The sequence below is a fragment of the Desertihabitans brevis genome, from assembly GCF_003327535.1.
GTDB classification, from domain to species: Bacteria; Actinomycetota; Actinomycetes; order Propionibacteriales; family Propionibacteriaceae; genus Desertihabitans; species Desertihabitans brevis.
This window is the reverse complement of record NZ_QOUI01000001.1, coordinates 170349-401034: the sequence shown is the minus strand read 5'-3', so window position 1 is coordinate 401034 and position 230686 is coordinate 170349. Positions and strand designations below refer to the sequence as shown.

Here is a 230686-nt window from a genome sequence, read left to right as displayed (position 1 = left end):
CTGCTCGGCTCGAAGCGCAACGAGCGTCTGCCCGACCTGCGCGGCGACGTCGACGGCGACCGCGTTGCCGATCACGCCCATGACGCGGCTCCGGACCCCCGGGAACTCGTAGTCCTGGGGGAACCCCTGCACCAGGGCCGCCTCCCGGATGCTGAGGTATCGGACGGTGCCGTCGAGTTCGCGCAGCATCGCCTCGCCGCCGGCCACCCCGTGCACTCCGGCTTTGATCGTCTTGCTCGGCATGTCGAGCGGGCTGCCGTTGTGCTTCGCGTACGTCCTCGCGCCCGGGATGGCGATGTGATTCGGCCAGTCCTCTGGCGCGTTCTCGGCGGCGGGCTCGGGAACGTCGGCGAGCAGGTCCCTGAGCGTCTTCCACGGCAGCCGGTCGTCGGGCACGCCGGTCTTCTTGATCCGCTCGATCTGCGCGTTGAGCCGTTCCGGCACGGCCTGGGGCTTGTCGAGCCCGTGGCGGTTCCAATACGTCCCGGTGATCCACTGCTGGTGCAGCAGGACGTCCCTGCTATGGGTGCGCGTGATGCCCGGCCAGGAGCCGGCGTTCTTCAGATCGGCGCGGACTGCGACGAGGAAGATGCGCTTACGGCTCTGTGCGACGCCGACGTCGGCGGCGTCGATCTCTTCCTGGTAGACGCGGTAGAGCTCCTTCAGCCTGCTGGCGCGAATCCGTGCATGGTGCTCGTTCCAAAGCTCCCCGTCCTTCGGGGTGATCGTGGGGCGCCTCAGCTGGTCTTTCACGTAGTCCAGATAGGGCGCGAACGACGGACGTGTCAGACCGGGGACGTTCTCGAAGACGACATAGTCGGGCATGAGCTGTCTGACGATGTCGAGCGCGGCGGGGAACATGTTCCTGTCATCCGAGTGACCGGCACCGGTGCCGGCGAGAGAGAACGGCTGACACGGCGGCCCGCCGGCGACGAGGTTGATCGGGCCGAGTTCGGCGAGTTCCTCGGTCGTCTCGCGGACGTCCTTCTCGAAGACGTGCTCCTTCGTCCAGAGCGTTGAGTCTCGTTCCGCGTTGTGGCGGAGCACCTTCGCCGCGGGCGCCCACCATTCGACGAGCGCTTCGTGCGTGAAGCCTGCCTGCCGCATGCCGAGCGCCATCCCGCCGCCGCCTGCGAAGATCTCGACGGAGTTCAGCGCCTGGTTGCTCATCGGGCACTTCCGAGCTGTTCGCGGACATAGTGGAGGGCGAGCCCGCAACGCTTCGTGATCGCGGCATGTGCCTCTGCGGCGTCTCGCGTAGTCGCTGTTCCGGGCGGCTCCGTGACGATGACGTGACCTGCGACGCCGAGATCGACGCTCGCACGGAGCGCCGCCCAGACGAGGTTCTTGAAGTTCCGCGCTTCGTCCCACGCGAGATATGCCAAAGCACCGTCGTCGTGGCTCACCGCCTGCGCGTGGAACGGCTTGATGCCGTCGGTTCCTTCGACGAGCGCCCACCCTTCGCCGAGAGCCGCGCGGATGATGTCCTGGGCCGTCGTCCCACCGGAGTTGCCGAACCTGGCGTATCGTCCCATGCCGCGGAGCGCACGGGCGTACTCCTTCATGGGGCCGTCTTTGATCCAGGCGCGGGCGGCTTCCGGGCTCATGTACTTGGTGAGGATGGCGCCGACGCGTGGGTCTTCGACCCACGCGCTGTACGCCTGGCTGCGGTCGCGAGGCGGCAGGTGGCTCCAGTTCCTGGCGTTCGCGTCCTCGTAAAGAGCGGTCACGACGTCGGCGAGCTGGGCTTCCGGTACCAGGGTGTCCCGTGTCATGCCGGCAGGACGTCCGGGTCGAGGAACTGGAGACGCGCCTCGTCGTTGGCGGTCTCCAGGTCGGCGGCGTCGAGGATCCACTGCTCCAGCAGGCTCTCGGCTCGGAGGTCGTTGAACTGGATGCTTGGCTGCGGGACGGACGGGAGAACCTCGACGTCGGTGGCTTCGAGCTGGCGGCGCATGTTGAGCAACGCTGCGACGCGGCGGATGTCGGAGACGAAGTCGAGCGCGAGGACGCGTTCCTTGCCCTCCCGCAGGCGGAGGCCGCGGCCGAGCTGCTGGACGAAGATGCGCCTGCTGTGGGTCACCCGGGCGAACGCGAGGATGTTCACGTCGGGGACGTCGACGCCTTCGTTCAGAATGTCGACCGCAGCGAGGATCGGCACTCGTCCCGCACGGAAGTCGAGAAGCCGTTGCTGACGCTCGCGCTTGTGCATGCCCGCATGGAGCGCTGCCGCGCCAGCCCATTCCGGGAGCTTGCGGAGTAGCTGCTCCATCCGTTCGGCGTGTTCGATCGTCTGGCAGAACACGATCGCGCGCGGCGCCACGTTGGCGTTCCACGCCTCCTTGAGCGCGTCAACGACCGCCTCATCGCGCTGGGTGAGGAAGAGCCGCGAGTTGAGCTCCTTGATCGAGTAGTTGTTGAGGCTGGCTTCGCGCACGACGTCCCAGTCGATGTTGTCGACGAAGAGGCGATAGTCCACGGTGGCGAGATAGCCGCGGCGCATGCCGTCCTCGATGCCGAGTTTGAAGCTGGCGGCGCCGAACCTGCTTTCGATGTCGTACTTGTCGCCTCGCCAAGGCGTCGCGGTGACGCCGAATTGGAGGCTGTGCTTCAACTCGTCGAGCAGACGGTCGTACTGGCCGTCCGCGCCGACGTGGTGGGTCTCGTCGATCATGACGAGGCCGGGCTTCCACCCGCGCAGGACGGCGCCGAGCGCGCTGGAGGTCGTCGCGCAGGTGACGCCGGAGAGCGACGTGGGCCGCTCGTCGCCGGTGAGGACCTGCGTCGGTACGCGCTTGGGCAGATGACGCCATAGCGCGCGTTCGAGCTGGTTGACGAGTTCCTTCGTGTGGGCGACGACGAGGACGTCCTGGTCGGGATTCTCGCGCAGGTAGCGGCCGACGATCTCTCCTCCGACGACGGTCTTGCCGAGGCCGGTGGCGAGGATCAGCAGAGCGCGTCGACGGGACTGCAGATCGGACCAGAGCGCGGAGACTGCCGCGTCTTGGTAGTCGCGCAGGACGATCGGCGTGTTCTCCGTCGCGGCATCGAAGAGGCCCTGGAGATCCTGCCCGTTCCAGAAATCGACGGTTCGTCCGAGTCGGAGGAGTTCGGTGGCGCGCTGCTCCGCGTCCGACGACGGCTTGGTGTTCGTCACGACGACGGCTTTGCTGGCGCCGTAGTGCTCGAAAGCGGCGGAGACCTCATCGACTCCGGAGCGATCGACCGCGCCCTTGTTCTTCCACTTGGTCTGCACAACCCAGAGCTGGCCGTTGAAAGTTCCGAGTAGGTCGCCTCCGTGGTCTCCGGGGCCGTCGATGTTCACCACGTCACGGAATCCGAGCAGACTCATGAGCCGCTCGACCTGGCGGGTGAATCGGTTCGGCCCACCATCCAGCAAACGCCTGGGTGCGAGGAAGGAGGTCACGCCACGTCCTCCTCTACGGCCTCCACGATCTCCTGGGAGAGGAGGAGACAGGCGAGCCGGCCGCGCTGGAGTTCTTCGGGGCTGCGCCGTGCGGGGACATCGGCGAGCGTAGCGACGTCACCGAGGAGGTCGACGACGCGGTCTGCGGACGCGCGCTTGGCCGATGCTGTGCCGAGCGGCTGGTAGGAGCTGCGGAACACGCGGCCGTCGAGGAACGCCTCGGGGCGCTGCTCGACCAGATGTACTAGCGCGGCGCCGGGGACGTAGCCGACCCACTCGCCGGACGCGGTCACGTCCTCCCAGCTCGCGGATCCCCCTTCGACGGCGAACAGCCTCTCGGCGGCACCTTGATCGTCTGCGGAGAGCAGGCTCCAGTAGCCGGCGGCGTTGCCTGCGACGACCGGCTGCATGGCCTCGCGGATGCGATTGAGAGTGCGTGCCGCGAGGTCAGTGAGGAAGGGGCCGGCGATTCGGTGATCGGGCAGGCACTTGTCCTTGAGATCGGCGAAGATCGCGGAGATTGCGCGGCTGGAGTTGTCGCGCACACGCAGGAAGTCCGCCAGCTCAATCACGACGAGGTCGCGGGTGTCGACGGCGAAGTCGACGAAGATCGGGTGCTCGGCGTCGATGAAGACGTCGACCTGCGCGCCCTTGCCGGATGCGACGTACACGGGTACGGGTCCGGTCTCGTTCGGGCGCGTGATGCGGTGGCCGCGCACCAGCCATGACCGCACCTGGAGCGGAGCACCGTGGCCGGGCAGACCAAAGCTCGCGTCGAGATCCGGGAGCGGCGTAGCGCTGGAGCGCCACTTCGCACGCCGATCGTCCTCGCTCTCGACGGGCGTCGGCGGCGAGGGTGGCGTCGGCGGCGTCGCCGGCGCGTTCGGCAGCAGGCCCTTGGTCGCAAGTATGTCGCCGCCGGAGTCCGCGCCGGTCGCCGGCGGCTCCTTGGCAGCTTCTTTGAGTTCCAGGTGCTGCTCGGCCGCCTGATGCCACTTCTCGTCGGTCTGGTACTCGGGGTCGCCCTTGCGGAACTTGTCCGCCCACTCGCGGGCGAGTTCGTGCAACGGAGCGGTGCCGTTGCCAGGGATCAGATCCTTGAGTCCCGGTTCGTTGGTGCGGTAGCCGGTGAAGAGCTGTGCGAGCGGCGAGGAGTTGGGGCCGTATCCGAGGCGCTGACCGATCTTGGGGCGCAGGGGGCCGTCGCCACGGAGGACGCGGACGACCCGCTTCCACTCCGGCGTGTCGTACTCGAACGCGTTCTTCTGGTAGTTCACGCGGACGTGGTCGATGTGGATCTCTCCGACGATCCGGCCGAGGCCTCGGGGGAACTCGATGGGGTACTCGATTTCACTGCTGCCGGTCGGATCGTCGGGGTCATCCCAGTTGAACAGGCTCCGGTTGCGGACGAGGATCTTGCGGCCGTTGCGGATGAAGTCGATGCCGAAGTCCGAGGAATGGATGTATCGCTGGATGCCGACCCATCCCCAGATGCGCCGTTCGCGCGTCTCGACGCGTCCGCTGCCGCAGTATTCGCAGGTCGAGTCGCCGACTTCCTGCCACTCGCCGCAATCCATGCAAACGCGACGCTCCGGCAGCCGCTCGTCGATGTCGAAGATGGCCGGGATGCGCTCGTTGTTGCGGACGACGAACCGGCTCTTGTCCCACACGCAAGGCAGCCTCGGCTTGACGAGTTCGCCGTCGACGATGAGGCGGAAGCCCCGGGTCGACAGGAGGTAGCTGTAGATGTCGCCGAGGATCTGCTTGATCTTCGACTGCCCCCTGCTGACGGTCTGGTGGTGCTCCTGCTTGAGATTGCGGATGACGATCTCGGTGCCATGCTCACCGCCCGTGCTCTTGGGCTCGGTGACCACGGGCAACGCGAAGTCGGTGCCTGCGGCGAGCGCCTTGAGGTCGATGGTGACGACGGTCCAGTGAGGGTCTTCGGCACGGGCTGTGCGGACGACCGCGACCTGCCCCAGGCGCGCGGTGGCGATGTTGAAGCCGACACCGAAGAGCCCGAGCTGCCCGAAGCGGTCGTTGCTCGTCCATCCGGCGCGTAGCGCGTTGTTGAGCTGATCGAGGGTCATTCCAGGACCGTTGTCTTTGACCCACACCTCGCCGTCCTTCGGGGTGCTGTTGCGTGCCGGAAGCGTCACCCAGACGGTCGGCGCGTCATCCTCCGGAGGATTGCGGAGGAACTCGTCGAAAGAGTTGTCGACCAGCTCGGCGATGCACTGCCAGGGCGCGAATTCGATGTCGCCGAGGACGCTGAGCAGTCGCGGGTGCGGTTGCACGTTGATGGTGTCCGGAACCACGTCGGTCACGCTCCATCACCTCTCTCATCCGTGGCGCGCTCGTCCACGACGAGTGAGGCTGGCGATGGGCCGGCTCAAGGCCGAACGACGACCCCGCTGACCCAAGGTTACCGAGGGCTGCGGACATCGCCGCTTCGCCGATAGGTCCGACGGGCCTACTCTCCGAGCGGGCGCGTCTCGATGAAGGCGGAGAGGTCTCGGGGGTCGCGGTGACGGTCGTATTGCCGGAGCAGTGCGATGTAGCGGCGCTTGTCGAGCTGCCACTCGTACAGCTCGGGCGTGTCGACATCCTGCGCCGCGACGAAGACGAGATCTGCGAGCAGTCTGGTCGCCCGTCCGTTGCCGTCGGTGAACGGGTGGATCCTCACGGCTTCCGCGTGACAGACGACGCCGAGCTCGCGGGGAGTCCAGTCGTGGGTGTGCTGCCAGCGGTATCGGATTGTGTCGATCGAGCCGCGGAGCTCGACCGCGATCTGCTCGGGCGCGATGCCGATATTCAGCTCGCGTCTGCGATACGTCCCCGCCCACGTCCAGATGTCGCCGTAGAGCCGCGAGTGCAGATCGCGCAGGAAGACGTCTGAGAGCAGGTCGTCGAGCGCGACGTCGCCGGAGAGCACGGCGGTCAGCGTCGCCTCTGCGACGTCTTCCTGCACGGCCTGCTCCAGGTCGTAGACCGCCGCTTTGGTGATCGGCGGGTCGAGCAGTTCGCGGGCGACCGGCAGGAGCGCGTCCAGTTCGTCGTCAGGAACCGGCGTTTCGCCGTAGCCTGGCGTGAGGGGCATCAGCCGCGCTGGCGGCGCTCGGCAAGAAACCGCTCGACGCGCTCGGAGCGCACGAAGCCCGCAGGGACTGTACGGCGTTCGAGTTGTGCGGATGCCTTGGTCGACCGTACGACAGACCGCTTGACGGCCTCCTTGCTCACGATACGTCGCTCCATGACTCGCACCTCCTCTGACTCACGCTTGTTCATGCTCGTCAATGGTACCGCCCGAGCTTTCGCGGGGTCAGTACGACGTCGGGCTGCCCGACGAGCGCTGCTTCCGTGTGAGCTCTTTACAGACGAGAGAGGGCTTCGTGAATGCGGAAGCGAAGAAGCAGAACGAGGCTGACCGGTCCCATCACGAGGAACTTGAGCGCGTTCCAGATGAAAAGGACCACGAGGAGGTTGAGCCAGCCGGGGCCGCCGTCGGCGATCACGTTGCTGCAGACGCTCGCCGCGAGCAGGTATGGGGCGGCGATGAGCATCGCAGGGACGCCCCACTTCAGGCCGCGGCGAGTGCGGATCAGGTCGAGCAGGATGTTGGTCGGCATGTAGCGGCGCAGGAAGTTGCGGGTGCGGACGCTCAGCGCCAAGAGCAGGTGGAGCATGGCCTTGGTCTCTCATCAGACGTGTCTCTCCGTCGAGGAGGCAGATCATGATGAGTGGCCCCGAAGGGACTGTCCCGAAGGACCTGCAATAGTGAGGGAACGCTGCCTCGGATTCAGGTTACGCCCTCGCCGGCGACACGCGTAAGAGCTGCGGACCTGTCGCGGGGAACCCGTGAACTCGGGGTGAGCTCTCTGTTCCAGTGCGACTCTGGCCGAAGCTGCAGACTCGGCGGACAGCCTGTCGCCGTCTCGGTTCACCGATCGGCTCACGCCGGGGCGTCGCCCAAGGACAGGAAGGTCCCGTCCCACTGTGGTGCGAACGGGTGAGTGAGGAAGGGCGAGGCTTCCTGTGACGAACCGATCATGGACCAGAGCACGCCTCGCAGCCGCCACGTTGTCCGGATGAGGTCGAAAGTCAGCGCGACCATCTCTTCCGCGGACACCGGCTCGGGATCCGGCATAGGCCTTCCAGCCTCACGCTTTGGCCGTGAAAGCCTGAAGCGTTCCCACCGCTGCTCTGAGACGAGGTTGTTTCGGAGGGCGTCGTGTACGAAGCGGTTGCGTAGCTTGTAGAGCCTGTCGGCCTCGTTGATCGCGTCCAGCGCGAGAGGCTGGACGCGCTTGTGAAGCCGCTCGCAGCGCGGGGCAAGCTCAGCGCACTCGTCAATCAGAGACTGAAACTGCTGAGGAGTGTCGAGTGCGCTGTCGAGGTCAGAACCTCCCATCAGCCTCACATGGAGATATCGTGCGACCGCCTCCATGCTCAGGGCCTCGTCGAGGATCCGTCCACGCAGGAACGTCATCTGATCCGCCATCGGCAGCGCGTTCACGGTTTCGAGATCCACATCGTCATGATGGCAGGCCACGCGCACAGTCGGACCCGTCTCGATGCGAGCGCAATCACTCCCCATCTACAACGCCAGCCCGACTCGTTCCGGGCCGTTGCGGCTGGGGCGCTCGTTCTCGCCGCGTTCCGTCTCCGTGACGGCGCGTGCGCGGGCCAGAGCGGCGGTGGCTCGGGCGGCGTCGACCTTCTGCGCGTCGCCCTCGGGCGGCAGCCCGAGCGGAGCCGGGCCGGTGATGCCATAGCGATCGCGGTACGCGGCGACGATGCGAGCGGCCCGCCGCCATGCGGCCGCCTCCCGCTCGTGCTTCGGCGCGACGCCGAGTGCTGCCGCCCAGCCGTGGTGTTCGCTTATCGCAGCGTCGAGGATCGCGTCGGCGCGGGCCTCGATGAGGTCGCGCCGCTCGGTGAGCGCCTGCCGGAACTCGGCGCTCATCGTGCCAGTGGCCTCTGGGATGAGCCCGGCGATCAGGCGCGGGGTCTTGCGGGTGCGGCCGGAGCCGGCGGGGCGGGCGGTGACTCTGGCGACGCGGTAGTGCAGGACGGCGGCGATGTCGTCTGCGTCGCCGAAGGGTCGCGCCCGGACGAGGCGCGGCAGCAGCGCCTCGACGTCGTGCTGGTTGGCCTCGGCCCGGCGGAGCCCGGCGGTCAGCGCCCCGAACGCGGGCGAGGCGATCGCGTCGTCTGCTTCGTCGTCGGTGAGGCCGGAGGCTCGGATGAGGAGTTCCCAGCGGTCGTGCTGGGCTGCGGCGGCCAGCGTCTCGTACTCGGCGGCGAGCTGGGCGATCGACCCCCAGGCGTCCTGCTCGGTGGCGATCGTCTCGTGGGCGGAGAGCTCGGCGCCGACGTGCTGGAGAATCCCGGTCATGACGCTTTGCCCGGTGGCGTCGCTGCGCGGGCCGTCATGGGCCGCGTCAGGGCGGTCGGTGGCCAGGTAGGCACGGTTGGTATCGGAGCCGCGGGTCATGGCGACGTAGAAGTTCTCTCGCGTCGTGCCCGCGTCCGCCAGGACGTGCGAGGCGTCGACCGTGATGCCCTGCGCCCGGTGCGACGTGACGGCGTAGCCGAGCTCCAGATGCTCGGCCGCATAGTCGGCCGGGGTCACGACGGAGCCACCCCACTTCCGGCCAGCACGGCGGAGGGTGAGCGAGCCGTCGTTGCCGACTTCGGTGACCGTCCACCTGTTGCCGTTGCGGACCCAGGAGCGTCCGGCGCGCAGGCGTCGGTCGTTGCGGCGAGTGATGACGGTGTCCCCGGTGGCAGCGCGGGTGCCGTCGTGCAGTTCGACCTCGCGGAGGGCGTTCACGGTGCCGTCGAGGATCAGCTCGGCGCGGGCTCGCTGGTTGAGGGCGAGCACGGCTTCGTTGGAGTCGGCCACGAGCACCGCCGCTCGCCCGGCCAGCGTGTCGGCGCGCCACGCCTGGTAGGCGGCTTCGACCATCGCCTTGCTGTCGCCCTCGGCGATGCGACCGTGGTCCGCGTAGGCGTCGATGACGCTGGTGTCGCCGTGACGCAGGCCGAGGGAGGCCGTCTTCTCCCAAGCGTGGGTGAGCCGATGTACGGCGGTGAGTTCGGGAGCGTCGTCGCGGTCGTGGACGAGCATCGCGTAGGCGCCGGCCGCGGTCGGTGACTGGAGCTGAGCGTAGTCCCCGACGAGCAGCGTCTTCGCCCCGGCCTCGATGGCGAGGGCGGTGATGCGGTTGAGGGTGAGGGTGCCGGCCATCGACGCCTCATCGACGATGACGAGCTGGCCCCGACGGAACGTGGGCTCCGGTGCGGTCGTGGGTGTCCAGCCACTTCGCCGTGTTCTCGGTGGCGACCCCGAGGTCGTCGGCGAGGACCTGCGCCGCGACCGCGGACGGAGCGAGGCCGACGACGGACCCCCTGCCGTGCTCGTGTTCCCATGCCCGCCGCAGAGCGTGCATCGCGGTCGTCTTCCCGGCCCCGGCCGGCCCCACGAGCACGTCGATCGTCCGGCCCGAGAGCGCGATCTTCGCCAGCGCATCCGCCTGATCCGGGCCGAGCGTGCGGCCCTCCCGGTCGGGTCGGGCGGTGATCCGTTCGACGGTCGCCAGCGGCACGGTCGGGCCGGTGGTGGTGTGGGCGCGCTCGAGGAGGCGGTCCTCGGCGGCAAGCAGCACCTCGGAGGAGAACACCGTCGAGTGCTTCGGCCGAAACACGCTGGTTCCGTCCGGGCGGCGGAACGCGGCCGGGCTCGACGCCAGCTCCGGCGGGGTCAGCCGCAGCGACGCGGCCTCGGCGGCGTCGACCACCAGGCCGACGACCGCCTCCCGATCCTCGGTGGAGGCGAACCTGTAGCCGGTGGTCTGCCGGGCGGCCTCGGCCATCAGGTTCCACCGCCGCCACGTCGACCGCTTCTCCCCGACCGCCTCGACCACGCTCCCGCCCAGCGACGCGATCACGTCCAACGGGATGTCATCAGCGCGGAGCAGCAGCGGTTCATCGTTCGCCGTCACAGCCCGCGCCCACGCCGTCGCGTCCGCACCGAGCACCTGACCGGCGCGATGCCGCCACTCGCTGGTGAGGTCGGCGAGCGAGCGGACCTCCTTCTCTGGCCGCGTGGAGAGGGTGGCCTGGGCGCGGAGCTTCATGATCGTCGCCGGCGACGGCCGCCGCCCACGCTCGGAGACGTAGCGGTCGATGAGGCGATCCGTCTCGGCGTCGATGTGCCGGGCGCGAGTGGAGAACTCCTTGACCAGCTCCTCCGGCACCCCGGCGACCGCCCACGCCGGGTTCCGATCCCGACCCATGTCACGGGCCTCCCACTCGACGCCGAACGACCGGGTGAGGTGGTCGGCAAAGACGGCCTCGTGCAGCTCGGAGAGAGCGACGGTCGCGGCGTGCATGGGGCGGCCGTCGAGGGAGCGCCACTTGCCGTCGAGGACGGTCTGCACCTTGTTGCTGATGACGACATGCGTGTGCAGGTGGGGGTCGCCCGCCCTGCTGTCGTAGTGATCGAACGCCGTAGCGATGAGCCCGGCGACATCGACCTGCGCAACCGCGCCGTCGCGGGCAGTTGCACCGGTGCGGGTAGCTGCAACTTCCCGTTCCATGAACGCAACCACCTCCGCAATCGCCGCGTGGTGCGCGTCCGCGATGAGCGCCTGCGTCCCCGCGTCCGCAATCGCCCACAACACGCTCGCGGACTTCGGGATGGAGAAGGTGTAGTCGTAGCCCGCGACTGCGCGCCGGGTTCCGCGGGCCTGCTCCTCGGCCTCGATGGCGGCGACGGCCTCGGCCCGTCCCGCCGGGCCGAGGTCGGGATCGAGTGCGGCGGTGCGTTCCTCGATCCGCTCGGCCACGGACCTGTAGGCCGGATATGCCAGCCCCAACGGAGCACCCGTGACGGGATGCCGGCCGAGGCCGAGGAGGAGTTCGAGCTGGGCTTCGGAGACCTGATCGCCCTCCGCGATCATCCCGCCCAGCGCCCTGACGCCTGAGCCGAGCCAGCGACCCGGCGGTGTGCCCTCCTCGGCGTAGTAGCGGGTCAGCGGCGTCGAGAGCGAACGGTCGCCGTCGCCCGCGACGACGGTGCGCAGGAGGTACTTGTAGCCATCGCCCGCGCTCATCACGCGCACCGAGACCGTCATGCCGCCCGCCTTTCTCCGCTCGCTCACGAGGTGAGCGACAGCCCGCCGGAGGCGGGCTCAACCTCGACCTGCAAGAGGCGTGGTGGCTCTGAGGCGAGGCCTGAGACGAGGGCTTCGCCGGCCAGGCGGCTCGGACGAGGCCGGACGCGGGAGGAGGCGCGAGCACCTGGCAGGTGACCAGCCCGGTCAAGGAGTCGCAGGACGACGGCCGGGGCTCAGCAGGACTGCGGCGCGTACCCGCCGAGCGCGCCCCTCGCCCCCGAGACTATCTGCGCCTCAGACGCGATCGTGGAGGGTGATCTGGTAGCCGTCGGGGTCTGCGAAGGTGAAGGTCCGTCCGAACGGGCCATCGATCGGCTCGGCCACGATCGTGTGACCGTCGGCGACCAAGGCATCGTGGATCTCCTGCACGCCGGAGGCATGCAGCCAGATCGCCGCGCCGATCCCCGGTTGCGCGGCCGCGTCGAGGTCGGTGCCGGGAACGAGGTCACGCAGCGCGAAGGCGATCGGCGTCGTCTCGAACACGACCGCGTGCGGTGGACCGGCCGGCGAACGGACCAGGCCGAGGTACTTCTCGTAGAACGCCCGGGAGGCGTTGAGGTCGCGCGTCTGCAGAGAGACGAAGTCGGGACCGGTGACGGGCATGATGTGCTCCTTCAATAATGTCAATTATCTGACATCGACGACTGTATGTCATACTTTTGACATGGGTCAAGGCGGCATCGGCATTGAGTTGGAGACCTCGGTGGGCTACGCACTGAAGGAAGCTTCCAGCGCTCTCCGGACGGCGATGGAGGATGTCCTCCGACCACTCGGAATGACCGTGACGCACTACTCCTGCCTGGAGCTCCTCGCCCAACGGCCCGGGCTGTCCAACTCAGACCTGGCCCGAGGCACGTTCGTCACACGGCAAGCGATGAACGTGCTCCTCCAGGCACTGGAACGAGACGGCCATGTCACCAGACCCGATGCCGCACCCGTCGGCAGAGCCCTTCCCGCTCGCCTCACACCCCGCGGGCGCCGGAGGCTCGAGGAGGCATCCACCGCAGTCCGCGCCGTGGAGGACCGAATGCTCGCGAGCCTCGACGACGCCGAGCAGACGGTCATCCTGCGCGCGCTTCGGCGTATGACGCAATCCCTCCACGACACCACCGGCACCGAAGCCCCTCAGCAGGCCGCGACGCGCAAACGCGCGACCAGGAGCGGCCTCGTTGAGGGTCAAGCGTCGGGCCTCGGAACCGCGTCGGCGAGAGCGACAGCCAGCTTGAAGGGGTTGTCCTGGTGATGTCAAGACCCTCGTTCCAGCCAGAGACAGCGCGGCCCCAGGGCGGACCTGAACTAAGTCCGGCTCCCGGGGCCGGAGCGGTGCTCGCAGTAGGTCACTACCGTCGGCAGTGCCGCACCATGCGCACGGCGCGCTCAGCTGGGTGCGCCGCCGCTGACGAGCAGTTGCTGTCCGCTGATCCAGCGGGCGAGGTCTCCGGCGAAGAACTCGACGGCGTCAGCGACGTCCTCGACTGATCCCATGCGCGAGCCGAGAGGGCTGGCGTTCTGGACGAACTGGCGGAGCGGGTCGTCGGCGTCGTTCTCGGTGAAGTAACCGGCACCATCCGTCGCGGTGGGGATCACCGTGTTGACCGTGACGCCGCGTTCGCCGATCTCCTGCGCGAGTACGCTGACCAGGAAGTTCGCGGGGAGCTTGCTGGCGGAGTACAGGGCGAAGCCCGGGGTGGGGCGGAGCGTGGAGCTGGAGCCGATGTAGATGATCGAGCCGCCATCGTCGACCTTCTGCGCTGCCTTCTGCAGCGTGAAGAACGCGCCCTTCGCGTTGACGTTGACGATGCGGTCATAGTCGGCCTCGGTGATGTCCACGACCGCGCCGAGCCCCTCGTCGAGACCCGCGTTTGCCACGACGATGTCGAGACCGCCGTACGTGCTGCGCGCCGTGTCGAGGAGCGCCTCGATGTCGTCGGGCTTCGACACGTCGGCCTGGACGGCGACGGCGGATGAGCCCGCCGCCTCGATCGCGGCGACCGTCTCGGCCGCACTGCCAGCATCTCGCGAATAGTTGACGACGACCTTCGCGCCGAGGCTGCCCAGCCGGATCGCCACCCCGCGGCCGATGCCGCGGCTGGCTCCGGTGACGACCGCCACCTTTCCTGTCAGATTCGTCATGTCTGATTCCTGTTCTCTTGTCAGGCCCCGGCGCCGCCGTCGACGGGGAGGATCGCGCCGGTGACCATCGATGCACGGTCGCTGAGCAGCCAGGCCGCAGCTTCCGCGACCTCGCGCGGCTCAGCCATCCGCCCCAGCGGCGTAGCAGCGTTGTTGGCGGCGATGATGCCGGGGCTGGCGGCCTCCCACTCCCGGATCATCTCTGTGAGCGTGCCGCCAGGCGTGAGTCCGTTGACACGGATGCCGTCGGGCGCCCACGTCACGGCCGCGGTCTCGGTGATGCTGTTCAGCGCGCGCTTCATGGCCCCGTAGGCAGGCAGGCCGGGGTTCGCGCGACGACTGCCGATGCTGGAGGTGTTGACGATCGCGCCGCCGCCGTTGCGGCGCATCAGCGCGGCCTCGGCGTTCATCGCCGTCCAGTGCGCGAGGAAGTTGACGGCGAACTGCTCGTCGATGTTCTCGTCGGTCGTCGTGTCCAGCGGGCCGACCTGCTTCTGAGCGACTCCAGCGTTGTTGAAAGCGCCGTCCAGCCGCCCATGCAACTGGTCCACGCGATCGATGGCCGCGCGAACACTGCCCCGGTCGGACAGGTCGACGGCGACAGCGTCGGCCGTGCCGCCGTCTGCTCGGATCTCGGCCACGATCGTGTCGAGAGCTGCAGTGTTGCGCGCGGCGAGCACGACAGAGGCGCCCTCTGCCGCAAACAAGTGGGCGGCGGCCGCGCCGATGCCGCGGCTGGCGCCGGTGATGAAGATGACCTTGTCGGTGAGGAGGCCGACCGGCGCAGCGCCGGTGGCGTCAGTGGTGTTCGTTGTCATGTCTCCAGCGTCGCCTCGTCGCTCGCGGGAGGCAGGCACAGGAAGTACCAGGATCTGTCGGCTCTCGAGGCGCAGACTCGAGCTATGGACAGGCACGAGCTCGGGGCATTCCTTCGGAGCCGCCGAGAGCGGCTGCGGCCGGAGGACGTCGGCCTTCCATCAGGGCCGCGACGACGCACACCCGGTCTGCGCCGGGAGGAGGCCGCCGTCCTCGCGCACATCTCGACCGAGTATTACGTCCGGCTGGAACAGGGCAGGGCGCCGAAGCCGTCGGGCGAGGTCCTCGCGGGAATCGCCGACGCGCTGCGACTGACCGACACCGAATCCGATCACCTCCATCTGCTCGCAGGCACCGCGTCGACTCGTGCGCGCACACACCGCCGCGATGTCCGCCCGAGCATCCTCGCGCTCCTCGAGCGACTGCCACAGACCGCCGCCTTCGTGATGTCGGCGTCGTTCGAGGTACTCGCCTGGAACAACCTCGCCGTCGCACTCATGGGGGACTTCGCTCAGCTCTCCAGCGAAGACCGCAACCTGGCACGTCAAGCGTTCCTCGAGTCGGGCGCGACGGTGTCCACGCCCGTCGATGCCGCGGACGCCGCGGAGTTCCGACACCACGTGGTCATGGGGCTCCGAGCAGCCTTAGCCCGCTACCCGTCGGACACCTCCATGACGAACCTCGTCGACGAGCTCCACCGTGGAAGCCCCGACTTCGCGCGGCTCTGGAAACGGCATGACGTGCAGCCCGCCGCCATGCTCACGAAGACCTTCCACCATCCCGCCATCGGCGACGTCACTGTCGACTGCGACACGCTCACGCTCACAGATCGCGACCAGCACCTCGTGCTCTACAGCGCGCCCCAGGGGTCGCCCGGCGCCGAGGCCCTCGCCCTGCTGAATGTGCTCGGGAGCGACGCCGGGGTCATGTGAATCCTGCGCACGCCCGAGACGTCGCGGATCTGCTGTCGAGAATGCTCGACGGACGACGCCTCGGCGCCCGGAGGCCGGCTGTCGCTGCTCGGGGGATGACGGGCGAGCGGAGACGCTCGCCGGCGAGACGTCCTGTTCGCGGAGGGAACGCGTACGGTCGAACACCATCATCAGCGAGGCGCATCCGCCCGGCGGATCCGCTCCAGGGGGCAGAGCACGAAAAGAGGGCACTATCCGCGAGGGAGCTCCGCGCGCCGGCTCTCGGCGATCGTGCGAATGACCTCGGCGAGCCGGAGGGTGCCCGAGAGGCCACGTTCGGTCGCCCTGCGGGCGGCATCCTCGTCCGCGTTCGCCTCGCGCATCGCCTGGGCGAAGATGTCCATGTCGAGCGCCTGGACCTGCGAGAGGTGGTCGACGGTCTCGGCCGTGATCATGGTGTTCATCAGGCCCAGAGCAGTGCTGGAGGCGCTGCCGAGCTTCAGCGCCTCCGCGAGAGCGGCCGGAGCGAGTCCGGCCTGAGCGGCGAGTTCGAGGATGTCGGCGATCCCCGCCTGGTTCATCATCAGCAGCGCGTTGTTGAACAGCTTTGCCATCTGTCCGGCGCCGGCATCGCCCAGGTGGACGACGTGTCGGGCGAACGCCCGGAGCACCGGTTCGGCGACAGCAAGCGCATCCGCCGGGCCACCGACCAGGGCGGTGAGGCGCCTCTCCTCCGCCGCCGGGCGTCCGCCCGAGACCGGGGCGTCGAGGACCCCGACGCCCCGGTCCGCGAGCAGGTCCGCGACGCGCACGGCGTTTCGAGGCGTCCCCGTGCCGTGGTTGACGAAGACCGTGCCCGGCCGCAGCGCTGGTGCCATCTGCCCGGCGAGGGCGAGCACGTCGTCGTCGGTGCCGACGCACACCGCGACGATGTCGCTTGCCGCCGCGAGGTCGACGGGGGCAGCCACTGCGGTGAACGGGAGGTCGCCGAGCGCGTCCAGCGATGCGGGTCGGCGGGCCCACACGCGGAGGGCGAATCCGCCCTCCGCGATGGCCCGCGCCATGGGCAGCCCTTGGTCGCCCAGGCCGATGAAGCCGACGACGGGGCGTTCCGACTGCACGGTCTCCTCGCTCATGCGACGATGCGGTCCAGCTCGGCGAGGGCATCCGCGGGCAGCTCGAGCTGCGCGGCGGCGAGGTTCTCACGCAGGTGCGCGACCTTCGACGTGCCGGGGATGACGACGATGTTCGGCGCGCGGTGCAGCAGCCACGCGATCGCCACCGCCTTCGGCGTCGTATCCAGGCGCGCCGCGACCGCGTCGAGCGTGCCGGACTGCAGGGGGTTGAAGCCGCCCAGCGGCCAGAACGCGGTGTAGGCGACGCCCTGCTCGTTCAGCGAGGCGATGAGCTCCTCGTCGCCCCGGTGGGCGACGTTGTACCAGTTCTGCACCGTCACGATCGGCGCGATCGCCTGCGCCTCGGCGACCTGATCGGCGTCCACCACGGACAGCCCGAGGTGCCTGATCTTGCCCTGCTCACGCAGCTCGGCGAGGGCGCCGAAGGGCTCGGCGAGAGACCCGGCCACCGGCGAATGGCCATCCGCGCCGCCGCCGATGCGGAGGTTCACCACGTCGAGCGCCTCGACGCCGAGGGTCCTCAGGTTCGACTCGACCTGCTCGCGCAGCTGTTGGGGCGAACGGGCGTGGGGCCATCCGCCGTTCGCGTCGCGCACCGACCCGACCTTCGTCACGATGCTCACCCCGTCGTAGGGGCTGAGCGCCTCGCGGACGATCTCGTTGGTGACGTGCGGGCCGTAGAAGTCCGCGGTGTCGATGTGGTTCACTCCGGCCTCGACGGCCGCGCGCAGTACGCGGATCGCCTCGTCTCGGTCGGCCGGAGGCCCCCAGACCCGCGGGCCCGCGAGCTGCATCGCGCCGTATCCCATGCGGGTGAAGCCGATGCCGTGGGAGGTGGTGAAGGTCCCGCCGAGCGTGTTCTCGTCTGCCATGGTCTGCCCGTCCTTTCAGATGCCCCTCTGTGAGGCCCGAGTCCAGGTTCGTCCGGTCGCGGCGGAACGCCCAGAGCCCCCGTGTTCCTGGGGATGCCAGGGCCACCCTCCCCCGCCGGGTCCGGACGTAGGGTGAGACGCATGTCGGGATCCGTGAACCTGCTGGGCGACTACCTGCGCGCGCGGCGCGAACTCGTCACCCCGGAGAAGGTCGGCCTGCCGCAGATCGGGATCCGCCGCGTGCCCGGCCTCAGGCGGGAGGAGGTCGCCATGCTCGCCGGAATCAGCGCCGACTACTACCTGCGGCTCGAACAGGGGCGCGACCGCGCCCCGTCCCGCCAGGTGCTCGAGTCCCTCGCCAGGGTCCTGCAGCTCGACGACGATGGCGCCGAGTACCTCCTCTCCCTCGCCCAGCCCCGGTCGCCCGCGACGCGACGGCGACCGCGCAAGGAGACCGTGCCGCCCGGCATCGGCGTGCTCGTCGACACGATCGGCTTCCCCGCGTTCGTCGAGGGACGCTACTTCGACGTCCTCGCCGCGAATCCCGCCGCCGCAGCGCTCTCGCCCCGTCTCGTCGTCGGCAGCAACCGGCTGCGCGACGTCTTCCTGGATCCTGCCGAGCGGGCCCTCTACCCGGCGTGGGACGAGGTCACCGCCCATCTCGTCGCCGGGTTCCGCAGCTCCGTCGGGACCGACGTCGACGACCAGCGCTTCGTCGACCTCGTCGGCAGCCTCTCCATCGCCAGCCCCCGCTTCCGCGAGCTCTGGGGGCGCCAGGACGTCGCCCGCCGCGAAGGCGCGACCATATCGATCGACCATCCCGCGGTGGGCGAGCTCACCCTGTTCCGGGAGAAGCTGCCCGTCACCGGCACCGACGGGCAGATGCTCGTCGTCTACCACCCCGAACCCGGCAGTGCCGACGCCGACGCACTCACCCTGCTCATCGCATCCGAGCTGCCCGCCTCCGGCCCGCGTCCCGTCCTGGATGCTCGCTCCTGACGCGAGAACCGCACACCTCGCCGCCCCGCGGGCCCATCGTGCGCGCCGATGTGCGCGCCCGCGTGCCTGCTGAGAGACCGGGCCGCCCGGTCCCTCAGCAGGAGCCGGGCGACGCGGCCGCTCCTGTCGGTCAGGCCATGTGGCGCGCCAGGAACGCGAGCTTGGGCTCGGGGTTGCGCTGGAAGTCCAGGTAGCCGTCCCAGCGGGCCGAGGTTCCGTCGATCCAGTGGAGTTCCTTGTCCGCGGATGGGATGTTGTCGTACATGGCCTGGACGTCCTCGGGGGAGGTCATCAGGTCATCCCGAACCTGGTAGAGGTAGGTCGGGATGGTGACGCTCTTCGCCCACGGGATGGGTGTCATCTGGTCGAAGCGGTAGCTGACCGCCAGCCGCATCTCGCGCTCGAGGTCGGCGATGCGCTCCGGGATCCCCAGCAGCTCCAGCGTGCGCGCCATCGTCGCCCCCACCGACAGCGGCTGCGGCGCGAGCATCGCGCGCACGTCGGCGAACTCCTCCGGGTGCTCCTGCATCGCGAACATGGTCGCGTTGGCGCCCTGGCAGCGGCTGAAGAGCCCGATGGTCATGCCCGCGGTGCGCCTGTCGGTGCGGGCGAAGCGGAGCGAGCCGATGACGTCGCGTGCCTCGAACCGCCCTCCGCTGCCGCGGCCCCCGTTCGCGCTGCCGCTCTGTCCCAGGTTGCGCATGTCGTAGGTGAGGACGTTGTACCCGGCGTCGTGGAGGATCCGGTAGTCGGGCAGGAAGTTCACCTCGAAGTCGTTGCCTCCGGCGGCGCCGAGGGACCGCCACGGTTCGAGGTGCGCGGGAAGGCCGTAGCGGTTGAACCACAGCGGGTGGTTGGCGATGATCAGCTTGTCGGAGCCCTCGCGGGGGATCCACCACGCCTCCAAGGGCGTGCCGTCCGTCGCCGGGAAGCTGATCTCCTCATACGTCATCCCGTGCTCGCCGGGGTCGTCGAGCAGCGGGGCGCGCAACAGGTTGCCGTACCCCTCCGCGATCGCCTTGATCACCGCGGTGGACTGCTCCTCGGTCATGGTCGTCTGGTCTGTCATCGTGTCTCTCCTTCGTGGGCGAGCGTTCTCGCCGCGATTGAGATCCTGAGCGCAAGAGGGTGCATCTCCCAGGTCTCCCTTGACGGAGGGACTGCGGATACCACCATCGATCGCCCGTCGTGGGAGAGAATCGTCCGATGTCGGAGTTCGCAACTGTCCTGCGTGCGTGGCGCGATCGCGTCTCGCCGGCCAGCGTCGGCCTGCCCGCGGGCGCGGGCCGGCGGGCGCCGGGCCTGCGCCGCGAGGAGCTCGCCGCCCTGGCCGGGGTGAGCGTGGACTACATCGTGCGCCTCGAACAGGGTCGGGCGGCCAATCCCTCCCCTCAGCTGCTGGGCGCGCTTGCCGTGGCGTTGCGTCTGGATGAGGCAGAGCGCGACCACCTGTTCCGCGTCGCGGGGGCGGCGCCGCCCCGAAGAGGCGCTGTGCCGCGGCACATCACCCCCGGCGTGCAGCGCGTCATCGACCGGCTCGGAGACGTGCCACTGGCGGTGTTCACCGCGACGCACGAGATCGTGCGATGGAACCGGCTGTGGGCGGCTCTGCTGGGCGACCCGTCCGAGTATGTCGGCCTCGATCGCAACTTCGTCTGGCGTCACTTCGTGTACGGAGCGCCCGATGTCGAGTACGACGACGAACACGCCGAGGAGTTCGCCGCCGACCTCGTCGCCGATCTCCGCGCGGCGCTCGGGCGATATCCGCACGACGCGGCCTTGACGCAGCTGATCTCCCGGCTGCGCGCCGAATCCCCCGAGTTCGAGAGCCGTTGGGCGACAGCGCGGATCGCGGAGCACCGCGCCAGCAAGAAGGTCATCCGCACCGTGGTCGGTCCCATCGCCGTCGACTGCGACGTGCTGGCGGTGCCCGGGAGCGACCTGCGTCTGGTCGTCTACACCACCGCTCCCGGGACCGAAGACGCCGACAGGCTCGACCTGCTTCGCGTCACCGGGCTGGAGAGCTTCACCGCCTCCTGAACACGCCGCATCGCTCGACCGACTGTGCCCCCGGCCGCCCGTGGGAAGCAGGGGCACGCGATCAGCGGCTCTCCGGTTCCTCGAAGGCCCGGATGGCGAGGGCGGCGAAGCGGCGCGAGGCGTTCACGCGCACCGACATGGCCGTGGCGTGGATCCCGTTGTTGGCGGCGAGGACGAGCACGATGTCGTCGACCGTGACGTCGGGGCGCAGGCGGCCGGTGTCGCCGGCACGCCGGACGAGATCGCCCAGCAGCCGCATCGCCCGCGTGCGGTCGGCGGCGAGATCGACCGCCCGCGGGAACGTCGAGGAGAACGCCGCGGTGAGGCCACGGTTGCGAGCGTGGAGCTCGCAGAGCCTCTCGACCACCGAGCAGAACCCGTGCCACGCGTCCGGATCGGCCAGCCCCTCCTCGATGATCGCGTGGCACGCCCTCATCTCATCGCCGAAAACCTCCGCAGCCAGTTCCTCCTTGGTGGCGAAGCGCCGGTAGAGCGTGGCGGGGCCGACGCCCGCGCGCCTGGCGATCTCGCGCATCGGCACATCGAAACCCCTGGCGGCGAACAGCTCCCTGGCGGCGTCGAGAACGTGCTCCCGATTGTCGCGCGCATCGGATCGCAGCATCTGACTCATCCGCTCGGCCATGCTCTCACTCTATCTAAGCGGACGGCAGCGTCCGTTAACGTCGCGAAGGCGGCCGCGCTCAGAGGCCGCTCGCGGAGGTCAGAAGGAGGAACACCGGTGAAAGCCATCGTGATCGAAGAGTTCGGGGCGCCCGAGGGGCTCGCCCTCGTCGACATACCGGAACCGTCCCCGTCCCGGGGCGAGGTCGTGATCGCCCCCGCGGCGATCGGCGTCGGCGGGGTCGATGTGATGATCCGACGCGGCATGCTCGGCGCCGGGGCCTTTCCACAGGGCCATATCCCGGGCAGCGAGGTCGCGGGTACCGTCGCCTCGGTCGGCGACGGCGTGGATCCGTCTCTGAAGGGCCGACGCGTCTGGGCGTTCACCGGCACCGGAGGCGCGTACGCCGAGCGGGCGATCGCGTCCGTCGACGACGTCACCCCGCTCCCCGACGGTCTCCCGCCAGCGGCCGCCGTCACGCTGGGCGGCTCGGGACTCGTCGCGCACTTCGGCCTCGCCCACGCCCGCCTCGTCGCCCAGGAGAGCGTCCTCGTGCGCGGCGCCGCCGGCAGCATCGGCATCGCGGCGGTGCAGTTCGCCGCACGCACAGGCGCACGCGCCGTCGCCGTCACCACCTCCTCGCCGCAGCGCGGCCGCCGCCTGCGGGCGCTCGGCGCGACGCACGTCCTGGACCGGGCCGGGGACGGAGGACCGGACTCCCCGGATGGCTACGACGTCATCATCGACGTTGTCGCCGGGGAGCATCTGCCGGACTTCATCGACCGGCTCAATCCCGGCGGACGGTACGTGGCTGTGGGCGCGGTCGCCGGCATGCCCCCGGCGACCTTCGGCTCGAAGCTCACGGACGCCTTCCAGAAGTCGATGTCGTTCGCGACGTTCAGCACCGCCGTGATCCCGCACGATGCCCGCCAGGCGGTGCGGGCGGAACAGTTCGACGCGGTCCGAGACGGCCGTCTCGAAGCCGTCGTCCACGAGGCGCTGCCCCTCGGCGACGCCGTGCTCGCACACCGGAAGATGGACGCCGGAGAGGTCTTCGGCCGGATTGTCCTCGAGCCATAGACGAGCCGTCGCGCGTGTCGCACTCAGGACTGGGCGCGCTGGTCGTAGGCACGCTGGCTCGCCTGGATCTCAGAGGCGTTGGCAACCGTCCAGTCGTACAGGCGCCCGAACGGTTCCCGTAGGGACTCGCCCAGTGGGGTCAACGAGTACTCGACACCGACCTGTGGGTTCCGCGTGACGATGGCATTTTCCGGGATGAAATGGCACCGAGATGGCACATGTGCCATTTGGTGCGGAAACCGTCGCACGTTCCGGCTGGGGGAGATCGCGTCATGGGGAGTGTGGCGCGCGGGAGTGCTGCAGTGACCGTTCACGTGCCGAGAGCCAGGGCCCAGCGTGGTGACGCGCTCGCCCGATCGCTAGCAGAGCGTCATAGCGGCACGGCCGCTCAGCTGGTGACGTTCTCCAACGACCTCGGTGATGCGCTGCGGAACGCCGTCTCAACGGTGTGCAGTGGACACTGGCGCAGATCCTGCCGCTGTCGTTGTCCGCCATCCCCGACCGGGACGCCGTCGGCGTCGTCGATGAGGTCGGCGCAGGTGTGAGCGATGTGCGACTGGGCGACGTCGTCTTCGGCCTCGGCGGGGTGAGCGTCACCACAGCAGAATTCGCGGTGTTGACTGCGTGGAGCACCGTCCCCGAGCAGTGGTCCACGGTGCAGCCGAGGCTGCGGGGCTCGCCTCAGCCACCGACTCGTCGGCATCAGATACTCGACCGTTGCCAAGCAGCCGTTTGCCAAGACGTTGCGAAGAGCAAGCGTCTACACCGCGAGCGGCTCCCTCAGGGGCGATTGACTTCGATCCTCAGGATGCGGTCGTCGCCCGGCCGCGGATCGGTGCCGCCCCACGTGGCGAGGTCGGTGTTGGACGTGATGACCCAGAGAGAGCCGTCGGGCGCGACCTCGACGGTCCGGATCCGACCGTACTCGCCGACGTGATGCGCGATGGGCTCTTCCGTGGCCGCACCGCCATCGACCGGAAGCTGCCACAGTCGCTGACCCCCGAGTGCCCCGATCCAGAGAGATCCCTCCGCGTACGCGACCCCGGAGGGGCTCGCTTCATCGGGGTGGAGGGTGACCAAGGGGCGTTCGCCCGCGTCACCGGCCACGCCTTCACTTGCGGGCCATCCGTAGTCGGCTCCGGGCCGTAGGACGTTGATCTCGTCCCAGGTGCGGTGGCCGAGCTCCGTGGCATACGCGGTGCCGTCCGGGCCGAAGGCGATGCCCTGGACGTTCCGGTGCCCGCTGGAGTAGATCACGGAGCCCGTCGGATTGTCATCGGGAACGGAGCCGTCGACCGCGATGCGGAGGATCTTTCCGTTGAGCGAGTCGGCGGTCGCGGCGTTCTCCGGCTGGAAAGCGTCACCGGTTCCGACCCACAGGTGTCCATCCGGGCCGATGACGATGCGGCCGCCGTGGTGCCGGTCGGCCGTCTCGATGCCGTCCAGCAGCACCCGTTCGACGGCGAGCGATTCGAAGTCGTCGGCGGCCGTGATCGCGACCACGCGGTTCTCGTCGACGCCGGACAGGTAGGCGTAGACGGTGCGGTCCAGGTCGAAATCGGGGGAGGCGACGATGCCGAGCAGCCCTCCTTCGGACGAGACGTCGACGTCCGGCACGACGCCCACGGGCTGCGCGTCCCCGCCCTGCGCGGGAACGCGCAAGATCTCGCCCGTCAGACGTTCGGAGACGAGCGCCGAACCGTCGGGCAGGAAGGTCAGACCCCAGGGCGATTCGAGGCCCGTGGTCAGCTCCGAGGGCTCGGCGAGCGTGGCGATCGTCGCGCCTTCCCCGGGTGGTGTCTCCGGATCGGACGGCGTGGCGCGGCGCTCAGGCTCCTCGGTGGCGGAGGTGCATCCGCTCATGAGGATGCCGAGCGCGAATGCGGCCGCGACGGCGCGGAGCGCTGGCCGTCGGGCGACCGTGCGGTTCACGGCTTCAGCTCCAGGGTCTCCGCGAATCCGAGCCGGCGCACGAATGCCTCCCGTGTGAGGTCGGCGAACGCGACGACGTGGTCCACGCCGGCATGGGACGCGTCAACCACGCTGCGGAACGGCTTCTCACCGCGAGGCAGAGACAGGACGCGGGAAATCTCTGCGGCAACCTCCTGCGGGTCCGCGGTGGCGCCTGGCTTGAAGAGTCCGTCATGCGCCGCGTGCGTCCGTGCCACCAGCGGGTCGAGCAGCGCATACTCCGCTGACACCGCTGTGTCGCTGGCCGGGGACGCACCGCCGAAGTGGTTGGTGCCCTGGGGAATGGCCCCGGGCATGACGATCGTCGTCTCGATCCCGAACTGAGAGACCTCATACGAGGTCATGACAGCCAAGGAGTCGAAAGCGGCCTTCGATGCAACGTAGGGCCCCAGGAAGGGCGGCGTGGTGACGGGGATGGTGCTGCCCACCCACACGAGCACGCCCGAGCGCTGCGTGCGGAGGAATGGGAGTGCCGCCCGCGGGCTGAGCACGACCTTCGTACCGAGACCTCCACCGCGGCCAGATCCCGGAGGCACGAGGTGCCATGGGAGTTCAGAGCTCAGCCGTCGTCAGCGCATCCGGCGCCGTCTCTGGCGATGTGAGGTGGACACGATGACCGACGATAACCTCGCGCCGGAGCCAGGCGTCACGGAGGACCCCGCCGAAGAGCTCGACGGTCCGCTGATCCCCGAGCCGCCGCACCCGGTCAACTGGAACCTGCTCACCGCGGACGAGGCGGAGGCGGAATGGCTCGAACTCAACCGCTGGGTCGACTGGCTGCGCCGCACCTACGGGCTCCCGGCCTACGTGATCCCGCCGTTCTGGCACCGCCATCCGGAGCTGCTCTGGGAGCTGAGCGCGCTGCATCTGCACTGGCTGTCCGCCTACGACCCCGAGCAGAACGGCTCCGCGCCGCTGGGCTGGCATCGGGATTTCGCCGACGCCCGCCAGCGGCTGCGCGACTGGGTCGCGGCGTGCGGCACCCGCTTGGACCGCGATCGCCCCACGCGGCAGACCGCATGGCCCGGCGAAGAGCCGGCCGGACAGGTCGAGGATGTCGTCATCGCCCACCGCGATCAGGACTTCGTGCAGTTCGTCCTCGACGACGTCGCCGCCCGCCGCCAGGCAGAGGACGACTTCTACGCGAACCTCCACCCTGGCACCGGAGAGCTGCCATGAGCGACCCCGGCGGCACGATCACGGTGTCACCGCTGATGGACAGCCGGGAGATCGCCGCCTACCTCAAGGTGTCGGAGTCGACGCTGTCCCGGTGGCGGTCCGCCGGCCAGGGGCCGCCGTTCCTGCGGCTGGGCGGCATCGCCCGCTACCGGGTCGAGACGGTCGACGCCTGGCTGGCCGGCTTGGAGCACGGCCATGCCCAGGAAGGCTGAGCCGCTCCCGCAGGCGCAGCCCAAGCCCATCCCGCCAGTCGGGGTGAAGATCTCCACCGACCTCGAACGCCGCTCCTACGGCATCCGGGCTCGCGCCCGCTGGACCGACCCGATCAGCAAGCGCCGGATGATCCGCTCGGAGATCGTCGCTGACGAGGCTGCCGCGCACTCGTTCTTCGAGTCGCTGCGCCAGTCGTCGGCGAAGGGCATGGACGTGTCCATGACGCTCACCGAGTTCGTCACCGCTATCGGCGACCGCTGGGCGCGGGGGCTGGACCCGACCTCCACCGCGGAGACCTACGGGTACGGGCTCAAGCTCCGCGTGCTGCCCGCGCTCGGGCACCTGCCGGTCACGCAGATCACCGCCGGGGTCATCGACCGCACGATCGACGCCTGGGAGAAGCGGCACGGGGCCTCGACGATCAAGAACTCCATCGCCCCGCTCGTGCGCGTCCTCGACGAGGCAGTCCGCGACGGGCTCATCCCCATCAACCCCGCGAAGAACCGCGCCAAGCGCAGCCTGAACCGCAACGCCTTCCGAACCCAGCCCGCTGAGCAAGCCTCGCCCCGCGCGCACGCCATCCCCGACATGGGCACCCTGACCAAGCTCGCGGACGCCTGCGGACGGCTCGACCAGTCCTACTCGGACTTCGTGATGCTCGCCGCGCTCCTTGCCGCCCGATCCTCGGAGGTCTCCGGGCTCCAGGCCGGCGACGTCCGCTTCGACAAGAACCTCGTCGTCATCGCCCGCCAGACCTATCCCGGCAAGGGCGGCCTCGTCACGAAGCAGACCAAGGGCCGCAAGGAGCGGCGCGTCCCGATCCTCGACCCGCTGCGGCCGATCCTCGAACGGCTCACCGAGGGCAAGGAGCCGGAGGAGCGTCTGCTCGTCGGCCCGAAAGGCGGCGCGCTCACCACAGCCACCGTGCGAGACGCCACGAACTGGGACCAGATCGTCAAGGATCTCGGGCTGCCCGATCTCACCCGCCACGGGCTCCGGCACACCGGCGCGACCTGGATGGCCGACGCAGGCATCCCGCTCCATGTCCTGCAGGACATCCTCGGCCACGCCTCCGTCGAGACCACGCGCGGATACCTGCACCCCGATGACCGGCACCTGGCCTCCGCCGCGGAGCAGGCCAACGCCTTCCTCGCCCGATCCGACAAGGCCAGCAGGCCGACCCGGCGCGACGCATCGAGGTCCCTGTGACCGGGAGCCCGGAGTCAGGATCGGGCGCTCTGGTCCCCTTTTGGTCCCCTTGTCCACAGGCGACGAGCTCCAGAGAGCCAGATGCGCCCTCCGGCACCTCGGAGCCAGCATCAGCACCTCGGCGAGGGGACCAGAGGGGGACCGACGAAAACCCGTCGCCAGACATGACGAAGCCCTGATGAAAATGACTTCTCATCAGGGCTTTTCCGTCGGGATGACAGGATTTGAACCTGCGACCCCCTGACCCCCAGTCAGGTGCGCTACCAAGCTGCGCCACATCCCGTGATGTGAATATTTAGTTGTTGGAGCGGCTTAGCCCCCTTGACCCCCAGTCAAGTGCGCTACCAAGCTGCGCCACAGCCCGCTCACCCGCGCCGGTCGCCCGGCGGAGCGTCGTGAACACTACCGCAGAGCGGCCGGTGGCCACCAATCCGTACCGCACCTGGAAGCCCTCCGGCAGACTCCGGGCGCTGAGCGGCTCAGGTGCGGTTCTTGCGCTTCTCCCGGGCCCTGACCTCCAGGTGCACCGGGGTGCCCTGGAAGTCGAAGTCCTCGCGCAGCCGGCGCTCGACGAAGCGGACGTACTGCGGGTCGAGGGTGCCGGAGGTGAAGAGCACGAAGGTGGGCGGGCCGGCCTGGGCCTGGGTGCCGAAGAGGATCCGCGGCTGCTTGCCGCCCCGCACCGGGTGCGGGTGCGCCGCGACGACCCGTCCCAGGAAGGAGTTGAGCTTGCCGGTCGACACCCGGGTCTCCCAGGCGGCCAGCGCTCCCTCGATGGCGGTGCCGACCCGGTCGACGTGGCGGCCGGTGAGTGCCGACATGTTGACGTGGCCGGCCCAGGTGAACTGCACCATGTCGCGCTCGATCTCGCGGTCGAGGTAGCGGCGGCGCTCCTCGTCGGTGAGGTCCCACTTGTTGAAGGCGACCACGAGCGCCCGGCCGGCCTCCTCCACCATGCTGAGGATCCGCAGGTCCTGCTCGGTGATGGGCTCGGAGGCATCGATCACCACGATGCACACCTCGGCCCGCTCGATCGCGCCCTGGGTGCGCAGGCTGGCGTAGTACTCGTGGCCCGAGGCCTCCTTGACCCGCCGCCGGATGCCGGCGGTGTCGATCAGCTGGTAGGTCACCCCGCCGATGTCGACCAGCTCGTCCACCGGGTCGACCGTGGTGCCCGAGGCGTTGTCCACCACCGCGCGCTTCTGCCCCGCGAGCTTGTTGAGCAGGCTGGACTTGCCGACGTTCGGCTTGCCGACGATGGCCACCCGGCGCGGACCGCGGGGGGCGTCGAAGACCTCGGTGGGTGCCTCCGGCAGCGCGGCCAGGACGGCGTCCAGCAGGTCGCCCGAGCCGCGTCCGTGCAGTGCGGAGACCGGGAACGGCTCCCCCAGCCCCAGGTTCCACATCGCGGCCGCCTCGGCCTCGGTGCGCTGGTCGTCGACCTTGTTGGCCGCCAGCACCACCGGCTTGTTGCTGCGCCGCAGCACCCGCACCACGGCCTCGTCCACGTCCTGGATGCCGACGGTGGCGTCGACCACCAGCAGCACCGCGTCGGCCGCGGCGATGGCGAGCTCGGCCTGCTCGGCGATCTGGGCGGCCATGCCCTGCGCGTCGGGGGCCCAGCCGCCGGTGTCGACCACCACGAGCTCCCGGCCGTTCCAGCGCGCGTCGTAGGACACCCGGTCACGGGTGACGCCCGGGACGTCCTGGACGACGGCGGCGCGGCGACCGATGATCCGGTTCACCAGGGTCGACTTGCCGACGTTGGGACGTCCGACCACGGCGACCACCGGCTTCACCACGGCGCCGGCGTCGACCGCGTCGGTGCCCACCTCGTCGGTGCCGGGCTCCTCGCTGCTGCTCATGCGTGCACCTTCCCCGCGAGCGCCACCACGGCGTCCACGACCTGCTCCAGGGTCAGCTCGGTGGAGTCGACCACCACCACTCCGTCGGCGGCCTCGGTGAAGGCGGCCACGGTCGAGTCGTCCCGGTCACGGCGGATCACCTGGTCGCTCACCGCGGCCACGTCGACCACCTCCCCCAGCTCGGCGTGCCGGCGGGCCACCCGGGCGTCGGGGTCGGCCACCAGGAGCACCCGGACGTCGGCCTCCGGCGTCACCACCGTGGTGGTGTCGCGCCCCTCGAGCACGATCCCCCGGCCGCCGGCCAGGGTGTCGGCGACGATCTCACGCTGGCGGCGGACCAGCTCCCCCCGCACCTCCGGCACCACCGCCACCTTGCTGACCTCGGCCGAGATCTGCGGGAGCCGGATCGCCTCGGTGACGTCGGTGCCGTTCATCCGCACCCGGGCGTCGTCAGGATCGGTGCCCACCTGCAGGTCGGCCGCCCGCGCCAGGGCGACCAGGTCGGCGGCATCGCTGACGCCGTCCTCGGCGGCCTGCCAGGCGCACGCCCGGTACATCGACCCGGTGTCGAGGAACGCCAGCCCGAGGCGGCGGGCCACGCCCTTGGCGGTGCTCGACTTGCCGGACCCGCTCGGCCCGTCGATGGCGATCACCAGGGTGCTGGGCTGCTGCTCACTCACAGCGGAGCAGCCTATCCGCTGCCACCCACACACCGGCCCGGTCGCGGGCGCCGACCGCCGCCGCGGCTCAGTCCGCGGTCTCGACCGTCCAGCCCGCCTCCGTGAGCAGCGCGACCACGGTGGGACGCACCTCGGCCTCGACGTCGAGGGACAGGTAGCCCACCCGTCGGGTCGGGTCGTGCTCGATGGTGATGTCCTCGACGTTGAGCCCGGCGTCGCCGATGTCGGTGAACAACCGGCCCAGCGCGTTCGGTGCGTCGGGGATCTCGACCACCAGCCGGGCCCACTCCACGTGCGCACCGCCGTGCTTGCCCGGGATCCGGCGCGTGCCGGCGCGGCCCTCCTCCAGCCACGCCGCCAGCGACCCGGCCTCACCGTCACCGGCCTCGTCCAGGGCGGTGCGCAACCGGTCGAAGCGGTGCTGCAGCGCGGCCAGCTCACCGGCCAGCACGTCGGCGTTCATGGTGATGATCTGCTCCCACAACCGCGGGTCGCCGCCGGCGATGCGGGTGACGTCGCGCACCCCCTGCCCGGCCAGCGCCAGCTGCTCCAGCGGCACCTCGGTCAGGCTGCCGGCCACCAGCCCGGCCACCAGGTGCGGGAGGTGGGAGACCCGCGCCACCGCGGCGTCGTGCTCGTGGGGATCCATCCGCACCAGCCGGGCCCGGCAGGCCCGCACCAGCGCCTCCACCGCGCGCACCGTCTCGGGGGCCGCGTCGGGGTGCTCGCACAGCACCCAGGTGCGGTCGAGGAAGAGGAACGGGTCGGCGGCCACCGGTCCGGCGCGGTGCGAGCCCGCCATCGGGTGCGAGCCGACGTAGCGGGCGAGGTCGACGCCGGCGGCCTGCAGCTCCTGCAGCGGTCGCGACTTCACCGAGCCGACGTCGGTCACCCGGGCCGTCGGGAAGCGCCGCAGGGCCGCGGCCACCACCCCCGCCAGCGGTCGGGGCGGGACGGCCACCACCACGAGTCCGACCGTGGCCGGGTCGACCGGCTCCGCGCTGCCGGCCCCCAGCGAGGCCGCCACCCGGGCGTGGGCGGGTGCGGCGTCCTCGAGGTGGACGGTGAACCCGGCCTCGGTCAGCGCGCACCCCACCGAGGCGCCGACCATGCCCGCGCCGATCACGAGCACCGGCTCGGGGACGGCCGCGCTGCGCGCCAGCGCCCGGCTCACCCCGCGGTCGGGGCGTCGTCGAGCAGCTGCTGCAGCGCCGCCCCGGTGATCCGGCGGAACTTGCGGGACTGGCTGCGCGAGCGGTCGAGCACGGCCACCTCCAGCGAGTCCGGCCCGAGCTCGCGGACCGGCTTGTCCGGCCCGGCGTCCGAACCGAGCGAGCGCACCGCCAGCCGGACCGCCTCGGCCAGCGGGAGGTCGTCACGGTAGCCGGCGTCGAGGACCTCGGTGATCACCTCGGCCGACCCGCCCATCACGGCCAGGTGCTCCTCGTCGGCGACCGAGCCGTCGTAGGTGAGCCGGTAGATCTGGTCGGTGCCGGGGGCGGGACCGAGCTCGGCCACCACCAGCTCCACCTCGTACGGCTTCTCCCCGCCGCTGGAGAAGATGGTGCCGAGCAGCTGGGCGTAGGCGTTGGCCAGCCCGCGCCCGGTGACGTCGGAGCGGTCGTAGGCGTAGCCGCGCATGTCGGCGTGCCGGATGCCGGCGATCCGCAGGTTCTCGAACTCGTTGTAGCGCCCGACCGCGGCGAAGCCGATCCGGTCGTGGATCTCACTCACCTTGTGCAGGGCCTGCGAGCGGTTCTCAGCGACGAAGAGGATGCCCTCGGCGTAGCGCAGCACCGCCACCGAGCGGCCCCGGGCGATGCCCTTGCGGGCGAAGTCGGCCCGGTCCTTCATCTGCTGCTCGGGCGCGACGTAGAACGGAGAGCTCATGTCCACCTCCGGGGAACGGGTCCGGCGCTGCTTCTCATCAGATCACCCCTGCTGCCGGGCCGTCCGGACGTTCCATCCGGGCGGCGACCACCTCACCGGCGATCTCGCTGGTCTCGGCGTCGCTGAGCCGGCTCACCCCGTCGGGGGTCGCCTGCATGACGACCGGGAAGATCCGCCGGGCCAGGTCGGGCCCGCCGGTGGCCGAGTCGTCGTCGGCGGCGTCGTAGAGGGCCTGGATCACCGCCATCGCGCAGGCGCGGGCGTCCAGCTGCTGGGAGTACACCTTCTTCAGCGAGCCGCGGGCGAACACCGAGCCCGAGCCGACGGCGTGGAAGGCGGTCTCCTCGTAGCGTCCGCCGGTGGCGTCGTAGGAGAAGATCCGGCCCTGCTCCGCGGCGGTGTCCCAGCCGGCGAACAGCGGCAGCACCGCCAGGCCCTGCATGGCCAGGCCCAGGTTCTGCCGGATCATCGCGGCCAGCCGGTTCGCCTTGCCGTCCAGGCTGAGCGGTGCGCCCTCGAGCTTCTCGTAGTGCTCCAGCTCGGTCTGGAACAGCCGCACCATCTCGACCGCGATGCCGGCCGCCCCGGCGATCCCCACCAGGGAGAACTCGTCGGAGGCGAAGACCTTCTGGATGTCGCGCTGGGCGATGAGGTTGCCCATCGTGGCCCGCCGGTCACCGGCCATCATCACCCCGCCGGGGAAGGTGCAGGCGACGATGGTGGTGCCGTGCGGGCTGAGCTCGGTGGCGTCGCTCAGGGTGGCGCGGCTGCTCGGCAGCAGGTCGGGGGCGACCTGGGTGAGGAACTCGGCGAAGGAGGAGGAGCCGGCGCGCAGGAAGGCGGGCGGCAGCCCGGCCCCGAACGCGTTCGACCCGTGCGTCTGCGCGGTCACTGGCCACCCTTCTGGACGAACGAGCGGACGAACTCCTCGGCGTTGGACTCCAGCACCGAGTCGATCTCGTCCAGCAGCTCGTCGAAGTCGTCCGACGCGGTCTGGGACTTCTCTGCGGGTGCGTCCGGCGGCGGGACGTCCTCGCCCTCGTCGCGGCGGCGACCGTGGGTCTGCTCCGACATCGTGACCTCCTCTGACGTGTCGCGGTCAGCCTAGTGCTGCCGACCGACAGCCCGGTGCTCTGCCCGCGGGCCCCGCGCCGCCGGGAGCCGGGACCGCTCAGGAGCCGAGCAGGTCGAGCAGCTCGCCGGCGTCGCCGGCCCGGTCGAGCAGCTCGCCGACCGAGGCGCGGGTGCCGCGCAGCGGGTCGGCCATCGGCAGCCGGACCCAGGAGCGGTGCCGGTCGAGCTGGAAGATCACCGAGTCCCAGGAGGCGGCCACCACCTGGTCGGCGAAGCGGCTCATGCAGCGTCCCCGGAAGTAGGCCCGGGTGTCGGTGGGCGGCTCGGTGCGGGCGCGCTCCACCTCCGCGTCGTCGAGCAGCGTGCGGACCCGTCCGGCCCGCCGCAACGCGTGGTAGAGGCTGCGCTCGGGGTCGATGTCGGCGTACTGCAGGTCGAGCAGGGCGAGCTTGGGGGCGTCCCAGCCGAGGCCGTCGCGCTCGCGGTAGCGCTCGACCAGCTGCTGCTTGGCCACCCAGTCCAGCCGGTCGGCGCAGCGGGCGGGGTCGACGGCGAGGTCGTCCAGCACCTGCTGCCAGGCCGCCACCACCTCCTCGTCCTCGGCCCCCGCGCCGTGGCGGGCCAGGTGCTCGCGGACCGCCGAGAGCACCACGTGCTGCAGGTCGAGCGCGGTCAGCTCCCGGCCGTCCTCCAGGGCCACCGTGGCCCGCAGGGACGGGTCGTGGCTGAGCACGTGCATGGCGCGGACCGGGTCGACCAGCGCGGGCACGTCACGCCAGCCCCCGGACTCCACCAGCCGCAGCACCAGCGAGGCGGTGCCCACCTTCAGCCAGGTGGCGTACTCGGACTGGTTGGCGTCACCGGTGATGACGTGCAGGCGGCGGTGCCGGGCGGCGTCGGCGTGCGGTTCGTCGCGGGTGTTGACGATCGGGCGGTTCACCGTCGTCTCCAGCCCCACCTCGGCCTCGAAGAAGTCCGCGCGCTGGGTGATCTGGAAGCCGGGTTGCTCACTGCTCTGGCCGCGTCCGACCCGGCCCGCGCCGACCAGTACCCCGCGCGAGACGAGGAACGGGGTGAGCTGGACGACCACCCGGTGGAACGGGGTGCTGCGGCTGAGCAGGTAGTTCTCGTGGGTGCCGTAGGAGGCGCCCTTGCCGTCGGTGTTGTTCTTGTACAGCCGCACCTGGCGGCCGAGCAGCCTCGACGCGGCGCGGGCGCCCTGCAGCATCACCAGGTCCCCGGCGCGGTCCCACAGCACGGCGTCGCGCGCCCCGGTGACCTCCGGGGTGGCGTACTCGGGGTGGGCGTGGTCGACGTAGAGGCGGGCGCCGTTGGTCAGCACGAGGTTCGCCAGACCGTTCTCGACGTCGGTCAGCTGGTCGGCCAGCGCCTTGCCCCGCGGCACCTCGAACCCGCGCTGGTCGTTGAGCGGCGACTCGGTCTGGTAGTCCCAGCCGGTGCTGTGCTGGCGGACCAGCTCGCCGTAGGTGCGGATCACCGCGTTCGACAGGTGCATCGGGTGCAGGGCGTCCAGGCCGTCCTGCACCGGGGAGGCGCCGGCCTGGTCGGCCAGCAGGATGCCGTACTCGGTCTCCAGACCGAGCACGGTCGGGGTCACCTGCTCGGGTTCCGGCATGCGGCACAGGCTACGCAGTCGGCGGCGGGGGCTACGGTGACCCGGTGCGACCCCTGCTGGTGATGCTGACCGACGTCGTCGCCGTGCTGCTGTTCGTGCTGGTCGGACGGGCCAACCACGCCGAGGGGCTGGCCCCGCTCGGGGTGCTGCAGACTGCGGCCCCCTTCCTGCTCGCGCTGGTGGCTGCCTGGGCGCTCACCCGACCCTGGCGGGTCCCGCCGCGCCTCCCGGCCACCTCGCTGCGGCCGGCGCTGCTGGTGTGGGCGGTGACCGCCCTCGGCGGGCTGCTGCTGCGCGGTCTGCTCGAGCGCGCGGTGCCGCCGTTCTCGTTCGCGCTGGTCACCGTGCTCACCCTCGGGGTGCTGCTGGTCGGCTGGCGCCTGGTCGCGGGTGCCCTGCGCGGGCGACGAGCCCGACAGACCTGAAGGGCGGACCCCGATGCACGACGCCGAGCTCTCGCTGATCCTGCTCGCCCTGACGGTGATCGTCGTCGCGTCGGTGTCCCGACGCCTGGGCTGGCCCTCACCGCTCGTGCTGACGGTGCTGGGGCTGGTGGCCTCCTTCCTGCCCTTCACCCCCGACGAACCCCTCGACCCCGAGATCGTGCTGGTGGGCCTGCTGCCGCCGCTGCTGTTCGCCGCCGCGATCCAGGTCTCGCTCATCGACTTCAAGCGCGAGCGCCGCGCCATCGTCGCCCTCTCGGTCGGGCTGGTCGTGGTCACCATGGTCACCGTCGGGCTGACCACCTGGTGGCTGCTGCCCGTCCCGCTGGCGGCCGCGCTGGCCCTCGGCGCCGTGGTCGGTCCCCCGGACACCGTCGCCGCCACCGCGGTGGGCCGCCGGATCGGCCTGCCCCGCCGGGTGGTCACCGTGCTGGAGGGGGAGTCGCTGGTCAACGACGCGACCGCGATCGTGCTCCTCGGCACCACCTCGGCCGCCATCCTCGGCGCGGTCACCCCGGCCGAGGTGGGGATCGACTTCGTGCTGTCCATCGTGGTCGGCGGCGGGGTCGGGGTGCTCGCCGCGGTGGTGCTGGGCTGGCTGCACCGCCGGCTGGGCGACCCCCGCGCCAGCACCGCGCTCTCGCTCGCCACACCGTGGGTGGTCTTCGTCCCCGCCGAACAGCTGCACGGCTCGGGCGTGCTGGCGGTGGTCGCCTGCGGGCTGCTGCTGGCCCACCGCGCCCCGGTGCAGCAGACCGCGCTGGCCCGGCTGAGCACCCGGATCAACTGGGCCACCGTGCAGTTCTTCGCCGAGAACGCGGTCTTCCTGCTGGTGGGGCTGCAGCTGGCGCCCACCCTGGTCGACCTGCGACGGTCCTCGCTGCCGCTGGGCCAGCTGGTGCTGGTCTGCGTGGCCGTGCTGGTCGTGGCGGTGCTGACCCGACCGCTGTGGGTGGTGCTGGTCCAGCGCTTCGTCAACGTGCCCGGGGTGCGCGGTGAGCGGATGGGACGCGGCGAGCTGGCCGTGGTGTCGTGGGCCGGGATGCGCGGCGTGGTCACCCTGGCCGCCGCGCTCACCCTGCCCGAGCAGACCCCGCACCGCGAGGTGCTGCTGTTCGCCGCCCTGGTGGTGGTGGCCGGCACGCTGATCGGGCAGGGCGCCACCCTGCCGTGGTTCGCGCGCCGGATGCGGGTGCAGGGTCCCAACGCCCGGGCGGACTCGCTGCAGGCGGCGGAGGTGGTCACCCGGGCGGCGCGCGCGGGCGTCCGGGCCGTGGAGGAGCTGGTGGCCGAGCGGCCCGAGCTGGGCGAGACCTTCGACCGGCTGCGGGAGCGCTCGGAGGAGCGGGCCAACATGCTGTGGGAGGCCATCCGCGCCGGGGTGGACGAGCGCGGCACCCCCGGTGAGGGCTGGCGGACGCTGCGCGGGCGGATGATCGCGGCCGAGCGCGCCGAGGTGGTGCGGATCCGCGACGCCGGGCTGGTGGAGTCGGCGGTGCTGCAGGAGGTGCTCGACGCCCTCGACCTGGAGGAGGCGAACCTGCAGGTGGTGGCCACCCGCTTCGAGCGGGCTACCGAGGCCGCTGCGCTGGGGGCTTCGGAGCGCGGGGACGTCACCGACCCGTCGACCGGGCCGGCCTGCGACCACCTCGCCGGCACCGGACCCGATCCCGAGCCCCGTACCCGGGGGTGCGCCCGCTGCGAGGCGGAGGGACTGGACTGGGTGCACCTGCGGCTGTGCCTCACCTGCGGCCAGGTCGGCTGCTGCGACTCCTCCACCGGTCGGCACGCCACCAGCCACTTCCAGCAGACCGGCCACCCGGTGATGCGCTCCTTCGAGCCGGGCGAGCAGTGGCGCTGGTGCTACCTCGACGAGCAGCTCGGCTGAGCCGGCAGCCGGTCGGCCGCGGGCGTCCTCAGAGGTACTGGCCGGTGTTGGTCACCGTGTCGATGGAGCGGGTCTGGCCGGGCTCCTTGCGGTTGATCAGGGTGCGGATGTAGACGATCCGCTCCCCCTTCTTGCCCGAGATCCGGGCCCAGTCGTCGGGGTTGGTCGTGTTGGGCAGGTCCTCGTTCTCGGCGAACTCGTCGGTGCAGGCCTGCAGCAGGTGCCCGATCCTGATGCCGCCCACGCCGGTGGCCAGCTGCTCCTTGATCGCCATCTTCTTGGCGCGGCCGACGATGTTCTGCACCATCGCCCCGGAGGTGAAGTCCTTGAAGTAGAGGACCTCCTTGTCACCGCCGGCGTAGGTGACCTCGAGGAACTGGTTCTCCTCGGAGTCGGTGTAGATGTGCTCCACCGTCCGCTCGATCATCGCCTCGCGGCAGCGGGCGGCGTCGCCGCCGAACTCCTCGAGGTCGGCCGGGTGCAGCGGCAGCGCGGCGGTCAGGTACTTGGCGAAGATCTCCCGGGCCGCCTCGGCGTCGGGCCGCTCCACCTTGATCTTCACGTCCAGCCGGCCCGGGCGCAGGATCGCCGGGTCGATCATGTCCTCGCGGTTGGAGGCCCCGATGACGATGACGTTGGCCAGCTGCTCGACGCCGTCGATCTCGCTCAGCAGCTGCGGCACGATGGTGTTCTCCACGTCGGAGGAGACGCCGGTGCCGCGGGTGCGGAACAGCGACTCCATCTCGTCGAAGAAGATCACCACCGGCATCCCGTCCGAGGCCTTCTCCCGGGCGCGGGCGAAGATCAGCCGGATGTGGCGCTCGGTCTCACCGACGTACTTGTTGAGCAGCTCCGGGCCCTTGACGTTGAGGAAGAACGAGTGCTTCCGGCTCGGCGCCTCACCACGCTGCTCGGCCGACTCCTGCACCTTGACCGCCAGCGAGTGCGCCACCGCCTTGGCGATCATCGTCTTGCCGCAGCCCGGCGGGCCGTAGAGCAGGATGCCCTTGGGCGGTTCGAGGTCGTAGTCGGCGAACAGCTCGCGGTGCAGGAACGGCAGCTCGACGGCGTCGCGGATCTGCTCGATCTGGCGGCCGAGCCCGCCGATGCTGCTGTAGTCGATGTCGGGCACCTCCTCCAGCACCAGCTCCTCCACGTCGAGCTTGGGCACCACCTCCCAGGCCAGCCCGGCCCGGCGGTCGACCAGCAGCGAGTCACCCGGGGAGGGCGGCGCGGCGCGCAGCCGCTCCGACAGCAGCACCACGTCCTCCTCGTCCCCGCGGGCCACCACCACCGCCCGCAGGCCGTCGGGCAGGACGTCCTTGAGCCGGACCACCTCGCCGGGCTCGGTGCCCTCCGGCAGCACCCCCACCGCGACCAGGCCCTCGTTCAGCAGCACCGTCCGGCCCGGCTCCAGCTGCTCGACGTCGAGGTCGGGGCTGGTGGCCACCCGCATCCGCCGCCCGCCCTGGGAGACGTCGAGCAGGGTGTGCTCCTCGCCATCCACCCGGTCGAGCACCAGCGCGAAGGACGCCGGCGGCTCGGCCAGCGCGTCCAGCTCGGTCTTCATCTCGACCAGGCGCTGGCGGGCGTCACGCAGCGCGTTGGTCAGCTTCTCGTTCTGCTCCGACTGCGCGGCGGCGTCCCGGCGGGCCTGGGCGACCCGCCGTTCGGCCAGCTCGAGGTCACGGGGGTGGCGGGAGACCTGCTGGCGCAGCGAGGTCAGCTCATCGTTCAGGCGGTACACCTGGGCCGCCAGCTCGTGGGCCGCACGCTGCCCGGCGTCCGGCTCGGCACGAACATCCTCGGCACGAACGTCCTCGGTACCGCGGGGCGGTTGCTCCTCGACCATGCCGGCCACGGTACTCCGCGGCACCGACAGCACCCGGCTGCCGGCCCGCGGCGGGCGGGGTCTAGGCCCCGGGTTCGGCGTCGGCCGGGTGCGGCGGCAGGTTGCGCGGCCGGGGTCCGGTGTAGTCGGGGCCGTAGGCGCCGGGGGCGGGACGGCGCTTGCGCTGCGGGGCCTGGACGCCGGGGGCCAGCCTCCGCGTGGTGACGAGGAAGCCGGTGTGCCCGGTGCTGGAGTGGGCCGGGCGGATCGCCAGACCCTCGGCGTGCCAGCCCCGCACCGTGGTCTCGGTCGCCTCGGGCTCGGTGAACGAGCCGTGGGCCCGGAAGGTGTCGACCACCCGTCCGAGCTGGGTGGTGGTGGCGACGTAGCAGCACACCACCCCGCCCGGCACCAGCACCCGCGCCACCGCCTCCACGCAGTCCCAGGGCGCGAGCATGTCGAGCACCACCCGGTCGACCGGCTCCGCACCGATCGTCTGCACCAGGTCGCCGACCCGCACCTGCCAGGCCGGGTGCTCCGCACCGAGGAAGGAGGTGACGTTGCGCCGCGCCACCGCGGCGAAGTCCTCGCGCCGCTCGTAGGAGTAGAGCGTGCCGGCGGGCCCGATCGCCCGCAGCAGGTACAGCGACAGCGCGCCCGAGCCGACCCCGGCCTCGAGCACGCGGGCGCCGGGGAAGATGTCGGCGGCGACGAGGATCTGCGCGGCGTCCTTGGGGTAGACGACGGCCGCCCCCCGCGGCATGGTCACGCTGAACTCGTTGAGCAGCGGGCGCAGCGCCAGGAACTGCATGCCGCCGACCGAGCGCACCACGACCCCCTCCGGACCGCCGATCAGCTCGTCGTGGCTGATCCCGCCCTTGGTGGTGTGGAACGTCCTGCCGACCTCGAGCACCACCGAGTGCCGCCGGCCCTTGGGGTCGGTGAGGGTGATCCGCTCCCCCGCCTGCAGCGGTCCGGTGCGCACGCCGGACAACGCGTCCGCAGGGACGGCGGTCGGCGGGTCGGCCGGCTGCGCGGCGGCGGGCGGCAGGACGGGGTCCTGCCCGGGGTCGGGCTGCGGGTCGGTGGTCACACGGTCCTCTCGTGCCCGTCGACGGCGCGCGGCGTCCGCCCGGGCGGTTCTGGTGCTGCTCGGGCGGCTGGGCGCGGCCCAGCCGACCAGTCTGGCAGACGGTCAGCCCCGGCCCAGCCCCGACAGCGTGAGCTGGTGTCCCGGGCCGAAGGAGGCCGGTACCCAGGTGACCCCCTGGGCCAGCCAGATCTGCTCGGGCGCCTGGGCGATCGGCACCAGCACGGCGTCCGCCGCGGCCTGCTGCTGCAGCTCGGAGAGCAGCCCCTCCGACTCCTCGGGGACGGTGCTGGCCCGGTAGCGGTCCATCAGCTCACCGACCCGGGTGGTGCTGCCGGGGGCGGGGTGCTCGAGGTAGCGCTGCAGCCAGGCGCTCGGGGTGGAGGTCCAGGCCTTCTCGTCGAGCAGGAAGAGGTCGGCCTCGGCCAGGTCGGGGGTGATCTGCACCGACAGGTCGCCGCCGTCCTCCAGCCGGGAGCGGACCACGTTGGCCAGGTCCTCCCCGTCCGGCACCGTCGAGTCGTAGCTGAGCACCAGCCGGGTGCGGCGCGGACGTGGCTCGGTGGTCGGTTCCCCGCCCACCTCGAACGCCGGGGCGTAACCCCAGACGGTGGGCGGCACGATGCTGTCGAGGATCCGCTCCCCCTGCAGGGAGTCGCGGACGGCGACCCGCACCGCGGCGTTCTCGCGGGCCGGGGAGGTCGGTGACCACCACAGCCGGTGCACCCGGGCGCCGGGGATCTCGGTCGGGGCGAAGCCGCTGTCGCTGCGCCCATCGGTCGAGCTCTCCACCTGGGTGGTGAGCCGGGTCCGGGCGGCCGAGCCGAGGCCGCGCCAGACGGCGTCCACCTGCCGGTCGGTCATCGCCTGCTCGAGGTTGCCCGAGTCGGCGAAGCTGCGCACGAGCAGGGTCTGCTCGCGCCCGCCGGCGGGGCCGACGTAGCGGGCGAAACGGTCGAAGCGCACCTCGTCGGTGCCGAGCTCCGACACCCGGTACGGGCCCGAGCCGACGACGGTCTGCTCGATCGGGCGCAGCTCGTCGGGGTCGTACACCTCCTCGTCGACGATCGAGGCCGCCGGGGTGGCCAGCGCGAAGCCGAACTGGTTGTCGGGCCGGTTGAGCACGAAGCGCACCGTCAGCTCGTCCGGGGTCTCGATCCGGCGCAGGGTCGACAGCAGCGGGACGGCGGTGCCGTCGACGTCGAGCCGCAGCGCCCGCTCGATGCTGAACTTCACGTCGCTGGAGGTGAGCTCGTGGCCGTTGTGGAAGGTCATCCCCTCGTTCAGGGTGCACTCGTAGGTCGTGGGCGAGCTGACGACGCACTCCCGGGCCGCCTCGGGCTTGAGCACCGGCACCTCGTCGGGCCCGACAGCCGGCACCGTCATCAGCCGCTGGAAGACCGTGTAGGCCAGACCCGAGGACGCCTGGGTGGTCACCCCGGCCGGGTCGGGCTGGGTGAACCGGTCGGTGGTGCCGACGGTGAGGTAGGGCCGCGGCGTGGGCGTCGGGGAGCCGGGCGGTGGCGCCGGCGGGGGTGGTGCCGGCTCGGTGCAGCCGGCCAGCAGCAGCACCGAGACGGCCAGCCAGCCCAGGACGCGGGCGCGGGCGCGGCGGGAGGTCACACCCCACCCCGGAACGCGCCGTCGGGCACCGGGCCCCGGCGGGCGGAGCGGAAGTGCGCCGAGAGCTCCTCGACGCCGACCCCGGCCAGGGTGTCGATCACCACCCGCCGGGGCGCGGGAGTGAGCTCGACCATGTTGGTGATCCCGACCACGACCGCCCCCGACGCGGTGCCGGAGGCGCACCCGGGGATCGAGTCCTCGAGCACGACGGTGTCCTCCGGGGCCACGCCGAGACGCCGGCAGGCGGTCAGGTAGGGCTCGGGGTCGGGCTTGCCGCGGGTCACCTCGTCCCCGGCGACCACGACGTCGAAGGTGCCCTCGGGCAGCCGCTCCAGCACGGCCTCGAGGATCACCCGGTAGGAGGCCGAGACCAGCGCGCACGGGATGCCGGCGACGCGCAGCCCGTCCAGCAGCTCCTCCGCGCCCGGGCGCCAGTCGATCGGCAGCGAGCGCAGGTCGACCACCACCCGCTCCACCAGCGACTCGACCACGAAGGACGGGGTGAGGTCGGTGCGTCCGCCCGGCGTGGCGGCGACCGCCTCGGCGATGATCCGGCCCGACTCCTCCAGCGCGTTGCCGACCAGGGTGTGGGCCTGGGCGTCGCTCCAGGTGCCGCCCCACTGCGGGATCAGCGCGTGCTGGGCCCGCATCCACAGCGGCTCGGAGTCGACGAGGGTGCCGTCGAAGTCCCACAGCACGGCGGCGGGACGGTCGAGCGGGGCGGCGGGCGGCTGGCTGGCGGCGTCAGTAGTCATGGCCCGGCCATTGTGGCAGCCGGGCACCAGCCGGACGGCCGGTTCTCGGCCCTTCGACAGGCTCAGGGCGCAGGGTGCGGGTCAGGCGCTGGGAGCGGGTCAGGCGCTGGGTGCGGGTCAGGCGCTGGGTGCGGGTCAGGCGCTGGGTGCGGGTCAGGCGCTGGGAGCGGGTCAGGCGCTGGGTGCGGGTCAGCCGCTGGGTGCGGGTCAGGCGGTCGGGTGCACCGGGCGGACGGCTGGTCAGTCGTCGGGGTCGTAGCCGAGGTTGGCCGACAGCCAGCGCTCGGCGGTCGCCAGGTCCCAGCCCTTGCGCTCGGCGTAGTCGGCCACCTGGTCGCGGCCGAGCCGGCCCACCACGAAGTACTGCGCCTGGGGGTGGGAGAAGTACCAGCCCGACACCGAGGCGCCGGGCCACATCGCCATCGACTCGGTCAGCGTGATCCCGGTGCTGGCCTCCACGTCCAGCAGCCGCCACAGCGTCTGCTTCTCGGTGTGCTCGGGGCAGGCCGGGTAGCCCGGGGCGGGCCGGATGCCGGTGTAGCGCTCGGCGATCAGGTCCTCGTTGCTCAGCTTCTCGGCCGCGGCGTGGCCCCAGAACTCGGTGCGCACCCGCTCGTGCAGCCGCTCGGCGAAGGCCTCGGCCAGCCGGTCGGCCAGCGCCTCGGCGAGGATCGCGGAGTAGTCGTCCAGCGCCTCCTTGAACGCCTGCACCCGCTCGGGCAGGCCGAGACCGGCGGTCACCGCGAAGGCGCCGACGTGGTCGGCCAGCCCGGTCTCGCGGGGGGCCACGTAGTCGGCCAGCGACCGGTGCGGGACGCCCTCGCGGTGGTCGCCCTGCTGGCGCAGGTGGTGCAGGGTGGCCAGCACCTCGGTGCGGTCGGCGCCGGTGTAGAGCTCGGTGTCGTCGCCGACCCGGTTGGCGGGGAACAGCCCGTACACCCCGCGCGCGGTGATCCAGCGCTCCTCGACCATCTGCTGCAGCATCGCCCGGGCGTCGCCGTAGAGCCGGCGGGCGGCCTCCCCCGAGGCCGGGGCGTGCAGGATGTCGGGGAAGCGTCCCTTCATCTCCCAGGCGTTGAAGAACGGCTGCCAGTCGATGTACTCGACAAGCTCGGCCAGCGGGTAGTCGTCGAGGACGTGCACGCCCAGCTGGTTCGGCTGCGGCGGCTCGTAGCCGGTCCAGTCGACCGGGGTCGCCCGGCGGCGGGCCTCGACCAGCGGGATGAGCTTGCGGTCCTGCTTGCCGGCGTGGCGGGTGCGCAGCGCGTCGTAGTCGCGCTGCACGTCGGCCAGCAGGGCGGGACGCCGCTCCTCGTGCAGCAGCGCGGCCGCGGTCGGCACCGAGCGTGAGGCGTCCTTGACCCACACCACCGGCCCGTCGTAGCGGGGGTCGACCTTGACCGCGGTGTGCGCGCGGGAGGTGGTGGCCCCGCCGATCAGCAGCGGGATGGTCATCTGCTGGGCCTGCATCTCGGCGGCGAAGGCCGACATCTCGTCCAGGCTCGGGGTGATCAGCCCGGACAGCCCGATGATGTCGGCGTCGTGCTCCTTGGCCGCGGCGATGATCTTCTGCGCCGGCACCATCACCCCGAGGTCGACCACCTCGTAGTTGTTGCACTGCAGCACGACCCCGACGATGTTCTTGCCGATGTCGTGCACGTCGCCCTTCACCGTCGCCATGACGATGGTGCCGTTGGTCTCCTTGCGACCAGGCGCGGCCCCGGCGCCGTCGGCGTCCGGCTGCGGGGCGGCGGCCTTCTCGGCCTCGATGAAGGGGATCAGGTAGGCGACCGCCTTCTTCATCACCCGGGCCGACTTCACGACCTGCGGCAGGAACATCCGGCCGGCCCCGAACAGGTCGCCGACGACGTTCATGCCGTCCATCAGCGGACCCTCGATCACCTCGATCGGACGCCCGCCGCGGTCGGCGATCTGCTGGCGCAGCTCCTCGGTGTCGGCCTCGACGAAGGTGTCGATGCCCTTGACCAGGGCGTGGGTGATCCGCTCCTCGACCGGCTTCGTCCGCCACTCGTCGGTCGCCTTCTCCGCCGTCTCGCCGCTGCCGCGGAACCGCTCGGCCACCTCCAGCAGGCGCTCGGTGGCGTCGGGGCGCCGGTTGAGGATGACGTCCTCGATCCGCTCCCGCAGCTCGGGGTCGACCTCGTCCAGCACCACCAGGGCGCCGGCGTTGACGATGCCCATGTCGAGGCCGGCCTCGATGGCGTGGAACAGGAAGACGGCGTGGATCGCCTCGCGCACCGGGTTGTTGCCGCGGAAGGAGAACGAGACGTTGGAGATGCCGCCGGAGACCCGTGCCCCGGGCAGGTTCTGCTTGATCCAGCGCACCGCGTCGATGAAGTCCAGCCCGTAGCGGGCGTGCTCCTCGATGCCGGTCGCGACCGCGAACACGTTGGGGTCGAAGATGATGTCCTCGGGCGGGAAGTCGAGCTCCTCGACGAGGATCCGGTAGGCCCGGGCGCAGATCTCCTGGCGCCGCTGCAGGGTGTCGGCCTGGCCCTGCTCGTCGAAGGCCATCACCACGGCCGCCGCGCCGTGCCGGCGCACGACCTCGGCCTGCTCGCGGAAGGGTCCCTCCCCCTCCTTCAGCGAGATCGAGTTGACGATGGCTTTGCCCTGCAGGCACTTGAGGCCGGCCTCGATGACGGGGAACTTCGAGCTGTCGACCATCACCGGCACCCGGCTGATGTCGGGCTCGGAGGCGACCAGCTTGAGGAAGCGGTCCATCGCGGCGACGCCGTCGAGCATGCCCTCGTCCATGTTGACGTCGATCACCTGGGCGCCGTTCTCGACCTGCTGGGCCGCCACCGACAGCGCGGTGTCGTAGTCGCCGTCCTTGATCAGGGTGCGGAAGCGGGCCGAACCGGTGACGTTGGTGCGCTCGCCGATGTTGACGAACAGGCTGTCGGCGTCGACGGTGAGCGGCTCCAGCCCCGACAGCCGCAGCGCGGGCCGGACGGTCGCGGGCTCGCGCGGGGGGCGTCCCTGCACCGCCGCCGCGATGGCGCGGATGTGGTCCGGTGTGGTGCCGCAGCAACCACCGACCATGTTGACCAGCCCCGCCTCGGCGAACTCGGCGACGATGGCCGCGGTCTCGGAGGCCACCTCGTCGTACTCGCCGAAGGCGTTGGGCAGCCCGGCGTTGGGGTAGCAGGAGACGAAGGCCTCGGCGACCCGCGACAGCTCGGCCAGGTAGGGCCGCATCTCCCGGGCGCCCAGCGCGCAGTTCAGCCCGACCAGCAGCGGGCGGGCGTGGCGCACCGAGTGCCAGAACGCCTCGGTGGTCTGGCCGGACAGGGTGCGTCCGGAGGCGTCGGTGATGGTGCCGGAGATGATCAGCGGCCAGCGCCGGCCGTGCTCCTCGAACACCTCCTCGATGGCGTAGATCGCGGCCTTGGCGTTCAGGGTGTCGAAGATCGTCTCGACCACCAGCAGGTCCGCACCGCCGTCGAGCAGGCCGCGGGTGGCGGTCGCGTAGGCCTCGACCAGCTCGTCGAAGGTGACGTTGCGCGCGCCGGGGTCGTTGACGTCGGGGCTGATCGAGGCGGTCCGGTTGGTGGGGCCGAGCGCGCCGGCGACGAACCGCGGACGTCCCGGGTCGGCGGCGGTGACGGCGTCGGCCTCGGCGCGGGCCAGCCGGGCGGAGACGAGGTTGAGCTCGTAGGCCAGTTCCGACATCCGGTAGTCGGCCAGCGCGATCGCGGTGGCGCTGAAGGTGTTGGTCTCGATCACGTCGGCACCGGCGTGGAGGTACTCGCGGTGGATACCGGCGATGATCTGCGGCTGGGTGAGGCTGAGCAGGTCGTTGTTGCCCTGCAGGTCGACCGGCCAGTCGGCGAACCGCTCGCCGCGGTAGCCGTCCTCCGAGGGCCGGTCGCGCTGGATCGCGGTGCCCATGGCCCCGTCGATCACCATCACCCGGCGACGCAGCAGCTCGGTCAGCTGCTCGGTGCAGTCAGGACGCAGCGCGGCCCCGACCGTCTCCGGGACGGTCGCGGGTGCGGGTGCCTGGGTGGCGGTCATGGACGGCTCCTGGCGGGACGACGTGGCCGGCCCGGGTCCCGGGCCGTCTCCCCAGCCTAGGAAGCGGCGCCAGCCCGCCCGGGGCTGACCGGATCCTGACACCGGTGCCGCGACGTCCCCGACCCGGTTGGTGCGCCCGTCGGAGCCGCACGGAGGGAGCCGCGACATAGAGTGTCGGCATGTCCGAGCAGCACCTCATCCCGCTCCGCGAGCTGCGCCGCCCGCTCGTGGTGATGGCCTTCACCGGCTGGAACGACGCCGGCAACGCCGCCAGCCAGGCCGTGGAGCACCTGGGCGACCAGTTCGACGCCGAGCTCGCCTTCGAGCTGGACCCGGACGACTACTACGACTTCCAGGTCAACCGCCCGCAGGTGTCGCGGCCCGAGCCGACCGAGACCGAGATCAGCTGGCCGACCACCTCGGTGGAGGTGGCCCGGCTGGACGACCGCGACCTCGTGCTGGTGAGCGGGCCGGAGCCGAACATGCGCTGGCGCCAGTACGCCCGGACGCTGGTGTCGATGATGCGCAGCTGGGACGACCCGCAGGTGATCGTGCTCGGGGCGCTGCTGGCCGACACCCCGCACACCCGGCCGATCCCGGTCAGCGGGTCGACCACCACCGTGACGCAGGCCGAGGAGCTCGGGCTGGAGCTGTCCACCTACGAGGGGCCGACCGGGATCACCGGGGTGATCACCGCCGCCTGCGCCGAGGCCGGGATCAAGGTCGTCTCGCTGTGGGCGGCCGTGCCGCACTACGTGTCCCACGCCCCCAGCCCGAAGGCCACCCTGGCGCTGCTCAACCGGGTCGAGGACTTCCTCGGCCAGTCCCTGCAGCTGGGCGACCTGCCCGAGCTGAGCCGGGCCTGGGAGCGCGGGGTGGACGAGCTGGCCAGCGAGGACTCCGAGGTCGCCGAGTACATCGCCACCCTGGAGCGCCAGCAGGACGAGACCGAGCTGCCCGACGCCACCGGCGACGCGATCGCCGCGGAGTTCCAGCGCTACCTGCGCCGCCGCGGGCAGTGAACGACCAGCACCGCTACGCGGTCGACGTCCGCTGGACCGGCGCCCGGGGCACCGGCACCGCGGGCTACCGCAGCTACGGCCGTGACCACGTCGTCAGCACCGAGGGACGCCCCGACCTGCTCGGCTCGGCCGACCCGACCTTCCGCGGGGACACCGACCGCTGGAACCCCGAGCAGCTGCTGCTGGCCGCGCTGGCCCAGTGCCACCTGCTGTCGTTCCTGCACGTGTGCGTCCGCGAGGGCGTGGTGGTGACCGGCTACCGCGACGCCGCCGAGGCGACCATGCGCGTCCACCCCGACGGCAGCGGCGAGTTCGTCGAGGCGGTGCTGCGTCCCCGCGTGACGGTGGCCGCCGGCTCCCGCACCGACCTGGACGAGCTGCACCACACCGCGAACGGCCTCTGCTTCATCGCCCGCAGCGTCAGCTTCCCCGTCCGCCACGAGCCGCTCCCCGTCACCACGGCCTGACCGCCCCTCCCCCGCCGCGGGCGGGCCCGGCCGAACCCCCTGAACCCGTGTATGTCATCGCGGTCACGCGCGGCGTGTCGCGGCGTGTCCCGCTCCCCGGCGCCCGCGGCGGACACGTTCCCAGGGGACAACCCGGCCGACCGCGCACCGGGCGCCGCTGGACACACGCGCCCCGGGCCGTGGTGCTCGCGCCGGTGTGGCCGCTCTCGCTCCCTGGGATCGTGTGCGCAGAAGAGCCCACGCCCCCCGACACGCCGCGACACGCCGTCCGTGACCGCGATGACATACACGCGGGCGGGGTTCAGGCGGGGGTGGCGGCCTCGGCGAGGGTGCGGAGGTGGCGGACCATGGCGTCGGGGTCGTCGGCGCCGAAGACCGCGGAGCCGGCGACGAAGGTGTCGGCGCCGGCCTCGACGCACCGTTCGATGGTCGACTCGGAGATGCCGCCGTCGACCTGCACCCACACGTCCTTGCCCAGCGGGGCGAGCAGCTCGCGGGTGCGGCGGATCTTGGGCAGGCAGAGGTCGAGGAACTTCTGTCCGCCGAAGCCGGGCTCGACGGTCATGATGAGCACCATGTCGAGCTCGCCGAGCAGGTCGGCGTAGGGCTCGACCGGGGTGGCGGGCTTGAGCGCCATCGACGCCCGCGCACCGAGGCTGCGCAGCTCGCGGGCCAGCCGCACCGGGGCGCGCGCCGCCTCCACGTGGAAGGTGACGCTCTCCGCGCCCGCCTCGGCGTAGGCCGGAGCCCAGCGGTCGGCGTCCTCGATCATCAGGTGGATGTCGAGCAGCTGGTCGGTGCGCGCCCGCAGCGCCTCCACCACCGGCAGACCGAGGGTGAGGTTGGGCACGAAGTGGTTGTCCATCACGTCGACGTGGACGCCGTCGGCGCTGGCGATCCGGTCGACCTCCTCACCCAGCCGGGTGAAGTCGGCGCTCAGGATGGACGGCGTGATGCGGATCCCCACGGCCCGAACCCTAGCCGGGTCAGCCGGCGAAACGTGGTGCGGTGGCCACGGCGGCCTCGATCGGCTCGGGCCCGCTGACCAGCTCGAACTGCGCGCCCACCGAGCGGTCGTCGGCCAGGCAGGCCGCCACCACCGCGGCCACGTCGGCCCGCGGCACCGCACCGCGCTCGACGTGCTCGCGCAGGTCCACCCGCCCGGTCGGCTCGTCGTCGGTGAGCTGGCCGGGCCGGACGACCGTCCAGTCCAGCGAGCTCGCGCGCAGGACGGCGTCGGCGTCCCGCTTGGCCTCGACGTAGGCCCGCCAGACGTCGGAGACGTCCTCGCCCAGCGGCTGGTCCACCCCCATCGCCGAGACCTGCACGAAGCGGCGGATGCCGGCCTGCTCGGCGGCGGCGACGGACTTGGTCGAACCCTCGAGGTCGACGGTGCGCTTGCGCTCGACCTTGCCGTCCGCGCCAGCCCCGGCGGCGAACACCACGGCGTCGCACCCGGCGAAGGCCGCCGCGAAGGCGTCCACGTCGCTGCTCTCGATGTCGAGCAGGCCCACCTCGGCGCCGAGCGCCTCGAGCTCGGCGAGGTGGTCGCGGTTGCGGACCAGGGCGAGCGGGGTGTGCCCGGCCGCGACGAGCAGGGGGTGCAGGTGACGGGCCACGGACCCGTGGCCTCCGACGACGGCGATACGACTCATGCCCCGTGTCTACCCGCGCGGGCAAGCCCTGCACCCTTCCCGTCGACGGGGGCGTAATGTCAGGCCATGGACCGGGTCGCCCCGTTGAGCGCGTCCATCCCGCCCGACCGGCTGGCGCAGCTGCTGGAGGCGCAGCGGGCGCTGGTGCAGGACCTGTCGCTCGCCGACGTGCTCGCCCGGGTGGTCAGGGTCGCCCGGAAGGTGTCGGGGGCGCGCTACGCGGCGCTGGGGATCCTCGCCGCGGACGGGACGCTGGACGAGTTCGTGCACGTCGGAGTCGACGAGGAGCAGGTGACCGCCATCGGGCAGCACCCCCGGGGACGCGGTCTGCTCGGCGCGCTGGTGGACGACCCCCGGCCCGTGCGGCTCGAGCGGCTGTCGGAGCACCCGCTGTCCAGCGGGTTCCCTCCCGGCCACCCGCCGATGACCAGCTTCCTCGGTGTCCCGGTCCGGGCCCGCTCCGGGGTGGTCGGGAACCTCTACCTGGCCGACCGCGCAGGCGGACCGTTCACCACCGACGACGAGGCGGTCGTCACCGCGCTGGCCGAGACCGCCGGCAACGCCGTGGACAACGCCCGCCTCTACGACCGGGCGCAGCGCCAGCAGGACTGGCTGCGGGCCTCGGCCGACATCAACCGCCTGCTGGTCACCCTGGCCGAGGACGAGCTGACGGTGCTGCAGCGGCTCTCCGACACCGTGCTGCAGCTGGCCGGGGCCGACGTGGTGAGCGTCGTGCGACCGCTCGACGCCGAGCAGCTGGAGGTGGTCGTGGCCACCGGGGCCGAGGCGCACCGCGTCCGGGGGCTGCGCTACCCGCGCGCCGGTGCCGTCGCCCAGCACGTCATGACGGAGGGCCGGGGGATGCTGCTGCGCCACCTGGACACCGCACCGAACCCGCCCTGGCTGCACCTGAGGGCCGCGCTGTCCGAGGTGACCAGCGCGATGGTCGTCCCGCTGCAGGGCGGCGGGTCGCGGGGCGCGATCGTGGCCGCCCGGATGGCCGACCGGCCACCCTTCGACCAGGACCTGATGGAGATGGCGGAGAACTTCGCCGACCAGGCGGCGCTCACGCTCGAGCTGGCCGCCGCGCGGGCGGCCCGGTACCGGCTGGAGGTGCTCGACGAGCGGGACCGGATCGCCCGCGACCTGCACGACCACACCATCCAGCGGCTCTTCGCCGCCGGTCTACGGCTGCAGAGCGTGGTGGCCTCGAGCGAGGACCGGGCCGCGGCCGGGCGGGTCGCCGGGGTGGTCAAGGACCTGGACGACACCATCGAGCAGATCCGCTCGACCATCGTCGCCCTGGGCGAGGTGATCCCGGCCGGCACCGTCGCCGACCTCGTCCGGCGCACCGTCGCCAGCGCGGCGGCGGGTCTGCCGGTGCCGCCCGAGACCACCACCGGCGGCCCGCTCGAGACGCTCGACCGCCGGCTGCTGGGCGACCTCACCGCGGTGCTGCGGGAGGCGGTCAGCAACTGCGTCCGGCACGCCGGCGCCACCTGCGTCCGGGTCCGGGTGGACGCCGACGCCGGCCGGCTGACGGTCACGGTGAGCGACGACGGCCGCGGTTTCGGTGCCTCCGACCGCCGCAGCGGTCTGGCGAACCTGGAACACCGCGCCATCCGGCACGGCGGCACCCTCACCCTGTCGACGGGCCCCGGAGGAGGTGCCAGCCTGCGATGGAGCATCCCGCAGCGTCCCGACGGCCCGGGGTGACCGGCGTCTTCGTGCTCGACGACCACGAGCTGGTCCGGCGCGGGCTGATCGACCTCATCAGCGCCACCGAGGACCTCGTCGTGGTGGGCGAGGCCGCCACCGCCGAGGAGGCGCGCCGCCGGATCCCCGCCTGCGCCCCGACGGTGGCCGTCCTGGACGCCCGGCTGCCCGACGGCAGCGGGATCGACGTGTGCCGCGACGTCCGGGCGGCCCACCCGGAGGTCCGCTGCCTCATCCTCACCTCCTACGACGACGAGGAGACCCGGTCCGCCGCCGCGCGCGCCGGCGCCGCGGGCTACCTGCTCAAGGCCATCCGCGGCAACTCCCTGGTCGAGGCGATCCGCTCCGTGGCCGCCGGCCGCTCGCTGCTCGGCCCGGCACCCGACCCCGGCCCGTCGCCCGAGCGGCCGCCGGCCGAGGTCCGGCTGAGCGAGCGTGAGCGGCAGGTGCTCGAGCTGATCGCCGACGGGCTGACCAACCGGGAGATCGCCGAACGGCTGTTCCTGGCCGAGAAGACGGTGAAGAACAACGTCTCCAGCCTGCTGGCCAAGCTCGGGCTGCAACGCCGCACCCAGGCCGCCGTCTACGGCGACCGGCGCCGCGCCGGCGGGCCGGCGCCCGACTGAGCCGTCCCGTGTCGCAGGGTCGGGACCTTCGGCCCTGTCGGACGGCCTGCCGGCTGACCCATGCTGGGCATGCACCGCCGCCGCCCCGGTCCGAGGGAATCGCTCGGATCAGGCGCCGGGATCGGGGGACCTCAGGTCGCCGAGGAGGCGGCGGCGGTGCGACCTCCTCCTCGCCACGGCTCAGCCCGTGCGGCGCAGCAGCGCCAGGAACATCGCGTCGGTGCCGTGCCGGTGCGGCCACAGCTGGACGAAGTCGCCGAGGGCGGCGTCGGACACCTCGGGCAGCAGCGGCGCGGCCGGCACCACCTCGACGTCGTCGCGTCCGGCCAGCACCTCCTGCACCACCTCGACCGTCTCGGTGCGGTGCGGGGAGCAGGTCACGTAGGCCGTCACCCCGCCCGGGCGGGTCGAGTCGAGGGCGGCGGTGAGCAGCCGCAGCTGCAGCGGGTGCAGCTCGGGGACGTCCTCGGGCCGGCGCCGCCACCGGGCCTCCGGGCGGCGTCGCAGCGCACCCAGCCCGGTGCAGGGCACGTCGGCCAGCACCTTCGCGAACGAGCCCGCACGCCACGGCGGGCGGGTGCCGTCGGCGGTCACCACCAGCGGCGGCTCGGACCGGGCCCGGACGGCCTGACGCACCAGCTGCGCGCGGTGCGGCTGCCGCTCCGCGGCGACCACCCGGGTGCCCGGGCCGGCCAGCGCGGCCAGCAGCGCGGTCTTGCCCCCCGGTCCCGCGCACAGGTCGAGCCAGGGCCCCTCGGGGGCCTCGGCCCGGGCCAGCGCCAGCGCGACCAGCTGCGAACCCTCGTCCTGGACCCCGGCCCGGCCCTCGCGCACCGCGGCGAGGTCGCCGGGGTTGCCGCTGACCCGCCAGCCGAACGGGGACAGCCCGGTCGGCTCGGCGCCGGCGGCCCGCAGCTCGTCGGGCTCCACCAGTCCCGGTCGCCGCACCAGGGTGGTCATCGGTGTCACGTTGTCGGCGGCGAGGGCGTCGGCGGCCTCGTCCCCGAGCAGGTCGGTGAAGGCGTCCACCACCCAGCGCGGGTGCGCGGTGGCCAGCGCCAGTCGCTCCGGCGCGGGCAGCGCGGCGCCCAGGTGGTCCACCCACTGCTCCCAGCTGCGCTCCCCCACCCGGCGCAGCACCGCGTTGACCAGCCCGGCCACCCGCTCGCCGACGGCGCTGCGGGCGAGGTCGACCGAGGTGGCGACCGCCGCGTGGTCGGGGACGTCCATCCGCAGCAGCTGGTGGGTGCCGAGGCGCAGCACGTCGAGCACCGCCGGCTGGAGGTCGGTGACGGCGCGGCCGGAGGCGGCGGCCACGACCCGGTCGTAGCTGCCCTCGCCGCGGCAGGTGCCGTGCAGCAGCTCGGTGGCGAAGGCGGCGTCGCGTCCGGTGAGCCGGCGCTGGGCCAGCAGGTCCGACAGCACGAGGTTGGCGTAGGCGTCGGAGGCGTGCACGGCCCGCAGCGCGTCGTAGGCGACCCGCCGGGCCTGGTCCACCCGGGGACGTCGCCGCGTGCGGCCTCGGGCCGGGCTCACCCCAGCGACTCCTCGGGGTCGAGCTGGACGCCCCGGGCCCAGTCGGCGGCGGCCATCGGCTTCTTGCCCGGCGGCTGCACCTGCCCGAGCTCGAGGGCGACCGTGCCGGTGCCGACCCGCATCGCGCGCTTGGTGACGGCGATCCGCCCAGGCGGCAGCTGCTCGTCGGTGAGGGTGGCCGAACCGATCTTGAACCGCTCGCCGCGGAAGGTGGTCCACGCACCCGGCGCCGGGGAGCAGCCGCGGATGGTTCGGTCGAGCACCTCCGCGGGCCGGCTCCAGTCCAGCTCGGCGTCGGCGACGGTGATCTTCGGCGCCAGCGAGACCCCCTCGGTCGGCTGCTCGACCGGGGTGGCGGTGCCGGCCTCGATCTCGTCCAGGGTGCGCACCAGCAGGTCGGCGCCGGAGCGGGCCAGCCGGGCCAGCAGGTCGCCGGAGGTGTCGGTCGGGCCGATCCGGTCGCGCACCTCGCCGAAGACCGGTCCGGCGTCCATCTCGCGGACCAGCCGGAAGGTCGTCGCCCCGGTCTCGGTGTCGCCGTTGAGGACGGCGTGCTGCACCGGGGCGGCCCCACGCCAGGCCGGCAGCAGCGAGAAGTGCAGGTTGACCCAGCCGTGGGTCGGGATGTCGAGCACCCGCTGCGGCACCAGTGCGCCGTAGGCCACCACCGGGCAGCAGTCGGGCCGCAGCGCGGTCAGCGCGTCGACGAACTCCTCCTCACGGGGGTGCGCCGGCTTGAGCACCGGCAGACCGGCCGCCTCGGCCCGCAGCGCGACCGGGCTCGGGGTGAGCCGTTTGCCGCGGCCGCTGGGCGCGTCGGGACGGGTGACGACCGCCACCACCTCGTGGGAGGAGGCGAGCAGGGCGTCGAGGGAGGGCACCGCCACCTCGGGCGTGCCGGCGAAGACCAGGCGCACCTGCCGCAGTGTAGGCCCGACCGCCGACGGTCCCGGCCCACGACCAGGCGGGGACGTCCGCTCAGCCGAAGACCACCGGGTCGACCCGGACCCGCAGGGCCCCCTCGCTCTTGCGCGCGCTGCGCACCGACTGGGCCTGGCGCACCTGACGGACCAGCTCGGACCCGCCGGCCGGCGGGCAGCGCAGCACCAGCCGGTGCCGCTCCCCGTCGGCGGTGGCGTCCAGCTCGACCGGGCCGAGCACCTCCACCCCGACCGCCTCGAGCCGGTCGGCCTCGAGCAGCGAGTGCAGCTGCCGGACGGCCTCCGCGCCGCCCTCGACGGTGACGGTGCGCCACGCCGGCCCCAGGTGCGCCTCGGCCCGCTCGGCCAGCTCCCGGGCCGCGAAGCCGCCGGGGTCGAGCCGCACCAGCGCCTGCAGGGCCCGGGCGCCGCTGGGCCCGACCGCGATCACGGTGCCGTCCTGGTCGCCCGGGCGGACCAGGGCGACCACGTTGAGCCAGCGTCGCAGCGCCTCCTCCGCGGCCCGCAGGTCGGGCCGCCCGAGGAGCAGCGGGGTGTCGAGCAGGACGGCCGCGGCGTAGCCGTCCTCGGCCCGCGGCTCCGCGCCGGGGGTGGCGACCACCAGCACGTGCTCGCCCCGCACCGGGTCGCGGGCCTCGCCGGCGGTGGCCGAGACCACCCGGGTGTTCGGGAAGGCACGGCCGAGCTCGTGGGCGGTGCGGGAGGCCCCCACCACCGGGGCGCGCCAGCGGGGGCTGCCGCACTCCTCGCAGCGCCAGTCCGTCTGCAGCCGGCCGCACCAGCGGCAGCTCGGCAACCCCCGGTCGGCTCCCCGGCCCGCCGGTGCGGAGCCGGGGAGGCGGGCCGGCGTCGTCTCCAGCCGCCCCGAGCAGTGGCCGCAGCGGGCCGGGGTGCGGCAGTCGGCGCACAGCAGGGCGAGCAGGTGGCCCGCCCGTGGCACCTGCACCAGCACCGGCCCGCGGCTGAGCCCGGCCCGGATGACCTGGAACACCTCGTGCGGCAGCCGGGCCACCTCGGCGTGCGGGTCGCGCTCCAGGGCGCGGTCGCTGTCGGCGGCGACCCGGACGCCCGCGCTGGCGCGCCGCAGCTCCCGCGGCGCCAGCTGCACCGGACGCAGCCAGCCGTCCTCGAGCCAGCGCTGCACCTCCGCCGAGCGGGCGTGGGAGGCGACCAGCACCGCCGCCCGGGACTGCGCGGCGCGGATGGCGAGCACGTCACGGGCGTGCGGGTAGGGGGCGCGCGGCTCGGCGTGCAGGTCGTCCCCGTCGTCCCACAGCGCCACCAGCCCGAGCCGCTGCACCGGGGCGAACGCGGCCGCCCGGGTGCCGACCACCACCGGCACGTCGCCGCGGCGGGCGGCCAGGAAGGCCCGGTAGCGGGTGGAGGGGCCGGCGTCGGCGGTCAGCCGGACCACCGCGTCGGGGCCGAGCCGCTCCCGGCAGGCCCGCTCCAGCAGGTCGAGGTCGTGGGTGTCGGGCACCACGGCCAGCGCGCCGCGGCCCGAGCGCACCGTGGCCGCGGCGGCGTCGGCGAACCCCTCGGCCCAGCGGCCGGCCACCCCGGCGGTCGGCGCCACCTGCCAGAACGCCCGCGGCGACTCCCCGCGGGCGACCGCCTCCAGCCACTGCACGCCCCAGGGGTAGCCGGCCAGCACCGAGGCCGTGGCGGTCCAGCCGTCCAGCGTGGGAGCGGCGCGCTCGCGCCGGGGGGCCTTCTCGGTGGCGGCGTGCCGCGGCGGTACGGCGAGCCGGACGACGTCGGCGAAGGTCCCGGCCCAGTGGTCGGCGACCGCCCGCACCAGCCGCGCCACCTCCGGGCTGAGCACCGGCTCGGCCGAGACCACCTTGTGCAACGGCTGCAGGCTGCGCTCGGTGGTGCTGACCCCGGCCCGCTCCAGCACGAACCCGTCACGCAGCCGACCGGCGAAGCGCACCCGCACCCGGACGCCGGGGACCGCGTCCTCGCCCATCGACTCCGGGACGGTGTAGTCGAAGACCCGGTCCAGGTGCGCCAGCCCGACGTCGACCGCCACCCGCGCCACGTCCACCGCGGGGGCGGGCAGCAGCGGGGCGGGATCGGTCACGGCCCCGATGGTAGGGGCGGCACCCGACAGCGCCGGCCGGGCTCAGCGCCCGGGTCGACGCGGACCCGGAGGGCGCACCACGAGCACGGCGCAGGGTGCGGAGTGCTGCACGCGGGCGGCGGTGCTGCCGAGCAGGACCGTCTCGCTCAGCCCGCGGCCGCCGCTGGCCAGCACCACCAGGTCGGCCGACAGCTCCTCGGCGGCGCGGACGATCTCGGCGGCGGCCGACCCGCTGCGCACCTGCCGCCGCACCGGCGGACCCCACCGGGCCAGCTGCTCGGCCACCACGGCGACCGCGTCCTCGGCCTCCTGGCGGAAGCTGAGCCCGCCCGGGCCGGGAGGGGCGGGGTCGCGCGGGCGTCCGAGGTCGTTGGCGAACGGGACCGCGGCCAGCGGGCTGACCACGGCGACCACGGTGACCTCGTCGATCCGGTCGGGGTCGGCCAGGCGCTGCAGCTCGCGCGCAGCGGTCAGCGACTCCCGCGAGCCGTCGGTGGCGACCAGGACGTGCATCTCAGCCCTCCTTCGCGTCGTGGCCGGCGTAGCCGGCGAGCGGGTCGCGTCCGCGGCGGGACGCGCGTGCGGCCAGGTACAGCGCGAGCCCGACGAGCAGCAGACCGCCTACCCACAGCAGCGAGCTGGGGTCGTCGACCACGACGTAGACCAGCAGCACCACGTTGCCGACCAGGCCGACCACCAGCGCCGGGGTCGGCGCCCGGTAGGCGTCGTCGGCCTCGTCGGTGCCGCGGAGCTTGAAGGCCGAGACGATCACCAACGCGTAGATGAAGAGCAGGAACACCACGGTGACCGTGGCCAGCCGCCCGACGAGATCGAGCTCGGGGTCGACGAGCTGGACCAGCGCACCGACCACCAGCAGCAGACCGACCACCAGCCCCGAGAACAGCAGCCCGACCCAGGGGCTGCGCCGGGCGTGGTGCAGCCGGGAGAAGACCCACGGCACGACACCCTCGCGCGCCATCCCGTAGAGCACGCGGGACTGGGTGACGATCGAGACCAGCGCGGTGTTGCTGATGGCGACCATGGCGATCAGGGCGAAGACGATGATCATCGCGCCCACCGGTACGGGCAGCACGCCGGCGCGGACCACCTCCAGCAGCGCGGCCTCCGACCCGCCGAGCACGTCCACCGGCACGACCAGGGCCGCCGTCATGGCGACCAGCACGTAGATGACCCCGGCGGTCGCCATCCCGCCGATCAACGCCCGCGGGAAGGTGATCGCGGGTCGCCGGGTCTCCTCCGCGACGTTGGCAGCGTTCTCGAAGCCGGTCATGGCGAAGAACGCCAGGGCCACCCCGGCCACCACCGCGAACACCGGGTTGCCCTCCGCGCGGAACTCGGTGAGGACACCCCAGGACGCATCACCGCGGGCCACCTGCACCACCCCGGCCGCCAGGATGATCAGCAGCCCGGCGACCTCCACCACGGTCATCACCATGTTGGCCACCACCGACTCGGTGATCCCGATGAAGTTGATCAGGCACAGCGCCAGCACGAAGAGCAGCGACACCAGCAGCACCGGAGCCTGCTGGACGAGCTGGGTGAAGTACCCGGCGAACCCGGAGGCCAGCGAACCCGCGGCGGCGAAGGCGGCGGAGAGGAAGCAGACGGTGACGAAGAAGGTCAGTGCCGGGCGCCGGAAGGCGTGGTGGACGTACAACGAGGCTCCGGCGGCGCGGGGGTACTTGCTGACCAGCTCCGCGTAGGCCATCCCGGTCAGCGTGGCCACCGCCACGCCGGCGGCGAAGGCCAGCCAGAACGCGCCGCCGACGGCGGCGGCCACCGCGCCGATGAGGACGTACACCCCCGAGCCCAGCACGTCGCCCAGGACGTAGCCGTAGAGCAGCCGTCCGGTGATGGTGCGCTTGAGCCCGCCCTCGGACTCCTCGGTGCGATCAGGCTGCGTCGTCGTCATACCCCTTCCCTCCCGACGTCCGGGTGTCAGGGTGGGGTTCGCCCACCCCTCCGGCGTCGGGCCTGGACTACCCGGCCGACAACGGCTCACGCAGGAGCGCGCACGCGCCAGGACGGGGGGAGCAGGAGCGGGCGGACGGACCGTGCGGTCCGCCCGCCCGGGTGCGGGTCAGTAGGTCCGGGCCGCCACGATGAACGGGCTCGCGGCCTGCAGCACCGTGCTCCGGTCGGCCGGGGTCTCCACCGCGCCCTGGTAGACGCCGCCCTCGGCCGCCTTCTCCTGCAGGTTGGCGATGATCGCCGCGTGCCGGGCCTCGACCCCGAAGATGCTCGCGGCCGCCGACAGCAGCTCCTTCTGCTGGAACAGGGCCGGAGCCGCTCCGAGGTAGGCCTGCACCCCGAGGTTCTCGAAGGTGTAGGCGGTCTCGAGGTAGCTCTCCAGCGAGCCGAAGGCCTGGCCGAAGTCGACCTGCGGGGCGGGGACGGCCGTGCCGCCGAGCTGGGCGATGGTGTCCTGGAGGGCCATCACGTGGGCCTCCTCGTCGGTCTGGATGGTGCTGAGGTAGTCCGCGGCGCGGCCCTCGGCCAGACCGGCCTCGTTGCCCTGGCGGTAGAACTCCGCCTCCAGGTACTCCAGGGTCAGCGCGTAGTTGAGCACGTCGACGGGGCCGTCGAAGTCGTCAACGCCCTCGGCGAAGGCCCACTTGGCCGACAGCATGCTGAGCGCCACGGAGCCGGGGATGGCCACGGCGGCACCACGGATCAGGTCCCTGCGGTTCATGATGATCTCCTCTCGTCCTGCGTGGTCACTGCTCGATGAACGTGCTGGCCTGCTCGAGCACCTGCTCCATCGTCATCGTCTTCTCGAACGGCGACGGGAACGGGTTCTCCCCCAGCAGGTCGGCGACGATGGCCGCGTGCCGGGACTCGACGCCGGCGATGGCGGCTGCGGCGGCGAGGATGTCGGCGTCGTCGATCCGCGGCACCTGGCCGTGGTAGGCGGTGACACCGAGCTCCTCGAAGGCCGAGGCGTTGGTGAGGAACATGTCCTTGTCGTCGAAGGTGCCGTCGGGGAACATGAACGACGGCTTGTCCACCGGCTCGCCGCCGAGGTCGGTGATGGTCTGGGTGACCGCCTCGACGTGCGCCTGCTCGTGGTCGCGGATCGGCTCGACGAGCTCGAGGTCGCGGCCGCCGAGGACACCGCTGTCGAGGCCCTGGGTGTAGAACTCCGCCTCCAGGTGCTCCAGGGTGAGCGCGTAGTTGAGGATGTCCAGGTCGTTGGCGGTGGCGTCGGCGACGGCCCGCGGGTCGCCGCGCATCGCGGCGGCGGCCGCGACCAGGCTCGAGCCGGCGCCGACCACGAGGGCGGTCTGCAGGAACCGCCGTCGGCTGTGGTCGTCACGGAACTGGATCACCGGACGTCCGCCGAACGGCTGCGGGCGGACGAACTGCTGTGGTTGGGTCATGTCGGTTCCTCGCTGCTGGGTGGTGTCGGGTCTGTCGGGTCCGTCGGATGGGTCAGTCGGTCACCACCTCCTCGGCTCGCGTGCTGCGGGCGCCGGTGGTCATCGGGCCTCGGCCCGGACGACGATGCGGTAGACCGGGTTGCCCTCGGGATGGCAGGCGAAGAGGGTCACCTCGCGGGTGCCGGGCCCGGGCTGGGCCAGGACGGCGTCCTTGTACTCCTCCTCGGGCACGATCGTCGTCCCGGTCACCTCATAGGTGGTGGAGCCGCCGGCGGTGCTGACGACCACCGCGTCCCCCGGCTCGAGCTCGTCCAGCTCCTTGAACGGCTGGGTGTGGGTGTTGCGGTGCCCGGAGATCACGGCGTTGCCCTCCTGGCCGGGCATCGGGGTGCCGGGCCAGTGTCCGGGGCCCTCCGCGAGCACGCTCTCGTGGACGCCCTCGCCGTAGGCGGCGTCCAGGTCGAGGGCCGGGATCTGCACCCGGCCGAGCTCCTGGTACTCCCCCGGCGTGGTGCTCAGCGCGGCCAGCTCCTCCGGCGAGACGGGCAGGTGGTAGCCGGTCGCGGCCGCCACCACCTCGCCGAGCTCGCGGACGTCGTCGACGTCGGGCCGCGGCTGCGCCGGGGATCGCGGGCTCGACGCCCCGGGCCCGGGCAGCACCCGTGCGGGCGCGGTCTCCTCGGCCGAGGTGCCGGACAGCTGCTCCCAGGGCACCAGCCACGGCGCCACGGCGACCACGGCCAGCACCAGCGCGCCGGCGATCCGCCGTGCCCAGCGGCCGCGGGCCGGTCCGTCTGCACTGCGTCGAGCGGTGGCCATCGTCGCCCCCTCCGGTCGGTTGAGGAGGATTCGGAGCAGCGACGGGTGCGGATGGGTCCGGCGGTGGACCGTGGGGCGGGGCCGTCAGCGGGAGGCCGACGGACCGCGGCCCGGACCGGCGCGCCGGAGGCTCCGGAGACGGTCGACGGCCAACCCGGCGGCCGTCCCGAGCGCCAGCCCGAGCAGGTCGGCGAGCAGGTCGAGCGGGTCGCCGGTGCGGCCGAGCCCCATGCCCTGCTGCAGCAGCTCCGAGGCCAGCGCCCAGCCCGCCAGGCCGGCCAGCACCGCGACCCGGGGCCAGCCGCTCCAGTGGCCCAGCAGCGCGAGCAGGGCGAAGAGGGCGCCGTGCAGCACCGTGTCGTCGACCGGCAGCGGTTCTCCCCCGCCGGCGGGGCGCAGCAGCAGCCAGGCGCTCAGCGCGAGCACCGCCGCCAGCAGCACCCGCGGCAGCCGCCGCGTGCGCACCCTCGGCTCAGCCCCGGACGGCGGCGGCCAGCGCGTCGGCGCGGTCGGTGCGCTCCCAGGTCATGGTGTCGAGCTCGCGCCCGAAATGGCCGTAGGCGGCGGTGCGGGTGTAGATCGGGCGCAGCAGGTCCAGCGCGTCGATGATCGCCGCCGGACGCAGGTCGAAGGTCTGCTTGACGGCGTCCTCGATCTGCTCCACCGGCACCTTCTCGGTGCCGAAGCAGTCGAGGTAGAAGCCGACCGGGTGCGCGCGGCCGATGGCGTAGGCCACCTGCACCTCGCACTGGTCGGCCAGCCCCGCGGCGACGACGTTCTTGGCCACCCAGCGGGTGGCGTAGGCCCCGGAGCGGTCCACCTTGGACGGATCCTTGCCGGAGAAGGCACCGCCGCCGTGGCGGGCCGCGCCGCCGTAGGTGTCGACGATGACCTTGCGCCCGGTCAGACCCGCGTCGCCCATCGGCCCGCCGATGATGAACTGCCCGGTCGGGTTGACGAAGAGCCGCGGGTCGTGGTGGTCGAGGTCGTAGACCTCCAGCACCGGGTCGACCACGTGGCGGCGGACGTCGGGGGTGAGGAGGCGGTCCAGGTCGATGTCGGCGGCGTGCTGGGCCGACAGCACCACGGTGTCGAGCCGGGCCGGCCGGCCGTCGACGTACTCCACCGTGACCTGGGTCTTCCCGTCGGGCCGCAGGTAGGGCATCGTGCCGTCCTTGCGGACCGCGGTGAGCCGCTCCGACAGCCGGTGCGCCAGGTCGATCGGCAGCGGCATCAGCGAGGGCGTCTCGGTGCAGGCGTAGCCGAACATGATCCCCTGGTCGCCGGCGCCCTGCAGGTCGTAGCGCTCCTCCGACGAGTCGCGCCAGTGCTCGTAGGAGCTGTCCACGCCGCGGGCGATGTCGGGCGACTGCGAGCCCAGCGAGATGCTGACCCCGCAGGAGGCGCCGTCGAAGCCCTTGGCCGAGGAGTCGTAGCCGATGCCGAGGATGGTGTCGCGGACCAGGGTGCGGATGTCGGCGTAGGCCTCGGTGGTGACCTCACCGGCGACCACCACCAAACCGGTGGTGACCAGGGTCTCCACCGCCACCCGGCTGGTCGGGTCCTCGGCCAGCAGCTCGTCGAGGATGCGGTCGCTGATCTGGTCGGCGATCTTGTCGGGGTGGCCCTCGGTGACCGACTCCGAGGTGAACAGCCGGTTCCGACGGGCGCTCTGGGCCGACATCGCATCCGCTCCTGACGTGGTTCTGCGACCTGTCGGCCGCGGCGGGTGTGGACGGGGTGCGAGCTCCGTGCGGGTCGCGCGTGCCGGGATCGCCGACCGCCCGAGACTAGCCCGCGCCCCTCAGCCGCCGGACGGCGTCCAGGATGTGATGGGCGACGGCCTCCTTGGCGCCGGTGTGGTCGACGGCGCTGCCGTCGGCGCCGAGCACGGTGACCGCGGTGTCGGCCGAGCCGAACACCGCTCCCCCGCTGACGTCGTTGACCACCAGCAGGTCACAGCCCTTGCGGCGCAGCTTCGCCGCGCCCACCTCGGCCCGCTCGACCGGGTCGGCGATGGTCTCGGCGGCGAAGCCGACCACCACCTGACCCGGACGCGCCCGGGTGGCCGACAGCCCGGCCAGCACGTCCGTGGTCTGGCGGAGCCGGACGGTCAGCTCGTCCTCCCCGCTCTTCTTGATCTTGCTGCCGCTGCGCTCGACCGGGGTCCAGTCGGCCACCGCGGCCGCCATCACCACGACGTCGGCGCTGGCGGCCTCGACCCGCATCGCCTCGGCCAGCTGCTCGGTGCTGCCGACCCCGACCACCCGCACCGAGGACGGCGGGGGCACGTCGAGGTGGGCCCCGACCAGCGTCACCCGGGCCCCGCGCAGCGCGGCGGCGCGGGCCAGCGCGACGCCCATCCGGCCGGAGGAGGCGTTGCCGAGGAAGCGGACCGGGTCCAGCGCCTCGCGGGTGCCGCCGGCGCTGACCACCACCCGCTGGCCCTCCAGGTCGCGGACCGCGGCCGAGGGCGCGCCGAGCAGGGCCTGGCACTGGGCGTAGAGCTCGTCGGGCTCGGGCAGCCGGCCCGGCCCGGTGTCGACGCCGGTGAGCCGCCCGGAGTCGGGGTCGACCACCACGGTCCCGCGCCTCCGCAGCAGCGCGACGTTGTCGCGGGTGGCGGGGTGCTGCCACATCTCGGTGTGCATGGCCGGGGCCATCAGCACCGGGGCGGTGGTGGTGAGCAGGACGTTGGTCAGCAGGTCGTCGGCGCGACCGGCGGCCGCGCGGGCCAGCAGGTCGGCGGTGGCCGGCGCCACCACCACCAGGTCGGCGGCCCGGCCGAGGCGGACGTGCGGGACCACGTCGGATCCGGTCCAGACGTCGGTGCTCACCGGACGTCCTGACAGCGCCTGCCAGGTGTCGACGCCGACGAAGCGCAGCGCGTTCTCGGTGGGGACGACGGTGACGCCGTGGCCGGCCTCGCTGAGGCGGCGCAGCAGCGTGCAGGCCTTGTAGGCCGCGATGCCACCGGCGACCCCGAGCACGATCTCGGCCACGGGCGTCAGCGGGTCGGGTCGGTCGTCAGGGGTCGGCTCAGGCGACGCCGGGGCCGTCGTCGTCGAAGCCGCCGAAGTCGGCCTCGCCGCTCTCGGCCTCGACCGGGGCGTCGGGGTCGATGTGGGTCATCTGCAGGACGTCGGCGTTGACCTCGCGCAGCGCGATCGACAGCGGCTTCTCCTGCACCCCGGTCTCGACCAGGGGGCCGACGCTCTCCAGCAGCCCGTCACCGAGCTGGGAGTAGTAGGCGTTGATCTGCCGCGCGCGCTTGGCCGCGAAGAGGACCAGCTGGTACTTGGAGTCCACCTTGGTGAGCAGCTCGTCGATCGGCGGGTTGGTGATGCCCTCAGGGGTGTTGACGCTCAAGATCTGCCTTCTCTGGTGGTGGTCACAGGCTGGGTCAGGCTACCAGCCAAGACGACGGCTACCAAGTGCGCTCGGGTGTCCCGAGCCCGATCAGCTCGACCAGCTCGGCCACCGTCGCGTCCACCTCGGTGTTGACCACGACGTGGTCGAACTCCTCGGCGGCGGCCAGCTCGGCCCGGGCGGTCTGCAGCCGGCGCTCCCGCTCGGCCTCGCTCTCGGTGCCCCGGCCCACCAGCCGGCGGACCAGCTCCTCCCAGCTGGGCGGGGCGAGGAAGACGAACCGGGCCCCCGGCCAGCTGCGGCGGACCTGGCGGGCGCCCTGCAGGTCGATCTCCAGCACCACCTGCCGGCCCGCGGCCACGGCGGCCCGGACCGGGGCCCGGGGCGTGCCGTAGCGGTGCGTGCCGTGCACCACCGCCCACTCCAGCAGCCCGTCGGAGGCCACCAGCTGGTCGAACTCCTCGGCGCCGACGAAGTGGTAGTGCACCCCCTCCACCTCACCGGGGCGCGGCGGACGGGTGGTGGCCGAGACCGACACCATCAGCTCGGGGTGCTCCGCGCGCAGCCGCGCCACCACGGTGCCCTTGCCGACCGCGGTGGGGCCGGAGACCACGGTCAGGCTGCCGGTGCTCACCGCAGCTCCTCCAGCAGGCTCTCCCGCTGCAGGTGGCCCAGCCCGCGCAGCCGCCGGGTGGGGGCGATGTCGAGCCGCTCCATCAGCTCCGCGGCCCGCTTGGGCCCGAAGCGGGGCAGGCAGCGCAGGGCGTCGACGACCTTGATGTGGGCCAGCACGTCGTCCCCGCGGGCCTGCTCGACCAGGGTCGCGAAGGACCAGTCACCGCGTCGCAGCCGCTCCTTGGCCTCGGCCCGACGCGTCCGCGCCGCCACCGCGGCCGTCCGGGCCCGGGCGCGCTGCTCCTCGCTCAGCCGCGGTACGGTCACCGGCCGATCACCTCCTCCTGGTCCCCGCCAACCTAGCCGAGTCGCCGGCGTCCCGCTCCGCACCGGCACGTGGCGGCGGGGGTGCCCCGGGACGGGTGCCTGCCGGGGTGCCGGCGTCGTTACAGTGACCCGCAGCGGCCCCGCCCCGGGGGCGCGCACGCCGCGGTGCGCCGCCGCGGCCGACCCGTCCCGACCCGTGGAGGTTCCCCGATGACTGCCGCCGCCGACGCCGGTGCCGACCGCTTCGCCCGCTACCCCAGCCTGGCCGGCCGGGTGGCCTTCGTCAGCGGGGGCGCCACCGGGCTGGGGGCGGAGTTCGTCACCCAGCTGGCCGCCCAGGGGGTGGAGGTGGCCTTCACCGACATCGACACCGAGCACGGCGAGGCGCTGGTCCGCGAGGTGGCGGCCGCCGGGCTGCCCGAGCCCTGGTTCGCCCCCTGCGACGTCCGTGACGTGCCCGCGCTGCAGCGGGTGATCGGCGAGGCCGCCGCGGCCCGGGGCCCGATCACGGTGCTGGTCAACAACGCCGCCAACGACACCCGGCACCCCTACACCGAGCTGGACGCCGAGGCCTTCGACGACCGGATCGCGGTGAACCTGCGCCACCACCTGTTCGCCATCCAGGCGGTGGCGCCGATGATGCGCGAGCAGGGCGGCGGGTCGATCATCAACCTCGGCTCGATCAGCGCCCACGCCGACTTCATCGGCATGGTCGGCTACATCACCGCCAAGGCCGGCATCGAGGGGCTGACCCGGACCATGGCCCGCGAGCTCGGCCCCGACCGGATCCGGGTCAACTGCCTGATCCCGGGCTGGGTGCTGACCGAGCGCCAGCTCCGCGAGCACATCACCCCGGCCGACCTGGAGACGATCCGCCAGAAGCAGTGCCTGGCCGAGCCGGTGGTGCCCGCCGACCTGGCGCGGATGCTGCTCTGGCTGGCCAGCGACGACTCCGCGGCCTGCACCGGCCAGCAGTGGGTGGTCGACGGCGGTTGGCTCTGACCCGACGCTCCTAGCCGAGGACGGCGGTCTCGGCCACCAGTGCGGTGACGGCCTGGCGCAGCCCGGAGGGGTCCGGGCCGGCGGCGAGCACCCCGCGCGAGCTGCTGGGCAGCAGCAGGCGGGGCACCGAGAACCGCTCGGCCAGGTCGGCGACGGTCGCGCCCTGGGCGCCCACACCGGGCACCAGCACCGAGCCGTCGAAGGCCGACAGGTCGAGCTCGGCCTGGCCGTGGGTGCCGCCGACCACCACCCCGAAGGGTCCGGCCGCGCCCGACTCCACCCCGGAGCCCGGGTCCGGTCGGAGCGCGTCGTTGCGGGCCTGCACCTCGTCGACGACGGTCTGGGCGACGGTGCGGCCGTCGCGGGTGGCGAGCTGCAGCTGGGCGCTGTCGGGGTTGCTGGTGCGGGCCAGCACGTACAGCCCGCGACCGCTGGCCGCAGCCGCGGTGAAGGCCGGCTCCAGCGCCTCCAGCCCCAGGTAGGGGTTGACGGTCAGGGCGTCGGCGGCCAGCGGGCCGCCGTCGTCGAGGTAGGCCCGCGCGTAGCCGGCCATGGTGGAGCCGATGTCGCCGCGTTTGGCGTCCAGCACCGACAGCGCGCCGGCGGCGGCGACGTCGGCCAGCACCCGCTCCAGCACCGCGATGCCGGCCGAGCCGAACCGCTCGAACAGCGCGGACTGCGGTTTGAAGACCGCCACCAGGTCGCCGACGGCCGAGACCACCCCGCGGGCGAAGACCTCCAGCCCGGACGCGTCGTCGGCGAGCCCCCAGGTGCTGAGCAGCCCGGGGTGCGGGTCGATGCCGACGCAGAGCCGCCCGCGCCGACCGGTCACCGCGGCCAGCCGCTCGCCGTAGGACGGCCGTCCGGTGCCCGGGCGCGGGTCGGTGCTGGTCATCGGGGCTCCTCGGCTCGGTCGGCGTGACGGGCGGTGATGTCGGCCACCAGGGCCGGGCCGGCGTAGATGAACCCGGTGTAGAGCTGCACCAGCCGGGCGCCGGCGTCGAACATCGCCTCGGCGTCGCCGGCGGTCATGATGCCGCCGACGCCCACCACCGGCAGGTCGGCCCGCGAGCTGAGGTGGCGCACCACCCGCAGCGCGCGCTCGCGCAGCGGTGCCCCCGACAGGCCTCCGGCCTCGGCGGCCAGCCAGGCGTCCGGGGCGGCCAGCCCGTCACGGGCGAGGGTGGTGTTGGTGGCGACCAGCCCCTGCACCCCGGTGCTGGTGCAGACCTCGAGCACCTCGTCCAGCGCCTGCTCGTCCAGGTCGGGGGCCACCTTGACCAGCACCGGCACGGGGTTGGCGCTGCGCCGCGACTCCGCGACCAGGGCGCCGGTGAGCTCGCGCAGGGCGGCGCCGTCCTGGAGGCTGCGCAGGCCGGGGGTGTTGGGGCTGGAGACGTTGACCGCGACGTAGTCGGCGTGCGGGGCGAGGACGCGGAAGGAGGCGAGGTAGTCCGGCACCGCGTCCTCCACCGGGGTCGCCTTGGTCTTGCCCAGCGAGAGCCCGACCGGGATGCCGGCGGCCCGGTTGCCGCGCCGGACACCGGCGGCCTCGAGCCGGGCGGCCACCGCGGTGGCGCCGTCGTTGTTGAAGCCCATCCGGTTGACCAGGCCGCCCGAGGCGGGGGCGCGGAACATCCGCGGCCGGGGGTTGCCCGGCTGGGCGTGGGCGGTGACGGTGCCCAGCTCGACGTGGGAGAAGCCCATCGCCTGCCAGGCGGTGACCGCGCGGGCGCCCTTGTCCAGCCCGGCCGCCAGCCCGACCGGACCGGGGAAGCGGATCCCGAACGCCTCCACCGGACGCGACGGCACCGACGTCAGCCGGCCGAGCGCACGGACCAGCGCCGGCACCCGGCCGAGCTGGGCGAGCCGGGCCAGGGTGGCGTCGTGCACCTCCTCGGGGTCGCCGCCGTGGCTGGCGAACAGCGCCGGGCGGAGCACCCGGCGGTACCCGGCCCCGAGCAGCGCCCGCCTCGTCCGCGACGTCCGGGCGTCGCGGACGAGGGCACTGCTCACGCTCATGCCCGTGCGGCGTCCCGGACGGTGCCCGCCGCCGTGGGCGGGCGGATGTCCTCGCTCCAGGACTGCAGCGAGCGGACCCGCGGCCCGGTGCTGGAGCCGGACTCGATGCCCTGCACCGCGGCCGCCAGACCCTGCACGGTGGTGATGCAGGGCACGTTGAGCCGGACCGCGGCGGTGCGGATCTCCCACCCGTCGTTGCGGGGCCGGCCGTCGGTGCTGATCCCGTGCGGGGTGTTGAAGATCAGGTCGACCTCGCCGTCGAGGATGGCCTGGACGATCGTCTTCTCCCCGTTCGGGCCGGGACCCTGGCTGTGCTTGCGCACCTCGGTCACCTCCACCCCGTGCCGGCGCAGCACCGAGGCGGTGCCGGCGGTGGCCAGCACCTCGAAGCCCAGCTCGGCCAGCCGCTTGACCGGGAAGATCACGTGCCGCTTGTCCCGGTTGGCCACGGAGATGAAGACCCGTCCGCGCTGCGGGAGCGGGCCGTTGGCGGCGGTCTGGCTCTTGGCGAAGGCCGTCCCGAAGTCGTGGTCCAGCCCGATCACCTCACCGGTGGAGCGCATCTCGGGGCCGAGCACGGAGTCGACGAAGGTGCCGTCGACGGTGCGGAACCGGTTCCACGGCATCACGGCCTCCTTGACCGCGATCGGCGCGCTGGGGGCCGTCCAGGCGCCGTCGGTGCCGGTGCGCAGCAGCCCGGCCGCCCGCAGGTCGGCGATGGACTCCCCCAACATGATCCGGGCCGCCGCCTTCGCGAGCGGGGTGGCGGTGGCCTTGGAGACGAACGGGACGGTCCGCGAGGCGCGCGGGTTGGCCTCCAGCACGTAGAGGACGTCCCCGGCCAGCGCGAACTGGATGTTGATCAGTCCGCGCACGCCCACCCCGGCCGCGATCGCCTCGGTGGAGGTGCGGATCCGGTTGATGACCTCCTCGCCGAGGGTGACCGGCGGGAGCGAGCAGGCCGAGTCGCCGGAGTGGATGCCGGCCTCCTCGATGTGCTCCATCACCCCGCCGAGGTAGAGCTCGGTGCCGTCGTAGAGCGCATCGACGTCGATCTCGACCGCGTCGTCGAGGAAGCGGTCGACCAGCACCGGGTGGGCCGGGCTGACCTCGGTGGCGCGGTCGATGTAGCCGGCCAGGCTGACCTCGTCGTAGACGATCTCCATACCGCGTCCGCCCAGCACGTAGGAGGGGCGGACCAGCACCGGGTAGCCGATCTCGGCCGCGATCGCCGACGCCTCGGCGAAGGACCGGGCCAGCCCGTGCTTGGGCGCGGGCAGCCCGGCCTCGGCGAGCACCTGCCCGAAGGCGCCGCGCTCCTCGGCCAGGTCGATGGCCTCGGGGCTGGTGCCCACGATCGGCACCCCGGCGGCCTTGAGCGCCGAGGCCAGCCCGAGCGGGGTCTGCCCGCCGAGCTGGACCACCACGCCGACCACCGGGCCGGCGGCGCGCTCGGCCTCGACCACCTCCAGCACGTCCTCCAGGGTGAGCGGCTCGAAGTACAGCCGGTCGGAGGTGTCGTAGTCGGTGGAGACGGTCTCGGGGTTGCAGTTGACCATCACCGTCTCGTAGCCGACCTCTGAGAGCGCCAGCGAGGCGTGCACGCAGGAGTAGTCGAACTCGATCCCCTGCCCGATCCGGTTGGGGCCGCTGCCGAGGATGATCACCGCCGGCTTCTCCCGCGGCACGACCTCGGTCTCGGAGTCGTAGCTGGAGTAGTGGTAGGGCGTGGTGGCGGCGAACTCGGCCGCGCAGGTGTCGACGGTCTTGTAGACCGGCCGGACGCCGAGGGCCCACCGGACCCCGCGGACGACGTCCTCGGGCAGGTTGCGGAGCTGGCCGATCTGGCGGTCGGAGAAGCCGTGCCGCTTGGCGGTGCGCAGCAGCTCGGCGTCCAGGGTGGCGGCGTCGGCCACCTCGCGGGCCACCTCCAGCTGCAGCACCAGCTGGTCGACGAACCAGGGGTCGATCGAGGTCGCCGCGGCCACCTGCTCGGCGGTGGCGCCGGCGACCAGGGCCTGCAGGGCGAGCACCAGCCGCCCGTCGTGCGGGCGGCTGGCCCGCTCGAGCAGCGTCTCCACCGGCTCGGTCACCGGGGCCGACCAGTCGAAGCGGGCCTTCGGGTCCTCCAGGCTGCGCAGCGCCTTGCCGAGCGCCTCGGTGAAGTTGCGTCCGATCGCCATCGCCTCGCCCACGCTCTTCATGTGGGTGGTCAGGGTGGAGTCGGCGGCGGGGAACTTCTCGAAGGCGAACCGGGGCACCTTGACCACGACGTAGTCCAGCGTCGGCTCGAAGGAGGCCGGCGTCCTGACGGCGGAGCCGTCGCTCGATGGACGCGTGGTGATGTCGTTGTCGATCTCGTCCAGGGTGTAGCCGATGGCGACCTTGGCCGCGATCTTGGCGATCGGGAAGCCGGTGGCCTTGGAGGCCAGCGCGCTGGAGCGCGACACCCGGGGGTTCATCTCGATGACGACCAGGCGGCCGTCGACGGGGTTGACCGCGAACTGGATGTTGCAGCCGCCGGTGTCGACGCCGACCTCCCGGATGACGCCGATGGCGACGTCGCGCATCCGCTGGTACTCCCGGTCGGTCAGCGTCATCACCGGGGCGACGGTGATCGAGTCGCCGGTGTGCACGCCCATGGGGTCGAAGTTCTCGATCGAGCAGACGATGACCACGTTGTCGGCGCGGTCGCGCATCACCTCGAGCTCGTACTCCTTCCAGCCCAGGATCGACTCCTCGATCAGCACCTCGGTGGTGGGGCTGGCGGCCAGGCCCGCGCCGGCGATCCGGCGCAGGTCGTCGGGGGTGTGGGCGAACCCGGAGCCCAGACCGCCCATGGTGAAGGAGGGCCGCACGACCACCGGGTAGCCGAGCTCGTCGGCGGCGGCGAGCACCTCGTCCATGGTGTGGCAGATCCGGCTGCGGGCCACCTCGGCGGCCGGCTGGCCCTCGGTGACGCCGGCGATACCGGTCAGCCCGAGCACGATCTCCTTGAACTGGTCGCGGTCCTCACCGCGCTGGATCGCCTCGATGGAGGCACCGATCAGCTCGACGCCGTAGCGCTCCAGCACGCCGTTCTCGGCCAGCGCCACCGCGGCGTTGAGGGCGGTCTGCCCGCCCAGGGTGGCGAGCAGGGCGTCGGGGCGCTCGGTGGCGATCACCTGCTCCACGTACTCCGGCGTGATCGGCTCGGTGTAGGTGGCGTGGGCGAACTCGGGGTCGGTCATGATCGTCGCCGGGTTGGAGTTGACCAGGATGACCCGGAACCCCTCCTCCATCAGCACCCGGCAGGCCTGGGTGCCGGAGTAGTCGAACTCGCACGCCTGACCGATGACGATCGGGCCGGAGCCGATCACCAGGATGGACTCGATGTCGGTGCGACGGGGCATCAGCGGCTCCCCTCCTGAGCTGCGGTGAGCACGTCGACGAAGCGGTCGAACAGGTAGGCGGCGTCGTGCGGACCGGCCGCGGCCTCGGGGTGGTACTGCACGGAGAACCCGCGCAGCCCGCCCTCCCCGTCGCGCAGCTCCAGCCCTTCGACGACCCCGTCGTTGAGGCAGTGGTGGCTGACCGAGACGGTGCCCCACCGGGTCTCGGCGGCGTCGCCCTCCGGCGCCTCGACGGCGAAGCCGTGGTTGTGGGCGGTGACCTCCACCTTGCCGGTGGAGCGGTCGATCACCGGCTGGTTGATGCCGCGGTGGCCGTACTTGAGCTTGGTGGTGCCCAGGCCCAGCGCGCGGCCGAAGATCTGGTTGCCGAAGCAGATGCCGAAGTAGGGCAGCCGGGCGTCGAGGACCTCGGTGAGCAGGGACACCGGGCCGGTGGCGGCGGCCGGGTCGCCGGGGCCGTTGGAGAAGAAGACGCCGTCGGCACCGCGCTCGCGGATCTCCTCCAGCGTGGTGGTCGCGGGGAGCACGTGCACCTCGATGCCGCGCTCGGCCAGCCGCACCGGGGTCATCGTCTTGATGCCGAGGTCGACCGCGGCCACGGTGAACCGCTTCTCCCCGCGGGCGGGGACCACGTAGGGCTCGGCGGTGGTGACGTCGGCGACCAGGTCGGCGCCGGCCATCTGGGCCTGGGTGAGCACCCGCTCGCGGAGCGCCTCGGGGTCCAGCGTCTCGGTGGAGACGCCGACCCGCATGCTGCCGCGCTCACGCAGGTGCCGGGTCAGCGCGCGGGTGTCGACGTCGCTGATCCCGACCACCCCCTGCTGGGCCAGCGCCTCGGACAGGGTGCGCCGGCTGCGCCAGCTGCTCGGCACGCGGGCGAGGTCGCGGACGACGTAGCCCGCCACCCACACGCGCTGGGACTCGTCGTCCTCGTCGTTCCAGCCGGTGTTGCCGATGTGCGGCGCGGTGGCCACCACCACCTGGCGGTGGTAGCTGGGATCGGTGAGCGTCTCCTGGTAGCCCGACATGCCGGTGGAGAAGACGGCTTCCCCGAACACCTCCCCCCGGGCTCCGAAGGAGGTTCCGGTGAAGGTCCGGCCGTCCTCCAGGACGAGGACTGCGGGGGTGGGCCCGGATGAGGGCGCGAGAGACTGCATGGACCGTCCTTTCCTGCCTCGACGGACAGGTCTTAAAGGTTGGTGTGTCTGGCGCAGGCTACCAGCCGGATCCACCCCTCGGACGCGCTCGGACGGCGCTCAGCCGACCGGCTCCTCCAGGTAGACGAGCCCGTTGCCGTCGGGGTCGGCGAAGGCGAACATCGGCGGCACGCCCTCCCAGCGCAGCACCTCCGGGTTGTGCAGGGTCGCGCCGGCCTCGCGCAACCGGGCGTGGGCGGCGTCGGCGTCGGTGGTGCCGAGCCGGACCGCCACCGGGATCTCGCTGTCGGGCGGCAGCAGGAACAGGGAGACCGCCGACCCGGGCGGCACCACCTCGACCAGCCGGGCGCCGGGCCACAGCTCGGTGTCGGTGCGCAGCTCGCAGCCCAGCACCTCGGTGTAGAACCTCAGCGCGGCGTCCTGGTCAGCCACCGGCACGGACACGCTGAGCACCCTCGTCGTCATCGTCATGCCGGGCAGACCCGGTGGGGCGCCAGGAGTCATCGACCCGGCGGGTGCAGACGGTTCAGTCCCCGGTCGCGGGGCGGCGCTCCTCGTCGGGCCCGGACGGGTCGGGCACCGGGCGGTCGGCCGCGATGGCCGACAGCACGCCGTTGAGGAAGGCCGGGGAGTCGTCGGTGGACAGGTCCTGCACCAGCGCGACCGCCTCCGAGACGGCGACGCTGGTCGCCATGTCGGTCCAGTCCAGCTCGTAGACCGCGATCCGGGCGACGTTGCGGTCGACCCGCGGCATCCGCTCCAGCGTCCAGCCCGGACGCAGCACGGAACGGATCCGGCCGTCGATCTCGCGCTGGTAGCTGACCACGCCGCGCACGAGCTCGCGGGTGAACTCGCGCACCGGCGGGTCGGCGGCCTGCGTGCGCTCCTCCAGCGTGGCCAGCGGGTCACCGCCCCGCAGCTCGGCCTCGAACAGGATGTCGACGGCACGCTTGCGGGCCTTGCTGCGGGTGCTGAGCCGGGTGCGTGGCCCCGACGGGCGGGGACGGGGTGCGGTCACGCGCGTCAGCTGCCGACGCGGCCGAGGTAGTCCCCGGTGCGGGTGTCGACCTTGACCTTCTCACCGGTGGTGAGGAACAGCGGCACCTGGATGGTCTTGCCGGTCTGCACCGTGGCGGGCTTGGTCCCGCCGGTGGAGCGGTCACCCTGCAGACCGGGCTCGGTGTAGGTGATCTCCAGCTCGACCGAGGCCGGCAGGTCGATGTAGAGCGGGTTGCCCTCGTGCAGCGCGACGGTGGCGGTCTGCTCCTCGAGCAGGTAGTCCTTGGCCTCGCCGACCACGGTCTCCGACAGCGTCATCTGGTCGTAGGTCTCGGTGTCCATGAACACGTAGCCCTCGCCGTCGTGGTACAGGTACTGCATCTCGCGGCGGTCCACGGTGGCGGTGTCGACCTTGGTGTCGGAGTTGAAGGTGCGGTCGACGATCTTGCCCGAGAGCACGTGCTTGAGCTTGGTGCGCACCACCGTGTTGCCCTTGCCCGGCTTGTGGTGCTGGAACCACTGCACCTGCCAGAGCTGACCGTCCAGGTCGAGCACCATGCCGTTCTTCAGGTCGTTGGTGGATGCCACGCTCCGTGCCTCTCGTCTCGCTGGGGACCCGGCCCTGCGGGGTCCGAACCCGGGCAGTCTAGTCGAACCGGCACCGGTGCCGCGCCGCGCGGCAGGGCGTCCCGAGCAGGAGCAGCGCCCGGACCGGAGGCGATGGGGCTCGTGCCGACAGATGCGAGCAGCCGGCCGCGCCGGTCTGCGGTGGGTGGGAGCTGTGACGCCTTCCTCTCAGTTGCCGACGGCGTCGAGGTACCAGCGGTAGCGCAACCGCAGCGCCCGTTCGGTGCTACCCAGCGCGGCGGCGAGACCGAGGGCGACGTTGGCCCACAGCGGCAGCCGGACCGGGGACTCGAAGGTGCCGACGAGGGCCGTCACCGGCGGGATCTGCGAGACCGGCTCGGCCAGCTGCAGCAGGTTGAGCCCGACCCCGACCAGCACGGCCAGCACCGACACCACGCCGATCCAGCGGCTGAGGACGGGGTGGCGACGGTCGAGCCGGGCGCGGCGGCCCTCGGCCGAGCGCGGGTCGGGCACCAGCTGGTGCTCGGTGCCGTCGTCGGCGACGAAGTGGGCCCGGCGCAACCCGAAGGTCGAGGTCGCGACCTCCAGCCGGCCACCCGGGACCGGGAAGACGGCGGGGACGGTGGCGCGGGCGTACCGGCGGCCGTCGCGGTACAGGTCGGCCCACACCCGGCCCTCGGAGTCACCGCCGCGGCGGACGTCCACCGCGTACCCGGGGCCCGTGCGCCCGGGCAGGTGCAGGTGCAGCAGCGAGCGGCTCAGCAGCTGCCAGAACCGGAAGCGGGGCAACGGACGCCCGTCGCCGGGCTTGATCTTGCGCACCGCCCACTCGCGGCGCCAGGTCTCCAGCACGGTCTGCTCCTGCTCGTCAGGGGATGGGTGGGTGGGACTCGATCACGGTGTGCTCCTCCGGTGGGGGTCCGGGTGCCGACGGGCCCGCCCGATCGGCCCGAGGTGGGTGGAGCCGAAGTCGTGCAGCTTGAGCCCGTAGCCCAGCGCCCGGTCGACGGCGACGTGGAAGGCCCAGCAGGCGGCGAGGAGGGCCAGCCAGGTGGCCTCGTGGCCGGCCCAGCGCGCTCCCAGGTAGGCGGTGAGCACGAGTGCGGGGCCGGTGTGGTTGTGCACCGCGTTGTAGGCCAGCGCCCCGACCCGCGGGCCCCGCAGGTAGCCGAGTGCTGAGAGGTCGAAGAGCAGGAACGCGGCCAGCAGCAGCCACCAGGGCTGACCGGAGACCAGCACCGCGACGACGACCGCCAGCGCGACCGCACCGTTCTCGACCCGTTGCGTCGTCGCCGCCGGCGTCCGGTGCCGCCGTCCCTCCCCGTCCTCGACCATCCCGACCCCTCCCCCGCACCTCGCGGACGTCCCGATCCCAGCGCACACCCTGTCCCAGGGACCGGGTCAAGCCGGTCCTCGCGGTCCCTCAGCCGGTGCGCAGCGAGGCGAGCACCTCGTCGGTGCGCGCCACGTCCGCGCGGCCGACGGCGCTGACGCTGGCCAGCACCTCCGACGCCCCGGTGCGCTCGACCAGCTCCTCGAGCCGGGCGCGCACCTGCTCCGGGGTGCCCGCGACGGCGGTGCGCATCCAGCCCTGCACCGCCTCCACCTTCTTCGGCCGCGCCCCGGCGAGCAGCCGGCGCACCTCCTCGACCGGGCGCAGCGGCCGGAACTCCCCGACGTCGCGGGAGTCGGCGAAGGCCCACGCCTCGGGCAGCAGCAGCTCCCGGGCCCGCTCGGTGGTGTCGGCGACCACCACCTCGACGCTCACCACCAGGGTGGGCGAGGCGTCGGCGCGGACCGGGCGGAAGTCGCGGGCGTAGGCCGCCAGCGCGGCGGCGTCGTCCAGCAGCGGGCCGCCGGCGACCGCGGGCAGGCCCCGTTCGGCGGCCAGCCGCAGCCCGTCGGCGATGGCGAGCAGGTAGACCGGTGGGGCGGGCACCCGGGGCCGGACGGTGAGCTCGGCGCGCCCGTCCAGGTAGGCCAGCACGGAGTCGAGGTCGGCGGCGTACCCGCCCTCGCCCAGCTCGGTGCGTCCCAGCGCGCGTCGGATCGGCGGGGTGAAGCCGAGGGAGCCGCCGAGGCCGAGGTCGACCCGGCCCGGGTACAGCGCCTCCAGCAGCAGCGCCTGCTCCGCCACCACCAGGGGCCGGTGGTTGGGCAGCATGATGCCGCCGGTGCCGATCCGGATCCGGCGGGTGCGGGCGCCGATCGCGGCGAGCAGCACCGCCGGCGCCGCGCTGGCCACCCCGGGCACGGCGTGGTGCTCGGCGGTCCAGAAGCGGTGGAAGCCGAGCCGGTCGGCCCGGACGGCCCGCTCGACGGTGGTGGCCACGGCCGCGGCATCGGACTCACCGGCCCGCGTCCGGGAACGGTCCAGCAGGGAGATCAGCATCACCGGCGGCAACGTCCCGCGCGGGTCACCCGATTCCCCCGGCCGGGCGCGGCCCCGCCGTAGGCTGCGGGGGTGCCTGCCGCCCCGAAGCCCGTGGCCCCGCCACGGCTGGACGACCTGACCACCGCACCCCAGGACTGGGCCGTCCCCGCCGACGACCTGGTCGCCGACACCCTGCTCGGTGCGCTTGACCTGTCGGAGCGCGAGCTGGAGCTGGTGGACGTCCAGGGCTGCCGGCTGGCCGGCACCCGGGTGGCCGGCTCGCACTGGTACCGCACCGGCTGGCGCGACGTCGAGGTCGACCAGGCCGACCTGTCCAACGCCCGCTTCACCGACTCCGGCTGGACGCGGGTCCGCGCCCGCGGCAGCCGGCTCACCGGGCTCTCCCTCGCCGGGGCGGCGGTGGAGGACCTGGAGGTGACCGACTCGGCGATGGGTTTCGCCAACCTGCGGCAGGCGCGCATCCGGCGAGCCCGGTTCACCGACACCGCGCTGGCCGAGGCCGACCTCGACGCCGCCTCCCTGGAGGACGTGGTCTTCGACGGCTGCGACCTCACCTCGGCCCGCTTCACCTCGGTCCGGGTGCGCCGGGTGGTGTTCCGGCACTGCCGGCTGGACGGCCTGCAGGGACTGGAGAACCTGCGCGGGGCGACCATCGAGCCGCTCGACCTCACCGGGCTGACGCACCAGCTGGCCTCGGCGCTCGGCATCACCCTCGCCTGACGGGACCGGTGGTCAGGCCCGGGCGCGCACCCGCCGGTCTGCCTCCCGCAGCAGCTCCTCAGACGGCCCGGCGAGGATGGTCGGCGCCGCGACGTCGGTGAGCGCCACGAACCGCAGCGTGCTGCCCCGGGTCTTCTTGTCCAGCCGCATCCCGCCCAGCAGCTCCTCGAACGGCGCGCCGGCGTAGCGGGTCGGCAGCCCCAGCGAGTCGAGCACCGCGCGGTGCCGGTCGCGCACCGCACCGTCCAGCAGCCCGGCGGCCTCGGCCAGCTCGGCGACGTAGACCATCCCGACGCTGACGGCGTCGCCGTGGCGCCAGCGGTAGCGCTCGGCCCGCTCCACCGCGTGGCCGTAGGTGTGGCCGTAGTTCACCAGCTCGCGCCCGATCCGGGAGCCGGTGGAGGTGGACTCGCGCAGGTCGGCCGAGACCACCGCGGCCTTCACCGCGATCCCCCGCCGCACCAGCTCGACCAGCCGGTCGGCGGTGACGTCGACCGACTCCTCCGGGCTCTCCTCCACCAGCCGCAGGATCTCGGGGTCGGCCACGAACCCGCACTTGACCACCTCGGCCAGCCCGGCGCGGACGTCGGCGGACGGCAGCCCGGCGAGCAGCTCGGGGTCGCAGAGCACCCCGAGCGGTTCGTGGAAGGCGCCGACGAGGTTCTTGCCGGCGTCGAGGTTGATGCCGGTCTTGCCGCCGACCGCGGCGTCGACCATGCCGAGCACGGTGGTGGGCACGGTGACGAAGCCGATCCCGCGCAGCATCGTGGCCGCGACGAACCCGGCCAGGTCGGTGGTGGCCCCGCCACCGAGCCCGACCACCACGTCGGAGCGGGTGAACCCGGCGTCGGCCAGCGTGCTCCAGCAGTGCGCGAGGACGCCGATCGTCTTGGCCTGCTCGGCCTCGGGCAGCGCCAGGTAGCTGACCTCGGCGTCGAGCCGCCCGCCGAGCCGGTGCGCCTCGTCGGCCAGCACCTCCGGGTGCAGCACCGCCACCCGGGACGCCTCCCCCACCAGCGCGCCCAGCTCGTGGCGCACCCCGGCCCCGACCCGCACGCGGTAGGGGCGTTCGGCGCGCACCTCGACGGTCCGCGCCCCGTGCGCGCTCACCGGACCACCACCGCGGCCGCCACCTGGTCGGCCACCTGGGCGGGGTCCAGCCCGTCGGTGTCGACGGTGTGGGTGGCCAGCGAGCGGTAGACCGGGGTGCGCTGCTCCAGCAGCTTCATCAGCCGGCCGCGCACGTTGCCCAGCAGCAGCGGGCGGGCCACGTTGAGCCCGACCCGGCCGGCCGCCACCGGCACCGAGACCTGCAGCCAGACGACGACCTCACCGGCCAGCGCCTGCTGGGTGGCCGGGGCCAGCGGGGCGCCGCCGCCCAGGGAGACGACCCCGGTCCGGCCGAGGGTGGCCGCGGTGGTCTCGACCTCGACCCGGCGGAACCACTCCTCGCCGTGGGTGGCGAAGACCTCGGCGATGGTGGTGCCGACCTCGGCCTCGATCAGGGCGTCCACGTCGTGGTGGGGCACCCCCCACCGCTCGGCCAGCAGCGCACCGACCGCGCTCTTGCCCGAACCGGGCGCACCGATCAGCACCACCCGCTCCGGCACTCCCTCCGGTGCCGCGCCGTCGTCCGGCTGCGCGGCCGCCTCCGGCGTCACGACCCCAGACCCAGCCCGCGGGCGGCGACGTCGTCCAGGTAGGCCCGGGCGTTGCGTCCCACCTCGGCCACCGAGTCGCCGCCGAACTTCTCCAGCGCCGCCTCGGCCAGCACCAGCGCCACCATCGCCTCCGCGACCACCCCGGCCGCCGGCACCGCGCAGACGTCGGAGCGCTGGTGGTGGGCCACCGCGGGCTCGCCGGTGGCGGTGTCCAGGGTGCGCAGCGCCCGGGGCACGGTGGCGATCGGCTTCATCGCGGCCCGCACCCGCAGCACCTCACCGGTGCTCATCCCGCCCTCGGTGCCGCCCGAGCGCCCGCTGGTGCGTCGGATGCCGTCCTCGCCGGGGGTGATCTCGTCGTGGGCGAGGCTGCCCCGCGTGCGGGCCAGCTCGAAACCGTCGCCCAGCTCGACGCCCTTGATCGCCTGGATGCCCATCAGCGCGCCGGCGAGCCGGGCGTCCAGCCGGCGGTCGCCGTGCACGTGCGAGCCGAGACCCGGCGGGAGGCCCCAGGCGATGACCTCGACGACACCGCCGAGGGTGTCGCCGGCCTTCTGGCAGGCCTCCACCTCTGCGACCATGGCCGCGCTGCCCTCGGCGGAGAAGCAGCGCACCGGGTCGGCGTCGATGGCGGGCAGGTCGTCGATGGTGGGCAGCGGGCCGGCCGGGGCGCGCACCGGGCCGAGCTCGGTGACGTGGCTGAGCAGGGTGATGCCCAGCGCCTGCTCCAGGAAGGCCTTGGCCACCGCTCCGATCGCGACCCGGGCGGCGGTCTCGCGTGCGGAGGCGCGTTCCAGCACCGGGCGGGCCTCGTCGAAGTCGTACTTCTGCATGCCGACCAGGTCGGCGTGGCCCGGACGCGGCCGGGTGAGGGCGGCGTTGCGGGCCAGGCCCTCCAGCACCGACGGGTCGACCGGGTCGGCCGACATCACCTGCTCCCACTTGGGCCACTCGGTGTTGCCGATCTGGATCGCCACCGGCGACCCGAGGGTCTCGCCGTGCCGGACGCCGCCGAGGATCGTCACCTGGTCGGCCTCGAACTTCATCCGGGCGCCACGGCCGAAGCCGAGCCGGCGCCGGGCCAGCGCGGCGGCGATGTCGTCGCTGGTGATCCGCACGTGGGCGGGCAGGCCGTCGATGGTGGCCACCAGGGCCGGGCCGTGGGACTCGCCTGCGGTCAGGTAGCGGAGCATGGGCGGCAGTCTGTCACCCCGGCGAAGGCCGGCCGACGGCTTCCCGGCCCGCAGACAGCAGCAGCCCGGGGTCGACGGTGCGTCCGGTCATCAGCTCGACCTGCAGCACCGCCTGGTGCACCAGCAGGTCCAGCCCGTCGACCACGGTGGCGCCGGTACGGGCCGCGGTCTCGGCCAGGACGGTCGGCCACGGGTCGTAGATGACGTCGAAGACCACCGGCGCGGCGCCGGCGACCAGCGGGGCCAGCGCGTCGGCGGCCCCGGCCACCACCGTGGAGACGGCGACGTCGACCGGGTCGAGCGACCCGGCCGCGACCGCCTCGGCCCAGGGCCGCACCTCCACCTCACCGGCTGACCCGGCGGCCATCGCCACCAGGGGCTCGGCCCGCTCCGGACGCCGGGCGAGCACGGTGATCCGCGCCGCCCCCATCCCGAGCAGCGCGGCCACCGCCGAGCGGGCGGTGGCGCCGGTGCCGAGCACCAGCGCGGTCCCGACCGTCTCGACCCCGGCAGAGCCCAGCGCGCGCCGCAGCCCGCCGACGTCGGTGTTGCGGACCCGGCGGGGCTCGTCCAGCAGCAGGGTGTTCGCCGCCCCGACGGCCAGCACGGTCTCGTCCGGCTCGCCGAGGGCCAGCGCGGCCTCCTTGAGCGGCATGGTCAGCGACAGCCCCCGCCAGCGCCCGTCCAGCCCGGCGACGAAGGCCGGCAGCCCGGCGGCGTCCACCCGGTGGCGCTGGTACTCCCAGCCCAGCCCGAGGGACCGGTAGGCGGTCTGGTGCAGCAGTGGCGACAGCGAGTGCTCGATCGGGTCGCCGAGCACCGCGCAGACGCGCACCGTCCGGTCGGCGTCCATGGGGTCAGCAGCCCGCCGGGTTGCCGTTGCTGACGCACCACTGGTTGAACGCCTCGACGTTGCGCTGGTGCTCGGCCTCGCTGTCGGTGAACCGGGTCTCACCGGTCTGCAGGTTGACCGTGACGAAGTACAGCCAGTCGCCCTCGGCGGGGTCGATCGCGGCCTCCAGCGCGGCGCGACCGGGTGCCGAGATCGGGCCGGCGGGCAGCCCGTCCACCTTGTAGGTGTTGTACGGGCTCTCCGGCGGGCCGGTGGGGGCGAAGGCCTCACCGGGGATGGCGTCGGGCGGGTAGGTGCCGAGCGCGTAGTAGACGGTGGAGTCGAACTGCAGGCGCTGGCCCGCCTCCAGCCGGTTGTAGATCACCCGGGCCACCTTGGGACGGTCCTCGGGGATGAAGACCTCCTTCTCGATGATGCTGGCCACGATGGCGATGTCGCGCTCGGACACCCCCAGGTCGTCGGCGGCACCGGCGATGTCGAGGTCCTCGGCCACCGTGCCGTAGCGCTCACCCATCTGGCGGAGCAGGTCGGTGGCGGTGTCGTCGTCGGAGTAGTCGTAGGTGTCGGGGAAGAGGAAGCCGGCGGGCTCGCCCTCGGCGAAGTCGACCAGGCCGAGCTCCTCGGGCCTCTCCAGCGCCCGCTCGAACTCCTCGGCGGGGATCCCGGTCGCGGTCAGCGCCTCGACCTGCTGCTCCAGCCGCAGGCCCTCGGCCACGGTCACCCGCTGCACCACCCGGCGGGACGGGTCGAGCAGCCACTGCAGCGCGGTGGCGGCGGGGATCTGGGTACGCAGCCGGTAGGTGCCGGTCTGGATCGAGCTGGCCTCGGGGTTGGCCGAGACGGCCGCCTGCCAGGCCTCGGTGGAGGCCACCACGTCGAGGTCGACCAGGGTCTCCCCGATGTCGGTCGCGGTCTGGCCCTCCTCGACCACCACCTCGACGTCCTTGACGCCGCTGCCCTGGTAGTCCGCGGCCACGATCGAGCTGAAGACGCCGCGGACGTTGGTGTTGACGAAGTCGAAGGCGAGGTAGCCACCGGTGCCGAGCACCGCCAGCGAGACCAGCACCGCGAGGTAGCCCTTGACGCGGTGCCAGATCTCTCGACGCCGGCTGCGCTCGGTGTCCAACATGCTCACGGGTGGGTGTCCTCCTGGGTGTCGCCCGCCGCTCGGTCGGCTGCAGCCTACCCGTCGGAGCACCGCGGCCCCGTGATCAGCGCGGGTGCAGCCGACCCGGCGGCCGTCCGCTGCGCCGCTCGGCGTCCAGGGCGCGTTCCAGGATCTCCACCGCCGCCGCCTGGTCGATCACGGAGCGCTGCCGACGGGTGTCCTTGCCGCTGGCGTGCAGGCCGCGGGACGCGCTGACGGTGCTCAGCCGCTCGTCCACCAACCGCAGGTCGACCGGCAGCAGGCGCACCAGCCGGTCGGCGTGGCGGCGCACCTCGGTCGCGGCCGGGCCCTCGGTGCCGTCGAGAGCGAGCGGGAGGCCGAGGACGACCTCGAGCGCCTCGTGCTCGGCCACCAGGTCGGCGACCGCGCGGTAGGCGTCGGGCCCGGAGCGCAGCGTGGTGAGCGGGAAGGCCAGGGTGGCCGCCCCGTCGCAGCGGGCCACCCCGATCCGTGCCCGCCCCCAGTCCAGCGCGAGCCGGACGCCGGTCCTCACGAGCCGGCGGCCTCCGCCCGCACCGCGCGCTCGATGGCACCCAGCGCGTCGGGGGCCGCGTCCACGTCGGTGCCGCCGCCCTGGGCGATGTCGGCTTTGCCGCCGCCGCGGCCGCCCACCACCGGGGCGCCGACCCCGACCAGCGTGCCGGCCTGCAGGCCGCGCTCGCGTGCGGCGGCGGTGGTGGCGACCACCAGCGACACCTTGCCGTCGGCCACGCCGGCCAGGGCGACCACGCCGGGGCGCTCCCCCAGCCGTCCGCGGACGTCGGTGGCCAGGGTGCGCAGGTCGGCCCCGCCCACCCCCTCCAGGGTGCGACCGACGAAGGCGGTGCCGGCCACGTCGGTGGCCGCGCCGGCGATCTCGGCACCCCGGGCCAGCAGCTGCTGCCCGCGGACCGCCGCCAGCTCCTTCTCGACGGTGCGCAGCTGGCCGACCAGCCGCTCGACCCGGTCGGTCAGCTGGTCGGGCTGGACCTTCAGCAGGTCGGACAGGTGGGCGACCAGGGCGCGCTCGCGGGCCAGGTGGTCGAAGGCGTCCGCGCCGACGAAGGCCTCGACCCGGCGCACCCCGGAGCCGATCGAGGACTCCGCGGTCAGCGTCAGCAGCCCGATCTGGGCGCTGCTCTCCACGTGGGTGCCGCCGCACAGCTCGCGCGACCAGGGCCCGCCGAGCTCGACCATCCGCACGACGTCGCCGTACTTCTCCCCGAACATCGCCATCGCACCGAGGTCCTTGGCCCGCTGCAGCGGCATCTCGGTGGCGGTCACCTCCAGGTCGGAGCGGATCGCCTCGTTGGAGACGCCCTCGATCTCCTCCCGCAGCCCGGGGGTGAGGGCCTGGGTGGCGTTGAAGTCGAAGCGCAGGTAACCCGGGCGGTTGTACGAGCCGGCCTGCACCGCGGTCGGGCCGAGCAGCTGGCGCAGCGCGGCGTGCACCACGTGGGTGGCCGAGTGGGCGCGGCAGCTGTCCATCCGCGCGGTGGTGTCGACCTGGGCCCGCACGGTGTCGCCGACGGCGACCTCGCCGAAGGTGATCCGGACCCGGTGGGTGATCAGCCCGGGCACCGGGCGCTGCACGTCGACCACCTCCGCGCGCAGGCCGTCGGCGATGATCTCGCCGCCGTCGGCGTCCTGGCCGCCGGACTCGGGGTAGAACGGGGTGCGGTCCAGCACCAGCTCGACCGTCTCGCCCTCCCCCGCACTGGGCCGGCTGACGCCGTCGGCCACGACCGCCCGCACGGTGGTCTCGGTGAGCAGCTCGGTGTAGCCGAGGAACGGCGTCTCCCCGTCCGCGCGGACCGCGCTGTAGGCCTCGAGGTTCTGCCCCGCGCCCTTCTTCGCGCGGGCGTCGGCCTTGGCGCGGTCGCGCTGCTCGCGCATCAGCGCGGCGAACCCCTCGCGGTCGACCTGGAGCCCCTGCTCGGCGGCCATCTCGAGGGTGAGGTCGTAGGGGAAGCCGTAGGTGTCGTGCAGCTGGAACACCTGCTCCCCGGCCAGGGTGTCGCGCTGCTCGGTGCGGGCGGTGCGGACCGCGCCCTCGAACAGCTGGGTGCCGGCGACCAGGGTGCGGCGGAAGGCGTCCTCCTCGGCGTAGGCGGCCTGACTGATCCGCTCCCAGGACTGCAGCACCTCCGGGTAGGACAACCCCATCAGGTCGCGGCTGACCGGCAGCAGCTCCGGCAGCACCCGGTCGGTGACGCCGAGCAGCCGCATCGCGCGGACGCTGCGGCGCAGCAGCCGGCGCAGCACGTAGCCTCGGGCCTCGTTGCCGGGGGTGACGCCGTCGGCCATCAGCATCAGCGCCGATCGCACGTGGTCGGCTACCACCCGCAGCCGCACGTCGTCGTCGTGGTCGGTCCCGTACTGCCGCCCCGACAGCTCGACCGCGCGGCCGATCACCGGATAGATCTCGTCGATCTCGTAGAGGTTGTCCACACCCTGCAGCAGGTAGGCGATCCGCTCCAGCCCGGCACCGGTGTCGATCTGCGGCTTGGGCAGCGGGCGCATCACGTCGAAGTCGTCCTTGGCCCGCACGGCCGACAGCTCGTACTGCATGAACACGAGGTTCCAGATCTCGAGGAAGCGGTCCTCGTCGACCACCGGGCCGCCGTCGGGGCCGTAGGCCGGGCCGCGGTCGACGTAGATCTCGGAGTTCGGCCCGCCGGGGCCGGGGACACCCATGTGCCAGTAGTTGTCGAGCAGCCCGCGCGCCTGGATGCGCTCGGCGGGCAGGCCGGCGATCTCGCGCCACAGGCCCGCCGCCTCGTCGTCGCCCTCGAGCACGGTGACCCAGATGGTGTCGGGGTCGAAGCCGAGGCCGCCGGCGTCCTGGGCGGTGGTGATGAGGTCCCACGCGTGCTGGATCGCCCCGGACTTGAAGTACTCGCCGAAGGAGAAGTTGCCGCACATCTGGAAGAACGTGCCGTGCCGGGTGGTCTTGCCGACCTCCTCGATGTCGAGGGTGCGCACGCACTTCTGGACCGACGCCAGGGTGCGGGCCGGCGGCTGCTCCTCGCCGAGGAAGTACGGCTTCATCGGCACCATGCCGGCGTTGACGAAGAGCAGGGTGGGGTCGTTGTAGAGCAGCGAGGAGGAGGGCTGCACGAGGTGGCCGCGCTCGGCGAAGAAGTCGAGGAAGCGCTGGCGGATCTCAGAGGTCTTCATGGGTGGGTCCTGACGGGTGGCGGTGCGGACGGGACGGGCGGGGCGAGCGCTGGCCGGACGGGCCGGCTCAGCGCTCGGCAGCTCGCCGGGCCCGGCTCAGCTCGTCGGCGGCGCGCTCGCCGACCGGCTGGTCGCGGACGGTCTCGTCCACGTGGCCGGCCTCGGCGGCGGCGTCGCTGTCCTCCATGCCGAGCGCGTCGCGCAGCTCGGCCTCCCGCTCGTCGCGGGCCCGGGTGAACTCGCGGGTGAAGTCCGCCACCCGCTGGCCCAGGTCGGCCTGCGCCTCGCCGACCCGCTCCCCGATCCGCTCCTGGACGGCCTCGGGGGTGGCCCGGCGGAGCAGGTCGCGGGCCTTGAGCAGCACGAAGACGCCGAGCACGGCGCCCAGCACGAAGGCGAAGAGACGTCCGATCATCGCTTGGCCCGCCGTCCGCGCTGACCCTTGAGCGCCTGCCGGACGCCGTAGCTGATCGCGGCGGTGCGCACCAGCGGACCGCCGAGGGTGGCGCTGAACAGGGTGGCGAGCTGGGCGGCGTTCTCGGTGACCACGGTGGCGTGACCGGTGACGCGGGCGGCGTCCTCGGTGACGACACCGACCTTCTCCAGCTCGGAGTTCACGCCGCGGACGGTGCCCTGCAGCTCGGTGAGGATCGGCACCGAGCTGTGCCCCAGGTCGCGCACGGCCAGCCGTGTCTCCTCCAGCACGCGGCCCAGCTTGAACAGCGGCACGGCCAGGATGGCGACCAGGGCCACGAAGGCGATCGCAGCGACCATCCCCGCGATGCTGCCCAGCGTGATGTCCATCGTGTTCCTTCCCTCCGGGGCCGGCGCGCGGTGGTCGGCCGGCGCGAGCCGAGCCTAGTGCAGAGCGCCGACGGTGCCGAACGAGATGACCATGCCGCTGCCGGGCGGGGTCCCGGTCAGCGCGGTGGCCGTCCGAGCAGCTCGTCGATCCGTTGCAGCCGGTCGGCCAGGTGGGCCTCGGCGCCGTGCCGGGTCGGGTGGTAGTAGCGGGCGGTGACCAGCTCGTCGGGCAGGTACTGCTGGGCGGCGACACCGTGCGGCTCGACGTCGTGGGCGTAGACGTAGCCCTTGCCGTGACCCAGCGCCCGCGCGCCCGGGTAGTGGGCGTCGCGCAGGTGGGCCGGCACCTGGCCGATCCGGCCGGCGCGGACGTCGGCCTCGGCGGCCCCGTAGGCGGCGTAGGCGGCGTTCGACTTGGGCGCCATCGCGCAGGCGACGACGGCGTGGGCGAGGTTGATCCGGGCCTCCGGCATCCCGATCAGCTGGACGGCCTGGGCGGCGGCCACGCACAGCGGCAGCACCGTCGGGTCGGCCATGCCGATGTCCTCGCTGGCCAGCACCATCAGCCGGCGGGCGACGAACCGGGGGTCCTCGCCGGCCTCCAGCATCCGGGCCAGGTAGTGCAGGGCGGCGTCGACGTCGGAGCCGCGCAGCGACTTGATGAAGGCGCTGATGACGTCGTAGTGCTGGTCGCCGGCACGGTCGTAGCGGACCGCGGCCCGGTCCACCGCCTGGCCGAGCACGTCGGCGTCGATGGTGGCACTCCCCCGGGCGGTGGCGCCGGCGGCCGCCTCCTCCAGGTAGGTCAGCGCGCGCCGGGCGTCCCCGCCGGCCAGCCGCAGCAGGTCCGCGCGGGCGTCCTCGGTGAGGGTGTAGAGACCGTCGTCGGCGGTGCGCAAGCCACGCTCGTCGACCAGCGCCCGGGTGATGAGGGTGCCGATGTCGTCGTCGGTCAGCGGGCGCAGCGTCAGCAGCAGCGAGCGCGACAGCAGCGGCGAGATCACCGAGAACGACGGGTTCTCGGTGGTGGCGGCGACGAGAGTGACGATGCGGTTCTCCACCGCCGGAAGCAGGACGTCCTGCTGGGACTTGGAGAAGCGGTGCACCTCGTCGACGAAGAGCACCGTGCTGGTGCCGCGGGCCAACCGGCTGCGGGCGGTGTCGAGGACGGCCCGGACGTCCTTGACCCCGGCGGTGACGGCGGACACCTCGACGAACTCCGAGCGGGTGGAGTGGCTGACCACCGAGGCGATGGTGGTCTTGCCGGTGCCCGGCGGGCCCCAGAGGAACACCGACATCGCGGCCTCGCCGGCGGCCAGCCGGCGCAGCGGCGAGCCGGGCCCGAGCAGGTGCTGCTGGCCGACGATCTCGTCGACGGTCCGCGGACGCATCCGCACCGCCAGCGGGAGCTGTCCGGAGGTGGCGTCGCTCAGGCTGCCGCCCAGACCCGGTCGCGGGTCGGGAGCGGCAGCCGAGCTGGAGCCGAAGAGGTCCTCAGCCACGACCGGGCGGGTGGTGTCGGCTCACGCCGGGCAGGTGATCGGGGTGCCGTCCAGGTCGTGGGTGCCCGGGCCGAGCTGGGAGCAGACCTGGTCCATGCCGGCGTTGAAGAGCAGCACGCTGCCGACGATGGCGATGATGATGCCGATGGTGAACAGCGCGCCGACCACGATGCCGGCGACGGCCAGGCCGTTGCCCATGCCGGCGCGGCGCGACTGCACCAGCGCCACGATGCTGAGGATCAGCCCGATCGGCGCGGCGACGATGGCCAGGACCAGGCCGACGACGCCGAGGGTCTTGCCCGGGTTCTCCGCGGTGGGTGGGGGGCTGCCGTAGGCGTGGCCCGGTGCGCCGTAGGGGTTGCTCATCGTCGGTGCTCCTCTGGTCGGTCGAGCGTGGTGGGGAGCATCGTGGCACACCCGGCCGACATCGGCGCACACCGTCGCGCTCAGGAGAGCCAGAGCACCAGCAGCGGGGCCGGCAGCGCGACCAGCAGGGTGAGCACCGCGTGCACGACGGGGTGCTCGGCGAGCACCGCCACGTACTCCCGCAGCACCGCCGAGGGCCAGAAGTAGCGTGCGGTCGGGGCGCCGACCGCCTGCGCGGGCAGGCCCAGCCGGCGGGCCAGCATGGCGGCCCGCAGCACGTGGTAGCTGCTGGTGACCACCAGCCCGGGCGGCAGGGCCGCCGGGACGTCCGCGGGCCCGGTGGCCGGCTCCCCGGCCGACTCCCGCGGGGCGACCGTCGGCGCCGGGTCGACCGGTGCCGGCCCGTCACCCGGCAGGGCCGGACCGGCGCGCAGCTCGGGCGCCTCGCGCAGCAGGGCGGCGGTGTGGCGCAGGTTCTGCTCGGTCGAGGCCGACTGCTCCTCCAGCAGCAGCCGCGGCACGCCGTCGCCCTCGACCAGCCCGCCCTCGGTGCGGGCCCACTCCGCCATCGCGTCGGCCTCCGACCGCTGCTCGTCCGAACCCCGGCCACCCGACAGCACCAGCACCGGCACCTGCCGGGCCCGGGCCTCGGCGATCCCGGCGCGGACCCGGCCGGCCAGCAGCGGGGGCACCCGCTCCCCGCCGGCCAGACCCGAGCCGAGCACCACCACCCAGGACGCCGGCCAGCCGCGCACCAGCCGCGGGTACAGCCAGCCGTAGCCGAGGAAGGCCAGCAGCACGAACCCGAGGTAGGCCGCGGCGAGGTCGACGAAGAGGACGACCGCGAGCACGACCGGGCGCAGCCCGGTACCCAGCACCAGCAGCGGGGTCAGCGCCAGGCCGAGCAGGGCCAGCCCGCCCAGCAGGGAGAGCAGGTTGCCCAGCGAGCGGCCCTCCCGGCGCACCATCACCACCCCGTTGGCCAGCAGCAGCACGACCAGCGCCAGCACCAGCAGCGGGGAGAACAGCAGCAGCCCTCCTCCGGCCAGCACCAGCAGCCCGCCACCGGGCAGACCGAGCGCGACCAGCGCGTTCAGCGCCAGCAGCAGCGCCGCGAGCAGCCAGAACGCGTTGCCCAGCCGACGCGGCTCGGCCCGGGTGCGGCCGACAGCCACCCAGCCGAGGAGCAGGGCGGCCAGCAGCCAGAGGAGCCCGGTCATGCGTCCGATCGCGCCGACGGCTGACCGCCGGGAGCGACCGGACGGGCGTCCACACCGGCCTCCTTGCGCTGCTGGGGGGTGATCGGTGCCGGGGCCGCGGTGAGCGGGTCGTAGCCACCGCCGGACTTGGGGAAGGCGATCACCTCGCGGATGGAGTCCGCACCGGCCAGCAGTGCGACGATCCGGTCCCAGCCGAAGGCGATGCCGCCGTGCGGCGGGGCTCCGTAGGCGAAGGCGTCGAGCAGGAAGCCGAACTTCTCCTGCGCCTCCTCCTGGCTGAGCCCCATCACCGCGAACACCCGCTCCTGGATGTCGCGGCGGTGGATACGGATCGACCCGCCGCCGATCTCGTTGCCGTTGCAGACGAGGTCGTAGGCGTAGGCCAGCGCCTCCCCGGGCTCGGTGTCGAAGGTGTCGAGGTACTCCGGGCGCGGGGAGGTGAAGGCGTGGTGCACCGCCGTCCACGACCCGGCCCCGACGGCGACGTCACCGGCGGCGCGGGCGTCGGCGGCCGGCTCGAACAGCGGCGCGTCGACCACCCACAGCAGCGACCAGGCGTCCTCGTCGATGAGCCCGCAGCGGCGTCCGACCTCGAGCCGGGCCGCCCCGAGCAGCGCCCGGGCCTGCTTGGCCTCCCCGGCGCCGAAGAAGATGCAGTCCCCCGGCTGGGCGCCGGTGTGGGCGGCCAGCCCGGCGGCCTCGGTCTCGCTGATGTTCTTGGCGACCGGACCGCCCAGGGTGCCGTCCTCGGCGACCGTGACGTAGGCCAGCCCCCTGGCGCCGCGCTGCTTGGCCCACTCCTGCCAGGCGTCGAAGGTGCGCCGCGGCTGGGACGCCCCGCCGGGCATCACCACCGCGCCCACGTAGGGCGCCTGGAAGACCCGGAACGGGGTGCCGGCGAAGTACTCGGTGCAGTCGATCAGCTCCAGCCCGAAGCGCAGATCGGGCTTGTCGGTGCCGTAGCGGGCCATCGCCTCGCGGTAGCTCATCCGCGGGAACGGGGCCTCCAGCTCGACGCCGATGAGCCGCCACAGCGCCGTGGCGATCGCCTCGCCGAGCTCGATGACGTCGTCCTGGTCGACGAAGCTCATCTCGATGTCGAGCTGGGTGAACTCGGGCTGCCGGTCGGCGCGGAAGTCCTCGTCGCGGTAGCAGCGGGCGATCTGGTAGTAGCGCTCCAGCCCGGCCACCATCAGCAGCTGCTTGAACAGCTGCGGGCTCTGCGGCAGCGCGTACCAGGAGCCGGGGGCGAGGCGGGCAGGCACCAGGAAGTCCCGCGCGCCCTCCGGGGTGGAGCGGGTGAGGGTCGGCGTCTCCACCTCGACGAAGTCGCGCTCGGCGAGGACGGCGCGGGCGGCCTGGTTGACCTTCGAGCGCAGCCGGATCGCCGCGGCGGGGCCGGGCCGGCGCAGGTCGAGGTAGCGGTGCTTGAGCCGGGCCTCCTCGCCGACGTCGGTGCGCTCGTCGATCTGGAACGGCAGCGGGGCCGAGGGGTTGAGCACCTCCAGCTCGGTGATCACCACCTCGATCTCGCCCGTGGGCAGGTCGGGGTTGGCGTTGCCCTCGGGCCGGGTCTCGACGGCGCCGGTGACGCGGACGCAGTACTCGTTGCGCAGGTCGTGGGCGCCGGAGGCCTCCAGCACCTCGTCGCGCACCACGACCTGGACCAGGCCGCTGGCGTCGCGCAGGTCGAGGAAGGCCACCCCGCCGTGGTCGCGGCGGCGGGCCACCCAGCCCGCGAGGGTGACGGTCTGGCCGGCGTGCTCGGAGCGCAGGGTGCCGGCGCGGTGGGTGCGGATCATGATCGTCCTTCCGGGTCGGGTCCCGGGAGGGTGGGACCGCCCCGGGACGGGCAGCCCTGGAGGTGTGGGCGGGGGCCAGTTCGCGGTGCCACCACACCTTCGCCGGGGATCCCGGCCTCTCGTCGGTCTCGCCGGACGCGCGGGTGCCGGGTCGCCCGGGCCGCGAGGGCCCCGGCGGGCGGGTCGTCACGCCGCCCCCGGCTCCGGGCTCCACTCTAGCCAGCCACCGCGGTCGGGGCACGTCGATACCGGCTGCCTCCTGCGCCTCCCGACGCCCCTCACACACCTTCGCGGCACGCCACCCACGCTGCAGCAGGTGTGGCGGTCGACGACGGTGTGTGCCGGGGACGGGGACGGCCGCTGTTCGGGCGCCGCGCCGACGTCCGCCACACACCTTCGCGGCACGGCGCCCACGCTGCAGCAGGTGTGCCGGTCGGCGACGGTGGGTGCGGCCGGTGTGGGAGGGGCCGCATCCGGCCGGTTCGGGTCGGCGTCCGAGACGATTTCCCCGGCCCTGGCCGCCGGGAGCAGGATGACCGGGTGACCGACACCCCTCCCGCCCGCGACGAGCAGACCCGGGGACTGCTGTTCACCACGGCCGCCTTCGGGCTGTGGGGCGCCATGCCGCTGTACTTCGCGCTGCTGCTCCCGGCCACCCCGGTGGAGATCGTCGCGCACCGGGTGCTGTGGAGCCTGGTCGTCTGCGTGGCGCTCGGCGCCGTGCTCGGCTGGCTGCGACGCCGCCGCGGCGGGCGGGGCGCGCTGGCGACCTACCGCTCGCTGGACCGCCGGGGCGTCCTGCTGCTCGGCGCGGCCGGCGTGCTGATCGCGATCAACTGGGTGGTCTACGTGCTGGCGGTGAACTCCGGGCACGTGGTGGAGGCAGCGCTCGGCTACTTCATCAACCCCATCGTCAGCGTGGTGCTCGGGGTCGTGGTGCTGCGGGAGAAGCTCACGCCTGCCCGCTGGGTGGCCGTCGGCGTCTCGGTGCTGGCGGTGCTGGTGCTGGCAGTCGGCTACGGCCAGCCGCCGTGGCTCTCGCTCGCGCTCGCCGGCTCCTTCGGGCTGTACGGGCTGGTGAAGAAGACGGTGACCACCGACGCCGTCACGTCGCTGACGGTGGAGACGGCCTGGCTGACGCCGGTGGCGGCGGTGACGCTGGTCGTGCTGGGCAGCCAGAACACCTTCCTGGGCCACGGCGCCGCGCACACCTGGCTGCTGGTCTCGGCCGGACTGGTCACCACCGTCCCGCTGGTCTGCTTCGGTGCGGGCGCCCGCCGGATCCCGCTCTCGCTGGTCGGGCTGGTGCAGAACCTGGCCCCGGTGCTGCAGTTCGTGGTCGGGGTGTGGGTGTTCGGCGAGGCGATGCCGCTGGTGCGCTGGGTGGGTTTCGTGCTGGTCTGGATCGCGCTGGTGGTGCTGATGGTCGACCTGGTCGGCCGCGGCCGCCGGTCCCGGCGCACCCGCCGGGCCGCGGTCACCACCCCGGTCTGAGCGGGCTGGGCGGCTCAGTCGACCAGGTGGCGGTGCCGCTCGGTCCAGCTGATCCGCTCGCGCAGCACCTCAGGGAACCCCTCGGCCACCTGCGCGACCTGGCGCGGCTGCCCCCGGGCCGCCAGCTCGAGGACGCGGTCGACCGCGAGCCGCTGGACCGCCAGCACCTCCTCGACCAGCCCCTCGGTCGAGGTCAGCCCGTAGGCCGCGGCGAACAGCTCGAGCCGGCGGCGCCGGTCGGGCGGGGCGGGGTAGCGCAGCCAGCGCAGGCACTCCGCGTCGTCGCGGAACGGGACCACGTACTCCAGCGCGTAGGCCACGTCGAGCAGCGGACTGCCCACGTGCGCGTACTCCCAGTCGAGCAGGCCGACCGACCGGACGCCGTCCCAGACGAGGTTCCAGGGCCCGTAGTCGCCGTGGCAGACCAGCTCACCCGGCCCGCCGGTGCCGGCGGGACCCGTGGCCCACACCGGTGGCTCGGCCGGCTGCCAGCCGCGGACGGCCTCGTGGTGGTCCCGCAGCAGCCGGGCCGCGCCCCGCAGCCCGTTCTCGTCGACCACCCGCGCCCAGCCCTCCGGCCCGGAGGCCCCCGGTAGGTAGCTGAGCACCTCGGTGTCCCCGTCGACGCCGAGCACACGAGGTGCCGCAGCGAACCCGACGTCGGCCAGGTGGCGCAGCAGCGCATGTACGGCCGGCGTCCACGGCTGCACCGGGCGACGCACCGTCGGTCCCGAGCGCACCACCCGCCGGTCGGCCCGGTCCTGCAGGACCTCGTCGTCCACGGCCGCCCGTCCTGCAGGGGAGGTCAGCCGCGGACCACGCGGGGGCGCCGGTCGTCCTCCGGCGGCTGCCAGGAGCCGGCCTCGGCGGCCACCTGCTCGCCGCTGCGGATGTCCTTGACCTCCCCCGACAGCCCACCGAACCAGACGAAGGGGATGCCGCGGCGCTCGGCGTAGCGGATCTGCTTGCCGAAGCGGTCGGCCTTCGGGGCCACCTCGCAGCTCGTCCCGCCGGCGCGCAGCGCGGCCGCCACCTGCTCGGCGGTGCCCCGGGTGCCCTCGTCGTCGACCGCGACGAGCACCGCGCTGGGCACCGTCCGGGTGGCGGTCAGCTCGCCGCGGGCGAACATCGGCGCCAGCAGCCGGGTCACCCCGAAGGAGAACCCGACACCGGGGTAGGTGGTCCGCCCGTCGCTGGCGAGCGAGTCGTAGCGCCCGCCCGAGCCCACCGAACCGCGCGACTCGAAGCCGACCAGCTCGGTCTCGTAGACCGTCCCGGTGTAGTAGTCCAGGCCGCGGGCGATGCTCAGGTCGGCCTGCAGCCGTCCCGGCACCCGCTCGGCCGCGGCCGTCACCAGTGCAGAGAGCAGCGACAGCCCCTCCTCCAGCAGCGGGTGCTCCACCCCGAGGGCGCGCACCTGCTCGACGAAGCCGGCGTCCTGGCCGCGGATGGTCGACAGCGCCAGGCAGGCGTCGGCCTGCTCGGGGCCCAGCGGCGTCTCGGCGACCAGCAGCTCGCGCACCTTGGCCGGGCCGATCTTGTCCAGCTTGTCGACCCGCTGCAGCACGGCGGCGGTGTCCTCCACGCCCAGCCCGCGGTAGAAGCCCTCCGACAGCTTGCGGTTGTTCACCCGCATCCGCACCGGCGGCAGGTCGAGCTCGCGGTGCAGGCGCTCGAAGGCCTCCAGCGCCACCAGCGGGATCTCCAGGTCGTGGTGGTCAGCCAGCGCGCCGGAGCCGACCACGTCGATGTCGGCCTGGGTGAACTCGCGGTAGCGACCCTCCTGCGGACGCTCGCCGCGCCACACCTTCTGCACCTGGTAGCGCCGGAACGGGAAGCTGAGCCGTCCGCCGAACTCCTGCACGTAGCGGGCGAAGGGCACGGTCAGGTCGTAGTGCAGGCCGAGGAGATCGGGTGACCCTCCCGGGCCGGGCTGGTCAGCGGGCTCGGCGGACTCGTCGTCGGTGGCGTGCAGCCGGCGGACGACGTAGATCTCCTTGTCGATCTCGCCCTTGCGCGCCAGCTGGCTCATCGGCTCGACCGCGCGGGTCTCGATCGGGGCGAAGCCGTGCAGCTCGAAGGTCTCGCGCAGCACGGCGAGCACCTGCTGCTCCACCATCCGCTGCGCGGGCAGGAACTCCGGGTAGCCCGACATGGCCGAGACGCGGCTCATCGGACGACCTCCGCAGCGGTGGCCGACCCGGCGAGGGAGTCGGGACGGCGCAGGAACGGGTTGCCGGCACGCTCGCGGGCGATGCTGGTCTGCTCCCCGTGACCGGGCAGCACCGCCAGCCCGTCGTCCAGCCCGAGCACGACCTCGCCGAGCGTGCGCTGCATCGCCGCGGGGTCGGAGCCGGGGAGGTCGACCCGTCCCACCGACCCGGCGAAGAGCACGTCACCGGAGAAGAGCACCCCGCTGACCGACTCGTCGGGGTGGTCGGCGCCGAGCAGCACGCAGCCCGCGGTGTGCCCGGGGGCCTCGCGCAGCCACAGCTCCAGCCCGCCCAGCTCCAGCCGGTCACCGGTGAGGTCCACCACCTCCGGCGGCTCGACCATCGGCTCTCCCCCGGTCAGGCTCTGCAGCAGCGGCGCCGCGGCGGCACCGATCCCGGCCAGCGGGTCGGTGAGCAGGTGCCGGTCCGCGGGGTGGATCCAGCAGGGTGCGCCGGTCTCGCGGCACAGCGCGGCCGCGTCGAGGACGTGGTCGAGGTGCCCGTGGGTGGCGACCACGCCGGCCACCGTCAGCTGCTGCTCCGAGACGACCCGCCGCACCAGGTCGAGGGCGCCCGGGCCGGGGTCGAGCACGAGGCAGGGCCCGCCGGGCTCGGGGGCGACCACGTAGCAGTTGCTCTGCCACGGGCCGACGGCGAAGGAGGCGATCAGCACAGGTGCACCCTACCGAGAGCGCCGTCGGCGGCGTGCCGTTCCGACCGCGGCCAGCCGTCCTCCGCGATGCCGAGCGCGGGGTGGGCCGCCCGGCATGGTGCAAGATGGTCCCCATGACGCAGTCAGCAGGTCCGGAGTCCTTCGGCCGGGTGGCCGAGGACATGACGGTCTACGTCCGTACGCCCGAGGGTGAGCGCGCGGTCGGGCAGATGCCCGGCGTGACACCCGAGGAGGCGCTCGCCTTCTACGTCCGGCGCTTCCAGGCCCTCGAGCTGGAGGTCAACCTCCTGGTCGCGCGGGTCCGGCAGCAGAACCTCTCCCCCGAGGAGGCCCGCAAGTCCATCGCGACCGTGCGGGAGACGCTGAAGGACGCCTCCGCGGTCGGCGACCTGGCCGCGCTGGAGGCGCAGCTGGACAGCCTCGGCCCCGTGCTCGCCCAGCAGTCCGAGCAGCGCAAGCAGGCCCGCGCCGAGCAGTCGGCCAGCACCCGCGCCGCCAAGGAGGAGATGGTCGCCGAGGCCGAGCGGATCGCCGCCGGCAACGACTGGCGCGGCGGGGTCAACCGGTTCCGCGACCTGCTGGAGCAGTGGAAGTCGCTGCCCCGGATCGACCGCCCCACCGACGAGGCGCTGTGGCACCGCTTCTCCACCGCCCGCACCTCCTACACCAAGCGCCGCAAGGCCCAGTTCGCCGAGCAGGCCCAGCGCCGCGACGCCGCGAGGGTGACCAAGGAGAAGATCATCGCCGAGGCCGAGACGCTGGCCGACTCCACCGACTGGGGTCCGACCAGTGCCGCCTTCCGCGAGCTGATGCAGCGGTGGAAGGCAGCCGGTCCGGCCCCGCGCGAGGTCGACGACCAGCTGTGGGCCCGCTTCCGCGGCCTGCAGGACCGCTTCTTCGGCGCCCGCCAGGCCCAGCAGGAGACCGAGAACGCCGAGTTCGCCGAGAACCAGCGGGCCAAGGAGGCGCTGCTGGCCGAGTTCGAGCCGCAGGTCGTCCCCGTGCAGGACCTCGAGGCCTCCCGCGCCGCCTACCGCACCCTGCTGGAGCGGTGGAGCGAGATCGGCAAGGTGCCCCGCGACGCGATGCGGCCCCTCGACGGGCGGCTGCGGGCCCTGGAGAACGCCGTCCGGGAGGCCGAGGAGGAGAACTGGCGCCGCACCGACCCCGAGGCCCGCGCCCGGGCGGAGGAGACCGCGGCCAAGCTGCGCGCCCAGATCGCCACCCTGGAGGAGCGGGCGGAGAAGGCGGAGGCCCGCGGCAACACCAAGGCCGCGCAGGAGGCCCGCGCGGGTGCGGAGACGTACCGGACGTGGCTGGAGCAGGCCGAGCGGGCGGTGCAGGACTTCAGCGGCTGATCGCTGCTCGTCGTCCGCTGTCGCCACGACGGTCTCCGGGCCGCCCCGCCGGTGTCCCTGTCGCGGGCCCGGACGTCGTGAGGGGCGAGTGTGGCCGAACCGTCGCCGAACCGGGTCGCGGAGCGACGGGATGGGCACACTCGCGGCTGGTCGGAGGGTGTCCCGGGGCCGCGCTCCTCCGCCTGCTACTGGGTGACCCGGAAGACGTCGTAGACGCCGGGCACGCGGCGGATGCCGTTGACCAGGTGGTCCAGGTGCTTGGGGTCGGCGGTCTCGAAGGTCAACCGGATCTTGCACAGCCGGTCCTTGGTGGTGACCACGTTGGCGGCCTGGATGCTGACGTGCTGGTCGGAGATCGAGCGGGTGATGTCGGACAGCAACCCGTTGCGGTCGATCGCCTCGACCTGGATGCCCACCAGGAACGAGCTGGAGGAATTCGGCGCCCAGCTGACCTCGATCAGGCGCTCGGGGTGGCGGCGCAGGTTCTCGGCGTTGGTGCAGTGCACGGTGTGCACCGAGACCCCCGACCCGCGGGTGATGAAGCCCATGATCTGGTCGCCGGGCACCGGGGTGCAGCACTTGGCCAGCTTGACCCACATGTCGGTGTCGCCGTGCACCGCGATACCGGTGTCACCGCTGCCCGAGGCCCGCCGCCGGGGCCGGATCGGACGGTCCTCGTGGGTCTCGTCCAGGGCGGGCTCCTGTCCGCCCTCGGTGCCGATCAGCCGGTTGACCACGGCCTGCGCGGCCACGTGGCCCTCCCCCACCGCGGCGTAGAGACCCGTCACGTCGGGCACCCGGAAGTCGGCGGCGACCGCGGTCAGCCGGTCGAGGGTGAGCAGACGCTGCAGCGGCAGGCCGGAGCGGCGCATCTGGCGGGCCAGCTGCTCCTTGCCCTCCTCGATCGCCTCCTCGCGGCGCTCCTTGGTGAACCAGTGCCGGATCTTGTTGCGCGCCCGGGGGCTCTTGACGAACTCCAACCAGTCGCGGCTGGGGCCGGCGTTCTCGGCCTTGGACGTCTGGATGTCGACCACGTCGCCGTTGGCCAGCACCGACTCCAGGGGCACCAGCCGGCCGTTGACCTTGGCGCCCACGCAGCGGTGCCCCACCTCGGTGTGCACGGTGTAGGCGAAGTCGACCGGGGTGGAGCCCTGCGGCAGCGCCAGCGCGTCGCCCTTGGGGGTGAAGACGTACACCTCGCCGGTGTTGATCTGGAACCGCAGCGACTCCAGGAACTCGCCGGGGTCGGCGGTCTCGCGCTGCCACTCGCTGAGGTTGGCCACCCAGCGCAGGTCGTCGGGGACGCCGGTGCGCCCGGACCCGACCGCCTTGTACTTCCAGTGCGCCGCCACGCCGTACTCGGCCTTGCGGTGCATGTCCCAGGTGCGGATCTGCAGCTCGACCGGAGCCCCCCGTGAACCGATCACCGTGGTGTGCAGCGACTGGTAGAGGTTGAACTTCGGCATCGAGATGTAGTCCTTGAACCGCCCCGGCAGCGGCCGCCAGCGGGCGTGCAGGATGCCCATCACGGCATAGCACTGCTGCGGGTCGTCGACCAGGATGCGCAGCGCGACCAGGTCGTAGATGTCGGAGAAGTCCCGACCGCGGACCACCATCTTCTGGTAGATCGAGTAGTAGTGCTTCGGCCGTCCGGTCACGGTGGCCTTGATCCGGGCCGTCTTGAGGTCGGCCTGGATCACCTCGGTGATCTCGCGCAGCACCTTCTCCCGCTGCGGGGCGCGCTCGGCCACCAGGTGCACGATCTCGTCGTAGATCTTGGGATGCAGCACCGAGAACGCGAGGTCCTCCAGCTCCCACTTGATGGCGTTCATGCCGAGGCGGTGGGCCAGCGGGGCGAAGATCTCCAGCGTCTCCCGGGCGATCCGGGTCTGCTTGTCGTGGCGCAGGTAGTGCAGGGTGCGCATGTTGTGCAGCCGGTCGGCGAGCTTGATGACGAGCACCCGGATGTCGCGGCTCATCGCCACGATCATCTTGCGGATGGTCTCGGCCTGCGCCGACTCGCCGTACTTCACCTTGTCCAGCTTGGTGACGCCGTCGACCAGCTGGGCCACCTCGCCGCCGAAGTCGCGGGTCAGCTGCTGCAGCGTGTACGGGGTGTCCTCCACCGTGTCGTGCAGCAGCGCGGCGACCAGGGTCGGCTCGGTCATGCCCAGCTCGGCGAGGATGGTGGTGACCGCCAGCGGGTGGGTGATGTAGGCGTCCCCGGACTTGCGGGTCTGGCCGCGGTGGTAGTGCTCCGCGGTGCGGTAGGCACGCTCGATCAGGGCGACGTCGGCCTTGGGGTGCGCGGTGCGCATCACCTTGATCAGCGGGTCGAGGACGGCGGCCTGCGGCTGGCGGGCCGCCCCCAGCCGGGCCAGCCGGTGGCGCATGCTCAGGCGGGGCTGCTCGGGGCCGCTGGTCAGCCGGTCGGGGACGCGCGGCGGTGCCGGCTGGGCGGGCCGGTCACCGTCCCGGGGGCGCGCCGGGGCCTGCGTCTCACGCTGCCCGACCGTCTCGCTCACCTGTCACCGACCCCTCTCGTGCTCGGAGCAGATCTGCTGTGGTCTGCCATTCTAGGTGGACCGTTTCAGCCCCGGCACCGGGTCGCCGCTCACCAGCCGGCGTCGTCGCTGGAGGGCTTGGTGCGCTCCTTGGGCAGGCTGTCGGTGACGATGTCGGAGGAGCTGCGGCGCACCACCACCAGCCGGTCGCCGGTCTCCAGCTGGGCCACCGACGGGTCGTAGTAGCGGCGCAACGTCTGGTTGCGCACCACCGCCAGCACCCGCACGTCGGTCACCTCCGCCGGTGCCCGTCCGACCTCCTCGGCGGTGACCTGGCGCTCGGCGATCTCCAGGCCCTCACCGGAGGACAGCAGGTCCTCGATCACGGTGCCGACCGACGGGTTGACCGCAGACAGCCCCAGCAGCCGGCCGACCGCGTCGGAGGAGGTGACCACGGAGTCGGCGCCGGACTGGCGCAGCAGGGAGACGTTCTCGTGCTCGCGGACGGCCACCACGACGTGCGCGCTGGGGTTGAGCTGGCGGACGGTGAGCGTGGCCAGGATGGCGGAGTCGTCGCGGTCGAGGGTGATGATGATCTCGCGGGCCCGGCTGATCTCGGCCCGGCGCAGGATGTCGCGGCGGGTGCCGTCGCCCTTGATCGAGGCCAGGCCGTCGTTGTTGGCGTCCTGCAGCGCGGTGGCGTTGCCGTCGATGACGACCACCTTCTCCATCGCGATGCCGTTGCGCCGCATCGTCGCCGCGGCGGCCCGGCCCTTGGTGCCGTAGCCGACGAGGACCACGTGGTTGCGCATGCGCTTCCTCCAGCGAGCGTCGATGAAGATGCGGCGGCCCTCGGTGGCGAGCACCTCGATGGCGGTGCCGACCAGCAGGACCAGGAACAGCACGCGCAGCGGGGTGACCACCAGCGCGTTGATGATGCGGGCGTGCGGCAGCAGCGGGGCGATGTCGCCGTAGCCGGTGGTCGACATCGTCACCGTCGAGTAGTACAGCGCGTCGATCAGGTCGACGCCGTCACCGCCGGTCTGGTCGATGTAGGCGTCGCGGTCGAAGTAGACCAGCAGGGTGGAGAAGACGAGCAGCAGCGCGGCCAGGCCGGCGCGGATGAGCAGGGCCCGCGCCGGGGAGGTGCCCCGTTCGGGCATCTGCACCAGGGGCTCGACGTAGCGCGCCCCGAAGCGGCTGCTCTCCGGCACCGGTCAGTCCGCCGTGACCAGCGCGTCCACCCGGACACCCTCGCCGGCCAGCCGTTCTCGCCCGCCGAGCGAGGCGAGCTCGAGCACCACCGAGGTGCCGAGCACCGTGGCGCCCATCGAGGCGAGCAGCTGGCAGGTGGCCAGCAGCGTGCCGCCGGTGGCCAGCACGTCGTCGACCACCAGCACCCGGGCCCCGGAGACGACGGCGTCGGTGTGCACCGAGAGGGTCGCCTCCCCGTACTCGAGGCGGTAGCTCTGGTCGCGGGTGGTGCGCGGCAGCTTGCCCGGCTTGCGGACCGGGACGAACCCGGCGCCGAGGGCGAGCGCCACCGGCGCGCCGAAGACGAACCCGCGGGCCTCGGCCCCCACCACCACGTCCACCTCCCGGGGGGCGTTCTCGACCAGCTCGCTCACCGCGGCGGAGAACCCGCCCGGGGAGGCCAGCAGCGGGGTGATGTCCTTGAACGTCACGCCCGGGACCGGCCAGTCGGGGACGTCGGTGATGAGCCCGGCCACCAGCTCGCGGCGGGCGCTGCTCGTCATCGTCGCGGGGCTCACGGACGCCGCCTCTCGCTGCGGGGTACCCGCCTCGGCTGGGGACGCCCGCTGGCTCCGGCGCCGGTGGCCCGGACGGTGCCGGTCCGCGGCTCGGTGGTCGGGGTCGTCCCAGCCCCGTCCTCGGTGTCCGTGCCGGTGTCGGCGTCCTCGTCGCGGTCGAGCACGGCGACCGACGAACCGGACCCACCGGTGCGCCGCTCGGCCTTGCGCTCCTCCTTGCGCAGCCGGTGCGCCAGCCGCTCGCGGTGCTCGACCATCGCCGGGTCGCGCTCCTTGAGCAGGGCCAGCACGGGGGTGGCGAGGAAGATCGAGGAGTAGGCACCGGCCACCATGCCGACGAAGAGCGCCAGCGACAGGTCCTGCAGCGGGCCCTGGCCCAGCACGAACGCCCCGGCGATGAGCAGGGCGACGACCGGCAGGACGCCGATGATGGTGGTGTTGAGCGAGCGCACCAGCACCGCGTTGAGGGCGGAGTTGGCGGCCTCGCTGTAGGTGCGGCGCCCCTCGCGCAGGGAGGCCACGTTCTCCCGCACCCGGTCGAAGACCACCACCGTGTCGTAGAGGGAGTAGCCCAGGATCGTCAGCACGGCGATCACCGACGCCGGGGTGACGGTGAAGCCGACCAGCGCGTAGACGCCGACGGTCACCACCAGGTCGTGCAGCAGCGCCACGATGGCCGCCACCGACATCCGCCAGTCGCGGAAGTAGATCCAGATGACCCCGGCCACGAGCACGAGGAAGACCCCGAGCGCGATCAGCGCGCGCTCGGTGATCTGGTCGCCCCAGGAGGCCCCGATCAGCGAGTAGGCGACCTCTTCGGAGGAGACGCCCACCTCCTCGGCGATCGCGCTGCGGACCTGGGCCACCTCGTCCACGGTGAGCGTGCGGGTCTGCACCCGCACGGTGCCGTCGCCGATGGTGGTGACGGTGGTGCTGTCCAGCTCGGGCAGCCCGGTCGCGTGGACGGCGTCACCGAGGTCGTCGGTGGTGGACTCGGTCACCTGGACCGGGGCCTGGAAGTCCGCACCGCCGCGGAACTCGATGCCGAGGTTGAGCGGGCGCACCACCAGCGCGCCGAGGGAGACCACGACGATGACGGCGCTGATGATGAACCAGCGGCGCCAGCGCGGGACGAACCCGTAGCTGAGCTCGCCGGTGTTCAGGCGTCGGATGAACTCACGCATCAGGCCTCTCCTGCCTGTCGGGCCGTCCGTGGGCCGGCGATCCCCTGCCGCGCCCGCGGCGAGGAGGCGATCGACTGGGCCAGGGCCTTGGCCGGGGTCAGCGGACGCCGCCGCACGGGCCGGGCCCCGGTGTGCTCGGGCTCCAGCCCGGACCAGCGGGCGCCGCTGCTGAAGAACCGCGTGCGCGCCAGCAGCGTCATCAGCGGCTTGGTGAACCAGAACACCACGACGATGTCGATCAGCGTGGTCAGCCCGAGGGTGAACGCGAAGCCGCGGACCGAGCCGACCGCCAGCGCGAACAGCACGACCGCCGAGAGCAGCTGGACGGCGTCGGCGATGAGGATCGTCCGCTTGGAGTCGTGCCAGCCCACCTCGACCGCCGAGCGCAGGCTGCGGCCGCTGCGCAGCTCGTCACGGATCCGTTCGAAGTAGATGACGAAGCTGTCCGCGGTCATGCCGATGGCGACGATCGCACCGGCGATGCCCGGCAGGTTGAGCGCCATGCCGACGGCCTCGCCGAGCAGGGCCAGCGCGGCCCAGGTGAGGGCGGCGGCCACCACCAGCGAGCTGACGACGACGATGCCGAGACCCCGGTAGGCCGCGACGCAGAACGCGACCACGAGGACCATGCCGATGATGCCGGCGATGATGCCGGCCTCCAGCTGCTCACCGCCCAGGGTGGCCGAGACGTTGTCGACCGAGGACACCTCGAAGGCCAGCGGCAGGGCGCCGTAGCGCAGCACGTTGGCCAGCTCGGTGGCGGTCTGCTGGGTGAACCCGCCGCTGATCTCGGCCTGCCCGCCGGGGATGGCGGTGTCGACCGACGGCGCGGAGATCGACACCCCGTCGATGACGATGGCGAAGCGGTTCTGCGGGTCGGCCTGGGTGGCCAGCTGACCGGTGACCTCCTCGAACCGGGTGGCGCCCTCGTTATCGAACTCGAGGTTGACCACCCACTCGAAGCGGTTCTGCGGGACGCCGGCGGAGGCGTCGGAGAGCTGGTCGCCGTTGATCAGGGCCGGGCCGAGCAGCAGCTTCTGGGTGCCGGACTGGTCGCAGGCGATCAGCGGCTGGGCCTCCTCCTCGGGGAAGTCCTGCCCGCAGGTGAAGCCGGCGAACTCGCTCTGGATCTCGGGGGTGGGCTGCCAGTCCATCCGCTGCTCGACCGGCACCGGCTCACCGAGCTGGGGCGGGGCGGGCGGGGCGGTCGGCAGACCCGACGGCTGCTCGGCCTGCGCCGGCTGCACGTCGTAGACCTTGCGGAACGACAGCACCGCGGTGCGCCCGACCAGCCGGACCAGCTCGTCCTGCTGGACGTTGGGCACCGAGACGATGATCTGGTTGCCCCCGGCGGTGGTCACCTCGCCCTCACCGACACCGAGCCCGTTGACGCGCTGCTCGATGATGTTGCGGGCCTGCTCCAGGCTGTTCTCGTCGACCGAGCCCTGCCCGGTGGTGTTGGAGGCGGTCAGGGTGATGGTGGTGCCGCCGCGCAGGTCGAGCCCCAGCTTGGGGGTCCAGATCTGGAAGGCGGCCATCATGCCGTACAGCCCCGCGATCACCACGGCGAGCACGATCAGCGTGCGCGCCGGGCGTGGGTGTCTACTGGCCACGTCGTCGTCCTCGGGTTGTCGCCCCCGGTGGGGCGGGGGTGGTCAGGAGTCGGTGCGCCGCGGGTCGTCGGCCGGGTCGGCCCGGGTGCCGGGCGTGGCGCCCGGGGCGCTCGCCTCGTCGGAGGGCCGGCCGGCGTCGTCGCGGACCACGCGGTGGGTCGGGGGCTCGGTGTCGGCCGGGTCGGCGACGTCAGGGGCGCCGACGAGCGGCGACTCGTCCTCGGTCTCGAGCGGGGTCGCGGTCTCCTCGGTCTCCTCGGTCAGGGTCCGGCCGTAGGCCTGCTTCACCACGGTGGCCACGACGCCGGGAGCCAGCTCCACGTCCAGGGTGGTGTCGGCCACGCTGACGACGGTGGCGACGAAGCCGTTGGAGAGCATCACCCGGGTGCCGGGCGCGAGGGAGGAGACGGCCTCCCGCTGCTGCTTCATCCGCTTGGACTGACGGTAGGTCTGGTAGCCGAGCATCGCCACCAGGGCGAGCAGCAAGACGGGCAGTAGAAGATCCATGACTCCTGCGATCAAGGCTCGTGGTCGTCCTCCCCTGCGGCGGGCACCCCCTGCCACCACGGGGGGCAGGGTGCGTCCGAGCTGTCGCCGCAGGGCGCTGACCGCCGGAGTCTAGCCCGGTCGGCGCGGATTCGGCGACTGCGCCGGGCCGGGCGAGCCGCCTCAGGAGAACAGGTCGTCGCCCGAGCCCGGGGCCCCCACCGGGGCGGTGAGCCCGAGATGGCGCCAGGCCGCCGGGGTGGCCACCCGTCCGCGTGGGGTGCGCATGAGGAAGCCCTGCCGGACCAGGAAGGGTTCGGCCACCTCCTCGACGGTGTCGGTCTCCTCCCCCACCGAGATGGCGAGGGTGGACAGCCCCACCGGGCCGCCGCCGAAGCGCGCGCAGACCGCCTCCAGCACCCCGCGGTCGAGCCGGTCCAGGCCGCGGTCGTCGACCTCGAACAGGTCGAGGGCGTCGCGGGCCAGAGCGAGGGAGACGGTGCCGTCGGCCTTGACCTGGGCGTAGTCACGGACGCGGCGCAGCAGCCGGTTGGTGATCCGCGGGGTGCCGCGGGATCGGCGGGCGATCTCGGCGGCCGCCTCGGTGCTGAGCCGGACGCCGAGCTGGGTGGCTGAGCGCATGAGGATCCGGCGCAGCGCGGTGTCGTCGTAGAAGTCGAGCTGGGCGGTGAAGCCGAACCGGTCGCGCAGCGGTCCGGGCAGCAGTCCCGCCCGGGTGGTCGCCCCCACCAGGGTGAAGTGCGGGATGTCGATCGGGATGGCGGTCGCGCCCGGACCCTTGCCGACGACCACGTCGACCCGGAAGTCCTCCATCGCCAGGTAGAGCATCTCCTCGGCCGGGCGCGACATCCGGTGGATCTCGTCGAGGAAGAGCACCTCACCCTCGCCCAGCCCGGACAGGATCGCGGCCAGGTCACCGGCGTGCTGGATGGCCGGTCCGCTGGAGATCCGCAGCGGCGCCGACATCTCCGCGGCGATGATCATGGCCAGCGTGGTCTTGCCCAGCCCCGGCGGGCCGGAGAGCAGCACGTGGTCGGCCACCGCGCCCCGGTTGCGGGCGGCGGCCAGCACCAGCCCGAGCTGCTCCGACACCCGCGGCTGGCCCTGGAACTCGCCCAGCGTGGACGGCCGCAGCGCGGACTCGGCGGCCCGCTCGGCGTCGTCGGCCTGGGGGTCCACCGGTCGGGACCGTTCCTCGCTCACGTCGTCCCGCTCACGTCTTGGCCAGGCTGCGCAGGGCCGCGCGCATCAGCTCCGACACCGACGGCTGGGGGGTGGTCCCGGCGAGGTCGGCGACCCGGTCGCAGGCCGCCTCGGCGTCCCGGGCCGACCAGCCGAGCCCCTGCAGGCCCTGCGAGACCTGCTCGCGCCAGGCCGACGAGACGGCCGGCGCGGAGGAGGCGGCCGGGGGCTGGGTGGTCAGCGCCAGGGTGTTGACCTTGTCCCGCAGCTCGATGCAGATCCGCTCCGCACCCTTCTTGCCGATGCCGGGGACCTTGGTCAGCGTGACCAGGTCCTCACCCGCGATGGCCGCGCGCAGCTCGGACGGGCTGAGCACGGCGCACGCGGCCTGGGCGATCCGCGGGCCCACCCCGGAGGCGGTGAGCAGCAGCTCGAAGCAGTCCCGCTCGTCGGTGTCGGCGAAGCCGTACAGGGTGAGCGAGTCCTCGCGGACGACCAGGCTGGTCTGGAGCGTGGCCGGCTGCTCCAGCCGCAGACCGCTGATGGTCCGCGGGCTGCAGTGCACCAGGGCCCCGAAGCCGTTGACGTCGACCACCACGGAGGTGGCGCCGAGCGCGGTCACGGTGCCGCTCAGCGAGGCGATCACGAGGCCCTCCTCGAGGTCGGGGTGCGGGGCCGCGACGTGCGGTGGGCGGCCACCGCCTCGGCGTAGCGGTTGATCGCGGCGCCGCGCCAGACGTGCGCGATCGCCAGCGCGACCGCGTCGGCGGCGTCAGCGGGCTTCGGCGGCTCGTCCAGCCGCAGGATCCGGGCCACCATCAGCCCGACCTGGCTCTTGTCGGCCCGTCCCGAGCCGGTGACCGCGGCCTTGACCTCGCTCGGCGTGTGCAGCACGACGGGGATCCCGTGCCGGGCGGCCACGAGCATCGCCACCCCGGCGGCCTGCGCGGTGCCCATCACGGTGTGCACGTTGTGCTGGGCGAAGACCCGCTCGACCGCGACCACCTCGGGCCGGTGCCGCTGCACCCACTCCTCCACCGCGGTCTCGAGCTGGACCAGCCGCCGGGCGGTGTCGAGCTCGGACGGCGTCCGGGCGACCCCCACGTCGACCAGCGCGGGCGGACGTCCCGGAGCGCCCTCGACCACACCGAGCCCGCACCGCGTCAGACCCGGGTCGATCCCCAGCACCCGCACACGCACTCCCTCACCGTTCGAACAGACGTTCGGAGCCTAGCGTCGATCCGCGCGCGGGCCCGGACGTCGACCGTGGTGTGTCGGACGGTGCCGGCAGCCGCTCAGGCCAGCGTCGCGAGGACGTCCTCGGAGGCGTCGGCGTTGGTGTAGACGTTCTGGACGTCGTCGGAGTCCTCCAGCGCGTCGACGATCCGGCCGAGCTTCTCGGCCACCTCGGCGTCCATCTCCTGGGTGTAGTCCGGCACGAAGGAGACCTCGGCGGACTCGTAGTCCAGGCCGGCGTCCTGCACCGCGGTGCGGACGGCCACCAGGTCGGTCGGCTCGGAGACGATCTCGAACACCTCGCCGAGGTCGGTGACGTCCTCGGGGCCGGCCTCCAGGGTGGCTTCGAGCAGGTCGTCCTCGGTCAGCGTGCGGTCGCCCTGCTCCTTGCTCACCACGACGACGCCCTTGCGCTGGAACATCCGCGCGGTGGAGCCGACGTCGGCCATGGTGCCGCCGTTGCGGGTGACCGCGACCCGCACCTCGGAGGCGGAGCGGTTGCGGTTGTCGGTCAGGCACTCGATCAGCAGCGCGATGCCGGCCGGGCCGTAGGCCTCGTAGAACAGCGTCTCGTAGTCGGCCCCGCCGCCCTCGGCACCGGAGCCGCGCTTGACGGCGCGGTCGATGTTGTCGTTGGGGACCGAGCTCTTCTTCGCCTTCTGGATCGCGTCGTACAGCGTGGGGTTGCCCGCGGGGTCACCGCCGCCGAGCCGTGCCGCCACCTCGACGTTCTTGATCAGCTTGGCGAACAGCTTGCCGCGCTTGGCGTCGATGACGGCCTTCTTGTGCTTGGTCGTCGCCCACTTGGAATGCCCGCTCATGGCAGCCAAGGTTACAGGGGTCCGGCGGACCCGGCGTTCAGGCGGCGGGACCGGCCTCGTGGCGGATCACGCTGTCGGCCACCGTGTAGCCCAGCTGGTGGTAGAGGCAGAGCGGCCCCTCGATGCGGTCGGTGTCGACGCCGAGGCCGGCCGCCTGCAGACCCGCCGCGGCGAAGGAGCGCATCGACTGCAGCAGCAGGGCCCGGGCGATGCCCCGGCCGCGGTACCGCGGTCGGACGCCGAGCCGGCCGGTCCAGCCCTGGCTGAAGCCCTGGGCCTCCCACTCCTCGATGTTGGCCGAGCTGATCGCGTAGCCGACCACCTCGCCGGTCGCGGTGTCCACCGCCGTCCAGGACCACTCCGGACGCAGGGCGGCGCGGGTCATCGAGGCCGCCCACTCCTCCGCGGAGACGGGCCGGGCCCGCGAGATGTCGGAGAAGGCGTCGTTGTGGGCCACCCGGACGTCCTCCGACCGCTCCGGGTGCAGGGGCTCCAGCTCGACTCCCGGAGGCAGCTGCGGCTCGGGGACGTCGTCGCTGAGGGGGCGGTACAGGTCGACGTGGCGGCGCACCGGCCGCAGCCCCACCCGCTGGAACAGGTCGCGGCGGGTGGTGGCCTTCTCGTCGCAGTGGGCCACCACCACCGCGCGGTCGCCGTCCAGGCGCAGGCGCTGGCGGGCCTGGGCGAGCTGCCAGCACAGCAGGTGCCGGCCGATGCCGAGCTGGCGCCAGCTGGGATGGACCCCGCCGGAGAGGAAGACCTGGCGCCGCTCCTCGTCGGTGCTCACGAGGTTCCAGCCGAGCGCGACCACCGTGCCCCGGTCGGTCCCGATGACCGTGTCGGCCTCGGCGCCGTGCGCGGCGTGGTCCATGTTCTCGCGCAGCTCGACCAGGCTGTGCCGCTCGGCCGGGTCGTCGTGGCGCTCGATCGCGGTGAACAGCTCGTCCACCGCGGCGAGGTCGTCCCCCTCGACCGGACGCCAGCGCAGCGGTGTCACCTCATCCAGGGCGTGCCCCACGATGTCGACTCCTTCGTCGTCGTCCGGCCCGACATCCGTCGTCCGGAACGCGTGCTCCCAGCTGCTCGAGAGCATCCCGATTCTAATGCCTCGCCCCGGGCGGCGCCGCCGGGCGCTAGCGCCAGATGCGGCGCCGCCGTCCCGATCCGCCCTCCTCGGCCGGCGCCGTGGCGCTCCAGACCCGCCGCCAGGTGGGCACCTCGGCATCGGCCGGGGCCGGGCTGCGCAGCTGGTCCCACCAGGTGCGCACGTCCTCGTCGAGCAGCCGCTGGACGGCCTCCCGCACCGCCTGCGCCGCGGTCTCGTCCGGGCTGTCGACGGGGAGGAGCGGGTCGCCGAACCGCACCGCCACCCGGCGCACGTCCCCGGCGAGCACGCCGGGGAAGGACTCGCCGCGGCCGGGCAGCGCGAAGCTGCCCCGGATGCCGACCGGCACGACAGCCGCCCCGGTCCGGCGCGCGAGCCGCACCACCCGCGGGTCGAAGGGCCCGACCCGGCCGTCGGGGCTGGGCGCGCCCTCGGGGAAGACCGCCCACACCTGGCGCCGGTCGGCGGCCACGCCCTGCAGCCCGGGCACCGTGGCCACCCGGTTCCACGCGGCCACCTGCCGCAGGCCGAGCACCCGGCAGCGCGCCGCCAGGTCGGCCGGCAGGGCGGCCATCAGCAGCTCGGCGTCGCGGGCGTGCTGGTGGTTGGCCACGAGCAGCAGCGGACCGGTCAGCCCGTCCAGCCCCGACGCCCCGGCCACGTCCAGGGCGGCGCCGACGCTGACCACGGGGCGGGTGAGGTTGCGGTGCGCCCACTCCGCGAGCGGCCGCTGCGATGGGCGACGGCGTGGGGCCACCTCGGTCGGCGGGCTCGACCAGCGGCTGCGGCCCAGCAGGCCGAGGTCGCGGCGGGCAGCGCGCCACCCGCCGCGGCGGCCACCGCCGACGGCCCAGGCGGCGGGCTGACGGGTGCCCTCGTCCACCTCAGGCCTCCTGCACGTCGGCCACGAGGTGCGGCGGGGTGTGCAGGTAGCGGATCCGGGGGCTCCGGCCCACCGAGTCCGAGGCGATCTCCAGCGCGTCGGCCAGGGTGGAGGCGGCGCGGAAGCCCATCCGCTCGGCGGAGGCGCGGTCCGCACCCACCCAGATGACGTCGCCCACCTGCTCCGCACCCGCGCGCACGTCGGCCCACAGCTGGAACGGCAGCACCCCGGCCCAGGCGTGCTGGCGGCGGTAGAGGCTGGTGTACCACTCGTCGGCGGCGAACCGGGCCTCCTGCTCGGTCATCTGCTCCGGGTCGGTGGTGGTGGACAGCACGTCGACGAAGAAGTCCGCCGACGACGGGTGCACCCGCGCGGAGAAGGTCGGCGCCAGCGGGTGGAAGGCGATCACCGCACCACCGGGCCGCACCACCGGCGCTCCGGTGGTGGCCCCGAGCGTGCGCCCGAGCACCGACCAGGCGGCGACCAGCGGGTCGACCGCGGTGCCGGGGTTGATGGGGGTGCGGTGGGGCACCCCGCAGACGAGCACGTCGGCCTGGCCCTTCACCTCGACCCGCTCGGCCCCGGCGGCCCGTCCGGCCGACCAGGCCGAGACGGCGGCGGGCGAGCCGGCGGCGACGGCGAGCACACCCTGGTCGGGCGCGGCCTGCAGCACGCTCCGGCGGGCACGGTCGGGTGCCACCTCGAGCAGCCGGCGCAGTCCGAACCAGGTGGCCCGCTCGCGGATCCGCCACTCCCACTCCCGGCGGCCGAGGAACTCCAGCGACGGCGGGTGCACCACCTGGTCGAGGACGGCGCGCACGCTGACCAGCGGGAGCGCCTCGACCGCGCTGCGCACCATCGCCGCGCCCTCGCCCTCGACCTCCGCGCCGGCGGTGGGGACGACCCGGTCCAGCCGGAGCGCCCGGTGCAGCCGGCGCTGGGTGTCCAGCGAGCTGAGGGAGCCGACGAGGTCGGCGCCGACGTCGCTGCCACCGGTGCCGCAGGAGACGTCGACCACCAGGTCGGAGTCGGCCAGGCGGGCGTCCAGCTCCACCCCGGGGGCGACCTCGGTCAGCTGCTCGCGGTCCAGCGCGTCGTGGGTGCGCAGCCGCCCGTCGGCGCTGAAGGAGCGGACCACCCGCTCCCCGAGCACCTCCAGCAGCTGCTCCTCGGTGGGTCGGGGGCCGATGCCGTTGGCGGCGAGCACCACCACGTCGTCCACCCCGGCCGTCGCCGCCAGCTGCAGCACCTGCTCCACCACGTGCTGGCGCACGTCCACCCCGCGCGCGGCGGGCTGCTCGAGCGCGCCCACCGTCACGGTGAGCCGGATCCCGGGCCGCAACCGGTCGGCCAGCGGCGCGCCGTCCAGGCCCTCGGCGAGGGACGCGGCGACGGCCGCGGCGGCGTCGACGCGGCGGCCGGCGGTGTCGGGCGGGTAGACCACCTCCGCACCCTTGGGGAAGGGCTGCAGCCGGACGCCGTCACCCTCGCTCACCAGCAGCGGCGGGGTGCGGTCGTCGACGGTCAGGACGAAGCCCGGGCGAGCCATTCCGGCCTCACTTTCGCATCGGGGACGAGGGGTCGGGTCGGGGAGGGCGGGGCGCTCACCGGCGGGCCGGCAGGCTGAGACGGGGCAGCTGGGCGGCGGCCCGCCACTCCACCACCGACCACTGGCGCTGGCTCGCCGCGCGCATCAGCCCGACGTCGGGGCTGACCGCCACCGGGTTGCCCACCGCCGAGAGCATCGGCAGGTCGACGTGGGAGTCGGCGTAGGCGTGGCTGGCCTGCAGGTCGATGCCGTGGGAGGCGGCGTAGTGGCGCAGCCACGCCGAGCGGGACTCCCCCACCATCGGCGGGCCGGTGAGGAAGCCGGTGCAGCGCCCGGCCGCGTCGGTGGCCAGGTCGGCGGCCACCACCACGTCGAACAGCGGCTCCAGCGGACGGGTCAGCGGCCGTACCACCCCGGTGAGCAGCACGCAGGTGTGCCCGGCGTCGCGGTGCTCGCGGATGCGGCGGACGGCGTCGGGTGAGACCCGTTCCAGGATGGACGGTGCCATCGCGGTGTCGACGAACTCCTCCAGCGCGGCCAGGTCGGCGCCAGCGTAACGGCGGTAGACCGAGCGCAGGAAGGTGCCGCGGTCGCGCCGCTCGGCACTCAGCCAGCCGGGCAGGCGACGGGCGATGTCGCCCACCTCCCGCGCCCGCGACAGCGGGCCCAGCTCGGGCAGCCGGGCCCACAGGTAGGTCTCGACCACGTTGGTGGTCATCACGGTGCCGTCGAGGTCGAAGGCGGCGAGCACCCCCTTGCCCCCACCGGCGGCGCCGTCGCGGGACAGGTCGCGGTAGGTGGTCGGGCGCTGGCCGCGGCGCCGGCGCAGCGTCTCCATCCGGCGGACCGGGGCGGTGATCGAGGGGCAGTGCACGTCCTGCAGGTAGGTCCGCCAGTCGTAGGCGGCGGAGTCGAAGGCGAAGGCGTCCACGTCGTCGGGGTGCAGGCTCTGGTGCAGGGCGAGGGTGTTGTCGTCGACGAAGTGCAGCTCGGACTGGCCGTACTCGTTGTAGAGGGAGAGGTAGCGGCGCAGGAAGCTCAGCTCCTTGGTGGTGCGGTCCAACTCCTGGGCCATCTTCCGGGTGAGCTTGGAACGCGGCACCAGCGAGACGGCGCGGTCGGCCAGCGAGGCGGCCCGCTCGGAGGTGAACAGCAGCCGCTCCACCGACGCCGCGCCGGGGAAGTTCCACTCCGGCAGCGCCGCCGCGCCGCGGGCCCCGCCCTCGAAGGGGTGGGCCAGGAAGTACTCGCGGACGTGGGCGTACAGGTCGCGGAAGGTCAGCGGGTTCCGCGCCCCGGAGTTGGAGTGGTAGTAGACCGGGGTGCCGACCTCGGGCTCGGTGGCGCAGACGGCGAGGATGGCGTTGACGACGTAGTCGCAGGGGACGATGTCGACCACCGAGTCCGGCGAGGCGGGGAACTCGGGCAGCTGGCCCTTGCCGTAGGCCAGGATCAGCGGCTCGGCCATCTTGAAGCCCTCGATCCACCCCGGGTAGGGGTGCTTCCAGGACGACTCGACGATGGCGGGGCGGACGATGGAGACCCGGATGTCCTTGCCGACCTCGGCGACCACCTTCTCCCCCAGCGCCTTGGTGAAGGTGTAGACGTCGGTCCAGCCCAGTGAGCGGGCCCGCTCGGTGCCGGCCTCGACCAGCTTGCGCTGCACCCACTCCTTGCGGCGGCGCTCGGTGTCGGCGGCGGTGGTGAGGTACCCGGCCTGGCGGTGCTCCCGCTCGGCCTCCTTGCGCAGCTTCGTCAGCTGCTCGGCGGTGCGCGACTGCGACTCCACCAGCTCCAGCAGCGCCATCCCGCGCTCGGTCTCGGCCTGCGGGTCGATGTCGTGCTCGTGGGCGGCCTCGCGGATCGCGCCGCGGCGGCGTCCGGCGGTGTAGGCGGTGGAGATGTGCACGTAGTGCGGGATCTTCGTGCGCTGCCCGTCGGCGTCGGTGACGGCGGCGAGCATCTGCTCCATCAGGGCCCGGGTGCCGATGGTGTTGGTCCGGAACGCCTGGTCGATCGGCGGGTCGAAGGAGACGTCGCCGGCGCAGTGCAGCACCACGTCCAGGTCGCCCGGCAGCGCCGGCACCCGCGGCAGGTCGCCCTCGATGACGCGGATCCGGGCCTCCAGCAGCTGCTCGGCCCCGCCGGCGGCCTCGCGCACCTCGGTGAAGATCTTCTTCTTCAGCAGCGTGACCACCCGGTCGCGGGCGGAGGTGGAGCCCTTGGGCCGGACCAGCAGGGCCGGGGTGGTGTCGGGCAGCTCGGTGAGCATCTTCCACAGGATCTGCTCGCCGATGAAGCCGGTGACGCCGGTGAGCACGACGACCTTGCCGGCCAGCAGGTCCTTCAGCCGCCCGTCCAGCAGCGGGACCGCGGGCGCCGGCGCGCTCACCGGGCGGCCCCGACCTCGTCGGGACGGGCGCCCGCGGCGACCTGCAGCGCCTCGGGCAGGGTGAGGCTGCCCACGTAGAGGGCGGTGCCGATGATGGCGCCCTCCACACCCTCGGGCACCAGCGCGGCGAGCCGGGCGATGTCGTCGAGGGTGGTGACGCCCCCGGAGGCGACCACCGGCTTGTCGGTGCGGGCGCAGACGGTGCGCAGCAGCTCCAGGTTCGGGCCCGACAGCATGCCGTCGGAGTTGACGTCGGTGACCACGTAGCGGGCGCAGCCGGCGGCGTCCAGGCGCTCCAGCGTCTCGGCCAGCTCCCCGCCCTCGCGGGTCCAGCCGCGGGCGGCCAGCCGGGTGCCCTTGACGTCGAGGCCGACCGCGATCCGGTCGCCGTGCTCGGCGATCACCTCGGCCACCCACTCCGGCTGCTCCAGCGCGGCGGTGCCGATGTTGACACGGCGGCACCCGGTGGCCAGCGCGCGCTCCAGGCTGGCGGTGTCGCGGATCCCGCCGGAGAGCTCCACCTGCAGGTCGACGCGCTCGACCACCTCGGCCAGCACCTCGGCGTTGCTGCCGCGGCCGAAGGCGGCGTCCAGGTCGACCAGGTGCAGCCACTGCGCACCCTCGCGCTGCCAGCGCAGCGCGGCCTCGAGCGGGTCCCCGAAGGTCTTCTCGGTGCCGGCCACCCCCTGGACCAGCTGGACGGCCGAGCCGTCGATCACGTCGACGGCCGGGAGGAGCTGCAGCGCGGCGGAAGGCGTTTCGAGCACCCGCCGACCCTACAGCAGCCGGGCGGTGCCGACGGCGTCGTCGGCGGGGCTGCGAGGGCGCGCTGGGGGCGGTCAGGCGCGGTGGTCGCGGACCCGTTGCAGGAAGTCGCTGGCGCCGTGCTGGCGGGCGTCGTCGGTCAGCCAGGCCTCCTCGACGTCGAGGGCCTGCACGTCCACCCCGGCGCCGGCCAGCACCAGCGGCAGCGTGTAGAGCACGGTGGAGGGGAAGCTGAGCACCCGCTGCTCCACCGGGCCGCGGCCGAGCTCGATCTCCAGCGGCAGCAGGGGCCGCTCCACGCTGACGCCGAGCGCGGAGATCGTGGCCAGCTTCTGCTCGTCCTCGCGGCGGTGCGCCAGGTAGCGGGTCAGCCCGCCGCCGGCCACCAGATCGGCCACCGCCTGCAGGTAGGCGTCGGGGCGCACCACCTTGGTCTCCACCAGCGACGTCCCGATCAGCGCCGCCCCGGGACGCAGCTGCGGGCGTGGCCAACGCGAGCGCAGCCAGTCGTAGCGGTTGTGCCGGACCCACAGCCGGGTCGAGTCGACCGGCATCGCGGTGAACAGCTCCAGCGGGCGGGAGGTGAGCAGCCGGGTGGCCGTCTGGCCGCGGGCCCGTTGCACCGGCCCGCGGCGCACCTGGTGCCAGCGCAGCAGGGGCTCACCCAGCTCCAGCCGGTCCACCGCCTCCAGGGTGGCGGTGCCGTCGTCGACCACCACCAGCGAGCTGCCGCCGAAGAACGGCAGCACCGACTGCATCAGCCCCGAGAACGGGTCACCGAGCACCAGGCGGCCCGCGGCCCGCACGCTCGGCACCACCCGGCCGGCGATCCGCAGCGGGCCGCGGACACCCTGACGGGCCTCGCACCAGATGATCCGGGTCTCCGGCGTGTGCAGCAGCGCCGCCGTGGCGCGCAGCTGGCGCCGCGTCTCGTTGCGACGCGGCGCCAGCACCACGATGTCGACCTGGCTGTCCGGCGTGGCCGCCGCCCACTCGGCGGCGTTGAGCAGCTGGGCCGGGCTCTCCACCAGGGCGAGGGCGTCCCCGCCCGGGATCCGGTCGCCGAGCTCGGCGATCGGGTCGGGGTGTGCGCTCAGGCCGTGGCTCCGACCCGGCGCAGCTTCTTCATGGCCGCCAGCTCGCCCTCGTAGATCTTCTTGACGCCGTCGCCGAGCGCCTTCTCGATCACGCGGATGTCGCGGACCAGCCGCTCCAGGCCCTGCGGCTCGACCGAGGCGGCCTGGTCCGAACCCCACATCGCCCGGTCCAGGGTGATGTGGCGCTCGACGAAGCAGGCGCCCAGGGCGACCGCGGCGAGGGTGGTCTGCAGACCGGTCTCGTGGCCGGAGTAGCCGATCGGCACGTTCGGGAACTCGGCGCGCAGGGTGTTGATCATGCGCAGGTTGAGCTCCTCGGCCTTGGCCGGGTAGGTGCTGGTGGCGTGCAGCAGGACGATGTTGCTGCTGCCGAGCACCTCGACGGCGTGACGGATCTGCTCGGGGGTGGACATGCCGGTGGAGAGCACGACCGTCTTGCCGGTGGCGCGCATCTTGGCCAGCAGCTCGTCGTCGGTCAGCGAGGCCGAGGCCACCTTGTAGGTGGGCACGTCGAACTCGGCGAGGAAGTCCACCGCCTCGGTGTCCCACGGGGAGGCGAACCAGTGGATGCCCTTCTCCTTGCAGTACGCGTCGATCTGGGCGTACTCCTCGCGGCCGAACTCCACGCGGTGGCGGTAGTCGATGTAGGTCATCCGGCCCCAGGGGGTGTCCCGCTCGATGTCCCACTGGTCCCGCGGGGTGGCGATCTCGGGGGTGCGCTTCTGGAACTTCACCGCGTCGCAGCCGGCCGCCACCGCGGCGTCGATCAGCTTGATCGCGTTGTCCAGCTCGCCGTTGTGGTTGATCCCGATCTCGGCGCACACATAGACCGGGTTGTCACCGCCGAGCACGCGGTCGCCGATCGTGCGGGTGGGGACGCTCTGGGTCATGGGTTTCCTCTCACTGTCGTGGTGACCTGTCCAGGAGAACACTGCGCGGCCCCGGCGGCTGGGAGCAAGCCGGGCGCGTCGCACGGGTTCGGCCGTCGTTCACCAGGGCGCCACCCTACCTCAGACCTGAGAGCCGCCTGAGGGCAACGCGGCCACCCAGCTGGACAGCAACCGGGCGCCCGCGGCGCCGGACTTCTCGGGGTGGAACTGCACCGCCGAGACCGCTCCGTCCTCGACACCGGCGACGAAGACGTCGTCCTCGTGCTGCACCGTGGTGACCCGGGCCCCGCGCTCACGCAGGGCCTCCACCGCGTGCACCCCGTAGGAGTGCACGAAGTAGAACCGGGAGCCGTCCAGGCCCTCGAAGAGCACCGAACCGGGGTCGGGACGGACCTCGTTCCAGCCCATGTGCGGCAGCCGGCGGGTGCGCAGCTGCTCGACCTCGCCCGGCCACAGCCCGACCCCGTCGGTGCGCTCGCCGTGCTCGACACCGGAGGCGAAGAGCACCTGGGCGCCGACGCAGATGCCCAGCGTGGGACGTCCGGACGTGGCCCGCTCGCGGACCACCGCGTCCCCGCTGACGGCGCGCAGCCCCGCCATGCAGGCGGCGAAGGCGCCCACCCCGGGCACCACCAGCCCGGCCGCGGTGCGGGCCCGCTCGGGATCGGCGCTCAGCTCGACCCGGGCCCCGGTGGCCTCCAGCGCGCGGACGGCCGAGCGCAGGTTGCCCGAGCCGTAGTCGAGCACCACGACGTCAGCGCCGTCGGCATCGTCCGCCCGGCCCACCGGGCCGGTCCCGACGCTCACAGGGCCCCCTTGGTGCTGGGCACGCCCTCGACCCGGGGGTCGGGCTCGACCGCGGTCCGCAACGCCCGGGCCAGCGCCTTGAACTGCGCCTCGGCGATGTGGTGCGGGTCGCGGCCGGCGAGCAGGGTGAGGTGCACGCAGATGCCGGCGTGGAAGGTCAGGCTCTCCAGCGCGTGCGCCGTCATCGAGCCCGGGTAGGGCACCGACCCGCGGCCGCCGCCGATCAGCGCGTACTGCTGGCCCTCCGGTTCGCCGCGGTGGACGAAGTAGGGCCGGCCGGAGACGTCGACCACGCACTGGGCCAGCGCCTCGTCCAGCGGCACCATGGCGTCGCCGAAGCGGCGGATGCCGCGCTTGTCCCCCAGCGCGGTGCGCAGCGCGTCGCCGATCACGATGGCGGTGTCCTCGACGCTGTGGTGGGCGTCGATCTCGACATCGCCCTCGGTCCGCACGGTCAGGTCGAGCAGGGCGTGCTTGCCGAGCGCGGTGAGCATGTGGTCGTAGAAGGGCACCCCGGTGTCGATGTCGGTGCGTCCGGTGCCGTCGAGGTCGAGCCGGACCGCGACGCTGGACTCGCTGGTGCGCCGCTCCAGGCGGACCGCCCGTCCGGTCCTGACGCCGATACCGCTGCTCATGCTCGTGCTCCTTCCTGCTCGGGCACCCAGCCCGGCAGCGCCATCTCCTCGGCCACCTGCACCAGTGCGGTGCGGAAGGCGGCCATCTCGGTCGGGGTGCCGGCGCTCACCCGCAGCCAGCCGTCGGGGCCGGTCTCGCGGATCAGCACCCCGCGCTCCAGCAGCCCCCGCCACACCGCCGAGCGGTCAGCGAAGCGCCCGAAGAGCACGAAGTTGGCGTCGGTGTCGGCCACCGCCAGCCCACGGTCCCGCAGCCAGTCCACCAGCAGGTCGCGCTCGCGGCGCAGGGCGTCCACCTGCGACAGCAGCTCCGGGGCGTGCGCCAGCGCCACGCGGGCGACGGCCTGGGTGACCGCGCTCAGGTGGTACGGCAGCCGGACGATCCGGCAGGCGTCCACCACCGCCGGGGCGGCCGCCAGGTAGCCCAGCCGGCCGCCGGCGAAGGCGAAGGCCTTGCTCATGGTGCGGGTGACCACCAGCCGCGGGTGCTCGGCCAGCAGGCTGAGCGCCGACGGGGTGCCGCTGCGGGCGAACTCCTGGTAGGCCTCGTCCACCACCACCATCCCCGGCGCCACCTCGCAGGCGAGGCGGACCACGTCCAGCGAGACGCTGGTGCCGGTGGGGTTGTTCGGGCTGGTCAGCAGCAGCACGTCGGGGTGGTGCTCGGCCACCGCCGCCCGGACCAGGTCGGCGTCCACGGTGAAGTCCGGACGTCGCGGCGCGGTGAGGTAGCGGGTGTAGGTGTTGCGGGCGTACTCGGGATACATCGAGTAGGACGGGGCGAAGGTGAGCACGGTGCGGCCGGGCCCGCCGAAGGCCTGCAGCAGGTGGGTCATCACCTCGTTGCTGCCGTTGGCCGCCCACACGTTCTCCGGGCCCAGCCCGTGGCCGAGGTAGGCCGCCAGGTCGGTGCGCAGGGCGGTGGCCTCCCGGTCGGGGTAGCGGTTGAGCCCGGGGTCGGCGGCGGCCCGTCCGATCGCGGCCAGCAGGCCCGGGCTCGGCGGGTAGGGGTTCTCGTTGACGTTGAGCCGGTGCGGCACGTCGAGCTGGGGGGCGCCGTAGGGCTCCTGCCCGGCCAGCTCGGGGCGCAGCGGCAGGTCGGCCAGCCCGACCTCGCGTGGCGCGCTCACCGGGGGAACCTCGCGGTCACCGCGGCACCGTGGGCGGGCAGGTCCTCGGCGTCGGCGAAGACCTCCACCTGGCGGGCGACCTGCTGCAGCGCGTCGCGGTCGTAGTGCACGACGTTGACCGAGCGCAGGAACGAGCCCACGTGCAGCCCCGAGGAGTGGCAGGCGCAGCCGGCGGTGGGCAGCACGTGGGTGGAGCCGGCGCAGTAGTCGCCGAGGGAGACCGGCGACCAGGCGCCGACGAAGACCGCACCGGCGTTGCGCACGCGGGCGGCCACGGCGGTGGCGTCGCGGGTCTGCACCTCCAGGTGCTCCGCGGCGTAGGCGTCCACCACGGCCAGCCCCTGCTCGAGGTCGCGCACCAGCACGGTGGCGGACTGGCGTCCGGTGAGCGCGGTGCGGACCCGCTCGGCGTGCTTGGTCGCCGCGACCTGGGTCTCCAGCTCGCCGGCCACCTGCTCGGCCAGCGCCGGGGCGTCGGTGACGAGCACCGAGCCCGAGGTGGGGCCGTGCTCGGCCTGGGAGACCAGGTCGGCGGCCACCAGCCGGGGGTCGGCGGAGTCGTCGGCCAGCACCGCGATCTCAGTCGGGCCGGCCTCGGCGTCGATGCCGACCTGCCCGCGGAGCAGCCGCTTGGCCGCGGTGACGTAGACGTTGCCCGGTCCGGTGACCATGTCGACCCGCGGGCACAGCCCGTCCACCCCGAGGGCGAACATGGCGATGGCCTGGGCGCCGCCGACGGCGTAGACCTCCTCCACCCCGAGCAGCGCGCAGACCGCCAGCACGCTGGGGTGCGGCAGCCCGCCGAACTCGCGCTGCGGCGGGGAGGAGACGGCGATGGAACCGACACCGGCCACCGCGGCGGGGATGACGTTGTGGATCACCGAGGACGACAGCGGGGCCAGCCCGCCGGGGACGTACAGCCCGACCCGGTCGACCGGGACCCGGCGCTGGGAGACCACCGCGCCCGGCGCCAGCTCGACGTCGGTGAGCAGGGGGCCGCGCTCGGCCTCGCTCACCCGGGTGCGGCGGTCGATCGCCACCTCGAAGGCCTCCCGCAGCTCCGGCGCCAGCTCGGCCAGGGCGGCCTGCAGGGTCTCGGCCGGGACGCGCAGGGACGGCGGGCGCACGTGGTCGAAGCGCTCCGAGAGCTCCAGCAGGGCATCGGCGCCGCGGGCGGCGACGTCGGCGCAGATCGGGCGGACGACTTCCACCGCAGCCTCCACGTCCAGCTCAGCGCGGGGCAGCACGGTGCGGTAGTCGGCGGGGTCGGAGTCCCTCAGGTCGATGGTGCGCAGCACGACAGGTGAGTCTAGGCGTCCGGCCCTCGCCCGCGCCCGGGCAGCCGGTCGGTGGGCAGCACCGGCGCCCAGGTGCGCAAGTCAGCGGAAGTCGCGGGAGACGTGGCGGCGCGGCAGCATCGCCGCGGTCTCGGGGAAGGCGTTGACCAGCGGCTCCAGCCGGTCGGCGACCAGGTTGGTGACGCCGTCGCGGTGCTCGATGGTGCCGCGCACCAGCTGGGCGTTGGTGCCGCGGGCCACCCGTCGGAACCGCTGCCACAGCCCCGGGGAGCAGACCACGTTGAGCATCCCGGTCTCGTCCTCGAGGTTCAGGAAGGTGACCCCGGCGGCGGTGCCGGGACGCTGCCGGTGGGTGACCAGCCCGGCGACGTGCACCCGGCGGCCGTGGACCTCGGGCCCGAGCCGGCTGACCGGCAGGATGCCGTGGTCGTCGAAGGCCGGCCGCAGGTGCTGCAGCGGGTGGTCGTCGGGGGAGATCCGGGTCGCCCACAGGTCGGCCAGGGTGGTCTCGATCGAGCTCATCCCCGGCAGCTCCGGCGGCGGGGCGTCGATCGCGGTGCCCTCCAGCAGGTCGGGGTTGTCGGTGTACCCGGCACTCCACAGCGCCTGGCGCCGGGTGAGGCCGAAGCAGTCGAAGGCGCCGGCGGTGGCCAGCGCCTCGGCCTGCGCGGTGGTCAGCCCGGTGCGGCGGACCACGTCGGTGACCGAGGTGAACGGGGCGCGCCGGCGCTCGGCCACCACCCGCCGGGCCAGCTCGGGACCGATCCCCTGCACCGACGTCAGCCCCAGCCGGACGGCGCAGGCCCCGTCGCGCCGGTGGGCCGGGGTCGGGTCGGGGGTGCCGCGGACGAAGGGCGGCACCGGCGGCTGGTCGCGCTCCAGGCAGGCGTCCCTCCCGGTGGGGACGGCCCGCCCGGCCGGGGTGGCGGGGTCGGCGTCGTCCTCCAGCAGCTCCAGCCCGGCCTCGGCCCCGGAGCGGGAGATGTCGGGACGGCGGACCACCACCCCGTGCCGGCGCGCGTCGGCGGTCAGCGACTGCGGGGAGTAGAAGCCCATCGGCTGGGCCCGCAGCAGCCCGGCCAGGTAGGCGGCCGGGTAGTGCAGCTTCAGCCAGGCCGAGGCGTAGACCAGCAGGGCGAAGCTGCAGGCGTGGCTCTCGGCGAAGCCGAAGTTGGCGAAGGCCTGGATCTGGTCGTAGATGTCGTCGGCCAGGTCACCGGTGATGCCGTGCTCGGCCATCCCCTCGAACAACCGGGCCCGCAGCCGCTCGATCTTCTCCACCCCGCGCTTGGAGCCCATCGCCCGGCGCAGCAGGTCGGCGTCGTCACCGGTGCAGCCGCCGACCGCCATCGCGATCTGCATCAGCTGCTCCTGGAACAGCGGGACGCCGAGCGTGCGCTCCAGCACCGGCTCCAGGGCGGGGTGCGGGTAGCTCACCGGCTCCCGGCCGGTGCTGCGCCGGATGTAGGGGTGCACCGCCCCGCCCTGGATCGGTCCGGGCCGGATCAGCGCCACCTCGATCACCAGGTCGTAGAACCGGCGCGGCAGCAGCCGGGGCAGTGTGCCGATCTGGGCCCGGCTCTCCACCTGGAACAGCCCGACCGAGTCGGCCCGGCAGACCATGTCGTAGACGCCGGCCTCCTCCTTGGGCAGCGTCTCCAGCCCCCACCGCTCCCCCAGCCACTGCTCGGCCAGGTCGAAGGTCTGCTGGATCGCGTTGAGGATGCCCAGGCCGAGGAAGTCGAACTTCACCAGCCCCATCCAGGCGCAGCTGTCCTTGTCCCACTGCAGCACGGTCCGGTCGTCCATCCGGCCCCGCTCGATCGGGCAGATCTCGCCGACCGGCTGCTCGGTCAGCACCATCCCGCCGGAGTGGATGCCCAGGTGGCGGGGTGCCTTGAGCAGCTGGTCGGCCAGCGCCACCACCTCGGCGGGGATGTCGTGCTCCTGGCCCTCCACCGCGACGGCGCCCCAGCTGTCGATCTGCTTGGACCAGGCGTCCTGCTGGCCGGTGGAGTAGCCGAGCGCCTTGGCCATGTCGCGGACGGCCGACTTCGGCCGGTAGGCGATGACGTTGGCGACCTGCGCGGCGTTGCGCCGGCCGTAGCGGCGGTAGACCTCCTGGATCACCTCCTCGCGGCGCTCGGAGTCGAAGTCGACGTCGATGTCGGGCTCCTCGTCGCGGGTGGTGGCGAGGAACCGCTCGAAGGGCAGGTCGAACTTGATCGGGTCCACCGCGGTGATGCCGAGGGTGTAGCAGACCACCGAGTTGGCCGCCGACCCGCGGCCCTGGCAGAGGATGCCGCGCTCCTTGGCGAAGGCGACCATGTCGCGCACGATGAGGAAGTAGCCGGGGAAGTCCTTGGCCCCGATCACGGCCAGCTCCTTGTCCAGCCGCGCCTGCGCCCCGGCGCGGGCACTGCCCGGGTAGAGCCGGTCGGCGCCGCGCTCGGCCAGCTCGCGCAGGTAGCTGAGCGGGGTGTGGCCCTCGGGGACGTCCAGCTGGGGCAGCCGGGGTGAGGCGGCCCGCAGGTCGAAGGCCAGCCGTCCGGCCAGCTCGACCGTGGCCGGCACCGCGGCGGGGAAGCGGCGGAACAGCCAGGCCATCTCCTCCCCCGACCGCAGGTGCGCGGTCGGCGGGGGCAGCCAGCCGTCCATCTCGGTCAGGCTCCGCCGGGCCCGCACCGCGGCCATCGCGCTGGCCAGCCGGTAGTCGTCGGGGCGGGCGTAGTGCACGTTGTTGGTGGCGACCAGCGGCAGGCCGTGCCGGGAGGCCAGGGCGGCCAGCGCGTCGTGCTGCACCGAGTCGGTGGGCAGACCGGAGTCGGTCAGCTCGACGACGACGTGGTCGCGGCCGAACAGCTCGACCAGCCGGCCCAGCTCCCGTCCGGCTGCTTCCGGGCCACCGGTCTCCAGCGCCCGGCGGACCGCGCCCTTGCGGCAGCCGGTGAGCACCGTCCAGTGCCCGGCACCCTGCTCGGCGAGCTCGTCCAGCCGGTACAGCGGCCGTCCCTTCTCGTCCCCGCGCAGCTGGGCGTCGGTGATCGCCCCGGCCAGCCGGTGGTAGCCCGTCACGCCCTCGGCCAGCACCAGCAGGTGCTCGCCCTCGGGGTCGGCCACGCCGTTCTGCGGGGTCCGCAGCCCCAGGGAGAGCTCGGCGCCGTAGATCGTGCGCAGGTCGTACTCCTGGGCCGCCTCGGCGAACCGGGCCGCGCCGTAGAACCCGTCGTGGTCGGTCAGCGCCAGCGCCGTCAGACCCAGCCCGACCGCCTCCTCGACCAGGCGTTCGGGGTCGCTGGCGCCGTCGAGGAAGCTGAAGTCGGAGTGGGCGTGCAGCTCGGCGTACGGGACGGTCGCGCCGCTCGGCCGGGTGACCCGGGGGCTCGCCTCGTAGCGGGGTCGACGCTCCCAGCCGGGGGCGCCGTCGCCGTCGCGCTCCCAGGGCTTGGCCTCCGACCCGCGGCGGCGTCGGCCCGACAGCCGACGCTCCAGCTCGGCCCAGCGGACATCGGGGTTGAAGTAGCCCATGCTCAACCCCCCGACCGGTGCGCGGACGGCTCAGTCATAGCGGGCCTCGGTCCACCAGCGGTCCCCCTCGACCACCAGGAGCCAGGCGCTGCCGTCGGTGCCGACCAGCTGGAAGCGGGCGACCTGCCGGGCGTGCTGGGGGTCCCACCAGGAGGCGTCGATCGGCCACGGCCCCGCCCAGGCCTCGACCGGCACCACCGGGGACCCGTGGTCGGGCTGGAAACCCACCGGCTCGGCGCTGACCAGACCCCGCCCGGTGAGCGCCACCGGACGTCCGTCGGCGGCCAGCACCCGCGCCGGAGCGGGCTCGGCGAAGACCCGGGTGGGGGCCGGCGGCGGGATCCGGCCCGGCCACGGCAGGCCCGCCGCCCGGGTGGCGGTGCCCTGCTCACCCCAGGGGCTGAGCAGCTGACGCTCGGCGGGCTGGCGTCCGCCCTGGACGCGGGGGGTCAGCACCCCGTCGAAACCGACCAGGCTCTGCACCCGGGCCATCCCCCGCTCGATCCGCTCGTCGGGCGCGCTGCCCCACAGCCCGTCCCCGGTGCTGCCCATCGACTCGACCACCTCGGGCACGAAACGCACCGTGCGCACCGGGTCGGGGGCGGGCTCGGCCTGCAGCTGCCAGCGCAGCCGGTCGACGACGTCGACCTCGGAGAACCACCGCGGGTGCGACCACCGCCGCGACCCCTGCCAGCCGTCCTCGGTCTCGACCTCGATCCGCAGCCCGGTGCAGACCTGGCCGAGGCGGGACAGCTCGCCGACGAGCAGCGAGGCGGTCTCGCGGCTGCTGAAGGCGATCGGCTCGATGGTCTCCAGCCCGGGGGCGAAGGAGACCTCGCGGGTCAGCTCCGGCGGCGGGGTGCGTCCGGAGCTGCCGCGCCGGTCCTCCCCGCGGGCCAGCCGGTGCAGGTGCAGGCCGGTGCGTCCGAACCGGGTCGCCACGTCGGCGGTCGCCAGGCGGGCGAAGTCGCCCAGCGTGTGGATCCCCATCCGGCGCAGCAGGCTGACCAGCTCGGGATCCTCGAGGACGCCGACCTCCAGCCCGGCCAGGAACGCGGCGGACTCCCCCGGCGGCACCACCCGGGAGTCCTGCACCGCGGCCAGCCGGGCGGCCTGCTCGGCGGCGAACAGCCCGTCGGCGACACCGAAGCGGCAGTCCCAGGTGCCGGTGGCGACCAGCCGCTCGGCGACCACCGCCGCGGCCTCGGCCTCACCGCCGTAGTACCGGCTCGGCACCGGCAGCGCGGCGAGCCCCGGGCGCAGCGCCTCCACCCCGGGGCTGATCTCCTCGACGGTGCGGAGCACCCTCTCGAACACCCGGGCGTCGCGCTCGGGCTGGGAGTCGACCAGCACCAGCTCGGGGCATCGCGACACGGCGTCGCGGCGGCGCTGACCGCGGCGGACGCCGTCGGCGCGGGCGGCCGGGGAGCAGGAGTGCACCAGGCCCTTGCTGAGCACCGCCACCGGCAGCTCGGCCGACAGCCGCTCCTCCTCCAGCAGCGCCGTCACCGGCCAGTCCGGGCACCAGACCACCATGGTGCGGGGGGCGGACGCGGTCATCAGCCGGCCGCCTCGACCAGCGTCAGGTCGGGTGCCGGACGCCGTCCGGGCTCGGGCGCGCGCAGCCCGGCCGAGGCGTCGGGCCAGCACAGCTCGGCCTCGGTGCGCCGGGCGTCGGCGCGCCGGGCCTGCACGGTGAGCACCCCACCGGCCAGGTGGCCGTGCCCGGCCCCGATCCCCGACCAGCGCGAGCGGACCACCCGGAGCCGGGCGTCGGCCCGGGGCCAGTCGCCCAGGGCGATCAGCACCGCTCCGCGCTGGCGCAGCCGGGCGGTGAGCCGGGCGGCGTCGTGCTGGCCGACCGCTGCCGGCGGGCGGGTGACCACCACCGGCAGCACCTCGGCCAGGGTCGCCACCACGTTCAGCCAGGCCGCGCCGGGATCGGGCACCAGCACCGTGCGCTCCAGCGCCACCCCGAGGGCGGCCGCGGCCTCGATGCCGAGCTCGGGGAGCCCGACCACGGCCGACCACCAGCCGGCCGCCGAGGGCCCGGCCATCAGCGCCATCGCCAGGGCCGGCGAGTCCACCGCGTAGCTGGCGCCGGTGCGGAGGGTGAGCAGCGGCTGCAGGGCGGGCAGGGTGGGCACCGGCTGGGAGAGCGCGGTCCCCTGCATCTGGTGCACGCGTTGCTGCAGCTCGGCGATCCGGTCGGCACGGACCGACCCGGTCAGCGGAGAAGCAGTGGCACCCACCTCTCCATAATCGAACACGTGTGCGACTCCGTCAACCGAGCCTCGGTCCTCCCCGCTGGCTGAGTGGTGGCACGGCCTGTGGTCGCTCGGACCCAGACCACCAGCCGCCCACCCCGACGTGCTCGTCGGCCCGCTGTGTCCTCCGCGCGAGGACCGCCCACTCGACGCGCTCGTCAGCCCCGCAGCGCCCGTACCGTCCGAGGACCGCCCGATCGAGGCGCTCATCAGCCCCGCCGGCGGCTCCCCTCGAGACGGCCGCAGGGGTGCCGGTCACGCGTTCTGCGTGGCCGGCACCCCTGCGGGAGGTGCTACCGGGTCCGGCTCAGAGGCCGGTCCCGCGGCGGCGTCGGATCACCAGGGTGGTCCCGGCACCGGCCAGGGCCAGTCCGGCCAGCAGCGGCAGCAGGACTGCCGGGGCACCGGTCTGGGGCAGCTGACCGCCCGGCGCGGACCCACCATCGGGCGTGGTGCCACCGTCCTGCGGGGACTCCTCACCGTCGGGCGACTCCTCACCACCAGCACCGAGGTCGACCACGGTGATGTCGACCGCGTCCCAGCCGTCGCTCGGGTCGGTGTTACGGCCCTCGCGCTCACCGTCGTCGGCGACCTCCTCACCGTTGGCCGACAGCTGGGCGACGTTGGTGACGATCTCCCCCGCCGCGACGTCATCGACCGTCACATCGATCACCAGCGTGACCACCTCACCCGCGGCCAGATCACCGATGGTCCAGGTGCTGCCGTCGTACTCACCACGGCTCGCCTCGTAGTCACCGGCGTAGGCGACTCCGGCGGGCAGCACGTCCTCGACCGCGACCTCGACCGCAGGGTCGGTGTCGTGACCCTTGACCACGATCCCGTACTGGATCTCATCCCCGACCTGCACCTGACGCGGCTGCGGGTTGCCCTCGCTGTCGTAGAGGGTGTCGGTGACCTCACCAGCATCACCGAGGGTCTCGCCCGGGAGCAGCACCTTCTTGTCCAGCGACGGAGCACCGGCGCGGACGGTGATGTCGACCTCGTCATACCCGTCATCCGGCGTGGTGTTGCGGCCACCATCACGACCCGGGTTCTTCGGGTCGTCGGGGATCTCCCGCCCGTTGCCCGACAGCTGGGCCACGTTGGTGATGACCGTGCCCTCCTCGGCCGGCTCGACCGTCACATCGATCACCAAGGTGACCGTCTCACCCGCGGCCAGCTCACCGATGGTCCAGGTGGTGCCGTCGTAGTCACCACGGCTCGCCTCGTAGTCACCGGCGTAGCTGATCCCGGCCGGAAGCGCGTCCTCCACCGACACGTCGCTGGCGGGGAACTCATCGTGACCCTCCACGACGATGCCGTACTGGATCACATCCCCCGGGGCGACCTCACGCGGCTGGGGGGTGCCGTCCTCATAGAGGGTGTCGGTCACCTCACCCGCGTCATCGAGACTCTCCCCGGGCAGCAGCACCTTCTTGTCCAGCACCGGGTCGCCGCTGCGGACGGTGATGTCCACCTCGTCATACCCATCATCCGGAGTGGTGTTACGACCACCATCCTTGCCCGGGTTCTTCGGGTCGTCCTCGATCTCACGACCGTTCCCCGACAGCTGGGCCACGTTCGTGACGATCGTGCCGTCCTCAGCCGGCTCCACCGTCACATCGATCACCAGCGTGACCACCTCCTCGGCGGCCAGGTCACCGATCGTCCAGGTCGTGCCGTCATAGGAACCACGGCTCGCCTGGTAGGCACCGGCATACGCCACCCCAGCCGGGAGGGCGTCCTCGACGAACACGTCGGTGGAGGGGAACCGGTCATGACCCTGCACGACGATGCCGTACTGGATCACATCACCGGCCGACACCTCACGCGGCTGCGGATCACCGTTGCCGTCATAGAGGGTGTCGGTGACCTCACCAGCATCATCCAGGGTCTCCCCGGGCAGCAGCACCTTCTTGTCCAGGACGGGGTCACCCATCGGCTCCAGCGGGGTGCAGACCTCGGCCTCCAGCTCCAGATCGTTGTGGTCAGCCACCGCGCCGTTGACCAGACCACCCGGACCCTCCGCACCCGGGGCCACCTCACAGCTGAACTGCGCCGGATCGATCACCTCAGAATCGACATCCACCACGAACGAGACCCGCACCCGATAGGTGTGGGACTCCCCCGCAGCCAGCTCGGTGTCATCGACCAGCTGGTTCTCTCCCGACTGCTCCTCAGCACCCTGACCGGTGAACCCGTCCAGCACCTCGAGCCCGGCCGGCACCGTCTCCGACACCGTGACGTCGGTGATCTCGACCCCGGCGGGGTAGTCCAGCTGGTCGAACAGGTCGTACTCACCCGCCGCCGCGCCGGTGTTGGTCATCACCACGTCGTAGTCGATGGTGAAGGTGCCATCAGCATCAGCCACCGGGGCCGAGGCCACCGTCTTGGCCAGCTCGAACGACGGCAACGGCGGACACGCGACGTCGGACTTGGACCGCTCATCCTCCAACCCGATCGACGCCTCGTTGTTCAACGCCCCCGGCTCGCTGCTGCCCTCACCACCGACACAAGCCGCGATCCCGCCCGCACCGACCAGATCCACCGGCACCTCAGCCACCACGGTCAACTCGTAGCTGTGCGGGGCATACCCCTCATCATCGTTGCCCAGCAGAGCCACATCGTCTGCCACCCGCGGCTGCGCGGCACCATCCCAGGCCGGATCGACCAGCGTGACACCGTCAGGGGCCTGGGTGACCTCGGCCGACTCCACCGTCACGGCCTCATCGAAGCGCAGCTCATCATCCAGGTCATAGATGGTCTCCTCCACACCCAGGTTGGACACCTCGACGCCGTAGACCACCTCCCACCGGCCCTCACCGATCGGCTCAGCCGACACCACCGACTTCTCGATCTCCGGTTCACCGGTCTCCGCACACGCGTCATCGACATCGGTGTAGCCGTTGAACGACACCCCGGCCTCGTTCCGCAGCCCGGTCCCGTCCTCACCCGCACCCAGCTCACAATCACTGCTCACCGGCTCAGCAGGCACCGACGCCAGATCGAGGGCGAAGCGGGCGGTCACCGAGTAGGTGTGCTGAGCACCGGCGGTGATCGGCTCGTCCTCCACGACCACCGTGTCGTCGACACCGTTCCAGGACTCCAAGACCTCGATCCCGGCCGGATCAACACTGGCCACCGAGACCGAGTCCTCCTCGATCGTCATGCCCGCACCAAACCGGAACTCATCGGTCAGGTCGTAGTCCGTGTCGACCGCCGACGGGTTGGAGACCGTCAGCAGGTAACGGACCTCCCAGATCCCCGGCTCACCAGCCACCGGAGCCGGCTCACCCTCCAGCACCTTCTCGATCGTCACCACCGGCAACGAGGGGCAGGCCTCATCGACGATGTCGGCCTTGTCGGTCGGGCTCATCGTGGCGGCGTTGAAGCCTCCGCTGCCCGCCTCGAAACCACCACCGGCGGCAGGCTGGCAGGTCAGGTTCTCCACCGGCACCGTCACCGCACCGGCCTCGTCGGCCTCCAACGACACCGTCGCCGTCACGGTGTACACGTGCTCGGCCTCCGCGGCGATCGGCACGTCCTCCACGATCAGCTGGTCGTCCACGCCGTCGAAGCCGGCGTTGACCTCCACACCCTCGGGCAGGTCCTCCGGCCCCGCGACCGTCGCCTCCTCCAGGATGATCCCCTCACCCATCTCGGTGAGGTCATCCGACAGGTCGTACTCCCCCTGCGACGGACCAGCGTTGCTGGCGGTCAGCTCGTAGGTGATCAACCAGGTGCCATCGTCCTCAGGGTTCTCCACGATCGACACCAGCTCCTTGTCGAAGCCGGGAGTCCACTTCCAGTAACCGAAGTCGAACGTGTGGTCGTTGTCGCCCAGATCACCCGTGGTCAGCGAGATGTAGGGGAGACCGTTGGCCTCGTCGACGATGCCGTCGGAGTCGTTTCGATCCGGGTCGAGACTGTTCTCATCACCCGTGTCGGCCACCGTCGGCACCCACTCCTCCAACACCCCACCGGTCTCGTAGTCGGCCGCGTCGTCCACGCCGATCACGTACCGGGTGTTCGGCAGCACACCGTGTACACCGGAGGTGAAGTAGTACTGGCCGTACTGGTCGGTCTCCACCGTGGCGATCGGCGCCCCGGTCCGGTTCCCGTCCTCATCCGCGGCGTACAGGTTCACCGTCGCGCCCACCACCGGGGCCTCATCAGCGTCCTGCACACCGTCACGGTCGACGTCGTACCAGACGTAGTTGCCGATCTCGATCGGCGCCGTCGAGGCCATGATCGTCATCGAACCGATGCCGTTGCCCTTGGTGGTGACGTCGAACGGCTCACCGGGCTGCGGCCCACGGACCTGCAGGATGACCGCACCCTTGGGGTCGTAGTGCTCGCCGGTCGCCTGGTAGAGGCGACGGACGCCGACCTGGTTGCCGTAGTCGCCGACGTGCAGCCCGGTGGTCAGGATGCCGTCCTCACGGCTGGGCAGCACGACCACCGAGCCCAGGGCCTCGGAGTGGTGCGGCTGCGGCGGCGGGTAGGCCGCGGTGTTCTCGTAGATCCAGCTGGTGTCGAAGTAGCCGGACCCGCCGGGACCGGAGTCGCCCTCGCTGTAGGCACCGTCGCCGTCGACGCCGTTGACCACGCCGTCCTGCTCGATCTGCCAGCCGGTGCCGTCCGCGGTCGGTCCGGCGAGGTAGACACCGCCGCTCGAGCGGACGGACCCGACCTGAGCGGTGCCGGTGTCGGCGAGATACATGCCGAACGAGCCCACCGAGTCACCGGTGCGGTCGCGCACGCCGATGACAAGGTTCCCGTGCAGGTACTTGGCCTCGGCGACAACCGGCTGGTTGAAATTGATGCCCAGGCTCGCGGGGTTGCCACCACCGGCCGCGATGAACTTGGCCTGGTCGTTGGTCCAGGGTTGGTAGTCCATCTCAATGGTCGGGGCGATGTCGGCGCGTGCGAAGTCGAGCGGGAACTCGAGCGCCAGCTGCATGGTGCCCACCGGGTCGTCGGGAGAGAACCGGTAGACGTAGCCACGCAGCTCCGACCGGTTCTGCGAGGACTCCGCCGTGTCCGTCACGGTGAGGTACATCTCGTTGCGCATCGGGTTGGCCGAGATCCCTGCCGGACGCAGGTCGGGGTCGGCGTCGAGGAACGGCAGGTTGATGTCCGTGACCTCGGGATCGGCGACGGCCGGCTTGCCGGTCTCGATCCGGACCAGCGACTTGTTGTACAGGTTCACCGCGAACAGCGACCGCTCGTCGGTGCTGAAGGCGATCCCGCCGATGCCGGCCTTGCCGATGTTCGGCCAGGCCAGCGGGTCGCGGGTCCAGTCGTAGCCGGAGGCGAGCGTCTCGGCCTCGGAGTCGGGACGGCCGCCGATGACGGACTGGCCGAGGTCGACACCCTCGGCGACCAGGTCGACGTACACGTCGGCATCAGCCGTCGCGGCGTCCCAGTCGTCGCCGTTCGGGGTCACCTGGTAGATGGCGCCCAGGCCGCCGGGGCCGAAGGCGGCGTGGCGGCGCAGGTAGGCGGAGGTGAAGACCGTGCCCGGCTCGCCGACCTCGGCGGCGCGCTGCCAGGTGGAGCCGTAGGTGGCGCCCACCTCGCTGAAGTCGACCTTGGCCTGGGTCGGCACCACGCACTGGTCCCAGGGGTCCTGAACCACCGGTGGCGTGTTGCAGTTGCTCGTCGAGCTGTAGGGCATGATCGAGGCCCCGGTCTTGGTCGCTGATCCACCGTCGTAGGTGCCGAACCGGAAGATCGGCGTGTAGACCAGCGGGTCGTTCTCCACATAGGCGTCGGGCACCTGGAAGGAGAAGTCGACGTCATCGGCCGGCACCGAGGTGACGAACTGGACCGTCGAGAGGTTCTGCGAGCCGCTGGCCCCGTCACGCCAGGCTGCCCACTGACTGGTGTCCGGCACGTCGGCCTCCACCCGCCACTGGGCGGCGTCGGAGGTCACCTCGAGCTCGTACGAGCCGTCCGCACCGGTCTCGACCGGCCCCGCGACGTTGCCGTCGGGGTCGTAGGCGTACACCTCCACACCCGCCAACGACTGCTCGTAGGAGTCGAACACCCCGTTCGCGTCCCAGTCCTGCCACGCAGCACCGGTGATCGTGTCACCCACCGCCGCCGTGGCCGGCAGGACGGCGAGCGAGGTGCCGCTCAGGGCGCCGGCGACCAGCCCCACCAGAGCCGTCCGCACCCACCTCCGTCCCGGTGGCACGGACTCGACTGCGTGACCACTCCTGGCCCGAGATCGACTGTTCACTTCGCTCCTCATGACGGACCCGCACCGACGTGCCCGCGCGACGACATCGGACACCCGCAGCGAACCTAGGGCTTCCGCGCCCCCGACCCCCAGCCCTCCACGACCCTTTTGGCCCCTGTGGACGCAGATTTAGCCCCTTGTAGCCCCCCGCTTAGCCCCCCCTCTTAGCCCCCGCACCGGAGCAGGCGCAGAGGTACCGGCGGGAGCCAGATGATGAGGGCCAGGACGGTCATGAGGAGGAGATGAGGCGCGGACGGGTCAGCTGCGCTCGTCGGCGCCGCGGCGGGCCCGTCCGGGAGCCGGACCGTCCTGCTGCTCCTCGGGTGACGGGGCCGAGGCGCTCCCCGACGGCAGGTCTCCGGGCAGGACGCCGGCCACGGCCTCGTGCCGGCCGCGACGCTCGGCGCGGGCGCGCCGGGCCAGCAGCGGCGCCGGCTGCTCGGCGTCGGGGGCGAGTGAGGACCACAGAAGGATCGGGATGGTGGCGAAGAACGGCCACACCACCAGCGACACCGGGGCGCCCAGGGTGAGCTGGATCGGCACCGTCTCGCCGGGCTGGGCGGCGCTGAGCCGGGCGGCGAAGTCGCCGGGGCCCAGGGCGTGGCCGACCATCCAGCACAGCAGTGCGGCCACGGTCGCCCCGACCAGCGCGAGGGGGATCACCGGCCACCCGATCCGCACCAGCCGCCACCACGCGACCAGGCCGAGCAGCAGTCCCGCCACCGCACCGATGAGCACGAACCAGGCGTCGGAGCCGAAGTGCTGGGCCAGCCCGCGCTCGGTGGTGGCGGCCCGTCCGTCGGCGGCGATCACGTAGCCCGGCAGGTCGACCACCGCCCACCACACCAGTCCGGACAGCGCGCCGACCAGCAGGCAGGCGGCCACGAACAGCGTCACCCGGTTCAGCAGGCTCCGTGCGGGCGCGGCGGCCGGCTCCTCGCCGCCCGCCGCCTCGGGGCGGGCCGGGGTCACACGGTCAGACACGACGGCCCCAGCAGCGCCTTGAGGTCGGCCATCAGCGGGGGCGAGGGCGTCACCCGCAGCTGCTGGTCGATCCGCCAGACCGTGGTCCGGCTGCCCGAGGACAGCCGCAGCTGTACCTCGGTCATCCCCGGGTGGGACTGCAGCACCCCGCGCAGCTGCTGGACCACCGGCGGCGTGCAGCGGGTCGCCGGCAGCGAGATCACCACCGGACCGGTGGGCCCCTCGGTGATGTCGGGCATGGTGACCTCCGAACCCATCATCTCCACGCTCTCGTCGCTCTGGCGGACCCGGCCCTTGACCCGCACCACGGTGTCGGTGGCGAGCACGGTGGAGACCAGCTCGTAGGCCTTGGGGAAGAGCAGCACGTCGATCGAGGCCTCGAGGTCCTCGACGGTGATGATGGCCCAGATGTCGCCCTTCTTGGTCGTCTTGCGCTGGATCTGGGTGATCATCCCCGCGATGCTGGTGATGGTGTCGCGGGGGCCGTCGTCGGCCAGCAGCTGCCCGATCGACATCTCCCGCGAGGTCTCCAGGATGTGCTCCAGGCCCTGCAGCGGGTGGTCGCTGACGTAGAGGCCGAGCATCTCCCGCTCGAAGGCCAGCTTGGTCCGCTTGTCCCAGTCCTCCCCGTCGGGCACCACCTTGGCCGCCATCGGGCTCTCGTCGGCGAACATCCCGAACAGGTCGTCCTGACCGTTGGCCTCGTTGCGCTTGAGGTCGATGACCTCGTCCACGGCGGCGTCGAAGACCTCCATCAGCGCCCGGCGGGGGTGACCCAGGGAGTCGAAGGCGCCGGACTTGATCAGCGACTCGATCATCCGCTTGTTGCACACGATCAGCGGGGCGTTGTCGAGGAAGCCGTAGAAGTCCTTGGCCTTGCCGTGCTTCTCGCGCGCCTCGACGATGCCCTGCACGACCGCACCGCCGACGTTGCGCACCGCCGACAGGCCGAAGCGGATGTCGGTGCCGACCGGGGTGAAGCTGGCCTCGGACTCGTTGACGTCGGGCGGCAGCACCTTGATGCCCATCCGGCGGCACTCGGCCAGGTAGATGGCCATCTTGTCCTTGTCGTTCTTCACCGACTCGAGCACGGCGGCCATGTACTCGGCCGGGTGGTTGGCCTTGAGGTAGGCCGTCCAGTACGCCACCAGCCCGTAGGCGGCGGTGTGGGCCTTGTTGAAGGCGTAGTCGGAGAAGGGCAGCAGGATGTTCCACAGCGTCTCGACCGACTGCTTGGAGTAGCCGTTGTCGAGCATGCCCTTCTCGAAGTTGACGAACTCGGCGTCCAGCACCTCCTTCTTCTTCTTGCCCATCGCGCGGCGCAGCAGGTCGGCGTTGCCGAGCGTGTAGCCGGCCAGCTTCTGCGCGATCTCCATCACCTGCTCCTGGTAGATGATGAGGCCGTAGGTGGTGCCGAGGATCGGCTTGAGCGCCTCCTCCAGCTCGGGATGGATGTAGTCGACCGGCTGGCGGCCGTTCTTGCGCAGCGCGAAGTTGGTGTGGGCGTTCGCCCCCATCGGCCCGGGCCGGTACAGCGCGAGGGCGGCGGAGATGTCCTCGAAGTTGTCCGGCTGCATCAGCCGCAGCAGCGAACGCATGCCACCGCCGTCGAGCTGGAAGACCCCGAGGGTGTCACCGCGCGAGAGCAGGGCGTAGGTGGCGGGGTCGTCCAGGCCCTTGCTGAGCTCGTCCAGGTCGAGGCTGATCCCGGCGTTGAGCTCGACGTTCTTCACCGCGTCGTCGAGGATGGTGAGGTTGCGCAGGCCCAGGAAGTCCATCTTGACCAGCCCGAGCGACTCGCAGCCGGGGTAGTCGAACTGGGTGATGATCGCGCCGTCGGCCTCGCGCTTGAGCACCGGGATGACCGACTCCAGCGGCTCGCTGGACATGATGACGCCAGCCGCGTGCACGCCCCACTGCCGCTTCAGCCCCTCGATCCCGGTGGCCTTGTCGACCACCGTGCGCACCTCGGGGTCGGCCTGGTACAGGGCGCGGAACTCCCCGCCCTCGGCGTAGCGCTTGTGGTTGGTGTCGAAGATGTCGCTGAGCGGGACGTCCTTGCCCATCACCGCCGGCGGCATCGCCTTGGTGATCTTCTCCCCCACCGCGAACGGGTAGCCGAGCACGCGGCTGGCGTCCTTGACCGCCTGCTTGGCCTTGATGGTGCCGTAGGTGATGATCTGGCTGACCCGGTCGTCGCCGTACTTCTCGGTGACGTAGCGGATCACCTCACCGCGGCGGCGCTCGTCGAAGTCGATGTCGAAGTCGGGCATCGACATCCGCTCGGGGTTGAGGAACCGCTCGAAGATCAGCCCGTGCTGGAGCGGGTCGAGGTCGGTGATCCGCATCGCGTAGGCGCACATCGAGCCCGCACCCGAGCCACGGCCCGGGCCGACCCGGATGCCGTTCTCCTTGGCCCAGCGGATGAAGTCGGAGACCACCAGGAAGTAGCCCGGGTAGCCCTTGCCGATGATCACCTCCTCCTCGTAGGCCGCCTGCTTGCGGACCTCGTCCGGGACGCCGGCCGGGTAGCGCTCGCGCAGCCCGCGGTCGACCTCCTTGACGAACCAGGACGTCTCGTCCTCCCCCGGCGGGCAGGGGAAGCGGGGCATGTAGCGGCCCTCGCCCTCGGTGAAGGAGATCTGGCAGCGCTCGGCGATCTCGAGGGTGTTGTCGCAGGCCTCGGGCAGCTCGGCGAAGAGCCGGCGCATCTCGGCCGGGGACTTGAGGTAGTAGCCGTCGCCGTCGAACTTGAAGCGGTTCGGGTCGTCCATGGTGGAGCCCGACTGCACGCAGAGCAGGACGCTGTGGGCCTCGGCGTCGTGCTGGTGGACGTAGTGCAGGTCGTTGGTGGCCAGCAGCGGCAGCTGCAGCTCCTTGGCCAGCCGCAGCAGGTCGGCCCGGACCCGGTTCTCGATGGTGAGGCCGTGGTCCATCAGCTCGAGGTAGTAGTTGCCGGCGCCGAAGATGTCGCGGAACTCCGCCGCCGACTCCAGCGCGTTGCGGTACTGCCCGAGCCGCAGGTAGGTCTGCACCTCACCGCTGGGGCAGCCGGTGGTGGCGATCAGGCCCTTGCCGTAGGTGTTGAGCAGCTCCCGGTCGGCGCGCGGCTTGTAGAAGTAGCCCTCCGTCCAGGACTTCGAGCTGAGCTTGAACAGGTTGTGCATGCCGGTGTTGTTCTCGGCCAGCAGCGTCATGTGGGTGTAGGCACCACCGCCGGAGACGTCGTCGCCGCCGCCCTTGCCCCACTGCACCCGCTTGCGCTCGCTGCGGTGGGTCTTGGGGGTGATGTAGGCCTCCAGGCCGATGATCGGCTTCACCGAGGTCTTCTTGGACGCCTTGTAGAACTCGTAGGCGCCGTAGAGGTTGCCGTGGTCGGTCATCGCCAGCGCCGGCATGCCGTGCTTCTCGGCCGTCGCGAACAGGTCGGGCAGCCGGGCGGCACCGTCCAGCATGGAGAACTCCGAGTGCACGTGCAGGTGGACGAAGCTGTCGTTCTCGGACCCCGCCATGCTGCTCCAGCTCACCTCTCGTTCGACCCTCGCGGACCCACCGGACCCGCCCGTACGACGTCCCCACAGACTAGTACCGCCGCCCGACAGAACCCGGCGGCTCGCCCGTCGAGCGGCGCCGCCCCGGAACGGGTGACGGCGCGGGCCGCGAGGGGCTCGGAGCGGGCGCTGCCGGAAGCGCTGGTGTGGTGAAGATCTCCCCGCGGGCTCCGAGCTGCACCGGGCGTCGGGAGTCGCCCTCGACAGGCTCAGGGCGCTGGGGGCGTGCGGCGTGCCCACGGCGTGTTCGCCATTCGACAGGCTCAGGGCGTTGGGTCGGGGCGTGCTCGCCCTTCGACAGGCTCAGGGCGCTGGGGGCGGGTCGTGCCCGGATGCGCGGAGGAGGCTGCCCCGGGTGGGACAGCCTCCTCCAGCGGGTCTTGCGTCGGGCCCTAGGCCATCATCTGTCGGACGTGCGGGCCGATCGGGCGGGGCAGCTTGGACGCGCCGCTGAGCATGGCGTCCACGCCGTTGGCGCAGGAGCGGCCCTCGGCGATCGCCCAGACGATGAGCGACTGCCCGCGACCGGCGTCGCCGCAGGCGAAGACGCCGGGCACGTTGGTGGCGTAGTTCTCGTCGCGGGCGATGTTGCCGCGCTCGTCCAGCTCACAGCCCAGCTGCTCGACCACGGTGTGCGTCTCCGGGCCGGTGAAGCCCATCGCCAGCAGCACCAGGTCGGCCGGGATCTCCCGTTCGGTGCCCTCGACCGGGACGAACCGCCCGGCCTCGAACTTCACCTCGGTCAGCCGCAGCGCGGTGACCTTGCCGTCCTCGCCGACGAACTCCGAGGTCGAGCTGGCGTAGACCCGCTCGCCGAACTCCTCGTGGGCCGAGGACACCCGGTAGATCATCGGGTAGGTCGGCCACGGCTGGTGCCCGGGGCGCTCCTCCGGCGGCTGGGGCATGATCTCCAGCTGGGTGACCGACTTCGCGCCCTGGCGGGTGGACGTGCCCAGGCAGTCCGCGCCGGTGTCGCCACCGCCGATGATCACCACGTGCTTGTCCTTGGCGGTGATCTGGTTCTCGACGTGCTGGCCGAGCGCGGCCCGGTTGGCCTGGGGCAGGAACTCCATCGCCTGGTGGATGCCGCCGAGCTCGCGGCCGGGCACCGGCAGGTCGCGCGGCTTGGTGGAGCCGATCGCCAGCACGACGGCGTCGTAGCGCTCCTTGAGCTGCTCACCGGTGATGTCCACACCGACGTCCACGCCGGAGCGGAAGATCGTCCCCTCGTTCTTCATCTGCTTGATCCGGCGGTCCAGGACCGCCTTCTCCATCTTGAACTCGGGGATGCCGTAGCGCAGCAGACCGCCGGGGGCGTCGGCACGCTCGTACACCGCCACCGTGTGGCCGGCCCGCGAGAGCTGCTGGGCCGCGGCCAGCCCGGCCGGGCCGGAGCCGATCACGGCCACCGTCTTGCCGGTGTGCCAGTCGGGGATCTCGGGGCGGACACGCTTGTCCTCCCACCCCTTGTCGATGATCGAGACCTCGACGTTCTTGATCGTCACCGGGTCGCGGGAGATGCCGACCACGCAGGCCGTCTCGCACGGGGCCGGGCAGAGCCGTCCGGTGAACTCGGGGAAGTTGTTGGTGGCGTGCAGCCGCTCCAGCGCCTGCTCCCACTCCCCCCGCCAGACGAAGTCGTTCCACTCCGGGATGAGGTTCCCCAGCGGGCAACCGGTGTGGCAGAAGGGGATGCCGCAGTCCATGCAGCGCCCGGCCTGGTCGCTGATGATCGGCAGCAGGGCCTTGCCCGGACCACCGGGGTAGACCTCGTTCCAGTCCTTGATCCGCTCCTGCACCGGACGCCGGGCGGCGCCCTGGGCGGGCGTGGTCATGAAACCTCGGGGGTCAGCCATGAGCGGCCTCCATCATCTTGCGGGTGGTGTCGGACTCGCTCAGGCCGTCGGCCTCGGCGGCGATCCGGGCGGCCATGACCTTGGCGTAGTCGCGGGGCAGGACCTTGGTGAAGCGCTCGGCGACCACGCTGCCCGACGGGTCGGACAGCAGCTGGGCCGCGGTCGGCGAACCGGTCTCGTCCAGGTGGCGCTGGAGCAGCTCGCGGACGCGGGTGACGTCGTCGGCGTCCAGGGCGCAGGCGTCGACCAGCTCGGTGTTGAGCCGCTCCGGACGCATGTCGATGACGTAGGCGACGCCGCCCGACATGCCGGCGGCGAAGTTGCGCCCGGTGTCGCCGAGCACCACCGCCACCCCTCCGGTCATGTACTCGCAGCCGTGGTCGCCCACGCCCTCCACGACCGCGGTGGCCCCGGAGTTGCGGACGCAGAACCGCTCGCCCACCTGGCCGCGGATGAAGATCTCGCCCGCGGTCGCCCCGTAGCCGATGACGTTGCCGGCGATGATCTGCTCCTCCGCACCGGCGGTCTCGGAGTGCTCGTCGAGGAAGCCGGCGCCGCGCTCGGGGAAGATGACGATCCGGCCGCCGGAGAGCCCCTTGCCGACGTAGTCGTTGGAGTCCCCGCTGAGCCGCAGGGTGATCCCGCGGGGCAGGAACGCCCCGAGGCTCTGCCCGGCCGAGCCGGTCAGCCGCAGCTCGATGGTGTCGTCGGCGAAGCCCTCGCCACCGGTGGCCTTGGTCACCTCGTGACCGAGGATGGTGCCGACGGTGCGGTCGACGTTGCGGACCGCGAACTCCCCGCTGAGCGGGGTCGGGGTCTCCCCGCGCCGGGCCGCCTCGAGCGCCGGCTGGGCGAACTCGACGAGCCGCATGTCCAGCTTGTGCTCCAGCCCGTGGTCCTGGGTGGTGACCCGGTGCCGCGGGGAGCCGACGGCCGGCGCGTGCAGGATCGGCGAGATGTCGAGCCCGTGCGCCTTCCAGTGGTCGACCGCACCCGAGGCGTCCAGCGCCTCGACGTGGCCGACGGCCTCGTCGATGGAGCGGAACCCGAGGGCGGCCAGGTGCTCGCGCACCTCCTGGGCGATGAACTCGAAGAAGTTCACCACGTACTCGGCCTTGCCGGTGTAGCGCGCCCGCAGGTCGGGGTTCTGGGTGGCCACCCCCACCGGGCAGGTGTCGAGGTGGCAGACCCGCATCATCACGCAGCCGCTGACCACCAGGGGCGCGGTCGCGAAGCCGAACTCCTCCGCACCCAGCAGGGCGGCGATGACGACGTCCCGGCCGGTCTTCAGCTGACCGTCGCACTGCACGACGATGCGGTCGCGCAGCCCGTTGAGCATCAACGTCTGCTGGGTCTCGGCCAGGCCGAGCTCCCACGGTCCGCCGGCGTGCTTGAGCGAGGTCAGCGGGGCCGCGCCGGTGCCGCCGTCGTGGCCGGAGACCAGCACCACGTCGGCCTTGGCCTTGGCCACACCAGCGGCGACCGTCCCGACGCCCACCTCGGCGACCAGCTTGACGTGCACCCGCGCCGACGGGTTCGCGCACTTGAGGTCGTGGATGAGCTGCTTGAGGTCCTCGATGGAGTAGATGTCGTGGTGCGGCGGCGGCGAGATCAGCCCCACGCCGGGCGTGGAGTGCCGGGTCCGGGCCACCCACGGGTAGACCTTCGCCCCGGGCAGCTGACCGCCCTCACCGGGCTTGGCGCCCTGGGCCATCTTGATCTGGATGTCGTCGGCGTTGGTCAGGTAGTCCGAGGTGACGCCGAAGCGCCCCGACGCCACCTGCTTGATGGCGCTGCGCCGCTCGGGGTCGTGCAGCCGGTCGCTGTCCTCCCCGCCCTCACCGGTGTTGGACTTGCCGCCCAGCCGGTTCATCGCGATCGCCAGCGTCTCGTGCGCCTCCTGCGAGATCGACCCGTAGGACATCGCGCCGGTGGAGAACCGCTTGACGATCTCGCTGACCGGCTCGACCTCCTCGACCGGCACCGGGGTGCGGTCGGTGCGGAAGCGGAGCAGGCTACGCAGGGTCATCTGCCGGGCGGCGTTGTCGTCGACCCGGGCCGTGTACTGCTTGAACACGTCGTAGCGGCCCTGGCGGGTGGAGTGCTGCAGGCGGAACACCGACTCGGGGTCGAACAGGTGCGGCTCGCCCTCGCGGCGCCACTGGTACTCCCCCCCGATCTCGAGCTCGCGGTGGGCCAGCGGGATGCCGTCGGCCGGGTAGGCGGTGGCGTGGCGGCGGCGGATCTCCTCGGCCACCTCGTCCAGCCCGATGCCACCCATCTTGGAGGTGGTGCCGGTGAAGTAGCGGTCGACCAGCTCCGCCGACAGCCCGTAGGCCTCGAAGATCTGCGCGCCGGTGTAGGAGGCGACGGTGGACACGCCCATCTTGCTCATCACCTTGAGCACGCCCTTGCCGAGCGCCTTGGCGACGTTGCGGACGGCGGTCGTCGACTCGGTCTTGACGTAGACCTCGTTGCGGGCCAGGTCCTCCGCGCTCTCGAAGGCCAGGTACGGGTTGACCGCGGCCGCGCCGTAGCCCAGCAGCAGCGCGACGTGGTGCACCTCGCGGACGTCCCCGGCCTCGACCACCAGCCCGACCCGGGTGCGGGTCTTCTCGCGCACCAGGTGGTGGTGCACCGCGGCGGTGAGCAGCAGCGACGGGATCGGGGCCAGCTCGGCGTTGGAGTGGCGGTCCGACAGCAGGATGATCCGGGCGCCGGCGGCGATCGCCTCGCTGGCCCGGCGGCAGGCCTCGTCCAGCGCCTCCCGCAGCGCCTCTCCCCCGCCGTCGACGCGGTACAGGCCGCGGACGGTGTGGGTGGCGAAACCGGGCAGGTTGCCGTAGCGGTGCACGTGCAGCACCTTGGCCAGCTCGTCGTTGTCCAGCACCGGGAACGGCACCACGAGCTGGCGGCAGGAGGCGGCCTCGGGGGCGAGCAGGTTGCGCTCGGGGCCGAGGGTGCCGGACAGCGAGGTGACCAGCTCCTCGCGGATGGCGTCCAGCGGCGGGTTGGTCACCTGCGCGAACAGCTGGCTGAAGTAGTCGAAGATCAGGCGCGGCCGCTGCGACAGCACCGCCAGCGGGGTGTCGGTGCCCATCGAACCGATCGGCTCCGCACCCGTGCTGGCCATCGGCGCGATGAGCAGGCGCAGGTCCTCCTCGGTGTAGCCGAACACCTGCTGGCGTCGGGTGACCGAGGCGTGGCTGTGCACGGTGTGCTCACGCGGCGGCAGGTCGTTGAGGCTGACCCGCGAGCGCAGCCACTCCCCGTACGGCTCGGCACCGGCCAGCTCGGACTTGATCTCGTCGTCACCGATGATCCGGTGCTGGTCCAGGTCGACCAGGAACATCCGGCCGGGCTTGAGCCGGCCCTTGGCGGTCACCTTGGACGCCGGGACGTCCAGCACGCCGCTCTCCGAGGCCAGCACCACCAGGCCGTCGTCGCAGACCCAGTAGCGCCCGGGACGCAGGCCGTTGCGGTCCAGCCAGGCACCGATCTGGGTGCCGTCGGTGAAGCAGATCGCCGCCGGGCCGTCCCACGGCTCCATCAGCGACGAGTGGAAGGCATAGAAGTCCTTGATCTCCTGGGCCATCTCGACGTTGTTCTCCCACGCCTCGGGCACCATCATCAGCACCGAGTGCGGCAGCGAGCGCCCGCCGAGGTGGAGCAGCTCCAGCACCTCGTCGAAGGAGGCCGAGTCCGAGGCGGAGTCGCTGCAGATCGGGTAGAGCCGGCTCAGGTCGCCCGGGATCAGGTCGGAGGCCAGCAGCTCCTCCCGGGCCCGCATCCAGTTCCGGTTGCCGCGGACGGTGTTGATCTCGCCGTTGTGGGCGATCATCCGGTACGGGTGCGCCAGCTCCCAGGCCGGGAAGGTGTTGGTGGAGAAGCGCGAGTGCACCAGCGCCAGCGGGGAGGCCAGCCGCTCGTCGCCGAGCTCGGGGAACACCTCGCCCAGCTGGTCGGGGGTGAGCATGCCCTTGTAGACCAGGGTGCGGGCCGACAGCGAGGGGAAGTAGACCCCGACCTGGTTCTGCGCGCGACGGCGCAGGCAGAAGGCCATCCGGTCCAGCTCGATGCCGGTGTGGCCGCCGCGCGAACGCACCACAAGGTGCTCGAAGTGGGGCATGTTGGCCGTGGAGATCGGGCTGAGCGTGCCGGGCTCGACCGGCACCACGCGCCAGCCGAGGACCTCCAGGCCCTCGTCGTCGGCCAGCGCCTCGATCGCGGCCCGGGCCCGGCTGCGGGCGTCGTCCTCGCGCGGCAGGTAGGCCATCCCGACGGCGTAGGCGCCGGCCTCGGGCAGCTCGAAGTCGCAGACCGCGCGCAGGAAGGCGTCCGGCACCCGGACCAGCAGGCCGGCGCCGTCACCGGCGGCCTTGTCCGCGCCGGTGGCGCCACGGTGGTCGAGGTTGCGCAGGGCCTCCAGGCCCTTCTGCACGATCTCGTGGCTGGCCTCGCCGCTGAGCTGGGCCACGAAGGCGACCCCGCACGCGTCGTGCTCGTGGGCCGGGTCGTACAGCCCCTGGGCGGCGGGGCGCTGCTCACGGAAGCCGTGAGCGGTCGAGGTGGTGAGCTCTCCTCGGACCTGGTGCGTCATCTCGTCTCCCCTCTGGAGGACCCCGATCCGGCGGTGGGCCCTGCGCGGCTGAGGAGCCTAACCCAGGGCGTCTTGGATCGTGGGAACGTGTTCCCACATGACGGACAGGCAGGCGGGCGCCCACCACGTCGTCGTGTGGATCGGTCTGGTGGTGGGTGCGGTCAGCGGGGGCGACGACCGTCCACCCGTACCCGGACGGGTACGGGCTCCGGCTTCGGGCCCCGGGAACCGGAGTCGAACAGGTGGCGCCTCGTGAGCAGGACGGCGCCGGCGAGGACCGCGAGCGCGACCCCTCCGGCGGAGGCCGCGGCACCGGTCGTGCCGACGGCCACCGTGAGGGCCACCGCCGTCAGCGCCAGCAGGTGCACGATGGTGCGGTTCACTGCGCCTCCTCGGTGGTGGGTCACGGACGCCGGTCAGTATAGGTGCAGACGACCCCTCCCAGAGCCACGGTGACGGCCGCGGACTACACCTCCAGGCGCAGCGTGACGCTGACCACAGCGCCGTCGGTGACGCCCTCCGCGCGGCGTACCGCGTCCTTGAGGCCCAGCAGGTAGCTCCCGTCCCGCGGGAACAGCGAGGTGGTCCACGCGGTGGCGCCGATCCGGGCGGTGACGGGGATCACCCCCCAGCCGTAGGTGACCGAGGCCGCGACGGTGCCGATGGCGTCGGCAGCCTCCTCGCCGACGTCGACGAAGTAGAACGGCGACGGCCCGCGCCACTGGAAGACGGTGCCGGTGAAGCCCACCTCCACCTCAGGCCTCCGGCCGCTGCGTCCGACGGGGACCCTCCTCGTCGGAGCCCGCGGCGTCCGGCTGCTCCTCGGGCGGCGCGCCGCCCCCGGCGTCGGCGGTGCCGGCAGAGCGGCGCGGACGCGGCTCCTCCACCCGCTCGGCCGGCTCGGCCGCCTCGTCGTCCTCCGCCTCGCGGGCCTCGCGTCCAGGCTCGACCGACTCCTCCAGCCCGGGCCGGCGGCGCAGCAGCCAGACGAACCAGGCCAGGGCGGCCAGCATGATCGCCAGCGAGGTGAAGTTGTTCAGCCGGATCCCGCCGAACTCGTTGGCCGGGTCGATCCGCACCGCCTCGACGAAGAACCGGCCCAGGCTGTACAGCGTCACGTAGAGGGCGAAGGTCTTGCCCCGTCCCAGCGCGAACCGCTTGCCGGCCCAGACGAGCACGAGGAAGACGCCGACGTTCCAGAGCAGCTCGTAGAGGAAGGTCGGGTGGAAGGTCGCGAACTCCTCGTAGCCGGCCGGGCGGTGCTCGGGGTCGATCTGCAGCGCCCAGGGCAGCGTGGTGGGCCGGCCGAACAGCTCCTGGTTGAAGTAGTTCCCGAGCCGCCCGATGGCCTGGGCCAGCACCACGCCCGGGGCCAGCGCGTCCGCGATCGCCAGGAAGCTGGCACCCCGCCGGCGGGCCACCAGCCAGACGCCGACCGCGCCGAGGGCGACGGCACCGTAGATGCCCAGACCGCCCTCCCAGATGTAGAGCGCGCGGACCGGGTCGCGGCCGGGGCCGAAGTAGAGCTGGGCGTCGGTGATGACGTGGTAGATCCGGGCGCCGACGATGCCCATCGGCACCGCCACCAGCACGACCGTCTCCAGCGTCTCGGGGTCACCGCCGCGAGCCCGCCAGCGCCGGGAGCCGACCACCCAGGCCACCACGATGCCGAGCAGGATGAACAGGGCGTAGGCCCGGACCGGGAAGCCGAAGACCTCCCACACACCGGTCGGCGGGCTGGGGATGAACAGCGGGCTCACGGCGTCTCCTGCAGTCGCGCCTCGAGTGAGGCGGGGTCGGTGGTGGCGAGGTCGAGCGCGGTGCCGTCGAGCAGCACGGTGGGGGTCTGCTCCACCCCGGCGGCGTCGGCGGCCTGGTCGACGGAGTCGAGGTACTCCTGCTGGCCGCGCTGCAGGCACTCCGCGACCGCGGGACCGGTGCCGGGGCTGACCTGCTCGGCGAGCTGGACCAGCGACTCCTCGGTCCACCCGCTGCCGCCGGCGTTGGCGAACAGCGCGTCGTGGTAGGCCCCGGCCATCCCGGTCTCGGCGGCGCAGACGAAGCCGGTGGCGGCGCGCTCCGACGACGGCGGGTCGACGAAGGTCAGCGGCATCAGCTCCACCCGCGCCCGGCCCTCCTCGACGGCCGCGCCGAGCACCTCGTCGTAGGCGGTGGCGAAGTCGGCGCAGTGCGGGCAGCCGAAGTCGAGCCACACGCGCACGGTGTGCGGCGCCGTCGCGGGTCCGAGGGCCACCGGCTGGCCCGGGGTCACCACCTGCGGGGTCAGCTCGGCGGCCGGCACGGTCCTCGGCACCACCAGCTCGCGGGATCGGTTCTGCAGGGCGAGGCTGACGCCCACCACGCCGACCACCACCAGCACACCGGCGGCCAGCAGCACGACCAGCTGGCGACGGCGCCGGCGACGGGTCTCGGCCTGCCGGGCGGCGGCCTCGGCCCGCAACCGGGCGTTGCGGGCCGACTCCGGCCGGGCCGTGCCGGGACGCTTGCGACTGCTCACTGCTGCTCCTCCAGGAAGTGCTCCAGGTCGTCGGCCAGCTGCTCGGCCGTGACGTCCTCCAGCCACACCAGCCGGGCCCGGTGGTCGCGGTCGGCGCCGACCACCTGGGTCCCGTGGGCGATCTCGTAGCCGTCGGCCACCGGGTGCCGCGGCCCGATCTCCACCCCCAGCTGCTCGGCGGCCGTCCGCACCACCTCCAGCTCGCCGCGCAGGCCGATGAAGGCGGGGTCGAACCGGTCGAGGTAGGCCTCCAGCCGTTCCCCGGTGTCGCGTTCGGGGTCGATGCTCACCACCACGACCTGCACCTTGTCGGGGTCGGGCAGCAGGTGCCGGGCCTCGGCGACCGTGCTCAGCACCTCGCTGCAGTGCTGCGGGCAGCTGGTGTAGCCGAAGAAGTACAGCGTCACCGGTCGCGACGGCGAGGTCTGCAGGTCGAAGGCCTGGCCGCGGGTGTCGGTCAGCGTCACCGACGGCACCGGGTAGCCCTCGGTCAGCACCCGGGCGGAGTAGTGGTGGCTGCCCTTCTCCGGGCCGTGGCCGGCCTGGCAGCCGCCCAGCCCGAGACACCACCCGCAGACGAGGACGGCGACCACGGCCCTGAGCAGCCCGGGCGCGGTCCACGTCGGCGTCGGTCTCACCGCCCGGCAGCGCCCGTCCGGGACCGCACCCCGGCGGCCAGGTCGTCGACCACGGCCTCCAGCGCGCTGAGGTCGTCGGGACGTCCGGCGTCGTCGGCGTCCACCAGGGTGCGCACCAGCGCGGAGCCGACGATGACCGCGTCGGCGTAGCTGCCGACCTCGGCCGCCTGGGCACCGTTGGAGACGCCGAGCCCGACGCCGACCATGGTCTCCGGGTCGTGCGCGCGGAGCCGGGCCACCAGCTCCCGACCGGCGGCCGAGGTCTGGTCGCGGGTGCCGGTGACCCCCATCACGGAGGCGGCGTAGACCCAGCCGCGGCAGGCCGCGACGGTGTCGGCCAGCCGCTGGTCGGTGCTGGAGGGGGCGACCAGGAACACCCGGTCGAGGTCGTGGGCGTCCGAGCCGGCCAGCCAGGGCCCGGCCTCGTCGGGGGTGAGGTCGGGGGTGATCAGCCCCGCCCCGCCGGCCGCGGCGAGGTCGCGGCAGAAGGCGTCCACGCCGTACTGCTCGACGAGGTTCCAGTAGATCATCACCAGCGCCGGGGTGCCGGTCGCGGCGACCGCCTCGACAGCGGTGAAGACGTCGCGGGTGCGCACCCCGCGGGCCAGCGCCCGGGTGGTGGCGGTCTGGATGGTGGGCCCGTCGAGCACCGGGTCGGAGTACGGCATGCCGATCTCGACCAGGTCGACGCCGGGCCGCTCGTCGGTGCCGGTGATCCGGGTCATCGCGGCCACCGAGGTGGCGACGTCCGGGTGGCCGACCGGGAGGTAGCCCACCAGGGCGGGACGTCCGGCGTCGCGGCAGGCGGCCAGCACCCGTCCGGTGTGACCGAGCCGGTCGGTCTGCGGCTGGGTGGTCACGCGTCGCCTCCCGTGGTCTTGTCGGCCGAGCCGTCCAGGCCGAACCAGGAGACGGCGGTGGTCACGTCCTTGTCGCCGCGCCCGGAGAGGCAGACCAGCACCAGCGGCGGCTCGCCGGTGCCGCGCTCGGCCCACTCCCGGCCCAGCTGCTGCACCCCGGCGAGGGCGTGCGCGGACTCGATCGCCGGCAGGATCCCCTCGGTGCGGGTGAGCGTGCGCAGCGCCTCCATCGCGTCGGTGTCGGTGACCGCGCGGTAGCGGGCCCGGCCGGCGTCGGCCAGCCAGGCGTGCTCGGGTCCGACACCCGGGTAGTCCAGACCGGCCGAGATCGAGTGCGACTCCCGGGTCTGGCCGTCCTCGTCCATCAGCACGTAGGTGCGCATGCCGTGCAGCACGCCGACACCGCCGCCGCTGATGGTGGCCGCGTGCCGGTCGGTGTCCACGCCCTCACCACCGGCCTCGAAGCCGTAGAGCTGCACGTCGGCGTCGTCGATGAAATCCGCGAAGGTGCCCATGGCGTTGGAGCCGCCGCCGACGCAGGCCGCGACGACGTCGGGCAGCCGGCCGTAGCGCTCCAGCACCTGGGCGCGGGCCTCGGTGGAGATCACCCGCTGGAACTCCCGGACCAGCCAGGGGAACGGGTGCGGGCCCGCGACGGTGCCGATCAGGTAGTGGGTGTGGTCGACCGAGGCGACCCAGTCGCGCATGGCCTCGTTCATCGCGTCCTTGAGGGTGCGGCTGCCGGCCTCGACCGCCACCACCTCCGCGCCGAGCAGCTGCATGCGCGCCACGTTGAGGGCCTGGCGGTCGGTGTCCACCTTGCCCATGTAGACGGTGCAGTCCATCCCGAACAGGGCGGCCGCGGTGGCCGTGGCCACCCCGTGCTGACCGGCGCCGGTCTCGGCGATCAGCCGCCGCTTGCCCATCCGGCGGGCCAGCAGGGCCTGGCCGAGGACGTTGTTGATCTTGTGCGAACCGGTGTGGTTGAGGTCCTCCCGCTTGGCCACCACGGTGACGCCGCCGGCGGTGGCGCCGAAGCGGGTCAGCTCGGTGAGCGGGCTGGGACGGCCGGTGTAGTTGCGGCGCAGGTCGTCCAGCTCAGCGGCGAAGCCGGGGTCGGCCGAGGCCTCGGTGAAGGCCTGCTCGAGCTCGCCGAGGGCGGCGTGCAGCGCCTCGGGGACGAACTTGCCGCCGAAGCGGTCGAAATGGCCGGTGGCGTCGGGCAGCGCCCGCCCGGGTGCGGGGTGGTCGGGCACGTGGTCCTCCAGTTCTGGGAGCCGGTCTCAGCCGGCACGGTGGTGCAGGGCCGGGTGCGCACCGGCCGAGACCAGGTCGGCCACGGCCGCGCGCGGCTCGCGCCCGGTGACCAGGGCCTCTCCGACCAGCACCACGTCAGCCCCGGCCTCGGCCAGCTCGAACACGTCGCGGGGCCCGCGGACGCCGGACTCGGCGATGCGGACGATGCCGCTGGGGATCTGGGGCGCGAGCCGGGCGAAGGTGGTCGGGTCGACCTCGAGGGTCTGCAGGTTGCGGGCGTTGATGCCGATCACCTCGGCACCGCAGGCGACCGCGCGCTCGATCTCCTCGCCGGTGTGGGCCTCGACCAGGGGGGTGAGCCCGATCGAGACGGCCCGCTCGATCAGCGAGACGAGCTGGTCGTCGGTGAGCGCGGCCACGATCAGCAGGGCGAGGTCGGCGCCGGCGGCGCGGGCCTCGAACAGCTGGTAGGCGCTGACGATGAAGTCCTTGCGCAGCACCGGGACGTCCACCGCCCGGCGGACCCGGCGCAGGTCCTCCAGCGATCCGCCGAAGCGGCGTCCCTCGGTGAGCACCGAGATGGCGGCGGCCCCGCCGGCCTCGTAGTCACGGGCCAGCGCGGCGGGGTCGCTGATGTCGGCGAGCGCGCCCCGGCTGGGGCTGGCCCGCTTCACCTCCGCGATCACCGACACGCCCGGGGCGCGGAAGCGTGGCAGCGGGTCGAGCGCGCACGGCAGGCTCTGGACGCGCTCCTTGAGCTCGTCCAGGCTCACCGCCTCCATCCGGGTGGCCATGTCCTCGCGCACGCCGGCGACGATCTCGTCCAGCACTCCCATCCGAACCCCCTCGCTCGAGTCCTGCCCGTTCAGTCGTTGCCCCGCCCGAGGGCACGCATCACCGCGGTGACCACGCAGCCCGCGGCGATGATGGCGCCGCCGATGCCGATGACGAGCCAGTGGGGGGTGATGTCGGGTCCGGGCCCGACCAGGAACCCGATGGTGGCCACGAAGAAGCCCACCAGGCAGATCATGACCCCCGCCCACGCGGCCGGGGAACGGCCGTGGTGGTACCTGGGATGGGTGTGGCTGCGCGCCGGCGCGTCGCTCATGGTCTCCCCTCGGAGTCGGGTGTGGACCTCATTCTGTCCCCCGGGCGACCGGAGGGGGAAATCGGGTGCTGCGGGACGCCGTCCCCGCCGGGCTGGTCGGTCCGGGGCTCCGCGGTCGGATCCTCACCGGCGTCCAGCGCGCGCCAGACCGAGGTCGGGTCGTCGGCGTCGGGTACGGGCCGGTCGCGGCGGTAGCGGTCCGGGCGTGGCGCCCAGCGCCCGGCGCGGAGCAGGGTCAGCACCGCGGCCGCGACCAGCAGCAGCGCGGCGGAGGCGTAGAGCCAGGGCCAGGGCGTCGTGGTGGTCTGCCAGGTGCCGCTCAGGCTGACCCGGCTGAGCGCAGCCCGGGCCGCCTGCTCCGTGGGCTCCGGCGGCCGCAGGCCGACCCACGCCGCCCCGAGTCCGACCAGCAGCAGCAGCCCGGCCAGCACCTGTCGTCCACGGGCGCGCAGGGTCAGCCCGAGCAGGGCGCCGGCGCCGGCCACCACCCCGAGCGCCTGGGCGAGCCCGCCGGTCAGCGTGCCGCCGGCCAGGGTGGCGGTGGCGTCCTCGGCGCTCAGTGTCGCCCAGGGCTGGCCGGCGGTGAGCAGCAGCCCGGCGGCGGCCAGCACCGTCAGCCCGGTCGCGAGCGGTCGGCTCCGCCCGGTCCGGGACGATGCGCCGACTCGCCCGGGCGCGGTCACGACGCGCCGTCCCCCGCCGGGCGGAGCGGGCGCAGCTGCTCGGCCCGCGCGATGGCGCGCAGCACCGCCGCGGCCTTGTTGCGCGACTCGGCGTCCTCGGTGGCGGCCCGGGAGTCGGCCACGATGCCGCCGCCGGCCTGGACGTGGGCCACCCCGTCGCGCAGCACGGCGGTGCGGATCGCGATGGCCATGTCGGCGTCCCCGGCGAGGTCGAGGTAGCCCACCACCCCGCCGTAGAGCCCGCGGCGGGAGACCTCGAGCTCGTCGATGATCTCCATCGCGCGCACCTTCGGCGCCCCGGAGAGGGTGCCGGCGGGGAAGCAGGCCAGCACGGCGTCGAGCGCGGTGCGGTCGGGGCGCAGCCGGCCGACCACCGACGACTCCAGGTGCATGATGTGGCTGTAGCGGCGCACCTGCATGAACTCCCCCACCGCCACGGTGCCGGGCTCGCAGACCCGGCCCAGGTCGTTGCGGGCGAGGTCGACCAGCATCAGGTGCTCCGCGCGCTCCTTGGGGTCGGCCAGCAGCTCGCCCTCCAGCGCCTGGTCCTCGGCCGCGTCCCGGCCACGGGGGCGGGAGCCGGCGATCGGGTGGGTGGTGGCGCGCCGGTCGGTGACGGTGACCAGCGCCTCCGGGCTGGAGCCGATGACGTCGAAGCCGTCGCAGCGCACCAGGTAGAGGTAGGGGCTGGGGTTGCTCAGCCGCAGCGCCCGGTAGACGTCGAAGGCGTCCACCCCGGTGGTGACGTCGAAGCGCTGGCTGACGACCACCTGGAAGGCCTCGCCGGCCTTGATCTCCTCCACGGCTGCCTCGACGGCCGCCGCGTACTCGGCGGTCGTGCGCTGGTCGCGCACCCGCAGCGGGGACTCCTCCCCCGCCTCGGCGACCAGGGCGGGGGTGGGTCGGGCCAGCCGCTCGGCCATCGCCTCGATCCGGCGGACGGCGTCGGCGCGTGCCTCGTCGACCCGCTCGTCGGTGTCGTCGAAGTTGAGCGCGTTGGCGATCAGCCACACCTCGCCGGTCTGGTGGTCCAGCGCCGCCAGGTCGGTGATGAGCATCATCTGCAGCTCGGGCAGCCCGAGGTCGTCGGGGTTGCTGTCGGGCAGCGTCTCGATCCGGCGGACCGCGTCGTAGCCGATGTAGCCGACCATCCCCGAGTGCAGCGGCGGCAGCCCTTCCTGGCGCACGCCCTGCAGGCGGGTCAGCGTCTGGCCGAGGGTCTGCAACGGGTCGCCGCCGCTGGGCAGCCCGACCGGGGTGTGGCCGGTCCAGACGGCCTTGCCGTCGCGTTCGGTGAGGGTGGCAGCCGAGGAGACCCCGACGAAGGACCAGCGCGAGCGCACCCCCTGCCCGACCGACTCCAGCAGGTAGCTGCCGGGCCCACCGGAGAGCCCGTCGGTGCCGACCAGCTTGGCGTACAGCCCGACCGGGGTCTCGGCGTCGGCCACCAGCCGGGTCCAGACGGTGATCACCCGGGTGTCGCGGGCGAGCTCGCGGAACCGTTCGATGCTGGGCTCGATCTGCACCCCGTGCCTGCCTTCCTCCTCGCCGGGCCCACCTGGCCCGGATCTGCCGCCCCAGCGTAGGGGACGCCCGCGGCCGGCGAGCCGTGTCGACCGACCGGCTCAGCCCGCCTCGCCGAGCAGGGAGTGCACGTCGAAGCAGGAGGCGGCACCGGTGTGGCAGGCCGGGCCGGTCTGGTCCACCCGCACCAGCAGGGTGTCGCCGTCGCAGTCGAGCTCGACGGTGCGGACGTGCTGGACGTGGCCGCTGGTCTCGCCCTTGACCCAGTACTCCTGACGGCTGCGCGACCAGTAGGTGCCGCGGCGCGTGGTCAGGGTGCGGTGCAGGGCCTCCCCGTCCATCCAGGCCAGCATCAGCACCCGGCCGCTGGTGGCGTCCTGCACCACCGCGGGCACCAGGCCGTCGGCGTTGCGGCGCAGCAGCTCGGCCACCGCGGGGTCGAGGCGGTCGGCGGTTGCGGGGTCGTCGGGCACCGACCCATTGTGGCGCGGGCTGGGCGGACCGGCCGTCATGACCACGAATGAGGTGGCAGCGGGCCGTCGAGCGGCGCGCCGCCGACGACGAATCGGGGCCCGGCCTGGCTGCTGACCCGGGGAGGAGATGGGCTGGTTCGCCCGCGACGGCCTGTCGGTGGTGACCGCCGACGTCCTGCCGGAAGGCCCCGGCTGGCCGCGGCAGCGGACCGCGCTGCGTCGCGCGCCGAGCCCGGGCTGACCGTTCGGCGCCGGGGACGGCGGGCACTACAGTGCCAGGGTGCATCTCGCTCAGTCAGAACGCGCCGCCCTCTGCGACCTGCTCGACTCGGTGGGTCCCGCGGCGCCGACGCTGTGCGGCAGCTGGACGACCCACGACCTGGCCGCGCACCTGTGGGTGCGCGAGACCGACCCGCTGGGCGCGCCCGGCATCGTGGCCAAGCCGCTGGCCGGTCTGACCGAGAAGCGGATGAGCGAGACCAAGGAGCGCTGGGAGTACGCCGAGCTGGTCGACAAGATCCGCAAGGGGCCGGCGCGGTTCTCGGTGTTCGCCCTGCCCGGGGTGGACGAGCCGGCCAACGCCACGGAGTTCCTGGTGCACCACGAGGACGTCCGCCGGGCCGGGCCCGACCCGGCGCCGCCGCGGGACCTGGGCGCGGAGACCGAGGACTGGGTCTGGCGCCGCCTCAAGCTGCTGGGCCGGGCGTTCTTCCGCCGGGCCCCGGTCGGGGTGGTGCTGGAGCGCTCCGACGGCGACGGCCGGGCGTCGGGCGAGGACCGGCAGCTGCGGGTCTCCTCCGGCGCCGACACCGTGACCCTGGTCGGACGCCCCTCGGAGCTGCTGCTCTACGGCCACGGCCGTGGCGCGGTGGCCGACCTGCAGGTGATCGGTGAGGAGGAGCCCGTGCGGGCCCTCACCGACGCCGACTTCAGCCTGTGACCCCCCGACCAGAGGAGGACCCGATGTCCGACGTGTACCGCGAGCGCGACGAGGCCGACGCCCAGGAGCAGGCCCGCGACCTCGACCCCGCCACCGACCCCAGTCCGGACGCCCCGGAGCGGCTGCCGGCCGAGGCCGACCCCGCCGACGTCAGCGACCAGTGGCGCGACGTCCCCCTCGACGAGGACTGAGACCCGCCGCAGCCCTCATCCCGTCGACGGGCCGTCGGCGCGTTCGCGGTAGTGGGGGCTGTGGATCAGCCCGGGCACGTGGCCGAAGGGGTCGGTGACCGAGGCCGTGGCGAACCCGGCCTCGCGCTCGACCACCGGCTCGAACCGGGCGCGCGCCCAGATCGAGCAGGCGCTGGGGTCAGGGATCGCGGTGGCGCGGGGAGTTGCGCAGCCGGATCCCGGAGAAGCCCAGCCCCGACCCGACCACCTCGGCCCACCAGCCGAACAGGTCGCGGGTGACCCGCAGCTCGATCCCGGCCGCCGCGTGAAGCCCCGCCAGGTCGTCCAGCACCTCCGGCGCCCGCAGCGGGTGGACCGGCCGCTCGGCGACGGAGGCGTGCACCGGCGTGCCGAAGGGCCGGAAGTCCCGGGCGTCGAACGGGTAGGCGTACAGCGTCGTGGTCAGCAGCGGCCGCAGCCAGCCGTGCTCGATGACGTGGACCCGCTCCGTCCTGCGGCCGAGCAGCCGGTCGGCCACGCCGGGGTCGGTGCCGGGCTCACGCCAGGCCATCGCCCGTGGGCACTGCCGCGGGAACCAGTAGTCGGGGCACCGCGCGGCGTCGACGGCCCAGACGTAGGCCTCCGGCTGCCGCGCGGTGGCGGCGACGTGCGGGACGAACCCGGTGATCGTGGGGTCCTCGCTGAAGTGCCAGACCTCCCCGGCCGGGGCCCGTCCCGCCGTCACGCTCAGGCCAGCTTCTCCAGGATGAGCTCGCGCACCCGGCCGGCGTCGGCCTGCCCGCGCATCTCCTTCATCACCGCACCGATCAGCGCACCGGCGGCCTGCACCTTGCCGCCACGGATCTTCTCCGCGACGTCGGGGTTGGCCGCGATCGCCTTGTCGACCGCCGCGCCCAGGGCCCCGTCGTCGGAGACCACGGCCAGCCCGTGGCCCTCGACGACCTCGGCCGGCGAGCCCTCGCCGGCGAGCACGCCCTCGATCACCTGGCGGGCCAGCTTGTCGTTGACGGTGCCGGCCTCGACCAGCTGCTGCACCTGCGCCACCTGGGCCGGGGTGATGGCCAGCGCGTCCAGCTCGGTGCCGGACTCGTTGGCCCGCCGGGCCAGCTCACCGACCCACCACTTGCGGGCGGGCTGCGGGGCGCAGCCGGCGGCGACCGTCTGCTCGATCAGGTCCACCGCGCCGGAGCTGACGACGTCACGCATCTCCAGCTCGGAGTAGCCCCACTCCTCGCGCAGCCGGCGACGCCGCTCGGCCGGCGGCTCGGGCAGGGTGGCGCGCAGCTGCTCCACCCACTCCCGGCTCGGCGCGATCGGCACCAGGTCGGGCTCGGGGAAGTAGCGGTAGTCCTCGGCGGTCTCCTTGGAGCGGCCCGGGGAGGTGGTGCCGGTGTCCTCGTGCCAGTGCCGGGTCTCCTGGGTGATCGCGGTGCCCTCGCTCAGCAGCGCGGCCTGCCGGGTGATCTCGTAGCGCACCGAGCGCTCGACGCTGCGGAAGGAGTTGACGTTCTTGGTCTCGGTGCGGGTGCCGAAGGGCTGGGTCGGGTCGGTGCGCAGCGAGACGTTGACGTCGCAGCGCAGCGAGCCCTGCTCCATCCGGACGTCGGAGACGTCGAGAGCCCGCAGCAGGTCGCGCAGCGCCTCCACGTAGGCCCGGGCCACCTCCGGCGCCCGGGCCCCGGTGCCGGTGATCGGCTTGGTGACGATCTCGATCAGCGGCACGCCGGAGCGGTTGTAGTCGAGCAGGGAGTGGCTGGCGCCGTGGATGCGTCCGGTGGAGCCGCCGACGTGCAGCGACTTGCCGGTGTCCTCCTCCATGTGCGCCCGCTCGATCTCGACCCGGAACGGCTCGCCGTCCACCTCGACGTCGAGGAAGCCGTCGAAGGCGATCGGCTCGTCGTACTGCGAGGTCTGGAAGTTCTTCGGCATGTCGGGGTAGAAGTAGTTCTTCCGCGCGAAACGGCACCAGTCGGCGATCGAGCAGCCGAGCGCGAGCCCGATCCGCATCGCCGACTCCACCGCCGTCCGGTTGACCACCGGCATCGCCCCGGGCAGCCCCAGGCAGACCGGGCAGGTCTGGGTGTTGGGCGGGGCGCCGAAGGCGGTGGAGCAGCCGCAGAACATCTTCGAGCGGGTGCTCAGCTCGACGTGCACCTCCAGGCCCAGCACCGGGTCGAAGGAGCGCAGCGCCTCCTCGTAACCCATCACGGTCGCGGTCACGCCGACACCTCCTGCAGCTGGGGGATCCGGTTCAGCAGCGGGCCGCCCCACTGCTCGGTGAGCGCCCGCTCCAGCGCCGCGCCCACCCGGTAGAGGCGGTCGTCGGCCATCGGCGGTGCCATCACCTGGAGGCCGACCGGCAGCCCGTCCTCCGGGGCGAGCCCGGCGGGGAAGGACGCCGCGGCGTTGCCGGCGAGGTTGCTCGGCAGCGTGCACAGGTCGGCCTTGTACATCGCCAGCGGGTCGTCCACCCGCTCCCCCAGCGGCCACGGGGTGCTGGGGGTGGTGGGCGAGACCAGCACGTCGCAGCGCTCGAAGGCGGCGTCGAAGTCGCGCTTGATCAGGGTGCGCACCTTCTGCGCCGAGCCGTAGTAGGCGTCGTAGTAGCCGCTGGACAGCGCGTAGGTGCCGATGATGATGCGCCGCTTCACCTCCGCGCCGAAGCCGGCCTCGCGGGTGAGGTTCATCACCTCCTCCGCGCTGCGGGTGCCGTCGTCGCCGACCCGCAGCCCGAAGCGCATGGCGTCGAAACGGGCCAGGTTGGAGGACGCCTCGCTCGGCATGATCAGGTAGTAGGCCCCCAGGGCGGCGTCGAAGCTCGGGCAGGAGACCTCGACGACCTCCGCGCCCAGCCCCGACAGCAGCTCGACGGCCTCGGTGAAGCGCTGCTCGACACCCGGGGCGTAGCCCTCGCCGCCGAGCTCGCGGACCACGCCGATCCGCATCCCCGCCACGTCGCCGGAGCGGGCAGCGGTGACCACGTCGGGGACGGGGGCGTCGATGGAGGTGGAGTCGAGCGGGTCGTGGCCGGCGATCACCTGGTGCAGCAGCGCGGCGTCGAGGACGGTGCGCGCGCAGGGCCCGGGCTGGTCGAGGCTGGAGGCCAGCGCGACCAGGCCGTAGCGGGAGGTGCCGCCGTAGGTCGGCTTGACCCCGACCGTGCCGGTGACCGCCGCGGGCTGGCGGATCGAGCCGCCGGTGTCGGTGCCGATGGTCAGCGGGGCCTCGAAGGCGGCCAGCGCGGCGGCCGAGCCGCCACCGGAGCCACCAGGGATCCGGCTGGTGTCCCACGGGTTGCGGGTCGGGCCGTAGGCGCTGTTCTCGGTGGAGGAGCCCATCGCGAACTCGTCCATGTTGGTCTTGCCCAGCACGACCAGCCCGGCCTCGAGCAGCCGGCGGGTGACGGTGGCGTCGTAGGGCGGGTGCCAGTCCCGCAGCATCCTCGACCCGCAGGTGGTCGGCGCGCCGCGCATGGTGAGGACGTCCTTCAGCCCGAGGGGGACGCCGGCCAGCGGGCCCAGCGGCTCCCCGGCGGCGACCTTCGCGTCGACCGCGCGGGCGGCCTCGAGGGCGCGCTCGCCGTCGACGTGCAGGAAGGCGTGCACCACCTCGTCGACCGCCTCGATGCGGTCGAGGTGGGCGCGGGTGACCTCCTCGCTGGAGTGCTCGCCGGCGGCGATCCCGGCGGCCAGCTCGGCCGCGGTGCGGTGCAGCAGCTCGCTCATCAGGCCTCCTCCCCCAGGATCCGGGGCACCCGGAAGCGCTCCTCCTCCGCGGCCGGCGCACCCGCCAGCACGTCCTCGCGCGGCAGCGACGGTCGCACCTCGTCCTCGCGGAAGACGTTGGTCAGCGGCAGGGCGTGGGAGGTGGGCTCGATGTCGGGCCCGGCGACCTGCTGCACCGAGGCGACCGACTCCAGGATCACGTCCAGCTGCGGGGCCAGGTGCTCCAGCTCGGCCTCGCTCAGCTCGATCCGGGCCAGCTTCGCCAGCCGGGCCACGTCGTCGGTGGTCAACGCCACAGGGGCTCCCCTCGGGTGGTCGGACGGGTTCCGGCGGGTGGCCGGACCGACTGCTCATCCTAGGGGAACACCGCCGGTGCGCGGGGGTCGTCGCCGCCCGACCGGCCGGCCGGGAGGCGGACCGTGACACCCCCGCAACACCGATGGGTGAGAATGGCCGTGTGTTCCTGATGCGCGTCTCGCTCCCCGACCGTCCGGGCTCGCTGGGCCTCATCGCCAGCGCGGTGGGCACCGTGGGCGCCGACATCCGCTCGATCCAGATCGTCGGCAAGGAGCACGGACAGGCCATCGACGACTTCACCCTGACCCTGCCGAACGGGGCGATGCCGGACAACCTGGTCAGCGCCTGCACCGCGATCGAGGGGGTGCGGGTGCTGTGGTTCTCCCGCTACCCCGAGGGCGGCAGCCTGCAGTCCGACATCGAGGCGCTGGAGCGGATGCAGCGCCATCCCGACCAGGCCGCCCAGCTGCTCACCGAGTCCGCCCCGCTGGTCTTCCACGGGCACTGGGCGCTGCTGCTCGACGGCCGCGCCGGTGAGGTGGTGTTCGGCACCGACATGGCGCCCGAGCTCACCCCCGAGGGGATGCAGGCGCTGGGGCCGCTGGAGGAGATGCACACCGTCGAGCTGCCCAGCGACTGGTTGCCGTCGTGGGGTGAGACCACCGCCGCGGTGGCCCCGGTCGGCGACGGGTTGAGCATCGTGGTCGGGCGCCAGGGCGGGCCGGAGTTCCTGGCCTCGGAGCTGGCCCGGCTCAAGCACCTGTGCGGGATGGTGGCCAGCGCCTGAGCCGGCGGGTCAGCCGGTCGTCAGCTGGGTGACCAGGAACCAGAAGACCCCGGCCACCACGAGCAACGCCCCGACGAAGGCCGGCACCACCCAGAACCGCGCGCGCTTCTTGCTGCGGGTGCTCGGCACCAGCTCCGGACCCCAGTCGCCGAGGTTGGGACGGACCTGGGCGGGGGTGCGGCCGTTGAGGTTGAGGTCGGAGAAGAGGCGCACACCGGCAGCGTAGCCGGGTGCCGTAGCCCGGCGCTGTCGGAGCGTCCGGGCAGAATGAGCACGTGACGAGCACCGACGAGGGTGAGCCCGTGGTGGCCGGCGAGGCCGCCACCACCGAGGTCCAGCAGCGGGTCGCCGAGCTGACCGCACGGCTCGAGGAGGCCCGGCTGGCCTACTACGACCGCGACGAGTCGATCATGTCCGACGCCGAGTACGACCGGCTCGAGCGCGAGCTCCGGGCGCTGGAGGAGGCGCACCCCCAGCTGCGCCGGCCCGACTCCCCCACCCGCACCGTCGGTGGCGTGGTCGGGGCCTCCTTCGCACCGGTGGAGCACCTGCAGCGGATGCTCAGCCTCGACAACGCCTTCACCGCCGAGGAGATGGCCGAGTGGGACGCCCGCGTCCGGCGCGAGCTGGGCGAGCAGTCCTTCTCCTACCTCACCGAGCTGAAGATCGACGGCCTGGCGGTCGCCCTGGTCTACGAGGACGGCGAGCTGGTGCGGGCGGCCACCCGCGGCGACGGCCGGGTCGGTGAGGACATCACCGCCAACGTCCGCACCCTCGCCTCGGTGCCGCAGCGGCTGGCCACCGACGACCCGCCGGCGCTGGTCGAGGTGCGGGGCGAGGTGTTCTACCCGGTGGCGGAGTTCGAGCTCCTCAACGAGGCCCAGGCCGCGGCCGGCAAGCCGCCCTACGCCAATCCCCGCAACACCGCCGCCGGTTCGCTGCGGCAGAAGGACCCGGCGGTGACGGCGTCGCGGAAGCTGGCGATGTACGTGCACGGGATCGGCGCCCGGCAGGGGGTCACCGTGCGCAGCCAGTCCGAGATCTACGCGCTGCTGGCCGGCTGGGGGCTGCCCACCAGCCCGCACACCGAGGTGCTCTCCGACCTGGACGCGGTCAACCGCTACATCAAGCGCTGGGGCGAGCACCGCCACGACGTCGAGCACGAGATCGACGGGGTCGTGGTCAAGGTGGACGAGTTCGCCGCCCAGGGCCAGCTCGGCTCCACCAGCCGGGCCCCGCGGTGGGCGATCGCCTTCAAGTACCCGCCGGAGGAGGTGACCACGAAGCTGCTGCACATCGACGTCAACGTCGGCCGTACCGGCCGGGTCACCCCGTACGCGGTGATGGAGCCGGTCACCGTCGCCGGGTCGACGGTGGAGCTGGCGACCCTGCACAACGCCTTCGAGGTGAAGCGCAAGGACGTCCGGATCGGCGACACCGTGGTGCTGCGCAAGGCCGGCGACGTCATCCCCGAGGTGCTCGGCCCGGTGCTGGCGCTGCGCACCGACGACGTCCGTGAGTTCGTGATGCCCACCGAGTGCCCCTCCTGCGGCAGCCCGGTCGGCCCGGTGCGCGAGGGCGACAAGGACTGGCGCTGCCCCAACGCCCAGCACTGCCCCGCCCAGCTGCGCGAACGGGTGTTCGCGCTGGCCGGACGCGGCGCCTTCGACATCGAGGCGCTCGGCTGGGAGGCCTCGATCGCACTGGTCGACCCCGAGCACGGACGTCCGGCCGACGCCACCGAGCCGCGGCAGACCCCGGTGCTCACCTCCGAGGCGGGGCTGTTCGACCTCACCGTGGACGACCTCGCCGACGTGCGGGTGTGGCGGCGGCGCAAGCGGGGCGGGGTGGAGCAGCCGCCGGCGCTCGAGCCGTTCTTCTACACCGCCGGCAACGCGAAGAACCCGCCGGCGCCGCGGGCGACCACGGTGACGCTGCTGGAGGAGCTGGAGAAGGCCAAGAGCCAGCCGCTGTGGCGGGTGCTGGTGGCGCTGTCGATCCGCCACGTCGGCCCGACCGCGGCACGGGCGCTGGCCCAGGCGTTCGGCTCGGTCGAGGCGATCCGGGCGGCCAGCACCGACGAGCTGGCCGGCACCGACGGGGTGGGCCGGATCATCGCGGAGTCGGTGCAGGAGTGGTTCACCGTCGACTGGCACCGCGAGATCGTCGAGCGGTGGGCCGCCGCCGGGGTGCGGATGGCCGACGAGGTCGACACCGCCACCGAGAAGACGCTGGAGGGGCTGACCCTGGTGGTCACCGGCTCGTTGGAGGGGTTCACCCGCGACGAGATCAAGGAGGCCATCCTCAGCCGCGGCGGGAAGGCGTCGGGGTCCGTGTCGAAGAAGACCGACTACGTGGTCGTCGGTGAGAATGCGGGGAGCAAGGAGGCGAAGGCCCGCGAGCTGGGACGTCCGGTCCTGACCGAGGAGCAGTTCGTCGTCCTGCTGGAGCAGGGGCCGGCCGGGCTCGGGTGACCCGGCGGGGCGGACGAGCGGAGGAGCGGGACATGGGCACGCGGGACGCACGACTCTCCTCCCGTCCGGTCGACGTCATCCGGCTGGCGCTGTTCGCCGCCGTCGGGGCGCTCGGCATCGGCTCGATCTACCTCGGGCTGGGCGGGGCCACGCTGCTGTCGATGCTCGCCTTCGCCGTCACGGTGGCGATGGTCACGGTCAGCTCGTCGCGCCGGGCCGAGCGCTCGGTGCGGCCTGCGCTGGGACGTCCGGAGGCCACCGAGATCGGGCTGCTGCTGGTGGTGCTCGGGGTGGTCGCCCTGTTCGTCCGCTTCGCACTCGGGGTGGCCGACTCCGGCGCCGCGTTCCCCGCCTGGCTGTGCGCGCTGGCGGCGGTCGGGCTCAACCGCCTGCTGCGGTACGGCCGCGGCTACCTCGTCGGCACCGAGCGCGCCGAACGCTGCCTCGGGCTGCTGGAGGCCGAGCTGGCCTCGGCCGAGCTGACCGCGCCGGGCACCGACGACGTCGCCGACCTGCGGGCGGAGCGGCACCTGGTCCGCCGCGCGCACGACGCGCTGGCCCGTGAGCTGGACCTGCTGGCGGCCGAGCAGGTCGGCTGGGACGACGTGGAGGCGGCCCGCCGCGACGCCGTCGAGCTGCTGCGGCGGTTGCCGCGCCGCGGCGAGCGCGAGCGTCCCGCGGTGCCGTCGGTCGCGTTGTCGGTGCGCCGACGCGGCTGAGGAGGGCGCGTGCGCGCGGGCTGCGCCCGCTGAGAGGGTCGGGGCGTGGAGACGTCGACCGCCGCAGGCTCGGAGCCGATCGCCGACGCGCTGCGTGGCGCGCTCCAGGACGCCTTCGCCATCGCCGTGGACCGGGCCGAGCGCATCCACTCCGGAACCGCCTCGGACAACTTCCGCATCACCGCCCGCGACGGCGGACGGTGGTTCGCCAAGGTGCACCGGTCGGCCGGCGCGGCGGCGGCCGCTGCCAGGGCGGTCGAGCTGACCGAGTTCGCCGGACGGGGCGGGACGCCGGTGCCGGGTCTGCGGCGGAGCGTCGACCGTGCGGTCGTGGCGCGCAGCCACGGTCTGCTCCTGTCGGTGTGGGAGCTCATCGACGGCGAGACCGCCGAGACCGGCCTGAGCGGTCGGCGCTGGCACACGGTCGGTGCTGTGCTCGGTCGGCTGCACCGCCATCTGGCGAGCCACCCCTCCGGGCCGCCGGCCAGCGCCGATCCGGTGCGGCTGCTCGACCTGGATGCCGCCGCTGCCGCGTACGACGCGCTGGTCGAGCGGTACCGCCGCCCCGCCGCGGCAGCGGGCGGGTTCGGCCGGTGGGCGCTCGACGCCCTCGGTCAGCGGCGTGCCCTGCTGCCTGCGGTCCGCGCCGTGCTGCAGCGGCTGCCGCCGCTGACGGAGCAGGTGCTGCACGGTGACCTGGCGGCGCCGAACGTCCTGCTGCGCGGCGACGACGTGGCGGCGGTGATCGACTTCCAGCCGCCCACCCGGGGGTTCCTGGCGTGGGAGATCGCCCGCATCGCCGGCGACCCGCGCACCCTCGCGGTGCCGCGCTGGCGGACCGAGCTGCCCGGTCTCCTCGACAGCTACCGGGCCGCGCACCCGACGGTGCCGTCGGCCGACCTGGACGGGGTGCTGGCCGTCGGCGCGGCCTACACCCTCGCCTCGACCTACCCGCTGTCGGTCCTCGTCGACCGCCGCGGCCGGGCCGACCACGCGTTGCAGACCTACGCCCGGCAGCGTCACGCGGCGGCGCTGGCGATGTTCGAGGCCTGCTCGTAGGCGGATGCGCCGCCCAGCCGGGGTCCCGGGATCCGCCAGACAGCAGGGGCGGGCTAGCGTCTCGCCATGGCACAGGTCGTCGTCTACGGGCACCGGGACTCACTCCGCGCGCGCAGAGCCGCGCTCTCCGACGCCATCCACGGTGCGGTGATGGCGGCACTCGGCTACCCCGCCGAGAAGCGCTTCCAGCGCTTCATCCCGCTGGACGACGAGGACTTCATCCACCCCGACGACCGTGGCACGGACTACACCATCGTCGAGATCTCCCTGTTCGAAGGGCGGTCCGAGCGCGCCAGACGACAGCTGATCCAGGAGCTGTTCGACAGGATCGAGCAGGCCACCGGCACGGCGCCGCACAGCGTGGAGATCACGCTGTTCGAGACACCGAGGGCCAGCTGGGGCATCCGCGGGATGAACGCCAGCGACCTGCAGCTCGGCTACGCCGTCGACGTCTGAGCAGGTCCGGTCTCCCCTCCCCGATGCGCCAGCTCGACGGTCCTGGGGGGCAGGTCGAACGGGGAGTAGGTCGTCACGCGGTCGCCGGGGTGCAGCCGGTCGTCCTCGCGGTAGCGCGCGGCGAGCTCGTCCTCCGCGGACGCGTCGCCGGCGTCCGCTGCGACGAGGAGCCGGGCCAGCTCGTCGGTCTCCGTCGGCTCCAGCGGGTGCTCGGTCGCCTCCCAGGCGTCCCACAGCAGCATCTCGTCGCCGAAGCGGTGTGCCACCTCGAAGACGACGTAGGTGCGGACGAAGTCGGGGCCGGCGAGCTCGGGGGCGCCGTAGACGCCGTACCGGCTGAGGTCGCGGTCCCCCGCGCGCCAGCCCAGCCAGGCCTCGGCCGCGGTCTCGAACGGCGCGTGGGGACCGGCCGGGATGTCGAGGACGTCGAAGGGGTGCCCGTCGCCCAGCTCGGGGTCCGCCCGCCGCCACCGCCCGTCCTGCCAGCGCTCGGCCACGACGTGGTCGGCTGCCCAGTCGGAGGCGAAGTAGTGGGCGAAGCCGACCCGGGTCCGGGCCGGGACGCCACGCTGGCGCAGAGCCCCCACCACCAGCAGCGAGTGGTCGCGGCAGCAACCGGCCACCTTGTCGGCGGTCGCCCGGGGCCGGCTGAGGTCGTCGGGATGACGCCGGGAGTCGAGGTCGAGGATGACCTCGACCCAACGGCTGTCGACCTCCGGCCAGCGCTCCTGCGGCAGGTCGGGCAGCTCGGCGCGGTAGTGGGCCACCAGGTTGCGCGAGACGGCGCACAGGCTGGCCAGGTCGTCCGGCACCTCCCGCAGCCGGGCGGCGTGGCGCCCCGGGTCGGAGAACCGGGACTGCCGGGCGAAGGCGTCGACGTCGACCACCACCCGATCGTGGCAGATCGCGGCGCCGCATGACAGCCCGACGTCCCCGCGGAGGGCGTCAGCGTGCGAGGACGTCGACGGCGTGCTCGAGGGTGGTGACCAGCTGCTGGGGCGGATGCTCAGGGTCGGTGTCACGTAGATGGGTGAGACCGCGCAGCAGGATGCGCACCGCGAAGGTCTCGGCGGGCACTCGGTGGCGGTAGAGGTACCGCTCGACCAGCCCCAACCTGGCGCCGGTGGCCCACCCGGGATCGTCGGCCCAGAACCAGAACTTCGGCAGACCGATCAGCGGGTCCTCGAACACGGCATGCTCGAAGTCCACCCAGCCCACCCGACCTCCGTCCTCCGTGAGGACGTTGAGGGGGTTCAGGTCTCCGTTGGAGAAGACCAGCGGTCTGCGGTGGACGGCGAGATGCACTCCGAGCAGCTCGATCGCCCGGTCGGCCAGGGGGCTGCTGATCCGGTCGCTGTCGCCGGCGAGGACGTCGGCCAGCTCGTCGTCGAGGGTCCGGCGGGCCAGGTGCCGGCTCCCGGGCAGAGCCGCCAGCGGCTCGGTGAGGACGTGCAGCTCCTCGACCGCGGTGGTCCAGAGCCGGCAGGTCCGGTCTCCGGTCGCGAGGTCGGGCACCTGCAGCCATGGCAGCACCTCACCCGGTAGGGGCGTCATGACGAGGACATGGAAGGGGCCGCTGTCGGTCTGCACGGGCACGGGGCCGGCGAGCAGGCGTGGGGAGCGGGCGCCGACCTCGGACAGGAGCCGCAGGGCGGTCGCCTCGACGTCGAGCCGGCTCGACGCCGCAGGCGCTGCCTTCGCCACGCACTCCACCGGCCCGGCCGGCGTGATCACCGTCAGCCGGGCCGGGAACGGCAGCGGGTGCCGGCGGTAGGCCCGGACGTCCCCGACCCGACTGCCGGGCGCCACCGCGTCGGCCGCCGCCAGGTGGATCTGCTCCTCGGTCCGCACCGGACCGGACGCTAGCGCCGACCGGTGCGCCTCGCCTCCCCTTTCCTCGCGCCCGCCTACCTGCCCGCGGGGACTGCCTGACTCGCCTGGCCGGTCCGCGGCAGCAGGCCGATGGCGGTCTCGGCCACCCTCTCCAGCCGGTCGCCGTCCATCCCTGCCTTGCCGAGGGCCTCCATGCCACGAAGGACGGCCAGCACGAGGGTGGAGAGCTCGTCGGCGTCGGCCGCGGGGTCGAGGTCGCCGTGACGCTGCGCGGCGCGGATCTCCTCGGCCAGTGCCGTGGCGATGCGCTCCAGCGTCCGCCGGGATCGCACGGTGACGTCGGGGTCGTGCTCGGAGAGCTCGGCCGTGCCCTTCGCCAGGAGGCATCCGCGGTGGAGTCCGTCGGCGGCGATCCCGGCCGCCGCCGCACGGATGTGGGCGCACAGTCGGATGAAGGCACCGTCGTCCGGGCCGGTCAACCCGTCCGCCACTGCGTCGGCGATGCGCGCGCAGTAGGCGTCGAAGACCCGCAGGAACAGCTGCCGCTTCCCGCCGAAGGCGCCGTACAGACTGCCCTTGCCCAGGCCGGTCGCCGCGGCGATGGCGTCCATGCTCGTCCCGGCGTAGCCCGTGGTCCAGAACTGCTCGCGCGCACGCTCGAGGACCGCTTCCTCGTCGAACTCCCTCGGTCTGGCCACGCCTCCAGGCTACCCGTTATTGACGATTCGGTCCATTACCGATTAGGGTTTTGGACGACTCAGTCAATTACACGCTCGGTGAGCCAGGAGCCAGCCATGGCCAGGACCCGACGGGTCGCCCTCGGTCCGGCAGGGCGGCGGCCTGGCGGACCGAGCAGAGGAGGAGCAGAAGTGGCGAGCAACGAAGAGGTGGTCCGCGAGGCCTATCGGCTGGCCGAGGGGGACGTCCTCGATGGAGACGGCTTCCGCGCCCTGTTCACCGAGGACGGGACGTTCAACGACGTACCGAACTCGCTGACCTTCCGCGGAGACCAGATCCCGCACGCACTGGCCGGCCTCGCGAGCGCCTTCCCCGACATCCACCGCGAGCTGCTCGGCGTGCACGCGTTCGGTGAGGTCGTCGCCGTCGAGCTGCGGATCCAGGGGACGCATCTCGGCGAGTTCCCGACCCCGGTCGGCGCGATCCCTCCGACCGGCCGCCGGATCGACGTGCCGACGGCAGATCTCTGGTACCTCCGTGAGGGGAAGATCGAGACCTTCAACTGCTACAACGCGGCGAATGTGTGGCTCGCCCAGCTCGGAGCCACTCCCGACTTCAGGTCAGCGATCGAGGCCGCCAAGACCGCCGCAGGGGCCTAGCCGTACGGTGCGCCGGCCGAGGCGCCTCGCGGCATGCCCCTGTTCACGTCACCGCGAACGGCTCCTGGACCGATCACCAGGTCGACGTGCATGGCAGCCGGTCCGTGCCTCACGACGGCTCCCAGGCGCCTTGCTCACGGATCGCCGTCGTGATGCGCCGGCTGATCTCGCGCAGCTGACGTGCCTGCGCCCGCGTCAGCCGGTCGAGGACGAGCCGGTGCACGACCTGCACGTGGCCAGGGGTGGCGTCCAGGACCTTCGCATGGCCGGAATCGGTCAGGACTGCCAACGTGTAGCGCCCGTCGACCGGGTCGGGCGTCCTCCGCAGCCAACCCCGAGACCCCAGGCGTGCCGCCGCTCGTGACAGCCGCGACAACGAGCTGTTCGCATAACCCGCCAGGACACTCATGCGCAGCGTGCGCTCAGGCGCTTGAGCGAGCGCATACAGCACGCCGTACTCGAAGTGCGTCAGCTGAGCGTCCCGCTGCAACTGGCTGTCGAGGGCGGCCGGCAACCACTCCAGCAGGGTCGCGAGGGCGGCCCAGGTCTCGAGGTCGTTGCCGGCGAGCGACGCCGGTGGACCGGAACTCTCCCGCGGGTCGCCCATGGTGACAGCCTAGGTGCAGCGCCGGCCCGACCTCGACACCTTGACTTGCACAGGAAAGTCATTAGGTTGAGGCCTGACTTTCTTCGGCAAGTGATCAAGAGGGGCGGTACCGGTGGAGCTTGGGCTCGAGGGCAAGAGGGCGTTCGTGAGCGGGTCGACGCAGGGGATCGGCTACTCGATCGCCCGGGCCTTGCTCGCCGAGGGTGCTGAGGTCATCGTCAACGGACGCAGTGCGGAGCGGGTCGACGCTGCGGTGCGCGAGCTGAAGAGGGCCGTCCCCCACGGGACCGTCTCCGGACTGACGGCCGACTTCGCCGAGCCCGAGCAGGTGCGAGAGCTGCTCGACGGGCTCGACGAGATCGACGTCCTCGTCAACAACGTCGGCGTCTTCGAGGTCGGCACCTTCGGCGACATCAGCGATCGTGACTGGCAGCGGTACTTCGACATCAACGTCATGAGCGGTGTCCGCCTGTCGCGTCACGCCCTCCCGAGCATGCTGGGCAAGGGATGGGGCCGGATCATCTTCATCGGCAGCGAGGCCGGCGTGGATGTTCCTGCTGACATGACCCACTACGGGACCACCAAGGCGGGCGTGCTCGCACTGGCCAACGGGCTCGCCAAGACCACCCGTGGCACCGCTGTCACCGTCAACACGGTCCTGGGCGGGCCGACGTACTCCGAAGGGGTCGCTTCCGCGGTGGAGCAAGCGGCCGAGGCGCGTGGTGTCCCCGCCGATGAGATGAGAAGTGCGCTCGCGACCGCTCGCGCGACCTCGTTGCTGCAGCGCTTCATCGAGCCCGACGAGATCGCGCACCTGGTCACCTACCTGGCCAGCCCGCTCTCCTCGGCCACGAACGGTGCCGCGCTGCGCGCAGAGGGCGGAGTCCTCACCACCACGCTCTGAGGCGAGGAGCGGGCGCGGCGCCCGGCTGGCCCCTTCCGCACCGGCCGCCTCGTCGTCGGCCCGGACAGCGACCCGCACTGGCCCAGCCTGCTCAGGACGGCGCTGGAGCGGCTCGGTCTACCGGGCGATGCGGACGCGGGCGCACTGGTAGTGCCCGCCGTCGGCGAACCGGTCCCAGATCTCGAGGGACTCGACGGTGCCGACGGTGCCCAGCAGCGCCACGACCTCGTCGTCGGTGCGCTGCTGGAAGAACCGGCCGGCCTCGTCGATCCGGTCCTGCGGGGTGTCGGCACCCCACAGGCCGATGTCGAGCAGCCCACCGGGTCGGACCACCCGTCCCAGCTCGGCGACTGCGACGTCGAGGTCGTCGCCCTCCAGGTGCATCAGGGTGCTCATCGTCCAGCCGGCGTCGACCGAGCCGTCGGCGAACGGCAGGGCGGTCGCCGAGGCCACCACCGCCGTCAGCCCCTGCTCCCGGCACAGCACCACGCCCACCGGCGACAGGTCGACCCCGGCGTAGTGGAGCCCGGAGCCGCGGAGCACGACGCCGTCCCGCCCGGCGCCGCAGCCGACCTCGAGCACGGACCGGAGGCCCTCGCCGCGGCAGCGCGCGGTGAAGTCGGTCAGCCGGGCGGTGCGCTCCGGACCGAGCGGACGGTCGCGCCGGGTCGGCAGCTCCTCGGCGTAGTAGGCGAGCAGACGGTCGCGGACTCCCACGCCCGCACCGTAGACCGGCCGCACCCGCGCGGTAACAGCGCCACCCGCAGCTCGGCCCTTCGACAGACTCAGGGCGCTGCGGCCGGGTCGGGCGGTCTGGTCAGCGGCTGAGCTCGTCGGTGACCAGCTGGGCGGCGCGGACCAGGTGGCGCAGCACCGCGGTGGCCGGGCCGGCGGTCCAGCCGGCGAGCCCGCAGGCAGGGGTGAGCAGCACCCGCTCGGCGACCTGGGGGCCCAGCTCGAGCGGTCGCAGCAGGTGCAGGGCTCGGTCGGTGAGGCGGTCCGGGCTGAGCACCGCGTCGGCGACGCCGGTCGGCTGGATCCCCAGCCCGACCTCGGCCCGGCCGGCGTCCAGCGTCTCGGCGAGCAGGTCGACGTCGGCGCGGCTGAGCCGGTCGACGTCGAGCAGCAGCCGCCCGACGCCGGCGTCGAGGACGAGCCGGACGTCCAGCCCGGCGGCGCAGCAGTGCAGCGCCACCTGCTCCGCACCGGCGTCGCGCACGGCGCCGGTCACCGTCTCGAGGGCGGCGGAGAGCTCGGCCGGCTCGACCGCGCGGTGCCGGGAGAACCCGCTGGCGGTGCCGATCCGGCCGTCCTGGACGGCGGGCAGGGCCGGCTCGTCGAGCTGCACGGTCAGGCTGAGGGCGGGGAGCCGGCGGCGCAGCTCGGCCACCAGGTCGCCCAGCCCCTCGGCCAGGCTCTCCCCCAGCTCGCGGCGGGCGCCGGAGTCGGCCAGCACCCGGTCGCCGCGCGGGCGCTCGACGGTGGCGGCCAGCGTCCAGGGCCCGGCGGCGGTGAGGGCGAGCGGACCGCTGTAGCCCTGCGCCTCCTCCTCCAGCAGGTCGAGGTCCTGGCGGAGCAGGGAGATCGCCCGTCGGTGGTCGATGCCCGGGGCGTCGGTGAGCCGCCAGCCGGCCGGCTGCAGGTCGAGCCCGAGCCCGACCAGCATCGCCGCGGTGCGCCCGGTGGTGCCGGCGTGCGCCCCGCGGTCGGGCAGCTCGGGCAAGTAGGGCACACCCGGGCTGCCGTTCTCGCCGAGCTCGCCGAGGGTGAGCCGGATCGCGCCGGCGGGGTCGGTGCCCGGCCAGGAGCCTATCCCGGTGGCGCGGGCGGTCACCGCGCGCTCACGGGGACGGAGGGCCCTTCGACAGGCTCAGGGCGCTGGGACGAGGTCGGCTCAGGGCGCTGGGACGAGGTCGGCTCAGGGCGCTGGGACGAGGTCGGCTCAGGGCGCTGGGGTGGGGTGCGGTCGGTGGTGGCGATGGTGGCGCTGCCGACGACGCGGGTGCCGTCGTAGAGGACGACGGCCTGGCCGGGGGCGACGCCGGTGGCCGGAGCCGACAGGCGGACGTGGAGGTCGCCGTCGACCAGCTCGGCGGTGGCGGGCAGCGGCTCGCCGCGGGCGCGCAGCTGCACCTCCCCGTGCCAGCCCGGGGCCGGCGGGGCGGCGGTCCAGCGCGGGCGCACCCCGGTCAGCGCGTGCACCTGCAGCGCCTCGCGCGGGCCGACGGTGACGGTGTTGTCGACCGGGGAGATGTCGAGCACGAACCGCGGACGCCCGTCGGCGGCGGGGACGCCCAGCCGCAGCCCGCGGCGCTGGCCGACGGTGAAGCGGTGGCTGCCGGGATGCCGGCCGAGCACGGTGCCGTCGGCGTCGACGACGTCACCGGGCCGCTCCCCGAGCCGGTCGGCGAGGAAGCCGGCGGTGTCGCCGTCGCTGATGAAGCAGATGTCGTGGCTGTCGGGCTTGTCGGCGACCAGCAGCCCGCGCCGCGCCGCCTCCGCCCGCACCTCGGCCTTGGGGCTGTCGCCCAGCGGGAACGCCGAGCGGGCCAGCTGGTCGGCGGTGAGCACCCCGAGCACGTAGGACTGGTCCTTGCCGGCGTCCACCGCCCGGTGCAGCTCGACGCCGTCGGGCCCGTCCACCAGCCGGGCGTAGTGACCGGTCGCCACCCGGTCGAAGCCGAGCGCGACGCCCCGCTCCAGCACCGCGGAGAACTTGATCTTCTCGTTGCAGCGCAGGCAGGGGTTCGGGGTGCGGCCGGCGGCGTACTCGGCGACGAAGTCGTCCACCACGTCCTCGGCGAAGCGGTCGGAGAGGTCCCAGACGTAGAAATCGATGCCCAGCACGTCGGCGGCCCGCCGGGCGTCGTGGGCGTCCTCCTTGGAGCAGCAGCCGCGGGCGCCGGTGCGGAAGGACTGCGGGTTCTTCGACAGCGCGAGGTGGACTCCGGTCACCTCGTGACCCGCGTCCACCATCCGCGCGGCGGCCACGGCGGAGTCGACCCCGCCGGACATCGCGACCAGAACCTTCACGTCGGCCGAGCCTACCGACCCGGTCCGACGACGACGGCGCCGAGCCCGGCACGGGCAGCTGCCCGCTGGTCACATCGTCGACAGGCTCAGGGCGCTGTGGTCACGTGGCCTTTCGACCGGCCCAGGACGCGGTGGCTCAGCAGGCTGTCGACGGTCTCAGGCGCTGCGTCCGTCGGCTCAGTCGAGCCGGGTGCCCTCCAGCACCTTCGGGGCCCACCCGTTCTGGCAGAACCGGCAGCGGACCTCTTCCTGGCCACTGCCGAGCGGGATCACCGGGATCCAGAAGACGTGGATCCAGGTGCGCACGCCCAGCCGCTCGTACCCGCGCGGTTCCAGGCAGTACGGGCAGCGGAACGACCCGGACTCCAGCAGCTTGCGGCGCACCCGGGTGCCGAAGAAGAAGATCATGGCCTGATCGTCGCACCAGCGCCCGCGGCCGACCTCAGCGGATGCGGTCAGTGGTTGCTGGGCACCCAGCCCTCCCCGCAGGTGCCGCCGAAGGCCGAGGCGTCGATGTGGACCTCCGAGCCGTCGGCCGCCAGCAGCGGCTGGTAGCTGTTCGCCACCTCCCGGCTGCCCTCGGGGATGTAGTGGAAGATCAGCGAGCGGCGGAACCGGTCGGCGGTGGTGTTGGGCTTCGAGCCGTGCACCAGGCTGCCGTGGAAGATCAGGGCGTCGCCGGCCTTCATCTCGGTCTGCACCACCCGCAGGTGGTCGGGGATGTGCACGGTGATCGAGGTGAACGACTCGGCGGCGTCGGCCTCCTCCGGGCAGGAGATCTCGTAGCGGTGGGTGCCGGGCACCACGCCGAGCGCCCCGTTGGCCTCGTCGCAGTCGTCGACGGCGATCCAGGCGGCCACGCAGGTCTCGGGGTGGGACTGCAGGAAGTAGTTGTCCTGGTGCATCGCCTGGCCGCGGGCGCCGGCGGGCTTGAAGTAGAACATCGACTGCGCGGCCCAGACCGGGGCCTGGAGGGCATCGCGGACGCGCCCGACCACCCGCTCATCCAGCAGCCAGCGCCGCGCCAGCCGTCCGGGGGCGTGGTCGCCGCGGTGCGGGTGGATCATCCGGGGGTAGGCGCGCAGCGGGTCGCCCTCGGGGATCTCGTCGAAGGAGCCGCCGGTGCCGTCGGTCTCCATGTGGGTGGTGAAGGCCTCGCGGACCTCGGCGATCTCCTGCTCGTCGAGCAGGCCGCGCAGCTGCACCGCACCGTTGCGGCGGTAGGCGTCGGCGAGCGCGGCCGGGTCGACGGCGTCGGCGGGGAAGGTCTCCAGGCCGGTCACGTCGGAGACGTCGGGGTGACCGGCGGGAGCCTCGGAGAGGGTGTTCGTCATACCTCTCAGCCTGGTCGGACCGGCCGGGGTGTGGAATGGGCACCGAGGTCACGGACATGGAGGATCCTGCTGTGTCGTTCGAGACGCCCGCGGTCGAGCTGCCGCCTCCCGCCGTCCGCCGGGTCAGCGCCGGCGAGTTCAGCGAGGGGGTGCGCTACCACGTCCGGCGCTCCCGCGGCACCGACGACTGGCTGCTGCTGCACACCGTCGACGGTGCCGGGCTGCTGCTGACCGCCGACGACCGGCAGATGGCGGTCGGCGCGGACCAGGCGGTGCTGGTGCGACCGGGGACGGTGCAGGAGTACGGCACCGACCCCGCGGCCGGCCGCTGGGAGCTGCTGTGGACCCACTTCCGCCCACCGCCGACCTGGGTGGCGCTGCTGGACTGGCCCGAGGTGGCCACCGGTGTCGGGCACCTGCGGCTGGGTGCGGAGGTGGCCGAGCGGGTCCGTCGGGCCCTGCTGGACGCCGCCCGCGCCAGCCGGATGGCGGTCGGGCGGCCCGAGCTGTTCGCCCAGAACGCGCTCGAGGCGGCGCTGCTGTGGTACGACACCCAGAACCCCCGGCAGCGGCTCCTGGACGAGCGGGTGCTGCGGGTGCTCGAGCACATCGACGCCCACCTGGCCGAGGACCTCGACGTGCAGGACCTGGCCCGGGTGGCGCACCTGTCGGCGTCCCGGCTCAGCCACCTGTTCAGCGCCCAGGTGGGCAGCCCGCCGCTGCGCCACCTGGACGCGCAGCGGATGGAGCTGGCCGCCGAGCTGCTCGAGCTGACCAGCCAGCCGGTGGCCGAGGTGGCGCGGCGGGTGGGCTATGGCGACCCGCTGTACTTCTCCACCCGCTTCCGCCGCCGGCACGGGGTCAGCCCGACCCGCTACCGCCGCGAGCGCCGGGGTCAGCAGCAGGAGCGGCCGATCGGCTGAGGCGGTCGGTCAGCCACCGACCCGGCGGGCCCGCTCGACGGCGCCGGGCAGCGCGGTGAGCAGGGCGTCGACGTCGGCCGCTGAGGACGCGGCGCCGAAGGAGACCCGCAGCGACCCGCGGGCGGCCTCCTCCCCCGCCCCCATGGCCAGCAGCACCGGGCTGGGCTGGATGACCCCGGCCGAGCAGGCCGAGCCGGTCGAGCAGTCCAGACCGGCGGCGTCCAGCAGCATCAGCAGGTCGTCGGAGCGCAACCCGTCGAAGCCGAGGTTGACGATGGCCGGGGACGTCCGCTCGCCCCCGTGCACCCGCCAGCCGGTCAGGTCGGTGGCCGCCAGCCCGTCGAGCAGCCGCGTCCGCAGCCCCACCCAGGTGGCGGTCCGCTCGGTGCGCCGGGCCACCGCGTCGGCGCAGGCCGCGGCGAGGGCGGCCGCGAGCGCGGTCGGGACGGTGCCGGAGCGCAGGTCGCGCTCCTGCCCGCCGCCGTGCCCCACCGCGGCCAGCGCCAGCCCGCGGCGGACCAGCAGGGCCCCGACGCCGACCGGCGCGCCGAGCTTGTGGCCCGACACCGTCATCAGGTCCAGCCCGCTGCCGGCGAAGGAGACCGGCTCGCTCGCCACCGCCTGGACCGCGTCGCTGTGGCTGCTGGCCCCGGCCCGGCGGCAGTCCTCGACGAGGCGCTCGACCGGTTGCACGGTGCCGGTCTCGTTGTTGACCCACATCACCGAGGCCACCGCGGTCCGCTCCCCCAGCGCGGCCCAGGCGGAGTCGAGGACGCGGCCGTCGGCGTCCACGCCGAGACCGACCACCTCCGCGCCCTCGGCGGCGAGCGCGGCGGCGGTCTCGGCCACCGCCGGGTGCTCCACGGTGGAGACGGCCACCTGGTCGCGGCCGTCACCACGGCGGGCCAGCCAGCTGCCGCGCAGGGCGAGGTTGTCGGCCTCGGTGCCGCCGGAGGTCAGCACCACCTCGGTCGGGTGGGCGTCCAGGCTGGCCGCCAGCGACTCGCGGGCCTCCTCCAGCAGCCGCCGAGCGGCGCGGCCGGAGCGGTGCACCGAGGACGGGTTGCCGGTCAGCTCCAGCGCCTCGAGCAGGGCCTCACGCGCCACCGCGCTGATCGGCGTCCCGGCCGCGTGGTCGAGGTAGGTGCGCAGGCTCACGGCCCCATCCTGCCCCGACGAGCCCAGGACGGCCTCAGCCGCGGGCGTCCCGGAGCTGCTCGGTGACGGCCGGCAGCACGGTGTGCAGGTCGCCGACGACGCCGAGGTCGGCCATCTCGAAGATCGGCGCCTCCGGGTCCTTGTTGACCGCGACCACCGCGCGCGAGGTCTGCATCCCGGCGCGGTGCTGGATCGCCCCGGAGATCCCCGCGGCCACGTACAGCTGCGGGGAGACGGTCTTGCCGGTCTGGCCGATCTGGTAGGCGTGCGGGTACCAGCCGGAGTCCACCGCCGCCCGGGAGGCGCCGACCGCGGCTCCCAGGGCGTCGGCGAACGCCTCGACCGCGGCGAAGTCGCCGCCGGTGCCACGTCCGCCGGAGACGACGATCGCGGCCTCGGTCAGCTCCGGGCGTCCGGTGGCGGCCTTCGGGCTGGACTCGAGCACCCGGACGGCCGTCGAGGTCTCCGACAGGGTCACCTGGACGGTCTCGACGGCCGGTTCGACCGGGGCCTCCTCGGCCTCGACCGAGTTCGGCTTGACCGTCACCACCGCGACGTCGGCGGTGCTGGCGGCCTCGACGGTCCAGCTGCCGGCGAACACCGACTGCCGGGTGACCACGCCGCCCTCGCCGGACCGGACGTCGGTGGCGTCGGTGACGAGCGCGGCGGTCAGCCGGACCGCGAGCCGGCCCGCCACGTCCTTGGCGTCGGGGGTGGAGGTGAGCAGGACGACCGACGCCTGCCGGTCGCCCGCCAGCTGAGCCAGGGCCTCGGCCCGCGGCGCGGGCAGACCCTCCTGCAGCGCCGGCTCGGCCGCGGTGAGCACGGCGGTCGCGCCGTACCGGCCCAGCGTCTCGACCACACCCCCGGCCGGCTCGCCCACGACCACGGCCACCGGCTCGCCCAGCCGCCGGGCCAGGGTGAGGAGCTCCAGGGTGGGCTTGCTGACGCCCTGCTCGCCGGCCTCGGCCAGCACGATCACCGATCCCATCTCTCCTCCTCAGACGTACTTGCCGGCGGTCAGGAACTCGGTCAGCGCGGCGGCGCCGGAGCCGTCGCTGTCGGTGACGACCCGGCCGGCCTGCCGCGGCGGACGCGGCGCGGTCTCGCGCACGGTGGTCAGCGCGGCCGCCGCGCCGACCGCGTCGGCCTCCAGCCCGAGGTCGTCGAGGTCCCACTCCTCGACCTTCTTCTTCTTGGCCGCCATCACGTTCTTCAGACCCGGGTAGCGCGGCTCGCCGGACTGGTCGGTGACGCTGAGCACCGCCGGCAGCTCAGCCTGCACCCGCTGGCTGGCGGTGTCGCCGTCGCGGACGACGGTGAGCGTGCGCCCGTCGAGCTCCACGGTGTGCGCCAGGGTCAGCCCGGGCCAGCCGAGCCGTTCGGACAGCATCGCCGGCAGCACCCCCATCACGCCGTCGGTGGAGGCCATCCCGGTGATGACCAGGTCGGGCTCGAGCTTCCGGATCGCGGCCGCGAGGACCAGGCTGGTGCCCAGCGCGTCGGAGCCGGCGATGTCGTCGTCGCAGACGTGGACGCCGGAGCTGGCGCCGATCTGCAGGGCCTTCTTGATCGCGTCGGCGGCGTCGTCGGGGCCCATCGTCAGGGCCACCACCTCGACCTCGTCGTCGGAGGCCTCGGCCAGCCGCAGCGACTGCTCGACGGCGTACTCGTCCAGCTCCGACAGCCGGCCGTCGGTGCCCTCGCGGTCGACCGTCCCGTCCTCGCTGAAGCCCCGCTCACCGGTCGCGTCCGGCACGTACTTCACCAGCGTCACGATCCGCATCGCTCTCCTCCTCCGTGAGGTCGCCCGGCCTGGCCGGGCAGCTGCCGCCGGGCGTCATGTTACTCAGGGGTAACCAGCCGGTGGCAAGCCCGCCACCAGCCGCCGCACCCGCTCCAGGGCCTGTTCGCCCAGGCCGTCGACATAGGCCCGGACATCGGCCTGCTCCCGCCACCGCTGCGCCCGGTCGGCCACCACCCGGCCCGGGACGCCGGCCACCACCGAACCCGGCGGGTAGACCCCGCGGGCCACCGCGTGCGCGGCCACCACGCAGCCCTGCCCCAGCTCGGTCCCGCGCACCACGGTGACGCCCGTGCCCAGCCAGCAGTCCGGGCCGATCGAGACCGGCGAGCGCACCAGGCCCTGGTCCTTGATCCGCACCCGCGGGTCGGTGAAGTCGTGGTCGAAGTCGCAGACGTAGACCCGGTCGCCGATGATCGTGGCCTCGCCGATGGAGACGTCGAGGTGGGCGTTGACGGTGAGTCCCGCGCCCAGCACGCACTTGGGCCCGATCGTCACGGTGCCCTCGTGGGCGCGCAGGGTGACCCCGTCGGCCAGGTGGGTCCAGGCCCCGATCCGGAGCCGGCCGACGCCGCGGGCGACCTCGAGGCGGACGCCGCGGCCGAGGAAGACGAAACCCTCGAACTCGACGTCGGGGTGGCGCAGCCGGGCCAGCCGGTAGCGCACCCAGGAGCGCAGGTAGACCGGACGCAGCCAGCGCCGGCGGACCAGCCAGCGCAGCGTCGACCAGGCGCCCGTGCGCCGAACCGGTGCGCCGTCGGTGGCCGCCGCCTCGCTCACCGTGGCCGGAACCCGGTCACCGACACGTTGTAGAACACCGCCTGGGGCACCACCCGGGCCAGCCGGCGGTCGACCCGGTCCAGCGCCCGCCAGGTGCGGTAGGCGAAGGAGCGCCAGCCCCATCCGAGCCGCTCCTCCGGCACCGCCGCCTCGAAGGTGCGCACCGGCCAGCCCCACCACGAGGCGAGCAGCTCGTCGCCGTGGGTGCGCACCCCGGCCAGGCCCGACTCGCGCACCAGCGCGGCCAGCTCGTCGGGGTCGAAGGTGTGCAGGTCGACCACCGCCTCCAGCGCGGCGGCGCGGCTCGACTCGTCCAGCTCCTGCTCCGGGCGCGCCCAGCCCGACAGCGCCGGGACACGGCTGGTCACCGCGCGGGTGGTGTGCCAGGTGAGGGTGGAGAGCCGGCGGGCGATGGTGTGCCCGACCTTCGTCGGCTCGCCGCAGACCACCAGCCGCCCACCCGGCTTGAGCACCCGGTGCATCTCGGCGAAGGCGGTCCGCAGGTCGGGCAGGTGGTGGATGACCGCGTGGCCGACCACCAGGTCGAAGCTGGCGTCGTCGAAGGGCAGCCGCTCGGCGTCGGCCACCCGGCCGGTGACGTCCAGCCCGAGCTGGGCGGCGTGGTCGAGCGCGACCTCGACCATGCCCTCGGAGATGTCGGTGACCACACCGCTCTCGACCAGCCCGGCCAGCATGAGGTTGAGGGTGAAGAAGCCCGTGCCGGCACCGATCTCGAGGCTGCGCCCGTACGGCTGGGCCGGACGTCCGCCGACGGCCTCGAACCGGTCGCGGGCGTAGTCGACGCAGCGCTGGTCGAACGAGATCGACCACTTGTCGTCGTAGCTGCCCGCCTCCCAGTCGTGGTAGAGCTCCTGGGCCAGCTTGGTGTCCGACCACGCCGCCTCCACCTGCTCGGCGGTGGCCGTCCGTCGTGGGCGCTCCCGGCCGCCCCGCGGGGCCTCCGGCACCTCCTGCTCGGTCATGGCCGTCACTGTAACGACGCGCACCGGTCCGGCCGCCACCTCGGCTAGCGTGACCCGGGTGAGCACGACCCGACCCGACCAGACGTCGCTGGGCGCGCGGCCGACCGCCACCGGGACCCGCTTCGCGCTCTGGGCACCCGGGGCGAGCGCGGTGCAGCTCTGCCTGGTGGCCGAGGACGGTGGCGAGCGGCGGCTGGACACCGTCCCCGCCGACGACGGCACCTGGCAGCTCGAGGTTCCCGGCGTCGGGCCGGGTCAGCGCTACGGCTACCGGGCCGCGGGACCGTGGGAACCCGCCCGCGGACTGCGGTTCAACCCGGCGAAGCTGCTGCTCGACCCGTGGGCCCGCGCGGTCAGCGGCTCGCTCGACCTCGACGGCGCCGTCCGCGACCACCTGCCCGGCCAGCCCGGGCGGATCGACGACGCCGACTCGCTGGGTGCGGTGCCGCTGTCGGTGGTCGTCGGGGAGGTGCCACGGCCGCGCCCGCTGGCCGGGCCGCGTCCCACCGACCCCGTGGTCTACGAGGCGCACCTGGCCGGGACGACGCGCCTGCACCCCGATGTCCCCGAACGGCTGCGCGGCAGCTACGCCGGCTTCGCCTCCCCGGCGGTGGTCCAGCACCTGCGCGACCTCGGCGTCACCACCGTCGAGCTGCTGCCGGTGCAGCACTTCGTCACCGAGCCCCACCTGGTGGCCAAGGGGCTGACCAACTACTGGGGCTACAACACGGTCGGCTTCTTCGCGCCGCACGCCGGCTACTCCTCCAGCGGCGATCGCGGCGGGCAGGTGGCCGAGTTCGCCGAGCTGGTCTCGACCCTGCACGACGCCGGGCTGGAGGTCGTCCTCGACGTGGTCTACAACCACACCGGAGAGGGCGACCGGGACGGGCCGACGCTGTCGTTCCGCGGGCTGGGCCCCGAGTGGTACCGCCTGGACGCCGCGGGCCACCAGGTCGACGTCACCGGCTGCGGCAACTCCGTCGACACCTCGCACCCGGTGGTGCTCGACTTCGTCCTCGCCTCGCTGCGCCACTGGGTCACCGAGCTCGGCGTGGACGGCTTCCGCTTCGACCTGGCGCCCACGCTGCTGCGCGACGACCGGCACGCGGTCGACCTGCACCACGCCTTCCTCGCGCAGGTCCGCACCGACCCGGTGCTGTCCGGCGTCCGGCTGATCAGCGAGCCCTGGGACGTCGGCGTCGACGGCTACCAGGTCGGCCGCTTCGGACGTCCCTGGCTGGAGTGGAACGACCGCTTCCGCGACGACGTCCGCGACTACTGGCGTGGCGCCGGTGACGTGCGCCGGCTGGCCACCCGGCTGGCCGGCTCGACCGACCTGTTCGACCCGACCTCACGCGGGACGTCCAGCACCGTCAACTTCGTCACCGCCCACGACGGCTTCACGCTGCGCGACCTGGTCAGCTACCACCACAAGCACAACCGGGCCAACGGCGAGCACGGACGCGACGGCAGCGACGCCAACCGCTCGGTCAACCACGGCGTCGAGGGCGAGACCGACGACGCCGGCGTGGTCGCGGCCCGCCGCCGCCACGCGCGTGCGCTGATGGCCACCCTGCTCGTATCGGCCGGCACGCCGATGATCACCGCCGGCGACGAGCTGGGGCGCACCCAGCAGGGCAACAACAACGCCTACTGCCAGGACAACGAGATCTCCTGGACCGACTGGTCCAAGCCGTGGAGCGACCTGCACGCCCTGACCCGGGAGCTGCTGCGGCTGCGCCGGGAGCACCCGTTGCTGCGCCCGCCGCTGCACCCGGTCGGCCGTCCCGTGCGCGACGCCACCGGCGCCGACCTGGGCCGGCTCGACCTCGCCTGGCTGACCGGGGCCGCCGCGCCGTCCGCACCCGGTGGGGTGGAGACGATGACCGAGCAGCACTGGCACGACCCGCACCGCCAGCTGCTCGGCATGTACCTCTCCGACGCCGAGGAGGCGCTGCTGGTCTGGTGCCACTGCGGTGGGCAGACCGTCGACGTCCCGCTACCCGGCGGTCTGCTGGGCACCGGCTGGCGCCTGCTGCTCGACGCCGGCGGCGACAGCGTCCTGGTCGGCGGCCGGCTCCGCCTGGCCGCGCCGACGGTCGCGGTGCTGCAGAGCACCGACCTGCCGCGCTGAGCCTGCACACCCCGCCGGCACGGCGGTGGCGCAGGAGATCACGGAAGAATGCTCGGCGTCAATTGTCGGTCACCATTCGAGAAATCCGTCGTCGCTATCCCGCCCCCCTTTCACGGGGTAGATCACGGGTTGATAACGTCGGATTCATGAACAACACGAAACGAGCAGCAGCAACCATCGCAGCAGCGGGTGTGCTGGGCGCCGCATCGGTGTTCACCGCGGCCACCGCCAGTGCGGCCGCACCGCCCTACGCCACCGGCACGCCCGACATCACCCACACCGCCACCAACGCCGAGATCGGCGAGGCGCTGGACGTCGCGGGCAACGTGGTCACCATGTGCGGCCTCCTCGGCCCGGTGGCCGTGGCCTGCCAGCTGTCCTACGACGCCCACGGGCCGGGCGAGATGGAGCGGATCTACTACCAGGGCTGCGACCTGGAGTCGCGCACCTGGATCAACCCGAACTCCATCGGCAGCTTCGACCGCTCCTACACCTCCTACGCCGCGGTCAACTGCTGAGGCAGCCAGACGCACCCTCCGAGCCCAGTCCCCATCCCGGGGGACTGGGCTCGGGCCTTGTCGGGAAACGACCCTCGGGTCAGCAGCTGGGTCACCAGCGCGAGCCGGCGGCGAGCAGCACCTCGGCGGTCTCGAGGAAGGGACGGGCCTGCTCCCGCCCGTCCAGCGACCAGAGGAACAGGCCGGTCGAGACCCGCTCGAGGAAGCCCCAGTCCCAGACCACGGCGGGATCGGCGTCCGCCTCGCCCGCCACCGTCTCGCACCACCCGGCGAGCAGGTCCGCCGGGAACCGGCTGGCCAGCAGCTGCGGGCACCAGTCGCGCACGGCGACCCCGAGGTCGTAGGTCGGGTCGCCGACGAAGCCGTCGGGGTCGAGCAGGACGAAGCCGTCCTCGGTGCCGGGACGCGGGGCGAGCACCCGCGCGGCGTTCGCAGCCGCGGCGTCGCCGTGCACCACGACGCAGGCGGACGGGTCGAAGTCGGCCGCCCGGCGGGCCGCGCAGGCCAGCGCCTCCACCACCACGGGCTCGGGGCACGGACGGGCCAGGTCGTGCCAGAGCCGGCTGACGAGCGCGGCCAGACCCGCCGCCTTGTCCTCCGGCGGACCCGCGGCCGCCGACGGGGTGACCTGCCAGGCCCGCCGCAGCAGCCGGGCCAGCCGCACCAGCTGGTCGCCCGGCGGCCAACCGCTGACCTCGAGGGACGTCCCGAGGGCCTCGAGCAGGACGGCCTCGTATTCGGGCGCGTACGCGAGCACCTGCACGTAGCCGTTCCCCGCGGCGCTGAGGAGGGTCTGCACCTGCCGGGCCGAGCCCGTCCCGGGTACGGCCACCTTGACCACCACCGGACGTCCGTCGGCGGCGACCGCCCGCACCACCACGGAGGCCGTCCCGCCCGCGAGCACGCCGGTCACCGTCAGCGACCAGGCCCGTGCGAGGTCGGCCAGCAGGCGAGGCAGCCGGTCGGCCCACCCCGGGTCACCGCCCGCTCCGGCGCGGGCCCGGACGACCGCCGGCACGTCGCCCACGCCGACGCCGCTCACGGGCGCTGACCCGGCTGGGCGGCGGGGACGTCGGACGCCGGCCAGAGGTCGAGGAGGTAGACCCGGTGGGTGACCGGCGAGCCGTCGGAGCGCACCTCCGTCGGGGAGACGAGGGTCCGGGCGTGGGTGAATCCGGCCTTCTCCGCCACCCGCACCGAGGCGGTGTTCTCCGGCTCGACCCGGATCGCCGCCCGGCGACCCACCCGCTCGGTCTGCAGCACCTCGCACACGAGGCGGACGGCCTCGACCGCGACCCCCTGCCCGCGGGCCCACGGGTGCACCGCGTAGGCGAGGTTGACCTCCCCCGGCTCCAGCACCTCGACATCGGGGTCGAAGTCGATGTAGCCGCACAGCCGCCCCGAGCGCCACACCCCGAACCCGCGCTTGCCCGTACCAGCCGCGGCGTTGCGGGCCAGCCGCTCGAAGTGGGCCACCGTCCGGGCGAGGTCGCCGTGGCCGCCGGTGAGCCAGCGCACCGTCAGCTCGTCCTCGCCCCGGCAGTGCTCAGCTGCGTCGGCTGCCACCAGCGGTCGCAGCTCGGTCGTCACGACCCGCACGCTAGGTCGTGCCCTGATGCGCGTCCACCGGGATACCCGTCGATCGCCCGGGCCCGGGTCGCCCGGCACCGCTACGCTCGGCCGGGTCTGGAGGGGGTGGAACCGTGACCGCAGCACCGACCGGACCCGACCCGACGATCGCCTGGGCCCGCGAGCACCTGTCTCCCGCCTACGCCGACGTGCTGGTGGCCGAGCTCGAGGAGGCCAGACGCGACGCCGAGGTGCTCGCCCTGCTGCTGACCGGCTCCGTCGCCCGGCGCGACGCCCTCCCCGGGACCGACCTCGACCTCCGCGTCCTCGTCCGCACCGACGTCGCGCCGGCATTCACCAGATCCGAGCGGTCCGGCGTCCTGGTCGAGCGTGGCGTCACGACCGCACGCACGGCGCACGAGACGCTGCTCGCCGACCCGATGCACGTCTACGCCTACGTCGACGGGATCGCCCTGCACGACCCCGACGGCGCCCTCGCCCGGCTCCGCGCCGAGGCCGAGCGGCTCCGCGAGACGTACCGGACGCCGCCAGAGCGCCGCGACGAGCTGGCCGAGGCGCTGTCGCACCCGGAGGAGAAGATCCGCACCGCTTGCGCTGCCGGCGACCTGCCCCGGGCGACGTACGCGCTGGCGACCGCGTCGTGGCAGCTCATCGAGGCGCTGTGGGCAGCCAACGACCTGCCGCTGCCACCCAACGCCTCGGTCCGTCCGCACCTGCGGGACCTGCGCGGCCCGGCCGACGTCGAGCACCGCTTCGACGACCTGTTCATGACCGAGCCGGTCCGACGGGTCGAGACCGGGCTGGCGCTGCTGGCCTGGATCCGGGGCGAGCTGACCCGGCCCCGCTGACCAGCCCGAGCACCACTCAGCGCAGTCCGTCGACCTGCATCGGGTTGACCGCCCGCTCCCCCATCACCGCCCACGCGGTGGCCCCGGTGTGCTGGTAGGCGAAGTAGCCGAAGCCGAAGCCGGTGTCGAGCGCGCTGCTGGCCGACACCACCCCGCGGTGGCGGATCAGCTGCCCACCGGCGTGCTGCCCCGCACCCAGACGGGCCTGCGCCCGCCGGATCTCGCGGACCAGCCCGACCGCCACCGCGGCGTCCCGGGGTGCGCGGCGGTCGCCCAGGGCGGTGACCAGCTGCGCCGTGCCCTCCAGCCAGACCGCGTCCGGGTCGACCGGAACCCCGTTGTAGACGGCGGTCGAGCTGAGGCTGGCGTCGGAGAAGGTGACGCCGCGGATGGAGACACCGGTCGGCAGCTGGGAGTTCGGCGAGTCCGGGGTGTCGGTGGTGCCGAGCGACTCGCGCGCCCAGTCGAGGGAGGCGGCGTAGGCGGGGTCGCGCAGGGCCAGCCAGCTCCAGGTCTGCGGGTCCAGCGGCAGCGGGTCGCGGTTGATCGTGCTGCCGTCGTCGGAGCCGGTGTAGAAGTAGCCGCCGGCCGGCTCCCACATGATCTCCACGAGGGCCCGTGCCCGCCGTCCGGCTTCGGTCCAGCGCGCACGTCCGGCCGGGTCGGCGGCGCCGAGCGCGCGGAAGAAGGCGACGCAGTCGATGTTGTGCTCGGTCGACACGTTGGGCACCGGCTGGTCGGCGGCGTCCACGCCGAACCGGAAGCCGCCGAGCGCACCGGGGTTGACCGCGCGGCCGAGGATCCACTCCCCGATCCGGCGGGCGCCGTCGAGGTAGCGGCCGTCGCCGGTGCTGCGGTGCAGGTGCAGCAGCCCGATCCCGGGCCAGGCCATGTCGCCCACGGCGGTGCCGAGGAAGCCGAACTGGGACCCGATGTTGGCCGTCTGGTCGGGCCGCACCAGGCCGTACGGCTGCGGGACGCCGTCGTAGAACACGTAGGGGCCGACGTTGTAGGCCTGGCGCAGCCGGCCGTCGTCGTGCTGGGGGTCGTGCTGCTGGGCGAACAGCAGACCGTCGCCCACCACCCGCGCGGTGGCCCGGTCGCCGACCGCCAGCAAGGCGCAGACGGTGAGCGCGCAGTCGTAGACGAAGGCGGTGGAGAACAGCCCGGACTCGTCGGCGTAGCTCTGCGGCAGCCTCGGCAGGTCGGCCAGCCCGGGGTAGGCCGACGTCATCGTCTGCAGGAACCTCGTCCCGTCGGCCACCAGCGCGGCACCCGGCTGGGCTCCGGCGGGCAGCGCCGCACCGGCGCCGAGCGCGCCCAGCCCGGCGGCACCACCGGCGGCGAGGAAGGAACGGCGCCCCAGGACGGGACGGGGACGCGGGGCAGGACCAGGCATGACGAACTCCGTTGTTCGGCGGACCAGATGGGTGCACCGAATACCACCGCCGCCCCGGTGTCAACCGTCCTCGTCGCGACCGGCGGGCCCCGATGGACCCCGGGGGCGGGCGCGACAGGGTCAGCCCGGTGGGGGCAGAAGGTGCACCAGCCGGCGCAGCCGCTCCGACCAGAGCCGGCTGACCCCCCGCTCCGCCGCCCGGGCGGCCGCACGGAACGCCTCGTCAGCCCCGTCGCGATGACCCCTGGCCAGCTCCGCCTCGGCGAGCAGGGTGAGCAGGATCGGGGTGGTCATCCGGGCGCCGGTGGCCCGGTAGCCCTCGACGGCCGCCCGCAGCGTCCCCAGCGCGGTCCGGATCTGCGAGGCCGTGCTGCTCGGGGACGTCGCCGTGGCCCAGGAGCGGACCACGTCGGCCGTGTGCGCGTGCAGGTCGAGCCCGCTGGCCCGGGCCAGCTCGGCCAGCTCGTCGGCGAGGCGACTCGCGACCTCGCGGTCCTCGCGCCCGGCCGCGAGCAGGGCGGCGAACATCACCGCCCCGCCCGCTTCTGCCGGAGCCGACTGGCGCGCCAGCACGAGGCTGCGCTGCGAGACGTCCTCCGCCTCCGCGCTCCGACCCGCGCCGGCGAGAGCCGAGGAGAGCAGAGCGAGCACGGACGTCCGTGGGTGCTCGCGGAAGGCCTCGGCGAGGTCGCGACCCTGCCGGGCCGCCAGCTCGTCGGCGCGGACCAGCTCCGCGACGGCCTCGTCGTCGTCACCGCGGAGCCAGCCCACGGCTCCCCGTGACATCCGACCCAGCAGCTCGAACCACTGCCCCGCCGGCCCCGGAGCCGTCGAGCGTTCCAGCAGGACCTCGCCCAGGGCGGCGGCGCCGTCGAGGTCGCCGGTCACGGTCAGCCAGGACAACCGGTGGTAGAGGGCGGCGACCATCTCCTCGTCCGGCTCGGTGCGCAGCGCCAGGTGCTGGGCCCGGGAGAGGGCACGGTTGGCCTCCGCACTGCCCCACCCCTCCCGCACGGCCACGGTGGAGCCGAGCCGGGACTGCACGGCGAGCTCCCAGCGGTCGCGCTCGACGCCGGCCGGCAACCGGGTGGTCAGCGCCAACGCCTGCCGCAGCAACCGCTCCGCGTGCTCCAGGGCCGTCTGCGCGGCGGCCCGCCGCGAGGCCTGCAGCAGCGCCGGGAGCGCGGCCGCCGGCCCGGCGACCTCCGCACCGAGCAGCAGGTGGCGGGCGAGCTCGTCGACGCCGGTGTGGTGGCGACCGGTCGCCAGCTCGACCCCGACGGCCGCGTGCAGCCGGGCGCGCGCCACCGGTCGCAGCTGCTCGTAGAGGGCCTCGTGGACGAGGGCGTGGGTGAAGCAGACCCGCGGCGTGGGGAGCAGCTGCTCGGTCACGAACCCGGTCTCCACGGCCTCGGCCAGGGCCGCGTCCAGCTCGGTGGTGGGCAGGCCGCTGACCTGCTCGAGCAGGGTGAGCTGGGCCTCCCGTCCCACCACCGCGGAGACCTCGAGAAGGCGTCGGGTGAGGGGGCTCAGGGCGGCGAGCCGATCTCGCAGCACCGCCACCACCGTGGTCGGGACGCCCGCCGCGGGGTCGGTGGAGGCGGTGGCCGGGCGCTCGTCGAGCAGACGGGCCAGCTCGACCAGGAAGAAGGGGTTCCCGTCAGCCCTCGCGGCCACCGCATCCACTCGGTCGCCGTCCAGGGGCCGCCGCAGCCGCCGGCTCAGCAGCAGCCTGGCCTGCTCGGGCGGCAGACCGGTCAGCCGGATCTGGTGGGAGTCCTCGCCGGCCAGCCGCGCCAGCAGCCGGGTCAGCGCCGTCGTGGCGGGCGGACCGGGCGAGCGCAGGGTGCACACGAGCACCAGGGACGAGCCGGCGGCCACCTCGGCGACCGCGCCGAGCAGCTCCAACGACAGGGGATCCGCCTCCTGCAGGTCCTCCAGGACGACCAGCAGCCGCTGCCGGCGCGCCTGGTCGGCGAGGAGCTCGGCGAGGTGCTGGTGCCGGGCGGCCCGGTGGCCCGGCAGCGACGCCGCCGGCACCGCCGCGGCCTCGGGCGCGGTGCCGGCGACGAGGTCCGCGTCGCGGTGACCGGACAGCTCCGGCAGCGCCCGCAGCACCGGCGTCCACAGCCAGTAGGGGTGCGTGCCGGCCGGGCCCTGGCCCCGGCCCCACACCGTCGCCAGACCCCTCCGCCGGGCCCGGGCTGCCACGTCCTGGCACAGCGTCGTCTTGCCGATCCCGGCCTCCCCGGTCACCAGCCACACGGACCCGCGGCCCTCCTCGGCTGCGGCCAGCGCCGACTCGAGGCGCCGCAGCGGGACGTCCCGGCCGATGCTGACGTCCGCCGGGCCGTCGGCCGCATCCGCGCCGGTGCCGGTCGCCGTCGGCACCGACGTCCGCGCGGGCCTCAGCTCCAGGTCGGCGTCCTGCTGCAGCAGCCGCACGTGCAGGCGGCGCAGCTGGGGGCCCGGGTCGATCCCCAGCGTGTCGCCCAGCCGCCGTCGGAAGCGCTCGTAGGCCGTCACCGCCTCCGCCTGGCGGCCGCACCGGTAGAGCGCCAGCAGGTGCAGCGCCTGGGAGCGTTCCCGCAGCGGGTGCTCGCTGAGCAGGTCGATCGTGTGCAGCAGGGCCGTCTCGGCGTCGTCGGTCCGGAGCAGGGCGTCGACGTGGCGCTCACGGGTGCTGAGGACCTGCTCGGCCAGCCGCTGGACCTCCGCGGCTCCGGTCGACGGCAGCTGGTCGACGACGTCGGACAACGGTTCGCCGCGGACCAGGCGGAGGGCGCGGCCCGACAGCGCCACCGCGGCGCGCGGGTCGGGGTCCAGCTGCTCCTCGGCCGCCGCCGAGAGCCTGCTGAAGAGCTCGGTGTCCACCGCCAGGTCGGGGGCCTCCAGGAGGTAGCCCGGCGGCTGCCGCCGGATCCGCAGCCCGCGCGCCGGGGCAGCCGCCGCCGGGTCGGCACCCTCTCCCAGGATCCGGCGCAGCCGCGACACGTAGGCCTGCAGGGTGGCGGTGGCGGTCTCGGGCGGGTCGTCGCCCCACAACCACTCCAGCAGCCGGCCGACCGACACGGTCCGGCCGGGCTCCAGCGCCAGCCGCGCGAAGAGCGCACGGGCCTTCGGGGAGGGGAAGGCGACCGGTCGGTCCGCGACCAGCGCCTGGACGGGTCCGAGCAGCCGGACGAGCGGCTGGAGGTCGGCGTCCGGCCCGGTCGGGGCCGTGCGGGCACGCGAGCCGGCACTGCCGACCACCGCGTCCCTGGCGCCTCCGACTGGCACAGCGAAGTCTTGCACGGTGGGCCCCGGCTGGGGTGTGGTTCGGGAGGGGCACGCCGACGGGTCTGCAAGCGTCCTGCAAGCCGGTGCGGTCAGAGTTCTCCCAGGTCGGCCACGAGCGGGGGGTCGTGGCCGCCGGAGCGGAAGGAACTGATGAACGAGGACACCACGACCGGGGACCCGGCGGTCCCCCGCCGGCCCGGAGAGCAGGACGACCGTCCGTCGAGCGGCTGGCCGCCGTCCGCGACGTCGCGCACCGTCGACATCGGCGGACCCGTGCACTACCTGGACTTCGCCGGTCCGGCCGGCGGACCGGTCCTGGTCTGCATCCACGGCCTCGGCGGCTCGGCGCTGAACTGGGGGTCGCTGGCGCCGCTGCTCAGCCACCTCGGCCGCGTCTGCGCCGTCGACCTCGTCGGCCACGGCGCGAGCCGCAGCCGCACGCGGGGGAACGCGATCGAGGACGACCTGCGGGTGCTGGAGACCTTCCTGGCCGAGGTGTGCCGCCGACCGGTGGTGCTGGTGGGTCACTCCCTCGGCGGCGTGCTCGCCCTGCTGCTCACCGCTCGCCGGCCCGACCTGGTCGAACGGCTGGTCCTGCTCGGCCCGCCGGTGCCCCGGCTCGAGCGGGGGGCGCTGGACCTGCCCCTGGCGCTGCGCCTGCTGGCGCTGCGCATCCCGGGCGTCGCCGCCCTGGTGGCACGCAGCCTGCGCCGGCTGACCCCGGAGCAGGTGGTGGACCAGCAGCTGCGGGACGCCACCCCCCACCACACCCGGATCGCACCGGAGGCGGTTGCGGCAGCGGTCGCCGAGACCGGGCGGCGCATGCGGGGCCCCGACTGGTCCGCCGCGCAGCGCTCGCAGTGGCAGGCGATCCTGGGGGTGATGGGCCTGCTGGTGCGCCCGGCGGCGATGGCTCGCCGGCTGGCACCGCTCCGGCTGCCCGTCCTGTGGCTGCAGGGTGAGGACGACCCCAAGGCGCCGGTGTCGACGGCCAGGAGCTGGGCCGCGGCCCGGACCGACTGGGTGCTCAGGACGGCGACCGACGTGGGCCACGTGCCGCACCTGGAGGACCCCGGCTGGACCGCCCGCACCGTCGAGGAGTGGCTGGGGTGATGACCTCGCTGCGCCGCCACCCGTTGGCGACCTTCCTCGTGCTGGCGTTCGGCCTGCCCTGGCTGGTGTGGGTGCCCCGTGCGCTGGGCGTCCCGGTCGGCGTCCTCGACCCGCTGTCGACGTGGCTCGTCGCGGTCGCCGCGGTGCTGGCGGCGCTGCTGAGCGGTGGCCGCGCCGCCCTGCGGGACCTCGGCAGGAGGCTGCTGCGCTGGCGGGCGGGCTGGGTCTGGTACGCGGTCGTGCTGGTCGGACCGGCGCTGTTCACGCTGCTGGTGACCGGGGTCGTCGTGCTGCTGGGAGGTCGCTGGGCGGACACTGCTCCCCCGTTGCTGGTCCAGGGGAGCTGGGCCCTGCTGCTGGCCTTCCTGCTGGTCGCCACCCTCACCGACGGTCTCGGCGAGGAGGTGGCCTGGCGCGGGTTCGCCCTGCCGCGGCTGCTGGAGCGCCTCCGGCCGGTGCCGGCCAGTCTGCTGCTGGGGCTGGTGTGGGGGTTGTGGCACCTGCCGCTGCTGTGGACCGAGGGTCGGGTGCTCTACCAGCAGCCGCTCTGGCTGCTGCTGCTCGACATCACCGCGAAGTCGGTCCTGTTCACCTGGGTGTTCGTCCACACCGACGGCAGCGTGCTGCTCGCCGCGTTGTTCCACGCCGCCACCAACGTCTTCGTCGTCTCACCTCCCGTGCCCGCCGACGGCGACCTCACCCTGCCCCTGGTGGCGCTCGGGCTGAAGTGGGTCCTGGTCGCGCTGGTGCTCGGTCGCGGTGGTCTCCGCGGAGCGGTCGGGCGGACGGAACGGGTGGGCGGTCCGTCGCCGGCCGGCGGAGCAGGCGGCCACCGGAGCACCTGAGTCGACCGGCTGCCCGGTCCCGGGACCCTGACGCACGCAGGCGGCCGGGTCCCGGGAGGCAGCGCTCACTCCACCGGCAGCGCCGCCAGACCCATCTCGGCCGGGTGCGCGAGCGCTGCGTGCTTCGGCACCACCCGCACGGTGAACCCGCGCGACCCGGTCCGGCGGGCCTCCCGGCGCAGGGTGTAGCGCCACACCCCGTCACCGGACCCGGTGCGGCCGGTGAAGGCCTCGCTCTCGACGTCGGAGAGCTGGTCGTCGCCGTTGAGGTCGCCGAGCACCATCTGCACCTCGACGTCGTCGGGTCCCAGCCCGCCGAGCTGGACGTGGGCGACCACGTCCATCGTGCCGCCGACCTGCACGCTCTCCCCGCTCAGCGACTCCACGTGCAGCACCTTGACCGTCGGCCACTCCTCGCGCACCCGTCGCTTCCAGGCCGCGACCTCGGTGGCCGTCGCCGGCTCACCGGCCCGGGCGGAGACGGCGGCCGGGGCGTAGAGCTCGGTGACGTACTCGCGCACCATCCGCGAGGCGAGCACCTTCGGCCCGAGGATGGAGATGGTGTCGCGGATCAGCCGCACCCAGGCGGTCGGCACCTGGTGCACGTCCGTCTCGTAGAACCGCGGCACGATCTGGTGCTCGATGATCGAGTAGAGCGTCTGCGACTCCACCGCGTCGCGCTGCTCGGGGTCGCTGATCGACTCCGCCGAGGGGATGTCCCAGCCGCACCGCGGGTCGGACCACTCGTCCCACCAGCCGTCGCGGATGGACAGGTTGGCCGCCCCGTTGAGCGCCGCCTTCATGCCCGAGGTCCCGCAGGCCTCGAACGGGCGCAGCGGGTTGTTCATCCACACGTCGCAGCCCGGGTACAGCGTGCGCGCCATCGCGATGTCGTAGTCGGGCAGGAACACCAGCCGGTGCCGGACGTCCTCGCGGTCGGCGAAGCGGACCATCTCCTGGATGAGGCTCTTGCCCACGTCGTCGGCCGGGTGCGCCTTGCCCGCCACCACGATCTGGATCGGCGTGGTCGGGTGGTTGAGGAGCCGGATCAGCCGCTCGGGGTCGCGCAGCATCAGCGTCAGCCGCTTGTAGGACGCCCCCCGGCGGGCGAAGCCGAGGGTGAGCACCTTCGGGTCGAGGACGTCGTCGATCCACTCCGTCCCGCCGCCCAGCCCGCGGTCGGCGTGGCTGCGCCGCAGCCGCTCCCGCGCCATCGTCACCAGGTCGGCGCGCATCCGGCGCTTGATCGACCAGATCCGGTCGTCGTCGACCTGCTCCAGCCCCTCCCAGTCGCAACCGTCGAGGTCCTCCTCCTGCCCGGGCGGGCTGCCCAGCAGCTGCAACCAGGCCGGGTGCACCCAGGTCGGGTGGTGCACGCCGTTGGTCACCGAGCCGATCGGCACCTCGGTGGTGTCGAACCCGGGCCACAGCCCGTTGAACATCTCGCGCGACACCTCGCCGTGCAGCAGCGAGACCCCGTTGGCGCGCTGGCCGAGCCGGAAGCCCATCACCGCCATGTTGAACCGGGACGGGTCGCCGCCCTCGTAGTCCTCCGCACCCAGGGCCAGCACCCGCTCCACCGGCAGCGGGGCGAAGTCGGAGAACTGGTGGTGCACCATCGCCGCGTCGAACCGGTCGATGCCGGCCGGCACCGGGGTGTGGGTGGTGAAGACGTTGCCGGCCCGGGTGAGCTCCACCGCGGTGTCGAAGTCGGCACCGCCGTCCATGTACTCCCGGATCCGCTCCAGGCCCAGGAACCCGGCGTGGCCCTCGTTGGCGTGGTAGACCTCCGGCTCGGGGTGACCCGTGATCCGGCAGTACTCGCGCAGCGCCCGCACGCCGCCGATGCCCAGCAGCACCTCCTGCGCCAACCGGTGGTCCGCGCCGCCGCCGTAGAGCCGGTCGGTGACCGAGCGGTCGTACTCGCTGTTGACCTCGAGGTCGGAGTCCAGCATGAGCAGCGGGATCCGGCCCACCTGCGCGACCCAGACCTGGGCGGTGAGGGTGCGCCCGTGCAGCGGCACCTGCACGGTGACCGCGGCGCCGTCCTCGGTGAGCGCGGTGAGCGGCATCGCGCTCGGGTCGAGCAGCGGGTACCACTCCTGCTGCCAGCCCTCGGCGTTCAGCGACTGGCGGAAGTAGCCGTGCCGGTAGAGCAGGCCGACGCCGATGATCGGCACGCCCAGGTCGCTGGCGGCCTTGAGGTGGTCACCGGCGAGGATGCCCAGACCGCCGGAGTACTGCGGCAGCACCTCCGAGACACCGAACTCGGCCGAGAAGTAGCCGATCGCCCTGGGGGCCTCGGGGTGCTCGGCGGCGTACTGCTGGAACCACAGGTCGGCGCCGAGGTAGTCGCGCAGGTCGGCCTCGCACTGCGCCAGCTGGCGCACGAAGCGGCGGTCCTCGGCCAGCACCTCCAGCCGGCCGGGGTCGACCGAGGCGAGCAGCCGCAGCGGGTCGCGGCCGGTCCGCTCCCACAGCTCGGGGTCGACGGCGCGGAACAGGTCCTGGCTGGGCGTGTGCCAGAACCAGCGCAGGTTGCCGGCCAGCCGTCCCAGCGGCTGCAGCGGGTCGGGCAGCACGGGGTGGACGTTGAATCGTCGATAGGCGCGCACCCGTCGGAGCGTAGCGGCACCGGGCCCGCGCGCAGTGCGTCCCGGACGACCGGGAGGTGACGATCCGGTGACGGCAGGGACGCCCCTCGGCAGGGCGGTGGGGTGCCGCGTCGGCGGGCCGGACGGTGGCCTACGTTGGGCACGTGAGCGACCCGAGTGCGCAGCCCACCACCCCCCGCGGTCCCGGCCGGACCGCTCGACGCCAGCCCGCCGCCCACCCGGACGCGGGGGCGGCGCAGCCCCCGGCGCGCCAGGCCACCCCGACCGCCCCGGCCGCCTCCGTCGCGGCGGCACCGGCCGCGGCGCAGGCGCCGGCGCTCGGCGTCCCGATCGGCCGGATCCCCGTGGTCGCGGTCAGCCCGGTGGTCGAGGGCGGTCGCTACCCCGCCAAGGCCTCGGTCGGCGAGCGGTTCCCGGTGCGGGCCAAGGTGTTCCGCGAGGGCCACGACGCGGTCAACGCCTCGGTCATCCTCACCTCCCCCGACGGGGTGGAGACGCGGGTCGACATGACGGCGCTGCCGCCGGCCGGTCTGGACAACTGGGAGGCCTCGGTCGTCCTGGACGAGGTCGGCCCGTGGACCTTCCGGGTCGAGGGCTGGTCCGACCCGTGGCAGACCTGGGTGCACCACGCGGAGGCCAAGCTGCCGGTGGGCATGGACGTCGAGCTGGTCTGCCTGGAGGGCCAGCAGGTGCTCACCGCCGCAGCCGCGATCGCCGAGGCGGCCGGACGTCCGGGCGACGCCGCGCTGCTCACCGGGACGGCCACCGCGCTCACCCCCGACACCGCCCCCGAGGACCTGCTCGACATCGCACTCAGCCGCAGCGTCCGGCGGGCGATGGCCACCCACGGCCCACGCGAGCTGCTCTCCCCCACCCCGGACTACCCGGTCTTCTGCGACCGGCGGCGCGCGCTGTTCTCCGCCTGGTACGAGTTCTTCCCCCGCTCCCAGGGGGCGGTCTACGACGAGGAGCGCGAGCGCTGGGTGTCGGGCACCTTCGACTCCTCCCACGAGCGGCTCGAGGCGGCGGCGGCGATGGGCTTCGACATCGTCTACCTGCCGCCCATCCACCCGATCGGCACCGCCTTCCGCAAGGGCCCCAACAACACCCTCACCCCCGGCCCCGGCGACCCGGGCTCGCCGTGGGCGATCGGCTCGGCCGAGGGCGGCCACGACGCCATCCACCCCGACCTCGGCGGCTGGGACGACTTCGACCGGTTCGTGGCGAGGGCCACCGAGCTCGGGCTGGAGGTGGCCCTCGACCTCGCCCTGCAGGCCTCGCCCGACCACCCCTGGGTCACCGAGCACCCGGAGTGGTTCTCGCTGCGTCCCGACGGCACCATCGCCTACGCCGAGAACCCGCCCAAGAAGTACCAGGACATCTACCCGATCAACTTCGACCGCGACCCCGAGGGCATCTACGCCGAGGTGCTGCGGATCGTCCGGCTGTGGATGTCGCACGGCGTCCGGGTGTTCCGGGTCGACAACCCGCACACCAAGCCGGTCAACTTCTGGGCCTGGCTGCTCGCCGAGGTGCGGCGCACCGACCCCGACGTGATCTTCCTGGCCGAGGCCTTCACCAAGCCCGAGATGATGCGCACGCTGGGCAAGGTCGGCTACCAGCAGTCCTACACCTACTTCACCTGGCGCAACGAGAAGTGGGAGCTGGCGGAGTACCTGACCGAGGTGTCGCAGGAGACCGCGCACATCATGCGGCCCAACTTCTTCGTCAACACCCCCGACATCAACCCGACCTTCCTGCAGAGCGGGCTGGCCAGCGCCTTCACCATCCGCGCGGTGCTGGCGGCCACCATGTCACCGACCTGGGGGGTGTACTCCGGGTTCGAGCTGCTGGAGCACGAGCCGCTGCGTCAGGGCGGGGAGGAGTACCTGGACTCCGAGAAGTACCAGTACCGGCCCCGCGACTTCGACGCGCCCGGCAACCTCGGGCTGCTGCTCGGCCGGCTCAACGCCATCCGCCGGGCGCACCCGGCGCTGCAGCAGCTGCGCGACGTCACCCTGCAGCACGTCCCCGACGCCGAGATCTTCGCCTTCAGCAAGACCGCGACCACCTCGTCGGGCGACGACCACGTCGTCGTCGTCTGCAGCCTCAACCCCTACGTCACCCGGGAGAGCGAGGTCTACCTCGACCTTGCCGCGATGGGGCTGCCCGAGGACGCCGTGCTGGAGCTCGTCGACGAGCTGACCGGGGCCACCTACCACTGGGGAGCGCGCAACTTCGTCTCCCTCAGCCCGGCCGCCCCGGCGCACGTGCTCAGCGTCCGCGCCGTCAACGGCCAGTCGCTGGTGACCGGCGGCACGGGCGCGGGCCGATGAGCGAGCACGACCTCTTCGACCACATCTCCCGGGCCCGCTGGTTCGGGGGCAAGGGGCGCCACGCCGAGCTGGTGCGGGTCGACCCGCTGCCCTGGCTGACCGCACCCGGGGAGTGGCCGGCGGTGCGCGCCGAGATCGCCGAGATCGGCTACCCCGACGACGAGGTCGAGTTCTACCAGCTGCTGCTGTCCTACCGGCCGGCGGGCGGGGCGGCCGATCCCGCTGCGCTGGGCACCGACGAGCTGCCCGACCTGGGGCCGGTCGTCCGCTCCGACGCCACCCGCGACCCCGAGGCGATGACCGCCCTGCTGCGGGCGGTGGTCGAGCAGCGCGAGGCCGCCAGCGAGACCGCCACGCTGCGCTGCCGCACCGTCGAGGACCACCCCCTGACGCCCGCCCTGGCGCCGCGGCTGTTCGGCGGCGAGCAGTCCAACACCTCGGTGATGTACGGCGACGTCGCGATGGTCAAGGCCTTCCGCCGACTGGGGACCGGGGCCAATCTCGACATCGAGGTGCACCGCGCCCTGGCCGGCGACGAGCGCGCCCGGGCGGCCCGTCTGCACGGCTGGATCGAGGCGGAGTGGCAGTCCGGTCGCCGCCGGCACTCCGCCGACCTGGCGATGGTGGTCGAGCAGCTGCGCGAGGCCGCCGACGGCTGGGAGCTGGCCCTGGACGCGTGCACCGCCGGCCGCGACTTCAGCACCGAGGCCGAGGCCCTCGGCCTCGCCCTGCGCGGGGTGCACGAGGCGCTCGGCGACCACTTCCCGCGCGGGTCGGTCTCGGGTGAGGCGCTGGCCCGCACGATGGGCCGCCGGCTGCAGGCCGCCGCCCGGGAGACCGTCGAGCTGCTGCCGACCGCGGACGCGGTGCAGGCGCTGTTCGACCGGGTCCGACCGCTGACGGTGCCCACCCAGCGGGTGCACGGCGACTTCCACCTCGGCCAGACCCTGCACACCGCCGACGGCTGGAAGATCATCGACTTCGAGGGCGAGCCGTTGAAGAGCCTGGACGAGCGCCGCGAGCCGGACTCGCCCTGGCGCGATGTGGCCGGCATCCTCCGCTCGTTCGACTACGCCGCCGGCAGCGCGGCCGCCGCGGCCGCGGCCGCCGCCAACGACGGGCAGGTGCCGCCCGAGACCGCGGCGGCCACCCAGCGGTGGGCGGCGGGCTGCACCGCCGCCTTCCTGCGCGGCTACGGCTCCGGCTCGGCGCTGGCGGCCGAGGAGGAGACGCTGCTGCAGGCCTACGTCGCCGACAAGGCGGTGTACGAGGTGGTCTACGAGGTACGCAACCGTCCGGCCTGGGTAGGGATCCCCCTGCGGGCGATCGAGCGGCTGGTCGCCGACGACGAGGCGCCCGCAGCGAGACGACACGACGACCGGAGAGGACCGCTGAATGGCATTCGACCCTGAGGGTGGCCTGCGCGGCTGGGACTTCGAGGGCTTCCACCACGGGCACGACACCGAGGTCTGGCGCCGGCTCGGCGCGCACCCGATCACGGTGGCCGACGACGAGCGGGGCTCGGTGGACGGCACCCGGTTCTCGGTCTGGGCGCCCAACGCCCAGCGCGTCCAGGTGATCGCCGACTTCAACTACTGGTCCGGCGACGAGATGCGGATGATCCCCGGGTCGGGCATCTGGGCCACCTTCATCGAGGGGGTCGGCCCGGGCGCGGTCTACAAGTTCCGCATCCAGGGCGCCGACGGGGTCTGGCGCGACAAGGCCGACCCGATGGCCCAGCAGGCCGAGGGGCTGCCCTCCACCGGCTCGATCGTGCACCGCAGCGGCTACGAGTGGGGCGACGCGGAGTGGCTGGAGCGGCGGGCGTCCGCGCGGGCCCACGCCGAGGCGATGAGCATCTACGAGGTCCACCTGCCGTCCTGGCGGCCGGGGAACACCTACGCCGAGCTGGCCGACCAGCTGGTCGAGTACGTCACCTGGCAGGGGTTCACCCACGTCGAGCTGATCGGGCTGGCCCACCACCCGTTCCTGGGATCCTGGGGCTACCAGGTGACCGGCTACTTCGCCCCGTTCGCCTCGATGGGCTCCCCCGACGACCTGCGCTACCTGATCGACCGGCTGCACCAGGCCGGTATCGGGGTGATCATGGACTGGGTCCCCGGGCACTTCGCGATGGACGAGTGGGCGCTGGCCAACTTCGACGGCAAGCCGCTGTACGAGCACCCCGACCCCCGTCGCGGGATCCACCTGGACTGGGGCACCTACATCTTCGACTTCGGCCGCAGCGAGGTGAAGTCGTTCCTGCTCTCCAGCGCGCTGTTCTGGGTCGACCAGTTCCACGTCGACGGGCTGCGGGTGGACGCCGTCGCCTCGATGCTCTACCTCGACTACTCCCGCACCGACTGGCTGCCCAACCAGTACGGCGGTCGAGAGAACCTGGAGGCCATCGAGCTGCTGCAGACGGTCAACAAGCACCTCTACCAGCGGGTGCCCGGTGTCATCACCGTGGCGGAGGAGTCGACGTCCTGGCCGGGCGTGACCCGTCCCGTGCACGAGGGCGGGCTCGGCTTCGGCTTCAAGTGGAACATGGGCTGGATGAACGACTCGCTGCGCTACCTGGGCCGCGAGCCGATCCACCGCCAGCACCACCACTCCGAGATCACCTTCGGGCTGGTCTACGCGTTCTCGGAGAACTTCGTGCTGCCGATCAGCCACGACGAGGTCGTCCACGGCAAGGGCTCGATGCTGGGCAAGGTGCCCGGGGACGACTGGCGCAAGTTCGCCACCCTGCGGGCCTTCTACGCCCTGCAGTGGTCCCACCCCGGCAAGCAGCTGCTGTTCGCCGGATGCGAGTTCGGCCAGCGCACGGAGTTCAGCGAGGACCGTGGGCCGGACTGGCTGGCCTCGGGCCACTGGGGCCACCGGGGCCTGCAGAACCTCGTCCGCGACCTCAACCGGGTCTACCGGGAGCACCCGGCCTTGTGGGAGCTCGACAACGACCACCGTGGTTTCCAGTGGATCGAGGCCGACGACGCGGGTGGCAACGTCTTCTCCTTCCTGCGTCGCGACCAGCACGGCCAGCAGGTGGCGTGCGTCATCAACTTCTCCCCCGAGCCGCGGCGGGACTACCGGATCGGGCTGCCGGCCGAGGGCCGGTGGCGGGAGGTGCTCAACACCGACGCCGAGTTCTACGACGGCACGGGCCAGTTCGGCAACCTCGGGGCGGTGACGGCCACCGAGGTCGGCTCGCACGGGTTCCCGGCCAGCGCCGCGGTGACGGTGCCGCCGCTGGGTGCGGTCTGGCTGGTGCACGACCCGGTCCTCAGCGTGACCGAGGGGACCGACGCCGTGGGCACCGGCGCCGAGGGGGCGCCGGCGCTGGAGGCGGGCGCCGCAGCTGGCGAGGGCCCGGCCGGGTCCGGCGCACCTGCCGGCTCGTCCGGCTCGTCGACCGGGTCCTCCGGGTCCTCGGGCGCGGCCCCGCGCCGGGCGGCGCGCACGAGCCCGGGTGCGGCCGAGGACGAGCACGGCGCGATCCCGCTGGGGCCGGGGTCGACCTCGGAGCCGGCGGGTGAGTGAGCCGACCGGTCCTCCGGCGCGTGAGCTGAAGATCCAGGTTCGCCGCGCCGACGGCGTGGGGACGCTGTCGTGGCGGCTGGCGACCAGCAGCGACGAGCTGGCCCGGGCGCTGAGTGCGGTCGGTGACGACGCGATCCTCGGCGGTGAGCTGCGCCGGCTGGAGGTCAGCCTGCCCGCCTCGGACCGGGTCGCCCGCCGGGCCGTGCTGCGGGCGGGGTTCCGTCAGGAGGGGGTGCGCCGGCTCGCGCTGCGGACCGGCGCGGACAGCTATGAGGACGTCGTGCTCTACGCCCGGCTGGCCAGCGACGTGGTGCACGGCGCCACCGGCTTCTCCGGGGTGATGAACTCCACGCTGCCGCGGACCCGGGTGATCGCGCACGTGCTGTTCCGCCGTGCCGACGGCCGCTTCCTGTTCTGCACCACCACCTTCAAGGAGGACTGGGAGCTGCCCGGCGGGGTGGTCGAGCCGCGCGAGTCGCCCCGGGCGGGCGCGGTCCGCGAGGTGCGCGAGGAGCTCGGCATCGACGTCACCCTCGGCCCGCTGCTGGCGGTGGACTGGCTGCCGCCGTGGCTCGGCTGGGACGACGCCGTCGAGCTCATCTTCGACGGCGGTGAGCTCGACGAGTCCCAGATCCGCAGCTTCCAGCTGGAGGCGCACGAGATCGCCGAGGTGCACTGGTGCACACCCGAGGAGGCCGCGCCGCACCTGCGCCCCGGCGCCGCCCGACGCCTGGCCGTGCTGGCCGCCTCGCCCGGCGGAACGCACTACCTCGAGGACGGCGCTCCCCCGGCCTGATCCCGCCCTGGTGGGCCGACCCGGCACGGTGTACCCGACGCTGCACCGGCTGGAGGCCGACGGCCTGCTGACCTGCGAGCCACGAGTCGCGGACGGGCGCACGCGCACCCTCTGCTGATCAGACAGCCAGGAGGGGGTCGAGTGCTCGTCTCGTGGCGGCGAGGGTCTCGGGGACGACGCGGTAGTAGGCCCACCTGCCCCGCTGCTGGCGGATCAGGACGCCCGCGTCGGTGAGCAGCTTGAGGTGGTGGGACACGGTGGGCTGGGACAACCCGAGCGGACCGGTCAGGTCGCACACACAGGCCTCGCCGTCGGCGGCGGCAGCGATGAGGGACACCAGCTTCACGCGGGCCGGGTCCGACAGTGCCTTGAACATGCTGGCCAGCCGGACGGCGGCCTCGTCGTCGAGGACCCCCCCGTCCAACGGCGAGCAGCAGCCGGCGACGTCGCTGGGGATCACTGGGCTGGTCACCCCTCCAGTGTGCAACACCCATTGACAGATGTCGATGGGAGGTTAGGCTCTCATCGAGATTCTTCGATAGGAGGCTGTGATGGTGCAGGACGAACTCCCCGTGGTCGTGGTCGGTGCCGGCCCGCAAGGGTTGGCGGCGGCAGCGCACCTGCTGGAGCGGGGACTGGAACCGCTGGTGCTCGAGGCCGGCGAGGTGCCGGCGGCCGCGGTGCGGGGGTGGGGCCACGTCCGGCTCTTCTCGCCGTGGACCGAGCTGGTCGACCCCGCCTCCGCCCGGCTCCTGGGCAGCACGGGCTGGCAGGCCCCTCCCGAGGGCTACCCGACCGGTGATGAGTGGGCCGACGGCTACCTGGCACCGCTGGCCGACGTCCTCGGGGCCCGGGTGCGGTACTCGACCCGGGTGGCAGGGGTGTCGCGCCGGGGTCGTGACCGGCTGGTGTCCGCGGGCCGGGCCGACCAGCCGTTCGTGGTGCACGTGGTCGACGCCGCGGGGGCGGAGTCCCGGCTCGAGGCGCGGGCGGTGATCGACGCCTCCGGCACCTGGGGCTCGCCGAACCCGGCCGGCGCGGACGGTCTGCCCGCGCTGGGTGAGCGGGCCGCCGCGCAGGCCGGCGTTCTGGGTCATCGGCCGCCGACCCCGGCCGAGGCGGCCGCCATGGGTGGGCGTCGGGTGGTCGTGGTGGGCAGTGGTCACTCCGCGCTGACGGCGGTGATCGGGCTGGGCGAGGTGGCCCGCACCGCCTCGGGGACCGAGGTGACCTGGGTGCTGCGCCGGGGCGTGGTCGGTGACACCTTCGGCGGCGGCCGCGCTGATGAGCTGGCCCAGCGCGGCCAGCTCGGCCTCCGGGCGAAGGCCGCGGTCGATGCCGGTCTGGTGCGCATGGTGACCGGGTTCCGGGTGGAGGCCGTCGACCGCGACGGCGACACCCTCACCCTGGTGGCCGAGGACGGGCGCCGCCTGGCAGCGGACAGGGCGGTGGTGCTGACCGGGTTCCGGCCCGACCTGTCGTTCCTGTCCGAGCTGCGCCTGGACCTGGATCCGGTGCTGCAGGCGCCTCGGGCGCTGGCGGCTGAGGTCGACCCGAACCTGCACTCCTGCGGCAGCGTGTCCCCGCACGGGGCGGCCGAGCTCGCCCAGCCCGAGCCGGGGCTGTACCTGGTGGGGATGAAGTCCTACGGGCGGGCGCCGACGTTCCTGGCCATGACCGGGTTCGAGCAGGTTCGCAGCGTCGCCGCCAAGCTCGCCGGAGACCATGGAGCCGCCGCCCGGGTGGAGCTCAGGCTCCCCGAGACCGGCGTCTGCGGCGGGTCGGGTCTGTTCGACGCACCTGAGCAGCCGGCCCCCGGCGGCGGGTGTTGCGGGTCCCCCGCCTCGACCGGGCCGGAGCTGGTCACCCTGGGCGCCCCCGGGGCGTGAGGGGGACCCGGGGCTCCGGCGGGCGCTGGCCCGTCGCGGCAGCGGCGGCGCTGCTGGGCTGGTTCAGCATGCCCTGCGAGGCTGCCCCGGTCGGACAGCACCGAGGACGACGGTCGCTCTTGTGCTGCTGGATCGACACGTGTCAACATAGAAGCCCGTCGATGTAGGAGGACCTGTGGCCGCCCAGGACACCGCACCCGCCCAGGTGGCGACCCGACGACTGTCGACGCTGGACCGGTGGTTGCCGCTGTGGATCGGGCTGGCCATGGTCGCCGGGCTGCTGCTCGGCCGCTCCATCCCCGGCCTCTCCGACGCACTCGCCGCCCTCGAGGTCGGCGGGATCTCGGTCCCGATCGCGATCGGGCTGCTGGTGATGATGTACCCGGTGCTGGCCAAGGTCCGCTACGACAAGGTCACCGCGGTCACCGGCGACAAGGGGCTCCTGGTCAGCTCACTGGCCCTCAACTGGGTGCTGGGGCCGGCGCTGATGTTCGCCCTGGCCTGGGTGTTCCTGCCCGACCTGCCGGAGTACCGCACCGGGCTGATCATCGTCGGCCTGGCCCGCTGCATCGCGATGGTGGTGATCTGGAACGACCTGGCCTGCGGTGACCGGGAGGCCGCCGCGGTGCTGGTGGCGATCAACTCGGTCTTCCAGGTCCTCGCCTTCTCCGTCCTGGGCTGGTTCTACCTCACCGTCCTCCCGGGCTGGCTCGGGCTGGACACCCAGGGCCTGGACGTGTCCATCGGCGAGATCGCGCTCAACGTGCTGGTCTTCCTCGGCGTCCCCCTGGTGGCCGGGTTCCTCTCCCGGTTCCTCGGCGAGCGCGCCCGCGGCCGGGACTGGTACGAGAGCAGCGTCGTCCCCAAGATCGGCCCCTGGGCCCTCTACGGGCTGCTGTTCACCATCGTGCTGCTCTTCGCCCTGCAGGGGGACCAGATCACCTCCCGACCCCTCGACGTCGTGCGGATCGCGGTCCCACTGCTGGTCTACTTCGCCGTGATGTGGTTCCTCGGACTGGCCCTCGGCCGGGTCCAGGGCCTCGGTTACGCCCGCTCCACCACGCTCGCCTTCACCGCCGCCGGCAACAACTTCGAGCTGGCCATCGCGGTTGCGATCGGCACCTTCGGTGCCACCTCCGGCCAGGCTCTCGCCGGCGTCGTCGGCCCGCTGATCGAGGTCCCGGTCCTGGTCGGGCTGGTCTACGTCTCGCTGTGGCTGGCCCGCCGCTGGTTCAAGACCGACCCCTTCCACCCAGAGTCAACGACGACGACGGAGGTCCGCTCATGACTGCACCCGTGGAGACCCGACCCCTCGAGGTCTGCGAACCCAGCCCCGACAGCCACGCCATGGCCCTGGACTCCGCCACCGCCCTGGCGGGGGTGCTGAAGGCGCTGGCCGACCCCGCCCGGCTGCGGATGCTGTCCCACCTGGCCACCAGCGAGGGCGGTGAGGCCTGCGTATGCGACCTGGCCGAGCTCACCGACGTGTCCCAGCCGACCGTCAGCCACCACCTCAAGGTCCTCAAGCGCGAGGGGATCGTGGAGTCCGACCGACGCGGCACCTGGGTCTGGTACCGCCTCACCCCGGGTTTGCGTCAGCCGGTCACCGACCTGCTGGACCGGCTGGCCCCGGCTGTCCTGACCGCGGTCCCGCAGACCTCCACCGCCCCGCTGCTGCACGCGGACCGGGCCCTGGACCACGTCATCGACGACCTCGCCCGCCGCTTCCCCCAGCTGTCCGTCGAGGTGGTGCAGCGCACCGTGCGCGAGTCCTACACCGGCCTCTCCCGCACCGCCACCGTCCGCTCCCACCTGATCTCCCTCACGGAGCGGTTCGCCCGCCAACGCCTCAGCGACCTGGGGCGGGACCGCGCCACCGCAGCCCCGCAGGTGCTGTTCGTCTGCGTCGCCAACGCCGGCCGGTCCCAGCTCGCGGCCGCGCTGGTGCACCACTACGCCGGTGACCGCGTCGTCGTCCGCTCCGCCGGCTCCTCCCCCGCCGGTGCCGTTCACAGCAACGTGGCTGGCCTGCTGGCCGACCTCGGCACCGAGTCCGCGGACGCCTTCCCCAAGCCCCTCACCGACGACGCCGTCCGCGCGGCCGACGTCGTCATCACCATGGGCTGCGGTGACGTCTGCCCCGTCGTCCCCGGCGTCCGCTACGAGGAGTGGGCCGTGGCCGATCCTGCCCTGGCCACCCCGGCCGCCCTGGCCGGCATCCGCGCCGACCTCGACCGCCGGGTCCGGGGCCTGCTGGCCGACCTGGTGCCCGAGCTCGACCTGCCCGTCCGCTGACCACCATCCATCCAGGAGCATCACGTGCCGGAATCCCGCCCTTCCGTCCTGTTCGTCTGCGTCCACAACGCCGGCCGGTCCCAGATGGCCGCAGGATTCGTCCGCGCCCTCTCCGGCGGCGCGGTCGAGGTCCGCTCCGCCGGCTCCATGCCCGCCGAGCAGATCAACCCGGCCGCGGTCGAGGCCATGGCCGAGGTCGGTGTCGACCTGCGCGGCCAGCAGCCCAAGGTCCTCACCGAGGACGCCGTGCACGCCTCCGACGTCGTCATCACCATGGGCTGCGGGGACGCCTGTCCCTACTACCCCGGCAAACGCTACGAGGACTGGCAGCTCGACGACCCCGCCGGTCAGGGCGTCGAGGCCGTCCGCCCCATCCGCGACGAGATCCGCCGTCGCGTCGAGGAGCTCCTCACCTCACTCGACGTCACCCCAGCCACCACCCCCGCACCCTGACCCCTCCCCACCAGGAGCCCCGGCATGTCCACACCCTCCGTCCTGTTCGTCTGCGTCAAGAACGGCGGCAAGTCCCAGATGGCGGCCGCCCTGATGCGCCACCTGGCCGGCGACTCCGTCACCGTCGCCTCAGCCGGCACCCGCCCCGGCAGCAAGCTCAACGCCGAGTCCGTCGCCTCCCTCGACGAGCTCGGTGTCACCACCGCCGGCGAGCACCCCAAGCCCGTGACCGCCGACCTGCTCGACGCCGCCGACCTGGTCGTCCTCCTCGGCACCGAGGCCCAGCTCGACGACCCCCGAGGCACCCCGGTCGAGGTGTGGGAGACCGACGAGCCCTCCTCACGGGGCGTCACCGGCATGGAACGGATGCGCCTGGTCCGCGACGACATCGCCCAGCGCGTCGAACAGCTGCACGCCCGCCTCACCTCCTGACCACACCGGCGGCCCGCTCGGAGCCCAGGCCGACATCGAGTGGCCCCGGCGACAGGAGATCCGAGCAGCCCCAGACACCACCGATCGGCGGAGGATCAGAAGAGCGCCGTCGTCAGCGCCCGCCGGGCCTTGAGGACCCGCGGGTCGTTGCCGCCCACCGTCGCGAACAGCGCCAGCAGACGCTTGCGGGCGGCCTCGCGCTCGTCGCCGGCGTGGTCACGGACGAAGGCGATGAGCCGCTCGAAGGCCTGCTCGGGGGTGCCGGTCACCACCTCGACGTCGGCGGCGGCCAGCTGGGCCTCGAGGTCGTCCGGCGCGGCGGCCGCGGCGGCGAGCACGGCCTGCGGGTCCGCGGCAGCGGTGCGCGCCAGCAGCCCCGCCTGCGCCTTCCCGGCCGCGGCCTCGGCGTCCTTGGGGTCGGCGGCCAGCAACTTGTCGAACTCGGCCTCCGCGGCGGCGAAGTCACCGCGCTCGAGCGCGGCGTCGGCGGCGGCGAAACGCGGATCCGGCTCGTCGGAGGTCTCGTCGGCGGCCCCACCGGCGACCGGCTCGGCGGTGCCGACCACACCGTTGGCCACCGCGGCCTGCAGCAGCTGGTCGAGGTAGGCCTGGATCTGCTGCTTGGGCTGGACGCCCTGGAACAGCGGCACCGGCTGGCCCATCAGCACGCCGATGACCATCGGCACCTGCTGGACGCCGAGGGCCTGGGCGATCTGGGTCTCGACATCCACGTTCACCCGGCCGACCAGGAACTTGCCGCCGGCCGCGTTCGCGAGGTCGGCGAGGTCCCGGCTGAGCACCTCGGCTCCCTGGGCTCGTGGGGAGTGGATCTCCAGCACCACCGGGTGCTGCTGGGACCTGCCCACCAGGTCGTTGAAGGTCTGCACCGTGACGTCGACCACGTAGGAGCGACCACCGGCGGACGCCCCCGCCGAGGAGGAGGGCGAGGCCAGCGTGGAGAGGTCGACGGCGCCGGGACGGTTGAAGCTGGAGGAGGTCATGGCGGCTGGGTGGTCCTTCGTCGCGTGCGGGACGACCGCGGGCAGCGGTCCGGTCAGCAGCCGAGACTACTGCCCTGCGGACCGCCGCGGGCGGGGCCGAAACCGGTGGCGCCCGAGGGCCGGCTCCACCACGATGGCCCGATGGCCCTGCAGCTGCCCGCCACCTACCTGCGCGGACGCCGGACGACCTGGCCGGAGGCACCGGCCGAGGTCCGCGATGTCGTCGGAGGCTGCCTCGGCGAGCCTGTGGTGGGCTGGCAGGACCGGGTCGGCGGCATGTCGGTCGGGCTCGCGACGGTGGTGCACGGGGCGACCCGCAGCGTCTTCGTCAAGGGCCTGGACGGCACCTCCAACCCCGAGGGCCAGGAGATCTACCGTCGGGAGGCCGCAGTCGAGGCACTGCTGCCGCGCGTGTCCTAGCGGCCCGCCCTGCTCGCCGCCGTCGAGGTCCCCACCCCCGGCGCGGAGTGGACCATCAACGTGTACCCGGCGGTGTCCGGCGAGCCGGTCCGCCACCCCTGGCGCGCCCACGACCTGCTGCGGGTGCTGGACGCCTGGCACGCGCTGACCCCGGCCTTCCACCGGGCGCCCGTGACCGACGGCGCGCAGGTGTCGCTGTTCTTCGAGGGCTGGCGCGAGGTGGTCGCCGATGTCGACGACCCCTGGCGGCCCCTGCTCGAGCCCTGGTCGGAGCGGCTGGCAGCGATGACGGCGGCGGTCGACGGCACCGCGGCGGACCCGCCCGTGCCCTCCCACATCGACCTGCGGGCCGACAACATCCTGCTCGACCAGAGCTCGGGTGAGGTCTGGTTCGTGGACTGGTCGCACCCGGGTCTGGCCGCGCCCTGGGCCGACCTGGCCATCCTCTTCGCCGACGTGGTGGCCTCCGGCGGCGACCGGGCCGACGGCGGCGACGTCGACGTGCTGCAGCTGTGGCGCTCCCACCCGGCCACCGCCGCGTTCGACCCGGAGTGGATGGTGACCGTGGTGGTCGCCCTGGCCGCCGCCCTGCACCTGCGTTCCCGTCGGCCGCCGCACCCGCTGTTCCCGCACCGGCGGGCCTGGGAGGCGGCGATGACCAGCGGCACCGAGCCGTTCCTGCGCCGGCACACCCGCTGACCCCCGGGACGCGGGCCGGAACGGCTGGGCCAGGATGGGCGCCATGGCACACGAGCGCGCCGGACAGCCGGCCCAGCCCTCCGACCTCATCGACGTCGACGCGGTCCTCGCGGCCTACCACGACCGCGTGCCCGACCCGGAGGACCCGGCCCAGCGGGTGGTCTTCGGGACGTCCGGGCACCGCGGCTCCTCCCTCGACACGGCCTTCAACGAGGCCCACATCGCCGCCACCACGCAGGCGATCGTCGAGTACCGAGCCGATCAGGGCATCACCGGCCCGCTCTACCTCGGCAAGGACACCCACGCGCTGTCCGGGCCGGCCTGGCGGACCGCCATCGAGGTGCTGCACGCGGCCGGCGTCTCCGTACGGGCCGAGCGCGACGACGAGTACACCCCGACCCCGGCGGTGTCCCGCGCGATCGTCCGGCACAACGCGGGACGCCCGGGGTCGGCGGGTGGGGGCGCCCTGGCCGACGGCATCGTCGTCACCCCGTCGCACAACCCGCCCCGCGACGGCGGGTTCAAGTACAACCCGCCGCACGGTGGTCCGGCCGGCAGTGAGGCCACCAGCGCCATCGCCGCCCGTGCCAACGAGCTGCTGGCCGACCCGGGCGCGATCCGCCGCACCCGCTACGAGCGGGCGGCCGCCGACGTCGAGCGCTTCGACTACCGCACCGCCTACTGCACCGACCTGCAGCACGCCCTCGACCTGGACGCCGTCCGCGCCGCCGGGGTGCGGATCGGCGCCGACCCGATGGGCGGGGCGAGCGTGCAGTACTGGGAGTGGATCGCCGAGCGCCTCGGCCTCGACCTCACCGTGGTCAACCCCGAGGTCGACCCGCGCTGGGCGTTCATGACCCTCGACACCGACGGCAAGATCCGGATGGACTGCTCCTCCCCCGACGCGATGGCCTCACTGATCGCCAACCGCGACCGCTTCGACGTCGCCACCGGCAACGACGCCGACGCCGACCGGCACGGCATCGTCACCCCCGACGGCGGGCTGATGAACCCCAACGCCTACCTGGCGGTGGCGATCTCCTACCTGTTCGGCGCCCGGGACGGCTGGCCCCCGCGGGCCGGGGTCGGCAAGACGCTGGTGTCGTCCTCGCTCATCGACAAGGTGGCCGCCGAGCTCGGCCGGCCGCTGGTGGAGGTGCCGGTCGGGTTCAAGTGGTTCGTCCCCGGGCTGCAGACCGGCGAGCTCGGCTTCGGCGGCGAGGAGTCGGCCGGGGCGTCCTTCCTGGCCCGCGACGGCAGCACCTGGACCACCGACAAGGACGGCATCCTGCTCACCCTGCTGGCCAGCGAGATCACCGCCGTCACCGGCCGCTCCCCCAGCCAGCTCTACGCCGAGCTCGAGGCGCGGCACGGGGCGTCCAGCTACGCCCGCACCGACGCCCCCGCCACCCGCGAGCAGAAGGCCAGGCTGGCGAAGCTGTCGGCCTCCGACGTCACCGCCGACACCCTGGCCGGCGAGCCGATCACCGCGGTGCTCACCGAGGCCCCCGGCAACGGCGCGGCGATCGGCGGGCTCAAGGTGCAGACCGCCTCGGCCTGGTTCGCCGCCCGGCCGTCGGGCACCGAGGACGTCTACAAGATCTACGCCGAGTCGCTGAAGGACGCCGACCACCTGGCCCGGGTGCAGCAGGAGGCGAAGGCGGTCGTCGACGCGGTGCTCGGCGGCTAGCCCCGCCCCGACCGGGCCATCGCCGCCAGGTAGCGCCGCGCGGCGACGTGCTGGGCGAGCACGCCCACCGGCCCGGCCGCGCTCAGCCACCGGGTCGCCGGGCGCGACACCGCGCGGACGACTGCGTGCACGACGTCACCCGAGCGTTCGAGCAGGAACGCCTCCTCGCCCTGCTCGGGGTGGTCGTGCACCGCGACGTAGGCGAACCCGGAGCGGTCGGGCTCGTCCACGGTGGCGACCACCTGCACCGGAGCGGGCACCGGACCGAGCCACAGCACCGCGAACACCCCGACGCCGACGCGTGGGTGGTTGGGCCGCACGGCGAGCCCGGCCCGCCGGTGCACCTGCCAGGAGTGCAGCGCGTCCCGGGCGGGCTCGAACCGGGCCGCGGGGAAGGTGCGGGTGTGCTCCAGCCGGTGCCAGCCCGGCGCGTCCGGCAGCCCGCCCAGCGTGGCGCCGGGCCGCCACGGCGCGCCGACCCGCTGCAGCTCGGCCCGTCCCCAGCGGGCCGGGTGGTCGGTCATCTCCTCCTGGCTCACCGCGCGTCCTCCCCCTCGCCCGCCGCGCCGGCCTGCACCGCCTCGGGTCCGTCCGCGGGACGGGCCGAGAGCAGCCCGGCGAGCCCGGTGCGGGTCGCCACCAGCGCCAGCCGGTCACCCGGGTGCAGCTCCTCGCCGCCGACGTCCCAGCTCCAGGCGCCACCGCGCTGCTGCACCGCCAGCAGCTGCACCGCGCCGGGACGGGAGAGGGTGGCCGCCGACGTGCCGGCGGGCAGCTGCACCTGGGTGCCGACGGTCAGCTCGGTGAAGATCAGCACCCGCCGGCCGACCGGGAAGATCGTCTCGGAGTGCCGGCCCAGGGCGGCGGCCGCGAACGACGGGGCCGCCAGCACCGAGACGCTGCGGGTCGGGCCGAGGTCGAGCACCCGCTCGACCCGGGCGGCGAGGGCGTGGTCGAAGAGGCGGGTGACCACCCGCACCCGGGGGTTGGCCTCCTTGGCCACCATCGCGATCTCGAGGTTGGCCGCGTCGTTGTCGGTCAGCGCCAGCACCACGTCGGCCCGGGCCAGGCCGGCCGTCTCCAGGGCGGCGGCGTCGGTGCCCTCGGCCACCACCACCGGCACCCGCAGCTGACGGGCACGGCGCACCCCCGCGCCCTCCTCGTCGCGCTCCACCCCGACCACCGCCACGTTGCGGTCGTGCAGCCGCTGCAGCACCGACGTCCCGATCCGGCCCAGCCCGCAGACCACGACGTGGTGGCGCGGGCGGCCGCGGACACCACCGGTGAGGGCGGCCAGCCGGCTGGTCACCAGCAGGTCGACCAGCACCGCGGTGACGCCGGCCGACAGGGTCAGCCCGAACAGCTGGATCACCACCGCCCCGAACCGCGGGACCAGCGGCATCGCCTCCAGCTCGACGTCGACCCCGGTCTGGGTGGACTGGGTCAGCGCCAGGTAGACCGCCTGCCACCAGCCGACGCCGTTCGCCCGGAACCACACCACCGAGGCGAGGATGAGCAGCACCAACCCGATCAGCACCACCCGCACCTTCCGGTCCACCGCGCGACCCAGCGCCCCGACCAGCCCGGACGTCCGCACCCGGGTCGCCGACCCGGGGACCACCGCGGTGCCGAGCACCAGGTCGCCCTCGGCCGGCAGCAGCGCGGCGTCCCCCACCGCCGCGGTGCTCCCGAGAACCGCCAGCTGCTCCCCACCGACCCGGCTGCGCGACCCGGCCACCACTGAGCGTCCGGCCAGCTCGAAGGTCTGCACCTCCGAGCTCTCCAGCGCGGCAGCCACGATCGACGGGGCGGCCAGCTCGGCGGAGGAGAGGATGACGCACTCGCCGAGCAGCGGCTCCAGCCGGCGTCCGAGCTCGGGCTTGGACATCTCCAGCACCAGCCGGACGCCCGGGGCGACCTCCTCCACCAGCAGGGCCAGCTGCACCGCCCGGACGTCGTCGGACCCGAGCACCACCGCGCACCGTGCGCCGACCACCCCGGCGTCGCGCAGGTCGGTCTCGTCCAGCCGCCGGCAGCGACTGACCCGCGCACCCAGCCGCACCAGGTCGTCGTCGTGCTCGCCGTCCGGCCCGGCGGCGAGCACCACGACCTGCTGCCCGGCCTTGCGCAGCTCCTCGGCCAGCCGCACGGTCGTCGTGGTGACGCCGATCAGCAGCACATGCCCCGACGGTCGCTCCAGCGCTCCGGCGCCGCCGTCGTCCCCGCGGTCGCCGTCCCGCCCGCTCGCCATGGCCGCAGCGTAGACCGGGACCGGGTGCAACGGCCGGGCCCCGCGCGGGACCGGGACGCCGTGGGGCTCAGAAGCGGGCGGGCTCGGTGTAGCCGCCCCAGACCTCCCGCAGCGCGCCGCAGATCTCGCCCAGGGTCGCCTCGACCCGGACCGCAGCCAGCATCGGCTCGACCAGCGACGACCCCGCCGTCCCCGGCTCGCGGCCGGCCACCTCCACCATCGCCGCGATCGCGTCCCGGACGGCCCGGTCGTCGCGGGCGGCCCGGCGCGCGGCCAGCCGGCGGCACTGCTCGCGCTCCACCTCCGGACCCACCCGCAGGATCTCCAGCTCCGGGCTGACCGTCGCGGTGTGGGCATTCACCCCGACCACCCGCCGCTCCCCCTTCTCCAGCGCCAGCTGCTGGCGGAACGCCGACTCGGCGATCTCGGCGGTGAACCAGCCGTCCTCGATGCCGCTGAGCAGCCCGGCGGTGACCGGGCCGATCGGGTGCCCGCCCGCCCGCTCGCCCCGGCGCTCGATCTCGGCGAACACCGCCTCGGCCTCCTGCTCCAGCCGGTCGGTGAGCTCCTCCACGTACCAGGAGCCGCCGAGCGGGTCGGCGACGCTGACCAGGCCAGTCTCCTCGGCCAGCACCTGCTGGGTGCGCAGCGCGATCTCCGCCGACTGTGCGGTGGGCAGCGCCAGCGTCTCGTCCAGCGCGTTGGTGTGCAGCGAGCTGGTGCCGCCGAGCACCGCGGCCATCGCCTCGACCGCCGTCCGCACCACGTTGTTGTACGGCTGCTGGGCGGTCAGCGAGACCCCCGCGGTCTGGGTGTGGAAGCGCAGCCACTGGGCGCGCTCGGTGGTGGCGCCGAAGCGGTCGCGCATCCAGCGGGCCCAGATCCTCCGGGCCGCGCGGAACTTGGCGATCTCCTCGAAGAAGTCGATGTGGGCGTCGAAGAAGAAGCTCAGGCCCGGGGCGAAGCGGTCGACGTCCAGCCCGCGGGACAGCCCGAGCTCGACGTAGCCGAACCCGTCGGCCAGGGTGAACGCGAGCTCCTGCGCGGCCGTCGCCCCGGCCTCGCGGATGTGGTAGCCCGACACGCTGAGCGGCTTGTAGGCCGGCATCCGCGCGGAGGTGAACTCCATCAGGTCGCCGATCAGCCGCAGGTGCGGCTCGGGGGCGAAGATCCACTCCTTCTGCGCGAGGTACTCCTTGTAGATGTCGGTCTGGCAGGTGCCGTTGAGGGTGCTGACGTCCACCCCCTGGCGCTCGGCCGCCACCACGTACATGCACCAGATCGGCAGTGCCGGGCCCGAGATCGTCATCGAGGTGGTCACCGCGCCGAGGTCGATCCCGTCGAAGAGCACCTCCATGTCGGCGCAGGAGTCGACCGCCACCCCGCAGTGGCCGACCTCGCCCAGGCTGCGTGGGTCGTCGGAGTCGCGGCCCATCAGCGTCGGCATGTCGAAGGCGACGCTCAGCCCGCCGCCGCCGGCCTCGAGGATCATCCGGTAGCGCTCGTTGGTCTGCCGGGCGTCGCCGAAGCCGGCGAACTGGCGGATCGTCCAGGGCCGGCCGCGGTAGCCGGTGGCGTGCAGCCCGCGGGTGAACGGGAACTGCCCCGGCCAGCCGATCCGCTCGCTGCGCGGGTCGGCGGTCTCGTCGGGCGGGCCGTAGACCGGCTCGAGCTCCAGCCCGGAGAGGGTGGTGCGGTCGGGGTCGCGCACCCGTCCGGTGGCCACGGCCTCGTCGTAGGCGCGGCGCCAGCGTGCGCGTCCGGGGCTCGACGTCATCGGCGACCTCCTCGTCCTCGGCTCCGGGAACCGGTGCCACCACCATCCTAGGACGCCCTACTACCCGCCGCCGGGCCCGCGGCGCGACGCGACCGGCGTCCGCCCCGAGCCGCACCACTAGGGTGTGGCCCCGTGACCTGCATCGCCATCATCCCGGCCAGGGGCGGCTCCCAGGGAGTGCCCGGCAAGAACCTCCGCCCGATCGGGGGCATCCCGCTGGTGGCGCGGGCGGTCCTGTCCTGCCGGGCCGCGAGCGGGATCGACCACGTCTTCGTCAGCACCGACGACGCCCGGATCGCGGCCGCCGCACAGGAGGCCGGTGCCGAGATCATCCACCGCCCCGCCGACCTCGCCGGCAGCACCGCGAGCTCGGAGTCGGCGCTGCTGCACGCCCTGGACGAGGTGGCCGAACGCGGGATCGACCCCGAGATCCTGGTGTTCGTCCAGTGCACCAGCCCGTTCATCCGCGCCGAGGACCTCGACACCGGGGTGGCCATGGTGCGTGACGACGCCGCCGACAGCGCCTTCTCCGGTGTCGAGACCTACGAGTTCCTCTGGCGCGACGCCGATGAGAGCCTGCCGCCCGGCACCGGGCAGGTGGTCGGGCAGAACCACGACGCCAGCCACCGCCCGCGCCGGCAGGACCGTCGTCCGGACTTCCGCGAGACCGGCGCCTTCTACGTGATGCGCACCGACGGCTTCCGCCGGGCGAAGCACCGCTTCTTCGGCCGCACCAGCGTGGTGCCGGTCTCCGAGCTCACGTCGCTGGAGATCGACACCGTCGAGGAGCTGGCGCTGGCCGACGCCTTCGCCCGGGTGTTCGACCGGGGCCTCCACGACGACCCGGCGGCCCCGGACCCGATCGATGTGGACGCGGTGATCACCGACTTCGACGGCATCCACACCCCCGACACCGCCTACGTCGACCAGGACGGCCGGGAGACGGTGCGGGTCAGCCGGGCCGACGGGCTCGGGGTCTCCTTCCTGCGCCGCGCCGGGGTGCCCTTCCTCATCCTGTCGAGGGAGCGCAACCCCGTGGTCAGCGCCCGCGCGAGGAAGATGTCGGTGGACGTCCTGCAGGGCGTGGACGACAAGGCCACCGCCATCCGCAGCTGGATCGAGGAGCGCGGGCTGGACCCGCAGCGGGTCGCCTACGTCGGCAACGACGTCAACGACCTCGGGCCGCTGTCGGTGGTCGGCTGGCCGGTCGCGGTGCCGGAGGCCCACCCGCTGGTGCTGCGCGCCGCCCGGGTGGTCCTCACCCGGCCGGGGGGTGCGGGGGCGGTCCGGGAGCTGTGCGAGCGGGTGCTGGCGTCCCGTCCTGGGTCGGAGGAGCTGATCGTCGAGGTCGCAGGCGGCGCAGCCGGTTCGCGGCGTCCCACGCCCACCCCGGCAGCAGCAGACGCCCCTGGCGCCACACCCGGCCCCGGAGCCGACGCAGACCGGTGACCTGGGCGGGTCCCAGCGGACGGGCCCGCCGCCGGTCGACCAGCTCGGTCAGCCTCGGCACCCAGGTGTTGGCCTCGGGGGGGTGGAAGTAGTTCTCGGCCAGCCAGCGCTCGTCGGGCGGGCTGAACCGGCCGGCCCGCAGGTCGTCCAGACCGTGCAGCAGCCCGGACCCGCGGAACACCTCGTTGATCATCTCCGCCGAGACGCCGAAGTCGTCCAGCACGATGGTCGGCACCCCGGCGTGGATCGCCTCCAGGGCCGCCGTGGAGGAGACGGTGACGAAGCCGGCGGCGTCCTGCAGGGCCTCGGCCATCGAGCCCGCGCGGAAGGTGATCCGGTCGTGCGGCAGCCCCTCGCGCGCCGACAGCTCGTCCCACAGCGTCGCGTAGGGCAGCTCCTCGTGGTGGGTCTGCAGCTCGTGGGCCAGCGCCCGTACCTTGACCACCGGACGCAGCGGCGGCTCCACCGCCGCCAGCGCGCGCAGCACCGCCTCGCGCTCCCCGACCTCGCGCGGCACCTTGGCCTGGGCGGCGAAGACGATGTCGCGTCCCTCGGCGTGGTGGGCCCGCTCCTGCAGGAACGGCAGGGTGGCCAGCACGAAGTCCATCTGGTAGCCGCGGTAGGCCGCCTCGGCCGCGTAACCCCGCCGCTCGCGCTCGCTGTGCAGCACGAACAGGTCGGTGCCGCTGCGGAAGCGGATGCCCTTCCACCTCACCGGCCAGCTGATCCCGGGCAGCCCGGTCACCAGCACCGGTCGGTCCGGGCCGCGGAGCTCGGGGTACTCGAGCAGGGCGCTGATCACCGGTCCGGTGCAGGCCAGCAGGACGGCGTCGGGACGGGTGGCGCGCACCCGCGCCAGCAGCTCGCGCGAGCGGACCACCGGCAGGTCGGCCCCGGCCGCCGCCCGCACCTGCTCCGGCGACGGCGTGATCGGGGTGCGCAGCACCAGCACCTGCACCTCCCAGCCCTCGCCCAGACCGGCCACCAGCGTGACCGCCCACTTGAGGTAGGAGTCGCTGTCGGCCACCGCCAGCACCCGGCGGGGACCCGCGTCGGCCATCAGAAGTCGCCCGCGGCCGCGCGCGGACGCCGCAGCAGCGCAGAGAGCTGGTCGCACTCCTCCTCCGAGAGCGAGGTCAGCGCGAACCCGGAGTCGGTGATCACCCGGGTCGCCTGCTCCATCGTCTGCCGGCCCTGGTCGGTGAGCGCGGCGAGCACCGCCCGGCCGTCGTGGGGGTGCGGCCGGCGCTCGATCAGCCCGGCGGCGGCCAGCCGCTGAACCAGGGAGGTCACCGAGGTGGCGTGCACCTGCAGCCGTTCGCCGATCTTGCCCAGCGACAGCGAGCCGTGCCGGCTGAAGGAGAGCAGCACCAGCACCTCGTAGCGGGCGAAGGTCAGCCCGAGCGGACGCAGCCGCTCGTCGAGGTCGCTCAGCACCAGCTGGTGCACCCGCATCAGCGAGGTCACCGCGCGCATCCGCGCCGTCTCCGGGTGGTGCTGCGACCACTGCCGGGCCGCCCGCTCGATCGGGTCGAACGGCAGCGGGTTCCGCTCGGCCATCACCCTCCCCCTCGCTCGTCGCGGGTGCTCGCCCCGCGGTGGTCCCCGACCGGCCGGGGCGCGGGCACCGGTGCCGGTGCATGGGCCCGACGGGGTGCCGGCTCGGGTGGTCCGACCGGGACGTCGTCGCCCGACACTGCCATGGCCCGTCGCACGCCCGAACGCTGGATCACCCGTTGGATGGTGAGGTCACGCTCGTCGGGACGCCCCACCCAGCGGATGTCACGCAGGCCCTGGTCCTGGGCGGCGGACTCGAAGACGAAGTGGCCGTAGCCGAACACCCGGCCGACCAGCGGCTTGTGCACCGCGATGTCGAGGATCCGCTGGATCGGCATCGTCGCCAGGCGCTGGGAGAAGATCCCCGAGACCCGGAACACCCGCATGTTGGTGATGACGAAGCGGTCCATGTGGGCCAGCTGGATGCGGTACAGGCAGACCAGCGCGGCCAGCAGCCCCACGGCGAGCAGCAGCCACCAGCCGGACCCTGCCAGCGGCGCGGCGGCGACCAGACCGATGCACAGCACCAGCCCGGCGACCCAGCCGCCGTAGGCGAGCGGGTGCTTGTGCACCTCGTCGACCACCACCTCGCCCTCGTCGACGATCAGGTGCCGCCCGACGTGGGGGTCGAGGAAGTCGCTGAGGACGGACATCGGGCGTCCGGTCAGGCCGACAGCTGCTCGAAGAAGGTGGCGATGGAGCCGAAGGCGCCGAAGAAGGACCGGACGGCCGAGGCGGCGTCCTCGGGGCGGGTGAACAGGTAGAAGAGCGCGAACGCCACCACGAGCACCAGCACGATCTTCTTGACCCAGCTCATCATGACCTCGGGGAAGTAGGAGGACGGACGTCGCCCCTTTCTACCTCAGCCGGGCGGCCCGGCCGTGGACCCCGGCCCCCCGGGCGTGCCGCCGGAGGCCCTCCCGGCTGCCGAGAGCAGCCGGTCGGCGGCGGTGTGGGCGTCCAGCTCCCCGTCGCGGACCCGCTCGGCCAGCTGCTCGAGCAGGTCGCCGGTACCGGCCAGCAGCCGCCGCTGCAGGCCCGCCAGCGCCAGCGCCCGGATCTCGTCGTGGGCCCGGCGTCGTCGGCGGTCGGCCCACCCGCCGTCGCGCTGCTGGTGGTCCCGGTGCGCGTCCAGCGCGTCGAGCAGCTCCGCGGTGCCCTCCCCCGCCGCGGCCACCGTGCGCACCACCGGCGGGTGCCACACCTCCGGCCCCGGGCCGAGCCCGAGGGCCAGCATCGACCGCAGGTCGCGGACCAGGGCCTGCGCGCCGTCGCGGTCGGCCTTGTTGACGACGAAGACGTCGGCGATCTCCAGCACGCCCGCCTTGGCCACCTGCACCGCATCCCCGGTGCCCGGGGCCATCAGCACGCAGGTGGTGTCGACGCAGGCCGCCACGTCCACCTCCGACTGCCCCACGCCCACGGTCTCCACCAGCACCACGTCGCAGCCGGCGGCGTCGAGCACCCGCAGCGCGGCGGGGGCGGCGGCGGCCAGCCCGCCGAGGTGGCCCCGGGTGGCCATCGAGCGGATGAACACCCCCGGGTCGGTGGCGTGGTCCTGCATCCGCACCCGGTCCCCCAGCAGTGCCCCACCGGTGAACGGCGAGGACGGGTCGACCGCCAGCACCCCGACCACCTGGCCGCGGGCCCGCAGCGCGGCCACCAGGGCGGTCGTGGTGGTGGACTTGCCGACCCCGGGCGACCCGGTCAGGCCGACCACGTGGGCCCGGCCGGCGGTCGGCGCCAGCAGCCGCATCAGCTCGGGCAGGTGGGGTGAGCCGTTCTCCACCAGGCTGACCAGCCGGCCGACCGCGCGCGGGCGACCGGCCCGGGCCGCGGCGACCAGCTCCTCCAGCCGGGCGGGGGCGCCGCTCACCGGGCCCGCAGCAGCAGCGCGTCGCCCTGGCCACCGCCGCCGCACAGCGCCGCCACCGCCTGGCCGGCGCCGCGCCGGCGCAGCTCCAGCGCCAGGTGCAGCACCAGCCGTGCCCCGGACGCGCCGATCGGGTGGCCCAGCGCGATGGCGCCGCCGTGCACGTTCAGCCGGTGCTCGATCTGCTCCTCACCCAGTCCCAGCGCCCGCGCGCTGGCCAGCCCGACCGCGGCGAAGGCCTCGTTGATCTCGAACAGGTCGATGTCGCCCGGCTCGATCCCGGCCCGCCGGCAGACCGCGCGGACGGCCTCGGCCGGCTGCAGCTGCAGGCTCGAGTCGGGGCCGGCCACCTGCCCGTGGGCGACGACCTCGGCCCACGGCCGCAACCCGTGCCGCTCGGCCGCCTGCTCGCTCATCACCAGCACGGCGGCGGCACCGTCGGAGATCGGGCTGGAGGACCCGGCGGTGATGGTGCCGTCGGGGTGGAAGGCCGGACGCAACCGGGCCAGCGCGGCGGGATCGGCGTCGGCCCGCACCCCCTCGTCCCGCTCGACCAGGACGTCCTCGCCCCGACGTTGCGGCACCGGCACCGGCACGACCTCCGAGGCGAAGACCCCGTCCTGGGTCGCACGGGCGGCGAGGCGGTGCGAGCGCGCGCTGAAGGCGTCCTGGTCCTCCCGGCTGACGTGCAGGGCGCCGGTGTTGCAGGACTCGGTCAGCGCACCCATCGCCTGGTCGGTGAAGACGTCGTGCAACCCGTCGGCGGCCATGTGGTCGACCATCGTCACCGGCCCGTAGCGGGTGCCGGTGCGCGAGCCCGGCAGCAGGTGCGGGGCCCGGCTCATCGACTCCATGCCGCCGGCGACCACCACGTCGACCTCACCGGCACGGATCAGCTGGTCGGCCAGCGCCACCGCGTTGAGTCCGGACAGGCAGACCTTGTTCACCGTCAGCGCCGGCACAGCCATCGGGACGCCGGCCCGCACCGCGGCCTGGCGGGCCGGGATCTGCCCGCTGCCCGCCTGCAGCACCTGGCCCATGATCACGTAGTCGACCGCCGCCGGGTCGAGCCCGGCACGCTCCAGCGCGCCGCGGATCGCCACCGCGCCGAGCTCGGTGGCGGGCACCTCGCCGAGCGCCCCCAGCAGCTTGCCGAACGGGGTGCGCGCACCGCCGACGATCACCGACCCCATGTCCATGCCTCCTCGCACCCGGTCGCCCACCCGGCCACCGCCGTGGTGACCCGACCCAGCCTAACCACGACGGCCGGCACCGCACCCCGGCGGCGGCACGGGTGCGCGCCGGGTGCGGCCGGCGGTGTGAGACGGTGCCCCCGTGCAGCCCGACCAGCCCCCGGCCCCCGACGTCCCGCCTCCGGCGGAGGCGACCGGGCTGTTCGAGGGCATCGACCACGTCGGCTACGCGGTCACCGACCTCGACGAGGCGATCCGGCTGCACACCGAGGTGCTCGGGTGGCGCCTGGAGCACCGCGAGGTGAACGCGGAGCAGGGGGTGGCCGAGGCGATGCTGGTGGCCGGCGAGGGCGGTCCGGACCGGCCGCGCGTGCAGCTGCTCGCCCCGCTCACCGGCGACTCCCCGGTCGGACGCTTCCTGGCCCGCTCCGGCCCCGGCGTGCAGCAGGTCGCCTACCGGGTGCGCGACATCGAGCAGGTCAGCACGGTGCTGCGGGCCCGCGGGCTGAGGCTGGTGCACGACCGCGCGGTGCGCGGCACCGGCGGCTCGCTGGTCAACTTCGTGCACCCGCGCAGCACCGGCGGGGTGCTGCTGGAGATCGTCCAGCCGCCGGGGCCACCAACCGGGTCGGGTCCCTCCTGACCCGGCCGTCCCGGCGGCCGACGTTTCGTGGGACGCCCCGCGCCGACGACCCGCGGACGTCGGTCGCGCGCACTACTCTGGGCCCCGCAGCCGAGCCCGGAGGAGCCCCCACATGACCGTCGAGCAGCCCGGCCAGGGCCTCGAGATGTTCTTCGACCAGTCCGACGCCACCCGCTTCCGCCAGGTCCGCTTCGGGGGCTACGACAAGGGCGAGGTCGACCAGTTCCTCGTCGAGACCGAGCGCCGGGTGCAGGCGCAGCAGCAGCGCATCCTGCGCCTGGAGGCTCAGCTGGCCGAGGCCCAGCAGGAGGAGCAGACGGTCCCGCTGGCCGAGCCGCAGCAGGACATCGGCCACCGCGCCCAGGGCATCCTGCAGATGGCGGAGGAGGAGGGACGCCAGCGCAAGGAGGCGGCGGCCGTCGAGGCCGAGAACATCCTGACCGAGGCCCGGCGCCAGGCCCGTGAGCTGCTCGAGCAGGCCGAGCGGGACGCCGAGGACGTCCGGCTCACCACCCAGGCGCACGCGGACACCTTGCGCGCCCGGCTCGAGCGCGAGACCGGTGACGTGGTCGCCCGGGCCGGCACGGAGGCCGCCCAGCTGCTCGAGCGGGCCCACCAGCAGGCGGCGATGCTCGAGCAGGAGGCCGCCACGCTGGCCGAGCGCACCCGGGAGGCCGCGCTGCGCGACGCCGACGTCACCCGGCAGGAGGCGCTCACCCAGGCCGTGCAGTGGCGCCTGGAGGCCGAGCAGACCCGTTCGCAGCTGCTGACCACGCTGCAGGCCGAGCACGAGGAGGCCCAGGCCGCGCTGCAGGCCAGCATGGCGGAGCGGGCGGCCGCCACCGAGCAGGCCAACCGCGAGCTGGCGGAGATGGTCGCCGAGGCGGCCCGGATCCGCAGCGCCGCCGTGACCGAGGCCGACGAGACGCGGGCCCGGATGCTGCGCGAGACCGAGCAGCAGATCACCGTGGCCCGCCAGCAGGCCCGGATCAGCATGGAGCGCAACACCGAGCGGCACAACCAGGCCATCGAGGCGCTGCGACGCGAGATCACCTCGCTGCAGCAGCGTCGCCAGGCCATCGTCGACCAGCTGTCGAACCTGTCGGCGATGGTGACGGCGACGGCCGGGCAGTTCAGCGGACCCGACCTCGACCTGGACGACGCCGCGACGGCGGCGCCGGCCGGGGCCGACGAGCCGACCACCCAGCTGCCGCCGGTCGCGACCGCCCAGCTGGACGGGCCCGCAGCCGACGGCACCGGCCCCGACCCGGAGACCCTGGTGGACGCACCGGTCGTCGCGGACGGGGCCGCCGCCGGGCCGTCCGACGGGACCGACCAGCCGCAGCCGACCGGGGACGCCCCGGACGTGACCACCGTGGACCTGGAGCCGGTCGACGGCCACGACGCGTCGGCAGACGACGCCGAGGACATCGGCACCGGCCAGGGCGGGGACCGGCACGGTCCGCAGGCGCGCCCGGGCGCCGGACGTCCGGGCGGTCGTCAGCACCGTGGCGGTGGCCCCGGCCGGACGCCCGGCAACGGCTCCTCCGAGCGCTCCTCCGGCACCGGTCGGCCGGCCGGCACCCGTCCGGGTCGCTGAACCGGTCCCGGATGAGCGAACGCCCGCCCGAGCCGCGGCCGAAGGTGACCCCGGGCCCTCGCGACGCGCTGGACCCCGCGCGCCCGGACGGGATCCGGGTGCTCGTCGCCACCCCCTACCGGGTCGGCTTCTTCGGCTGCCTGGGCGTGCTGACCGCCTACGTGCTGGTCGAGGCGGCGCTGCAGGTCTCCTCGATCCTGCTGATGGTGCTGGTGGCGTTGTTCCTCTCCGTCGGGCTCAACCCCCTGGTCGAGCTCATCACCCGCCGGCGGGTGCCGCGGGTGGTGGCGGTGCTGCTGGTCTTCCTGCTGCTGGCGGCCGCGATGTCGCTGGTGGTGCTCGCGGTGGCGCCCGTCTTCACCTCCCAGCTCGACGAGCTGCTGCGCAACGCCCCGCGCTGGCTGGCCCAGCTGCGGACGAACCCGGTGGTGGCCGAGCTGGACGCGCAGTACCAGGTGATCACCCGGGTCAGCGACTTCCTCTCCTCCGGCGACCTCATCCAGACCCTCTTCGGTGGTCTGCTCGGCGCCGGCCAGTTCATCGCCAACGCGCTGGTCGCCACGCTGGTGACGCTGGTGCTGACGCTGTACTTCATGAGCTCGATGCCCTCGATCAAGCAGGTCGTCTACCAGTTCTCCCCCGCCAGCCAACGGGCCCGCGTGCGCTACCTGGCCGACCAGATCTTCAACCGGGTCGGCTCCTACCTGACCGGCATGTTCGTCGTGGTCGTCACCGCCGGCGTGCTGAGCTTCATCTTCCTCACCGTGATCGGGCTCGGGGAGTACGCGCTGGCGGTCGCCGCGGTGGTCTCGATCCTCAGCTTCATCCCGCTGGTCGGCTCGACCATGAGCCTGGTGCTCGTCACCCTGGTCTGCCTGACCAGCTCGGTGCCGCTGGGCATCGCCGGACTGGTCTACTACCTCATCTACCAGCAGTTCGAGGCCTACGTGCTCTACCCCCGGGTGATGGCCACCTCGGTGAAGGTGCCTGGCCCGGTCACCGTGATCGCGGCCCTGGCCTTCGGCACCCTGCTGGGCATCGTCGGCGCGTTGATCGCGGTGCCCACCGCCGCCGCCCTGCTGATCCTCTACCGCGAGGTGCTGATCCCCCGGCTCGACCGCAGCTGAGCGGTCCGGCGGGCGCGGAGGTCAGAAGAGGCGCTCCTCCGCCCGGTCCAGTCCGCGCAGGGCGTCGTAGTCGACGGTGACGCAGACGATCCCGCGGTCGGCGGCCAGCACGCGGGCCTGGGGCTTGATCTGCTGTGCGGCGAAGACACCCTGGACGTCGCCCAGCAACGGGTCGCGCCGCATCAGCTCCAGATAGCGGGTCAGCTGTTCCACGCCGTCGATCTCGCCGCGCCGCTTGACCTCCACCGCGATGTGGTGGCCGTCGGCGGTGCGGCACAGCAGGTCCACCGGGCCGATCGCGGTCATGTACTCCCGGCGCACCAGCTCCACCCCGGCGCCGAAGGTCTCGGGGTTCTCGGCCAGCAGCTGCTGCAGGTGCGCCTCCACGCCGTCCTTCTGCAGCCCCGGGTCGACGCCGAGGTCGTGCTCGGAGTCGTGCAGCACCTCAGCGATCGAGATCTGCAGGGTGTCACCGTCCTTGCCGGTGACCTCCCACACCTGGGTCAGCCGCGGGTCGAGGGCGTCCGCGACGGCCTGCTCGTCGGCCTCGGGCTCACGCACCTCGATGGTGCACGGCGGGCTCATCCAGTTCAGCGGCTTGTAGGCCCGGTCGTCGGCGTGGATGCTCACCGAGGAGTCCCGCTTGACCATGATCAGCCGGGTCGCCATCGGCAGGTGGGCGGTCAGCCGTCCCGCGTAGTCGACCTGGCAGCGGGCCACCAGCAGCCTCACCGCCGGGCCTCGCGTCCGGGCTCGGCGACGCCGTGGGCCGGGTGCCCGGCCGTCGCGGGTGCTGGGTGCTCGCTGGGGCTCACGGGCGCCGAATCTAGCCCCGGCACCCGACCGCGCCCAAGCCGGCGGACGCCGCGCCGGCCCGTGCGGCGCCGACGGTACGTTGGGGCGCGTGCGGGAGGTGGTCTGAGTGGGTCGCGGCCGTCGGGCCAGCAAGCACGCGCGCCCGCACCGCCCGCTGACCTCCGCGCTCGGCTCGGAGCGGGTGGAGACCGGCGACGGCAGCTGGGTGGTGCGCACCGTGCCGGGCGGCACCTCCGACAAGAGCTACGTCTGCCCGGGCTGCCAGCGCCCGGTCCCGGCCGGCACCGGGCACGTGGTGGCCTGGCCGACCGCGGGCCGCTTCGGCACCGAGCTGGGCGTGGGGGCCCGGCGCCACTGGCACACCGCCTGCTGGCGACGACGCTGAGGAGAGGACCCATGGCCGACCTGTTCACCACTTCCTTGGGCGGGGGCACCCCCGGCGAGCGCGGCAGCCGGGTGGTCTTCTGCCACGGCCTGTTCGGCCAGGGCCGCAACTGGACCCAGGTCGGCAAGGACCTGGCCGACGAGCACCGGGTGCTGCTGGTCGACCTGCCCAACCACGGCCGCTCGGCCTGGAGCGAGCGGGTCGACCACCTCGAGATGGCCGACGCCGTCGCCGCCCTGCTGGAGTCCGACGACCCGGTGACGCTGGTCGGGCACTCGATGGGCGGCAAGGTCGCGATGGCGCTGGCGCTGCGCCACCCCGAGCGGGTGGCCCGGCTCTGCGTGGTCGACATCGCCCCGGTCGACTACGGGCGCAGCGGCCCGTTCGCCGGCTACGTCGCCGGGATGCGGGCCATCGACCTGCCCACCCTGGGCTCGCGCGCGGAGGCCGACGAGCGGCTGACGGAGTCGGTGCCGGACCCGGTGGTGCGGGGCTTCCTGCTGCAGAACCTCCGGCGGGACGGCGACGGCTGGCGCTGGCAGATGAACCTCGACGTGCTCGGCGACCAGCTCGACGTCGTCAGCGGCTGGCCGGCCGACGCCCTGGCCGGTGTCCGCTACGAGGGCCCGACGCTGTGGGTGCGCGGGGAGCACTCCGACTACGTCACCGCCGAGCACGAGGACGCCGTCCGCCGCTGGTTCCCCCTCGCCCGCCAGGTGACGGTCAAGGGCGCCGGGCACTGGGTGCACTCCGAGCAGCCCGAGGTGTTCCTCTCCGTGCTGCGTCGTTTCCTCGACTGAGCCCCCGCCTTCACTTCGCCTGGCCGTAGTGCTCCACCACCGCGACCTGCAGCGGGAACTCCACCGCGGTGGCGCCGAAGAGCAGTCCGGTGGCCTCGGCGGCGGCGTCGTGCACGGCCGCCACCACGGCCTCGGTCAGCGGCTCCGGCGCGTGCACCACCACCTCGTCGTGCAGGAAGTAGGCCAGCCGCGCCGGAGGCCCGTCGCCACCCAGCGACCACAGCCGGGTGCGCAGGCCCGCCAGCCAGCACAGCGCCCACTCCGCCGCCGTGCCCTGGACGACGAAGTTGCGGGTGAAGCGGCCCCAGTCGCGGGCCCGCCGGCGGGCGTCGGCGCGGTCGGCCACGTCCAGGTCGGCCGGACCCACCTCTCCCCCGACGGCGGTCCAGTCGGCCTCCGACGGCGGCGGTGAGGAGCGTCCCAGCCAGGTGGTGACGCGGCCACCGGCCTCGCCGGTCCGGGCGGCCTGCTCGACCAGGGCCACGGCCCGCGGGTAGACCCGCTGCAGCCGGGGCATCAGCCGCCCGGACTCCCCCGATGTGGCGCCGTAGAGGGCGCCGAGCATCGCCACCTTCGCCTCCGCCCGGCTGGCCACCACGCCGTCGGCGACCAGCCCGGCGTAGAGGTCGGCCCCCGCGCCGGCGCGGGCCATCGCGTCGTCGCCCGACATCGCCGCCAGGATCCGCGGCTCCAGCTGCGACGCGTCGGCCACCACCAGCCGGTGCCCGGGATCGGCCACCACCGCACGCCGGATCTGCCGGGGCAGCTGCAGCGCCCCACCGCCGTTGGTGGCCCACCGTCCGGTGACCACGCCGGCGACCACGTAGTCGGGACGGAACCGCCCGCGCGGGACGCCGGTGACGTCCGGCTCGACGTGCACCCAGGTGTCGAGCCAGTGCCAGCCGTTGGCGGTCAGCAGCCGGGCCAGCTTCTTGAACTCCAGCAGCGGCCCCACCACCGGGTGGTCGAGCTGCTCCAGCTCGTGCTGGCGGGTGCTCTGCACGCCCAGACCGGCGGCGCGCAGCGCCTGCAGCAGCTCGGGCTGGGAGTCGGGGTTGAGCCGCGGCGCGTGCAGGAGCTCGCGGATCTCGGCGACCAGCGTCTCCAGCCGCTCCGGGCGCGCCCCGAAGGCGCCGGGGGCGCCCAGCAGCCGGCGCAGCTCGGCGTCGTGCACCTCCCGGCTCCACGGCATCCCGTCGGCCTTGAGCTCCGCGGCGACCAGTGCCCCGGCCGACTCGGCCGCCAGCAGCAGCCGCAGCCGGCCCGGCTGGTCGGCGGCGGCGAGCACGGCCCGCTGCCGGGCGTACTCGGCCACCACCTCCTCCAGCGAGGGACCGGTGGCCAGCTGGGGCAGGTCGAGCAGGGACGGCGCGCCGTCGTCGGGCGGGGTGTCGGGGGTGTGCCACGGTGTCTCGTCGGTCCACCGGCAGCGCTCGGAGCGGCTGAGCACCGCCCGGCAGAGTCGCAGGTCGTGGCAGCGCCGCAGCCGCAGCCCGGCCGCCAGCAGGTGCGGCACGAGTGGACGGCTGTCGGCCCACACCCAGCGCGGGCGCTGCTGCTCCAGACCGGCCAGCACCGCCACCCACCCGCCGTCGTCGGTGACCTCGGTGGCCCCGCTGTCGACAACCCGGCCGTCGGCGTCCAGGCGCGCCCAGCGGAGGGCCGACCCGCTCCAGCTCACTGCCACCTCCACCTGCGGGAGGCTAGTCGGCGGCTCCGACACCGGCGTCGCCCTCCCGCGGCGGACCGGCGGGGCGGTAGCGCGAGGGCGGGAGGCCGACCACCCGGGCGAAGTCGCGGCTGAGGTGGGCGTGGTCGGCGTAGCCGAGATCGGCCGAGAGCAGGGCCAGGTCGGGGGCGCGGCCGAGGTCGAGCGCGGCGGCCGCCTGCTGGAGCCGGCGCCGTCGCAGCACCCACAGCGGTCCGGCGCCGACGTGGTGCAGGAACACCCGCTGCAGGGTGCGAGCCGAGACGTGCAGACCGGTGGCCAGCGCCTCCACGGTGCGCACCCCGGGGTCCTCGATCAGGGCGAAGGCCCGACGCACGAGCCGGTACCCGGCGTCGGCCGCCACCGCGGCGGGGTCGTGCCGCCGCGCCACCGCCTCGACCAGGGGCTGCCAGGGGTCGTCGGCGTCCGCGTCGGTCGTGGCGACCTCGAGGACGTCGCCGGCCGGCAGCACGCGTCCCGCCCACGCCCGGGCAGCGGTGCCGGTGAGCACGCTCAGCCCGCCGGGGTGGAAGGCCAGCCCGTGCACCACACCGGCCACGGGGAGCTCGACCTCGAACACCTCCGGCACCAGTCCGTGCAGCAGCACCGTCGGGGTGGGGTGGCCGTGCAGCGGCGCCGGCGCGTCGGTCTCGTCGGTGGCCGCTTCCGCGGTCAGGTGCACCACCGGGTCCGACAGCACCCGCGCGGTGTGCGGCCGGCCGGGTGCTCGCTCCCAGCGGACGCGCCAGCGGTGGGACAGGACGTCGGCGAGCGGGCCCTCGACGTCCTCGCGCAGGGTGTCGGCCACCTGCTGGTGCGCGGCGGGACGCAGCACCCGACCGAGCTGTCGCGGATCTTCAAGCGCCACGGCACCGTCCCCGGCCAGGCTGGTCGGCATGAACGCACACGTCCCCGCCGGTCACTCCTCGCTGACCCCCCTGCTGGTCCTGCACCGCGCCGCCGAGGCGATCACCTTCTACACCGACGTCCTCGGCGCCCGCCCGGTGGTCCGGATGGACGGCCCCGACGGCACGGTCGTCCACTGCGACCTCGACCTCGGTGCCGGACGGTTCACGGTGATGTCCCCGTCCGAGGAGTACCACACCCGGGCACCCGACCCCGACGACGACACCGTCAGCTCCAGCCTGGGCGTGTTCGTGCCCGACGTGGACGCCACCACCCGGCTGGCGGCCGAGCGCGGCGCCACCGTCCGGGAGCAGCCGACCGACTTCGTCAACGGCGTCCGCTTCGCCTCGATCCGCGACCCGTTCGGCGCGCGCTGGACGCTGATGACGCAGGTCGAGCCCAAGACCGACGCCGAGGTGCAGGCCGCGCTGGACGCCTGGGCCGCCAGCTGGGCCTGACCGGCGTCCGCTCAGCCGATGGTGACGGTGGAGATCTCCGAGGGGTTGTTCGGCTTGCCGCCGCCGACCTGGCCGAAGCTGCCGTCCTGGCCCTCGGTGGCGATCCGGGCCACCACGCCGATCGAGGCCTCGTCCATGGTGCCGAGCACGGTGTAGTCCGGCGAGAGCTGGGAGTCCTCGTAGACCAGGAAGAACTGCGACCCGGTGCTGGCCGGCTGGCTCGTCCGGGCCATCGCCACCGTGCCGGCGCCGTAGGTCTCCTGACCGGTCAGCTCCTCGGCGAAGCGGTAGCCCGGGCCACCGGAACCGGTCGCGGTGGGGTCGCCGCACTGCAGCATGAACAGCCCGCCCGAGTCGCTGAGGCGGTGGCAGACCGTGTCGTCGTAGAAGCCCTGGGTGGCGAGGGAGACGAAGGAGTGCACCGCGCAGGGCGCGGCACCGCGGTCCATCGTCACCGTGACCGGTCCCTGGTTGGTCTCGATGGTGGCGACCACCTCACCGGTGGTCTCGACCTCGCTCGACGGCGGGTCGACCGGCCGGGCCGGCTGGCCCTCGGGCAGGTACTCGCACAGGGCGCCGACGGGCGCGGACTCCTGGCCCTGCGGGGCGTCGGCGGTCGCCTCCGGTTCGGGCGCGTCGTCCAGGGAGCTCTCCGGCGGGCTGCACGCCCCGAGCACGACGACACCGGCGGCGAGCAGGAGGGGGAAGGTTCGCTTCGGCACGGGCGTCACCCTGCCACATCCGTCCCCGAGTCGGCGGCCTCCGGTCGCCTGCCGCGTCCGCTGCCGGGCACCCACAGCGTCTCCCCGTCCGGGACGGCGAGCCGCCGTGCCAGCACGAACAGCAGGTCCGACAGCCGGTTGAGGTAGGTCAGAGCCAGCGGGTTGAGCCCGCCCGGGGCGGAGCCGTCGGCCGGTGCGGGGTCGGTGCCGTACACCGCGACCGCGGCCCAGGCCCGTCGCTCGGCTCGGCGGGTGACGGTGCGGGCCACGTGCAGGGCGGCGGCTGCCGGCGTCCCGCCCGGCAGCACGAAGGAGCGCAGCACCGGCAGGTCCTCGGAGAACTCGTCGCACCATCCCTCCAGCCGCTGCACGCTGTCGGCGACGATCCGCAGCGGCTCGTGCGCGGGGTGCTCGACCAGCGGCGTGGACAGGTCGGCGCCGAGGTCGAACAGCTCGTTCTGCAGGTGCTCCAGCACCTCCTGCAGCTCGGGCTCCAGCCCGTAGGCCAGCGCCACCCCGAGGTGGCTGTTGGCCTCGTCGACGTCGCCGTAGGCCTCCACCCGCGGGTCGGTCTTGTCGGTCTCCGACAGGTTCGACAGCCGGGTGCGCCCAGCGTCACCGGTGCGGGTGTACACCCGCGAGATCGTCACCATGGGCGACAGGCTAGGCGGTCAGGTCGGGTAGTCGTCGCGCGGCGGGGCCGCCTCCAGCCAGGAGAGGAACCCCGTCACCGACTCCGAGTTCATCGCCAGCTCCAGCTGCTCCTGGCCGCGCCGCGACACCTGGACCACCTGCTGGTCGCTGTAGAGCACCACGGCCTCCGAGCCCTCCGGTGGACGCCGCCGCACCAGCGCGGTGCCCTCCCGCGGGATCCGCACCCGGGGTCGCAACGAGAGGGAGAAGACCCGGAACCAGTCCAGGTTCTCACCCTCGTAACGCGCGACTCCGAGCGCCCAACCGGCGCCCGGAGTCGTGGTCTGGATCCGCATGGAGCACTCGAACATGCTGCCCGCGCGGGAGAGCCAGCGCCGGCGCAGCCCCATCAGGAGCAGCGGCAGGACCGCCAGCACCAGCAGGCCGAAGACGATCTCGACGACCGGCAGCCACTCCATAGCTGAAGACTACCGACGCTCACCTGGCCCGCTCGGCGGCCTTCACCCGGGCCTGGGCCCGGGCGATGGCGGCCTGCAGCTCCGGGTCGTCCTCGCCCGCGCCGGCCCGGCCGAGCAGCTCGTCGAGCTCGGAGCGGGCACGGCCGGCGTCGACCTCGCTGCTCATCGCGGCGTACTCGCTGAGGATCGAGACCCGGTTCTGCGCCACGGAGATGAAGCCGCCGTCGACCGCGACCACCTGGCGTCCGCCGCCCTGCTCGACGATCTCCACCCCCGAGGGCACCAGCACCGCCAGCACCGGGGAGTGCCCGGGCAGGATGCCGATGTCGCCCTCGGTGGTGCGCGCGGTGATGGAGGTGACGTCGCCGGACCAGACGGCGCGGTCGGCGGCCACCACCTCGACGTGCAGCACGCTGCTGCCGGGCTCGGCCACCTCAGCCCTCCTTCTGCATCCGGGCCCAGTTCTCCTCGACCATGTCCATACCGCCGACGTTGAAGAAGGCCTGCTCGGCGATGTGGTCGACCTCACCGTCGCAGATCATCTTGAACGACTCGATGGTGTCCTTGAGCGGGACGGTCGAGCCCGGGATGTTGGTGAACTTCTCGGCCATGTAGGTGTTCTGGCTGAGGAACTGCTGGATCCGGCGGGCCCGGTTGACGACGATCTTGTCCTCCTCGGACAGCTCGTCGACGCCGAGGATCGCGATGATGTCCTGCAGCTCCTTGTTGCGCTGCAGGATCTGCTTGACCCGCACGGCCACGTCGTAGTGCTCCTGACCGATGTACTGCGGGTCGAGGATGCGGCTGGTCGAGGTCAGCGGGTCCACCGCCGGGTACAGACCGCGGGAGGCGATCTCACGGCTCAGCTCGGTGGTGGCGTCCAGGTGGGCGAAGGTGGTCGCCGGGGCCGGGTCGGTGTAGTCGTCGGCCGGCACGTAGATCGCCTGCATCGAGGTGATGGAGTGACCGCGGGTGGAGGTGATCCGCTCCTGCAGCTGACCCATCTCGTCGGCCAGGTTGGGCTGGTAACCCACCGCGGACGGCATCCGGCCGAGCAGCGTGGAGACCTCCGAGCCCGCCTGGGTGAACCGGAAGATGTTGTCGATGAAGAGCAGCACGTCCTGGCTCTGCACGTCGCGGAAGTACTCGGCCATGGTCAGCGCCGACAGCGCCACCCGGAGCCGGGTGCCCGGCGGCTCGTCCATCTGGCCGAAGACGAGGGCGGTGTCCTTGAGGACGCCGGCCTCCTCCATCTCGTTGATGAGGTCGTTGCCCTCACGGGTGCGCTCACCGACCCCGGCGAACACCGAGGTGCCACCGAAGTTGTGGGCGATCCGGTAGATCATCTCCTGGATGAGCACCGTCTTGCCCACGCCGGCGCCGCCGAACAGGCCGATCTTGCCGCCCTGGACGTAGGGGGTGAGCAGGTCGAGCACCTTGATGCCGGTCTCGAGCATCTCGGTCTTGGACTCGAGCTGGTCGAACTTCGGGGCGTCGCGGTGGATCGGCCACCGCTCCTCGATCTGGATGCTGGCCGGGTCGGCGTTGAGCACCTCACCGGTCACGTTCCAGACGTGGCCCTTGGTGACGTCGCCGACCGGCACCGAGATCGGCTGGCCGGTGTCGCGCACCTGGGCGCCGCGGCGCAGACCGTCGGTGGGCTTGAGCGAGATCGTCCGCACGATGTTGTCGCCCACGTGCAGGGCGACCTCCAGGGTCTGGGTCCGCTTCTCCCCCATCACCTCGAGGTCGACCAGCAGAGCGTTCATCAGGTCGGGCATCTGGTCGGCGGGGAACTCCACGTCGACCACGGGGCCGATCACCCGCGCGACCCGGCCGATGCCGGTGCCGCTCGCGTCGCCGTACCCCGACTGGGTGTCGTTGATGGTGGCAGTCATTGTTCTCACTCGCTCTCGGAAGCATCGGCCAGCGCAGCTGCACCACCGACGATCTCGCTGATTTCCTGGGTGATCTCGGCCTGGCGCGCCTGGTTCGCCTCACGCGTCAGTCGCTCGATCAGCTGTTCTGCGTTGTCCGTGGCGGACTTCATCGCACGCTGTCGGCTGGCCAGCTCGGAGGCGGCCGACTGCAGCAGGCAGTACTGGATGCGGCTGGCCACGTAGAGGGGCAGCAGCTCGTCCAGCACCGTCGCGGGGTCGGGCTCGAACTCGTACAGCGGGTACACCTCGTTGCCCTGGGTGGCGTCCGCCTCGCCCTCGACCACCTCGAGCGGGAGCAGCCGGATGACCTCGGGGCGCTGGGTCAGCATCGAGACGAAGCGGGTGTAGACGATGTGGATCTCGTCCACCCCGCCCTCCTCGGCGGGGGTGTTGAACGCCTCGATGAGGGTGTCGGCGATCTCGCGTGCCTCGGCATAGCTCGGGGAGTCGGAGAAGCCCTCCCAGGCGCCGGCCACCTCGCGCTTGCGGAAGCCGTAGAAGGCCGCCGCCTTGCGGCCGACCAGGTAGGGCGCCACCTGCAGGCCGTCCTCCCGCAGCCGCTCGGCCAGCCCCTCGCCCTGCTTGATCACCGAGGAGGAGTAGGCACCGGCCAGACCGCGGTCGGAGGTGATGAGCACCATCGCCGCGCGCTGCGGGTTCTCCTGCTCGGTGGTCAGCGGGTGGTCGACCTCGGAGTAGGTCGCGACCGCCGAGACCGCACGGGTCAGCTCACGGGCGTACGGCGCGGCCGCCGTGGCCCGCTGCTGGGCCTTGATGATCCGCGACGCGGCGATGAGCTCCATCGCGCGGGTGATCTTCTTGGTGGTGGTGACGGAGTTCCGGCGCTGCCGCAGCTCACGCAGGCTGGCTGGCATCTCTCAGACCCCCGTCCCGCTCGTCGTCGTCATGGTCGGCACGTCAGCCCCGCTTGCCCTTGACGATCTGGGCCTGCTCGATGTCCTCTTCCTCGATCGCCTCGGTCTGCTCGTTGCCGACCAGCAGCTTGCCGTCGGAGGTCTGGAAGCCCTGCTTGAACTTCCCGATCTCCTGCTCCAGCGCGCTCGCGGTGTCGTCGTCGAACTTCTGGGTCTCGCGGATGGTCTGCAGCACCGGCGAGTTGTGGCGCAGGTGCTCCAGCAGCTCCTGCTCGAAGCGCAGCACGTCGTCGACGGGCACCTCGTCGAAGTAGCCGTTGGTGCCGGCCCAGACGCTGACCACCTGCTCCTCGACCGGGTACGGCGCGTACTGGCCCTGCCGCAGCAGCTCGGTGAGGCGGGCGCCCCGCTCCAGCTGACGGCGGGAGGTGGCGTCGAGGTCGGAGGCGAACATCGCGAACGCCTGCATGTCGCGGTACTGGGCCAGGTTCAGCTTCAGCGAGCCCGCGACACCCTTCATCGCCTTGATCTGCGCCGCGCCACCGACCCGGGACACCGACACACCGACGTCCACGGCGGGCCGCTGGTTGGCGTTGAACAGGTCGGACTGCAGGAAGATCTGGCCGTCGGTGATGGAGATGACGTTGGTCGGGATGTAGGCCGACACGTCGTTCGCCTTGGTCTCGATGATCGGCAGACCGGTCATCGAGCCACCGCCCAGCTCGTCCGACAGCTTGGCGCAGCGCTCCAGCAGACGGGAGTGGAGGTAGAAGACGTCGCCGGGGTAGGCCTCACGGCCCGGCGGGCGACGCAGCAGCAGCGACATGGCGCGGTAGGCCTCGGCCTGCTTGGTGAGGTCGTCGAAGACG

General features: G+C 73.3%; 207 protein-coding genes, 1 tRNA gene and 3 pseudogenes (2 of these 211 only partly in view). 52 read left to right on the top strand and 159 right to left on the bottom strand.

All coding sequences use genetic code 11. From position 1 onward, the window contains the following. The 10 genes and pseudogenes from DT076_RS01795 to DT076_RS01755 form a co-directional block, all read right to left on the bottom strand. Positions 1-1170 carry the 5' portion of a DNA cytosine methyltransferase gene (locus tag DT076_RS01795; protein ID WP_114124913.1) on the bottom strand. It extends 99 nt beyond the left edge of the window, so the window shows 1170 of its 1269 coding nt (coding positions 1-1170); the start codon lies at positions 1168-1170; its stop codon lies beyond the left edge, outside the window. After that, positions 1167-1775 carry a hypothetical protein gene (locus tag DT076_RS01790; RefSeq protein ID WP_114124912.1) on the bottom strand — a complete coding sequence of 203 codons (609 nt, stop codon included), beginning with the start codon at positions 1773-1775 and terminating at the stop codon, positions 1167-1169. Before DT076_RS01790 ends, DT076_RS01795 begins: the two co-directional genes overlap by 4 nt. Then, positions 1772-3427, bottom strand: coding sequence for a DEAD/DEAH box helicase family protein (locus DT076_RS01785; RefSeq protein WP_114124911.1), 1656 nt, complete (start codon positions 3425-3427; stop codon positions 1772-1774). The genes DT076_RS01790 and DT076_RS01785 overlap by 4 nt, the downstream gene beginning before the upstream one ends. Further along, positions 3424-5754, bottom strand: coding sequence for an ATP-binding protein (locus DT076_RS01780; RefSeq protein WP_114124910.1), 2331 nt, complete (start codon positions 5752-5754; stop codon positions 3424-3426). The genes DT076_RS01785 and DT076_RS01780 overlap by 4 nt, the downstream gene beginning before the upstream one ends. Before the next feature lie 146 nt (positions 5755-5900). Continuing rightward, positions 5901-6527 carry a Fic family protein gene (locus DT076_RS01775; RefSeq protein WP_114124909.1) on the bottom strand — a complete coding sequence of 209 codons (627 nt, stop codon included), beginning with the start codon at positions 6525-6527 and terminating at the stop codon, positions 5901-5903. Continuing rightward, entirely contained in the window at positions 6527-6715 is a 189-nt protein-coding gene (locus tag DT076_RS19135) for a hypothetical protein (RefSeq protein WP_147264029.1), read from the bottom strand. Before DT076_RS19135 ends, DT076_RS01775 begins: the two co-directional genes overlap by 1 nt. Before the next feature lie 83 nt (positions 6716-6798). Continuing rightward, positions 6799-7113, bottom strand: coding sequence for a sulfate permease (locus DT076_RS01770; protein ID WP_114124908.1), 315 nt, complete (start codon positions 7111-7113; stop codon positions 6799-6801). 266 nt (positions 7114-7379) lie between these two features. Then, positions 7380-7958, bottom strand: coding sequence for a hypothetical protein (locus DT076_RS01765; protein ID WP_147264028.1), 579 nt, complete (start codon positions 7956-7958; stop codon positions 7380-7382). Between the two features lie 66 nt (positions 7959-8024). Beyond that, positions 8025-11547, bottom strand: a pseudogene (gene mobF, locus DT076_RS20400) (MobF family relaxase). Positions 11548-11844: 297 nt separating this feature from the next. Further along, positions 11845-12213, bottom strand: a complete 369-nt coding sequence (locus DT076_RS01755) for a VOC family protein (protein WP_114124906.1) — start codon at positions 12211-12213, stop codon at positions 11845-11847. Between DT076_RS01755 and DT076_RS01750 the strand changes: the two genes are divergently transcribed. Next, positions 12212-12853, top strand: coding sequence for a MarR family winged helix-turn-helix transcriptional regulator (locus tag DT076_RS01750; protein ID WP_233493563.1), 642 nt, complete (start codon positions 12212-12214; stop codon positions 12851-12853). The genes DT076_RS01755 and DT076_RS01750 overlap by 2 nt on opposite strands. 134 nt (positions 12854-12987) lie before the next feature. On the opposite strand, the gene DT076_RS01745 is transcribed toward DT076_RS01750, so the two are convergent. Together DT076_RS01745 and DT076_RS01740 are read right to left on the bottom strand one after the other, a co-directional pair. Then, positions 12988-13743: an SDR family oxidoreductase gene (locus tag DT076_RS01745; protein WP_114124904.1), complete on the bottom strand. Its 756-nt coding sequence runs from the start codon at positions 13741-13743 to the stop codon at positions 12988-12990. Positions 13744-13763: 20 nt separating this feature from the next. Continuing rightward, positions 13764-14561, bottom strand: coding sequence for an SDR family NAD(P)-dependent oxidoreductase (locus tag DT076_RS01740; protein ID WP_114124903.1), 798 nt, complete (start codon positions 14559-14561; stop codon positions 13764-13766). A gap of 84 nt (positions 14562-14645) precedes the next feature. Between DT076_RS01740 and DT076_RS01735 the strand changes: the two genes are divergently transcribed. After that, positions 14646-15491: a helix-turn-helix transcriptional regulator gene (locus tag DT076_RS01735; RefSeq protein ID WP_114124902.1), complete on the top strand. Its 846-nt coding sequence runs from the start codon at positions 14646-14648 to the stop codon at positions 15489-15491. 230 nt (positions 15492-15721) lie between these two features. Here DT076_RS01735 and DT076_RS01730 read toward each other — a convergent pair whose 3' ends face one another. Continuing rightward, positions 15722-16606 (bottom strand): NAD(P)-dependent oxidoreductase, encoded by an 885-nt coding sequence (locus DT076_RS01730; RefSeq protein WP_114124901.1) that lies wholly within the window; start codon positions 16604-16606, stop codon positions 15722-15724. Beyond that, on the bottom strand, positions 16603-17478 hold the full coding sequence (locus DT076_RS01725) for an oxidoreductase (protein WP_114124900.1): 876 nt from the start codon (positions 17476-17478) through the stop codon (positions 16603-16605). The genes DT076_RS01730 and DT076_RS01725 overlap by 4 nt, the downstream gene beginning before the upstream one ends. Positions 17479-17619: 141 nt before the next feature. Between DT076_RS01725 and DT076_RS01720 the strand changes: the two genes are divergently transcribed. Next, complete coding sequence (locus DT076_RS01720) at positions 17620-18477, top strand: helix-turn-helix domain-containing protein (protein ID WP_114124899.1); 858 nt, start codon at positions 17620-17622, stop codon at positions 18475-18477. Positions 18478-18607: 130 nt separating this feature from the next. On the opposite strand, the gene DT076_RS01715 is transcribed toward DT076_RS01720, so the two are convergent. Next, positions 18608-19546: an alpha/beta hydrolase family protein gene (locus tag DT076_RS01715; protein WP_199538881.1), complete on the bottom strand. Its 939-nt coding sequence runs from the start codon at positions 19544-19546 to the stop codon at positions 18608-18610. Positions 19547-19683: 137 nt separating this feature from the next. On the opposite strand from DT076_RS01715, the gene DT076_RS01710 reads away from it, so the two are divergent. Next, a complete protein-coding gene (locus DT076_RS01710) occupies positions 19684-20517 on the top strand; it encodes a helix-turn-helix transcriptional regulator (protein ID WP_114124897.1) in 834 nt (277 codons plus the stop codon). Positions 20518-20578: 61 nt separating this feature from the next. Here DT076_RS01710 and DT076_RS01705 read toward each other — a convergent pair whose 3' ends face one another. Next, positions 20579-21160, bottom strand: a complete 582-nt coding sequence (locus DT076_RS01705) for a TetR/AcrR family transcriptional regulator (RefSeq protein WP_114124896.1) — start codon at positions 21158-21160, stop codon at positions 20579-20581. Between the two features lie 96 nt (positions 21161-21256). Between DT076_RS01705 and DT076_RS01700 the strand changes: the two genes are divergently transcribed. Continuing rightward, a complete protein-coding gene (locus tag DT076_RS01700) occupies positions 21257-22219 on the top strand; it encodes a zinc-binding dehydrogenase (protein ID WP_114124895.1) in 963 nt (320 codons plus the stop codon). A gap of 780 nt (positions 22220-22999) precedes the next feature. Here the strand turns inward: DT076_RS01700 and DT076_RS01685 are convergent. After that, on the bottom strand, positions 23000-24151 hold the full coding sequence (locus tag DT076_RS01685) for a PQQ-dependent sugar dehydrogenase (protein WP_199538880.1): 1152 nt from the start codon (positions 24149-24151) through the stop codon (positions 23000-23002). Beyond that, positions 24148-24681 carry an SDR family NAD(P)-dependent oxidoreductase gene (locus DT076_RS01680; RefSeq protein WP_199538879.1) on the bottom strand — a complete coding sequence of 178 codons (534 nt, stop codon included), beginning with the start codon at positions 24679-24681 and terminating at the stop codon, positions 24148-24150. The genes DT076_RS01685 and DT076_RS01680 overlap by 4 nt, the downstream gene beginning before the upstream one ends. A 121-nt stretch (positions 24682-24802) precedes the next feature. On the opposite strand from DT076_RS01680, the gene DT076_RS01675 reads away from it, so the two are divergent. Genes DT076_RS01675 through DT076_RS01665 form a run of 3 tightly spaced genes read left to right on the top strand, consistent with a single transcriptional unit; the run spans position 24803 to position 26791 of the window. Continuing rightward, positions 24803-25369, top strand: coding sequence for a hypothetical protein (locus DT076_RS01675; protein ID WP_114124892.1), 567 nt, complete (start codon positions 24803-24805; stop codon positions 25367-25369). After that, on the top strand, positions 25366-25581 hold the full coding sequence (locus DT076_RS01670; RefSeq protein ID WP_114124891.1) for a helix-turn-helix transcriptional regulator: 216 nt from the start codon (positions 25366-25368) through the stop codon (positions 25579-25581). The genes DT076_RS01675 and DT076_RS01670 overlap by 4 nt, the downstream gene beginning before the upstream one ends. Continuing rightward, positions 25565-26791 carry a tyrosine-type recombinase/integrase gene (locus DT076_RS01665; RefSeq protein WP_114124890.1) on the top strand — a complete coding sequence of 409 codons (1227 nt, stop codon included), beginning with the start codon at positions 25565-25567 and terminating at the stop codon, positions 26789-26791. The genes DT076_RS01670 and DT076_RS01665 overlap by 17 nt, the downstream gene beginning before the upstream one ends. A gap of 209 nt (positions 26792-27000) precedes the next feature. Here DT076_RS01665 and DT076_RS01660 read toward each other — a convergent pair. The 8 genes from DT076_RS01660 to dop all read right to left on the bottom strand — a co-directional run bounded on the left by DT076_RS01660 (position 27001) and on the right by dop (position 33936). Further along, positions 27001-27074 (bottom strand) — tRNA-Pro (locus DT076_RS01660). 196 nt (positions 27075-27270) lie between these two features. Continuing rightward, positions 27271-28656, bottom strand: a complete 1386-nt coding sequence (gene der, locus DT076_RS01655; protein WP_114124889.1) for a ribosome biogenesis GTPase Der — start codon at positions 28654-28656, stop codon at positions 27271-27273. Next, a complete protein-coding gene (gene cmk / locus DT076_RS01650; RefSeq protein ID WP_233493562.1) occupies positions 28653-29336 on the bottom strand; it encodes a (d)CMP kinase in 684 nt (227 codons plus the stop codon). The genes der and cmk overlap by 4 nt, the downstream gene beginning before the upstream one ends. A gap of 67 nt (positions 29337-29403) precedes the next feature. After that, the gene (locus tag DT076_RS01645; RefSeq protein ID WP_199538878.1) at positions 29404-30510 is read right to left on the bottom strand and encodes a prephenate dehydrogenase; all 1107 of its coding nucleotides are present in this window, start codon (positions 30508-30510) and stop codon (positions 29404-29406) included. Then, positions 30507-31226: a proteasome subunit alpha gene (prcA, locus tag DT076_RS01640; protein ID WP_114124888.1), complete on the bottom strand. Its 720-nt coding sequence runs from the start codon at positions 31224-31226 to the stop codon at positions 30507-30509. The genes DT076_RS01645 and prcA overlap by 4 nt, the downstream gene beginning before the upstream one ends. Before the next feature lie 37 nt (positions 31227-31263). Continuing rightward, positions 31264-32118 (bottom strand): proteasome subunit beta, encoded by an 855-nt coding sequence (gene prcB, locus DT076_RS01635; protein ID WP_114124887.1) that lies wholly within the window; start codon positions 32116-32118, stop codon positions 31264-31266. After that, entirely contained in the window at positions 32115-32300 is a 186-nt protein-coding gene (locus DT076_RS20190; protein ID WP_114124886.1) for a ubiquitin-like protein Pup, read from the bottom strand. The genes prcB and DT076_RS20190 overlap by 4 nt, the downstream gene beginning before the upstream one ends. 97 nt (positions 32301-32397) lie before the next feature. Beyond that, entirely contained in the window at positions 32398-33936 is a 1539-nt protein-coding gene (gene dop / locus DT076_RS01625; protein ID WP_114124885.1) for a depupylase/deamidase Dop, read from the bottom strand. Between the two features lie 44 nt (positions 33937-33980). On the opposite strand from dop, the gene DT076_RS01620 reads away from it, so the two are divergent. Both DT076_RS01620 and DT076_RS01615 read left to right on the top strand, forming a co-directional pair. Continuing rightward, complete coding sequence (locus DT076_RS01620; RefSeq protein ID WP_199538877.1) at positions 33981-34361, top strand: DUF3054 domain-containing protein; 381 nt, start codon at positions 33981-33983, stop codon at positions 34359-34361. A gap of 13 nt (positions 34362-34374) precedes the next feature. Beyond that, on the top strand, positions 34375-36267 hold the full coding sequence (locus DT076_RS01615) for a Na+/H+ antiporter (RefSeq protein ID WP_114124884.1): 1893 nt from the start codon (positions 34375-34377) through the stop codon (positions 36265-36267). A 28-nt stretch (positions 36268-36295) separates the two neighbouring features. Here the strand turns inward: DT076_RS01615 and arc are convergent, their stop codons facing one another. From arc to metH, 5 genes and pseudogenes are all read right to left on the bottom strand, one after another. After that, on the bottom strand, positions 36296-38119 hold the full coding sequence (gene arc / locus DT076_RS01610) for a proteasome ATPase (RefSeq protein WP_114125208.1): 1824 nt from the start codon (positions 38117-38119) through the stop codon (positions 36296-36298). 61 nt (positions 38120-38180) lie between these two features. Next, a pseudogene (locus DT076_RS01605) lies at positions 38181-39125 on the bottom strand (tRNA (adenine-N1)-methyltransferase); the annotation flags it as partial. Between the two features lie 168 nt (positions 39126-39293). After that, on the bottom strand, positions 39294-40811 hold the full coding sequence (locus tag DT076_RS01600; protein ID WP_114124883.1) for an ABC transporter substrate-binding protein: 1518 nt from the start codon (positions 40809-40811) through the stop codon (positions 39294-39296). Beyond that, a complete protein-coding gene (locus DT076_RS01595) occupies positions 40808-41566 on the bottom strand; it encodes an HAD family hydrolase (protein WP_114124882.1) in 759 nt (252 codons plus the stop codon). The genes DT076_RS01600 and DT076_RS01595 overlap by 4 nt, the downstream gene beginning before the upstream one ends. Positions 41567-41806: 240 nt before the next feature. Further along, on the bottom strand, positions 41807-45607 hold the full coding sequence (gene metH, locus DT076_RS01590; protein ID WP_114124881.1) for a methionine synthase: 3801 nt from the start codon (positions 45605-45607) through the stop codon (positions 41807-41809). A 179-nt stretch (positions 45608-45786) separates the two neighbouring features. Between metH and DT076_RS01585 the strand changes: the two genes are divergently transcribed. Both DT076_RS01585 and DT076_RS01580 read left to right on the top strand, forming a co-directional pair. Further along, a complete protein-coding gene (locus DT076_RS01585) occupies positions 45787-46629 on the top strand; it encodes a PAC2 family protein (protein ID WP_114124880.1) in 843 nt (280 codons plus the stop codon). Further along, on the top strand, positions 46626-47096 hold the full coding sequence (locus tag DT076_RS01580; protein ID WP_114124879.1) for an OsmC family protein: 471 nt from the start codon (positions 46626-46628) through the stop codon (positions 47094-47096). The genes DT076_RS01585 and DT076_RS01580 overlap by 4 nt, the downstream gene beginning before the upstream one ends. A gap of 301 nt (positions 47097-47397) precedes the next feature. Here the strand turns inward: DT076_RS01580 and rpe are convergent, their stop codons facing one another. Together rpe and DT076_RS01570 are read right to left on the bottom strand one after the other, a co-directional pair. Next, positions 47398-48063 carry a ribulose-phosphate 3-epimerase gene (gene rpe, locus DT076_RS01575; RefSeq protein WP_114124878.1) on the bottom strand — a complete coding sequence of 222 codons (666 nt, stop codon included), beginning with the start codon at positions 48061-48063 and terminating at the stop codon, positions 47398-47400. Between the two features lie 19 nt (positions 48064-48082). Further along, complete coding sequence (locus tag DT076_RS01570; RefSeq protein WP_114124877.1) at positions 48083-48751, bottom strand: NAD(P)H-binding protein; 669 nt, start codon at positions 48749-48751, stop codon at positions 48083-48085. 66 nt (positions 48752-48817) lie between these two features. On the opposite strand from DT076_RS01570, the gene DT076_RS01565 reads away from it, so the two are divergent. Next, entirely contained in the window at positions 48818-50467 is a 1650-nt protein-coding gene (locus DT076_RS01565) for a sensor histidine kinase (protein WP_114124876.1), read from the top strand. Continuing rightward, positions 50431-51093 (top strand): response regulator, encoded by a 663-nt coding sequence (locus tag DT076_RS01560; protein ID WP_114124875.1) that lies wholly within the window; start codon positions 50431-50433, stop codon positions 51091-51093. Before DT076_RS01565 ends, DT076_RS01560 begins: the two co-directional genes overlap by 37 nt. A 180-nt stretch (positions 51094-51273) precedes the next feature. Here DT076_RS01560 and DT076_RS01555 read toward each other — a convergent pair whose 3' ends face one another. From DT076_RS01555 to mihF, 14 genes are all read right to left on the bottom strand, one after another. Beyond that, on the bottom strand, positions 51274-52629 hold the full coding sequence (locus DT076_RS01555) for an RsmB/NOP family class I SAM-dependent RNA methyltransferase (RefSeq protein WP_114124874.1): 1356 nt from the start codon (positions 52627-52629) through the stop codon (positions 51274-51276). Further along, positions 52626-53546, bottom strand: coding sequence for a methionyl-tRNA formyltransferase (gene fmt / locus DT076_RS01550; protein WP_114124873.1), 921 nt, complete (start codon positions 53544-53546; stop codon positions 52626-52628). Before fmt ends, DT076_RS01555 begins: the two co-directional genes overlap by 4 nt. 61 nt (positions 53547-53607) lie before the next feature. Continuing rightward, positions 53608-55653: a primosomal protein N' gene (locus tag DT076_RS01545; RefSeq protein WP_199538876.1), complete on the bottom strand. Its 2046-nt coding sequence runs from the start codon at positions 55651-55653 to the stop codon at positions 53608-53610. A 42-nt stretch (positions 55654-55695) separates the two neighbouring features. Next, on the bottom strand, positions 55696-56166 hold the full coding sequence (locus DT076_RS01540) for a universal stress protein (protein WP_114124872.1): 471 nt from the start codon (positions 56164-56166) through the stop codon (positions 55696-55698). 1 nt (position 56167) lies between these two features. Continuing rightward, complete coding sequence (locus tag DT076_RS01535; RefSeq protein ID WP_114124871.1) at positions 56168-57586, bottom strand: APC family permease; 1419 nt, start codon at positions 57584-57586, stop codon at positions 56168-56170. Positions 57587-57754: 168 nt separating this feature from the next. Then, complete coding sequence (locus DT076_RS01530; protein WP_199538875.1) at positions 57755-58366, bottom strand: ferritin-like domain-containing protein; 612 nt, start codon at positions 58364-58366, stop codon at positions 57755-57757. Positions 58367-58391: 25 nt separating this feature from the next. Then, the gene (locus DT076_RS01525) at positions 58392-59054 is read right to left on the bottom strand and encodes a ferritin-like domain-containing protein (RefSeq protein ID WP_114124869.1); all 663 of its coding nucleotides are present in this window, start codon (positions 59052-59054) and stop codon (positions 58392-58394) included. Positions 59055-59153: 99 nt separating this feature from the next. After that, on the bottom strand, positions 59154-59873 hold the full coding sequence (locus DT076_RS01520; RefSeq protein WP_114124868.1) for a class E sortase: 720 nt from the start codon (positions 59871-59873) through the stop codon (positions 59154-59156). Between the two features lie 84 nt (positions 59874-59957). Beyond that, positions 59958-60338: a hypothetical protein gene (locus tag DT076_RS01515; RefSeq protein WP_114124867.1), complete on the bottom strand. Its 381-nt coding sequence runs from the start codon at positions 60336-60338 to the stop codon at positions 59958-59960. A 7-nt stretch (positions 60339-60345) separates the two neighbouring features. Beyond that, positions 60346-61557, bottom strand: coding sequence for a methionine adenosyltransferase (gene metK, locus DT076_RS01510; RefSeq protein ID WP_114124866.1), 1212 nt, complete (start codon positions 61555-61557; stop codon positions 60346-60348). Between the two features lie 106 nt (positions 61558-61663). Beyond that, positions 61664-62875, bottom strand: a complete 1212-nt coding sequence (coaBC, locus tag DT076_RS01505) for a bifunctional phosphopantothenoylcysteine decarboxylase/phosphopantothenate--cysteine ligase CoaBC (RefSeq protein WP_199538874.1) — start codon at positions 62873-62875, stop codon at positions 61664-61666. Between the two features lie 37 nt (positions 62876-62912). Then, complete coding sequence (gene rpoZ, locus DT076_RS01500; protein ID WP_114124865.1) at positions 62913-63242, bottom strand: DNA-directed RNA polymerase subunit omega; 330 nt, start codon at positions 63240-63242, stop codon at positions 62913-62915. A gap of 58 nt (positions 63243-63300) precedes the next feature. Further along, entirely contained in the window at positions 63301-63876 is a 576-nt protein-coding gene (gene gmk / locus DT076_RS01495; protein WP_114124864.1) for a guanylate kinase, read from the bottom strand. Further along, complete coding sequence (gene mihF / locus DT076_RS01490) at positions 63873-64184, bottom strand: integration host factor, actinobacterial type (RefSeq protein WP_114124863.1); 312 nt, start codon at positions 64182-64184, stop codon at positions 63873-63875. Before mihF ends, gmk begins: the two co-directional genes overlap by 4 nt. Before the next feature lie 210 nt (positions 64185-64394). Here mihF and DT076_RS01485 point away from each other — a divergent pair, with 210 nt between their 5' ends. After that, positions 64395-65186 (top strand): SDR family NAD(P)-dependent oxidoreductase, encoded by a 792-nt coding sequence (locus DT076_RS01485; protein ID WP_114124862.1) that lies wholly within the window; start codon positions 64395-64397, stop codon positions 65184-65186. 10 nt (positions 65187-65196) lie between these two features. Here the strand turns inward: DT076_RS01485 and pyrF are convergent, their stop codons facing one another. From pyrF to DT076_RS01435, 10 genes are all read right to left on the bottom strand, one after another. After that, entirely contained in the window at positions 65197-66081 is an 885-nt protein-coding gene (gene pyrF / locus DT076_RS01480; protein WP_114124861.1) for an orotidine-5'-phosphate decarboxylase, read from the bottom strand. Then, positions 66078-67208, bottom strand: coding sequence for a quinone-dependent dihydroorotate dehydrogenase (locus DT076_RS01475; protein ID WP_114124860.1), 1131 nt, complete (start codon positions 67206-67208; stop codon positions 66078-66080). Before DT076_RS01475 ends, pyrF begins: the two co-directional genes overlap by 4 nt. Beyond that, positions 67205-70600, bottom strand: a complete 3396-nt coding sequence (gene carB / locus DT076_RS01470; RefSeq protein WP_114124859.1) for a carbamoyl-phosphate synthase large subunit — start codon at positions 70598-70600, stop codon at positions 67205-67207. Before carB ends, DT076_RS01475 begins: the two co-directional genes overlap by 4 nt. Then, a complete protein-coding gene (carA, locus tag DT076_RS01465; RefSeq protein ID WP_114124858.1) occupies positions 70600-71757 on the bottom strand; it encodes a glutamine-hydrolyzing carbamoyl-phosphate synthase small subunit in 1158 nt (385 codons plus the stop codon). The genes carB and carA overlap by 1 nt, the downstream gene beginning before the upstream one ends. A 99-nt stretch (positions 71758-71856) precedes the next feature. Next, on the bottom strand, positions 71857-72201 hold the full coding sequence (locus tag DT076_RS01460; protein ID WP_199538873.1) for a VOC family protein: 345 nt from the start codon (positions 72199-72201) through the stop codon (positions 71857-71859). Positions 72202-72283: 82 nt separating this feature from the next. Beyond that, positions 72284-72775 carry a transcription antitermination factor NusB gene (gene nusB, locus DT076_RS01455; protein WP_199538872.1) on the bottom strand — a complete coding sequence of 164 codons (492 nt, stop codon included), beginning with the start codon at positions 72773-72775 and terminating at the stop codon, positions 72284-72286. Between the two features lie 5 nt (positions 72776-72780). After that, the gene (gene efp, locus DT076_RS01450) at positions 72781-73344 is read right to left on the bottom strand and encodes an elongation factor P (protein ID WP_114124855.1); all 564 of its coding nucleotides are present in this window, start codon (positions 73342-73344) and stop codon (positions 72781-72783) included. 207 nt (positions 73345-73551) lie between these two features. Then, positions 73552-74196 carry a hypothetical protein gene (locus DT076_RS01445; protein WP_114124854.1) on the bottom strand — a complete coding sequence of 215 codons (645 nt, stop codon included), beginning with the start codon at positions 74194-74196 and terminating at the stop codon, positions 73552-73554. Between the two features lie 42 nt (positions 74197-74238). Continuing rightward, positions 74239-74679, bottom strand: a complete 441-nt coding sequence (locus tag DT076_RS01440) for a DUF4260 family protein (RefSeq protein WP_114124853.1) — start codon at positions 74677-74679, stop codon at positions 74239-74241. An 88-nt stretch (positions 74680-74767) separates the two neighbouring features. Beyond that, positions 74768-75736 (bottom strand): MsnO8 family LLM class oxidoreductase, encoded by a 969-nt coding sequence (locus DT076_RS01435; protein WP_114125204.1) that lies wholly within the window; start codon positions 75734-75736, stop codon positions 74768-74770. 72 nt (positions 75737-75808) lie between these two features. Here DT076_RS01435 and DT076_RS01430 point away from each other — a divergent pair, with 72 nt between their 5' ends. Further along, positions 75809-76459, top strand: a complete 651-nt coding sequence (locus DT076_RS01430) for a pentapeptide repeat-containing protein (protein WP_147264027.1) — start codon at positions 75809-75811, stop codon at positions 76457-76459. A gap of 12 nt (positions 76460-76471) precedes the next feature. Here the strand turns inward: DT076_RS01430 and aroB are convergent, their stop codons facing one another. The 13 genes from aroB to aspS form a co-directional block, all read right to left on the bottom strand. After that, positions 76472-77569, bottom strand: a complete 1098-nt coding sequence (aroB, locus tag DT076_RS01425) for a 3-dehydroquinate synthase (protein WP_199538870.1) — start codon at positions 77567-77569, stop codon at positions 76472-76474. Next, entirely contained in the window at positions 77566-78057 is a 492-nt protein-coding gene (locus DT076_RS01420; protein ID WP_199538914.1) for a shikimate kinase, read from the bottom strand. The genes aroB and DT076_RS01420 overlap by 4 nt, the downstream gene beginning before the upstream one ends. A 59-nt stretch (positions 78058-78116) precedes the next feature. Next, positions 78117-79313: a chorismate synthase gene (gene aroC, locus DT076_RS01415; protein WP_114124851.1), complete on the bottom strand. Its 1197-nt coding sequence runs from the start codon at positions 79311-79313 to the stop codon at positions 78117-78119. Between the two features lie 13 nt (positions 79314-79326). Next, positions 79327-80166 carry a shikimate dehydrogenase gene (locus tag DT076_RS01410; RefSeq protein ID WP_114124850.1) on the bottom strand — a complete coding sequence of 280 codons (840 nt, stop codon included), beginning with the start codon at positions 80164-80166 and terminating at the stop codon, positions 79327-79329. Positions 80167-80170: 4 nt separating this feature from the next. Then, positions 80171-81295, bottom strand: coding sequence for an endolytic transglycosylase MltG (mltG, locus tag DT076_RS01405; RefSeq protein WP_233493606.1), 1125 nt, complete (start codon positions 81293-81295; stop codon positions 80171-80173). Between the two features lie 82 nt (positions 81296-81377). Further along, positions 81378-81827, bottom strand: coding sequence for a Holliday junction resolvase RuvX (ruvX, locus tag DT076_RS01400; RefSeq protein ID WP_114124848.1), 450 nt, complete (start codon positions 81825-81827; stop codon positions 81378-81380). Continuing rightward, positions 81824-84493 carry an alanine--tRNA ligase gene (alaS, locus tag DT076_RS01395; RefSeq protein ID WP_114124847.1) on the bottom strand — a complete coding sequence of 890 codons (2670 nt, stop codon included), beginning with the start codon at positions 84491-84493 and terminating at the stop codon, positions 81824-81826. The genes ruvX and alaS overlap by 4 nt, the downstream gene beginning before the upstream one ends. A gap of 67 nt (positions 84494-84560) precedes the next feature. Next, positions 84561-84908, bottom strand: a complete 348-nt coding sequence (locus DT076_RS01390) for a hypothetical protein (RefSeq protein ID WP_114124846.1) — start codon at positions 84906-84908, stop codon at positions 84561-84563. Next, complete coding sequence (locus tag DT076_RS01385; protein ID WP_114124845.1) at positions 84905-85297, bottom strand: DUF948 domain-containing protein; 393 nt, start codon at positions 85295-85297, stop codon at positions 84905-84907. The genes DT076_RS01390 and DT076_RS01385 overlap by 4 nt, the downstream gene beginning before the upstream one ends. Before the next feature lie 116 nt (positions 85298-85413). Continuing rightward, positions 85414-86799 (bottom strand): replication-associated recombination protein A, encoded by a 1386-nt coding sequence (locus tag DT076_RS01380; protein WP_114124844.1) that lies wholly within the window; start codon positions 86797-86799, stop codon positions 85414-85416. 21 nt (positions 86800-86820) lie between these two features. Further along, positions 86821-87165 carry a DUF4190 domain-containing protein gene (locus tag DT076_RS01375; RefSeq protein WP_114124843.1) on the bottom strand — a complete coding sequence of 115 codons (345 nt, stop codon included), beginning with the start codon at positions 87163-87165 and terminating at the stop codon, positions 86821-86823. Between the two features lie 80 nt (positions 87166-87245). Then, positions 87246-88385 carry a YdcF family protein gene (locus tag DT076_RS01370; RefSeq protein ID WP_114124842.1) on the bottom strand — a complete coding sequence of 380 codons (1140 nt, stop codon included), beginning with the start codon at positions 88383-88385 and terminating at the stop codon, positions 87246-87248. Next, on the bottom strand, positions 88382-90187 hold the full coding sequence (gene aspS / locus DT076_RS01365) for an aspartate--tRNA ligase (RefSeq protein WP_114124841.1): 1806 nt from the start codon (positions 90185-90187) through the stop codon (positions 88382-88384). The genes DT076_RS01370 and aspS overlap by 4 nt, the downstream gene beginning before the upstream one ends. 540 nt (positions 90188-90727) lie before the next feature. On the opposite strand from aspS, the gene rarD reads away from it, so the two are divergent. Continuing rightward, positions 90728-91681 (top strand): EamA family transporter RarD, encoded by a 954-nt coding sequence (rarD, locus tag DT076_RS01360; RefSeq protein ID WP_233493561.1) that lies wholly within the window; start codon positions 90728-90730, stop codon positions 91679-91681. A gap of 14 nt (positions 91682-91695) precedes the next feature. Here the strand turns inward: rarD and DT076_RS01355 are convergent, their stop codons facing one another. From DT076_RS01355 to DT076_RS01345, 3 genes are read right to left on the bottom strand one after another with little or no spacing between them, the layout of a single operon-like run. Next, positions 91696-92463, bottom strand: coding sequence for an aminoglycoside phosphotransferase family protein (locus DT076_RS01355; protein ID WP_199538869.1), 768 nt, complete (start codon positions 92461-92463; stop codon positions 91696-91698). A gap of 23 nt (positions 92464-92486) precedes the next feature. Next, positions 92487-93854 (bottom strand): histidine--tRNA ligase, encoded by a 1368-nt coding sequence (gene hisS, locus DT076_RS01350; RefSeq protein WP_114124840.1) that lies wholly within the window; start codon positions 93852-93854, stop codon positions 92487-92489. Beyond that, complete coding sequence (locus DT076_RS01345; RefSeq protein ID WP_114124839.1) at positions 93851-94567, bottom strand: MBL fold metallo-hydrolase; 717 nt, start codon at positions 94565-94567, stop codon at positions 93851-93853. Before DT076_RS01345 ends, hisS begins: the two co-directional genes overlap by 4 nt. A gap of 113 nt (positions 94568-94680) precedes the next feature. On the opposite strand from DT076_RS01345, the gene DT076_RS01340 reads away from it, so the two are divergent. After that, complete coding sequence (locus tag DT076_RS01340; RefSeq protein WP_114125199.1) at positions 94681-95925, top strand: DUF349 domain-containing protein; 1245 nt, start codon at positions 94681-94683, stop codon at positions 95923-95925. A gap of 185 nt (positions 95926-96110) precedes the next feature. On the opposite strand, the gene DT076_RS01335 is transcribed toward DT076_RS01340, so the two are convergent. The 41 genes from DT076_RS01335 to hisI form a co-directional block, all read right to left on the bottom strand. Further along, positions 96111-98318 (bottom strand): RelA/SpoT family protein, encoded by a 2208-nt coding sequence (locus DT076_RS01335; protein ID WP_114125198.1) that lies wholly within the window; start codon positions 98316-98318, stop codon positions 96111-96113. 221 nt (positions 98319-98539) lie between these two features. Then, entirely contained in the window at positions 98540-99592 is a 1053-nt protein-coding gene (locus DT076_RS01330) for a potassium channel family protein (protein ID WP_114125197.1), read from the bottom strand. Between the two features lie 54 nt (positions 99593-99646). Continuing rightward, positions 99647-100186, bottom strand: coding sequence for an adenine phosphoribosyltransferase (locus DT076_RS01325; RefSeq protein ID WP_114125196.1), 540 nt, complete (start codon positions 100184-100186; stop codon positions 99647-99649). 11 nt (positions 100187-100197) lie between these two features. Further along, the gene (secF, locus tag DT076_RS01320; RefSeq protein WP_114124838.1) at positions 100198-101385 is read right to left on the bottom strand and encodes a protein translocase subunit SecF; all 1188 of its coding nucleotides are present in this window, start codon (positions 101383-101385) and stop codon (positions 100198-100200) included. Further along, positions 101385-102998 (bottom strand): protein translocase subunit SecD, encoded by a 1614-nt coding sequence (secD, locus tag DT076_RS01315; RefSeq protein WP_233493560.1) that lies wholly within the window; start codon positions 102996-102998, stop codon positions 101385-101387. The genes secF and secD overlap by 1 nt, the downstream gene beginning before the upstream one ends. Before the next feature lie 42 nt (positions 102999-103040). Next, complete coding sequence (yajC, locus tag DT076_RS01310; RefSeq protein WP_114124837.1) at positions 103041-103505, bottom strand: preprotein translocase subunit YajC; 465 nt, start codon at positions 103503-103505, stop codon at positions 103041-103043. A gap of 162 nt (positions 103506-103667) precedes the next feature. Further along, positions 103668-104708, bottom strand: coding sequence for a Holliday junction branch migration DNA helicase RuvB (ruvB, locus tag DT076_RS01305; RefSeq protein WP_114124836.1), 1041 nt, complete (start codon positions 104706-104708; stop codon positions 103668-103670). A gap of 10 nt (positions 104709-104718) precedes the next feature. Continuing rightward, the gene (gene ruvA / locus DT076_RS01300) at positions 104719-105333 is read right to left on the bottom strand and encodes a Holliday junction branch migration protein RuvA (protein ID WP_114124835.1); all 615 of its coding nucleotides are present in this window, start codon (positions 105331-105333) and stop codon (positions 104719-104721) included. Next, a complete protein-coding gene (ruvC, locus tag DT076_RS01295; protein ID WP_199538912.1) occupies positions 105330-105872 on the bottom strand; it encodes a crossover junction endodeoxyribonuclease RuvC in 543 nt (180 codons plus the stop codon). Before ruvC ends, ruvA begins: the two co-directional genes overlap by 4 nt. 110 nt (positions 105873-105982) lie before the next feature. After that, entirely contained in the window at positions 105983-106744 is a 762-nt protein-coding gene (locus tag DT076_RS01290) for a YebC/PmpR family DNA-binding transcriptional regulator (protein ID WP_114124833.1), read from the bottom strand. Positions 106745-106781: 37 nt separating this feature from the next. Further along, positions 106782-107837: a GNAT family N-acetyltransferase gene (locus DT076_RS01285; RefSeq protein WP_158548013.1), complete on the bottom strand. Its 1056-nt coding sequence runs from the start codon at positions 107835-107837 to the stop codon at positions 106782-106784. A gap of 40 nt (positions 107838-107877) precedes the next feature. Continuing rightward, positions 107878-108732 (bottom strand): lysophospholipid acyltransferase family protein, encoded by an 855-nt coding sequence (locus DT076_RS01280; protein WP_114124831.1) that lies wholly within the window; start codon positions 108730-108732, stop codon positions 107878-107880. Position 108733: 1 nt separating this feature from the next. Then, entirely contained in the window at positions 108734-110281 is a 1548-nt protein-coding gene (locus tag DT076_RS01275) for a lactate racemase domain-containing protein (protein ID WP_114124830.1), read from the bottom strand. A gap of 55 nt (positions 110282-110336) precedes the next feature. After that, on the bottom strand, positions 110337-112673 hold the full coding sequence (locus DT076_RS01270) for an HAD-IB family hydrolase (protein WP_233493559.1): 2337 nt from the start codon (positions 112671-112673) through the stop codon (positions 110337-110339). Then, positions 112670-113440 carry a bifunctional 1-(5-phosphoribosyl)-5-((5-phosphoribosylamino)methylideneamino)imidazole-4-carboxamide isomerase/phosphoribosylanthranilate isomerase PriA gene (gene priA, locus DT076_RS01265; RefSeq protein ID WP_114124829.1) on the bottom strand — a complete coding sequence of 257 codons (771 nt, stop codon included), beginning with the start codon at positions 113438-113440 and terminating at the stop codon, positions 112670-112672. The genes DT076_RS01270 and priA overlap by 4 nt, the downstream gene beginning before the upstream one ends. A 72-nt stretch (positions 113441-113512) precedes the next feature. After that, positions 113513-114466 carry a hypothetical protein gene (locus DT076_RS01260; RefSeq protein ID WP_114124828.1) on the bottom strand — a complete coding sequence of 318 codons (954 nt, stop codon included), beginning with the start codon at positions 114464-114466 and terminating at the stop codon, positions 113513-113515. A 65-nt stretch (positions 114467-114531) separates the two neighbouring features. Continuing rightward, positions 114532-115425: an N-acetylneuraminate synthase family protein gene (locus DT076_RS01255; protein WP_114124827.1), complete on the bottom strand. Its 894-nt coding sequence runs from the start codon at positions 115423-115425 to the stop codon at positions 114532-114534. 120 nt (positions 115426-115545) lie between these two features. Continuing rightward, positions 115546-116232 carry an imidazole glycerol phosphate synthase subunit HisH gene (gene hisH, locus DT076_RS01250; RefSeq protein WP_233493558.1) on the bottom strand — a complete coding sequence of 229 codons (687 nt, stop codon included), beginning with the start codon at positions 116230-116232 and terminating at the stop codon, positions 115546-115548. After that, on the bottom strand, positions 116229-116867 hold the full coding sequence (gene hisB, locus DT076_RS01245; RefSeq protein ID WP_114124826.1) for an imidazoleglycerol-phosphate dehydratase HisB: 639 nt from the start codon (positions 116865-116867) through the stop codon (positions 116229-116231). The genes hisH and hisB overlap by 4 nt, the downstream gene beginning before the upstream one ends. Beyond that, positions 116864-117997 (bottom strand): histidinol-phosphate transaminase, encoded by a 1134-nt coding sequence (locus tag DT076_RS01240; protein WP_233493557.1) that lies wholly within the window; start codon positions 117995-117997, stop codon positions 116864-116866. Before DT076_RS01240 ends, hisB begins: the two co-directional genes overlap by 4 nt. Next, the gene (gene hisD / locus DT076_RS01235) at positions 117994-119295 is read right to left on the bottom strand and encodes a histidinol dehydrogenase (RefSeq protein ID WP_114124825.1); all 1302 of its coding nucleotides are present in this window, start codon (positions 119293-119295) and stop codon (positions 117994-117996) included. Before hisD ends, DT076_RS01240 begins: the two co-directional genes overlap by 4 nt. 81 nt (positions 119296-119376) lie before the next feature. Continuing rightward, positions 119377-122823, bottom strand: coding sequence for an error-prone DNA polymerase (locus DT076_RS01230; RefSeq protein ID WP_114124824.1), 3447 nt, complete (start codon positions 122821-122823; stop codon positions 119377-119379). 30 nt (positions 122824-122853) lie between these two features. Beyond that, entirely contained in the window at positions 122854-124383 is a 1530-nt protein-coding gene (locus DT076_RS01225; RefSeq protein ID WP_114124823.1) for a DNA polymerase Y family protein, read from the bottom strand. Then, positions 124383-125075: a hypothetical protein gene (locus DT076_RS01220; RefSeq protein ID WP_114124822.1), complete on the bottom strand. Its 693-nt coding sequence runs from the start codon at positions 125073-125075 to the stop codon at positions 124383-124385. The genes DT076_RS01225 and DT076_RS01220 overlap by 1 nt, the downstream gene beginning before the upstream one ends. Before the next feature lie 322 nt (positions 125076-125397). Continuing rightward, the gene (locus DT076_RS01215) at positions 125398-131271 is read right to left on the bottom strand and encodes an SdrD B-like domain-containing protein (protein WP_147264026.1); all 5874 of its coding nucleotides are present in this window, start codon (positions 131269-131271) and stop codon (positions 125398-125400) included. A gap of 324 nt (positions 131272-131595) precedes the next feature. Further along, entirely contained in the window at positions 131596-132321 is a 726-nt protein-coding gene (locus DT076_RS01210) for a hypothetical protein (RefSeq protein WP_147264025.1), read from the bottom strand. Then, positions 132306-135833, bottom strand: a complete 3528-nt coding sequence (dnaE, locus tag DT076_RS01205; protein ID WP_114125191.1) for a DNA polymerase III subunit alpha — start codon at positions 135831-135833, stop codon at positions 132306-132308. Before dnaE ends, DT076_RS01210 begins: the two co-directional genes overlap by 16 nt. A 431-nt stretch (positions 135834-136264) precedes the next feature. Next, a complete protein-coding gene (locus DT076_RS01200; RefSeq protein ID WP_114124819.1) occupies positions 136265-137728 on the bottom strand; it encodes a glutamate synthase subunit beta in 1464 nt (487 codons plus the stop codon). Next, positions 137721-142328: a glutamate synthase large subunit gene (gene gltB / locus DT076_RS01195; protein WP_114124818.1), complete on the bottom strand. Its 4608-nt coding sequence runs from the start codon at positions 142326-142328 to the stop codon at positions 137721-137723. Before gltB ends, DT076_RS01200 begins: the two co-directional genes overlap by 8 nt. 161 nt (positions 142329-142489) lie before the next feature. Beyond that, positions 142490-142711: a hypothetical protein gene (locus DT076_RS01190; RefSeq protein ID WP_114124817.1), complete on the bottom strand. Its 222-nt coding sequence runs from the start codon at positions 142709-142711 to the stop codon at positions 142490-142492. An 83-nt stretch (positions 142712-142794) separates the two neighbouring features. Continuing rightward, the gene (locus tag DT076_RS01185; protein ID WP_114124816.1) at positions 142795-143082 is read right to left on the bottom strand and encodes a DUF1905 domain-containing protein; all 288 of its coding nucleotides are present in this window, start codon (positions 143080-143082) and stop codon (positions 142795-142797) included. Position 143083: 1 nt separating this feature from the next. Continuing rightward, a complete protein-coding gene (gene lgt, locus DT076_RS01180; RefSeq protein WP_114124815.1) occupies positions 143084-144088 on the bottom strand; it encodes a prolipoprotein diacylglyceryl transferase in 1005 nt (334 codons plus the stop codon). After that, positions 144085-144846 (bottom strand): DsbA family protein, encoded by a 762-nt coding sequence (locus DT076_RS01175; RefSeq protein ID WP_158548012.1) that lies wholly within the window; start codon positions 144844-144846, stop codon positions 144085-144087. Before DT076_RS01175 ends, lgt begins: the two co-directional genes overlap by 4 nt. Further along, positions 144843-145484: an SCO family protein gene (locus tag DT076_RS01170; RefSeq protein ID WP_114124813.1), complete on the bottom strand. Its 642-nt coding sequence runs from the start codon at positions 145482-145484 to the stop codon at positions 144843-144845. Before DT076_RS01170 ends, DT076_RS01175 begins: the two co-directional genes overlap by 4 nt. After that, positions 145481-146344: a tryptophan synthase subunit alpha gene (gene trpA / locus DT076_RS01165; protein ID WP_114124812.1), complete on the bottom strand. Its 864-nt coding sequence runs from the start codon at positions 146342-146344 to the stop codon at positions 145481-145483. Before trpA ends, DT076_RS01170 begins: the two co-directional genes overlap by 4 nt. Beyond that, on the bottom strand, positions 146341-147600 hold the full coding sequence (gene trpB / locus DT076_RS01160; protein ID WP_114124811.1) for a tryptophan synthase subunit beta: 1260 nt from the start codon (positions 147598-147600) through the stop codon (positions 146341-146343). Before trpB ends, trpA begins: the two co-directional genes overlap by 4 nt. A 27-nt stretch (positions 147601-147627) precedes the next feature. Further along, positions 147628-148437, bottom strand: a complete 810-nt coding sequence (trpC, locus tag DT076_RS01155; protein ID WP_114124810.1) for an indole-3-glycerol phosphate synthase TrpC — start codon at positions 148435-148437, stop codon at positions 147628-147630. 29 nt (positions 148438-148466) lie between these two features. After that, entirely contained in the window at positions 148467-148709 is a 243-nt protein-coding gene (locus DT076_RS01150; protein WP_114124809.1) for an HGxxPAAW family protein, read from the bottom strand. Beyond that, positions 148706-149392, bottom strand: coding sequence for a Trp biosynthesis-associated membrane protein (locus DT076_RS01145; protein WP_114124808.1), 687 nt, complete (start codon positions 149390-149392; stop codon positions 148706-148708). The genes DT076_RS01150 and DT076_RS01145 overlap by 4 nt, the downstream gene beginning before the upstream one ends. Then, positions 149389-150918 carry an anthranilate synthase component I gene (locus tag DT076_RS01140; protein WP_114124807.1) on the bottom strand — a complete coding sequence of 510 codons (1530 nt, stop codon included), beginning with the start codon at positions 150916-150918 and terminating at the stop codon, positions 149389-149391. Before DT076_RS01140 ends, DT076_RS01145 begins: the two co-directional genes overlap by 4 nt. Positions 150919-151017: 99 nt before the next feature. Continuing rightward, complete coding sequence (hisI, locus tag DT076_RS01135; protein WP_233493556.1) at positions 151018-151389, bottom strand: phosphoribosyl-AMP cyclohydrolase; 372 nt, start codon at positions 151387-151389, stop codon at positions 151018-151020. Between the two features lie 280 nt (positions 151390-151669). On the opposite strand from hisI, the gene DT076_RS01130 reads away from it, so the two are divergent. Next, a complete protein-coding gene (locus DT076_RS01130; protein ID WP_114124805.1) occupies positions 151670-152329 on the top strand; it encodes a TIGR03085 family metal-binding protein in 660 nt (219 codons plus the stop codon). Between the two features lie 23 nt (positions 152330-152352). Next, positions 152353-152520 carry a hypothetical protein gene (locus DT076_RS19540; protein WP_199538867.1) on the top strand — a complete coding sequence of 56 codons (168 nt, stop codon included), beginning with the start codon at positions 152353-152355 and terminating at the stop codon, positions 152518-152520. A gap of 178 nt (positions 152521-152698) precedes the next feature. On the opposite strand, the gene DT076_RS01120 is transcribed toward DT076_RS19540, so the two are convergent. The 4 genes from DT076_RS01120 to gatC are packed head-to-tail and all read right to left on the bottom strand — an operon-like array spanning position 152699 to position 156541. Then, a complete protein-coding gene (locus tag DT076_RS01120; protein ID WP_114124804.1) occupies positions 152699-153244 on the bottom strand; it encodes a DUF6886 family protein in 546 nt (181 codons plus the stop codon). A 2-nt stretch (positions 153245-153246) separates the two neighbouring features. Then, on the bottom strand, positions 153247-154725 hold the full coding sequence (gatB, locus tag DT076_RS01115; RefSeq protein WP_114125190.1) for an Asp-tRNA(Asn)/Glu-tRNA(Gln) amidotransferase subunit GatB: 1479 nt from the start codon (positions 154723-154725) through the stop codon (positions 153247-153249). An 11-nt stretch (positions 154726-154736) separates the two neighbouring features. After that, positions 154737-156245 (bottom strand): Asp-tRNA(Asn)/Glu-tRNA(Gln) amidotransferase subunit GatA, encoded by a 1509-nt coding sequence (gene gatA / locus DT076_RS01110; RefSeq protein WP_114124803.1) that lies wholly within the window; start codon positions 156243-156245, stop codon positions 154737-154739. Beyond that, a complete protein-coding gene (gatC, locus tag DT076_RS01105; protein WP_114124802.1) occupies positions 156245-156541 on the bottom strand; it encodes an Asp-tRNA(Asn)/Glu-tRNA(Gln) amidotransferase subunit GatC in 297 nt (98 codons plus the stop codon). The genes gatA and gatC overlap by 1 nt, the downstream gene beginning before the upstream one ends. Before the next feature lie 167 nt (positions 156542-156708). On the opposite strand from gatC, the gene DT076_RS01100 reads away from it, so the two are divergent. Then, on the top strand, positions 156709-157329 hold the full coding sequence (locus DT076_RS01100) for an ACT domain-containing protein (protein ID WP_114125189.1): 621 nt from the start codon (positions 156709-156711) through the stop codon (positions 157327-157329). Positions 157330-157338: 9 nt separating this feature from the next. Here DT076_RS01100 and DT076_RS01095 read toward each other — a convergent pair whose 3' ends face one another. Beyond that, positions 157339-157542 carry a hypothetical protein gene (locus DT076_RS01095; RefSeq protein WP_114124801.1) on the bottom strand — a complete coding sequence of 68 codons (204 nt, stop codon included), beginning with the start codon at positions 157540-157542 and terminating at the stop codon, positions 157339-157341. A gap of 62 nt (positions 157543-157604) precedes the next feature. On the opposite strand from DT076_RS01095, the gene ligA reads away from it, so the two are divergent. The 4 genes from ligA to DT076_RS01075 all read left to right on the top strand — a co-directional run bounded on the left by ligA (position 157605) and on the right by DT076_RS01075 (position 162037). Further along, entirely contained in the window at positions 157605-159803 is a 2199-nt protein-coding gene (gene ligA / locus DT076_RS01090; protein ID WP_114124800.1) for an NAD-dependent DNA ligase LigA, read from the top strand. Positions 159804-159835: 32 nt separating this feature from the next. Continuing rightward, positions 159836-160522, top strand: a complete 687-nt coding sequence (locus DT076_RS01085; RefSeq protein ID WP_114124799.1) for a hypothetical protein — start codon at positions 159836-159838, stop codon at positions 160520-160522. A gap of 45 nt (positions 160523-160567) precedes the next feature. Beyond that, complete coding sequence (locus DT076_RS01080) at positions 160568-161581, top strand: phosphotransferase enzyme family protein (RefSeq protein ID WP_114124798.1); 1014 nt, start codon at positions 160568-160570, stop codon at positions 161579-161581. A 66-nt stretch (positions 161582-161647) separates the two neighbouring features. Beyond that, on the top strand, positions 161648-162037 hold the full coding sequence (locus DT076_RS01075) for a tautomerase family protein (RefSeq protein ID WP_114124797.1): 390 nt from the start codon (positions 161648-161650) through the stop codon (positions 162035-162037). Here the strand turns inward: DT076_RS01075 and DT076_RS01070 are convergent. From DT076_RS01070 to DT076_RS01060, 3 genes are read right to left on the bottom strand one after another with little or no spacing between them, the layout of a single operon-like run. Then, positions 162019-162924 carry a transglutaminase domain-containing protein gene (locus DT076_RS01070; RefSeq protein ID WP_114125188.1) on the bottom strand — a complete coding sequence of 302 codons (906 nt, stop codon included), beginning with the start codon at positions 162922-162924 and terminating at the stop codon, positions 162019-162021. The genes DT076_RS01075 and DT076_RS01070 overlap by 19 nt on opposite strands. Positions 162925-162982: 58 nt before the next feature. Continuing rightward, on the bottom strand, positions 162983-163888 hold the full coding sequence (locus DT076_RS01065) for a protein kinase family protein (RefSeq protein WP_114124796.1): 906 nt from the start codon (positions 163886-163888) through the stop codon (positions 162983-162985). Between the two features lie 56 nt (positions 163889-163944). Further along, positions 163945-164568 (bottom strand): TetR/AcrR family transcriptional regulator, encoded by a 624-nt coding sequence (locus tag DT076_RS01060; protein WP_114124795.1) that lies wholly within the window; start codon positions 164566-164568, stop codon positions 163945-163947. A gap of 171 nt (positions 164569-164739) precedes the next feature. Between DT076_RS01060 and DT076_RS01055 the strand changes: the two genes are divergently transcribed. Next, positions 164740-165207: an ester cyclase gene (locus tag DT076_RS01055; RefSeq protein ID WP_114124794.1), complete on the top strand. Its 468-nt coding sequence runs from the start codon at positions 164740-164742 to the stop codon at positions 165205-165207. A gap of 109 nt (positions 165208-165316) precedes the next feature. On the opposite strand, the gene DT076_RS01050 is transcribed toward DT076_RS01055, so the two are convergent. Next, positions 165317-165814 carry a MarR family winged helix-turn-helix transcriptional regulator gene (locus DT076_RS01050; RefSeq protein ID WP_114124793.1) on the bottom strand — a complete coding sequence of 166 codons (498 nt, stop codon included), beginning with the start codon at positions 165812-165814 and terminating at the stop codon, positions 165317-165319. A 145-nt stretch (positions 165815-165959) separates the two neighbouring features. On the opposite strand from DT076_RS01050, the gene DT076_RS01045 reads away from it, so the two are divergent. After that, on the top strand, positions 165960-166718 hold the full coding sequence (locus tag DT076_RS01045; RefSeq protein WP_233493555.1) for an SDR family NAD(P)-dependent oxidoreductase: 759 nt from the start codon (positions 165960-165962) through the stop codon (positions 166716-166718). Positions 166719-166835: 117 nt separating this feature from the next. On the opposite strand, the gene DT076_RS19265 is transcribed toward DT076_RS01045, so the two are convergent. The 5 genes from DT076_RS19265 to DT076_RS01020 all read right to left on the bottom strand — a co-directional run bounded on the left by DT076_RS19265 (position 166836) and on the right by DT076_RS01020 (position 171085). After that, entirely contained in the window at positions 166836-167435 is a 600-nt protein-coding gene (locus tag DT076_RS19265) for a class I SAM-dependent methyltransferase (RefSeq protein ID WP_158548011.1), read from the bottom strand. A gap of 100 nt (positions 167436-167535) precedes the next feature. Beyond that, on the bottom strand, positions 167536-168552 hold the full coding sequence (locus tag DT076_RS01035) for a uroporphyrinogen decarboxylase/cobalamine-independent methonine synthase family protein (RefSeq protein ID WP_114124790.1): 1017 nt from the start codon (positions 168550-168552) through the stop codon (positions 167536-167538). After that, complete coding sequence (gene mnmA, locus DT076_RS01030) at positions 168549-169751, bottom strand: tRNA 2-thiouridine(34) synthase MnmA (RefSeq protein ID WP_199538865.1); 1203 nt, start codon at positions 169749-169751, stop codon at positions 168549-168551. The genes DT076_RS01035 and mnmA overlap by 4 nt, the downstream gene beginning before the upstream one ends. Positions 169752-169928: 177 nt before the next feature. Further along, the gene (locus DT076_RS01025; RefSeq protein WP_114124788.1) at positions 169929-170159 is read right to left on the bottom strand and encodes a hypothetical protein; all 231 of its coding nucleotides are present in this window, start codon (positions 170157-170159) and stop codon (positions 169929-169931) included. A 47-nt stretch (positions 170160-170206) separates the two neighbouring features. Continuing rightward, entirely contained in the window at positions 170207-171085 is an 879-nt protein-coding gene (locus tag DT076_RS01020; RefSeq protein ID WP_114124787.1) for a phytanoyl-CoA dioxygenase family protein, read from the bottom strand. A gap of 56 nt (positions 171086-171141) precedes the next feature. Between DT076_RS01020 and DT076_RS01015 the strand changes: the two genes are divergently transcribed. Next, a complete protein-coding gene (locus DT076_RS01015) occupies positions 171142-172008 on the top strand; it encodes a helix-turn-helix domain-containing protein (protein WP_114125187.1) in 867 nt (288 codons plus the stop codon). Between the two features lie 9 nt (positions 172009-172017). Here DT076_RS01015 and DT076_RS01010 read toward each other — a convergent pair whose 3' ends face one another. The 5 genes from DT076_RS01010 to DT076_RS00990 all read right to left on the bottom strand — a co-directional run bounded on the left by DT076_RS01010 (position 172018) and on the right by DT076_RS00990 (position 176733). Further along, positions 172018-173166 (bottom strand): cysteine desulfurase family protein, encoded by a 1149-nt coding sequence (locus DT076_RS01010; protein WP_114124786.1) that lies wholly within the window; start codon positions 173164-173166, stop codon positions 172018-172020. 34 nt (positions 173167-173200) lie between these two features. Beyond that, positions 173201-174157 carry an electron transfer flavoprotein subunit alpha/FixB family protein gene (locus DT076_RS01005; protein WP_114124785.1) on the bottom strand — a complete coding sequence of 319 codons (957 nt, stop codon included), beginning with the start codon at positions 174155-174157 and terminating at the stop codon, positions 173201-173203. A gap of 9 nt (positions 174158-174166) precedes the next feature. Beyond that, a complete protein-coding gene (locus DT076_RS01000) occupies positions 174167-174952 on the bottom strand; it encodes an electron transfer flavoprotein subunit beta/FixA family protein (protein WP_198671679.1) in 786 nt (261 codons plus the stop codon). 63 nt (positions 174953-175015) lie between these two features. Further along, positions 175016-175750 carry an acyltransferase gene (locus tag DT076_RS00995; protein WP_158548010.1) on the bottom strand — a complete coding sequence of 245 codons (735 nt, stop codon included), beginning with the start codon at positions 175748-175750 and terminating at the stop codon, positions 175016-175018. After that, positions 175747-176733, bottom strand: coding sequence for a class I SAM-dependent methyltransferase (locus DT076_RS00990; RefSeq protein WP_114124784.1), 987 nt, complete (start codon positions 176731-176733; stop codon positions 175747-175749). The genes DT076_RS00995 and DT076_RS00990 overlap by 4 nt, the downstream gene beginning before the upstream one ends. Positions 176734-176782: 49 nt before the next feature. Between DT076_RS00990 and glgX the strand changes: the two genes are divergently transcribed. Continuing rightward, positions 176783-178867, top strand: a complete 2085-nt coding sequence (gene glgX, locus DT076_RS00985; protein WP_407642695.1) for a glycogen debranching protein GlgX — start codon at positions 176783-176785, stop codon at positions 178865-178867. A 146-nt stretch (positions 178868-179013) separates the two neighbouring features. Further along, positions 179014-179385, top strand: a complete 372-nt coding sequence (locus DT076_RS00980; RefSeq protein WP_147264023.1) for a hypothetical protein — start codon at positions 179014-179016, stop codon at positions 179383-179385. Positions 179386-179476: 91 nt separating this feature from the next. Here the strand turns inward: DT076_RS00980 and DT076_RS00975 are convergent, their stop codons facing one another. Together DT076_RS00975 and DT076_RS00970 are read right to left on the bottom strand one after the other, a co-directional pair. Beyond that, the gene (locus DT076_RS00975) at positions 179477-180427 is read right to left on the bottom strand and encodes an aminoglycoside phosphotransferase family protein (RefSeq protein WP_114124782.1); all 951 of its coding nucleotides are present in this window, start codon (positions 180425-180427) and stop codon (positions 179477-179479) included. Further along, positions 180424-180975, bottom strand: coding sequence for a GNAT family N-acetyltransferase (locus tag DT076_RS00970; RefSeq protein WP_158548009.1), 552 nt, complete (start codon positions 180973-180975; stop codon positions 180424-180426). The genes DT076_RS00975 and DT076_RS00970 overlap by 4 nt, the downstream gene beginning before the upstream one ends. A gap of 113 nt (positions 180976-181088) precedes the next feature. Between DT076_RS00970 and DT076_RS00965 the strand changes: the two genes are divergently transcribed. After that, on the top strand, positions 181089-181823 hold the full coding sequence (locus DT076_RS00965) for a hypothetical protein (RefSeq protein ID WP_147264022.1): 735 nt from the start codon (positions 181089-181091) through the stop codon (positions 181821-181823). Positions 181824-181839: 16 nt separating this feature from the next. Here DT076_RS00965 and DT076_RS00960 read toward each other — a convergent pair whose 3' ends face one another. Further along, positions 181840-183222 (bottom strand): Tat pathway signal sequence domain protein, encoded by a 1383-nt coding sequence (locus DT076_RS00960; protein ID WP_114124779.1) that lies wholly within the window; start codon positions 183220-183222, stop codon positions 181840-181842. Positions 183223-183342: 120 nt separating this feature from the next. Beyond that, positions 183343-186501, bottom strand: a complete 3159-nt coding sequence (locus DT076_RS00955; protein WP_158548008.1) for a BTAD domain-containing putative transcriptional regulator — start codon at positions 186499-186501, stop codon at positions 183343-183345. 150 nt (positions 186502-186651) lie between these two features. Between DT076_RS00955 and DT076_RS00950 the strand changes: the two genes are divergently transcribed. Continuing rightward, positions 186652-187614, top strand: coding sequence for an alpha/beta fold hydrolase (locus DT076_RS00950; RefSeq protein WP_114125183.1), 963 nt, complete (start codon positions 186652-186654; stop codon positions 187612-187614). After that, on the top strand, positions 187602-188459 hold the full coding sequence (locus DT076_RS00945) for a CPBP family intramembrane glutamic endopeptidase (protein WP_158548007.1): 858 nt from the start codon (positions 187602-187604) through the stop codon (positions 188457-188459). Before DT076_RS00950 ends, DT076_RS00945 begins: the two co-directional genes overlap by 13 nt. A 65-nt stretch (positions 188460-188524) precedes the next feature. On the opposite strand, the gene glgP is transcribed toward DT076_RS00945, so the two are convergent. Further along, positions 188525-191074 carry an alpha-glucan family phosphorylase gene (gene glgP, locus DT076_RS00940; RefSeq protein WP_114124776.1) on the bottom strand — a complete coding sequence of 850 codons (2550 nt, stop codon included), beginning with the start codon at positions 191072-191074 and terminating at the stop codon, positions 188525-188527. 143 nt (positions 191075-191217) lie between these two features. Here glgP and DT076_RS00935 point away from each other — a divergent pair, with 143 nt between their 5' ends. Genes DT076_RS00935 through DT076_RS00920 form a run of 4 tightly spaced genes read left to right on the top strand, consistent with a single transcriptional unit; the run spans position 191218 to position 197746 of the window. Continuing rightward, positions 191218-193410, top strand: coding sequence for an alpha-1,4-glucan--maltose-1-phosphate maltosyltransferase (locus tag DT076_RS00935; protein WP_407642694.1), 2193 nt, complete (start codon positions 191218-191220; stop codon positions 193408-193410). Continuing rightward, positions 193407-194822 carry a maltokinase N-terminal cap-like domain-containing protein gene (locus DT076_RS00930; protein ID WP_114124774.1) on the top strand — a complete coding sequence of 472 codons (1416 nt, stop codon included), beginning with the start codon at positions 193407-193409 and terminating at the stop codon, positions 194820-194822. Before DT076_RS00935 ends, DT076_RS00930 begins: the two co-directional genes overlap by 4 nt. Next, the gene (glgB, locus tag DT076_RS00925; RefSeq protein ID WP_114124773.1) at positions 194806-196950 is read left to right on the top strand and encodes a 1,4-alpha-glucan branching protein GlgB; all 2145 of its coding nucleotides are present in this window, start codon (positions 194806-194808) and stop codon (positions 196948-196950) included. The genes DT076_RS00930 and glgB overlap by 17 nt, the downstream gene beginning before the upstream one ends. Beyond that, positions 196943-197746, top strand: a complete 804-nt coding sequence (locus DT076_RS00920) for an NUDIX hydrolase (RefSeq protein ID WP_114124772.1) — start codon at positions 196943-196945, stop codon at positions 197744-197746. Before glgB ends, DT076_RS00920 begins: the two co-directional genes overlap by 8 nt. Before the next feature lie 118 nt (positions 197747-197864). On the opposite strand, the gene DT076_RS00910 is transcribed toward DT076_RS00920, so the two are convergent. Beyond that, positions 197865-198218 (bottom strand): ArsR/SmtB family transcription factor, encoded by a 354-nt coding sequence (locus tag DT076_RS00910; protein ID WP_114124771.1) that lies wholly within the window; start codon positions 198216-198218, stop codon positions 197865-197867. Between the two features lie 79 nt (positions 198219-198297). Here DT076_RS00910 and DT076_RS00905 point away from each other — a divergent pair, with 79 nt between their 5' ends. From DT076_RS00905 to DT076_RS00885, 5 genes are all read left to right on the top strand, one after another. Further along, positions 198298-199635 (top strand): NAD(P)-binding domain-containing protein, encoded by a 1338-nt coding sequence (locus tag DT076_RS00905; RefSeq protein ID WP_199538863.1) that lies wholly within the window; start codon positions 198298-198300, stop codon positions 199633-199635. Positions 199636-199810: 175 nt separating this feature from the next. Further along, a complete protein-coding gene (arsB, locus tag DT076_RS00900) occupies positions 199811-200923 on the top strand; it encodes an ACR3 family arsenite efflux transporter (protein WP_114124770.1) in 1113 nt (370 codons plus the stop codon). Beyond that, on the top strand, positions 200920-201930 hold the full coding sequence (locus DT076_RS19780) for a metalloregulator ArsR/SmtB family transcription factor (protein ID WP_114124769.1): 1011 nt from the start codon (positions 200920-200922) through the stop codon (positions 201928-201930). The genes arsB and DT076_RS19780 overlap by 4 nt, the downstream gene beginning before the upstream one ends. A gap of 24 nt (positions 201931-201954) precedes the next feature. Then, positions 201955-202383 (top strand): arsenate reductase ArsC, encoded by a 429-nt coding sequence (locus DT076_RS00890; protein ID WP_114124768.1) that lies wholly within the window; start codon positions 201955-201957, stop codon positions 202381-202383. Positions 202384-202407: 24 nt separating this feature from the next. Beyond that, positions 202408-202815, top strand: a complete 408-nt coding sequence (locus tag DT076_RS00885; RefSeq protein ID WP_114124767.1) for an arsenate-mycothiol transferase ArsC — start codon at positions 202408-202410, stop codon at positions 202813-202815. A gap of 95 nt (positions 202816-202910) precedes the next feature. Here the strand turns inward: DT076_RS00885 and DT076_RS00880 are convergent, their stop codons facing one another. Next, complete coding sequence (locus DT076_RS00880) at positions 202911-203816, bottom strand: tetratricopeptide repeat protein (protein ID WP_114124766.1); 906 nt, start codon at positions 203814-203816, stop codon at positions 202911-202913. Between the two features lie 141 nt (positions 203817-203957). On the opposite strand from DT076_RS00880, the gene DT076_RS00875 reads away from it, so the two are divergent. The 3 genes from DT076_RS00875 to pgm are packed head-to-tail and all read left to right on the top strand — an operon-like array spanning position 203958 to position 206625. Further along, a complete protein-coding gene (locus tag DT076_RS00875) occupies positions 203958-204236 on the top strand; it encodes a hypothetical protein (RefSeq protein ID WP_114124765.1) in 279 nt (92 codons plus the stop codon). 9 nt (positions 204237-204245) lie between these two features. After that, on the top strand, positions 204246-204935 hold the full coding sequence (locus tag DT076_RS00870; protein ID WP_114124764.1) for a phosphotransferase: 690 nt from the start codon (positions 204246-204248) through the stop codon (positions 204933-204935). 43 nt (positions 204936-204978) lie between these two features. Further along, entirely contained in the window at positions 204979-206625 is a 1647-nt protein-coding gene (pgm, locus tag DT076_RS00865) for a phosphoglucomutase (alpha-D-glucose-1,6-bisphosphate-dependent) (protein WP_114124763.1), read from the top strand. Here pgm and DT076_RS00860 read toward each other — a convergent pair. The 3 genes from DT076_RS00860 to DT076_RS00850 all read right to left on the bottom strand — a co-directional run bounded on the left by DT076_RS00860 (position 206622) and on the right by DT076_RS00850 (position 210653). Continuing rightward, positions 206622-207164, bottom strand: coding sequence for a DUF1990 family protein (locus DT076_RS00860; RefSeq protein WP_199538862.1), 543 nt, complete (start codon positions 207162-207164; stop codon positions 206622-206624). The genes pgm and DT076_RS00860 overlap by 4 nt on opposite strands. After that, positions 207161-208876 (bottom strand): NAD(P)-binding protein, encoded by a 1716-nt coding sequence (locus DT076_RS00855; protein WP_114124762.1) that lies wholly within the window; start codon positions 208874-208876, stop codon positions 207161-207163. The genes DT076_RS00860 and DT076_RS00855 overlap by 4 nt, the downstream gene beginning before the upstream one ends. 67 nt (positions 208877-208943) lie before the next feature. Continuing rightward, positions 208944-210653, bottom strand: coding sequence for an acyl-CoA mutase large subunit family protein (locus DT076_RS00850; RefSeq protein WP_114124761.1), 1710 nt, complete (start codon positions 210651-210653; stop codon positions 208944-208946). A gap of 132 nt (positions 210654-210785) precedes the next feature. On the opposite strand from DT076_RS00850, the gene DT076_RS00845 reads away from it, so the two are divergent. Next, entirely contained in the window at positions 210786-212102 is a 1317-nt protein-coding gene (locus DT076_RS00845) for an acylneuraminate cytidylyltransferase (RefSeq protein WP_114124760.1), read from the top strand. A 52-nt stretch (positions 212103-212154) separates the two neighbouring features. On the opposite strand, the pseudogene DT076_RS20325 reads toward DT076_RS00845, so the two are convergent. The 6 genes and pseudogenes from DT076_RS20325 to DT076_RS00825 form a co-directional block, all read right to left on the bottom strand. Next, a pseudogene (locus tag DT076_RS20325) lies at positions 212155-213162 on the bottom strand (DUF6716 putative glycosyltransferase); the annotation flags it as partial. Then, positions 213162-213662 carry a MarR family winged helix-turn-helix transcriptional regulator gene (locus DT076_RS00840; RefSeq protein ID WP_114125179.1) on the bottom strand — a complete coding sequence of 167 codons (501 nt, stop codon included), beginning with the start codon at positions 213660-213662 and terminating at the stop codon, positions 213162-213164. The gene DT076_RS00840 and the pseudogene DT076_RS20325, both read right to left, overlap by 1 nt. Continuing rightward, positions 213662-214312 carry a PH domain-containing protein gene (locus tag DT076_RS00835; RefSeq protein ID WP_114124759.1) on the bottom strand — a complete coding sequence of 217 codons (651 nt, stop codon included), beginning with the start codon at positions 214310-214312 and terminating at the stop codon, positions 213662-213664. Before DT076_RS00835 ends, DT076_RS00840 begins: the two co-directional genes overlap by 1 nt. 11 nt (positions 214313-214323) lie before the next feature. Continuing rightward, positions 214324-214479 (bottom strand): hypothetical protein, encoded by a 156-nt coding sequence (locus tag DT076_RS19260; RefSeq protein ID WP_158548005.1) that lies wholly within the window; start codon positions 214477-214479, stop codon positions 214324-214326. A 42-nt stretch (positions 214480-214521) separates the two neighbouring features. After that, a complete protein-coding gene (gene meaB, locus DT076_RS00830) occupies positions 214522-215535 on the bottom strand; it encodes a methylmalonyl Co-A mutase-associated GTPase MeaB (RefSeq protein WP_233493553.1) in 1014 nt (337 codons plus the stop codon). Then, positions 215532-216725 (bottom strand): acetyl-CoA C-acetyltransferase, encoded by a 1194-nt coding sequence (locus DT076_RS00825; protein WP_199538861.1) that lies wholly within the window; start codon positions 216723-216725, stop codon positions 215532-215534. Before DT076_RS00825 ends, meaB begins: the two co-directional genes overlap by 4 nt. A 142-nt stretch (positions 216726-216867) precedes the next feature. On the opposite strand from DT076_RS00825, the gene mce reads away from it, so the two are divergent. From mce to DT076_RS00810, 3 genes are all read left to right on the top strand, one after another. Then, positions 216868-217368, top strand: a complete 501-nt coding sequence (gene mce / locus DT076_RS00820) for a methylmalonyl-CoA epimerase (protein WP_233493552.1) — start codon at positions 216868-216870, stop codon at positions 217366-217368. A 112-nt stretch (positions 217369-217480) separates the two neighbouring features. Then, positions 217481-218968, top strand: a complete 1488-nt coding sequence (locus DT076_RS00815) for a DivIVA domain-containing protein (protein ID WP_114124757.1) — start codon at positions 217481-217483, stop codon at positions 218966-218968. An 11-nt stretch (positions 218969-218979) separates the two neighbouring features. Next, positions 218980-220095, top strand: coding sequence for an AI-2E family transporter (locus DT076_RS00810; protein WP_114124756.1), 1116 nt, complete (start codon positions 218980-218982; stop codon positions 220093-220095). Between the two features lie 21 nt (positions 220096-220116). Here the strand turns inward: DT076_RS00810 and nucS are convergent, their stop codons facing one another. Beyond that, positions 220117-220827: an endonuclease NucS gene (nucS, locus tag DT076_RS00805; protein WP_114124755.1), complete on the bottom strand. Its 711-nt coding sequence runs from the start codon at positions 220825-220827 to the stop codon at positions 220117-220119. A gap of 190 nt (positions 220828-221017) precedes the next feature. Between nucS and DT076_RS00800 the strand changes: the two genes are divergently transcribed. Continuing rightward, positions 221018-221296 carry a hypothetical protein gene (locus tag DT076_RS00800; protein ID WP_114124754.1) on the top strand — a complete coding sequence of 93 codons (279 nt, stop codon included), beginning with the start codon at positions 221018-221020 and terminating at the stop codon, positions 221294-221296. 11 nt (positions 221297-221307) lie between these two features. Continuing rightward, complete coding sequence (locus tag DT076_RS00795; protein WP_114124753.1) at positions 221308-222096, top strand: alpha/beta fold hydrolase; 789 nt, start codon at positions 221308-221310, stop codon at positions 222094-222096. Between the two features lie 10 nt (positions 222097-222106). On the opposite strand, the gene DT076_RS00790 is transcribed toward DT076_RS00795, so the two are convergent. Continuing rightward, a complete protein-coding gene (locus DT076_RS00790; protein ID WP_114124752.1) occupies positions 222107-223789 on the bottom strand; it encodes a bifunctional 3'-5' exonuclease/DNA polymerase in 1683 nt (560 codons plus the stop codon). 10 nt (positions 223790-223799) lie between these two features. Beyond that, complete coding sequence (locus DT076_RS00785; protein WP_114124751.1) at positions 223800-224702, bottom strand: AraC family transcriptional regulator; 903 nt, start codon at positions 224700-224702, stop codon at positions 223800-223802. Here DT076_RS00785 and DT076_RS00780 point away from each other — a divergent pair. Continuing rightward, complete coding sequence (locus DT076_RS00780; protein WP_114124750.1) at positions 224701-225168, top strand: VOC family protein; 468 nt, start codon at positions 224701-224703, stop codon at positions 225166-225168. The genes DT076_RS00785 and DT076_RS00780 overlap by 2 nt on opposite strands. Positions 225169-225179: 11 nt before the next feature. Here DT076_RS00780 and DT076_RS00775 read toward each other — a convergent pair whose 3' ends face one another. The 7 genes in view from DT076_RS00775 to atpA are tightly spaced (at most 43 nt apart) and all read right to left on the bottom strand, a layout consistent with a single transcriptional unit that may run on beyond the window. Further along, positions 225180-225890 (bottom strand): peptidylprolyl isomerase, encoded by a 711-nt coding sequence (locus DT076_RS00775; protein ID WP_199538860.1) that lies wholly within the window; start codon positions 225888-225890, stop codon positions 225180-225182. Positions 225891-225895: 5 nt separating this feature from the next. Next, positions 225896-226543, bottom strand: a complete 648-nt coding sequence (locus DT076_RS00770; RefSeq protein WP_114124749.1) for a cob(I)yrinic acid a,c-diamide adenosyltransferase — start codon at positions 226541-226543, stop codon at positions 225896-225898. 18 nt (positions 226544-226561) lie between these two features. Next, the gene (locus DT076_RS00765; protein ID WP_114124748.1) at positions 226562-227002 is read right to left on the bottom strand and encodes a DUF2550 domain-containing protein; all 441 of its coding nucleotides are present in this window, start codon (positions 227000-227002) and stop codon (positions 226562-226564) included. A gap of 19 nt (positions 227003-227021) precedes the next feature. Then, positions 227022-227435, bottom strand: a complete 414-nt coding sequence (locus DT076_RS00760) for a F0F1 ATP synthase subunit epsilon (RefSeq protein ID WP_114124747.1) — start codon at positions 227433-227435, stop codon at positions 227022-227024. Between the two features lies 1 nt (position 227436). After that, positions 227437-228900 carry a F0F1 ATP synthase subunit beta gene (gene atpD / locus DT076_RS00755; protein WP_114124746.1) on the bottom strand — a complete coding sequence of 488 codons (1464 nt, stop codon included), beginning with the start codon at positions 228898-228900 and terminating at the stop codon, positions 227437-227439. Positions 228901-228905: 5 nt separating this feature from the next. Then, on the bottom strand, positions 228906-229817 hold the full coding sequence (locus tag DT076_RS00750; protein WP_114124745.1) for a F0F1 ATP synthase subunit gamma: 912 nt from the start codon (positions 229815-229817) through the stop codon (positions 228906-228908). Between the two features lie 43 nt (positions 229818-229860). Then, positions 229861-230686: the 3' portion of a F0F1 ATP synthase subunit alpha gene (gene atpA / locus DT076_RS00745; RefSeq protein ID WP_114124744.1), read on the bottom strand. 812 nt of this gene lie beyond the right edge of the window; the window shows 826 of its 1638 coding nt (coding positions 813-1638); its start codon lies off the right edge, out of view; the stop codon is at positions 229861-229863.

Excerpts from the sequence above, each read along its gene's own strand:
- DT076_RS01790 (WP_114124912.1), bottom strand. The coding sequence starts at position 1,775 with ATGACACGGGACACCCTGGTACCGGAAGCCCAGCTCGCCGACGTCGTG.
- DT076_RS01775 (WP_114124909.1), bottom strand. The coding sequence starts at position 6,527 with ATGCCCCTCACGCCAGGCTACGGCGAAACGCCGGTTCCTGACGACGAA.
- DT076_RS19135 (WP_147264029.1), bottom strand. The coding sequence starts at position 6,715 with ATGAACAAGCGTGAGTCAGAGGAGGTGCGAGTCATGGAGCGACGTATC.
- DT076_RS01770 (WP_114124908.1), bottom strand. The coding sequence starts at position 7,113 with ATGCTCCACCTGCTCTTGGCGCTGAGCGTCCGCACCCGCAACTTCCTG.
- DT076_RS01750 (WP_233493563.1), top strand. The coding sequence starts at position 12,212 with ATGATGTGCTCCTTCAATAATGTCAATTATCTGACATCGACGACTGTA.
- DT076_RS01755 (WP_114124906.1), bottom strand. The coding sequence starts at position 12,213 with ATGCCCGTCACCGGTCCCGACTTCGTCTCTCTGCAGACGCGCGACCTC.
- DT076_RS01745 (WP_114124904.1), bottom strand. The coding sequence starts at position 13,743 with ATGACGAATCTGACAGGAAAGGTGGCGGTCGTCACCGGAGCCAGCCGC.
- DT076_RS01740 (WP_114124903.1), bottom strand. The coding sequence starts at position 14,561 with ATGACAACGAACACCACTGACGCCACCGGCGCTGCGCCGGTCGGCCTC.
- DT076_RS01735 (WP_114124902.1), top strand. The coding sequence starts at position 14,646 with ATGGACAGGCACGAGCTCGGGGCATTCCTTCGGAGCCGCCGAGAGCGG.
- DT076_RS01730 (WP_114124901.1), bottom strand. The coding sequence starts at position 16,606 with ATGAGCGAGGAGACCGTGCAGTCGGAACGCCCCGTCGTCGGCTTCATC.
- DT076_RS01725 (WP_114124900.1), bottom strand. The coding sequence starts at position 17,478 with ATGGCAGACGAGAACACGCTCGGCGGGACCTTCACCACCTCCCACGGC.
- DT076_RS01720 (WP_114124899.1), top strand. The coding sequence starts at position 17,620 with ATGTCGGGATCCGTGAACCTGCTGGGCGACTACCTGCGCGCGCGGCGC.
- DT076_RS01715 (WP_199538881.1), bottom strand. The coding sequence starts at position 19,546 with ATGACAGACCAGACGACCATGACCGAGGAGCAGTCCACCGCGGTGATC.
- DT076_RS01710 (WP_114124897.1), top strand. The coding sequence starts at position 19,684 with ATGTCGGAGTTCGCAACTGTCCTGCGTGCGTGGCGCGATCGCGTCTCG.
- DT076_RS01705 (WP_114124896.1), bottom strand. The coding sequence starts at position 21,160 with ATGGCCGAGCGGATGAGTCAGATGCTGCGATCCGATGCGCGCGACAAT.
- DT076_RS01675 (WP_114124892.1), top strand. The coding sequence starts at position 24,803 with ATGACCGACGATAACCTCGCGCCGGAGCCAGGCGTCACGGAGGACCCC.
- DT076_RS01670 (WP_114124891.1), top strand. The coding sequence starts at position 25,366 with ATGAGCGACCCCGGCGGCACGATCACGGTGTCACCGCTGATGGACAGC.
- DT076_RS01665 (WP_114124890.1), top strand. The coding sequence starts at position 25,565 with ATGCCCAGGAAGGCTGAGCCGCTCCCGCAGGCGCAGCCCAAGCCCATC.
- der (WP_114124889.1), bottom strand. The coding sequence starts at position 28,656 with ATGAGCAGCAGCGAGGAGCCCGGCACCGACGAGGTGGGCACCGACGCG.
- prcA (WP_114124888.1), bottom strand. The coding sequence starts at position 31,226 with ATGAGCTCTCCGTTCTACGTCGCGCCCGAGCAGCAGATGAAGGACCGG.
- DT076_RS20190 (WP_114124886.1), bottom strand. The coding sequence starts at position 32,300 with ATGTCGGAGCAGACCCACGGTCGCCGCCGCGACGAGGGCGAGGACGTC.
- dop (WP_114124885.1), bottom strand. The coding sequence starts at position 33,936 with ATGCCGGAACCCGAGCAGGTGACCCCGACCGTGCTCGGTCTGGAGACC.
- DT076_RS01615 (WP_114124884.1), top strand. The coding sequence starts at position 34,375 with ATGCACGACGCCGAGCTCTCGCTGATCCTGCTCGCCCTGACGGTGATC.
- arc (WP_114125208.1), bottom strand. The coding sequence starts at position 38,119 with ATGGTCGAGGAGCAACCGCCCCGCGGTACCGAGGACGTTCGTGCCGAG.
- DT076_RS01595 (WP_114124882.1), bottom strand. The coding sequence starts at position 41,566 with ATGACTACTGACGCCGCCAGCCAGCCGCCCGCCGCCCCGCTCGACCGT.
- metH (WP_114124881.1), bottom strand. The coding sequence starts at position 45,607 with ATGACCGCCACCCAGGCACCCGCACCCGCGACCGTCCCGGAGACGGTC.
- DT076_RS01585 (WP_114124880.1), top strand. The coding sequence starts at position 45,787 with ATGTCCGAGCAGCACCTCATCCCGCTCCGCGAGCTGCGCCGCCCGCTC.
- DT076_RS01570 (WP_114124877.1), bottom strand. The coding sequence starts at position 48,751 with ATGAGTCGTATCGCCGTCGTCGGAGGCCACGGGTCCGTGGCCCGTCAC.
- DT076_RS01565 (WP_114124876.1), top strand. The coding sequence starts at position 48,818 with ATGGACCGGGTCGCCCCGTTGAGCGCGTCCATCCCGCCCGACCGGCTG.
- DT076_RS01560 (WP_114124875.1), top strand. The coding sequence starts at position 50,431 with ATGGAGCATCCCGCAGCGTCCCGACGGCCCGGGGTGACCGGCGTCTTC.
- DT076_RS01540 (WP_114124872.1), bottom strand. The coding sequence starts at position 56,166 with ATGCACGTCCTGGTCGCCACCGACGGCTCGCGGGAGTCGCTGACCGCT.
- DT076_RS01535 (WP_114124871.1), bottom strand. The coding sequence starts at position 57,586 with ATGACGACGACGCAGCCTGATCGCACCGAGGAGTCCGAGGGCGGGCTC.
- DT076_RS01530 (WP_199538875.1), bottom strand. The coding sequence starts at position 58,366 with ATGAACCGCAGGGACCTGATCCGTGGTGCCGCCGTGGCCATCCCCGGC.
- DT076_RS01525 (WP_114124869.1), bottom strand. The coding sequence starts at position 59,054 with ATGACCCAACCACAGCAGTTCGTCCGCCCGCAGCCGTTCGGCGGACGT.
- DT076_RS01520 (WP_114124868.1), bottom strand. The coding sequence starts at position 59,873 with ATGGCCACCGCTCGACGCAGTGCAGACGGACCGGCCCGCGGCCGCTGG.
- metK (WP_114124866.1), bottom strand. The coding sequence starts at position 61,557 with ATGTCGGCCCAGAGCGCCCGTCGGAACCGGCTGTTCACCTCGGAGTCG.
- DT076_RS01485 (WP_114124862.1), top strand. The coding sequence starts at position 64,395 with ATGACTGCCGCCGCCGACGCCGGTGCCGACCGCTTCGCCCGCTACCCC.
- pyrF (WP_114124861.1), bottom strand. The coding sequence starts at position 66,081 with ATGACCAGCACCGACCCGCGCCCGGGCACCGGACGGCCGTCCTACGGC.
- DT076_RS01475 (WP_114124860.1), bottom strand. The coding sequence starts at position 67,208 with ATGAGCGTGAGCAGTGCCCTCGTCCGCGACGCCCGGACGTCGCGGACG.
- carB (WP_114124859.1), bottom strand. The coding sequence starts at position 70,600 with ATGCCCCGTCGCACCGACATCGAGTCCATCCTGGTGATCGGCTCCGGC.
- carA (WP_114124858.1), bottom strand. The coding sequence starts at position 71,757 with ATGCAGTCTCTCGCGCCCTCATCCGGGCCCACCCCCGCAGTCCTCGTC.
- DT076_RS01440 (WP_114124853.1), bottom strand. The coding sequence starts at position 74,679 with ATGGTCGAGGACGGGGAGGGACGGCGGCACCGGACGCCGGCGGCGACG.
- DT076_RS01435 (WP_114125204.1), bottom strand. The coding sequence starts at position 75,736 with ATGCTGATCTCCCTGCTGGACCGTTCCCGGACGCGGGCCGGTGAGTCC.
- aroC (WP_114124851.1), bottom strand. The coding sequence starts at position 79,313 with ATGCTCCGCTACCTGACCGCAGGCGAGTCCCACGGCCCGGCCCTGGTG.
- DT076_RS01410 (WP_114124850.1), bottom strand. The coding sequence starts at position 80,166 with ATGGACGCCGACCGGACGGTGCGCGTCTGCGCGGTGCTCGGCGACCCG.
- mltG (WP_233493606.1), bottom strand. The coding sequence starts at position 81,295 with ATGTTGGACACCGAGCGCAGCCGGCGTCGAGAGATCTGGCACCGCGTC.
- alaS (WP_114124847.1), bottom strand. The coding sequence starts at position 84,493 with ATGAAGACCTCTGAGATCCGCCAGCGCTTCCTCGACTTCTTCGCCGAG.
- DT076_RS01390 (WP_114124846.1), bottom strand. The coding sequence starts at position 84,908 with ATGATCGGACGTCTCTTCGCCTTCGTGCTGGGCGCCGTGCTCGGCGTC.
- DT076_RS01385 (WP_114124845.1), bottom strand. The coding sequence starts at position 85,297 with ATGGACATCACGCTGGGCAGCATCGCGGGGATGGTCGCTGCGATCGCC.
- DT076_RS01375 (WP_114124843.1), bottom strand. The coding sequence starts at position 87,165 with ATGAGCAACCCCTACGGCGCACCGGGCCACGCCTACGGCAGCCCCCCA.
- DT076_RS01370 (WP_114124842.1), bottom strand. The coding sequence starts at position 88,385 with ATGACCGGGCTCCTCTGGCTGCTGGCCGCCCTGCTCCTCGGCTGGGTG.
- aspS (WP_114124841.1), bottom strand. The coding sequence starts at position 90,187 with ATGATCCGCACCCACCGCGCCGGCACCCTGCGCTCCGAGCACGCCGGC.
- hisS (WP_114124840.1), bottom strand. The coding sequence starts at position 93,854 with ATGAGCCGCGTCTCGGCCATGTCGGGCTACCCGGAGTTCCTGCCCGCG.
- DT076_RS01340 (WP_114125199.1), top strand. The coding sequence starts at position 94,681 with ATGACGCAGTCAGCAGGTCCGGAGTCCTTCGGCCGGGTGGCCGAGGAC.
- DT076_RS01335 (WP_114125198.1), bottom strand. The coding sequence starts at position 98,318 with ATGCGCCACCGGCTGGCCCGGCTGGGGGCGGCCCGCCAGCCGCAGGCC.
- DT076_RS01330 (WP_114125197.1), bottom strand. The coding sequence starts at position 99,592 with ATGCCCGAACGGGGCACCTCCCCGGCGCGGGCCCTGCTCATCCGCGCC.
- DT076_RS01325 (WP_114125196.1), bottom strand. The coding sequence starts at position 100,186 with ATGACGAGCAGCGCCCGCCGCGAGCTGGTGGCCGGGCTCATCACCGAC.
- secF (WP_114124838.1), bottom strand. The coding sequence starts at position 101,385 with ATGCGTGAGTTCATCCGACGCCTGAACACCGGCGAGCTCAGCTACGGG.
- yajC (WP_114124837.1), bottom strand. The coding sequence starts at position 103,505 with ATGGATCTTCTACTGCCCGTCTTGCTGCTCGCCCTGGTGGCGATGCTC.
- DT076_RS01290 (WP_114124833.1), bottom strand. The coding sequence starts at position 106,744 with ATGAGCGGGCATTCCAAGTGGGCGACGACCAAGCACAAGAAGGCCGTC.
- DT076_RS01285 (WP_158548013.1), bottom strand. The coding sequence starts at position 107,837 with ATGCTCTCGAGCAGCTGGGAGCACGCGTTCCGGACGACGGATGTCGGG.
- DT076_RS01275 (WP_114124830.1), bottom strand. The coding sequence starts at position 110,281 with ATGGCTCGCCCGGGCTTCGTCCTGACCGTCGACGACCGCACCCCGCCG.
- DT076_RS01255 (WP_114124827.1), bottom strand. The coding sequence starts at position 115,425 with ATGACCCAGAGCGTCCCCACCCGCACGATCGGCGACCGCGTGCTCGGC.
- hisB (WP_114124826.1), bottom strand. The coding sequence starts at position 116,867 with ATGAGCAGCGGTATCGGCGTCAGGACCGGACGGGCGGTCCGCCTGGAG.
- DT076_RS01230 (WP_114124824.1), bottom strand. The coding sequence starts at position 122,823 with ATGGGCTACTTCAACCCCGATGTCCGCTGGGCCGAGCTGGAGCGTCGG.
- DT076_RS01225 (WP_114124823.1), bottom strand. The coding sequence starts at position 124,383 with ATGACCGCGTCCGCCCCCCGCACCATGGTGGTCTGGTGCCCGGACTGG.
- dnaE (WP_114125191.1), bottom strand. The coding sequence starts at position 135,833 with ATGGCGGGGTCCGAGAACGACAGCTTCGTCCACCTGCACGTGCACTCG.
- DT076_RS01200 (WP_114124819.1), bottom strand. The coding sequence starts at position 137,728 with ATGGCTGACCCCCGAGGTTTCATGACCACGCCCGCCCAGGGCGCCGCC.
- gltB (WP_114124818.1), bottom strand. The coding sequence starts at position 142,328 with ATGACGCACCAGGTCCGAGGAGAGCTCACCACCTCGACCGCTCACGGC.
- trpC (WP_114124810.1), bottom strand. The coding sequence starts at position 148,437 with ATGGGAGTGCTGGACGAGATCGTCGCCGGCGTGCGCGAGGACATGGCC.
- DT076_RS01150 (WP_114124809.1), bottom strand. The coding sequence starts at position 148,709 with ATGAGCGACGCGCCGGCGCGCAGCCACACCCATCCCAGGTACCACCAC.
- DT076_RS19540 (WP_199538867.1), top strand. The coding sequence starts at position 152,353 with ATGTCCGACGTGTACCGCGAGCGCGACGAGGCCGACGCCCAGGAGCAG.
- gatB (WP_114125190.1), bottom strand. The coding sequence starts at position 154,725 with ATGGGTTACGAGGAGGCGCTGCGCTCCTTCGACCCGGTGCTGGGCCTG.
- gatA (WP_114124803.1), bottom strand. The coding sequence starts at position 156,245 with ATGAGCGAGCTGCTGCACCGCACCGCGGCCGAGCTGGCCGCCGGGATC.
- DT076_RS01085 (WP_114124799.1), top strand. The coding sequence starts at position 159,836 with ATGGGCACGCGGGACGCACGACTCTCCTCCCGTCCGGTCGACGTCATC.
- DT076_RS01075 (WP_114124797.1), top strand. The coding sequence starts at position 161,648 with ATGGCACAGGTCGTCGTCTACGGGCACCGGGACTCACTCCGCGCGCGC.
- DT076_RS01050 (WP_114124793.1), bottom strand. The coding sequence starts at position 165,814 with ATGGGCGACCCGCGGGAGAGTTCCGGTCCACCGGCGTCGCTCGCCGGC.
- DT076_RS01025 (WP_114124788.1), bottom strand. The coding sequence starts at position 170,159 with ATGATCTTCTTCTTCGGCACCCGGGTGCGCCGCAAGCTGCTGGAGTCC.
- DT076_RS01020 (WP_114124787.1), bottom strand. The coding sequence starts at position 171,085 with ATGACGAACACCCTCTCCGAGGCTCCCGCCGGTCACCCCGACGTCTCC.
- DT076_RS01015 (WP_114125187.1), top strand. The coding sequence starts at position 171,142 with ATGGAGGATCCTGCTGTGTCGTTCGAGACGCCCGCGGTCGAGCTGCCG.
- DT076_RS01005 (WP_114124785.1), bottom strand. The coding sequence starts at position 174,157 with ATGGGATCGGTGATCGTGCTGGCCGAGGCCGGCGAGCAGGGCGTCAGC.
- DT076_RS01000 (WP_198671679.1), bottom strand. The coding sequence starts at position 174,952 with ATGCGGATCGTGACGCTGGTGAAGTACGTGCCGGACGCGACCGGTGAG.
- DT076_RS00990 (WP_114124784.1), bottom strand. The coding sequence starts at position 176,733 with ATGACCGAGCAGGAGGTGCCGGAGGCCCCGCGGGGCGGCCGGGAGCGC.
- DT076_RS00980 (WP_147264023.1), top strand. The coding sequence starts at position 179,014 with ATGAACAACACGAAACGAGCAGCAGCAACCATCGCAGCAGCGGGTGTG.
- DT076_RS00960 (WP_114124779.1), bottom strand. The coding sequence starts at position 183,222 with ATGCCTGGTCCTGCCCCGCGTCCCCGTCCCGTCCTGGGGCGCCGTTCC.
- DT076_RS00950 (WP_114125183.1), top strand. The coding sequence starts at position 186,652 with ATGAACGAGGACACCACGACCGGGGACCCGGCGGTCCCCCGCCGGCCC.
- DT076_RS00930 (WP_114124774.1), top strand. The coding sequence starts at position 193,407 with ATGAGCGAGCACGACCTCTTCGACCACATCTCCCGGGCCCGCTGGTTC.
- glgB (WP_114124773.1), top strand. The coding sequence starts at position 194,806 with ATGGCATTCGACCCTGAGGGTGGCCTGCGCGGCTGGGACTTCGAGGGC.
- DT076_RS00905 (WP_199538863.1), top strand. The coding sequence starts at position 198,298 with ATGGTGCAGGACGAACTCCCCGTGGTCGTGGTCGGTGCCGGCCCGCAA.
- DT076_RS19780 (WP_114124769.1), top strand. The coding sequence starts at position 200,920 with ATGACTGCACCCGTGGAGACCCGACCCCTCGAGGTCTGCGAACCCAGC.
- DT076_RS00885 (WP_114124767.1), top strand. The coding sequence starts at position 202,408 with ATGTCCACACCCTCCGTCCTGTTCGTCTGCGTCAAGAACGGCGGCAAG.
- DT076_RS00880 (WP_114124766.1), bottom strand. The coding sequence starts at position 203,816 with ATGACCTCCTCCAGCTTCAACCGTCCCGGCGCCGTCGACCTCTCCACG.
- DT076_RS00875 (WP_114124765.1), top strand. The coding sequence starts at position 203,958 with ATGGCCCTGCAGCTGCCCGCCACCTACCTGCGCGGACGCCGGACGACC.
- pgm (WP_114124763.1), top strand. The coding sequence starts at position 204,979 with ATGGCACACGAGCGCGCCGGACAGCCGGCCCAGCCCTCCGACCTCATC.
- DT076_RS00855 (WP_114124762.1), bottom strand. The coding sequence starts at position 208,876 with ATGGCGAGCGGGCGGGACGGCGACCGCGGGGACGACGGCGGCGCCGGA.
- DT076_RS00850 (WP_114124761.1), bottom strand. The coding sequence starts at position 210,653 with ATGACGTCGAGCCCCGGACGCGCACGCTGGCGCCGCGCCTACGACGAG.
- DT076_RS00840 (WP_114125179.1), bottom strand. The coding sequence starts at position 213,662 with ATGGCCGAGCGGAACCCGCTGCCGTTCGACCCGATCGAGCGGGCGGCC.
- DT076_RS00835 (WP_114124759.1), bottom strand. The coding sequence starts at position 214,312 with ATGTCCGTCCTCAGCGACTTCCTCGACCCCCACGTCGGGCGGCACCTG.
- DT076_RS19260 (WP_158548005.1), bottom strand. The coding sequence starts at position 214,479 with ATGATGAGCTGGGTCAAGAAGATCGTGCTGGTGCTCGTGGTGGCGTTC.
- DT076_RS00825 (WP_199538861.1), bottom strand. The coding sequence starts at position 216,725 with ATGGGGTCGGTGATCGTCGGCGGTGCGCGCACCCCGTTCGGCAAGCTG.
- DT076_RS00815 (WP_114124757.1), top strand. The coding sequence starts at position 217,481 with ATGACCGTCGAGCAGCCCGGCCAGGGCCTCGAGATGTTCTTCGACCAG.
- DT076_RS00810 (WP_114124756.1), top strand. The coding sequence starts at position 218,980 with ATGAGCGAACGCCCGCCCGAGCCGCGGCCGAAGGTGACCCCGGGCCCT.
- DT076_RS00795 (WP_114124753.1), top strand. The coding sequence starts at position 221,308 with ATGGCCGACCTGTTCACCACTTCCTTGGGCGGGGGCACCCCCGGCGAG.
- DT076_RS00780 (WP_114124750.1), top strand. The coding sequence starts at position 224,701 with ATGAACGCACACGTCCCCGCCGGTCACTCCTCGCTGACCCCCCTGCTG.
- DT076_RS00785 (WP_114124751.1), bottom strand. The coding sequence starts at position 224,702 with ATGCCGACCAGCCTGGCCGGGGACGGTGCCGTGGCGCTTGAAGATCCG.
- DT076_RS00770 (WP_114124749.1), bottom strand. The coding sequence starts at position 226,543 with ATGGTGACGATCTCGCGGGTGTACACCCGCACCGGTGACGCTGGGCGC.
- DT076_RS00765 (WP_114124748.1), bottom strand. The coding sequence starts at position 227,002 with ATGGAGTGGCTGCCGGTCGTCGAGATCGTCTTCGGCCTGCTGGTGCTG.
- atpD (WP_114124746.1), bottom strand. The coding sequence starts at position 228,900 with ATGACTGCCACCATCAACGACACCCAGTCGGGGTACGGCGACGCGAGC.
- DT076_RS00750 (WP_114124745.1), bottom strand. The coding sequence starts at position 229,817 with ATGCCAGCCAGCCTGCGTGAGCTGCGGCAGCGCCGGAACTCCGTCACC.